At 68.2% G+C, this 230,686-nt stretch carries 188 protein-coding genes (2 of these 188 cut by a window edge); 100 read left to right on the top strand and 88 right to left on the bottom strand.

Going from position 1 to position 230,686, the window contains the following annotated elements; translation table 11 throughout:
* The 10 genes from KF709_06015 to KF709_05970 form a co-directional block, all read right to left on the bottom strand.
* Positions 1-104 carry the 5' portion of a hypothetical protein gene (locus KF709_06015; protein MBX3173948.1) on the bottom strand. 1,342 nt of this gene lie to the left of the window's left edge, so only the first 104 of its 1,446 coding nucleotides appear in the window; the start codon lies at positions 102-104; the stop codon falls past the left edge of the window.
* Positions 105-172: 68 nt separating this feature from the next.
* Complete coding sequence (locus KF709_06010) at positions 173-1,345, bottom strand: nucleotidyltransferase family protein (protein ID MBX3173947.1); 1,173 nt, start codon at positions 1,343-1,345, stop codon at positions 173-175.
* An 11-nt stretch (positions 1,346-1,356) separates the two neighbouring features.
* Positions 1,357-2,157: an ABC transporter permease gene (locus tag KF709_06005; protein MBX3173946.1), complete on the bottom strand. Its 801-nt coding sequence runs from the start codon at positions 2,155-2,157 to the stop codon at positions 1,357-1,359.
* Positions 2,150-3,163 carry an ABC transporter ATP-binding protein gene (locus tag KF709_06000; GenBank protein ID MBX3173945.1) on the bottom strand — a complete coding sequence of 338 codons (1,014 nt, stop codon included), beginning with the start codon at positions 3,161-3,163 and terminating at the stop codon, positions 2,150-2,152. The genes KF709_06005 and KF709_06000 overlap by 8 nt, the downstream gene beginning before the upstream one ends.
* Positions 3,163-4,098, bottom strand: a complete 936-nt coding sequence (locus tag KF709_05995; protein MBX3173944.1) for a hypothetical protein — start codon at positions 4,096-4,098, stop codon at positions 3,163-3,165. The genes KF709_06000 and KF709_05995 overlap by 1 nt, the downstream gene beginning before the upstream one ends.
* On the bottom strand, positions 4,098-5,678 hold the full coding sequence (locus tag KF709_05990) for a hypothetical protein (protein MBX3173943.1): 1,581 nt from the start codon (positions 5,676-5,678) through the stop codon (positions 4,098-4,100). The genes KF709_05995 and KF709_05990 overlap by 1 nt, the downstream gene beginning before the upstream one ends.
* Positions 5,679-5,887: 209 nt before the next feature.
* On the bottom strand, positions 5,888-6,307 hold the full coding sequence (locus tag KF709_05985) for a lasso peptide biosynthesis B2 protein (protein MBX3173942.1): 420 nt from the start codon (positions 6,305-6,307) through the stop codon (positions 5,888-5,890).
* Positions 6,288-6,590, bottom strand: coding sequence for a PqqD family protein (locus KF709_05980; GenBank protein MBX3173941.1), 303 nt, complete (start codon positions 6,588-6,590; stop codon positions 6,288-6,290). The genes KF709_05985 and KF709_05980 overlap by 20 nt, the downstream gene beginning before the upstream one ends.
* Before the next feature lie 97 nt (positions 6,591-6,687).
* The gene (locus KF709_05975; GenBank protein MBX3173940.1) at positions 6,688-6,867 is read right to left on the bottom strand and encodes a lasso RiPP family leader peptide-containing protein; all 180 of its coding nucleotides are present in this window, start codon (positions 6,865-6,867) and stop codon (positions 6,688-6,690) included.
* 330 nt (positions 6,868-7,197) lie between these two features.
* Positions 7,198-9,021, bottom strand: a complete 1,824-nt coding sequence (locus tag KF709_05970; GenBank protein MBX3173939.1) for a putative Ig domain-containing protein — start codon at positions 9,019-9,021, stop codon at positions 7,198-7,200.
* A gap of 475 nt (positions 9,022-9,496) precedes the next feature.
* Between KF709_05970 and KF709_05965 the strand changes: the two genes are divergently transcribed.
* From KF709_05965 to KF709_05950, 4 genes are all read left to right on the top strand, one after another.
* Positions 9,497-10,627 (top strand): acyltransferase, encoded by a 1,131-nt coding sequence (locus KF709_05965; protein ID MBX3173938.1) that lies wholly within the window; start codon positions 9,497-9,499, stop codon positions 10,625-10,627.
* Positions 10,628-10,751: 124 nt separating this feature from the next.
* Positions 10,752-13,580 (top strand): TonB-dependent receptor, encoded by a 2,829-nt coding sequence (locus tag KF709_05960; protein ID MBX3173937.1) that lies wholly within the window; start codon positions 10,752-10,754, stop codon positions 13,578-13,580.
* Positions 13,577-14,563 (top strand): hypothetical protein, encoded by a 987-nt coding sequence (locus tag KF709_05955; protein ID MBX3173936.1) that lies wholly within the window; start codon positions 13,577-13,579, stop codon positions 14,561-14,563. The genes KF709_05960 and KF709_05955 overlap by 4 nt, the downstream gene beginning before the upstream one ends.
* A gap of 12 nt (positions 14,564-14,575) precedes the next feature.
* Positions 14,576-15,433, top strand: a complete 858-nt coding sequence (locus tag KF709_05950; protein MBX3173935.1) for a DUF3473 domain-containing protein — start codon at positions 14,576-14,578, stop codon at positions 15,431-15,433.
* A gap of 14 nt (positions 15,434-15,447) precedes the next feature.
* Here the strand turns inward: KF709_05950 and KF709_05945 are convergent, their stop codons facing one another.
* Positions 15,448-16,947, bottom strand: a complete 1,500-nt coding sequence (locus tag KF709_05945; protein ID MBX3173934.1) for an AMP-binding protein — start codon at positions 16,945-16,947, stop codon at positions 15,448-15,450.
* A 111-nt stretch (positions 16,948-17,058) separates the two neighbouring features.
* Between KF709_05945 and nadE the strand changes: the two genes are divergently transcribed.
* The 3 genes from nadE to KF709_05930 are packed head-to-tail and all read left to right on the top strand — an operon-like array spanning position 17,059 to position 20,311.
* A complete protein-coding gene (gene nadE / locus KF709_05940; protein ID MBX3173933.1) occupies positions 17,059-18,060 on the top strand; it encodes an NAD(+) synthase in 1,002 nt (333 codons plus the stop codon).
* Complete coding sequence (asnB, locus tag KF709_05935) at positions 18,060-20,027, top strand: asparagine synthase (glutamine-hydrolyzing) (protein ID MBX3173932.1); 1,968 nt, start codon at positions 18,060-18,062, stop codon at positions 20,025-20,027. Before nadE ends, asnB (KF709_05935) begins: the two co-directional genes overlap by 1 nt.
* Positions 20,028-20,056: 29 nt before the next feature.
* A complete protein-coding gene (locus KF709_05930; GenBank protein MBX3173931.1) occupies positions 20,057-20,311 on the top strand; it encodes an acyl carrier protein in 255 nt (84 codons plus the stop codon).
* On the opposite strand, the gene KF709_05925 is transcribed toward KF709_05930, so the two are convergent.
* Together KF709_05925 and KF709_05920 are read right to left on the bottom strand one after the other, a co-directional pair.
* Entirely contained in the window at positions 20,308-21,384 is a 1,077-nt protein-coding gene (locus tag KF709_05925; GenBank protein MBX3173930.1) for a hypothetical protein, read from the bottom strand. The two genes, KF709_05930 and KF709_05925, sit on opposite strands and share 4 nt — an antisense overlap.
* A complete protein-coding gene (locus KF709_05920) occupies positions 21,381-22,208 on the bottom strand; it encodes a hypothetical protein (GenBank protein ID MBX3173929.1) in 828 nt (275 codons plus the stop codon). The genes KF709_05925 and KF709_05920 overlap by 4 nt, the downstream gene beginning before the upstream one ends.
* Positions 22,209-22,409: 201 nt before the next feature.
* Here KF709_05920 and KF709_05915 point away from each other — a divergent pair, with 201 nt between their 5' ends.
* A complete protein-coding gene (locus KF709_05915) occupies positions 22,410-23,984 on the top strand; it encodes a PQQ-dependent sugar dehydrogenase (GenBank protein ID MBX3173928.1) in 1,575 nt (524 codons plus the stop codon).
* 157 nt (positions 23,985-24,141) lie between these two features.
* Positions 24,142-24,849 (top strand): class I SAM-dependent methyltransferase, encoded by a 708-nt coding sequence (locus KF709_05910; protein ID MBX3173927.1) that lies wholly within the window; start codon positions 24,142-24,144, stop codon positions 24,847-24,849.
* Positions 24,850-24,866: 17 nt separating this feature from the next.
* Here the strand turns inward: KF709_05910 and KF709_05905 are convergent, their stop codons facing one another.
* Both KF709_05905 and KF709_05900 read right to left on the bottom strand, forming a co-directional pair.
* Positions 24,867-25,034 carry a hypothetical protein gene (locus tag KF709_05905; protein MBX3173926.1) on the bottom strand — a complete coding sequence of 56 codons (168 nt, stop codon included), beginning with the start codon at positions 25,032-25,034 and terminating at the stop codon, positions 24,867-24,869.
* 88 nt (positions 25,035-25,122) lie between these two features.
* Positions 25,123-26,301, bottom strand: a complete 1,179-nt coding sequence (locus KF709_05900) for a VanZ family protein (GenBank protein MBX3173925.1) — start codon at positions 26,299-26,301, stop codon at positions 25,123-25,125.
* 242 nt (positions 26,302-26,543) lie between these two features.
* Between KF709_05900 and KF709_05895 the strand changes: the two genes are divergently transcribed.
* From KF709_05895 to KF709_05850, 10 genes are read left to right on the top strand one after another with little or no spacing between them, the layout of a single operon-like run.
* Positions 26,544-28,382, top strand: a complete 1,839-nt coding sequence (locus KF709_05895; protein ID MBX3173924.1) for a carbamoyltransferase — start codon at positions 26,544-26,546, stop codon at positions 28,380-28,382.
* Complete coding sequence (locus KF709_05890) at positions 28,355-28,759, top strand: hypothetical protein (protein ID MBX3173923.1); 405 nt, start codon at positions 28,355-28,357, stop codon at positions 28,757-28,759. The genes KF709_05895 and KF709_05890 overlap by 28 nt, the downstream gene beginning before the upstream one ends.
* Positions 28,760-28,796: 37 nt before the next feature.
* Positions 28,797-28,958 carry a hypothetical protein gene (locus KF709_05885; GenBank protein MBX3173922.1) on the top strand — a complete coding sequence of 54 codons (162 nt, stop codon included), beginning with the start codon at positions 28,797-28,799 and terminating at the stop codon, positions 28,956-28,958.
* A 20-nt stretch (positions 28,959-28,978) separates the two neighbouring features.
* Positions 28,979-30,499, top strand: coding sequence for an oligosaccharide flippase family protein (locus tag KF709_05880; GenBank protein ID MBX3173921.1), 1,521 nt, complete (start codon positions 28,979-28,981; stop codon positions 30,497-30,499).
* Between the two features lie 15 nt (positions 30,500-30,514).
* The gene (locus KF709_05875; GenBank protein MBX3173920.1) at positions 30,515-31,633 is read left to right on the top strand and encodes an SGNH/GDSL hydrolase family protein; all 1,119 of its coding nucleotides are present in this window, start codon (positions 30,515-30,517) and stop codon (positions 31,631-31,633) included.
* Between the two features lie 31 nt (positions 31,634-31,664).
* A complete protein-coding gene (gene asnB, locus KF709_05870) occupies positions 31,665-33,569 on the top strand; it encodes an asparagine synthase (glutamine-hydrolyzing) (GenBank protein MBX3173919.1) in 1,905 nt (634 codons plus the stop codon).
* Positions 33,566-34,738: an SGNH/GDSL hydrolase family protein gene (locus KF709_05865; protein MBX3173918.1), complete on the top strand. Its 1,173-nt coding sequence runs from the start codon at positions 33,566-33,568 to the stop codon at positions 34,736-34,738. Before asnB (KF709_05870) ends, KF709_05865 begins: the two co-directional genes overlap by 4 nt.
* Positions 34,735-36,411 carry a hypothetical protein gene (locus KF709_05860; protein MBX3173917.1) on the top strand — a complete coding sequence of 559 codons (1,677 nt, stop codon included), beginning with the start codon at positions 34,735-34,737 and terminating at the stop codon, positions 36,409-36,411. Before KF709_05865 ends, KF709_05860 begins: the two co-directional genes overlap by 4 nt.
* The gene (locus KF709_05855) at positions 36,411-37,604 is read left to right on the top strand and encodes a glycosyltransferase family 4 protein (GenBank protein MBX3173916.1); all 1,194 of its coding nucleotides are present in this window, start codon (positions 36,411-36,413) and stop codon (positions 37,602-37,604) included. Before KF709_05860 ends, KF709_05855 begins: the two co-directional genes overlap by 1 nt.
* A complete protein-coding gene (locus KF709_05850; GenBank protein ID MBX3173915.1) occupies positions 37,601-38,725 on the top strand; it encodes a glycosyltransferase in 1,125 nt (374 codons plus the stop codon). Before KF709_05855 ends, KF709_05850 begins: the two co-directional genes overlap by 4 nt.
* Here KF709_05850 and KF709_05845 read toward each other — a convergent pair.
* From KF709_05845 to KF709_05820, 6 genes are all read right to left on the bottom strand, one after another.
* Positions 38,713-39,741, bottom strand: coding sequence for a FemAB family PEP-CTERM system-associated protein (locus KF709_05845; protein MBX3173914.1), 1,029 nt, complete (start codon positions 39,739-39,741; stop codon positions 38,713-38,715). The genes KF709_05850 and KF709_05845 overlap by 13 nt on opposite strands.
* Positions 39,738-39,992 (bottom strand): acyl carrier protein, encoded by a 255-nt coding sequence (locus KF709_05840; GenBank protein ID MBX3173913.1) that lies wholly within the window; start codon positions 39,990-39,992, stop codon positions 39,738-39,740. The genes KF709_05845 and KF709_05840 overlap by 4 nt, the downstream gene beginning before the upstream one ends.
* Positions 39,989-41,581 (bottom strand): amino acid adenylation domain-containing protein, encoded by a 1,593-nt coding sequence (locus KF709_05835; protein ID MBX3173912.1) that lies wholly within the window; start codon positions 41,579-41,581, stop codon positions 39,989-39,991. Before KF709_05835 ends, KF709_05840 begins: the two co-directional genes overlap by 4 nt.
* 20 nt (positions 41,582-41,601) lie before the next feature.
* Positions 41,602-42,759 (bottom strand): acyl-CoA dehydrogenase family protein, encoded by a 1,158-nt coding sequence (locus KF709_05830; protein MBX3173911.1) that lies wholly within the window; start codon positions 42,757-42,759, stop codon positions 41,602-41,604.
* Between the two features lie 216 nt (positions 42,760-42,975).
* Positions 42,976-43,602, bottom strand: coding sequence for an acyltransferase (locus KF709_05825; GenBank protein MBX3173910.1), 627 nt, complete (start codon positions 43,600-43,602; stop codon positions 42,976-42,978).
* Between the two features lie 157 nt (positions 43,603-43,759).
* Positions 43,760-44,947 carry an Ig-like domain-containing protein gene (locus KF709_05820; GenBank protein ID MBX3173909.1) on the bottom strand — a complete coding sequence of 396 codons (1,188 nt, stop codon included), beginning with the start codon at positions 44,945-44,947 and terminating at the stop codon, positions 43,760-43,762.
* A 212-nt stretch (positions 44,948-45,159) separates the two neighbouring features.
* Between KF709_05820 and KF709_05815 the strand changes: the two genes are divergently transcribed.
* The 4 genes from KF709_05815 (at position 45,160) to KF709_05800 (ending at position 50,196) form a co-directional block, all read left to right on the top strand.
* Positions 45,160-46,656, top strand: coding sequence for a hypothetical protein (locus KF709_05815; protein MBX3173908.1), 1,497 nt, complete (start codon positions 45,160-45,162; stop codon positions 46,654-46,656).
* A 199-nt stretch (positions 46,657-46,855) separates the two neighbouring features.
* Positions 46,856-47,662 carry a polysaccharide deacetylase family protein gene (locus tag KF709_05810; GenBank protein MBX3173907.1) on the top strand — a complete coding sequence of 269 codons (807 nt, stop codon included), beginning with the start codon at positions 46,856-46,858 and terminating at the stop codon, positions 47,660-47,662.
* A gap of 1 nt (position 47,663) precedes the next feature.
* Positions 47,664-49,085: an O-antigen ligase family protein gene (locus tag KF709_05805; GenBank protein ID MBX3173906.1), complete on the top strand. Its 1,422-nt coding sequence runs from the start codon at positions 47,664-47,666 to the stop codon at positions 49,083-49,085.
* 268 nt (positions 49,086-49,353) lie between these two features.
* Positions 49,354-50,196 (top strand): hypothetical protein, encoded by an 843-nt coding sequence (locus KF709_05800; GenBank protein ID MBX3173905.1) that lies wholly within the window; start codon positions 49,354-49,356, stop codon positions 50,194-50,196.
* A gap of 94 nt (positions 50,197-50,290) precedes the next feature.
* Here KF709_05800 and KF709_05795 read toward each other — a convergent pair whose 3' ends face one another.
* From KF709_05795 to KF709_05775, 5 genes are all read right to left on the bottom strand, one after another.
* Positions 50,291-51,367 carry a glycosyltransferase family 4 protein gene (locus KF709_05795; protein MBX3173904.1) on the bottom strand — a complete coding sequence of 359 codons (1,077 nt, stop codon included), beginning with the start codon at positions 51,365-51,367 and terminating at the stop codon, positions 50,291-50,293.
* A 109-nt stretch (positions 51,368-51,476) separates the two neighbouring features.
* A complete protein-coding gene (locus KF709_05790; GenBank protein ID MBX3173903.1) occupies positions 51,477-52,643 on the bottom strand; it encodes a DegT/DnrJ/EryC1/StrS family aminotransferase in 1,167 nt (388 codons plus the stop codon).
* 155 nt (positions 52,644-52,798) lie between these two features.
* Positions 52,799-53,518, bottom strand: a complete 720-nt coding sequence (locus tag KF709_05785; GenBank protein ID MBX3173902.1) for a sugar transferase — start codon at positions 53,516-53,518, stop codon at positions 52,799-52,801.
* A 157-nt stretch (positions 53,519-53,675) separates the two neighbouring features.
* Positions 53,676-54,809: a HAMP domain-containing histidine kinase gene (locus KF709_05780; GenBank protein ID MBX3173901.1), complete on the bottom strand. Its 1,134-nt coding sequence runs from the start codon at positions 54,807-54,809 to the stop codon at positions 53,676-53,678.
* Positions 54,810-56,258, bottom strand: a complete 1,449-nt coding sequence (locus KF709_05775) for a sigma-54-dependent Fis family transcriptional regulator (protein ID MBX3173900.1) — start codon at positions 56,256-56,258, stop codon at positions 54,810-54,812.
* Positions 56,259-56,593: 335 nt separating this feature from the next.
* On the opposite strand from KF709_05775, the gene KF709_05770 reads away from it, so the two are divergent.
* Positions 56,594-58,897: a hypothetical protein gene (locus KF709_05770; protein MBX3173899.1), complete on the top strand. Its 2,304-nt coding sequence runs from the start codon at positions 56,594-56,596 to the stop codon at positions 58,895-58,897.
* Here KF709_05770 and KF709_05765 read toward each other — a convergent pair.
* The gene (locus tag KF709_05765; protein ID MBX3173898.1) at positions 58,894-59,784 is read right to left on the bottom strand and encodes a response regulator; all 891 of its coding nucleotides are present in this window, start codon (positions 59,782-59,784) and stop codon (positions 58,894-58,896) included. The genes KF709_05770 and KF709_05765 overlap by 4 nt on opposite strands.
* Before the next feature lie 312 nt (positions 59,785-60,096).
* Between KF709_05765 and KF709_05760 the strand changes: the two genes are divergently transcribed.
* The 10 genes from KF709_05760 to KF709_05715 all read left to right on the top strand — a co-directional run bounded on the left by KF709_05760 (position 60,097) and on the right by KF709_05715 (position 78,728).
* Positions 60,097-60,873: an SLBB domain-containing protein gene (locus KF709_05760; protein MBX3173897.1), complete on the top strand. Its 777-nt coding sequence runs from the start codon at positions 60,097-60,099 to the stop codon at positions 60,871-60,873.
* Positions 60,874-61,024: 151 nt separating this feature from the next.
* A complete protein-coding gene (locus KF709_05755) occupies positions 61,025-61,780 on the top strand; it encodes a thioesterase (GenBank protein MBX3173896.1) in 756 nt (251 codons plus the stop codon).
* Positions 61,777-66,930: an amino acid adenylation domain-containing protein gene (locus tag KF709_05750; protein MBX3173895.1), complete on the top strand. Its 5,154-nt coding sequence runs from the start codon at positions 61,777-61,779 to the stop codon at positions 66,928-66,930. The genes KF709_05755 and KF709_05750 overlap by 4 nt, the downstream gene beginning before the upstream one ends.
* Positions 66,927-68,912: an aminotransferase class III-fold pyridoxal phosphate-dependent enzyme gene (locus KF709_05745; protein MBX3173894.1), complete on the top strand. Its 1,986-nt coding sequence runs from the start codon at positions 66,927-66,929 to the stop codon at positions 68,910-68,912. Before KF709_05750 ends, KF709_05745 begins: the two co-directional genes overlap by 4 nt.
* Positions 68,909-72,073 (top strand): amino acid adenylation domain-containing protein, encoded by a 3,165-nt coding sequence (locus KF709_05740; protein MBX3173893.1) that lies wholly within the window; start codon positions 68,909-68,911, stop codon positions 72,071-72,073. The genes KF709_05745 and KF709_05740 overlap by 4 nt, the downstream gene beginning before the upstream one ends.
* Positions 72,070-75,324: an amino acid adenylation domain-containing protein gene (locus tag KF709_05735; protein ID MBX3173892.1), complete on the top strand. Its 3,255-nt coding sequence runs from the start codon at positions 72,070-72,072 to the stop codon at positions 75,322-75,324. The genes KF709_05740 and KF709_05735 overlap by 4 nt, the downstream gene beginning before the upstream one ends.
* Entirely contained in the window at positions 75,321-76,100 is a 780-nt protein-coding gene (locus tag KF709_05730; protein MBX3173891.1) for a methyltransferase, TIGR04325 family, read from the top strand. Before KF709_05735 ends, KF709_05730 begins: the two co-directional genes overlap by 4 nt.
* Positions 76,097-76,822, top strand: a complete 726-nt coding sequence (locus KF709_05725) for an alpha/beta hydrolase (GenBank protein MBX3173890.1) — start codon at positions 76,097-76,099, stop codon at positions 76,820-76,822. Before KF709_05730 ends, KF709_05725 begins: the two co-directional genes overlap by 4 nt.
* Before the next feature lie 275 nt (positions 76,823-77,097).
* Positions 77,098-77,673 (top strand): hypothetical protein, encoded by a 576-nt coding sequence (locus KF709_05720; GenBank protein ID MBX3173889.1) that lies wholly within the window; start codon positions 77,098-77,100, stop codon positions 77,671-77,673.
* 302 nt (positions 77,674-77,975) lie between these two features.
* Positions 77,976-78,728, top strand: coding sequence for an SGNH/GDSL hydrolase family protein (locus tag KF709_05715; GenBank protein MBX3173888.1), 753 nt, complete (start codon positions 77,976-77,978; stop codon positions 78,726-78,728).
* Positions 78,729-78,799: 71 nt separating this feature from the next.
* On the opposite strand, the gene KF709_05710 is transcribed toward KF709_05715, so the two are convergent.
* Positions 78,800-80,002, bottom strand: coding sequence for a glycosyltransferase (locus KF709_05710; GenBank protein ID MBX3173887.1), 1,203 nt, complete (start codon positions 80,000-80,002; stop codon positions 78,800-78,802).
* Between the two features lie 131 nt (positions 80,003-80,133).
* On the opposite strand from KF709_05710, the gene KF709_05705 reads away from it, so the two are divergent.
* Entirely contained in the window at positions 80,134-80,850 is a 717-nt protein-coding gene (locus KF709_05705) for a 4'-phosphopantetheinyl transferase superfamily protein (protein MBX3173886.1), read from the top strand.
* Between the two features lie 43 nt (positions 80,851-80,893).
* Here the strand turns inward: KF709_05705 and KF709_05700 are convergent, their stop codons facing one another.
* The 8 genes from KF709_05700 to KF709_05665 form a co-directional block, all read right to left on the bottom strand.
* Positions 80,894-81,706: a hypothetical protein gene (locus KF709_05700; protein ID MBX3173885.1), complete on the bottom strand. Its 813-nt coding sequence runs from the start codon at positions 81,704-81,706 to the stop codon at positions 80,894-80,896.
* A gap of 65 nt (positions 81,707-81,771) precedes the next feature.
* A complete protein-coding gene (locus KF709_05695; GenBank protein ID MBX3173884.1) occupies positions 81,772-87,996 on the bottom strand; it encodes an Ig-like domain-containing protein in 6,225 nt (2,074 codons plus the stop codon).
* Between the two features lie 125 nt (positions 87,997-88,121).
* Complete coding sequence (locus tag KF709_05690) at positions 88,122-93,419, bottom strand: hypothetical protein (GenBank protein ID MBX3173883.1); 5,298 nt, start codon at positions 93,417-93,419, stop codon at positions 88,122-88,124.
* 67 nt (positions 93,420-93,486) lie between these two features.
* On the bottom strand, positions 93,487-93,888 hold the full coding sequence (locus KF709_05685) for a hypothetical protein (protein MBX3173882.1): 402 nt from the start codon (positions 93,886-93,888) through the stop codon (positions 93,487-93,489).
* A 106-nt stretch (positions 93,889-93,994) separates the two neighbouring features.
* Positions 93,995-95,641 carry a M20/M25/M40 family metallo-hydrolase gene (locus tag KF709_05680; GenBank protein MBX3173881.1) on the bottom strand — a complete coding sequence of 549 codons (1,647 nt, stop codon included), beginning with the start codon at positions 95,639-95,641 and terminating at the stop codon, positions 93,995-93,997.
* 35 nt (positions 95,642-95,676) lie between these two features.
* Positions 95,677-96,918: an ABC transporter permease gene (locus KF709_05675; protein ID MBX3173880.1), complete on the bottom strand. Its 1,242-nt coding sequence runs from the start codon at positions 96,916-96,918 to the stop codon at positions 95,677-95,679.
* Positions 96,918-97,529 carry an ATP-binding cassette domain-containing protein gene (locus KF709_05670; GenBank protein MBX3173879.1) on the bottom strand — a complete coding sequence of 204 codons (612 nt, stop codon included), beginning with the start codon at positions 97,527-97,529 and terminating at the stop codon, positions 96,918-96,920. Before KF709_05670 ends, KF709_05675 begins: the two co-directional genes overlap by 1 nt.
* A gap of 104 nt (positions 97,530-97,633) precedes the next feature.
* Positions 97,634-98,098, bottom strand: coding sequence for a DUF3299 domain-containing protein (locus KF709_05665; protein MBX3173878.1), 465 nt, complete (start codon positions 98,096-98,098; stop codon positions 97,634-97,636).
* Positions 98,099-98,338: 240 nt separating this feature from the next.
* Here KF709_05665 and KF709_05660 point away from each other — a divergent pair, with 240 nt between their 5' ends.
* The gene (locus KF709_05660) at positions 98,339-98,809 is read left to right on the top strand and encodes a GreA/GreB family elongation factor (protein MBX3173877.1); all 471 of its coding nucleotides are present in this window, start codon (positions 98,339-98,341) and stop codon (positions 98,807-98,809) included.
* Between the two features lie 23 nt (positions 98,810-98,832).
* On the opposite strand, the gene KF709_05655 is transcribed toward KF709_05660, so the two are convergent.
* From KF709_05655 to KF709_05645, 3 genes are read right to left on the bottom strand one after another with little or no spacing between them, the layout of a single operon-like run.
* Positions 98,833-99,345 carry a TlpA family protein disulfide reductase gene (locus KF709_05655; protein ID MBX3173876.1) on the bottom strand — a complete coding sequence of 171 codons (513 nt, stop codon included), beginning with the start codon at positions 99,343-99,345 and terminating at the stop codon, positions 98,833-98,835.
* A 29-nt stretch (positions 99,346-99,374) separates the two neighbouring features.
* The gene (locus tag KF709_05650) at positions 99,375-100,619 is read right to left on the bottom strand and encodes an exo-alpha-sialidase (GenBank protein ID MBX3173875.1); all 1,245 of its coding nucleotides are present in this window, start codon (positions 100,617-100,619) and stop codon (positions 99,375-99,377) included.
* Positions 100,620-100,629: 10 nt separating this feature from the next.
* Complete coding sequence (locus tag KF709_05645) at positions 100,630-102,156, bottom strand: glycerol-3-phosphate dehydrogenase/oxidase (protein ID MBX3173874.1); 1,527 nt, start codon at positions 102,154-102,156, stop codon at positions 100,630-100,632.
* A 78-nt stretch (positions 102,157-102,234) separates the two neighbouring features.
* Here KF709_05645 and fadI point away from each other — a divergent pair, with 78 nt between their 5' ends.
* Genes fadI through KF709_05610 form a run of 7 tightly spaced genes read left to right on the top strand, consistent with a single transcriptional unit; the run spans position 102,235 to position 110,670 of the window.
* Positions 102,235-103,530: an acetyl-CoA C-acyltransferase FadI gene (fadI, locus tag KF709_05640; GenBank protein ID MBX3173873.1), complete on the top strand. Its 1,296-nt coding sequence runs from the start codon at positions 102,235-102,237 to the stop codon at positions 103,528-103,530.
* On the top strand, positions 103,527-105,683 hold the full coding sequence (gene fadJ, locus KF709_05635) for a fatty acid oxidation complex subunit alpha FadJ (protein ID MBX3173872.1): 2,157 nt from the start codon (positions 103,527-103,529) through the stop codon (positions 105,681-105,683). Before fadI ends, fadJ begins: the two co-directional genes overlap by 4 nt.
* Before the next feature lie 59 nt (positions 105,684-105,742).
* A complete protein-coding gene (locus tag KF709_05630) occupies positions 105,743-107,413 on the top strand; it encodes a hypothetical protein (GenBank protein ID MBX3173871.1) in 1,671 nt (556 codons plus the stop codon).
* An 18-nt stretch (positions 107,414-107,431) separates the two neighbouring features.
* Positions 107,432-108,364, top strand: a complete 933-nt coding sequence (locus tag KF709_05625; protein ID MBX3173870.1) for a proline dehydrogenase family protein — start codon at positions 107,432-107,434, stop codon at positions 108,362-108,364.
* Between the two features lie 19 nt (positions 108,365-108,383).
* A complete protein-coding gene (locus KF709_05620; GenBank protein ID MBX3173869.1) occupies positions 108,384-108,803 on the top strand; it encodes a hypothetical protein in 420 nt (139 codons plus the stop codon).
* On the top strand, positions 108,800-109,735 hold the full coding sequence (gene rsgA, locus KF709_05615) for a ribosome small subunit-dependent GTPase A (protein MBX3173868.1): 936 nt from the start codon (positions 108,800-108,802) through the stop codon (positions 109,733-109,735). Before KF709_05620 ends, rsgA begins: the two co-directional genes overlap by 4 nt.
* 47 nt (positions 109,736-109,782) lie before the next feature.
* The gene (locus KF709_05610) at positions 109,783-110,670 is read left to right on the top strand and encodes a tetratricopeptide repeat protein (GenBank protein MBX3173867.1); all 888 of its coding nucleotides are present in this window, start codon (positions 109,783-109,785) and stop codon (positions 110,668-110,670) included.
* Positions 110,671-110,682: 12 nt separating this feature from the next.
* Here KF709_05610 and pdxH read toward each other — a convergent pair whose 3' ends face one another.
* Positions 110,683-111,318 (bottom strand): pyridoxamine 5'-phosphate oxidase, encoded by a 636-nt coding sequence (pdxH, locus tag KF709_05605; GenBank protein ID MBX3173866.1) that lies wholly within the window; start codon positions 111,316-111,318, stop codon positions 110,683-110,685.
* Between the two features lie 83 nt (positions 111,319-111,401).
* Here pdxH and KF709_05600 point away from each other — a divergent pair, with 83 nt between their 5' ends.
* Genes KF709_05600 through xth form a run of 4 tightly spaced genes read left to right on the top strand, consistent with a single transcriptional unit; the run spans position 111,402 to position 113,611 of the window.
* Positions 111,402-111,998, top strand: coding sequence for a sigma-70 family RNA polymerase sigma factor (locus tag KF709_05600; protein MBX3173865.1), 597 nt, complete (start codon positions 111,402-111,404; stop codon positions 111,996-111,998).
* 2 nt (positions 111,999-112,000) lie between these two features.
* Positions 112,001-112,267 carry a zf-HC2 domain-containing protein gene (locus tag KF709_05595; GenBank protein MBX3173864.1) on the top strand — a complete coding sequence of 89 codons (267 nt, stop codon included), beginning with the start codon at positions 112,001-112,003 and terminating at the stop codon, positions 112,265-112,267.
* A complete protein-coding gene (locus KF709_05590; protein ID MBX3173863.1) occupies positions 112,264-112,788 on the top strand; it encodes a MogA/MoaB family molybdenum cofactor biosynthesis protein in 525 nt (174 codons plus the stop codon). The genes KF709_05595 and KF709_05590 overlap by 4 nt, the downstream gene beginning before the upstream one ends.
* A 7-nt stretch (positions 112,789-112,795) precedes the next feature.
* Positions 112,796-113,611, top strand: a complete 816-nt coding sequence (gene xth, locus KF709_05585; GenBank protein ID MBX3173862.1) for an exodeoxyribonuclease III — start codon at positions 112,796-112,798, stop codon at positions 113,609-113,611.
* A 55-nt stretch (positions 113,612-113,666) separates the two neighbouring features.
* On the opposite strand, the gene KF709_05580 is transcribed toward xth, so the two are convergent.
* From KF709_05580 to KF709_05565, 4 genes are read right to left on the bottom strand one after another with little or no spacing between them, the layout of a single operon-like run.
* Positions 113,667-114,095 (bottom strand): OsmC family protein, encoded by a 429-nt coding sequence (locus tag KF709_05580; protein ID MBX3173861.1) that lies wholly within the window; start codon positions 114,093-114,095, stop codon positions 113,667-113,669.
* 47 nt (positions 114,096-114,142) lie between these two features.
* Positions 114,143-114,475: a tRNA-binding protein gene (locus KF709_05575; GenBank protein MBX3173860.1), complete on the bottom strand. Its 333-nt coding sequence runs from the start codon at positions 114,473-114,475 to the stop codon at positions 114,143-114,145.
* 7 nt (positions 114,476-114,482) lie between these two features.
* Positions 114,483-115,589, bottom strand: a complete 1,107-nt coding sequence (locus KF709_05570; protein MBX3173859.1) for a M48 family metallopeptidase — start codon at positions 115,587-115,589, stop codon at positions 114,483-114,485.
* A 16-nt stretch (positions 115,590-115,605) separates the two neighbouring features.
* On the bottom strand, positions 115,606-116,553 hold the full coding sequence (locus KF709_05565; GenBank protein MBX3173858.1) for a DUF898 domain-containing protein: 948 nt from the start codon (positions 116,551-116,553) through the stop codon (positions 115,606-115,608).
* 118 nt (positions 116,554-116,671) lie between these two features.
* Here KF709_05565 and KF709_05560 point away from each other — a divergent pair, with 118 nt between their 5' ends.
* From KF709_05560 to KF709_05550, 3 genes are all read left to right on the top strand, one after another.
* Entirely contained in the window at positions 116,672-116,956 is a 285-nt protein-coding gene (locus tag KF709_05560) for a hypothetical protein (GenBank protein ID MBX3173857.1), read from the top strand.
* A 95-nt stretch (positions 116,957-117,051) separates the two neighbouring features.
* Positions 117,052-117,369, top strand: coding sequence for a hypothetical protein (locus KF709_05555; GenBank protein MBX3173856.1), 318 nt, complete (start codon positions 117,052-117,054; stop codon positions 117,367-117,369).
* Between the two features lie 44 nt (positions 117,370-117,413).
* Entirely contained in the window at positions 117,414-117,620 is a 207-nt protein-coding gene (locus tag KF709_05550) for a hypothetical protein (protein ID MBX3173855.1), read from the top strand.
* 24 nt (positions 117,621-117,644) lie between these two features.
* On the opposite strand, the gene KF709_05545 is transcribed toward KF709_05550, so the two are convergent.
* The 3 genes from KF709_05545 to KF709_05535 form a co-directional block, all read right to left on the bottom strand.
* Positions 117,645-120,053 carry a TonB-dependent receptor gene (locus tag KF709_05545; protein ID MBX3173854.1) on the bottom strand — a complete coding sequence of 803 codons (2,409 nt, stop codon included), beginning with the start codon at positions 120,051-120,053 and terminating at the stop codon, positions 117,645-117,647.
* Positions 120,054-120,097: 44 nt separating this feature from the next.
* Complete coding sequence (locus tag KF709_05540) at positions 120,098-120,982, bottom strand: alpha/beta fold hydrolase (protein MBX3173853.1); 885 nt, start codon at positions 120,980-120,982, stop codon at positions 120,098-120,100.
* A 129-nt stretch (positions 120,983-121,111) separates the two neighbouring features.
* Positions 121,112-123,220 (bottom strand): dehydrogenase E1 component subunit alpha/beta, encoded by a 2,109-nt coding sequence (locus KF709_05535; protein MBX3173852.1) that lies wholly within the window; start codon positions 123,218-123,220, stop codon positions 121,112-121,114.
* Between the two features lie 554 nt (positions 123,221-123,774).
* Between KF709_05535 and KF709_05530 the strand changes: the two genes are divergently transcribed.
* Positions 123,775-124,179 carry an HNH endonuclease gene (locus tag KF709_05530; protein ID MBX3173851.1) on the top strand — a complete coding sequence of 135 codons (405 nt, stop codon included), beginning with the start codon at positions 123,775-123,777 and terminating at the stop codon, positions 124,177-124,179.
* Between the two features lie 111 nt (positions 124,180-124,290).
* Here KF709_05530 and KF709_05525 read toward each other — a convergent pair whose 3' ends face one another.
* Positions 124,291-125,133, bottom strand: coding sequence for a bifunctional helix-turn-helix domain-containing protein/methylated-DNA--[protein]-cysteine S-methyltransferase (locus KF709_05525; protein ID MBX3173850.1), 843 nt, complete (start codon positions 125,131-125,133; stop codon positions 124,291-124,293).
* A gap of 75 nt (positions 125,134-125,208) precedes the next feature.
* The gene (locus tag KF709_05520) at positions 125,209-127,053 is read right to left on the bottom strand and encodes an NAD+ synthase (GenBank protein MBX3173849.1); all 1,845 of its coding nucleotides are present in this window, start codon (positions 127,051-127,053) and stop codon (positions 125,209-125,211) included.
* Positions 127,054-127,133: 80 nt separating this feature from the next.
* On the opposite strand from KF709_05520, the gene KF709_05515 reads away from it, so the two are divergent.
* The 3 genes from KF709_05515 to KF709_05505 all read left to right on the top strand — a co-directional run bounded on the left by KF709_05515 (position 127,134) and on the right by KF709_05505 (position 132,563).
* Positions 127,134-129,137 (top strand): PBP1A family penicillin-binding protein, encoded by a 2,004-nt coding sequence (locus KF709_05515; protein MBX3173848.1) that lies wholly within the window; start codon positions 127,134-127,136, stop codon positions 129,135-129,137.
* Positions 129,138-129,203: 66 nt separating this feature from the next.
* Positions 129,204-130,145, top strand: coding sequence for a hypothetical protein (locus KF709_05510; protein MBX3173847.1), 942 nt, complete (start codon positions 129,204-129,206; stop codon positions 130,143-130,145).
* 393 nt (positions 130,146-130,538) lie between these two features.
* Complete coding sequence (locus KF709_05505; protein ID MBX3173846.1) at positions 130,539-132,563, top strand: hypothetical protein; 2,025 nt, start codon at positions 130,539-130,541, stop codon at positions 132,561-132,563.
* A 72-nt stretch (positions 132,564-132,635) separates the two neighbouring features.
* On the opposite strand, the gene lon is transcribed toward KF709_05505, so the two are convergent.
* Entirely contained in the window at positions 132,636-135,203 is a 2,568-nt protein-coding gene (gene lon / locus KF709_05500; GenBank protein ID MBX3173845.1) for an endopeptidase La, read from the bottom strand.
* Between the two features lie 234 nt (positions 135,204-135,437).
* Here lon and KF709_05495 point away from each other — a divergent pair, with 234 nt between their 5' ends.
* Positions 135,438-137,339, top strand: a complete 1,902-nt coding sequence (locus KF709_05495) for a serine/threonine protein kinase (GenBank protein MBX3173844.1) — start codon at positions 135,438-135,440, stop codon at positions 137,337-137,339.
* A complete protein-coding gene (locus tag KF709_05490; protein MBX3173843.1) occupies positions 137,332-139,407 on the top strand; it encodes a protein kinase in 2,076 nt (691 codons plus the stop codon). The genes KF709_05495 and KF709_05490 overlap by 8 nt, the downstream gene beginning before the upstream one ends.
* Positions 139,408-139,413: 6 nt before the next feature.
* Here the strand turns inward: KF709_05490 and KF709_05485 are convergent, their stop codons facing one another.
* The 3 genes from KF709_05485 to KF709_05475 form a co-directional block, all read right to left on the bottom strand.
* The gene (locus KF709_05485; GenBank protein MBX3173842.1) at positions 139,414-142,149 is read right to left on the bottom strand and encodes an ABC transporter permease; all 2,736 of its coding nucleotides are present in this window, start codon (positions 142,147-142,149) and stop codon (positions 139,414-139,416) included.
* Positions 142,146-142,487, bottom strand: a complete 342-nt coding sequence (locus tag KF709_05480; GenBank protein MBX3173841.1) for a PadR family transcriptional regulator — start codon at positions 142,485-142,487, stop codon at positions 142,146-142,148. Before KF709_05480 ends, KF709_05485 begins: the two co-directional genes overlap by 4 nt.
* 98 nt (positions 142,488-142,585) lie before the next feature.
* Complete coding sequence (locus tag KF709_05475; protein MBX3173840.1) at positions 142,586-143,422, bottom strand: alpha/beta hydrolase; 837 nt, start codon at positions 143,420-143,422, stop codon at positions 142,586-142,588.
* 179 nt (positions 143,423-143,601) lie between these two features.
* Between KF709_05475 and KF709_05470 the strand changes: the two genes are divergently transcribed.
* From KF709_05470 to KF709_05460, 3 genes are all read left to right on the top strand, one after another.
* Positions 143,602-144,678 carry a hypothetical protein gene (locus KF709_05470; GenBank protein ID MBX3173839.1) on the top strand — a complete coding sequence of 359 codons (1,077 nt, stop codon included), beginning with the start codon at positions 143,602-143,604 and terminating at the stop codon, positions 144,676-144,678.
* Positions 144,675-145,550 carry an alpha/beta fold hydrolase gene (locus KF709_05465; GenBank protein MBX3173838.1) on the top strand — a complete coding sequence of 292 codons (876 nt, stop codon included), beginning with the start codon at positions 144,675-144,677 and terminating at the stop codon, positions 145,548-145,550. Before KF709_05470 ends, KF709_05465 begins: the two co-directional genes overlap by 4 nt.
* Positions 145,551-145,732: 182 nt before the next feature.
* A complete protein-coding gene (locus KF709_05460; GenBank protein MBX3173837.1) occupies positions 145,733-146,860 on the top strand; it encodes a DEAD/DEAH box helicase in 1,128 nt (375 codons plus the stop codon).
* Between the two features lie 135 nt (positions 146,861-146,995).
* On the opposite strand, the gene KF709_05455 is transcribed toward KF709_05460, so the two are convergent.
* The gene (locus KF709_05455; protein ID MBX3173836.1) at positions 146,996-147,421 is read right to left on the bottom strand and encodes a GspH/FimT family pseudopilin; all 426 of its coding nucleotides are present in this window, start codon (positions 147,419-147,421) and stop codon (positions 146,996-146,998) included.
* A 102-nt stretch (positions 147,422-147,523) separates the two neighbouring features.
* Between KF709_05455 and KF709_05450 the strand changes: the two genes are divergently transcribed.
* The 7 genes from KF709_05450 to KF709_05420 all read left to right on the top strand — a co-directional run bounded on the left by KF709_05450 (position 147,524) and on the right by KF709_05420 (position 153,998).
* A complete protein-coding gene (locus tag KF709_05450; GenBank protein ID MBX3173835.1) occupies positions 147,524-147,775 on the top strand; it encodes a hypothetical protein in 252 nt (83 codons plus the stop codon).
* Positions 147,776-147,981: 206 nt separating this feature from the next.
* Positions 147,982-148,143, top strand: coding sequence for an Rdx family protein (locus tag KF709_05445; protein MBX3173834.1), 162 nt, complete (start codon positions 147,982-147,984; stop codon positions 148,141-148,143).
* A 31-nt stretch (positions 148,144-148,174) separates the two neighbouring features.
* Positions 148,175-149,257, top strand: coding sequence for an ATP-dependent 6-phosphofructokinase (locus KF709_05440; GenBank protein MBX3173833.1), 1,083 nt, complete (start codon positions 148,175-148,177; stop codon positions 149,255-149,257).
* A gap of 70 nt (positions 149,258-149,327) precedes the next feature.
* Positions 149,328-149,885, top strand: coding sequence for a hypothetical protein (locus KF709_05435; protein MBX3173832.1), 558 nt, complete (start codon positions 149,328-149,330; stop codon positions 149,883-149,885).
* Between the two features lie 62 nt (positions 149,886-149,947).
* Entirely contained in the window at positions 149,948-152,572 is a 2,625-nt protein-coding gene (locus KF709_05430) for a DEAD/DEAH box helicase (GenBank protein MBX3173831.1), read from the top strand.
* A 180-nt stretch (positions 152,573-152,752) separates the two neighbouring features.
* Entirely contained in the window at positions 152,753-153,349 is a 597-nt protein-coding gene (locus tag KF709_05425; GenBank protein ID MBX3173830.1) for a TetR/AcrR family transcriptional regulator, read from the top strand.
* A 22-nt stretch (positions 153,350-153,371) separates the two neighbouring features.
* On the top strand, positions 153,372-153,998 hold the full coding sequence (locus tag KF709_05420; protein MBX3173829.1) for a sigma-70 family RNA polymerase sigma factor: 627 nt from the start codon (positions 153,372-153,374) through the stop codon (positions 153,996-153,998).
* On the opposite strand, the gene KF709_05415 is transcribed toward KF709_05420, so the two are convergent.
* Positions 153,967-154,599, bottom strand: coding sequence for a CGNR zinc finger domain-containing protein (locus KF709_05415; GenBank protein MBX3173828.1), 633 nt, complete (start codon positions 154,597-154,599; stop codon positions 153,967-153,969). The genes KF709_05420 and KF709_05415 overlap by 32 nt on opposite strands.
* 35 nt (positions 154,600-154,634) lie before the next feature.
* Here KF709_05415 and yjjX point away from each other — a divergent pair, with 35 nt between their 5' ends.
* Entirely contained in the window at positions 154,635-155,174 is a 540-nt protein-coding gene (yjjX, locus tag KF709_05410; protein ID MBX3173827.1) for an inosine/xanthosine triphosphatase, read from the top strand.
* A 4-nt stretch (positions 155,175-155,178) separates the two neighbouring features.
* Here yjjX and KF709_05405 read toward each other — a convergent pair whose 3' ends face one another.
* Positions 155,179-156,096, bottom strand: a complete 918-nt coding sequence (locus KF709_05405; protein ID MBX3173826.1) for a universal stress protein — start codon at positions 156,094-156,096, stop codon at positions 155,179-155,181.
* 117 nt (positions 156,097-156,213) lie between these two features.
* Here KF709_05405 and KF709_05400 point away from each other — a divergent pair, with 117 nt between their 5' ends.
* Positions 156,214-156,648 carry an acyl-CoA thioesterase gene (locus tag KF709_05400; protein ID MBX3173825.1) on the top strand — a complete coding sequence of 145 codons (435 nt, stop codon included), beginning with the start codon at positions 156,214-156,216 and terminating at the stop codon, positions 156,646-156,648.
* Here the strand turns inward: KF709_05400 and sthA are convergent.
* Positions 156,623-158,101: a Si-specific NAD(P)(+) transhydrogenase gene (gene sthA / locus KF709_05395; protein MBX3173824.1), complete on the bottom strand. Its 1,479-nt coding sequence runs from the start codon at positions 158,099-158,101 to the stop codon at positions 156,623-156,625. The genes KF709_05400 and sthA overlap by 26 nt on opposite strands.
* Positions 158,102-158,220: 119 nt before the next feature.
* On the opposite strand from sthA, the gene KF709_05390 reads away from it, so the two are divergent.
* The 9 genes from KF709_05390 to KF709_05350 all read left to right on the top strand — a co-directional run bounded on the left by KF709_05390 (position 158,221) and on the right by KF709_05350 (position 165,994).
* Entirely contained in the window at positions 158,221-159,438 is a 1,218-nt protein-coding gene (locus KF709_05390) for a 4-hydroxy-3-methylbut-2-enyl diphosphate reductase (protein MBX3173823.1), read from the top strand.
* A gap of 7 nt (positions 159,439-159,445) precedes the next feature.
* The gene (locus tag KF709_05385; protein ID MBX3173822.1) at positions 159,446-160,420 is read left to right on the top strand and encodes a hypothetical protein; all 975 of its coding nucleotides are present in this window, start codon (positions 159,446-159,448) and stop codon (positions 160,418-160,420) included.
* 8 nt (positions 160,421-160,428) lie between these two features.
* A complete protein-coding gene (locus tag KF709_05380; protein ID MBX3173821.1) occupies positions 160,429-161,307 on the top strand; it encodes a hypothetical protein in 879 nt (292 codons plus the stop codon).
* Positions 161,304-162,623: a fumarylacetoacetase gene (fahA, locus tag KF709_05375; GenBank protein MBX3173820.1), complete on the top strand. Its 1,320-nt coding sequence runs from the start codon at positions 161,304-161,306 to the stop codon at positions 162,621-162,623. Before KF709_05380 ends, fahA begins: the two co-directional genes overlap by 4 nt.
* Positions 162,624-162,684: 61 nt before the next feature.
* Positions 162,685-163,572 carry a PD40 domain-containing protein gene (locus tag KF709_05370; GenBank protein MBX3173819.1) on the top strand — a complete coding sequence of 296 codons (888 nt, stop codon included), beginning with the start codon at positions 162,685-162,687 and terminating at the stop codon, positions 163,570-163,572.
* Entirely contained in the window at positions 163,569-164,324 is a 756-nt protein-coding gene (locus tag KF709_05365) for a class I SAM-dependent methyltransferase (GenBank protein ID MBX3173818.1), read from the top strand. Before KF709_05370 ends, KF709_05365 begins: the two co-directional genes overlap by 4 nt.
* The gene (locus tag KF709_05360) at positions 164,288-164,779 is read left to right on the top strand and encodes a response regulator transcription factor (GenBank protein MBX3173817.1); all 492 of its coding nucleotides are present in this window, start codon (positions 164,288-164,290) and stop codon (positions 164,777-164,779) included. The genes KF709_05365 and KF709_05360 overlap by 37 nt, the downstream gene beginning before the upstream one ends.
* A gap of 168 nt (positions 164,780-164,947) precedes the next feature.
* Positions 164,948-165,469, top strand: a complete 522-nt coding sequence (locus tag KF709_05355) for a DUF4199 domain-containing protein (protein ID MBX3173816.1) — start codon at positions 164,948-164,950, stop codon at positions 165,467-165,469.
* A gap of 57 nt (positions 165,470-165,526) precedes the next feature.
* On the top strand, positions 165,527-165,994 hold the full coding sequence (locus KF709_05350) for a hypothetical protein (GenBank protein MBX3173815.1): 468 nt from the start codon (positions 165,527-165,529) through the stop codon (positions 165,992-165,994).
* 36 nt (positions 165,995-166,030) lie between these two features.
* Here the strand turns inward: KF709_05350 and KF709_05345 are convergent, their stop codons facing one another.
* Positions 166,031-166,306 (bottom strand): hypothetical protein, encoded by a 276-nt coding sequence (locus tag KF709_05345; protein MBX3173814.1) that lies wholly within the window; start codon positions 166,304-166,306, stop codon positions 166,031-166,033.
* On the bottom strand, positions 166,299-166,850 hold the full coding sequence (locus tag KF709_05340) for a nucleotidyl transferase AbiEii/AbiGii toxin family protein (protein ID MBX3173813.1): 552 nt from the start codon (positions 166,848-166,850) through the stop codon (positions 166,299-166,301). The genes KF709_05345 and KF709_05340 overlap by 8 nt, the downstream gene beginning before the upstream one ends.
* 113 nt (positions 166,851-166,963) lie before the next feature.
* On the opposite strand from KF709_05340, the gene KF709_05335 reads away from it, so the two are divergent.
* Positions 166,964-168,670, top strand: a complete 1,707-nt coding sequence (locus KF709_05335; GenBank protein ID MBX3173812.1) for an RHS repeat-associated core domain-containing protein — start codon at positions 166,964-166,966, stop codon at positions 168,668-168,670.
* A gap of 34 nt (positions 168,671-168,704) precedes the next feature.
* Entirely contained in the window at positions 168,705-169,235 is a 531-nt protein-coding gene (locus KF709_05330; protein ID MBX3173811.1) for a hypothetical protein, read from the top strand.
* Positions 169,236-169,390: 155 nt separating this feature from the next.
* Here KF709_05330 and KF709_05325 read toward each other — a convergent pair whose 3' ends face one another.
* A complete protein-coding gene (locus KF709_05325; protein MBX3173810.1) occupies positions 169,391-171,337 on the bottom strand; it encodes an ATP-binding cassette domain-containing protein in 1,947 nt (648 codons plus the stop codon).
* A complete protein-coding gene (locus KF709_05320; GenBank protein MBX3173809.1) occupies positions 171,334-173,112 on the bottom strand; it encodes an acyl-CoA dehydrogenase family protein in 1,779 nt (592 codons plus the stop codon). The genes KF709_05325 and KF709_05320 overlap by 4 nt, the downstream gene beginning before the upstream one ends.
* A gap of 83 nt (positions 173,113-173,195) precedes the next feature.
* Here KF709_05320 and KF709_05315 point away from each other — a divergent pair, with 83 nt between their 5' ends.
* Positions 173,196-174,797: a mechanosensitive ion channel family protein gene (locus KF709_05315; protein ID MBX3173808.1), complete on the top strand. Its 1,602-nt coding sequence runs from the start codon at positions 173,196-173,198 to the stop codon at positions 174,795-174,797.
* On the opposite strand, the gene KF709_05310 is transcribed toward KF709_05315, so the two are convergent.
* The 4 genes from KF709_05310 to KF709_05295 all read right to left on the bottom strand — a co-directional run bounded on the left by KF709_05310 (position 174,766) and on the right by KF709_05295 (position 179,452).
* Positions 174,766-176,316, bottom strand: coding sequence for a hypothetical protein (locus KF709_05310; protein MBX3173807.1), 1,551 nt, complete (start codon positions 176,314-176,316; stop codon positions 174,766-174,768). The two genes, KF709_05315 and KF709_05310, sit on opposite strands and share 32 nt — an antisense overlap.
* Before the next feature lie 126 nt (positions 176,317-176,442).
* Entirely contained in the window at positions 176,443-177,027 is a 585-nt protein-coding gene (locus KF709_05305) for a nucleoside deaminase (GenBank protein ID MBX3173806.1), read from the bottom strand.
* 2 nt (positions 177,028-177,029) lie between these two features.
* Positions 177,030-178,160: an FAD-binding oxidoreductase gene (locus KF709_05300; GenBank protein ID MBX3173805.1), complete on the bottom strand. Its 1,131-nt coding sequence runs from the start codon at positions 178,158-178,160 to the stop codon at positions 177,030-177,032.
* A complete protein-coding gene (locus tag KF709_05295) occupies positions 178,157-179,452 on the bottom strand; it encodes an aminotransferase class I/II-fold pyridoxal phosphate-dependent enzyme (protein ID MBX3173804.1) in 1,296 nt (431 codons plus the stop codon). Before KF709_05295 ends, KF709_05300 begins: the two co-directional genes overlap by 4 nt.
* Positions 179,453-179,473: 21 nt before the next feature.
* On the opposite strand from KF709_05295, the gene KF709_05290 reads away from it, so the two are divergent.
* On the top strand, positions 179,474-179,971 hold the full coding sequence (locus KF709_05290; protein ID MBX3173803.1) for an Lrp/AsnC family transcriptional regulator: 498 nt from the start codon (positions 179,474-179,476) through the stop codon (positions 179,969-179,971).
* Positions 179,972-179,981: 10 nt separating this feature from the next.
* A complete protein-coding gene (locus KF709_05285; GenBank protein ID MBX3173802.1) occupies positions 179,982-181,301 on the top strand; it encodes a cation:proton antiporter in 1,320 nt (439 codons plus the stop codon).
* 25 nt (positions 181,302-181,326) lie between these two features.
* Here KF709_05285 and KF709_05280 read toward each other — a convergent pair whose 3' ends face one another.
* The 6 genes from KF709_05280 to KF709_05255 are packed head-to-tail and all read right to left on the bottom strand — an operon-like array spanning position 181,327 to position 188,240.
* Positions 181,327-182,472: an aminotransferase class I/II-fold pyridoxal phosphate-dependent enzyme gene (locus KF709_05280; protein MBX3173801.1), complete on the bottom strand. Its 1,146-nt coding sequence runs from the start codon at positions 182,470-182,472 to the stop codon at positions 181,327-181,329.
* A gap of 29 nt (positions 182,473-182,501) precedes the next feature.
* A complete protein-coding gene (locus KF709_05275) occupies positions 182,502-183,689 on the bottom strand; it encodes a divalent metal cation transporter (GenBank protein ID MBX3173800.1) in 1,188 nt (395 codons plus the stop codon).
* On the bottom strand, positions 183,659-185,032 hold the full coding sequence (locus KF709_05270; GenBank protein ID MBX3173799.1) for a hypothetical protein: 1,374 nt from the start codon (positions 185,030-185,032) through the stop codon (positions 183,659-183,661). The genes KF709_05275 and KF709_05270 overlap by 31 nt, the downstream gene beginning before the upstream one ends.
* Positions 185,029-186,780, bottom strand: a complete 1,752-nt coding sequence (locus KF709_05265; GenBank protein ID MBX3173798.1) for an amidohydrolase — start codon at positions 186,778-186,780, stop codon at positions 185,029-185,031. Before KF709_05265 ends, KF709_05270 begins: the two co-directional genes overlap by 4 nt.
* A gap of 12 nt (positions 186,781-186,792) precedes the next feature.
* On the bottom strand, positions 186,793-187,746 hold the full coding sequence (locus KF709_05260; protein ID MBX3173797.1) for a hypothetical protein: 954 nt from the start codon (positions 187,744-187,746) through the stop codon (positions 186,793-186,795).
* Entirely contained in the window at positions 187,743-188,240 is a 498-nt protein-coding gene (locus KF709_05255; GenBank protein ID MBX3173796.1) for a VOC family protein, read from the bottom strand. The genes KF709_05260 and KF709_05255 overlap by 4 nt, the downstream gene beginning before the upstream one ends.
* Before the next feature lie 66 nt (positions 188,241-188,306).
* Between KF709_05255 and KF709_05250 the strand changes: the two genes are divergently transcribed.
* Positions 188,307-189,197 (top strand): hydroxymethylglutaryl-CoA lyase, encoded by an 891-nt coding sequence (locus tag KF709_05250; protein MBX3173795.1) that lies wholly within the window; start codon positions 188,307-188,309, stop codon positions 189,195-189,197.
* A 21-nt stretch (positions 189,198-189,218) separates the two neighbouring features.
* Here KF709_05250 and KF709_05245 read toward each other — a convergent pair whose 3' ends face one another.
* The 3 genes from KF709_05245 to KF709_05235 form a co-directional block, all read right to left on the bottom strand.
* On the bottom strand, positions 189,219-192,176 hold the full coding sequence (locus tag KF709_05245) for a protein kinase (GenBank protein ID MBX3173794.1): 2,958 nt from the start codon (positions 192,174-192,176) through the stop codon (positions 189,219-189,221).
* Between the two features lie 81 nt (positions 192,177-192,257).
* The gene (locus KF709_05240) at positions 192,258-192,881 is read right to left on the bottom strand and encodes an NAD(P)H-binding protein (protein MBX3173793.1); all 624 of its coding nucleotides are present in this window, start codon (positions 192,879-192,881) and stop codon (positions 192,258-192,260) included.
* 80 nt (positions 192,882-192,961) lie between these two features.
* Positions 192,962-196,834, bottom strand: coding sequence for a PHP domain-containing protein (locus KF709_05235; GenBank protein MBX3173792.1), 3,873 nt, complete (start codon positions 196,832-196,834; stop codon positions 192,962-192,964).
* A gap of 140 nt (positions 196,835-196,974) precedes the next feature.
* Between KF709_05235 and KF709_05230 the strand changes: the two genes are divergently transcribed.
* The gene (locus KF709_05230; protein ID MBX3173791.1) at positions 196,975-197,946 is read left to right on the top strand and encodes a homocysteine S-methyltransferase family protein; all 972 of its coding nucleotides are present in this window, start codon (positions 196,975-196,977) and stop codon (positions 197,944-197,946) included.
* Here KF709_05230 and KF709_05225 read toward each other — a convergent pair.
* The 6 genes from KF709_05225 to KF709_05200 form a co-directional block, all read right to left on the bottom strand.
* Positions 197,901-199,460 (bottom strand): hypothetical protein, encoded by a 1,560-nt coding sequence (locus KF709_05225; protein MBX3173790.1) that lies wholly within the window; start codon positions 199,458-199,460, stop codon positions 197,901-197,903. The genes KF709_05230 and KF709_05225 overlap by 46 nt on opposite strands.
* Before the next feature lie 37 nt (positions 199,461-199,497).
* The gene (locus KF709_05220; protein ID MBX3173789.1) at positions 199,498-200,259 is read right to left on the bottom strand and encodes a hypothetical protein; all 762 of its coding nucleotides are present in this window, start codon (positions 200,257-200,259) and stop codon (positions 199,498-199,500) included.
* Between the two features lie 191 nt (positions 200,260-200,450).
* The gene (locus KF709_05215) at positions 200,451-201,044 is read right to left on the bottom strand and encodes a GNAT family N-acetyltransferase (protein MBX3173788.1); all 594 of its coding nucleotides are present in this window, start codon (positions 201,042-201,044) and stop codon (positions 200,451-200,453) included.
* Entirely contained in the window at positions 201,041-201,355 is a 315-nt protein-coding gene (locus tag KF709_05210; GenBank protein MBX3173787.1) for a hypothetical protein, read from the bottom strand. The genes KF709_05215 and KF709_05210 overlap by 4 nt, the downstream gene beginning before the upstream one ends.
* A 59-nt stretch (positions 201,356-201,414) precedes the next feature.
* On the bottom strand, positions 201,415-202,545 hold the full coding sequence (locus tag KF709_05205) for a ketoacyl-ACP synthase III (GenBank protein MBX3173786.1): 1,131 nt from the start codon (positions 202,543-202,545) through the stop codon (positions 201,415-201,417).
* Between the two features lie 11 nt (positions 202,546-202,556).
* On the bottom strand, positions 202,557-203,255 hold the full coding sequence (locus KF709_05200; protein ID MBX3173785.1) for an SDR family oxidoreductase: 699 nt from the start codon (positions 203,253-203,255) through the stop codon (positions 202,557-202,559).
* Positions 203,256-203,628: 373 nt separating this feature from the next.
* Between KF709_05200 and KF709_05195 the strand changes: the two genes are divergently transcribed.
* Both KF709_05195 and KF709_05190 read left to right on the top strand, forming a co-directional pair.
* Complete coding sequence (locus tag KF709_05195; protein MBX3173784.1) at positions 203,629-204,006, top strand: HNH endonuclease; 378 nt, start codon at positions 203,629-203,631, stop codon at positions 204,004-204,006.
* A gap of 8 nt (positions 204,007-204,014) precedes the next feature.
* Entirely contained in the window at positions 204,015-204,407 is a 393-nt protein-coding gene (locus KF709_05190) for a Rid family detoxifying hydrolase (protein ID MBX3173783.1), read from the top strand.
* Here KF709_05190 and KF709_05185 read toward each other — a convergent pair.
* Positions 204,397-206,301: an amidohydrolase family protein gene (locus KF709_05185; GenBank protein ID MBX3173782.1), complete on the bottom strand. Its 1,905-nt coding sequence runs from the start codon at positions 206,299-206,301 to the stop codon at positions 204,397-204,399. The genes KF709_05190 and KF709_05185 overlap by 11 nt on opposite strands.
* Before the next feature lie 84 nt (positions 206,302-206,385).
* Between KF709_05185 and KF709_05180 the strand changes: the two genes are divergently transcribed.
* Both KF709_05180 and KF709_05175 read left to right on the top strand, forming a co-directional pair.
* Positions 206,386-207,546: a PQQ-dependent sugar dehydrogenase gene (locus KF709_05180; GenBank protein ID MBX3173781.1), complete on the top strand. Its 1,161-nt coding sequence runs from the start codon at positions 206,386-206,388 to the stop codon at positions 207,544-207,546.
* Positions 207,543-208,661, top strand: coding sequence for a tetratricopeptide repeat protein (locus tag KF709_05175; protein MBX3173780.1), 1,119 nt, complete (start codon positions 207,543-207,545; stop codon positions 208,659-208,661). The genes KF709_05180 and KF709_05175 overlap by 4 nt, the downstream gene beginning before the upstream one ends.
* 15 nt (positions 208,662-208,676) lie before the next feature.
* Here KF709_05175 and KF709_05170 read toward each other — a convergent pair whose 3' ends face one another.
* Entirely contained in the window at positions 208,677-209,909 is a 1,233-nt protein-coding gene (locus KF709_05170) for a magnesium transporter (protein MBX3173779.1), read from the bottom strand.
* A 131-nt stretch (positions 209,910-210,040) separates the two neighbouring features.
* Here KF709_05170 and KF709_05165 point away from each other — a divergent pair, with 131 nt between their 5' ends.
* The gene (locus KF709_05165; GenBank protein ID MBX3173778.1) at positions 210,041-211,909 is read left to right on the top strand and encodes a peptidase; all 1,869 of its coding nucleotides are present in this window, start codon (positions 210,041-210,043) and stop codon (positions 211,907-211,909) included.
* Between the two features lie 9 nt (positions 211,910-211,918).
* On the opposite strand, the gene KF709_05160 is transcribed toward KF709_05165, so the two are convergent.
* A complete protein-coding gene (locus tag KF709_05160; GenBank protein ID MBX3173777.1) occupies positions 211,919-212,719 on the bottom strand; it encodes a lysophospholipase in 801 nt (266 codons plus the stop codon).
* Between the two features lie 70 nt (positions 212,720-212,789).
* Between KF709_05160 and KF709_05155 the strand changes: the two genes are divergently transcribed.
* From KF709_05155 to KF709_05140, 4 genes are all read left to right on the top strand, one after another.
* Positions 212,790-213,494 (top strand): hypothetical protein, encoded by a 705-nt coding sequence (locus KF709_05155; GenBank protein ID MBX3173776.1) that lies wholly within the window; start codon positions 212,790-212,792, stop codon positions 213,492-213,494.
* Positions 213,491-213,859, top strand: coding sequence for a DUF393 domain-containing protein (locus KF709_05150; GenBank protein ID MBX3173775.1), 369 nt, complete (start codon positions 213,491-213,493; stop codon positions 213,857-213,859). Before KF709_05155 ends, KF709_05150 begins: the two co-directional genes overlap by 4 nt.
* Before the next feature lie 105 nt (positions 213,860-213,964).
* Complete coding sequence (locus KF709_05145) at positions 213,965-215,155, top strand: hypothetical protein (GenBank protein MBX3173774.1); 1,191 nt, start codon at positions 213,965-213,967, stop codon at positions 215,153-215,155.
* Positions 215,152-216,735, top strand: coding sequence for a PDZ domain-containing protein (locus tag KF709_05140; protein ID MBX3173773.1), 1,584 nt, complete (start codon positions 215,152-215,154; stop codon positions 216,733-216,735). The genes KF709_05145 and KF709_05140 overlap by 4 nt, the downstream gene beginning before the upstream one ends.
* 65 nt (positions 216,736-216,800) lie before the next feature.
* Here KF709_05140 and KF709_05135 read toward each other — a convergent pair whose 3' ends face one another.
* From KF709_05135 to KF709_05120, 4 genes are read right to left on the bottom strand one after another with little or no spacing between them, the layout of a single operon-like run.
* The gene (locus KF709_05135; protein ID MBX3173772.1) at positions 216,801-217,388 is read right to left on the bottom strand and encodes a nucleotidyltransferase family protein; all 588 of its coding nucleotides are present in this window, start codon (positions 217,386-217,388) and stop codon (positions 216,801-216,803) included.
* A 15-nt stretch (positions 217,389-217,403) separates the two neighbouring features.
* Positions 217,404-218,432 (bottom strand): XdhC family protein, encoded by a 1,029-nt coding sequence (locus KF709_05130; GenBank protein MBX3173771.1) that lies wholly within the window; start codon positions 218,430-218,432, stop codon positions 217,404-217,406.
* 1 nt (position 218,433) lies between these two features.
* Positions 218,434-220,659: a xanthine dehydrogenase family protein molybdopterin-binding subunit gene (locus KF709_05125; GenBank protein MBX3173770.1), complete on the bottom strand. Its 2,226-nt coding sequence runs from the start codon at positions 220,657-220,659 to the stop codon at positions 218,434-218,436.
* Between the two features lie 8 nt (positions 220,660-220,667).
* Entirely contained in the window at positions 220,668-221,135 is a 468-nt protein-coding gene (locus KF709_05120) for a (2Fe-2S)-binding protein (protein MBX3173769.1), read from the bottom strand.
* 162 nt (positions 221,136-221,297) lie between these two features.
* Between KF709_05120 and KF709_05115 the strand changes: the two genes are divergently transcribed.
* The 7 genes from KF709_05115 (at position 221,298) to KF709_05085 (ending at position 230,357) form a co-directional block, all read left to right on the top strand.
* Positions 221,298-222,755 carry a PLDc N-terminal domain-containing protein gene (locus KF709_05115; protein MBX3173768.1) on the top strand — a complete coding sequence of 486 codons (1,458 nt, stop codon included), beginning with the start codon at positions 221,298-221,300 and terminating at the stop codon, positions 222,753-222,755.
* A gap of 145 nt (positions 222,756-222,900) precedes the next feature.
* Positions 222,901-224,607: a sodium:solute symporter gene (locus KF709_05110; GenBank protein MBX3173767.1), complete on the top strand. Its 1,707-nt coding sequence runs from the start codon at positions 222,901-222,903 to the stop codon at positions 224,605-224,607.
* Positions 224,604-225,536, top strand: coding sequence for a mechanosensitive ion channel (locus tag KF709_05105; protein MBX3173766.1), 933 nt, complete (start codon positions 224,604-224,606; stop codon positions 225,534-225,536). Before KF709_05110 ends, KF709_05105 begins: the two co-directional genes overlap by 4 nt.
* Positions 225,536-227,191 carry a mechanosensitive ion channel family protein gene (locus KF709_05100; GenBank protein MBX3173765.1) on the top strand — a complete coding sequence of 552 codons (1,656 nt, stop codon included), beginning with the start codon at positions 225,536-225,538 and terminating at the stop codon, positions 227,189-227,191. Before KF709_05105 ends, KF709_05100 begins: the two co-directional genes overlap by 1 nt.
* On the top strand, positions 227,188-228,225 hold the full coding sequence (locus KF709_05095; protein ID MBX3173764.1) for a hypothetical protein: 1,038 nt from the start codon (positions 227,188-227,190) through the stop codon (positions 228,223-228,225). Before KF709_05100 ends, KF709_05095 begins: the two co-directional genes overlap by 4 nt.
* A gap of 114 nt (positions 228,226-228,339) precedes the next feature.
* Positions 228,340-229,251 (top strand): arginase, encoded by a 912-nt coding sequence (gene rocF / locus KF709_05090; protein ID MBX3173763.1) that lies wholly within the window; start codon positions 228,340-228,342, stop codon positions 229,249-229,251.
* 5 nt (positions 229,252-229,256) lie between these two features.
* Positions 229,257-230,357 (top strand): hypothetical protein, encoded by a 1,101-nt coding sequence (locus KF709_05085; GenBank protein ID MBX3173762.1) that lies wholly within the window; start codon positions 229,257-229,259, stop codon positions 230,355-230,357.
* On the opposite strand, the gene KF709_05080 is transcribed toward KF709_05085, so the two are convergent.
* A protein-coding gene (locus tag KF709_05080; protein MBX3173761.1) for a Rieske (2Fe-2S) protein crosses the window boundary here: on the bottom strand, positions 230,354-230,686 show its 3' portion. The gene runs 180 nt beyond the window's last position; only the last 333 of its 513 coding nucleotides appear in the window; the start codon falls outside the window, past its right edge; its stop codon occupies positions 230,354-230,356. The two genes, KF709_05085 and KF709_05080, sit on opposite strands and share 4 nt — an antisense overlap.

Genomic DNA, 230,686 nt, shown 5'->3' with positions numbered 1-230,686 from the left:
AGGCGTTCGCCAATGGGAGTGTCGAGGCCCGCGCGGGCGCCGGCGAGGCGTTCGGCGGCGGACTGGACCAGCGGGTGCAGCGCGAGGCCGGCGAGCGGCGACATCGGGGCTCCGGGGTTGGGAATCGGGTAGCGCGAGGAATACTACCGTGCGCCCTCGCGGCCAGCGACCGCTAGTTGCCGGCGACGGTGCGCTGCAGGAAGGCCCACCAGCTCCGGTACTCGCGCACGTGGCGTCCAGCCTGGGTCAACAGGGCGACCTCCTCGTCGTTGACAAGGGTCCGCGACCAGCGCTGGCTCTCCTCGAGTCGGTGCGGCGCGCCGTGGCCGCTCCAGCGCGGGCGAATGGCGGCCCGCCATAGCCACTCCGACACGCGAACGGAGGGACTGAGGGGGAACTCGCCCGGTGCGAGTTGCGCGATGGCCCAGCGTTCCACGATGGCGCACAGCCAGTCGGGGGTCGGCGGCGCAAGCGCACGGAGCGTCGACTCAGGCACGGCGACCCCGGACATCAGTGACGCGAGCCGCAGGGTCCAATGCACGGCGCTGGCGCCCCGGCGCACGTGCATCGCCTTCGACAGGGTCGCCCAGTCAAAGTCCGGTTGCCGACAGATCGCCGACACGGCGCGAAACGTGCGCCAGGGCCCGAAGCAGAGCTGGTGCTGCCAGGCGAAGTGCACGCAGGTGTGGAAGAGCAGGTCGTGCAGCGACGGCACGAGCGCACCTTCGAACGGTGCCGCGGCAGGCACGGCGGATCCCCAAAGAGCCGCGTCTTCCAGATGGAAGCCGTGGTCGGCCGGCAGCAGGCGCGTGTGCAATTCGACGCGAAGTCCAGGCAACTGCGGATCATCGTACGGCGGCAGGTGCTGGTGACCGTGCAGGAGGGCCGTCAACCTGGGATCTTCACGCGGCCGCCAGCCGGAGGCCACGAGCGCTTCGTGGGCGCGCAGCACATCCTCATCGCGCACCAGCAGGTCCACGTCGGTCATGGGCCTCAGCCGAAACGTCGGGTCGGCGAGGGCGCCGATCGCTGCGCCTTTGAGCAGCATCACGGCGACACCACGCTCGCGGAATGCCGGCAACGTCGCCGCAAGCCGCGACGCCAGCTGCCGCATCCGGAAGTCGCCCAGCATCGTGCGGGCCCGCAGGAACTCCTTTGCGCCGGCGGGAAGGCGACTGTTCTCGCCCGCCAATGCGCGCCACAGCGTGCCCGTGGCGCCCTCTCGCTCTGCCATGCGAAGCGCACGCTCCCAGTCCGTGACGGCAGCTCCGTCTCCGAGGATGCTCGCCGAGGAAGCCGAGAGATCCGCACTGCGGAAGACAAGTCGCGCCTCGGCCGACAGCATCCGTGGCGGACTCAGTACTGGGAGAGCGAGCCGCTGCGCCGCGACTGCCGGAGGGCAAGGCCGAAGCAAAGCGCGCCGATCGCCAGCGACGTCACGGCGAAGAGGGAGAGCGTCATCACGTCGGCGGCGACATCGGCCACCGCGGCGTCGCCAAGCAGGAGCATGCGTGAGGCGCGCAATGCATATCCAAGCGGTACGAATCCTGTGAGCGACTGCAACCATCCGGGCACCACCGAGGTGGCGTAGTAGGCGCCGCCGAGCAATCCGGACAGCGCAACGGCGGCGGGCACGATTGGACCGGACGTGCGGAACAGCAGCAGTAGTGCGCTGGCCACGAGGCCAATGCCCGCGTACGCGGCGATGAGCAGCAACACGATGCCGAGCACGGGTAGCAGCATCGGCCACGCGAGTGACACGCCCAGCAACGCCGCGCCGGCCAGGAGCACCAGCGATCGGAGCAGCGCCTGCAGGACAGGATAGGCCGCGAAGCCGACGAGCAGCGACGGCAACGATGCGCGCGTGCCCAGCAGCGACTCAAACGTCCCGCTGCCGATGCCACCGGCGATTGCGCCGGGCAGCGCGCCGACGGCCGCGGACGCGAGATACATGCCCGCCATTCCAACCACCACGAAGCCGAAGTAGCTGGCGCTCTCAAGGCGGATGGAGTCGGCCGCCAGATCCTGCACGGCGCCGGCAATGAAGAACACGGGCACGATGGACGCCAACACAGCGACGAACGACAGTAGCGTCGCGACCCGGTAGCTGATGGCGCCGAGCCAGGCGGCGCGGAGCAAGGCGAGGGCGCTACGCATCGCGGCTTCCTGCGCCCTGCACGACGCGGTCGATGAGGGCAGCCAGGGATGGCGGCGCGTAGTCGAATCGGGCCGGGACGATGCCGCGTGCCGCAAGTCGGCTCAGCGCGCGCGACGATTCCTCGGCGCCGCCGGGAATCGTGCACTGCAGGACCGACCACCCTGGTTCAGCTGCGCCTCCTCTTTCGCTCACCGAGACCGCGTCAGAGGACAGGGCCTCCGTCGCTGCCGAGATCTCGCTGTGCCGCACCCAGACCTCGTATTCGCCGCTGGCCGCGCGGTGACGCAGCGTGGAGGTCGCGTCCACCGCGAGCAGCCGTCCGCGCGCGAGCACGCCGACGCGTTGGCAGAGTTCCCACACCTCATCTGCATCGTGTGTGGCCAGCAGGACGGTGCAGCCTTCCTGCTGCACGACGGTGTCGCGCAGAAACTGCCTGAATGCGCGGGCCGAGATCGGGTCGAGGCTACGGGTCGGTTCGTCGAGCAACAGCACACGCGGCCGCGCGAGCAACGCACGGGCGATCAGCAGGCGCTGTCGCATCCCCGACGAGAAGGTCGCGACCAGTCGCGCGCCGATGCTGTGATCATCGAGGCCCACAAGCGCGAGGAGACGCTGACACTCCGCGCGCGCCGCGCGCGCGTCGAGGCCCTGGAGTGCGGCGTACAGGCGCAGGTTCTCCAATGCCGACAACCGCCAGTACAGGCTCCGCTCGTTGGCGAGGACGGGCGCGAGCAGCTGGCGAACGGCCGCCGGTTCCCGCTGCGCATCATGCCCATCGACGCGCACGCGGCCTGCGTCGGGGTCGATCAATGTCGCGAGGATCTTGAGCAGCGTGGTCTTCCCGGCGCCGTTGGGGCCGAGCAGCCCGAAGATCTCGCCGCGATTCACTTCGAAGCTGACGTCCTCCAGCGCGGCTACGCGAGTTGCGCCACGCGGATTGCGCAGCGCCTCGACCCAGGGTCGACGCACGGCAAACTGCTTGTGGACGCCTTGGACGCTGAGCATCAACGCGGCGGACCGCCGTACCAGTCGAGCACGACCTGGGCGACCTCGGGCAAGCGCTCCAGGCGTCGGGTCACCGAGAGTTGGTGCACGGGCACCAGGTGTACGAGCCGTGCGGCGCGCTCCAGCATCGCGGAAGCGGCGCCGGGGCCGAGCATGCGGCCGGTCTTGACGTGTGCCGTCACCGCGGCAGCGGCGAGGACTGGGGAAAACGAGGTGCGCACGGCTGCCGCTTCGCGATTCTCGTCGTCGGCGGGGCAGAGGAGGTACAGCGCGGCAATCGGTTGCGGGCGGTGTACCTGGCGGGCGGGAGCGAGCTGCGCGAGCAATCGCTTGTGCTCGCCGGTGTCTTCATCGACGTGGGCCAACGCCAGCGCGGCACGGACGTCCTCGTGCACGCGCAGCGTGTGGACGCCAGGCCAAGCGAGCGGGGGGGACGAAGGCTCCACGGGGAACGTGTCGTCCGTGACCAGCGCCGCGCCCGCCCCTACCAGCGCGGCGGCCAGCGACGACTTTCCCATACCCTTCGGTCCGAGGAAGGCGACCACGCCCTCGCGCGTGAGCACGGCACTGCCGTGCAGTGGCAGCCAACCCTCGTGATACATCGCCGTGGCGATGACGCGCCCGAGTAGGTGGGCCCGCACAAAGTCCGGGCGCGCCGTCGTGTAGGGCGCACAGGTAATCACTCCGAGGGCGCCGATGTCGAACTCGCCGGTGTCATCGACCGTGATGCGGAACCCGTCCTGGTGCTGGACCAGGGACGCCTGCACCTGATCGTACAGCGCCTCGCGTCCAAGTTCCCGTGCAGCCTCCATCGGCGGTAGCGCGGCGGCCTGCCGCACACGCCAGCGCGGCGCGTCCGCCCCGTCGAACGTCGGAAGATCCGGGAACGGAATGTCCGACTCGAGGTGGTAGCCGTAGACCTGGTAGTGAGGCATCAGAACGAATGGGTGCGCAGCCAGAGTTCGGCCTGCAACGTGAAGAACAGCCGGACGGCGAGCTCATCGTCGTCGTGGCCGAGGAGGTGTTGCCACGCGCGACGGTAGTGCGACGGTTCGATCATCCCGATGTCCGCCAGCCGAAGGTCATCCAAGAGAGGCTCGGCCACCGCCCACCCAGCGCCGCGCAGTTCACGCAGAAAGTACGCATTGGTCGTGCCGGTGCGATGGCTGCGGGGGGCCAGTAGCTCGTCCGGCAGGCGGCCGCGCATGGCGCGGCGCAGCAGCAGCTTGGTCTCGGCGCCATCCACGCGGTCGGACCAGGGCCGCTGGACCGCGAAGCGGACGATGCGCTCGTCCAGCAGCGGGGACCGGAGTGCCACGCCTTCCTCGCGGGCGAATCCCGTCAGCAGACCGAAGACTCGCGGATAGAAGGCGAAGGTGAGATAGGCTTGCGATTCGCCGAGTACCGCGCGGCGGCGGTCGATGCGCGGTCGCGCCTCGCGCTCGCGATCGAGAATTCGGTGCCGCAGCAGAAAGTCGCGGCGGAACCAACCTGGGGGCAGGCGCTCGAGGTAGTCACCAGGCGGATGACGCCGGACAAAGCGGAAGATTCCCGCGACGACGGCGTCCGGGAGCGCCGGGAGCGCGGCCTGCTGGACCAAGAACCGCCAGTCGAGGCGGCCGCCGCGGCGTATACGTGCCTGCCGCAGCAGCTCACCCCACTGGAACGTGCGAGCGAGATCCGAGAGATAGCGGTCGCTGGCCTGGAACAGCTGGTCGCCGCCGACGCCGTCGAGCATGACCGTCGCGCCCGCTGCGCGAGCGCGACGGTGCAGCGCGCGGTTCCACTGCTCATAGGCGTGGGCGAACGGAAGCGCTCGTGCGCGTGCCTGTCCGGTCCAGTCGTCGAATAGCGGGACGTCGGCGATGTCAATGAAGTCCGGGCGCGCCTTCCAGAACTCCGTGGTCTGGGCGATCAGCTCGTCCTCGCGGCCCGGGTCACCCGATGGGTAGCTGATGCTCACGGCATGGAGGTCACGGCCGATCGCCTTGGCGGTGCCGTAGACAGCGGTCGAGTCCCAACCGCCACTGAGTGACACGGCGGCGACGCTGCCTTCGGGGACGCGCTCGGCGATGGCGGCTTCGAGCAGTCCGCGCAGTTCCATCGCGGCGTCGTCGAGCGGGGCGCGGCGCACTGCGATGCGGTCAGGCACACGCCAGAAGGGGGCGCACTGTGGCTGCTGGTCAGGTCGCCAGGTGAGGACGTGGCCGGCAGGGACCTCACGCACGGCGGCGTATGCAGTCGCGGGGTCGTGGCCCCAGAGTCCGGCTGCGGCGGTGGCGAGCGCCGCGAGATCGAGAGTGCGCGGGAGAGCGGCGCGTTCGAGCAGGGTGTCGACGTCCGTGCCAACCCACAAGGCGTCGGTTGTTGCGGCGTAGAAGAGCGCCTGGTGTCCACCAAAGTCTCGCGCGGCCAACACGCGACTGCTGGGGCCGTGCTGGGCGGCGAATGCGAAGTCGCCCTCGAGCCAGTGGAGCGCGGCTTCGCCCCTGGTGGCCAGGGCGTGGGCGATCATCAAGGCGGCATCCTTGTCGGCGCCGGACGCAACCGCGCTCGAACGAATCGAAGTCGCGCCGTCGGCCGCTGGAACCGGCGAAAGCCGGCGCGCGAGGTCTGCCCGATAGTAGAGCGCCGCGTCTGCGTGGACCTGCCAGCCGCCGGCCGTAGCGCTCGCGGGTGTTGGGTCCAGAGGCGCAGCAGAGAAGCGAACCACGAAACCCATCGTCAGCGCCTGCCGAGGACGCCAATGTCGTCCACTTCCGTAAATGTCGCGACGTGGCGGGGGTCATCGCCGAGCACCTCGTTGTTCCAGCGCACCCAGGCGTGCGCCGCGAACTGCCCGTCCTGTCGTTGGACGCCGACCCGGATCTCGCTGCCGCGGACGCCCGCGGCGGCGAGCAGTTCCTGCAGCGCCAGCGCCTGCACGAGGCAGAAAGGGCGGAAGAGACCGTGCCGTGCGGTCCATCGCACGGCGGCGGCGATCTGCCGTGCGCGCGTGGCATCGCCGCTGGGGGCCGGGGCAGGCGCATCGCCCCGCCGCGCGGTGAGCGAGCCCACCGGTTCGCGGTCGAGTCGTCGGCGTGCCGCCAGCAGCGCGCGCTGCGCCGCCAGCACATCGCGAATCTTACCGAGCGTTCTGGCCATCGGCCGCGGGGGCACCGTCGGCTGGTGCGACCAACCCTTCAGTCTGGAGTTCGGCCAGCAGCTCCGAAATATCCTGCCGGAGGATTGACTCCTCGACGTCCGGGTAGTCGCGGCCGATGGCCTCGCAGAGCTCCTCGAGCGACGACGTGGTAGGCGGCAGCAACTGCCACACCTTGGCACCGACTTCGTTGAGGCCGAAGTAGATCTCGGTGGCCGGCGAGAAGAGGACGGCCCCGTCATCTATGCGCTGGAAGACGACGCTGGGGAGGGGGGAGGGGAGCACGGTCAGAGGGTAGCGGCGAGACCTAGGCTTCGCCAGCGCTCAAAAGAAACGAGCCCTGCGGGTGGGCAGGGCTCGAACACAGCGCGACGGTGTCTTGTCAGGACGTGGTCGGTCCGGAGCTGGGGCAGCCGATCTCGTAGGTATGGCGACCGATGGTCGTCGAGCAGCCCGGGGAGCCGATACCGAAAATCGAAGCACCATCGGTGCTGCTGGAGAATCCAAGCAGTGTCAACTCGCGGAAGGTCCCGAAGCGCTGGAGCGTAGGCTTTTCGTACATCGGATGGACCCGCCAAGAGTTGAGGGAGGCCTGCTGTGACCGGACGCTGGATGCGTCGCCTCGGACATCCGCAGGACTCGTGCCTCGGTCAACCTGGACGAGGCTGACGCGCAAGAGCTCCTAACTATGTAGGAGACATCATGTTGCGATTTCTGACCTGGCGGTCGAAGCGCTCGCGAAGGGCCACACCTCCCCTGCGTTGTGGCATTCACGCCACGCAAGACTGACGCAACCGTGGCAGCGGCGCGAAAGCGCGAGGTCTAGCGTGACCTAGGCCAGCGTGGCGTCGGATGCGGCGCGCCGGTTGCCCATCCGTCCAATTGGGCCGACCTACGGACAGAGCTCATTCCACGGGACCAAGCCCGTGGGGTCGTACTCCGAGTAAACCGCCACTCCCCGCTGCACGAGAACGGCGAGGTCGTTGCACGGCGCCATTGTCCACATGATGCGGAGCTCGTCGCCGGGGCCGAGGCCTGGATTGTTCAAGATCGGCGTGATGTCGACCAGGTTGAAGTTCTGATAGAGCCGAAGGAACGTGAGGTTGACCAATCCCGCCACGGCGCTGACGTCGGTGATCTGGTTCTCGGCGAGTTGCAGGAAGGTGAGCTGCGTCAATCCAGCCAGCGGGCTGATGTCGACGACCTCATTGTCCCAGAAACTGAGAATGGTGAGAGCCGTGAGCCCGGCAACGGGGCTGACGTCGACGATGGAGTTGTGCTGGAGATGGATCTCGTCCACCAGCACCAATTCACTCAGCGGGCTGATGTCCGTGATCAGGTTGCTGGCCAGCCAGATCGTCTGCAGACCTACCAGATTCTGCATTCCCACCAGACTGACGATCCCGCGCTCAGAGCCACTGACCTGATCGAGTTCGGTCAGCCCCGCCGCGATTGCACAGGTCAGCTGCTCGCCCGGTGCCAGCCCAATCGCGGAGCGAACGGCCAGTTCGAGGTTTGCATCTTCAAACGTCACGAGCGCATATGGCGGGAAATCAGCGCAGCGTTCACTCGCCAGCAGCACCGGCTGGGGAGCCACCGTGAAGGAGATCACCCGCTGCGCGACCTGGCCGTCAGCGTTCGCGACCTGCACGGTCAGGTCGAAGGTCCCGACGACGTTCGTGGTGCCGGTCAACGCGCCGTTCGTTCCCAATGCGAGACCCGCCGGCAAGGCCGAAACGGCCGTCCAGGTGTTCGGCCCAACGCCTCCGGTCGCCGTCAGAAGCGCCGGACCGTAGACGACATTCGCGACCGCTCCCGGAAGCAACGTCGTCGTCACGACCAAGGTCCCGTGCACATCGATGGAGAGCGCCTGTTGGGCGCTGCGTCCGTCCGTTGTGGAGACTCGTACGATGAAATCGGCCCTTCCAGGGATGTCCGGCGTACCTGAGATGCCAGAGCCGGCGAGTGTCAGCCCGCTTGGCAGCGAGCCTCCGATCACCGACCAAACCTCACTTCCATCGCCGCCGACCGCCGCCAGACTGATGGGGCCATACGGCAAGTCTTCGATTCCGAAGGGGAGCGACGATGTGGTGATGCCGAGGAACGCACGCACATCGATGGACAGCACCTGCTGCGCCGTCTGCCCGTTGCCGCTCGTGACCTCCACCGTGAAGTTCGCGCTTCCAACCGCGCTAGGGGTGCCCACGATAACACCACCGGGGCTGAGGCTGAGGCCGCTGGGGAGGGAGCCAGCGACGATTCGCCACGTGTAAACACCATTGCCGCCGGTGGCCTGCAGACCGAGCGGTCCGTAGGCAACGCCGGCCATGCCGTCCGCCAGCGGAGTCGTCGTGGCCTCGAGCGGAGCGTACACGCTGATCTGCAGCGCCCGCTGGGCGCTCTGCCCGTCACTGCTGGTCACTCGGACGGTGAAGGCCGACGTTCCGGCGACATCTGGCATTCCCGTGATCTCGCCGCTTCCGCTCAGCGAGAGGCCACTGGGCAGCGAGCCGGACGCGATCGTCCAGTCGCGCGTGCCTTCGCCACCCGCCGCACTCAGCTTCGGAGGCGCGTACGCTACGTGCTCAACCGCGGCCGGCAACGAAGTGGTCGTGACGACCAGGGCGAACGTCGGCGCCGTCGGGTTTTCTGCCGTACACCCATGGATCGTCGTGAGCCACGGCACCACAAACGCCAGCCTTCTGAGGGCGCGCATCACAGAACGTCCTACCTACCGTGAGAAATCATGCTCTGTCCAAGATGCCACGGACACTCGTGTCAGGACAACGTCGAGGCCGAGTCAGGCAGCCCGGATCGTTCCGGGCACGCCCGATCGAGAGAGACCGCCTCTATGGTATGCAGACTCCGTGCCGCAAGCTTGGTAACGGTGCCTTGGAGGCGGCGGAGCGCATTTTTTACCGGGTCGCGACGATGTCCGCAACGGAGCGCTCGCCGTGACGATAAACGGGCGATACCTTGCGAAGTCTTCCTATTAATACGCGCCTAGTGTGAGAGCCCGGAACCGGTGGAGCATGTGACGCACGAGCAGACGGTGTTCGACAGCAGCGCACTGTTGACGCTACCGCTGCGGGATGCCCTGCGGTCGGCGCACGACGTTGCCGAGCCCTGCGGGCTCGTACCCTGCACCCGTCAACCTGGATCGCCGCGCTTCCGGCGACGCACCATGACGTATGAGCGAAACTGACCGCCGCATACCGTCGCTCGACGGCATTCGCGGCGGACTCCTGTTGATCGTCCTGTTCGCGCACCTTCTCGGCACCCGGAATTTTCCGCTTGCCCGGGAAGCCGTGCGCATCGACGGCCTGGCGTACACGGCCATGCGCACGTTCTTTGTCATCTCCGGCTTCCTCATCACGGGCATTCTGCTGCGCGAACTCAACCGGCGCGGCACCGTGAACATCTTCCGGTTCTATTTCAAGCGCACGTTCAGGATATTCCCGGCCTACTACGTATTTCTCGCCTTTGTTGGCATCGCCGCGGCCCTCGGCCTGTTCCAGCTGAAACCCGGCGACATGCTGCACGCGGTGACCTACACATCGAACTACAATCATCTTCCCGCCTGGCAGCTCGGGCACAGTTGGTCGCTGTCCGTGGAAGAACAGTTCTACATGTTGTGGCCGGCCGTGCTGGTGCTGCTCGGGATTCGTCGCGCCTCGATCGGATTGCTTGGCCTCCTCGTGGTACTGCCGGTGTGGCGGATCTTTCTCCAAGCCATCCCGCCTGGTGCCTATGGCCTCAGCGCGTTTCAGGACGGGATTCTCCACACGTTCGATACGACCGCCGACATCATTGCCGTTGGATGCTTGCTCGCGATCTTCCGTGAGAGGTTGTGGGCCTTTTCTCCGTATCGACGATTTCTCGAGCGCGGACCGCTCTGGGCCGTCTTCGTCTACGTTGTCGTCGAGCCGTTTACGCCCATTCTCGCGCGCGGGATTGACGCCCCTGTTCGTCACGCAATCCTCGCCGTGCACGAGGCAGTCGGGCTGCTGCTGGTCAACCTCGGGCTCGCGCTGCTCGTCGATTGGTCGATGCGAAATGCTGGAGGACGGGTGGGCCGCGTGCTCAACAGCCGCCTGCTCATCTCGCTCGGTGTCATGAGCTACAGCTGCTATCTGTGGCAGCAGATCTTCCTGAATCGGAACGAGTCGGCGTGGTGGAACGCCTTCCCGGTGAATGTGCTGCTGGCCCTCGGCGTGGCGATGCTGTCCCACCGCCTCGTCGAACTTCCGATGCTCAGTCTGCGAGAGCGTCTTGACGCGAAGTTCCGCGCCCCCCGTCGAGTCGAGCAACCGGCATCGTGAACGCGGGCCGAAGGGCAGAGTCGGGACTGCACGTGTTTCGCCACTGGGTCGTCCCGACGGTATACTTCCTGCACTGACCGCCCGCATCACCTCGTCCGCCACCCGCCTGCTCGTGATTCATCAAGTGATTCGCAGGGCCGCGCTTGTCCTCGGCGTCCTTGCGCTGGCCAGCGGTGCCGTCGTGCCGCACCGCATTGCCGCGCAGAGCCTACAGTTTGGCCGATTTGAGGGCAGCGTCCGCGACGCCGTCCGCCGTCCGATCCATGACGCCGAGGTGCGTGTCGTGGACCGGACGTCGGGTGCCGCGCGTTGGACCAAGACGGACCGCGAGGGGACCTTTCGCTTCGACGCGCTGCTCGGGGGCCGGTACGACGTCTTCGTCGAGGCTCTGGGCTTCATCCCGGTCGTGCATCTCGACGTTCGAATCGGGACGGCGCATACCACGCAGATGGACGCCACGCTTCGCGTGGCGACGCCGCCCGTGGTCAGCGTGGACAGCGTGCAGCGACAGGGCGAGGTGGGAAGCGGGGGGCGCTGGATGGTCGCACGGGGATACGGCGATCTCGTGGGCGCCCGGCGCATCGGCGGCGACATCTCGGCGTTCAGCACCACCGCCGACCGCTACTCCGTCGAAGGCCTGCCCTGGCGGATGACGGGCCTGCTCCTCGACGGCGCCTACGCCGAGGGTCTCGGGGCACCGCGAGGCAGCGGTGCGGATGTCGCGGCCCTGGCGATGCCCGTGCGTGGCATGTCGTTCGCGGAGGTCGGCGGTCTGGGATTCGACGTCGAGGTCGGCGGTAGCGGACTCGGCCTGCGCAGCGGCACCCTCCGCGGCGGACGCACGCCGAGCGCCAGGGCGCTTCTCGAGGGTGGTACGTCCACGGTCGGCGGCGCGTACATCGGGGGCGGCCCGATGCAGGGAGATACGGCCCAGGCCATCGGTGGGGTCGACTACCAGCGCACAGAGGACGAAGCCTGGCCGGGAGTGCCCGCGGACGCGCGGCGGATCACCGAACGCGTCGGTGGGTTCGGACGTTTGGACTGGCAGGCCAGCGAGCGGCTCTCCATCTCGGCGCGGGCGAGCGTCGCACGGCTTACGTCCAGCGGACCGCGCGATGAGGTCGGACTCGCCGCGCTCTACGGCCGAGACTACGAGGCACTGAACGCGCAGGCGGCACTCAACATCTTCGGCCGGCTGACGCGCCGCATCTCGCACGAGTGGCGCGTCTCGACGTCGGCGGCGGAGGCGAGCGGCAGCGCCGATGGCGCATCGCGGGTATCCGATGCGCTGCTTGGCGTGACCAGCGGCAGCATGGTCGGCGAGCCGTTCAACTCCGTTGGCGCCGTGCCTCGCATCAGCGGGATGCTGCACGTCGACGCGGGAGCGCATCGCCTGAAGGCTGGTCTCGTCACGGCGATGCATCGCTATGATCTGCGCTTTGCGCCGGAGTCCGACGGGATCTTCGCCGTAGGCCGTGCGCTCGGCGATCCGTCGCCGGCTGGCGCGTGGCGCCGCGTCGAGCCTGCGTCCTATGCCGGTGAGTTCCGGATGCGCGAGACCGGCCTCTTCGTCCAGGACGCTTGGCAAGTCGCCGGCGGCCTCTCCGTGTTGCTTGGCCTTCGGCTCGACCAGACGCGCTTGCCCAGCGGGAATATCGAAGCGAATGGCACGCTGGCGAGTCTCTCGGGCCTCGACAACGCCGCCGTCGCCGCCACGTCCTCGCGGACGTCGCCACGGCTTGGCTTCCGCTGGGAGCTCGGCAGCGCGCGCGAGTGGGTGCTCGAGGGTGGCGCTGGGACCTACCACGCGTTGCCCGACGCCCGAGACATCGCCGAGGCGCTGACGCTGGATGCGGGTGCAAGCGTGCGCTACGGCGTTGGGGCCCTGGCCCTCGGCGCAGCACCGTCGGTCACCGAAGCCCCCGTCGTCGGGCAGGCCGTGACGCTGCTGGCCCCCGACTTCGTCGGACCGCGGACACAGCGCCTCTCGCTTGGCCTGACGCGGCGACTGGGCGAGTGGAGTGCGTCGGTGTCAGGTGTGTATCGCAACACGGACTTCATCGCCCGTCGACGCGACCTCAACCTGCCCGCGTCGCCCGTGGGGTTCGACCAGTACGGTCGGCCCCTTCAGGGCGCGTTGCGCCAGGAAGGGGAGGTGCTGGTCGCCGAGCCAGTGTCCAATCGTCGGTTTGCGGAACTCGACGCCGTCTATGCGCTCGAGAACACAGGGTACTCGGAGTTTTGGGGCGCGACCGTCGAAGTCGAGCGTGTGCTCGAGTCCGGCCTGAGCTTCGGGCTGCAGTACACGTTTAGCCAGACGCGCGACAATGTCGTCGGCTTTGCCGGCACGCGACTCTCGCCGTTTCCGGCGGGGCTGAACGGCAACGAATGGGAGGCCGGCCGCTCGGACTTCGACATCCCACATCGCGTGCTGCTGACTGCCGAGTGGCGCGCCTCCCAGGCCTTCCGCCTCGGACTGGCCTACCGGCTGCACAGCGGGCTGCCCTTCACACCCGGCGTGCGCGGTGGAGTCGATGCAAACGGCGACGGCGATTGGCGGAACGATCCCGCCTTCGTCGACCCGGGGCTTCCGGGGATGGCCGAGTTGATCGCGGACAACGCCTGCCTGCGGTCGTCGGTAAACCGCTTTGCGCAGCGCAACGCGTGTCGTGAGGATCTGGTGCACCGTGTGGACCTGCGTGCCGCCATCGGCCTCGGCCAGACAAGAATCGGTCGTTTCGAGCTCACGCTCGACGCCCTCGACCTGATTTCCGTGAACGCCGCGCCCGTGGACCGCGCCCTGGTGCGGGTGGACCCGGTGTCGGTGCTCACGACGGATCCAGGCATCGGACTGACGACGGTGGGTTACATCTCGAATCCAGCCTTCGGACAGCGCATTGGCGATTGGACGCCTGGCGCGTTCTTTCGTATTGGCGTGAGGGTGACCCCGTGAGACGGATCTTCTTGCTGGCGGCGAGCGCCGCTGCCGTGATGACGGGCGGGTCCTGCGGCAACGGCGGGGCCGATCGCTCCGTTGGCATCACCGCGACGGGTGCCGTGCTCGGCGTCGTGATGCTCGATGCCAACGGGAACGGCATCGTGGACGCCTCTGACGTCGCGTTCGAGGGTGCGCGCGTGCGCCTGCTCACGCCGATCGCGGGCGATACCGTGGCGCGCGCCACGGCAAATGCGAGCGGGACGTTCCGCCTCAGCGGCGTGCCGGTGGGTTCGTATCGGCTCGTGCTGGATCCCACCAGCGTGGGCGACACGTTGGTGGTCACCGGCGTGGATGCCGCCGTGCTGAACGTGCGGCCGCAGGATTCCGTGACCGTCGCGGCACTCGCCGCCTATCCATCGACCGACGCAGCAGGTGTCCGGAGCGGCACGCTCGGCACGCGCGTGTTCCTCGCCGGCGTGGCGCTGCACGCGCTGGGCACGTATTCAGACACGCTGCTGCACGTGGTAGACACGTCCGGCGCGATCCGCGCCGGACGCGTGCGGCCAGCAACAGTCGCGGCCGGCGACAGCCTGCGCCTGCTCGGGCGCATCGCGACTCGCGACGGGCAGCGCGTGCTGGATGACGTTCGGGTGTTTGCGCTCGGGAGCGCCTTTATCCCGACCTCGCCCATCATCACGACGCTGCAGGCTGCGACGGCGGCTGCCGGGACGCTCGATGCGGCGCTGGTGCGGGTGTTCGATGCGGCGATCGTCGATTCGGCCACCGTGGCTGGCAGCCTCCGTCTCACGGTGAATGACGGCTCGGGGGCACTGACGGTGCTTCTCGATCGGGCGGCGGACGACGCATTCCGTCCGCCGTTCATGGCCGGCATCTGGAGCGCGGGCCAGCGGTACGACTTCGCCGGGGTTCTCGTGCCGCTCGGTGTCGGGAGCTGGGCGCTGCGACCGCGCACCGAGTTCGACCTGACGCCTCGCTGAGCGGTGTCGCGCGTGGCGGGGTCGAAGCGGCCGCTGCACTTCTTCACCGTCGACGTCGAGGAGTATTTCCAGGTCGTGGCGCTGGCGCCCTATGCGCCGATGTCCCGGTGGGAGTCATTTGAGTCGCGCGTGGAAGCGGCGGTGGACGCGCTGCTCGCGCTCATGGCCGCGCAGGACGCGACGGGAACGTTCTTCACGGTCGGTTGGGTCGCCGAGCGGCACCCCGCGATGATGCGGCGCATCGTCGACGCCGGGCATGAGGTCGCCTCGCACACCTACGACCATCAACGCATCACGCACCAGACCCCTGAGCATTTCCGCGAGTCGGTGCGCAAGACCAAGCGGATCATCGAGGACCTGACGGGTAGCGAGGTGCTCGGGTTCCGGGCGCCGTCGTTCTCGATCATTCCAGGATACGAGTGGGCGCTTGATATCCTGATCGAGGAAGGCCATCGCTACGACTCGTCGCTGTTTCCTGTTCGCCGCCGGGGATACGGATATCCTGGCGGGAAGCGCGATCCTTATTGGCTGGAGCGTCCAGCAGGCCGTCTGGCAGAGTTTCCTCCGGCGACACTGCGAGTCGCCGGCGCGACGCTGCCGGCCGCGGGCGGTGCCTATTTTCGCATTCTGCCGTCGGTACTGGTGCACTGGGCGCTGGGGCAGTCGGCGCGGCGCGCGGTGCCGGGGACCTTCTACATCCATCCCTGGGAGTGGGACCCAGGGCAGCCACGGTTCGACGTGCCGCCGCTGACGCGCCTGCGTCACTACGCGGGGCAATCCGGGGTGCTACCGCGGATTCGGCGCCTGCTTGAGCGCTTCAGAGGCACGGCAATCCGGTCGCACGCGCTGCTTCAATCGGCGTCGACCTGAGGCCGGGAGACGCGTCAGCTGGCGGGCGGCTCGGGTGCGTCGAGCGCCAGGAGGTCGAACTTTCCACTCGCGTTACGCGGCAGCTTGTCGCGCACGTCCCAGCGCGCCGGCAGCATGTGGCGCGGGAGTTCCGCACCGCAGTACCGCCGTAGCGCGTCCAGGCTACCCGTGGGTGACAGCACCACGTGTGCGACGATGCGCATCCCGCGCTGTGGATCCGGTTCTGCGGTCGCCACTGCCTCCGAGACCTGCTGCGAGGCGTAGAGCACGTCGGCGATCTCGTCGGGGCTGACGCGGAACCCGAGCGTCTTGATCATCCGGTCGCGCCGACCGACGTAGTAGAGCAATCCCCGCTCGTCGCGTCGCACCAGGTCGCCCGAGTACGCGGCGCGCGCGAGCGCGGGGTCAGTTTCAGTGGCATCGGGGTTGGCGCGGAAGACCCGCGCCGTGGCGTCCTCGTCATTCCAGTACCCGAGCGCGACCGTGGGTCCGGCGTGCACCAGCTCGCCGACTTCGCCGTCGTCGCAGAGGGTGCCGTCCTCACGCACGACGTAGACCGCGGCGCCGGGCACCGCGCGTCCCATCGAGTCGGGGTGTTCGTCCACCTCGTCGGGAGGGAGGAATGTGCTGCGAAATACCTCGGTGAGCCCGTACATCAGGAAGAGCGCCGCCTGGGGCTGGGCCGTCCGCAGCGCCCGCACCGCCTCCGGACTCAGGCGGCCACCGGCGCAGGTCACGAGTCGCAGCGAGGGAAGTGGTGCCTGGAAGTCCGTCACGCGCAGCAGTTGCATCCAGAGCGGCGGCACGCCGGCGAGCACGGTCGACTCGTTGGCGATGAGCTCGCGCACAATCTGCGGCGCCAACGGCGACGTGATGATGTCTAGGCGCGCGCCCGTCGCCACCGCACAGTTGAGCTGATTGAAGCCGTAGACGAAACTGAATGGCAGCAGGCTCGCCAAGCGGTCGTGTTCGGTGATGCCGAGGTAGTCGACGACGGTGGTCACGCCTACCGCGAGGTTGGCGTGACTCATCACGACGCCTTTGGGGCCGCCCGTGGAGCCCGATGTAAAGTTGATTTGTACCGGATCGCTGTCCGCGGCATCCACGGGACTGAAGCCGCCTTGCGCCGCGATCTCCTCGACCAGAAGGATGCGCGCATCGACCTGCAGTTCGCGCGTCTGCTGCGCGATCCACTCACGGCTCGTGATGAGAATCCTGGCGCCGGCATGCTCGAGCGTCTGTTCGACCTGTCGTGGGCGGAACAGCCAGTTGAGCACGGTCACCACCGCACCGGCGGCGGCGGCCCCGTAGAACGCGGCCGCGGCGTCCCCGCCATGCGGGAGCAGCACTGCCACGCGCGCACCGCGCTCGAGTCCGGCCGCCACCAGGGCCTCAGCGATGGCCGCGGCACGCGCGGTGAGCGCGGCATAGGTCAGCTCCACGCCGCCGTCGCGGATCGCCGCGCGCTCCGGCACGGAATCTGCGGTATCCCAGAGGATTCGAGCGAAGTTCATAGCGCGCAATCTGGTCCGACGCCCCGCCGTCCGCATCCCCGCAGCCGAGGGCATCGGTATACATTTCCCGTCGGCCGCGCGGCCCTACTCTCCAACGCCTTGCCCAGCCCGATGAGCCCCACGATCGCCTCTGCCCTCCAGCTCGACCCCTCGGCAGCCACCGACGCCATCGTGGCCTCGATGCGGCGTCATCTCGCGGACGATTTTAAGCGCCGAGGTTACGTCGTGGCAATGAGCAGCGGCGTGGACAGCTCGGTGTGTGCGGCGCTGGCCGTGCGCGCAGTCGGGCCCGGAAAGGTCTTTGGGCTCTTCATGCCCGAGCGCGAGAGCGATCCGCAGTCGTTGCGCCTGGCCACCGAGTTGGCGACGCAGCTGGGCATCGAGCACACGACCGAGGACATCGCCCCGATCCTCGAGGCCGCCCACTGCTACCAGCGCCGCAACGACGCGATCCGTCGCGTCGTGCCGGAGTTCCGCGACGACTGGGGTTGCAAGCTGGTGCTGCCCACCGACCGCCTGGACACCGCGCGCATCAACGTGAGCTACATCGTCGTGCAGCCGCCCGGTGGTGAGCAGCGTCGGGTGCGTCTGCCGGGCACCGAGTATCGCGAGATCGTCGCCGCCTCGAACTTCAAGCAGCGGACGCGGAAGATGCTGGAGTACTTCCACGCCGATCGGCTGCACTATGCGGTGGTCGGCACGCCGAACCGCCTTGAGTACGACCAGGGCTTCTTCGTGAAGGGAGGCGACGGGTTGGCGGACATCAAGCCCATCGCGCACCTCTACAAGTCCCAGGTCTACCAGATCGCTGACTACCTCGGCGTGCCGACGTCGATCACGTCGCGGCCGCCGACGACGGACACCTTCTCGCTGCCGCAGAGCCAGGAGGAGTTCTACTATCTCCTGCCGACGAAGACACTGGACAAGGTGCTCTTCGCGCACGGGGCCGGTATCGCCCCCGCAGCCGTGGCGAGCGAGACGGGGCTGACCGAGGCGCAGGTGCTCGCCGCCTTCCGCGACATCGAGCAGAAGCGCACGACGACGCGCTACCTCCATCTCGGGCCTCAGCTCGTCACGCCGGTTCCGCTGGGTCGCGAAGGAACGCCCGCGTAGTGTGCGGCATCGCCGGGATCGCACGGGCGGCGCCGCGCGGCGTGTCGCTCGAGACGCTCGGCCGGATGGCTGCGGCCATTCGCCACCGCGGCCCGGACGGATACGGCTTCCTCACCGGGGCACGCGTGGGCTTTGCCCATACGCGGCTGAGCATCGTCGACCTGGCGGGCGGAGCGCAGCCACTCGCGAGTGAGGGCGGGCGCGTGGTGGTGACGTTCAACGGCGAGATCTACAACTACCGCGAACTCAGCGTTGAGTTGCGCGCCCGAGGCCACGTCTTCGGCACCGTGTCGGACACCGAGGTGCTGGTGCACGCGTGGGAGGAATGGCGCGAGGGCATGTTCGATCGCCTCAATGGCCAGTTCGCGTTTGGGCTGTTCGATCGCGCCACCGGCGAGGTGATCCTTGCCCGCGACCGCTTCGGCGTCCGGCCTCTGTTCCACACCGTCGCCAACGGCGATCTGCTCTTCGCCTCGGAGGCCAAGGCTTTGTTCGCGAGCGGAGAGGTTGAGGCCGCCGCGGATCCGCTTGGGCTCGACGAGGTGTTCACTACCTGGGCCGCCCGCCCGCCGCGCACACCCTTCCGCGGGGTCTCCCAGCTCCCGCCGGGCCACTACGCCATCTGGAAGGATGGCCGCCTTTCGGTGCGCCAGTGGTATCGCCTCGACTACCCCGAGCAGCGGGACGAGCCGAGCGATGCGCTCCATCGCCTCGACGAGGTCATGCGCACGAGCGTGGACTTCCGGCTCCGCGCCGACGTGCCCGTCGGCGGCTACCTGAGCGGGGGGCTCGACTCCAGCATCACCTGCTCATTGGCGGCCGCGGCCTCACCGCACCAGCTCCGGACCTTCTCGGTCAGCTTCGAGGACCCGGAGTTTGACGAGAGTGCCTGGCAGCAGCAGGTGGCGCAGGCCGTCGGCAGCCAACACGCCGTGTCTCGCATCGGAGCAGGCGACATTGCCGCGGCGTTTCCCGACGTCGTGACACACGCCGAGACGCCGTTGGTCCGCACGGCACCCGTGCCGATGTATCTCTTGGCCAAGCTCACGCGCGAGCGCGACATCAAGGTCGTGCTTACGGGCGAGGGCGCCGATGAGATGATGCTCGGCTACGACCTGTTCAAGGAAGTGCAGGTCCGCCTGTTCTGCCTGCGGCGGCCCGACAGCACCGTGCGGCCACGGCTGCTCGACCGCGTGTATCCGTACCTGATCGGTCAGGGCCGCGGCGGCGATTTCTGGCGGCGCTTCTTCCTCGATGCCGGGTCGGCGGACGACCCGCTGTTCTCGCACCTGCCGCGCATCTCGCTGACCTCACGCATCAAGGAGTTCTACGGTGCCGGGATGCGCGACGAGATCGAGGGTCACGATGCGCTCGGACAGCTCCGCGATGCGCTTCCGGCGTCGTTCGCCGGCTGGTCGCCGCTGAATCGCGCCGCGTACCTCGAGATGACGACGCTGCTGTCGCCATACCTGCTCTCGTCGCAGGGCGATCGCATGGGGATGGCGCACGCCATCGAGGGCCGGTATCCATTCCTCGACCACAGGCTCTACGAGCTGGCCGCCGCCCTTCCAACCAGCTCCAAGCTCCTTGGGCTGCGGGAGAAGGAGATCCTGCGCCGTTGGGCCCGCGACGTGGTGCCCCCGAGCATCCGCAACCGCGTCAAGCAGCCGTACCGCGCGCCGGATGCCCCGTCGTTCTTTGGGGCGAGCACTCCTGCCTGGGTGGAGGAGTTGACCTCGCCGGAGACGGTGCGCGCGCTGGGCTACTTCGATGCCGATATCGTCGCCGGACTCGTGCGCCGGGCCTCGAAGGGGCTGCCGATGGGTTTCCGCGAGAACCAGGCAGTCGTCGCCATTCTGTCCACCCACGTATGGCACCGCCGGTGCCTTGAGGCGCCGCTGCCGGCGCCGCTGCCGGTTGCCGGGGCCGATGTCGTGATGCGCGATGCCGAGCCGGCGACCCTCTAGATTCCCTGAACTTCCCCGGAGACCCGTAGATGTCGCAGTCTGAGTCCGAGATCCTCACGAAGGTGCGCGCGTTCATTGAGCGCGAGTTCCTCTATATGCGCCCAGACTTCAAGCTCAATGACGGCGACGACCTGATGAAGGCCGGCGTCGTGGACTCGATGGGCGTCCTCGAGGTGATGAACTTCCTCGACGAGGAGTTCGGTGTGACGCTGAACGACGACGAGATCACCGAGGCCAACCTCGGCAGTCTTCAGGCGATCGCGCGCTTCGTGGCGGCGCGCTAGCGCGCGTCGAGCCAGGCCGCCTCGGCGGCCGTCGGTAATGGGAAGAACGCCCACTCGGCGTGGGCGCCGTCGGCGAGCGTCGCGGCCGGCGTGGGGACCTCGGTGCCCGTCCAGCAATAGATCGGAAGATCATAGTCGCGGCGGAACCGGAGCCGTTGCAAGGCCGCAAGGCTATGCCGGCAGGAAGTCGCGGCCGTGATCACGTCGGGCGAGAATCCGACCAGGATGCGGCACAGCTCCCGCGCCGCGCCCCCGTAGAGCGAGGTCGCGTCGTCGGCGAGAAAGAGCTCCTGCACGGCGGCGGTGCGCAGACCGCTAGCCTCGTAGATGCGGGCCGACGCCCAGCCGACGAGTCGGCCGCCGCTGCGCACGTGGAAACCGAGCAGAGTTCCGAAGGACGCAGGGGCGCGGCGCAGCCACGCATCCGTGGCCGGGTCGGCCAACCGGATCCAGGCAAAGCGACCCTGGGTCCGGAGCATCCCCGCGATGCTCGGGCTCATCGTCCCAGCCGGCACGAGCTGCACCCGCGAGGCCCGCGCACGCGGGACCATCAGGTGACGCGCCGACAGGTCGAACGCCGCCGCGAACGCCGCCGTGCGTCCGCGATCGCGGAAGTAACGGCCGGTGAGTGGCAGGTTGAGCCGCCAGCCGGTGTCGAGTCGCGTCCACTTCAGGCGCTCGAAGATCGCGCGCGCCTGCGGCGTGCCGCCGAGGGCAAGCAGCGGACGACCGTCGCGCATGAACTCCTTGATGACGCGCAGGCCTGCGCCGCGGGCGCGCCACACATCATCCGCGTACCAATCGAACATCTCGAGGCAGTCGCGCTCACCATCCGGGGTGAGATACGGGCGTCGAAAAGCGAAGACGCCGCCGACACACTCGTCTCCGTTCATGGCGAGCGCTGCTTCCTGAGGCGCGTCCTGGCGGTAGCGCCAGTCAAAGTAGGTGTCCGAGCAGGGCCGATCCCAGGCGCTGCGCGCGAAGGCGATTGCCGCTTCGCGCGATCGGTCGTCGAGCCGGACCACGCGAAGCGAGCGGCTCGACGCCTCCTCGGAGGACGTGGCGCTGCTCATTCGCGCGGGGTCGGTGCGGGCAGCTGCGCCAAGGTCACCAGGAACGCCTCGGCGATCCGGCGGCGTCCTGCCTCGTTGAGGTGGCCACCGTCGTACGTGTTGCCCGCCGCGAGGGCTGGCACCGAGCTGCCGCGAAACCGCACTGCCGTAAACGATCCGTCCGGCGCGACTGCTTCGTACGCCGCGATATCGAAGAGCGGCTCCTTGCCCTCGTAGGTCTCGCGCATCCGAGCGTTGTAGCGGGCACGGATCCAGTTGAGTTCGCGCCACGGCGTGTTCTTGCCGCGCACGACCGTGCGCCAGTACATCAGCGTGCCCGGGTCGGTCTGCAACGGCAGCGTCATGTGCACGATCACGAGCCCGGGGTGCTGCGCGCGCAGGGTCTCGATCCGCCGTTCGTAGTCCGCGAACAGCGCGTCGGGGTCGGTATCGCCGGTGATGTCCACGTAACAGAACTTGAGCATCGCGACGCCGGAGGCGGCAACGCCGGCCGAGACGATCGAATCGAAGGCGGCGAGCTTGGACGCTGGCGCTCCGTTCTCGCCGATGGCGGCGTGGTAAAGTCCGGGCTCCGCCATCTGCGTCGGGTCGGAGGTCTCGACGACGCGAAGCGCAATGCCTGGATTCGACTGCAGTACCTCGGCGAGGCCCTCGACAAGATTGGCGCCGACCGACTGGTGGCCGAAGAACAGTCGGCGCTGCGCGAGTTGCTGCCACGCGCTGTCGGGGATGTCGGCGATGTTGACGGTCGGCACGGAGTTGGGTCGGGTCAGGGTCTCGCTTGTGCAGCCGAGGGCGACGAGCCACGTGGTCGCCAGCAACATGAATCGCAATAGAACCTCGCGGATCTCAGGTGCAGAAGTTGGGGGTCGCTTGAATGGGCGCAACGTCGCAAGTGCCGTGCCGATACAGGTCCGATACTTGCAGGACTGATAACCCCACGTCATGATAACTTTTGGCCGTCCCCCCTACGATCCGACATGAATCAGGCTACGACGCGTAGGTCCCTGTTTACGTGGCAACGCGTGCTCGTTGCGGTCCTCTGGATGGCGAGCCTGGGCGTGACCTTCCTCGCCGGTGCCGTGGCGTACAAGTACCGCGTACGGATCCGGGCGATGCTGAGTTCGGTGCAGGGCGGCGAGATGATTGCCACGAACCTGTATAACATCCGCGTGGCCAAGCTGCGGATGCCGGAGGGCTTTGCCGGCGGTCGGGACGGCGGGCTTGCCCCGCTCCGCGACGGCGTGCTGCTCGCCGATCGCGAGGGCGCGCTCTGGTTCGTGGGCGCGGACCGCGTGCCGCAAGCGCTGGCCCTACGGGTACCGGTGAACAGCGAGGCGCTGCGGACTGATCCCGACATCGAGGGCCTGATCAACGCCGCCCAGTTCGGCGTGAAGGACGTCATGATCCAGGCGCTGCCGAACGGCCTGCGGCTCTTCGTCTCGCACAACCAGTGGAATCCGGACGAGAACTGCTATGTGCTCCGTGTCTCGGCCCTCGAGACGACCGAGTCGGCGCTCACCGGTGGTGCGGCGGGTGAGGGCTCGTGGCGCACCCTGTTCGACTCGTCGCCGTGCTATGAGCTGTCCACGCTTCCTGGCGGCGTCAGCCCGCATCCGACGCTCGGCGCCGGCGGACGCATGGCCCTCCTCGATGACCAGCATCTCGTCCTGACAATCGGCGGCTTCAAGGGTGAACTCGAGCTCGAGACCGCGGAGAAGTATTGGGACCGCAGCAACTCGTACGGCAAGACGGTGGTCGTGGATCTCGGGTCGGGCGAGTCCCGAATCCTGACCATCGGGCACCGCAATCCCCAAGGGCTCACGCGGGACAATGCGGGGCGCCTCTGGCTGACGGAGCACGCAGCGCGAGGTGGGGACGAGCTGAACCTGCTGACGGACGGCGCCAACTACGGGTATCCCGCCGTCTCGTACGGCACGGCCTACGGCGAGATGTCGTGGCCCGGCAACCCGCGTCAGGGCCACCACGAGGGCTACGCAAAACCACACTTCGCGTGGGTGCCGTCCCTCGGCATCTCGCAGCTGATCCAGGTGAACGGCCCCGCGTTCGCACACTGGCGTGACGATCTCCTTGTCTCCTCACTCGCCGCGCAGAGCCTCTTCCGCGTGCGCCTCGAGGGCGACCGGGTCACCTTCGTGGAGCCGGTGCCGATCGGGCACCGGGTGCGGGACCTGGTGGAGCAGGCCGACGGCACCCTCGTCGCCAAGACCGATGACGATGTCCTGGTCTATCTGTTCCCGCAGGAAGCGCTGAGCATGGATGATCCCTCCCTCACGCCGGTGGAGCGTGGGGGACTGCTCGCCAGCTCCTGCAGCGGATGCCATGCGCTCAGCGACGGTGCGCCGGACGGCATCGGGCCGAACCTGCACGGCGTCATCGGGCGCAACCTCGCGGCGCGACGTGGGTTCGCCTACTCGGCGGCCCTGCGGGCGGCCGGAGGCAGCTGGTCCGCGGAACGGTTGCGTGCCTACATCGTCGACCCGAGCGCTGCGGTGCCTGGCACCACGATGCCGAGCATTCGAAGCTTCACCGAACGCGAGTTGGACGATCTCCTAGCCTACTTCGGTTCGCTCCGCTAACGTGGCAGTTGTTGGCCACGGGGTCTGATGGACCGATATTTGCAAGGCTGCGACCCCGTGCCCATGATTGGCGTGCTGGATGCGCCGTGCGCACACCAGGCTCTGTAAGTCCGGCCGTGCTCCGCGCGCGGTCCTGCCTTTTCCCGAGACCCCACTGATGCAAGATCAAGTCGCCGAGAAGAAGTTCTACGAGGAGCTGTTCGAGAAGGACATGCGCAATGTCCACATCACGCACGGCTACGAGGAACTCTACGACATCGTCTTCCCGCCCAAGGCCAGTGGCGAACTGCTTGACCTCGGCTGCGGCACCGGCGCGCACAGCATTCGCCTTGCCGAGCGCGGATTCACCGTGACGTCCGTCGACCTCACCTGGCGCGGCGTGGTTGCGGCGCGGGAGCGATTCCGCGAAAAGGGCCTGAACGTAGACGTCGTCGTGGCGGACGCCGAACATCTGCCGTTCAAGGACGGCGCCTTCGACGTCGCCTGGACGTCGCTGCTGCTGCACCACTTCCCGGTGCTGGACAAGCTCCCGGCGGAACTCAAGCGCATCGTGCGACGCTCGGTGGTGGCCTTCGAGGTGAACGCCGGCAACTTCCTCAGCTGGTTCGCGTTCAACATCATCAACCCGATCTTCGGCATCAGCTCGACGACGAAGAATCAGCGCGCCCTATGGCCGAAGAAGGTGCACGCGGTGTTCGAGGCGATCGGGTTCCGCGTTGGCAAGTTCGAGTACGTGCATCGCGCGTGGGAGGACAAGGATTCCTCGGCCAAGATCGTGCGGCGCCTCGCGCACTTCGTGATCGGCCTGCTGCCGATGCCGTACCGGGCCAACAAGTTCATCGTGACCTACGAGAAGCCCGCCTGAGTCGGCGGGCGCGCGGCCTAGATCGACTTCGCCTCGGCCAGCAACATCACCGGAATATCGTCCTTCACCTCGAAACTGAGGCGGCAGTTGCTGCAGACGAGGACGGACTCGGACTGCCGGTAGTCGAGCTGGCCCTTGCACTTGGGGCAGACGAGCTTGGCGAGGAGCTTCTCGGAGAGGGCCATCGGTTCCCTGAGCTAATGGAAGAAGGGGCACCGCGAGGCGGCGCGCAGGTGGGGAATATACGTCTCGGTCACCGACCACCGCACCTCGTCACTCGCCTCGCACCACGCGATGCGAGAGGGATCCCAGCAGCAGTCCGGTGAGCAGGCCGCCCCATTCCGCTGCGCGCGGGAGGTCGAGCCCCGACGCAAGTGCCGAGATCGCGAATGCGCCGGATGCGGCGAGAACGACGGCAACGCGCTGCCGTCGGCGGAGCGCCGGCAGCAGCAAGCCGAGGGGAATCAGCAGCAGTGCGACGCCAACGGCATCGAGCGTGCGCCGTGTGGCGACTGTCGCGTCGTCGAGCGGCCGGATGAGCTGCCAGTAGCTCCCGGCAGCGGCCGCGCCGGCACAGCGGCCCACACCGCCCACCCAGGCACAGACGGAGTCGGCGGGCCCGCTCACCCGGATGTCGAACGAGTCGCCCGGTGCCAGGCCCCGCAGTGCGCCAGGAAAGCGCGTCGGAGGCTCGGCGAATCGAAACGTGGATGCCAGCCGCCGCGTGAAGATCACCAGGTCGTCGCCGTCAAGTCCGATCAGTAGCATCTGGCGCGGCCAGTCGTCAGCGATCGCCACAATGCCGGCAAGCCGAGGCGCAGTCGGACCGGCTACGCCGCTGACCTCGAACTCTGCCCCGGCAAGAAGCGCTTCGCGAATGGCTGGCTGATTCCCTTGCGGGCCGGGGGTCAGGCGTTCGCCATTCAGCGTGACGGCATCGACCTTTCCGTCCCAGCGCGCCAGATGCGGCTGCCGTGGTGTGACCATCAGGAAGTAGTCGGCCGCCGGCACGTCGTAGGCTCGCAGGAGTCCGGACCCGCCGACAATCACGGCCGGAGCCAGCGCGGCAATCCAGGCGAGTCTCGTGGTTCGCGGCGCAGGGCGGAGCAGCGCCGGGAGGTAGAGCTTGAGCGCGGCGCCGAGGCCGCCCCCGACGCCGTTCGCCAGCACGTCACGCAGCGTGGGCGCGCGGCCTGGGAGGAGCAGCTGCACGAGCTCGATTCCCGCGCTGAGCGCGATGCAGATAACCACGATTCGACGCAGCGAGACGCCGGACAACGCCAATCCCAGGCCGAGCGGAGCGAAGAGCAGCAGGTTCACCAGGAGATCTGGGGTTCCGAGCTCGCCGCAGAGGACGCAGAGCACTCCTGTCGCCGGTGCGGGACCTGACGCGGGAGAGAGCGTGGCGACCGCAATCGCGGCGAGTGAAAGCGTGACGAGGAGGCGTGACAAGCGTCGAATCGCGAGAGGCGGGAGAGACGAACGGGCGGGGCCGCTGCTCGGGTCGATGCGCCATCGCAACAGTCGGGCGCGACAAGCATTCAGCTTGGAATCCGCGAACCGTCGTACGATATTGTGCTGGAACAAGTTGCGCCACCGAATCGGGTGGCGTCGGTAGAGTCCGCAACTTGCGATGGTGGGGCGAGTCGCCACCGTCTGCGGGCGACGCACTGTGAACTTCCTCGTGAGGCGACGTGACGGCTCGTTCGAAGACCTGGATTCTTGGCATTTCGGCGTTTTACCACGACAGCGCGGCCTGCCTCATCGGTGACGGGGAAATCGTGGCGGCCGGATCCGAGGAACGGTTCACGCGCAAGAAGGGTGATTCCGCCTTTCCGAGCCGCGCCGTGGAGTTCTGCCTCAAGCAGGCAGGCATCACGGTCGCCGATCTCGCCACGGTGGGCTTCTACGACAAGCCCTTGCTCAAGTTCGAGCGCATCCTCGAGACCTATCTCGGAACGGCGCCGCGCGGGTTCAAGTCCTTCCTGAAGGCCGGCCCGCTGTGGATCAAGGAGAAGGTCTATCAGGACAAGATGCTCCGCGACGCGCTCGGCGGCTACGACGGCGACATGATGTACGCCGAGCACCACGAGTCGCACGCGGCGAGCGCCTTCTTCCCCTCGCCGTTCGAGGAGGCGGCCGTCCTGACGATGGACGGCGTCGGCGAGTGGGCGACGGCGAGCATCGGCGTCGGCAAGGGCAATGACCTGCAAATCGTGAAGGAACTGCGCTGGCCCGATTCGCTGGGCCTGCTGTATTCCGCCTTCACGTACTACACGGGCTTCAAGGTCAACTCGGGCGAGTACAAGGTGATGGGGCTCGCGCCCTACGGGCAGCCCAAGTACGTGGACCTGATCTTCAAGCACCTCGTCCATCTGCGCGACGACGGGTCCTTCACGCTGGACCAACGCTACTTCAACTATCTCGCGGGGCTCACGATGACGAGCCCGGCCTTCGATGAGCTGTTCGGCGGCCCACCGCGCGTGCCGGAGACGCACCTCACGCAGCGTGACATGGACCTCGCGCGCTCGGTGCAGGATGCCTGCGAGCGGATCATGATGCACATGGCGCAGGCGGCGCACCGCGACACGGGCCTCGAGAACCTCTGCATGGCCGGTGGTGTGGCGCTCAACTGCGTCGGCAACGGCAAGCTCCTGCGCGACGGCCCGTTCAAGCGCATCTGGATCCAGCCGGCCTCGGGTGATGCCGGCGGCGCGCTGGGCGTCGCGCAGCTCATCTGGCACCGCACGATGGAGAAGCCGCGCACGGTGGTGGCGGGTCGCGACCAGATGAACGGCTCGTACCTTGGCCCCGCGTATTCGGATGCCGAGATCGAGGGCTTCCTCAAGTCCGTGAACGCCGGCTATGAAAAGATGACGGAGGCCGACCGACCGCGGCGCGTTGCGGAGCTGTTGGCGCAGGGCAACATCATCGGTTGGTTCAACGGCCGGATGGAATTCGGACCGCGTTCGCTCGGCTGCCGCTCCATCCTCGGCGATCCGCGCAGCCCGAAGATGCAGGCCGACATGAACATCAAGATCAAGTTCCGGGAGGGCTTCCGGCCCTTCGCCCCCAGCGTGCTGCGGGAACGGGTGAGCGACTACTTCGAGCTCGACACCGACTCGCCGTACATGCTGCTCGTGGCCCCCGTGAAGCAGTCGCGGCGGATCCCGCTGACGGCGGAGCAGGGCAAGCTCTGGGGCCTCGACCTGCTGAATGTCCCCAAGTCCGATATCCCGGCCGTCACGCACATCGACTACTCGGCACGCGTGCAGACCGTGACGGCAGAAGTGAATCCGGCGTACCACGCGCTGCTCTCGGAGTTCGAGAAGCAGACCGGGTGCGCGGTGCTGGTGAACACCTCGTTCAACGTGCGCGGCGAGCCGATCGTGATGTCCCCGCTCGACGCCTATCAGTGCTTCATGCGCACGCACATCGATTACCTCGTACTCGGCCCCTACCTCCTGGCAAAGGGAGCGCAGCCCGAGTGGAAGGAGACGTCCGATTGGCGCACGGAATTCCAGCTCGACTGACCGCGGCCGAGGGCCGCAAGTTCGGACTTACGGTCGGGATCGCGTTCGCGGTGCTCGCGGGCATCACGTTCTGGCGCGAACACCCCACGATGATGAAGGTGTTCGGCTCGCTGGCGGCGCTGTTCATCGCCGGTGGCCTGTTTGTGCCGACGATGATGGGGCCGGTGGAGCGGGCCTGGATGAAGCTCGCGCTGCTGATCTCCAAGGTCACCACGCCGATCTTCATGGGCGTCGTGTTCTTCGTGGTCATCACACCCATCAGCCTGCTGATGCGCCTCTTCGGGAAGCTGCCCCTGCGGACCGACCCGAACGCGACGACGTACTGGCATCTGCGCCCGGAAGGTGAGCGGCGCAGCGACCTTTCGCGACAGTTCTGACCTTTCGACAGACCCCTTCGAGCAACGGCGACGGACTATGGCAAAGCAGCGCGGCATCGTATCGGAATTCTTCGGCTTCCTGAGTGCGCGGAAGAAGTGGTGGCTGGCCCCGATCATCATCGTGATGGTGTTGGTCGGCGCGCTGCTCGTCTTCGCCCAGGGTTCGGCGCTGGCACCGTTCATCTACACGATCTTCTGAGCGGCCCCGACAGCGAGTCGATGGCTTCATCGCCCGACACCGACGCGCGGGATCGGGAACGGCAGCACGCCCGGAGTACCGCCAAGCATAGCGCCGTCTACCTGATCGGCACCGCGCTCTCGCGCGTCGCCGGGCTCATCATGCTGCCGCTGTACACACGCGTGCTCTCGACGCGCGAGTACGGCGTGATGGAGCTGCTGGGCTTCACCACGGACATCATCTCGATGCTCGTTGGACTGGGCATCGGGACTGCGGTGACCCGGCACTACTATCGCTACGACAACGACGACGAGCGACGCGCGGTGATCAGCTCGGCCGCCGTGATGCTCCTCGCCATGTTCGTGGCGGTCGGTGCGGTGGGGATGCTCACGGCGGATCCACTGAGCCGCCTGCTGCTTGGTCCGGAGGAGCCGGCGGTCTTCGTCCGCTTGGCGATGGTCGCCCTCGTGCTCGGCGTGACCATCGAGGTGCCCATGATCGTGCTTCGGGCGCGCCAGAAGTCGGTCGCCGTGGTCACGGCGGGCCTCACGCGGCTCGGGCTCGCCTTGACGTTCAACGTCATCTTCGTGGTCATCCTGCGGCTCGGGGTCGCCGGGGTGTTCTACAGCACGATCATCTCATCCGCCGTGGTTGGCGGCTACCTGCTCATTACGCTGCTGCGCGAGACGGGTGTGCGCTTCGTGCCAGCACTGGCTCGCCAGCTCATCCTCTTTGGTGCGCCCTTGGTGGTCTGGGAGGTCGGCAGCTTCGTGCTGCATTTCTCCGACCGCTTCTTCCTCCGCGCGTACGCCTCGCTGGCCGTGGTGGGCATCTACTCGCTGAGCTACAAGCTGGCAATCATCATTCCCTTCTTCGTGACGGGGCCCTTCGGGCAGATCTGGCTGCCGAAGGCGCTCGAGGTCCATCGCAAGGAAGGGGCAGCGGCGATTCCCATCCTCGCCTCGCTGCAGCGCTACTACAGCATCGCCCTCATTTCCGTCTCGCTCGGCCTGACGCTCTTCTCGCCGGACGTGGTCCGCATCGTGGCCGACAAGGCCTTCTACGGCGCGGCTGGCCCGATCCCGGTTCTGGCGCTTGCGATGGTCTTCTTTGGCTATCGGCAGGTCGCGCAGGTGGGAGCACTCATCGCGGAACAGCCGGGCGTTGTCGCCCGGGCCACCGCCATTGCGGCTGTCGGCGTCCTGGTCCTCAACTTCCTCTTTATCCCTCGCTGGGGCGCGATGGGGGCCGCAGTGGCGACGCTTGGCGGCTTTGCGCTCGACTTCTTCCTGATCCGCTGGTACTCGATGCGCCTCTATCCGTTGCGCATCTACATCGGCGTGCTGCCGATCGCCCTCGCCGCGGCCGCCTGGTGGCTCGGCCAGGTCCTCGCGCCGCCCGATGCCGGGCTGGTACCGAGCATCCTCGGACATGCTGCGGCCTTCTTGGCGTTCGTGATCGCGCTGTTTGCCACGGGGATCATCACGCCGACGCAGCGGCGCAGTCTCGCCGAGGCGCTACGGAATCCCGTGGCCACCCTCCGCGCACTTCGCGCTTCCTAGCTCGACATGTCCTCTATGCAACGCAAAGCGCTGTTCGCGGCCATTGCCCTTCTGATAGCGATGACGATGGCGGCGATGGCCGCCGAAGTCCTCGTCCGGGTGGTGGCGCGGCCAGGAACGGAGTTGGCGGAGCGACTGCGGCCGTACGACCCGTTTGCCATCCTTGTCGAGCCCCACGGCTTTCACGGATATCGTCCGCGTCCCGGCGTCGTCGTGCGGTACCGCAACGGGACGGCGGCGCACATCAATGCGCGTGGATTCCGCGGCGTCACGCCGGCGGCGGGCGAGGACTCGACGCGACTCCGCGTTGCCATGCTCGGTGGCTCCACGACCTTTGGCTGGGGCGTGGACGACTCCGCGACCATCGGCGCGTACCTGACGGGGCTTCTCGATTCGCTCATGCCCGGCCGCGCGATCGAGGTGGTCAACGCCGCCTTCGACGGATACGACTCGCACCAGTTGCTCGAGCGCCTGCTAGGCGATGTGCTGCCGCTTCGACCGCAGGTGGTCGTGATCAACAGCGGAATCAACGACGTGAGGAGCGCGCGGTATTCGGGGCTGGAGTACGCCGATCCGCGCACGCTGTTCTACGAGGCGCCGATGCGTCGCATGCGGGAGGAGCAGGCCCGCGGCAGGCCATATCTGTGGTCGCGCGTCAAGCACGCCTCCAAGGCCGTGCAGCTCGCGGCACTGACGCGTACCCTGGTGATGAGCACGGCGCGCGCGCGTCCGCTGCCTGCGACGCGGTTCGACATCTATCCTGACGCTGCCGACTACTTCGAGTCCAACGTCCGTCGCATGATCGACTCGGCCACGGCCCGCGGCGCGGTGGTCCTACTCTCGACCCCGCCCTCGTCGCTGCGTGAGAACCACGCGCCGGACGAGACGTCAACGATCGCCTATTGGCTGAACGATGCGGCGGAGACCCAGGTGTACCGCGATACGTTGGCGGCGCGGCTCCGTGGGATTGCCGAGTCGTATGTGGGCCGCGGTGCGCGCGTGGAATACCTGCGCCCGAGCGTTCCGCCGGCAGAGTTCCTCGACGACGCGCACCTGACGGGCCCCGGCAATCGCCTCGTGGCCGAGCAGTTTGCGCCCGTTATCGCGCGGCTCTTGGCGCCGCGCGCACCCTGACGCCCCGACCATGTGTGGCATCGTCGGTATTGTGCACGCGCCCTCGGCCCCTCCGGTCGCGGCGGCGGCCTTGCGCCGGATGTGCGATGCCATCCGTCACCGCGGGCCGGATGATGAGGGCATGCTCGTCGAGGGGCCGGTCGGCATCGGCATGCGCCGCCTCAGCATCATCGACCTCGCTGGCGGGCACCAGCCGGTGTTCAATGAGGATCGCAGCGTCGCCATCGTCTACAACGGCGAAGTCTACAACTACCGCGGACTGCGGGACGGCCTGATCTCCCGCGGCCACGTGATGCGGACGCACAGCGACACCGAGACGATCGTCCACCTGTACGAGGAACTCGGCGACGCCTGCGTCGAGAAGCTTCGCGGCATGTTCGCCTTCGCGATCTGGGATGCCAAGCGCGATCGACTCCTGCTCGCCCGCGATCGATTCGGCATCAAGCCGTTGTACGTCGTGCAGGCCGAGTGGGGCCTCGCGTTCTCCTCGGAATTGAAGGCCCTGCACGCGGTGGGGATGACCGGCGGCAGCCTCGACTGGGAGGCGCTTCAGGCACACTTCCGCGTGGGATATCTGCCCGCGCCGCGTTCGCCGTTCCAGGCTGTGCGGAAACTGGAGCCCGGTCACGTGCTGACCTGGGAGCGCAGCAAGCGGCCGGAGACGCGGCGCTACTGGGACGTGCCGACGCAGCGGGCGCAGGCGCATCCGCACGCGGTGGAGGAGGTGCGGCAGCGCCTCGATGAATCTGTGAAGGCGCATCTGGAATCCGACGTGCCCGTCGCGGCATTCCTCTCCGGCGGCCTGGATTCCTCGGCTGTGGTGACGAGCATGGCGCTGGCGGGGGAGCGTGCACACGCCTACACCGTGCGCTACCAGGGCACTGGCGCCGCGCGGGCCGACGAGTCGCCGCTCGCGGCGCTGCTGGCGGAGCGCTACGGACTCAAGCTGAGCATCGTCGACGTCGAGCCTGATGTCCGCACGATCCTGCCGCAGATCGTGCGCGCACTCGACGAACCGCATGCCGACGAATCCGCCGTCCCGACGTGGCTGCTCTGCGAGCGTGTCGCCGCGGAGTACAAGGTCGCACTCGTCGGCACCGGCGGCGACGAGCTCTTCGGTGGTTATCGCCGCCATTTCGCACTGGCCGCGGCCGCGATGTGGCAGCGTGTCCCCCGCGGGATCCGTAGCGCGGCGGCGTCACTCGGCGCGCGGATGGGTGAGCCGTCCGACGGCGGCCTGGGCATCGCGCGCGTGAAGCGCTTCCTTCGTGCCTCCGGGGATTCCCTCGCCGAGCGCTACCTCAGCCTCCAGGACAAGCTCGGGACGGCCCCGATCTTCAGCGACGCGGTCCGGGAAGCGACGGACGTGAACTACGCAGCCGAGACGTTCAGGAGGCACGGGGTCGCAGCACCTCGCGATGGCCTCGTGCGACCGGCGTTGTATCTCGACTACAAGACGTATCTCCCCGACGACCTGCTCCACCTGGCCGATCGGCTGTCCATGGCGCACTCGCTTGAATTGCGCGTGCCGTTCGTCGATCACGAGCTCGTCGAGGCGTTGTTCTCACTGCCAGACTCCACCCGCGTGGGACTGATGCGCCCGAAGCGACTGCTGCGCCGCGCTCTGGCGCCGCGGTTGCCGAAGGCACACTTCACGGCCCCCAAGCGCGGTTTCGTTGGGCCGACCGCGGCCTGGCTGCGCAACGAACTCGCCGAGGTGCTGGCGGATGAACTGAGCGCCAGCCGCATCGGCCGCCTCGGATTCTTCAATCCGGAGGTCGTCGATCGCCTGCGGCGCGAGCACGCCGAGGGACGCCAGAACCACGAAGGGGTGCTCTGGGCGCTGTTGTGCTTCTCGCTCTGGCATCAGAGTTTCGTGGAATCCGCGGCCGTTGAGGCGTATCGGCCCGGCCATCTCTTGCCTTCAGGCCCATGACCGAGCCCACTCCGTCGCCGAACGATTCGCCAGCCACCGAGTCCGTCGACCAGCCGCCGCGCCTACTGGTTCGACTGTTCGGATCGCTCGCGTTGCTGGGCGTGTCGGGATTGCTGGCGTTGGGCGTGGCGGAGGTGGCGGTGCGGCTGGCGGCACCGCAACAGCTGATTCTCATTCGTCCCGATGTATGGGAGCCGGTGGACACGCTTGGCTGGGTGCGGCGCCCGAACATCGAAACCCAGATGAACACCGGTGAACGCACGGTCACGGTGCGCACCGACAGCGCCCGCTTCCGCGTGGGCGCCACCGGCCGCCGTGAGGCGGCGACGCAGGTGCTGCTGCTCGGTGATTCGTTCATGGAGGCGTTGCAGGTGGAGTACGAGCAGTCCACGGCCGGCCTGTTGGAGGCCGGACTGGAAGCCGCATCCGGGCGTCCGGTGGCGGTGCGCAACGCCGGGGTCTCGGGCTGGAGCCCGAATCAGTACCGACTGCTGGCCCGCCGCGAACTTGCGGAGACGTCGTACGCACTGATCGTGGTCGCGGTGTTCGTGGGGAACGACGTGATCGGTGAAGCGACGGAGCGCATTCCCCCCCGGGTGCCGGTCGAGCGCAAGCACTTCCGGTTTCCCCGTAGCCTCGCAGCCCGCGAGTTGATCGACGCGCTCGCGGCGCCGGTCAACGACGTCCTCGAGGTGCGCTCGCACCTCTTCATCCTGGCGAAGAACTCGCTCGCCACGATGCGCATGCGACTTGGGCTGACCGCCGACTATTTCCCCCGCTGGTACCAGAAGGCCGAGGCCGACTCGCCGGCGTGGGGCGTCACCGTCGCTGTGCTCCGTGCACTCGCGGACGAGGCACAGGCGAAGGGGACGCCCACCGTGTTCGTCCTCGTGCCGGAGCGACTGCAGGTGCACAGCGACGAATTCCTGCGCTACCTCAAGGGGTTCGACATCGACCCGGCGTCGGTGGACCTCGATCAACCGAGCCGGGTCCTGCGCGAGGGACTCGAGGCGGCGGGACTACGCGTGGTGGACGCACTTGGTCCATTCCGTGCCGCGGCCGCCGAGACTCGCCTCCACGGCGTCGTCGACCAGCACCTGAGTCCGGAGGGACATCGGGTGCTGACTGACGTCATCCTTCCGGTGGCCGCTCCGCTGCTCGCGCGATGAAGATTCGTTCCTTTGTCGCGTGGACGACGCGCCAGGGCGATCTCTCCGTCCGAGTGGTGCCGCGCGGCGTTGAGCGGGAGCAGACGCTTGCGTCGGAGGTTGTGGCAATCCTCAACGACGCCTCCGAGTTCGATGCGCAGGCGCCCGACACCTGCCTTGCTGCCGGCGTGCCGCTGCGTCTCGAGCCGGCGGGCGATCGCCTCGTGCTGCACACCAGCCTCGTTGCACTGCCGCCCGTCTTCATCTTCGAGAGCGATGCGGTCGTGGCGCTGGCTTCCGATGTTGCGTCGCTGCGTCGCGTGCCCGGTGTGCGGCTGCGTTTCGATCCGGTTGGCGTCGCGCAGCTCGGCGCCGTCGGACATCCGATTCAGCATCGCAGCCTGTTTGAGGGCCTTCGGCTTGCGCCGGCCGGCGCGCGGCTGACGCTCGATGCCCAAGGCCGGGTCGCCACCTCCGCGGCCTGGGAGCTGCCGGCTGCGCGCGCGGTCAGCAGCGACGAGTTGCTCGCGGCGCAGGAGAGTGCCTTCCGCGAGGCTGTCGAGCGCATCGACGTGTCGACGTCCGTGCTCTCGCTGACCGCTGGGCTCGACACGCGCGCCGTCTTTTCCTCACTTGCCGCGGCGGGCCGACTGGTGCCGGGCTGCACCATCACTGGCCCACGGCCCTCACTGGACGCGCGAGTCGCCGCAACACTCTGTCGCCACTACGGCGTGGCCCACACGGCCATCGAGATCGGCGACGCCTTCGAGCGTGACCTACCGTCGCTGATGGACCGAGCGAGTCTGCTCTCCGGTGGCCTGGAAAGCCTGGGGCAGGCCCCCGAGGTCTACCTCTACGACGTCTTGGCCGGTCGCTTCGGTGCACGGCTCTCGGGCAATCTCGGCAACCAGATCGGACGTGGTGGCACCGAGGGCGTGTCCGTGCGCGGCGCCGACCTCGAGGTGCTGGGTCCCGCGCTGCGCACCGAGTCGACTACGTCCAGCAGTCACTGGCTCATCGACCAGCTCGACGCCGGCCCGCGCGAGGCCATCACGTTCATCCTGCAGCAGGAGATTCCCTCGACGCTGGTGGGCAACTTCTCCGTCGGCAGTCACTTCGCGGTGCAGCAGACGCCGTACGCGAGCCGCGCGCTCATAGACACGTTGGCACAGCGCGCCGCGGCGATGCACGACGTGGCGTCGCGCTCGGCGCTGCGCCTGCGCCTTCGCGATCTGCGGCACCGCTTTTTCGGGGAGCCAGCCTCCCGCTCGTTCCAGCGACGGCTCGTCGCGCAGATCGGCGGCTTCGCGGCTGAGTATCCCATCAACTGGGGCTGGCGCCCGACCGGTGGCGTTTCACTGCCGGGCATGGCGTGGGGCGCGGCGACGCTCGTGGGCATGTATGCGCGCGCCCGTGGACTCGACGACGGCGCGCTGCGTTCAGTGATGCGCACGACGGGCCTGCCCGCCTTGCACGACTTCCGCGAGTCGCGACGCTGGCTGCGCGTCACGCTGCGGGAGTACCTGCGTGACCTCGTCGGCTCCCAGCGCATCCGCGAAGCCGGCCTGTTCGACACCGCGCGCCTCACGGCCGCATTGGACGCCTACGCCGCCGGTGCCGCCGGGCACTACGCCACCATCACCTTCGCGTTGGACGTCGCACTCGCCCACCGCAACTTCGTCGAGACGGCCTGATGGCTCCTGCCCAACGCCCGCCGGAAGTGCTCTTTCTCGCGCCAGTCGAACCGTGGTGCCGCGAGAACGGCAGCAGCGTCGTGATCGCCGATCAGCTGGAGGGCCTGCTTGCACGCGGCACGGTGCGTCTGCTGCCCATCTTCCTGCGTCGGCCGCCCGAGGGGCTCGTGCCGGTGCCGCCCGAGGGCCTCGACGGCGTCCAGCTTGGCCTCGAAGGCGTGCCGCGTTGGCTCTCGGTCGCCAAGGCGCTGCTTTTTCGCACGACACCGCTGCGCGTACGCTTTGACAACGCGGCCGCCGTGGCGAGCGTGGACGCCGCCGTGCGCGAGCGCAACTTCCATCCGACGGTCGTGCACGTCGAGCACCTGCCGCTCGTGGATATCGCCCTGGCGCTGGGTCGTCGATACGGTGCACCGGTCGTCTATCGCTCGCACAACATCGAGGCGGTGCTGCTCGGGCGTCGCGCGGGACTCCCCGGTCCGCTCGGCGCGATGCTGCGCCGCACCGCGGACCGCTCGGAAGCGGACGCGATGCGCGCCTGCGCGATGACGCTCTGCATCTCCGACGTGGACTTGGCCTGGGCGCGCAAGCACGCACCGGATGCGCGTAGCGAGCTGATGCCCTGTTCGCTGCTGATGAGCCGGTATGACCGCGTGTCGGGTGGTGCCGTCGCCGCCAAGCAGCTGGCGTTCGTGGGCGGGCTGGACTGGGCGCCCAACGAAGTCGGACTGCGCTGGTTCGTGGACGAGGTCTGGCCACGCCTGCGCGCGGTCGTACCGGACGCGACCCTGGCCGTGCTGGCGCGCGGGGCGGCGCAGCGCGAGTGGCTGCAGGGCAAGCCGGGCATCGAGCTCCTGCCGCCGGAAGCACAGGCCCTGGACCTCTTTGCATCGAGCCGGTTGTCCATCGCGCCGCTGCTGCAGGGCGGGGGCGTACGGATCAAGATTCCCGAGAGCCTTGCCGTTGGATGTCCCGTCGTGGCGACAAGCATCGGCGCGGAGGGCCACGATCTGCCGGGCATCCTGCGGGCCGACGAACCACGTCGTTTCGCCGAGGCCTGCGCATCGATCCTGACTGCGGCGCCGGATCCCCTCGCGCGCCGCGAGCTGCGTGACGCGGTCGAGGCACGGCACGGCGCGACGGTGCACGCCGACCGTCTGCAGGACATCTGGAACTCCGTCGCTCCGCAGTGACACGACCGCCGCGCGTCGTCCACGTCATCGCGCCCTCGCCGGCGGGCGGTGCGGAGTCGGTGGTGATGGCGCTCGCGGCAGCTGACGCGGCCAACACCTGCGTGGTGATCATCAATCAGGTCGCGCCGCCCGGAGCGCCGCCGCACGTTATGGCCACCAGGTTGCGCGCGCAGGGCGTCACGGTGGAGGAAGTGCGTTGCGGCCGGCGGCAGTATCGGGCGGAGGGGCGCGCCGTCGCCGCATTGGTGCGGTCGCTGGGCGCGGACGTCGTGCACACGCACGGCTACCACGGGACCGTCGTCGCGTACTTGGCTGCGAAGCAGCATCGGGTTCCGCTGGTGGCCACGGTCCACGGCTACCTCGGGCGAAACTGGAAGGAGCGCATCTACGACGCCGTGGACCGCTGGGTGCTCCGGCGCTTTGACGGCGTGATCGCCGTCTCCGACGTGATTGAGCGACAGCTGCTGGCAAGCGGCGTGTCCCGTGATCGCCTGCATCAGGTGCAGAACGGGTTCGGTCCGCAGGCCACCCTCACGCGGACGGAGGCACGGCGCGCCCTTGGGCTCGACGAAACGGCGAAAGCCGTGGGGTGGATTGGCCGGCTTAGCCCGGAGAAAGGGCCCGACTTGTTGATCGGGGCGCTGCGTGCGCTCCGCGACGACGAGACCGCCATCATCGTGGGAGAAGGTCCTGAGCGCCCGCGCGTTGAAAGCTTGCTCGCAGCATGGCCGGCGGCTGACGCAGCACGCGTGCGCCTCGTCGGGTTTCGTGACGACGCTGCCGCGCTGCTGCCGGCGTTCGACGCGCTCGTACTGTCCTCTCGCATCGAGGGGACGCCGATGGTGTTGCTCGAGGCCGTGGCCGCCCGCGTCCCGGTCGTGGCGTTTGCGGTGGGAGGGGTTCCCGGACTGCTGCCAACCGACGCCGCCCTGCTGGTGCCGCCTCTCGACGTCGCGGCGCTAGGCGCCGCCGTGCGTCAGACGCTCGACAACCCTGTTGCAGCCTCGCGGCGCGCGACACGCGCGGCCGAGCACCTGGAATCGCAGCTTAGCCTGGACCGCTGGCTGGAGCGCGTGCGAGCTGTCTACGCCGCCGCGGCGCGTCCGCGTCAGGGGATGTAGCGGACGATCCGCGGGCCCAGCGCGGAGGCCACCGCGAGCGGCAAGCGCTGCCACACTCTGGATGCGAGACCGAAGGCACCGGAGCCCGCCGTCGGCGTAGCCGACTCGACCTCGTCGTCGCCCTGATACCAGTAGAGTGGTTCGTCCACGGCGCCCCACTGCGCCTTGAACCGGTGCGTGGCGCTTCCGGGCGTACAACGCCCGAAGTTGAAACGCTCCAGTCCGGCCTCTGCCGCCCGCGCGATGAAGCCCCAGTACAGTGCCATGTTCGGCGAAATCGCGCTGTGCGCGCGGAGTGCGGACGCCCAGGTGATCTCGAACTCCCCGCCCCAACGAAAGCCGGCGCCGCAGGCAATCGGTTCCTCTCCCAGATAGGCGCAACCGACCCAGAAGTCCTCGCCATACGCGCGCGCCAGCGCCCGGAACCATTCGCGCGGCATTACCGGCGTGCCAAGGTCGCGCATATGACGCGCGAACACCTTGTAGAAGGCGTCAACTTGGTCCGGCCCGAACCGCACGGTGACCCCCGCCTTCTCTGGCCGCCGGACCTGACTGCGCAGCTTGCTCTTGAGCGTGTTGAACGTCGCGGTCGAGTCACCCGCGATCAACGGCAGCACCACGGTGATCTTGCGGTGCGAGACCTGCCAGTCGAGCGGCAGCGGTACCGCGGAGCGTAGCTCCAGCAACCCCACGCGCGTCTCGGTTGCGAGAGAGCGGGCGTGCGCACTGAGTGCCGCGATCCCCTCGGCACTGCCGAGCGGCCCGCCGTAGCTCACGAACGGCATCGAGATGAGGAAGTGCCCGAAGATCGGGCTCCGCACCCGCACCAGCGGTAGGACGGCGCTGACGCGTCCCTCGGCATCGAGCGCGGCGAGCCGGTGGCACTTGTGGCCGAACACCGACTCGATGACGTCAATCAGTTCCGCGCGATGGAAGGCGGTAAAGCCTTCCTGGGCGGCGGCAAACGCATTCCACGCGGCGCCATCGCCTGGGAAGGGCCCGACGCGAGTGCTCACCCCTTGCGGGCGCGCAGCCGCTCGGTCAACTCCGTGATGGCGGTGATCGTCGCGAAGTTGTCGGGCGCTACCTCATCGTCGGGGACGCGCACACCGGCGCGGTCCTCGAGAAAGGTCACGATGCGCATGAGACCCATGGAGTCCACGATGCCCGACTCGATGAGGTCCGTATCGTCAGTGAGTGGCGCGCCGAGGTCGTCGCCGACCAGGTGCGTCTCGATGAAGGTCACGAGTTCCTGCTTGATCGTCATGAATGCTCCGCGTTCGCGGTAAGGGTGGTGTGCAGCGCCTGGCGGTCCGTCTTGCCGGTCGAGGTCTTGGGAAGTTCCGGCAACAGGAGGAAGCTCTCCGGCACCATGTACGGAGGCAACCGACGCATGCAGAATGCGTGGAGGTCTTCGGCCGAGGGCGCCCCTTGTTCGTTCGGGGCGAGAACGGCGCGGAGTCGTGCGCCGACTTCGTCGTCGGCCACCGGGATCACGACGGCCTCGCGGACGGCGGGATGCGCGTGCAGCGCCGCCTCGACCTCACCGAGTTCGATTCGATAGCCCCGCGACTTCACCATGTGGTCGCGGCGGCCGACGAACCAGTAGTTGCCGTCGGCGTCGCGCCGTACGATGTCGCCCGTGCGGTACACACGGTCGTCGAAGGCGGGCTGGAGCTGGTTCTTCACCAGCGACTGTGCGGTGCGCTCGGGCAGGCCCCAGTAGCCCGCCATCACCGTGCCGCCGCGCACCAACAACTCGCCCTCCTCGCCGTCGGCCACGACCTGGCCGTCGGCGCCGACCGCAAAGACCTCGGTGTTGGCGCAGGCCACACCGATCGGGATCGCCGTCGACTCCGGGTCCAGCTCGCGCGGCAGCGCATACCAGGTGCAGACGTTGGTCTCGGTGGGGCCGTAGAGATTGAAGAACGCGGTCTTCGGGAGGGCCCGCATCACCTCGCGCAGGTACTTCTGCGGGAACACCTCGCCCGCGAAGAGCAGCGTGCGGAGCGCCGGATAGTCACGGCCCGCGAGGTCGCCGTGCAGCAGCATCCGCACGAGCGCCGAGGGCACCGAGTACCAAATGCTGATCTCGCGCTCGCGAATCCATTTGGCGAGATGTCCGGGGAACGGCGCCACCTGATCGGGCACCAACACCACGCAGGCGCCGGCAAAGAGTGCGGCGTAGATGTCGAAGACCGAAAGGTCGAAGTGCAGCGGAGCGTGGCTGGAGAGCCGGTCTTCCGGCTGCACCGCGAACGTCTCCACACCCCAGTCAATGAATGTCAATGCATTCCGATGCGTGATGATCACGCCCTTCGGCTTGCCGGTGGAGCCCGACGTGTAGAGGAGGTAGGCCGGATCCGTCTCCGTGGCGGCCACACCCTGTGGTCCATCTGCGTCGGGCAGCGCAGAGAGGCGCGTCACATCGAGCCACTCGGCGGCGCGCGACGCCTCGGCCTCATCCATCACGACGGCCAGCCGCAGCGAGGGCAGCGTCTCACGATGCTCGTGCAGCGCCTCCAGCCGATCGGCGCTCGCGAACACGGCCGAGACGGCGCAGTCGCCAAGGATGAAGGCCGCGCGCGCCGTGGGAGCGTGCGGATCGATGGGGACATAGGCCGCCCCACTCTTGGAAATCCCCAGCATCGCGACCAGGCTGCGATGCGTCTTGAGCGCGTACAGCCCGACGCGGTGGCCGGGCCCGATGCCTGCCGCACGCAGCCGTGCGGCCACGGCATCGCTCCGGGCGTCGAGCTCCGCGTATGTCAGGCGTTCCGTGCGCCACTCCACCGCCACGCGGTCGGGGTGGCGCCGAACGCTGTCGCGGAGTCCGTGCCACAGAAGGAATGCCACGCCGGTCTCCGAAGTGAAGGTCAGGTCTGGGGTTCGAGGCCCAGGTGGCGCGCGATGATCAGCCGTTGGATCTCCGAGGTGCCGGAGTAGAGGCGCGCGGAGAGGTTGTCCCGCAAGTGTCGTTCCATCTCGTATTCGCGCATGTAGCCGTAGCCGCCGTGGATCTGGATGGCATCCAGCGACGACTGCACGGCGGCCTCGCTGATGTGCAGCTTGGCCAGGGCACCGTCGAGGGCGCTCGGCTCGCCGGTCCCGTGGGCCCAGGCGGCTCGATACAAGAGTGCCCGCGACGTCTCGAGGCGCAGCTTCATGTCAGCGAGCTTGCCGGCGATGAGTTGGAAGTTGCCGATCGGCTTGCCGAACTGTTGGCGAGTCTTGGCGTATTCGACGCAGGTCTCCAGCTCGTGCTGCATCGCACCGACCAGGCTGCCGAGGATGCAGCTGCGCTCCCAGGCCATCGAGTGGTTGAAGATCTGGGCCCCACTCCCGACGCGCCCAAGCAGGCAGTCGGCAGGTACCTCGCAGTCGTCGAGGAAGACCTCGCCGGTCGGCGAGGTGGTCAGGCCCGCCTTGTCGAGTGGCTTGCCGAGCGAGAGCCCCTTGGTGCCTCGCTCGACGAGGAAGCCGGAGATGCCCCACATCCCCTTTTTGGGGTCCACCGTGGCAAACACGAGAAACAGGTCGCCGATCGGGGCGTTGGTGACAAAGGTCTTCGAGCCGTTGAGGATGTAGCGGTCGCCACGCCGTTCGGCGCGCGTGCGCAGCGCGAACGCATCCGTGCCGCTCTCCGGCTCGCTCATCGCGTGCGCGCCGATCAGCGTGCCGTCGACAAGCGGACGCATCCACCGCTGCTTCTGCTCGGGCGTGCCGAAGCGGAGGATCGGCGACTGGATCGCCCACATATGCGCGTGCAGCGAGAAGAGCAGCCCCTGGTCCCGGCATGCGTAGCCGAGGGACTCCATCGCGAACATCGTCGTGAGGACATCGAGGCCGGCGCCGCCAAACTCCTCGGGGACGGGGAGCCCCTGGATGCCGAAGCGGGCGCACTCCTGCCAGAGCTCGCGCGAGAAGGTGCCGGCGCGTTCGCGCGCGACGAAGTCATCGTTCAGGGACTGCTTCGCAAACGCGATGACGTCCGTGCAGAGCTGGTCCTGCTCCTGCGTGCGACTGAGGTCCATCAAATCGGCCTGAAGATGGAGGGCGCGCGACCTCGTGTCGCGCGCGTCGCCGAAGCTTACCGGTTGGCGCGCGAAGGCGTCAACCGCAGATGCCACGTTGCCGACTGCATCTGGCACGCAGACTCTGCTTCATCCGTAACGGTCTGATGTTGGACAATGGCCATGCGGCGCACCGCATCGCCACCGCGCGTCGCCGCGCGGAGACGGCGCGGGTGCTCAGTCCGCCTTCGGCTGCGCGGGCTTGCTGCGAAGCCGCCAGATCACGCGAGCGGGATTGCCGAACACGACGGCGTTCGCGTCAACGTTCGCCGCCACGACGCTGCCGGCACCGACCACGGCGTTGTCGCCGATGCGGACGCCCTTCAACACCATCGCTCCCTGACCAACCCAGGCGTTGCGGCCGATGGTGATCGCCTTCGAGCGGCCCTTCGAGTTGTAGCGTGGCCCATCCGTGTTGGCGAGCGAGTGGAAGTCCGAGTCGATGATCCAGCACTCGGCGAGTCCGGCGTGGTCGCCGACCTCGATGCGGGAGTCGCAACCAAGCCGCGTCCGGGTGAGGAGGACGCGATCGCCGAAGCGAATGACCGCGTCCTTGGAGTGGGTGTAGGGAGTGGTCGGATGCAGCCGCGTCGAGAGGACGGAACAGTAGTCGCCGAAGATGACCGTCCCCGGCCCTCGGATGTCGAGTGGTCCGACCACCCGGAAATGCCGCCCGATGATCACGCGGCGACGCAACAGCCGGAATTTCACGCGGTAGTACATCCCGCGCGCCAAGGCGAGCGCTACGGTGACTGCATGCCCGGGTTGGTCCCACGCGCGCAAGACTGCGGTGCGCCAGTCCATGCTCTATCGCCGATGAGAGGGGAGCCGTGTCTCGGGCCGTAAGGTTAAGAGCGGCGTCACCCGAGTGTCAACGGAGCAGGCAGTCGTTGGCAGCACCCGCGGCCTTGCGGGCGATGGTGCTCCAACGGGCGACGCTGCCGACCGCGCCGCGTTCCGCTCAAGGACGCGCAGTGCCGAGCCGGAGCTCGTCGTACCAGATGGTCTGCGTCACGGGTGATCCCGGCCCGATGTACGGCGAGATCATGAACTGGTTGAACCGCATGTTGGGATGCTGTCCCGTACGGAACTGGAGATCGGTGCGCTCGAGCGCGAGCTCTCCGTCAAACCAGTAGCGCGCGATGCCGTCGTTCTGCGGGATGCCACCGACAAGGGTGTTCAAGGCGTAGTATGCCTCGACGTGGTGCCAGTCGCCCTTGTAGCCGGCGCCGGCCGAAGGCATGAACCGTGGTGCCGCGGTGCGCAGCTGCTTCCAGTTCCAATGCTGCGGGCCGACCGTGTAGCAGGAGGCTGCCACGCCGTCAGGGTTTCCGTTGCAGCCGGCGACTGCACGCACCTGTGTCGTCCCAGTGAGGTCCACGCCAATCTGGCCTTCATCGATGTTCTCGCCGTCTTGCCAAGCCAGGGTCGGGAAGCCGCCGTTCTGGTAGTTGTGTTCCACGTACACGGTGAGCCGTGTGCGCGCCGGCCCATTGAATGCGCCATTCTCCGTCGTGAGGATGAGGATCTCGTGTGGATGGGACGTCCCCCCGGACCCGACCCAGTTGTCGCTGTAGCGGACCCAGAAGCTGATGTAGAGCGTCGTGGTCGGCGTGAATAGGACGCGCCCGGCGCCCCAGGGCGCGTTTGTCGCACCGGCGTTCATCTGTGCCATGAGCGATCGCGAGCCGTTGTGCGACACCGTGGTGCTCGTGGTGAAGGCCCCGTTGTCGTACCAGCCACGCGCGGCCCAGTTGTCGTCCTCGAAGTCCTCGGCAAACAGCCAGTCGGCGGCAGGCGCTTCCTCGACGGTGATGATCGACGATCCCATCTGGCCCTCGGACGAGGCACTGATGGTCGCCGAACCCGCGGCCACGGCCGTGACCAGGCCGGCGGAGGACACCGTGGCAGCAGAGGTGTTGCCGCTGCTCCAGGCGAAGGCGCGCCCCGTGAGGACGCCACCGTCCGCATCAAGGGCGGTGGCAGCGAGCGGCAGCGTCTCGCCGACGCCGCCAGCCACGCTGAGTGTGGCACTTCCCGGCTCCACCACCACCGTTGCCACCTGCGCATCCGGCTCGGACCCCGCCTCGCACGCGGCGGCGAGTGGACCGAGCAGCAGTGAAAATACCAGGCGAAAATGTCGGGTCATCGGATGCTCCTGGCGCGGGATTCACTCACCCGCCTCGCGGGACGCGTCGATCGCGTCGCGTACATCTCCGATGCTACGACAGGGGCGTTGGTGCGTCAATGCGGTTTCCCCCGCGCTGTGACAAAGGTCACTTCCGCTCTGGTGGGAGGGTGGGGCGGCGCATATGATAACCACAGACCAACTAGCTCGTGCCAGTCGCGGGGGAGGGAGGCATGTCGAATCGCAAGCGTCACGAACCTGGGTCCACTGGCCCGGGCTCCCACGACGCGTTCCTAGTGGCCGGACCGCGTCAAATCGGCCGTCGGGAGTTCGTGCGCTCGTCGAGCGGACTCTTGGTGGCCGTTTCGATGTTCGGCTGCAGCGACCCAAGCGCGCCAAACTCCGGTGTCGTTCGCGTGATGATCAACGGCCTCGGCGGCGGTCTCGCCACGGCGGGCTCCGCGACCATCACCGGAGAGGGCATCGCGCCGATCAATCTGGTGCTCCCGGCGATCGCCGAGGGCTCGGCCTCGGTCAAGGCTGGCAACTATCACGTGGTGTACGCGCCGCCGCCGGGTTATACCATGGCGCCGGGGCAGCTGAATGAGATTGATGTTGTCGTCGTGGCGGGTGAGACCACGGATGTCCAATTCAATGTCGTGCCTGCGACGGGGACGCTTCGCGTTACGGTGACGGGCCTGGCAGGCGGTCTCGGCAGCGGCGGTAGCGCGCAGGCCCTGCGGACCGACATTGGTGGCCAAGCTCCGCTGGCAATCGTGATTCCCGGAACCGGCACCGTGGACTCGAGTGTCGCGCCTGGCACCTACTCGGTCACCTACACGGCACCCGCTGGCTATCAGCTGACCGGTGGGGCGACGAATCCGGTTGTGGTGGTGGTGGCGTCAAGTGCCACCGCGACGGCGAGCTTCCCCGTCGAGGTGTCAGGAGTGCCAACGGCCGTGGTCTTCCAATCCGATTGGGCTGCGGCGGCGCTTGGATCGTCCACCGCGTCGAAGAACGACGGTGGGAAGTGGCCGATTGTTGGTGGCTCGAACGGAACCGGCGTTGAGGTGGTTTCAGCGACTGGGCTGGGGATGCCGGCCACGATGCTCAAGTGCCTCAGGGTCCCGTGGAACAACGGGGTGTTCAACTTCCTGCGTGTCGATACGCTCCCCGTGCCTGCCTTGGGGCAGTCGCGGGCCTATCGGCTCTATCAGCGCATCGTCCTCCCCGACGGAACCGCCGACATCAATACGCATCCCAACCAGGACGGGAACGCCATCGGTGGCTGCAACTGGGCGTGGAACGTCTTCAACGACGCGCCGGCAGGAAAGTGGAGGCCCGGGGTGCAGTTCGTGGGAGACACCTTCCCCAACAACAATTTCATCGGGCCGAATCTCGACAAGGGCGTGACGTATCGGCTGGAGTTCCTGCTGACCCGCGATGCAGTCTCCGCGACGGCCTTCAAGTTCGATCTTCGCATCTCGACTGCCGCCGGGGCGCCGGTGGCGAACGGCGGTGACTTCGTCAACGCGTCGGCGATTTCGCTGACCGCATACTGTGCGTCGAACAACCTGGTCTTCAACAACCCGGCGAATCTCAACGGATTCAACGCGGGGGCGAACGACGTCGGGCCGGAGGCGGGAGACTGGGGCTATCAGGGCGGGATCGCCATTCGCGACAACGAAGGCTTCATCGGCGGCTATGGCTCCGTCGTCGGGGAGCCCTGAGTGGCGGCGCCAGTCCCGGCAGTACCCTGATTCACAGCGATGGGCTCGTTACGAGATGCCACGGGAACGTCGGACCGTCGAGGTTTCCGTGCTCCCACAGCGCGCGGGCAGCGTGCTGGTCCGCTGGATTGACAGTCTCGTACCGCACTTCAACTGCCTTTGAGAACCTGCGGGACGAGTATCTGGAGCGGACGCTCGCGTGAGGAATGACCACTGGGTCGCGCTGTGCTACCACGACGTGCGCGCAGCCACGAACGCTTCTGGGGGAGGTCCTGAGCGCTTTGCGGTGCCGGTGGCCGCGTTCGAGCGCATGCTCGACACGATCCAGTCACTGGGATTCCGCGGGTGCTCGCTTGCGGAGGCGCGGACCGTCGTCGACGCGCGGCGCGTGGCCATCACATTTGACGACGCCACGCAAAGCCAGTTCGAGCGTGCAATGCCTGCCCTGCGCGAGCGCGGCATGACAGCGAGTGTCTACGTGGTGACAGACTGGGTCGGGCGCCCTGGATACATGGACTGGGACCAGCTCCGACAAATCAAGGACTGGGGGATGTCCGTGCAGTCGCACTCAAAGAGCCATCCGTTCCTGTCTGAGCTCGGTCGCGAGCGCCTCCAGGATGAGTTGGCTTTGTCCCGCGAGCGGCTCGACAGGGAGCTACGTCAAGAGACGGCGGAGATTGCGTTTCCAGGTGGTGACGCGCCGCGACGTTCCCTGCGGGCGATGATTCGGGCGTGCGGCTACTGTGTCGCCGTTGGATCGCGCTGGGGCGTAAACATTGACGGCCGCGAGTCAGTGGGGTTCCTGCGCCGCTGCACGGTGCGCGGGGACTTGGATCCCGACACGGCCCGCCAGTACGTGCTCGCGGATCCGCGGCTGGCCTGGAAGCAGCACCCCCGGGAGTTTGTCCTCCGGTCGCTGCGCAGCACGCTCGGGCCATCGCGGTACGCGCGTTGGAGACGGCGACTGCTTGACGCGGTGACGGCCCCGGTCGCAGCGGGAGGCTGAGATGGTCTCCACCACGATGCCGGCCAATGCCACCGGTCCCTCGGGGGCCGCCAAGGTGCGTCGGCCCAAGGCGCGAATCACACCCCCCGTGTGGCTGGTCTACCTGGGCTGGTTCACGGTGCTGTTTGATCCGCACTACTTCGTCGCTGCATTCGCCGGTGCCGCGTTCGGGCGACTGGCGACCGTCGTGTACTTCATGCTGTTGATCCTGCTCTTGGCGCGCATCCCACTGAACGTTGCGGCAGGGCGCCTCTGGGTGCTCTTCCCAGCATACCTCGTTTGGTTGGTCGTGGGCGTACTGGCGCTGCCGGTGGCCCCGAACATCGGCCTCGTGGTGGATTGTCTCAAGATCCTACTGCTGTACTGGGGCCTGTCCGTCGCGACGACCGACGTCATCCGAACGCCGAGCGTTGTGTTGCCGATCGTCGCGATGTTCGGATTTCGGTTTCTCTGGTGGGAGATGTGGGGAACCGCGGCTGGCCTGGTGCCGTGGCATCCTTCGATGAGCAACTTCGACGGCTATGGAACCCTGACGGCCCAGGGTGCCGGCATTTGCTACTGGCTGGCCATGGGTGCGAAGAAGCGCTCGCATCGAATGTTGCTCTTCGCCCTGAGTGCGGTTTCGGTGTTGGGCGTCGTCGCGTCAGCGGCGCGCGGTGCATTTCTCGCGCTTGTCATCGTCGTCGGGGCCATCTGGCTCAGGTCCTCGAAGAAGTTGCTCACCCTTGGCGTGATCGCGGGCGCCGCGGTTCTCGTGTCCGTTGGCGCCATGCTCTTTTTCGACGGCGCCGCCTTCTATGACGAGATCGCCTCGTCGTTCAGCGAGGGCAACTCGGAAGGAACCGGCAAGCAGCGCTGGGAACTTTGGACGGCCGCGTTCCTGGTGTTCAAGGAGCACTGGCTATTCGGCGTCGGTGCGGGCAATGTCGGCGCGTTCGCTGCCTCCTTCTTCGCGCCGGGCCAGTTCGAGCTGTTTCCGGTGCCCGCGATGTTTTACGGGTACAACCTGCACAACTCGTACATGCAGGTCCTTGCCGAGTTCGGTGCCGTTGGATTCGGCGCGTTCATGTGGATCCACCTCGACTTCTTCCTGAAGAATCGTCAACTACGTTCGCCTGCTGCGGTGGAACAGTGGCGAATAGGTGGCGGCGATCGGTTGTTTGACCTGCCCCAGGTGTCGCTCGCCCTCGAGGCTGGGTTCCTCGCACTGATGCTGACCAACCTCGTCTATGCGAATCTGTTCGAGGCCTGGCTCGTGGTGTTCTGGACCCTCAACCGCACGCTGTGGGGCGTGACTCGGAGCCCGGCCAAGCGCCGATCGGCGTCGCGCAGGTCGGCCTCGAAGCTGGTGACACCAACCGGTGCAGTCGGAAGGGTTCGAAGCGTCGACACCGTCGCGTTTCCGCAACACACGGACGGCTAGGAACCGTAGTCAGAGCTGTAACTTATTGCTCGGCAATGGGTTGACTTTGGCGCCTAAACTCATCTCTTCGGGTTCGCGTCTTGCGTTGGCCGGTGGAATTGCACGTCCACCTCTCACCGGTCCGGAGTAACAGATGTACTCCCTGTCCTGTCGTCCTCAGCACCTGGCAGTACCAATCGTAGCACTGCTCCTCGCGTCCGCTTGCACTGAAGCACCGCTTGCCGTCGACACGGCCGAGTTCAGTCCACGCGGCCTTGAGGCCAGCCTGATGGACACCGTCACCTCGTATGTCGACGGCGAGCTGCAGACCGACTCCACCTTGTGGTATCGGCGCGTCTGGGTCTGCAAGGTGGGCACGAGCGCGAATTTTGAAGTGTCGGTGAATGGAGGCGCAGCGACTGCCGTCGCGCTTGAGGCCGATGAGTGTCGCCAAGTGCATTACTACGCGCCGGGTTGGGACGGTAAGGACACAACCGATCCCGCGTGGTCCGGGTTCGATCTCGTGACCGTGAGGGAAGTGCTGGCGGGCGGCACCGTGCTGGATTCCATCCAGCGCGACTCGACGCACGGTTTCAACAGCTTCCGCCTCTCGTCGCTGACGGGCACAAACGTCGCCACGGCGTACACGAACCGCAGCAAGGGTGCAGTCCTGACGTTCTTCAACCGCCCGTCCCTACCGCCGCCGCCAACACTTGCTGGCTGCACGCCTGGCTTCTGGAAGCAGTCGCAGCACTTGCGGTTGTGGACGCGCTACTCGCCCAACACGCTCTTCAGCCGCGTGTTCGACAACGCCTTCCCCGGCAAGACCCTGCTGCAGGTGGCGTCCAACGGTGGCGGCGGCCTGAACGCTCTCGGTCGCCACGCCGTGGCGGCATTGTTGAACGCGTCGAGTCCCGATGTGAACTATGGTTTTGCCACGCCGGCCGAAGTCATCGCGGCGTTCAATGCGGCGTATCCAGGGACGCAGTCCTCGTACAACACGCTGAAGGACCGCTTCGAGGACTACAACGAGATGGGCTGCACCGCCAAGACGTCGCCGCACCGTCCGAAGAAGTCGTCGCACCATTCCAAGTGGCGGAAGTTCGGTCGGGACCATCGTGACCGACGCTGAATGACCGCTTCGAAGACTTCGACGGCATGGCTGCAGGAATAAGGACTGAGCGGGGCCGGACAATCAGTCGTCCGGCCCCGCTTTGCGTCGTCACTCACCCTCTATAGAGCGCCTCGTACGCGTCGGCCATCGCCATCATGCTGAACGCCGTCTCCGCACGCGCGCGGGCTTGCTCACCCAGTCGCTCCCGGAGCGCTGGATCCTGAAGCAGCCGCAGGAGCGCGCTTGCCAGCGCCTCCGGATCAGCCGGTGGAATGAGGAGGCCGTGCTCGCCATCGTCGACGGCTTCCGGGATTCCTGACGCGGTGGTGGCAATCAGTGGCGTGCGCGCGAACATGGCCTCGAGGATGGCCAGCGGCAGACCCTCCCAGAGCGAGGGCATCGCAAAGACGTCGGCCGCGGCCTGAAGGTCCGGCACGTCATTGCGGTTTCCGAGCAGGCGCGCCTGTCCGGCCAGTCCATTCTCGGCGATGTACTGCTCGAGGGCTGATCGCTGCTCACCCTCACCGGCAATCACCACCTGCCACCGCAGTGATGGATGGCGCTGCCGGATGAGCGTCATCGCCTCCAACAGGACGCGATGGCCTTTGCGGAGCATCAGACTGCCCACGGCGAGCACCAGCAGTTCATCCTGGCCCAGCCCAAGCTCCCGGCGAATCTTGGTGGCATCGCCCGGCCGCTCCGGAATGCCATTGCGAACCACCTGCACCGTCTGCTCCGCGAGCCGGAGGCGCGTGACGAGCTCGTCACGCGTGGCGGATGAGACAGCGACCGTCGCGTCCGAGCGCCCGATCGCCCACTTCAGGGCGACACGACGTTGCAGCTTCTGCAACATCTGCTGGTTGCCGTGCATCGTCATGATGTGCCGAACGCCAGCGATTCGTCCCGCTGCCGCCCCGTAGACACCCATCACGAACTCGTGGCCGTGGATGACGTCGGCGCGAATCCGCCGGAGTTGCGCGGCAATCCGCTCCGCGGCCGGAAAGTCAATCGGCCGGTCAAGGTGATACGTCTCCCACGGGAATCCCTGGCCGAGAAACTGCTGGTTGAGCCAGCCGTCATCCTCGGCTGGCCCGATCGGGATCACGGTGTGTCCGCGCCGCCTCATCTCCTCCGAGAGCTGCAAGATGAGCGTCTCCGCGCCGCCCAGCCCCACGGTTTCGGTGGCCATCGCGATCCGGAGCGGTCCCGTGGGTGGCACGGGACGCATGGGGATACCGCGTTTCCCCGAGAGAACCCGGGCGGCGCTGCCGATGTGTCGGATCACAACCAACCTCGCATCACCCGATTTCCTCTCCGGTTCGCATCCACTCGATCAACAAGGCCTCGTCACGCGCGGAGAGAAGACTATGCGTCGGAACCGTCCGCAACACCCGCGCAAGCAGGTCCGCACCGGGAGTCTGCGGCTGCGCGTCGAGGAGCGGTTGCAGCGCAGGCAGCGCGCGCAACGGGAGCGGATAGGCAGGAGACACGCCAATCGCGGCCCCACGGCGGTCTCGCGTCGCGTCGGGCTGCACGAGCACGGGGAAGCGCAGCCAGCCTGCGGTGGCACCCGGCAACACGCTGACGGAGCGGCCAGCGGCGAGCGGACCCAATGCCTCGAGATACCGCGCCGCGACCGCTGCGCGATGTGATGACTCCACGGCGGTCGCCCGCCTCGTCACGTCAAGGACTCTCGCCGCCACCGCTGGCATCTCGCGCGGCGGGCGCGGCGGCACATAGACCGTCTCGCCGAGCCGGAGGCCGGGGATGGCATGCGGGATGGCAAAGAGCGCCGGCCGGCCGAGTCCCCACTGGGAGGCGAGCTTGACGCTGTACGGCAGGCCCGATGCCGGGGGTGGCGCCAACGCGCCACGAGCCGCGTCCGCGAGCCCACCCTCAGCTCGCACGAGCAGTGCCCCACCACCGCCGCCGGTCTCACCCTTTCCTCGTCCGAAGCTCAGGACTGAGAGGTCACCAGCGCTGCCTAGTGGACGGCCATCCCACCGGCCACCGACGGCTTGCGCGGCGTCCTCGATCAGCAGCGCGCCGGCACCATCCGCGGCTTCGCGCATTGCGTCCAGCGGTACCGGTACGCCGAAGAGGTGGGCGACGACAAGCGCCGCCGCACCCCCGACCAGTGACGCCTCCAGAGATGCGGCATCGGGGGTGAGCGTGTGCGGGTCGAGATCATAGAGACGCACCGGCGCTCCGGCACCGACCGCCGCCGAGACCAGGTCGTAGCAGGCGAATCCAGGCAGCAACACGGGCTTTCCGGGGCGTCGCGCCACCGCGAGACGCAGGGCAAGCGTGAGTGCCTCGGTCCCGCTGGCAGTGAGGACGGCCTCGCGCGCAGCGTACTGTGCCCGCAACGCGTCCGAGAGCACTGGACGCAGATCCCGCGTGCCGAGCGTGGCGAGGACCGCTGAGGCGGAGATCGGGGAGTAGACCGGAAGCTGGCGACGCACTCCGCCTACCAGAGCGCGGTGTCACGCACTGCCGCGCGGCAGTGCTCCGACTCGGCAGAAATAGGCGTGGCTCGACCAGAGCACTCCGGTCGAGCCACGCGAGTGGGCGCTGAAACGCCCATGATGCGGGGGAGTCGCCTCACCTCAGGAAGGTACTACCAGCCTCCCTTCCTGAAAATGACGACTGGTACCGTCATCAGCATGATGCGCAGGTCAGTCAGCACGGACTGCCGCTCGATGTACTCGAGATCCGCCTGGACCTTCTTCTTCACGTCTTCGACGCAGGTGTCGTAGTGCAGGGAAATCTGGGCCTGACCGGTGATTCCAGGACGGACGCGCTGCCGAATGGGGTAGCTCGGAACCTCGGTCCGGAGGGTCTGGAAGATTTCCGGCTGCTCGGGGCGCGGGCCGACGACGTTCATGTCGCCCTTCAGCACATTGTACAGCTGCGGCAACTCGTCCAAGCGCGTCTTGCGGAGGAATCGACCCAGCTTCGTGATGCGCGGATCGTTCTCGGACGCCCACACCTGCGCGTCGGCACCAGGCTTCGCCACGCGCATCGTCCGGAACTTGTAGATGACGAAGGGGCGCCCGCCGAGGTCTACCTGACGGCGGAAGTTGCCACCCTGGGTATTCCGGAGACAAAGGCCGACCCGGCGCTGCCGATAGAACACCGGCCCCGAATCCGTCAGCTTGATCGCCACGGCAATCAGCGCGAACAGCGGTGCGGTCACGATGAGCCCGACGGCGGCCACGATGACATTCAGGACGCGGCGCCCCCGCTCACGTGCATGCGGGTGATCCTCGGGCAGCTCACGCGCGAGCTCGCTGCTGAGGAGCCTCGTATTTACGGTGTGCAGCCCGAAAGTAGTCATAGCGGCAACCACAATCCGCACATCTCGTGCCGCGATGCCGAGGGCTCGCCAGACGCCGTAAGGCTATATACTACAACACTTTGTATAGTGTGACGACTACGTCACATCTCGAGCCTAAGCGACTGTTGTTGGTCCGACGCAACAGTGTGTGATGCGGCTACAGGTGCGACGTCGGGGGCAGGTCGGTTTCGAAATAGAAGCGAGTGCCCACACCTAGCTGCGTCTCAAACTTGAGCTCAGATCCCATTGCGCGAAGGAGCTTCCGGCAGAGCGCTAGGCCCAGCCCTGTTCCCGAGAACAGGTAGCCGGAGCGTCCGGCTCTCGCCGTGGATCGACGGAAGGGCCGGAACAGGTCCGGAATCGCCTCCGCTGGGATGCCGCGTCCCGTGTCCACGACGGACATTTCCACCCGGGAGATGGACGTGGCCCGCAGCCGCACCTCTACGCCGCCCTCGTCGGTGAACTTGAGGGCGTTCGTCACGAGGTTGAGCAGGATGCGGCTGAGGACGAAGGGTAGCCCGATGCGCTGGTCCGTCGGCAGTTGCTGGAAGGCGAAGGTCAGATCCTTCTCCTCGGCGATCGGCCGCACCATATCGGCCACGCCGCCCAACAACTCGGAGAGGGAGAACGGTACCAACTCACCGTCCACCAGGACATCGCCGCGGCGCGCCATTTCGATGACGTCCGTTGCCATCGACCCGAGGCCGTGCGATGCGCTGTAGATCAGGCGTAGCTGGCGGCGTTGGAGCTCCGTCACGGGACCTGACAGCCCCCGCTCGATGGTCTCGGCGAGACAGCGGATGGACGTCAGGGGGGACCTCAGGTCGTGCGCGACCTCGAGGACCAAGTTCAGACCGTCGGGACCGGAGATCTGGGAAGAGAAGTAGCGGTCCCAGTCCGGCTCGACGAATTGACGCACCCGATCGATACCGCGGAGGACCCGCAGTACGTCGGCCTTCTCCGCACTGTCATCGGCCTCGAGGTACTCCAGCGTCTTCGAGGCAACGCGCTCGACGAGGAATCGAGTCAGCGCGCTGGACCCCTCGGGTGGCGGGAACTCATGGTCGCGCGAGGCGTGGTCGATCGCGAGCACGACCCACTCGATCACCGCGCGCGTCTCGCTGGCCTCAAACGACTCTTCCAGGACCGTTTCCCAGAGCTGCCGCACCGTCTCACCCGCTCGCCGAACGCTGGGATGCGTCTCCAGCTCCGCGCGTGCCCCACCCGCGGCCATGGCGCGCAGGTGGCCGGGCCGCGGGGAGTAGCGAATGGTGAGGGAGGGTTCAGCCAACTATGCGCTCCGGTTCGGACTTACCACCGCCTCGCGCTGCAAACCGTGCCGTTCCATCAGCCGGTACAGCGTCGTGCGATCAACACCCGCGATGCGGGCCGCCTTCGACATGTTTCCGCCTGCCGCAACCACCAGTTCCTCAATGTAGCGCCTTTCAAACTGCGCGATGACCCGGTCGCGGGCCGAGTGGTAACTCTCCTGCAACAGATCGGGCGACCACTCCATCGCGCTTCCTGAGAGCGGCCGGGAGCGCGACTCCCCGTGCAGCGGGATGTCCGCCGCGCCGACCGACTGGCCAGGTTCCAACAAGACAACCGCGTGTTCCAACGCGTTCTGCAGCTCCCGGACGTTGCCCGGCCACCCGTAGGCCTGCAGCGCCCGAATCGCGTCCTCCGTCAGCGAGGGACAGCGCTCCTCGATGCCGCGATGCTGCCGCCAGTACCTCTGCAGGAAGTGCTCGCTCAGCAACGCGACGTCGCCGGGGCGTTCCCGAAGTGGCGGAATCGCAATCGGCACGACACGCAACCGGTAGAACAGGTCCTCGCGGAGCGCTCCGTCAGCCACCGCTCGGTCGGGATCGCGGTTGGAAGCCGCAATGAACCGGATGTTCACGACGCTGCTGGTCGAGTTGCTCCCGACCCGTCGCACAACGCCGTCCTGAATGACGCGCAGCAGCTTGGCCTGTAACGACTTCGGCATCTCGGTGAGTTCGTCCAGGAACATCGTCCCGCCGTTGGCCGATTCCAGCAGGCCTTCCTTGTCCCGAACGGCCCCCGTAAACGATCCCCGCACGTGACCGAACATCTCCGACTCCAGCAGGCCCTCGGGAAAGGCCGCGCAGTTTACGGCGACGATCGGGCGATTGCGTCGCCGACTCTTGGAGTGGATGTACTGCGCAATCATCTCCTTGCCCGACCCCGTCTCGCCGGTGATGAACACCGAGGCGTCGGTGGCAGCCACCTTCCGGGCCAGCGCCAGGCAGCGCTGAAACGCGACGGAGGAGCCGAGCGGGGCGTTGCTGTCGCCGTCCGGATCGGCCGGGCCCTCGCCGGACTCGCGTGAGACCATGACGGTGTGGGCAGCCCGACCAATCAGGATCTCGAGGTGCGTGGCGGAGAAAGGCTTCGGGAGATAGTCCCAGGCGCCCGCCCGCAGCACTTCGACGTTGGACGCCACACTGGGATTCCCGGTCATGACGACGACAAGGGTCTCGGGCGCCCGCTCGAGCGCGGCCTGGCAGAGCTCCAGGCCGGTGACGTCGGGCAGATACAGGTCAGTGAGGACGATGTCGAACGTGCGGCGCTGCAGGAGATTGAGCCCCTCCTCTCCCTTCGAGGCGACTTCCACGCGGTAGCCAAGCGAGGTCAGGATGGACCTACAGGTCTCCCGGAGCGTGCGCTCGTCATCGATGAGGAGCACGTTGAGGCTGGCGCGGAACTCGCTAGGCACGAGGGAGTGCTCAGCGGTACTCGTCGAATCCGGGTTCAGTCCAGTCACAGGGGGCCAGTCGCGGGGGGGAAGGCGGCGGTCAAACGGCATTCGTCCAATCGTCGCGCTAGCGCAACAAATGGGTCACCAGAGCCATAGTGGTATCACCGTGGCGTGGACTCGTCAATAGTGAGAAATGTGACGGTTCCGCCGTATATTCGTTGTTTGGTCCCCGGACCCATTCCCAGTCCCGTCCTCTCCGCATGAACTCGAATCAGATCGAAACGCGACTGCAGCCGGTCGGCCCCGGCCAGCAGGCTGAGGCATTCACAGACGAAGAGGAAGCTGGGGGAGGAATGGACATCCGCCGCTCACTGGCGGCGGTCTGGCGCTTTCGCTGGCTCATCCTCTCGCTCTTCGTGCTCGGACTGGGTGGAGGCTACGGCCTGTCGCGGGTGGTGAAGCCGCTGTACGAGGCCCAGGCCTCGATTCAGGTGCCTCCGGTCGCCCTGCGCGGGGCGCCAGCGAACCCGCTTCAGGCCGCCCCGCTGCTTGAAGGACCGGGCTGGATGGAGCTCGCGCGATCCTGGGCGGTTCTGGACTACGTGGTGCGCGAGGCGCGGCTGTATCTCGAGTTGGACTCGCCCGGTGACTCAGCCGTATTCCGCGGGTTCGCTGTGCGCGAACAGTTTGCGCCTGGTGAGTATCGGGTCCGAAAGAACGCGGCCGGCCGCGTCCTTCTGCTCCGGGTGAGCAACAACGAGCGCGTGGTGATCGAAGAGGCCGCCGTCGGAGACTCGCTTGGGCGCGAGTACGGCTTTCTCTGGGTGCCGGGTGCACTCGAGGTCGAACGTGGGCTCGGCTTCCGCGTCCGCGTGCCCCGCGACGCCGCCGTGAAGCTTGCCAGCGAGCTTGGCATCAACCTTCCGCTGAACGGATCCCTGCTCCGCCTCTCGATGCGGGGCGACGACCCCGTGGCGACGGCAGCGACCGTAAACGCTGTCGCCGAACGCTTCGTCGAGGTCGCCACGCTGCTCAAGCGGGACAAGCTGACCGTCGTCTCGCAGGTGTTGCGCGAGCAGCTCGAGAACTCGCGGCGCGATCTCGCCGGTGCCGAGACGGCGCTGGAGAGCTTCAAGGTGCGGACGATCACGCTGCCGAGCGATCGCGGGGCGACGCCCATCGCCTCGGGCCTCGCGGAGACGCGCGATCCCGTGCGCGAGGCGTTCTTCAACCTGCGCCTCGAGCGCGACGCGCTGATTCGGGACCGCGAGGCTGTGCAGCGCGCCTTGCAGCAGGCGAATGACACCGGCCAATCGATCGTGGTGTCGCTGGGAACGATCCCCGCGGTGCGTGAGTCACGCGAGCTGACGACCTCGCTCGAGCTGTTGACGTCGAAGCGTGCGGAAGCGCGCCAGCTGCGGCTGATCTTCTCCGAGACGCACGCACCGTTGCAGCAGTTGGAGCGCGAGATCGCTGCGCTGGAGAACCAGACCATTCCGTCTCAGGCGCGCGCGCTGGTCAACAATCTGAGCGCATCCGTTGCGCAGTTCGACGAGCGCATCGCCGCCTCCTCGCGCGAGATGCAACAGATTCCCGCGCGAGTGACCGAGGAGAATCGGCTCGAGCGGAACGTCGATGTCGCGCAGATGATCTTCACGGAACTACAGTCCGCCTACGAGCAGGCTCGCCTCTCCGAACTGAGCGCAGCGCCCGACGTCCGGGTGCTGGACACGGCAGTGCCGCCCACGCGGCCTGTGCGCGACCAGGTCATCATCCTGTTCGCTGGATCGGGATTCGGCGGGCTCTGTCTCGGGCTGGCGCTGGCGCTGCTGCTCGACCGGCTCGATCGCCGGCTGCGCTACCCGAGCCAGGTCACGCGCGACCTCGGCCTGCAGATCCTCGGCGCCTTGCCGTTGCTCCGGACCGGTCGCAACGGGACCACGCGCGAGGAGGACGCCGACCAGTTGCTGGAGGCGGTGCGCAGCGTCCGTATGTCGCTGCTCTACGCACACGGTGTCGCGGGCCCCTTCGCGACGACCATCACCTCGCCGGGTAGCGGCGACGGCAAGTCCTTCACCTCGCACCAACTTGCCAAGAGCTTCGCCATGTCGGGCCGCCGCACTCTATTGGTGGACGGCGACAACCGGCGCGGGTATCTCCACCGTACGCTCGGAACCCCGCGCGTGCCTGGCCTGACGAACTTGCTCGCGGGAGAGGTGAGCCGCGGGGATGTCACGCTGACCATTCGAGACGGCGGATTCGACTTCATACCGGCGGGGATGCGTCGACAGAGCGCGCCGGAACTGATGGCCTCCCCGGAGATGGCGCGGCTGATGATGGAACTGCGTGGGGACTACCAAGCCATCATCTTCGACAGCCCGCCGCTGGGCGCCGGTGTCGATCCCTTGGTGCTCGCGTCCCTGACGGGCACGCTCGTAATGGTGCTCCGGAACGGCGTAACCGATCGCGAATTGGCCGGCGCGCGGCTCCAAGACATCACGCGTCTTCCCATCCGCATTCTCGGCGCGATTCTGAATGACGTGCAGGCGGCTGGCGCGTATCGCTACTACTCGTATCTCTCGGGTTACCGCACCGAGGACGAGCGCGTGACACCGTCGCGGGGCCTCCTCCGCGTGCAGGGCACGCGGGGAAGCTAGTTCAGCGACGCCTCAAAGCGCCGGATGCTTGAGCGGCGAGTCCCCGCAGACGCCGTCCGCGAGGCACGCATCGCCGCCGAAGCGCGCGTGAGCATGTCGCTGGGGTCAATCGGCGCGTCGTTGTAGTTCGACACCGCGTCGTATCCCACCGCGAGCTGGATACCTTCGGCACCGAAGAGTTCACTCGCCGCATTGGCCAGCCGCTCAGCGAACTTTTCGGCGCCCGCCGGATCCGTCCCCTGCGCGACGATGGCGAACTCGCCGGGTCCGAGGGTGCCGATGGCATCCGAGGTACGTCCCAGCCGGAGCAAGATCTTCGCGAGGCGGGTGAGCGTCGCCGCTTCCCATGCGTCGGTGGAGGCATCAGCCGCCGATTCTCCCCTGAGAGGGGCGATTACGAGACAGGCGAACGCTTCACGCTGCCGGAACGCGGACGAGCCCAACTCGCGCGCGCGCCGCGCCAGGCCGCGCAGGTTGTACAGGCCGGTCAGTTCGTCCAGCAGGCTTTCCTCGCGCATCCGATCCGTTTCCTGCTTGGCGCGCACGAACGCGTCGAGGCGCAGCGGCAGCTCCTCGCCATCGAAGGTGGCACCGATAAAATCCCAGGCGCCGGCTCGGAGCGCCTCAATGCGCTTCTGACGGCTCTGCTGGCCCGCGCTCGTGATCAAGATCGGTGTGTAACCACTCACACTCGGGAGTGCGCGCAGCTCCCGGCACACGTCAAGCCCGTCCCGGTCAGGCAGGTCCGCATCGATGATGATGAGGTCCGGGTGCGCGCTGATGGCGCGCTCCACCGCCTGCTTGCCGTTGTAGGCGCGAAGCACCGCGTAGCCATGAGGTCCCAGGATGCTCTCCAGGGACCGGAGGTGCCATTCGTGGCTGTTCACCACAAGCGTAAGCGGCGGGCGGCGGAGTTGGTCGCTAACGGTCATTGAGAGCGTGCGGGATGGATGCGCAACATCGGCCCTGCGCGGAGGTCGAACAGGGAGACGGCGGACTATCATCCCGCAATTTACGTGCGGGGGGTCGCGCTTCATGTAAGTGCATGATTCAAATGATCTTGCGTGCCAGGCGAGACTCGCCGCGAGCCAACGTGGCGATGCGTGGCGGCAACAGGAGGGAAGGGATGGCTGCCGCGCAGACGCAACGGGCCGTTTGAGCAGTGGCGCGCTTCGTGCGTCCGCCTGTATCCTACCGATATGCGACTCTCTGCAATCTCTTGGGCGCTCGTCGTCTCCGCTTTCGCCGGCGGTGCCTCGCCGAGCCTGTTGCGCGCGCAGGCGCCCGTGCCTGAGGGCCATGAGTCGCGTACCGCGCTTACGGCCGAGCTTGAGTCTTATAACGCCTTTGCCAACTCCTCCGCCTACAGTCAACGGACCCGGGCTGCGGCGCGCCTCACTGCCGAGCAGTTGCGGTCTCGGTTGGAACGGGGTGATTTCAAGCCGGGCGATCGCTTTTCCGTGCGCGTGAGCGGTGCCGTCAGCTTCGTGGACACGATTACGGTTCTCGCCGGTCCGTCGGCTCAGATCGGGACATTCGGAGAGCTTTCGCTCCACGGCGTCCTGCGCTCTGAGATTGAGGGTGCCGTGCGCGGGCGCGTCGCGGAAACCGTGCGCGATGCAAACGTCACGGTTCGGGTGCTGATGCGCATCGCGGTATTTGGTGCCGTGGCCTCGCCCGGCTATCGGGCGGTGCCCTTGGAGACACGGCTGGACGAGCTGTTGATGAGTGCCGGCGGCCCGTCTCCGGACGCCGACCCGATGCAGATCCGTGTCGTGCGCGGCGGCGCGGTGCTGATGGACGGCGACCGCGTCATGACGGCCATCGCTGCCGGGGAGACGGTGGGATCGTTGGGGCTTGTCGAAGGTGACCTGGTCTCCGTCGAGCCGCGGGAGGCGCCCTGGAATCGGGCCGCCACGCTCCAACTCGTGACCGTGTTCGCGACACCGGTGGTGACGTTCTTCCTCCTTCGTTGAGCGCAGGCACACCGCTCGACTCCGCACCCGGTCCAGTGCCCCACCCCCCGATTGCTCGTGCTGCTTCCGTTCGGTGGCGGCGCGCCGGGCGGGTTCTCGCGTGGCTCCGAGCAGCTGAGGCCACCCAAGCATCTCCTGACGATTGCCCGCGGTGACTGGGTCGTGGCTCTGGAATCCGCGGCCGCGACCGATGGCCTCGGCACGACTGCTCTGCTTCCCGTACGCAGGGGGAGGCCCGTCGGCGTATTTGCCGTGGTTGCGGCTGCTTCCCCAACAGGTCGAGCTTTGGATTGTGAGCGCGCCGGGAGGAGAACTGCGGCCCGACGAGCCGGTGGAGACGCAGCGGACACGCTACGTGGCCGCCGTGTGCGACGCGCTCCTGCAGTGGCCGCGACTGCCGATGGCGCTGTTCGGACATTCGTTCGGGGCCATCACGGCGTTCGAGGTGGCGCGCGCCTGCGCGGCCCAGGGCCGCCTGCCGCGGCGACTCTTCCTCGCGGGAAAGGGCGTGGCGCCGGAAGACCTGGACGTCGCGACGCTCTGCCGATTGCCCGACGAACAGTTCCTCGCGGACGTACGCGCGCGCTATGGAGGACCGCCTCGAGAGCTCGATGAAGCCGAAGACCTTCGCAGGGTCGTAATGTCGCGGCTTCGCGCCGATCTCGTCCTGCTCGCGAGCGAGCCCTTCACGCCGGAGCCCGCGCTGGCGGTCGAGACCACGATCCTGTTCAGCCCGGAAGACAGCAGTATCTCCCCGGGCGGACTCGATGCGTGGGCGCGCTGCTTTGTCAGGCCGCCGAGCTACAGGCCCTACCCGGGCGGTCACTTCTTCATCAACAGCGTCCGACAGTCCGTCGTCGGCGATGTCCGCGACGCGCTGGTCGACGCGCTGGCGGGCCAGCCGTGAGCGCCCGCCCGACCACGTCGTCGTCGCCGATCGTGGCGCGCGAATCGCTGCGCGGACTACCGCACCGCGCCGCGCGCGACAAGCAGCTTGAGACAGCGCTCGTCGCGGCGGCGGTGGAGCTGCTGCGGCGTCGCGGTGCGCTGAACGCCGCGACCATCGCCGTCGAGGATGACGACGCGCAGTTCCTGATCTCGGTTCCATTCGAAGGCGCGCGGTTGTGGCGGCAACTCGAGGCCCGCGTGCGCTCCGCCGTGGGCACCCCCACCGCGGATACCGCAGGCTCGTCGCAGGCCACGCTCGGCATTTGGCGGGCATCGCGCCGTCCGGAGTTGCGGGCCGATGTTCCCTTCTGGATCCACCTGGTCAGGGGAACGAAGGCCCAATTGCAGATAGTGGCGACGCGGGGAGGAGCCGGGCCCGCCGACCTCCGCCGGACTGCGCGCCAACTTGTCGCACTCCTCGCCGAGTGCCTGCGTACGCCAAGCGCATCGGCCGACGCGCTCGACCTCTGTACGCCCGCCGAGCGCAAGCGCGCCCTCGCGGCCGGCCGGGGGCCCGCACTTGCGGCGGCGCGGCACGGTTCCGTGACGGCGGCGTTTCGGGACGCGGCGACTCGGTGGGGCGATCGCATTGCCGTCGAGGACGGGTCGGAGCGGCTGACCTACCGTCAACTCGCCGCCTCGGCCGCCAGATTCCGGGCGAGCCTCGACGCTGCAAAGGTGCGCCGCGGCTCTCGCGTCGGAATCCTGGGCCCGCGATCGGCGCAGCACGCCGCGTGCGCGCTCGGCATTCTCGACGCAGGCTGCGCCTATGTGCCACTCGATGCGTCCCTCCCGGCCGTCCGACTGAAGGCCATGTGCCGCGCCGCGGGCGTGCGCACGGTCTTCGCGCTCGAGGAGGATTCGGCGGAGGCGCGCGCGTTGCTTGGACGAGCCGTGCGCGTGCTACGACCCGCACTCAACGAGACGGGACGGCGCGCGCGGGTGATCGCACCAGCGGCAACCGCTGCGGCCTACGTCGTGTTCACGTCGGGTTCCACGGGGACTCCCAAGCCGGTGGCGGTCCCGCACCGGGCCGTGCTGCGGCTCGCGCGCGATCCGCTCTGCCTCAAGGTCGGCCCGCGCGACAAAGTGCTGGGTGTTGCGGCACCGACCTTCGATGTGGCGGTCCTTGAGACGTGGAGCGCACTCCTGAACGGCGCGTGCCTGTCGCTCGCTCCGGCGGGTCCGCTTTCCATTGCGGAGTTGGCCGCGGTGCTGCGCAGTCGCGGCATCACGGTGGCCGCGCTGAGTGCAACGCTGTTTGCTGAACTGGCGCGCGGAGCCCCGGACGCATTCGGGGGGCTTCGGCAGCTCCACGTCGGCGGCGACGTCATGCCGGCGCAGGAGGCTCGGGCCGTGGCGCGGCGCTATCCGCGCTTGCGGCTGGTGAACAGCTACGGTCCCACGGAGTGCGGTGTCGTCGTCGCGGCCCACGAGGTGTCGGCGACGGGCACGGGCCCGATTCCGATTGGACGCCCCGTCTCGGGGGTCCACGCACATGCTTGCGATGCGCGTGGCCGTCTGGTTCCCGATGGCATGGTCGGGGAACTCTGCGTCGGCGGTGACGGGCTCGCGATTGGCTATGACGGCGACCGGGCGCTCACGCGGGCGCGATTCGTCGTCCGCAGTCTCGGCGGACGCAGGCTCCGGCTGTATCGAACAGGCGATCTGGTTCGGCGCGGTCCGTCGGGCGCGCTAGAGTTCCTTGGACGCTCGGACGGCCAGGTGAAGCTGCGCGGGCACCGGATCGAGCTTGCCGAAGTGGACGCGGCCTTGGCGGCGATTCCTGGTGTCGCCAGTGCCGCCGCTGCACTCGCCGGGTCCGGGGCGGCATCGGCGCTGGTCGCGGCCGTCGTACCGAAGCCGGGTCGCCGCGCGGCGTTCGCTGAGGCTTCGGTCGTGGAGACGCTGCGCCGGTCGATGCCTGCGATCATGGTGCCGTCGTCGATCGTCGTAGTTGAGCGCCTGCCGCTGACGCGGCACGGCAAGGTGGATCGCGGGGCCATCGCCGCGCTGACGGCGGCACGGACCGGCCCGACGTCGAGCGCCGCGGTCTCGGCTAGCGTCGTCACCCGGCAGTTGGCCGCGGTTTGCGCCGAGGTGCTGGGGGTTCCCGCGGTGGATCCCGAGGTCTCTTTCTTCGAGCAGGGGGGCAACTCGCTGCTAGCGCTTCGCTTCGTCGAAGCGCTCCGCCAGCAACTCGGTCTCGATCTGCCGCTGTTGCGCGTCTTTGAGTTCCCGCGGCTGTCGCGGCTCGCCGCCTCCTTGTCGCAGGCTCCGGCGTCCGCAGCTCCACCACCTCGGCCGACGGCCCAGCACGCGTCTGCCGTCGCGGTGGTGGGGATGGCCGGACGCTTCCCCGGTGCGGACTCTCCAACGGCGCTGTGGGAACTCCTTCGCGCCGGGCGCGAAGGGCTGCGCCGTTTCGCGCCGGAAGAGCTCGACCCCGGTCTGGAGAATCCCGAGGACCCGCACTACGTACCGGTGCGCGGGGTGCTCGACGGAGTGGAAGACTTCGACGCGGCGTTCTTTGGCCTCTCCCCACAGGCCGCGCGTCGCATGGATCCGCAGCAGCGCCTGCTCCTCGAGGCGGCCTGGCAGGCGTTCGAGGATGCGGCCATCCCGCCGGGCGACGCGTCGGCGGAGCAACGCACGACGGGTGTGTTCGTCGGCGTCTCGCGCAACACGTACGACGCGCAGCGGCAGCGTGCTACGGGCAGGGTACCAAGCGCGGCCGACGAGGCGGCCGATGCATTCGTCAATGACAAGGACTACGCGGCGGCGCACATCGCGCACCGGCTCGATCTGCGCGGGCCCGCGGTCGGCGTGCAGACGTCGTCATCGACATCGCTGACGGCCCTCGCAATGGCGGTGCAGGCGCTGCGCTCGGGGGCCTGCGACCGCGCGCTGGTCGGCGGGGCGTCGGTGACGGTGCCCTGGCGTCGCGGACATCGCTATGAGGAAGGCGGCATCTTCTCGCGCGACGGCCACACGCGCACGTTCGACGCGGACGCCACCGGCACGACATTCGGCGACGGCGTTGCCGTGCTGCTGCTCGAGCGCCTCGAGGATGCCCTGCGTGCGAACCGGCGGGTGCTCGGCGTGATTCGCGGCGTCGGACTCTCGAACGACGGCGCCGAGCGGGCGAGCTTCTCCGCGCCGACGGTGTCTGGGCAGCAGGCCTGCATCCGGCGGGCCTACGCCGACGCGGGTTGGTCACCGGAGTCGGTGAGTTACGTCGAGGCGCACGGCACGGCCACGCCAATCGGGGATCCGATCGAGGTGGAGGCGCTGATCCGGGCCTTCGGGGAGCACACCGAACGGAAGCGCTACTGCTGGCTCGGCTCACTGAAGTCAAATCTCGGACACCTGACTGCCGCCGCAGGCGCGGCCGGGCTCATCAAGGTGTTGCTGGCGATGCAGCATCGCTGGATTCCCGCGACGCTGCATGTCGAGCGACCCAATCCCAGGATACCGTTCTCGGATTCTCCGTTTCTGCTGCCGCGCGAGGGTGTGGCATGGCGCGCCGACGGCGGTCCGCTCCGTGCCGGGGTCAGTTCGTTCGGCGTGGGCGGGACGAACGTCCACGTGTTGGTCGAGGAGCCGCCGAGCGCGGCCGACGCGCCGTCGTCGGTCGCGGACACGCCGCAACTGCTGCGGGTCTCGGCGAGGTCCGCTGCCTCGCTCCGTGAGAACGTCGAGGCACTTGCCGACGAACTCGAGTCGCGTGACGTCGACCTCGCGCGGGTGGCAGCAACGCTGCGCGACGGGCGACGCCCGCATCCGCGTCGCGTGGGTGTGGTGGCCTCCGGACGCGACGAGGCCGTGCGCGCGCTGCGTGCAGCCGCGAGATCCATCTCGACGGAGGCGCCGGCGGCCGCTACTTCGTCGGTCTTCCTGCTTCCCGGACAGGGGTCCCAAGTCCCTGGTGTGGGCGGCGTGCTGTTCGACGCGTTTCCGGTCTTCCGGGACAGCGTGCTGCGCTGCGAGCGCGCAGCCGGTCGCATTCGTGGACGCCGGCTCCGGTACTGGATGTTCGGCGACGGCACGCGCGGTCCGGCGAAGGCGCCCGACCTGCTGGCGACGGAGGTCGCGCAGCCGGCGCTGTTCGCGCTTGAGCTTGCCCTTGGCCGACTGCTGCTCTCGGCGGGGCTGCGCCCCGACCTGCTCGTCGGTCACAGCCTCGGGGAACTGACCGCGGCCACGCTCGCCGGCGTGATGACGACGGAGGATGGCATGCGGGCGGTGGTGCAGCGCGGCGCCCTGATGGCGAACATGCAGCCTGGGGTCATGCTCTCGGTGCGCGCCGACGCGGATGCAATCACTCCGCTCCTCGGCGCCGACCTCAGCATCTCGGCGTACAATGCGCCCGGGCTCTGCGCGGTTGGCGGTCCCGAGCACGCGATCAGCGAGTTCGCGAGCGCGATGGCGGCACGTGGAGTCCGCTGTACGCCGCTGGCCACATCGCACGCCTTCCACACACGGGTGATGGCGCCTGCGGCTGAGCGATTCGCGGCTTGGATGCGCACGATTCCCCTCCGGGCACCCGAGATGGCCTTTACGTCCTGCGTCACTGGCCGCGTGATCCTGGACGCAGAGGCAACGTCTCCCGACTACTGGGGCGCGCAGATTCTGCAGGCGGTGCAGTTCGCCTCGGCGGTAGAGACGGCCGTCGCGCAGGGGCCCGTTGTGGCCATCGAGGTCGGTCCACGTAGCACGCTCAGTACGCTCGCAGCCCTGGTCGACGCAGACCGTGTGATGGCCGCCCCCCTCCTGCCCGCGGCGCAGGCGGGCGAGGAGCGCGCTGAACTTCTCCGTGGTCTCGGCGCAGCGTGGACCCACGGCCTCGACCAGCTGCGGTGGCAGGAAGTGGAGCCGCTGCCGGTCGGAGGCGCTGTGTCCCTGCCGGGCTATCGCTTCGAGCGCCGGCGCTGCTGGGACCTCCCGAACTCGGTGGGATCCGCGGCCGCACCCGCCGGATCCGCGGGCGAGCGCGCAGCGACTGGCGGTCTTCCAGAGTTGCTGCAGCGCCAGCGCGCGCTGATCGACCAGCAGGCAGTGTTGCTGCGCGCGTTGGTCGAATCTGCCGACGCGGGAGCGTCGCAATGAGCGCACGTACGATTGCGCGCGTGCGGGCGGTCGTCGCGGAGCTCGCGGGATTCGATCCGGCTGACGTGCCGGTTGCCGCATCCTTCGTCGAGCTCGGCATGGACTCGCTGCAGCTGACACAGCTTGCGGCGCGCGTGGAGCGCGAGTTCGGGACGCGGATTCCGTTTCGCGATCTGCTCGGCCCGGCGCGCACGGTGGCGTCGTTGGCGGAGCGACTGCCGAGCGAGGTGGCCGAGGTGTCGTCCGGCGGGACAACCGGGCACCTCAGTCCCGTGGACACCAGTCTCGTGGCGACGCTGCTCAGCCAGTTGGATGTGATGCGGAGCCAGCTGGATGGTTTCGCGGACGCGGCGTCCCGGGCGGAGAGCCCAACGACTTCCCCAGCCTCGCGCAGTGAGTCGCTGCCCTCGCGCGACGCGCAGTCGACCGCGCCGCGGGCGACGCCACCGCCGGCATCATCCGACGGGACGCTGACGGCGCACCAGGAAGCATCCATCGCGCGTTTCTCGCGCGCCTGGAACCAGCGGACCGCGCGCTCGAAGGCAGTGATCGATCGCCAGCGGGATGTCCACGCCGATCCACGCACGGCGGCGGGATGGTCCGAGGAGTGGAAGGATCTCGTGTATCCGCTCGTCGTGGAACGCTCGGAAGGGGCCTACCTTTGGGACGTGGACGGCAATCGGTACATCGATCTCCTGAACGGGTTTGGCCCGACGTTCCTCGGCCACAGCGCACCACTCGTGGTGGAGGCGCTGCGCGACCAGCTGACCCGTGGATATGAGCTCGGTCCGCAGACGCCGCTCGCCGGCGAGGCGGCCCGTATGATCTGCGAGATGACCGGCCTCGACCGTGCGGCGTTCACCTGCACGGGATCCGAGGCCGTGCAGTCGGCGCTGCGCATCGCCCGCACCGTGACCGGCCGCACGCGCGTGGCCATCTTTGCGGGCGACTACCACGGGAACTTCGACGAAGTGCTGGTGCGGCGCGGGCCGGGTCGGCATGCGATGCGCAGCGTGCCGGCCGTTGCCGGCGTGCCCCAGCGAGCAGTCGATGACATCGTCGTGCTCGAGTTCGGTGCGCCCGAGTCGCTGGACTGGCTCCGTGCGAACGTCGCATCGCTTGCCGCCGTGATGGCGGAGCCGATCCAGACGCGGAATCCCCATCTCCGGCCGCGCGAGTTCATTCAGGAGATTCGTCGCCTCACGCGCGAGGCGGACACCGTGCTCATCTTCGACGAGGTGGTTACGGGGTTCCGACTGCACGCCGGCGGGGCGCAGGCGTACTACGGCGTTGAAGCCGATCTCGTGACCTACGGCAAGGTCGTCGGGGGCGGTCTTCCCATCGGCGTCATCGCGGGCCGTCGGCCGTTCATCGATGTACTGGATGGCGGGCCTTGGCACTTCGGCGACGAGTCGGGACCAGAGCAAGGTCTTTCGTTCTTCGCCGGGACCTTCATTCGACATCCGCTTGCGATCGCCGCGGCACACGCGACGCTCTCGTATTTGCGAGATGCGGGCCCGGCGCTGCAGGAGGGGCTCAACTCGCGCGCGGCTGGCCTGGTGGACCGGCTCAATGCAATCGCTGACGCCGCACAGGCACCGGTGCACGTCTACCACTGCGGGTCGGTGCTCTTCTTCCGCTGCACCGGGTCGAGCGAGCGCCTGAACTCCTTCCTGTGGTACCTGCTGCGCGACGAAGGGGTGTTCCTGCTCGAGGGCTATCCCTCCTACCTCAGCCTCGCCCACTCGGACGACGACCTCGCGGCGATCGCCGCCGCGTTCGAGCGCGCGATTTCCCGGATGTACGCATCCGACTTCTGGCCGAGGCCCGCCGCCCGCCCGGCTGCCGGTGTCACGGAGCGTTTCGCCGAGCCTCCGGTTCCAGGGGCTCGGCTCGGACAGTTGCCGAACGGAAACGCGGCGTGGTTTGTCGAGGATTCGGCGCGGCCTGGTCACTTCGTGCCGTGGGGCGATCTCGCATGAGCGCGCAGCCAACAATGGCGGCGGGCCCCGCAAGCTTCCCTGTCGGATCCGGCCTGACCACGGACTCCCAGCGTGAGTTGCTGGCCGCCGCGCGTCTCGGCAGGGACGCAAGTCTGGCGTACAACGAGGGCACACGGCTGAGCGTGCACAGCGGCTTGGACGTGGCGCGGCTGGAGAGAGCCCTGCGGGCGCTGTATCGCCGGCATGAGTCGCTGCGGATGACGTTCAGCCGCGACAACGAGGCATTCTTTGTCTGGGACCGTGAGCTGATCATCGAGCGACGCGCCGTCGTGCCGTCCGTGGATGGCTCCCTGTCCTTCGACGCCGCGGCGACCGAGCTCGTATCTGAGCCCTTCGACCTCGACCACGGCCCGCTGTTTCGCGCCGTCTTTCTCGAGTCCGAAGCAACGACGCCGGGCTCGGCGGAGCTCGTGCTGCTCGCACATCACGCGGTGTGCGATGGCTGGTCGACGGGTGTGCTACTGCAGGAACTGCTGGCGCTGTATCAGGCAGCGGACGCAGCACTCTCCGACCCGCCCTCGTTCGTGCGCTACGCCGCGGCCGTCCGCGCGCAGGACAACGCAGCGGCCGACCAGTTCTGGCAGCGACAGTTCGCTGGCCTGCCACCGCTGATGGCCCTGCCCACGCCACACACGCGGGCCCCAAGCCGGGACCTGCGCGCGGGGTGGATCGAACGCGATATTCCGGCCGCCGTGATGCAGCAGGTGCAACGGACGGCCGCCGAGCACGGCAACACGACCTTCGGCGTCCTTCTCGCGGCCTGCTCGGCCTGGACGCAGCGACTCACCGCTGTCGACGATCTCGTGATGGCCGTGCCGACGGCCGGCCAAGCCGTCGCCGCGATGCCGGAGTTGGTGGGGCACTGCGTCCACGTGCTGCCGATTCGCGTCTTCGTCGATCCGCAGCAGCGGGTCGCGGAGCTGTTCCGGCGCGTGGCCCTGCGACTCGCCGAAGCGCGGGAGCACGGGACGTACACGATCGGCCGATTGCTGCAGCGCGTCGGCCTTCCCCGCCGCAGCGGCCACGTGCCCGTCACGCCCATCATGTTCAATCTCGACCGTGAGCCGGCAGCGGACGCAGCACTGCGCGAGGCGGGATTGGAAGGTACGGTGCGCGGGGTCCCGCGCGTGGCCGAGTACTTCGAGCTGTTCGTGAACCTGGTGCAGCGACAGGATGGCTCGTGCCGCCTGGAGTGCCAGTACAACCGCTCGCTGTTTCCCGAGCCGGTTGTGCGGGAGTGGCTGGAGACGCTGCTGGCGATGCTTGAGCAGATGGTCGCGAACCCTGACGGGCGCGTGGCGGCGCTGGATGCCCGGTCAGCCGATGCGGTGCGGCGCATGCGAGGCGAGTGGCAGGGAATCGCGCAGCCTCTGCCACCGTTTGCCAGCGTGGCGGCGTGGATCGCGGACCTGGCCACGCGCGACGGCGAGGCCATTGCCGTTCGCCACGCGAACTTGGAGCGTAGCTATCGACAGTTGATGGAGGAGGCCGACCGTGTGGCGCAGGCGCTTCGCGCTGCGGGCGTCACGCGAGGGAGTCGCGTGTTCTGTTCAGTGGACCGCGGCCTGCACCTCCCCGCGGCCCTGCTTGGCGCGATGCGCGTCGGCGCCGCATACGTGCCCGTGGACCCGCGTCAGCCTGCGACGCGAATCAGGACCGTGATGGAGGACCTCAGGCCAGCGGCTTGGATGCACAGCGGCTCGCTTCCCGCGAGTCCGGCGCGGGAGTCAATTCGCGAAGTGGACGTGCGCACGGTCGCGACCGGCGACAGCGCCGCTGCCGGCGAGGCGCAGGCCTCGCCTGACGATGTCGTGTACGTGATGCCGACGTCGGGGTCCACGGGCCAGCCCAAGTACGTCGAGGTGACGCAGGCGAATCTGCTCAACTTTCTGGCCGCGATGCAGGCGGTCCTGCGCTGTTCCGCGACGGACCGTTTCCTGGCGCACACCCCGCTGACGTTCGATATCGCGGCGCTGGAGCTGTACCTACCGCTGACGCTCGGCGCCAGCATCGTGATGGTGGACGCCGACACCGCCCGCGACGGTGAGCAGCTGGCCGCGGTGATCGCGGCGTCCGCGGCGACGGTGGTTCAGGCGACGCCCTCCACCTGGCGACAGCTGCTGGCTGCGGGGTGGCGCGCCAACCGACCGACAGTCGCCATCGCCGGCGGCGAGGCGCTGCCCTCTGACATCAGTGCGCAACTGCGCCGCGCGGCGACTCGTGCGTTCAACGCCTACGGCCCGACCGAGACCACGGTCTGGTCCACGCTGCACGAGCTGGTCGACGACGCGGTTCCTGTCTCGATCGGTCGGCCCATCGCAAACACCAGCGTGTCGGTGGAGGATGCTGCGGGCTCGCCGGTGCCCGTCGGTGTACCGGGAGAGCTCGTGATCGGCGGGCACGGAGTGGCACGCGGATACTTCGGCCAGTCGGCACTCTCGCAGGAGCGCTTCGTCGAGGACCCAGGGCGGCCGGGATTCCGGCGCTTCCGGACTGGCGACACCGTCGCCTGGCAGGCCGATGGTACGCTGCGCTTCCTCGGCCGGCGCGACGACCAGGTCAAGCTGCGCGGCGTGCGCGTCGAGCTTGGCGAGGTCGAGTCGGCCTTTGTCGGGATGCCCGACATCGCCGACGCGGCGGTGCGGCTCTGGGACGATGGCGCAGGTGACTGCCGGCTCGCCGCGTACCTTGTGCAATCCGACGGCCGTACGCTCGACATCGCGCGCGTTCGGGCGGCGCTGTCGGAGCGTCTCCCGGCGGCGCTGATACCGCAGCACCTGGTCCCCGTGCCCAGCCTCCCGCGCACGACAAACGGCAAGCTCGATCGCCAAGCCCTGCCGGCCCCGCACGGCCATGCCTCGGCCGCGGTCGAGTCGACGGGGATCTGGACCCCACGGGAGCGAGAGGTGGCGGAGGCCTGGCAGGCGGTGCTGGGAGTTGCGATTCCCTCGCCCTCAGCGGACTTCTTCGCGTTGGGTGGCCATTCGATCCTTGCCGCGCGGGCGGTGGCACAGCTCGAGCAGCGCCTCAACAGTCGCATCGGTGTGCGGCTGCTGTTCGAGCACTCACAGCTGTCGGAGTTTGCGCGCCGCCTGCCGACGGGCGAATCGACGGATCACTGGGAGGTCCTGACGCTGTGAAGGCGCGCGACCTGCTGCGGGCGCTCGCATCCCGAAACATCCGCGTGTCGCTCGAGGGCGATCAGCTGCAGGTGCGCGCCCCCGCCGGCCGGCTCGAGACGGCGGACGTCGAGGCGCTGCGCGCCGTTCGGACCGAACTCCTCGATGCGCTGCGGGAAGCCGGCCGCTGGGGTCTGCTGCTCTCGGGGCAGCAGGAACGGCTGTGGTTCTTCGAGCAGACCGAACCGGGGCTGTCCGCCTATACGCTGCCGGGCGCGTTTCGCCTGCAAGGTCCCCTCGATGCCCAGGCGCTGCGGAGCGCGCTGAGTGACTTCGTCGAGCGCCACGACCTCGCGCGCGTCCACGTGCGGACCGTCGACGGCACGCCGGTGCTCTCATTTGCACCCGCCGCGCCCTTCGACCTGCGTGTGCTCGACGCGGCCGACCTCGTGGACGATCTCGACGACCGAGAGGCGATCGAGGACTTGGTGGTCGAGACCGGCAACGCATCGCTAGCGCTCGACGAACCCCCGCTCATCCGCTTCACCCTGATCCGCATCGGTCCGTCCGAGCACGTCTTGGTGGTGCTCGTCCATCATCTGATCTGGGACGGCTGGAGCTTCGACATCTTCCTGCGGGATGCCGGGGAGTTCTATGCCGCGCGCGTCGAGCAGCGTGAGCCGAGTCTCCCGGAACTGGTTGGCAGTTACGGCGCCTTCGTGCTCGACCAGCAGGGCCCGACGGAGGCGACCGAAGCCGGCCATCGCTATTGGGCCGAGGCGCTCGCCGCGGCGCCCGCGACACTCGAACTGCCGACCGACCGTGCGCGGCCGCCTCGGGTCACGTATGACGGGGCCCGCATCCCGTTGGCGGTGACGCAGGGCGTGCTAGAGGAGCTGCGCCGGCTCTGTCGTGAGGAAGGCGTGACGCTCTTCACGCTCCTGCTCGCGGTGTACGCCGTGCTGCTGCATCGACTGACGGGACAGGACGATCTCGTCGTCGCGGCGCCGATGCAGGGCCGGAGCCGGCAGTCCCTTGAGGAAGTCGTGGGATTCTTCGTCAACACGTTGCCGCTGCGCCTGCGGCCCGCGCGCGACGAGCCCTTTGCGACGTTTCTTCACCGCGTGCGCGATGTGGTCGTTGGTGCGTTGGAGCACCGGGATACGACCTTCGACTGGATGGTGCGCGAGTTCGGCCGACGGGACGGGAGCCGCACGCCACTCTACCAGACGATGTTCACCCATCAGTTCGCGGCCGATCGCGTTCGACGCTGGGGAGACCTCGATATCAGTTCGTTCGCCCGCGGCACACGCAGCGTGACGACGGATCTCGGGCTCTGGGTGCGCGAGTATAGCGACCGCCTCGACGGTGGACTCGACTTTCGAACCGATCTTTGGGACGAGGCGTCGGCCGCGAGCATGCTGCGCGCCTACCACGCGCTGCTGGCGGCGGTGGTGACGGACCGGGCGGTGGCGATTGGCAACCTGCCGCTGCTGAGGGAGGCGGAGGCGGAAGCCGAGACCGAGGGGCGCGCCGGCGCCGAGCGGATGCCGGCGCCCGAGGAGACTGTCCTGGGGTTGGTCGCGGCGGAGGTTCGGCGGCGACCGGATGCGATTGCCGTCGCCGACTCCGCCGGCACTACCAGCTTCGCGAAGCTCTGGGGCCACTCAGCCGCGACGGCGGCCCTGCTGCATCGGACCGACGCGTCGGGTGCCGTGGTGGCGGTCCTGATGCGCCGATCTCGCCAGCTGCCGACTGCGTTGCTGGGCATTTGGCGTGCGGGCGCGACCTACTTGCCGATGGATCCCGACTACCCCGAGGAGCGCCTGCGCCTGATGGTCGAGGACTCAGGGGTCACGCACGCCCTTGTCGACGGCAAGACGGAGGAACTGGCGAGGCGACTCGGACTGACTGCACTGCGGCTGCCGGACGCTGAGACGGCCACCGATGGCGAATGGAAGGATGAGGCACCCGCGGCCACTGCGTATCGCATCTATACCTCGGGTTCGACGGGCCGACCGAAGGGCGTGGACATTCCCCAGTTGGCGCTGGTCAATCATCTCCACGCCATGCGTTCGCTCACCGGCATCGGCGCCGACGACGTGTGGCTCGCCGTCACGACGATCTCGTTCGACATCTCGATTCTCGAGCTGCTGCTGCCGCTGGTCGCCGGGGCGCGGGTCTTCGTGGCGTCGGACGCGGAGGCGCGTGGCTCCGAGGCGGTGGCGGAGGTGTTGGATGCGTCCGCTGCGACGATCATGCAGGCCACGCCTGTCGTCTGGCGCTCGCTACTGGACGATCGCTGGCAGGGCCGGCTCCGCGTGGCGGTCTGTGGCGGAGAGGCACTGTCGCCATCGCTCGCAACGGCGCTGGGCCTGCACTGTGGCCTGTTGCTCCACGTGTACGGCCCGACCGAGACGACCATTTGGTCCACGGCAACCGCGCTGGCGGATGCGTCGCGCGGCGTGAGCATCGGACGCCCCATCGAGAATACGACGGTTTACGTGCTCGACGCGGAACGCCGTCCGGTGCCGCAGGGTGCACGCGGTGAGATCTGGATCGGCGGACTCGGGGTCGCGAGCGGTTACTGGAACAGACCGGAGCTCACGGCCGAGCGATTCGTGTCGGATCCCTTCGTGCGCGGCTGGGGCGGCCGGATGTATCGGACCGGAGACCTCGGACGATGGCGGGCCGATGGACAGCTCGAGTTTCTCGGGCGTAGCGATGCACAGGTCAAGGTGCGGGGCCATCGGATCGAGCTCACGGAGATCGAAGCCGCGCTTGAGTCGTTGCCAGAAGTAAAGGCGGCGGCGGTGGATGCTCGCGGGCACGACGCAGATCGCCGCCTCGTCGCGTGGGTGGTGCCCACGGACCCGCTGCGGCCTCCCACGGGCAGTGACATCCGGGCGGCGCTGCGGCGGCGACTGCCCGACGCTTTCGTGCCAGGACGATTTGCGGTCGTCGACGGCATCCCGGTCTTGCCCAATGGAAAGCGTGACCGCGCGCGGCTCGTCGATCCGCTCCTCGACGTTCCGGTGCAACAGCCCCGTCAGGACCCGCCCCAGGGACCGGTGGAGCTGGGCATCGCCGCGGAGTGGTGCGCGCTGCTCGGGATCAAGCAGGTGTACCGCGACGACAATTTCTTCGAACTTGGCGGCCACTCGCTGCTGGCGCTGCGTGCCTCGGCGGCCATCGCCCGGCGGACCGGGCACAAGATCGACCCGCGACGCTTCTTCTTCGCGACGCTCGCGCAGTTGGCCGAGCCCGAGTGAGGCGGCCCTTCGTCCGCTGGTTGCGTGCGCTGCGTGAGTGGCGCGCTGGCCGCGCCTTCTTCTCGCAGGCGGAAGGACCGCGCTTCTTTGGTTGCTTCCCGACGCGCCAGGCTGCGCTCTCGGCAATCCGGCCTCCCAAGGCCGTCGGCTACGACTACCCGCAAGTCACGGAACTCAACTTCGTGCGGATGTGTGAGGTGGCCCCGTGGGATGCCCCGGTGATCGAGGCGCTGCGACAGCGACTGTCCACGCATCGCAGCATCCTGGATCTTGGAGGCCACCTCGGCACGAAGTTCCGCGCCTTTCGCACGGCGCTCCCCGACATCGACGCGCGGCGTTGGACGGTGTGGGAGCTTCCGTCGATGGTGGTGGCGGGTACGAAGCGCGCGCAGGAGGAACGGCTCGCGGCCTTGGTGTTCACCTCCGACCTGTCAACGGTTTCAGAGGACCACGACCTCGTGCTCGCGTCGGGCCTTCTGCAGTACCTTGAAGGGCGCCTCGCCGACGTGTTGCGCGGCCTCAGCGCCCTTCCGCGGACCCTGATCATCAACAAGCTCGCAGTGACCGACGGCAACCCCTACTTCATGCTGGAGAATCTCGGCTACTCCGCCGTTCCGTATCACGTCCGTCGAGAGCGCGATGAGCTCGACGCCCTTGGGGCCCTTGGCTTCCGGGTCGTGGAGCGCTGGGTGATTCCTGAACTGTCGCACGAGGTGCCCTTCCGGCCGGAGCGGGGCGCCAGTGCCAGCATCGGTCTCGTCCTGGAGCGCACGTGAGCGGCGCGGCCGTGCAGTTCGGCTCACGCGCGCTGCCGCTGTTCGGACTCTTCGAGCCCGCCGCCAATCCCCGCCGGCGTGCAAGCGTGCTCATCTGTCCGCCGCTCGGCTGGGAGTATCTCCGCGCGCACCGCACGCTGCGACTGTTGGCCACGCGGCTCGTGGACCTGGGCTACGACGTGCTACGGTTCGACTATCGCGGCACCGGCGACAGTGCGGGACGTCTGGATGATGTGGAGGACGCCGCCGACTTCGTGGCGGATGTGTCCGCAGCGCTTGAGGAGCTCCAGAGCCTCTCTGGCAACGATCGGACGATCCTGCTCGGCTTGCGCGAGGGTGCGTCCTTCGCCGCAGCCGCGGGGGCAGCGGCTTCCGGCACGCGGGTCTCTCGTCTCGTCCTCTGGGACCATCCCAGTTGGGACGAGGGCCGGGCAGCGGCGGCGAGTCCCGAATCCAGCGATTCGCCACTGCTGCCACTCCCACCGCTGCGCGCAAGCCTGTTGGCACTGCGATCCGCACCGTCTCCCGCATCCGATGTGCCCGCCGTGCTGGTGTCGTCATTTTCGGAGGAGTCCATCCCGTCACCGTGGCGCGAGCGCGCCGCCGCCATTGCCGCCGGCGTCGGCTCGCCGGCGTGCTGGGTCGAGGAGCGCGACTTCGGCGCCGGAGCCGTGCCCGTCCGGCTCCTCGAGCGAATCCTGGATGTGGGGTTTCCGTCGTGACGACCGCCGCCTCGGAACCTCGCTATCGCGAACGCGCAATTCGATTTGGCCAGAACGAGCGTCTCTTTGGCATTTGGACTGAGCCCGTTGCACCGACGCGCGGACTTCCCGTGGTGGTGCTGGGCGCCGGCATCTTGCATCGGGTGGGCCCATCGCGAGTCTCCGTAGAGCTGGCGAGGGCATTCGCCGAGAGTGGGCACGCGTGCCTGCGATTTGACCTCTCCGGCATCGGCGACAGTGGTCCGCCCGCCGGAGGAGGCCTCGAGACATCCGTGATGGCAGACGTGGCGGCGGCGATCGAGGCGGCGGCCACGCACGGTGAGAACGCGGGAGGGCACGTTGCGCTAGTTGGCTTCTGCTCGGGGGCCGACAACGCGCTTTACGTGGGGTCGGCCGATCCTCGCGTGTCGCGCTTGTTGCTGTTCGACCCGGCGTTGCCGCGCACGCGAGGGTTCTACCGGCGCGAGCTCTGGCGCATGCTGACCACGATACGAGGGCTCGCGCACCTGCTCTCGGCGGGTCCCTTGCGCGTTCGGCTGCGCCGCTGGGCTGCCCGCCGCAACCTGGAACGCCGTCCGCCGGGCTACTACGGCCTGCTGGTGTCGCGGGGCCAGGAGATGGACTACCGGGCCTTGCAGGTCGTCCAGCGCGGCGGCTTGCTGGAGTTGGTGTTCTCGGTCGGCGTGCAGTACTACTGCAACGCGCCGCGGCAGATTCCCGAGGCGCTGCCGCGTACCAGCGTCTCGAAGCGCCTGCACTGGACCTGGGCCCCGCACCTGGATCACGTGCTTGGCTCGCGCGCGCAGGTCCAGTGGTTTGTCCAGCACGCCATCGATTGGTTACGCCGCTAGACGTGTTGCCCGCGCGATGGCGATGCCCGCGAGTGGCCGGCATCCTACTGGTATCGCTCATGGCATGCTCAGCCGGACAGGACTCGAAGGACGCGCGCCCTCGCATTCGACTTGCGGTGCTTGGCAACTCGGACAGCCACGCCTACCACGACTCCCTCGCGTTTCCCATTGGCGGTCCGGAGCGAGGTGGCGCCTCTCGCTCGAGCAGCCTGCAATGGACCGAGGTCCTACAACGCCTCCGGCCTGACAAACTGGACCAGGGGGAATGGGGAGCCCGTGGCGTCCACCCGCGAGTGGCCCGGGTGGCGTCCTGGTTCGGTGTGGTGCTGCGGTCTCCTCGCAAGCAGGACTTCGCGTACAACGTGGCCTTCTCCGGCCACCGTTGCGCGCACCTGACGCTCCCTCGGGGGCAGGTCACGCAACTTGAGGATGAACTGCGTCGCGATCCAAGCGCCTGGTCCGAAAGCGTTGCCGTCATCCGGATCGGCATCAACGACCTCGGCACGCAGTCGCGGCTGCGGCTCGTCGCCAATGCAGACTCGAATCCCGAGGCAGCCCGTGCGCTCCAGGAGTGCCTACGGGACATTGCGGTTGCCGTCGATCGCCTACACGCCACGGTGCCGACGCTTCGCGTGGTGCTTGCGGGCATCGCCGACAACACCGGATGGCCGCCACTGCACGGGGCGTTTCAGTCGGAGGTGGAAATCCTTCGCCTGGAGCGCTACCACGACGCGTTCGACGACGGCCTTCGCGACATCGCAGCGCAGCGTTCCCGCGTGGCCTTCCTCGATGAACGCGCGCTGTTTCGACGGTACTGGGGCAGTCGCTCGGCGACTGGCGTCCCGGAATACCGCTCGGTCCATATCGGAGGCCTGTCCGTCACGCCCACACAGGGCGACGGCATCGAACACATGACGCTGGCGGACGGTCACGCGGGAACGGTCGCGAACACGCTTTGGGCGAAGACGCTCGTCGACGTGCTCATCGACAGCCTCGACGTCGAGATGCCGCGCGTTACGGTCGCGGAGTTAGAGGCATTCCTGCGTGGACTCTAACGTCGGCCTGGGTGCGAGCCGCACATCGTGCGGGCGCCGCGTCGCGCGCGCCCGGCGTCTGAAGTGTGCGACTAGCGCTGCATGGCGCGCGGGGTCGGCTCCCAGACCGGCGCGCGCTGGTCGGTCAGGGCGCGCCACCAGGCGACAATGCCCGCGACGTTGCCGGTGACGAAATACGCCGCCGCCGCGAGCAGGCGCGGTGGCTTGCCGCTCGTTGGCCACCACCACCCAGCGGCCGCGAGCGCGAGGCACGCGATCTCTCCGCCGAGCACCGCTAGCGCCAAAGCGGCCCACGGGGCGCCGTCGCGGAAGCCCACATAGCCCAGAAGTGGGACGGCGATCGCAATGGCCAACAGGCACCAGGGGACGAGCCAGCGCACGAGCTTGTGCGAGAGCAACATCCAGGCAAACGCGCCGTATCGCCACGGGTCCATCAGCTGCGCGTGATAGAAGAGAGTCTGGATGCCGCGGCTCATCGTGCGGATCTTCCGCCGATACTCCACCTGCATGCTGGCTGCGCGTGGCACGAAGCACAGGGCGTCGTCGACGCTGACCGCTCGATAGCCATTTAGCCGCGCCCACAACGCGGACGAAAAGTCCCGGCTGAGATGGCCGGGTAGCACGCGTCGGTGGAGCTCGGTTCGCGCCGCGTAGAGACATCCAGACGAGCCAATGATGCCGTCCACCTCGGTTTCGAGCCCGCGCACCCACATCTCGTAGCCCACGTACGCGGCCTCGCTGGCGTGCCCCTGCGCGCCAACCGACGCAATCGAAATGTCGCGTGCGGACGCAACGCCGACGGTCTCGTCGCCGAGCGCGGCAACCAGTGCCTTTACCGCTCCGGGGTGTACCGTCACCGACGCATCCGTGTTCACGACGATCTCGCCCTGCATCGCCGACATCGCACGGTTTTCGACCTCGGTCTTGCCCAGCCTCCCCTCGAGGCGAAGCAACTCGACACCCTGACCGCCGTAGCTACGTACGAGGTCGTCGGTGCCGTCCGTGGAGCCGTCGGACACCACCAGGATGCGGCGGCGATCCGCCGGATAGTCGACGGCGACCAAGGCCTCGAGCACGGGTCGCAGCGTATGCTCGGCGTTGTAGGCTGGCAGCGTGATGGTGACCTGTGGCCACTGCGTCGGTGGCTGCCGGTGAACCGCTCTGCGGGAGGAGAGCTTCGCGACGGCGACAAGCATCGCGGGATAGCCGAAATAGGCGTAGACGCCGATTGCTGCGGCCAGCATCACGACCGTCGCCAGGACCGCGGCAATCAAAAGGAAGCTCCTTCGAGGCGCCCGCGAGCGCTGGCATGACCGTAGGTTCGCATCTGGAGCGGCAGTATATCGTCCGCCCACGGGTGCGGCAACGCGCACGCGCGCGGAATCCGCGTACGTTCCATTTCTCTATGTCCGTCACCGTTTGGCGCATCGCCCTCGACCGGCAGCTCCCACAGCGTCTGCCCCTCTCCCCAGACGAGGCGGAGATCGCCGCGCGCTTCCGCTTCCCGCGTCACGGCGACCGCTATCGCGTCGCGCACTGGGGCTTGCGCGAAATCCTCGCCGCGGCGACGGGTCAACCCGCAGACGCCCTCGCGTTCAGCCGGGACGATCGCGGGAAGCCGCAGTTCGCCCGCGGGGACGGCCCTGCCTTTAATCTCTCGCACGCCGAGGACCTGGCTCTCGTGGCCGTCGCCGACCGCCTTCCGGCGCCGGGAACTCCAGTCGCGACGGGGCGCGGTGTCCCGCACGTGTCAGTCGGTGTGGATGTCGATTGCCAACGTGCGGTTCCCGAGATGATGGCGGTCGCGAACTCGCATTTTGCGGTGGAGGAACGCGAGGCGCTGCGGGCGACACCTGACGACGAACGACTGACGACCTTCTACCGGATCTGGACCCGCAAGGAGGCCTTCGTGAAGGCGACTGGCAGCGGGGTGGGGCCCGCACTGGCGCGCTTCGCCGTCACCGCCGCCGCACGCGATGCCCGCATCCTTCGCGCCGACGACTACCCCGAGGCGGCCAGCGACTGGACACTCAAACACATCGCACTCGGGGCTCCGTACGTGGGTGCCGTCGTGGTGACAGCGCCGCAGGTTTCCGTCGAGCTCAGAGACTGGGTGCCCTGAGTTCGGCCGCTCGCGACCGTAGCAAGCGGGCCAGGGCCTCGCCCTAGCCGTTCGACTCGTCGGTGCGGCTCAGCAGCCTGCCAATCCACGAACTCCGCGCCGCGGGTGGCAGCGGTGACACTGGCTCCGGGCTCTCTCCCGCCAGCATCCGCGCCGGATTCTCCTCCGACATCCGCAGCGCCTGCGCGGCACCGCCCCACTCCCGCAGGTTCGCCAGTGCCTTTGCCACGCCGGGGATTCCCCGCGCGTGATAGTCACTCGAGAGATACTCGCCCCATCCTAGCTCCAACAGCCGTCGCGCCACGCGCGCCGGCTGCTCCCCGTGCCGCCCGATCAACGACGTGGCGTTGAGCTGGAAGTACGCGCCGGCATCCCTCAATCGTCGCAGCCGTTCGAGGCCGGCGTCGAGATTTCGATACCGCTCCGGATGCGCCACAATCGGCTGCCAACCGCGATCCACAAGATTGTGAATCGCGATCTCTGCGTTCGGCGGCAGCCGCAGCGACGGGAACTCGCAGAGTACGAACCGCCCGCCGTCGAGCCTGATGCGAGGGTCCGAGAGGTCGGCGTCCGGCTCGTCCAGCATCACCTCGCAGCCACGGTGGAGCTGCGGGAGTCCGTCGGCGTTCTCGACTGCCGCGCAAAGCGCCGTCCAGCTCCGGTCGAATTCGCCGAGCCGAGCAGCGAGAGCGGTGCTGTTGCGCGTCAGCGATGCATCGAAGTGCGGGGTGAGCACACAGTTGACAACGCCCTGCTCCGCGAACGCGCGGAGCGCCGTCAGCGACTGGTCGATCGAAGTCGACCCGTCATCGACGGAGGGAATCACGTGGCTGTGGAAGTCGACGATGCCCGGCACTAGCGGAGCGTAACGGTCGGTCGGGTGCGAGGCCAGTCCGGGACAGTGCGGAGGCTGCGCGTGCCCTAGGGACTGACCACGACGTTCGAGTTGTACGTCGCGTAGTTGGCCGCCGAGATCGAGACGTTCGCTGTCCCGCCTCCGGGCAGCCTCTTCACCCAGAAGCTCACGCTGATTCCGTCCGCCGGCACCACCACACTCGCCACGGTCGCCCCACCGACCGCAAACTGCACGTTCCCCGTCGCCGCGAGCGTGAACGTCGTTGCCTCCGACACGCGGCGAATCGATGCGTCGGGCGCCCGCGTGTACAGCGTCACCTGCACGGAATCCGTCGCCAGCGTGGTCGGCCAGTTCGTGATGCCATCCACCCGTCCAAGCCCGACGTTCACGCCCGCCGGCGGACTGTCCACGAAGCCGGCGGCCGAAGCCCGCAGCGTATCCGCCCCGGCGGTCCCACCGCCAATCCGGACGTACCGGTAGTAGGTGCCGGCGTTGATGGTCGTCGTGTCGGCCACGACGCTGCGCCCGGTCGCGCGCGACAGGTTCGCGACGACCGCCGCTACCTGGTTGTCCTGTGTGTAGACGTAGTAGTCGTCCGTATACTGGCCGATGCCGACCGACATACTGCCGCCCCAGCTGAACTGCAGCGAGGGAAGCGTGACAGAGACGTTCACCGTGCCGGTGTTGTAGCGGTACCCTTCGCTTCGCGGGTCGGTGGCGCTGAGCTGTGTGGTGCCGGGGGTGAGTGGGCGGAAGCGCGCCGTGCTGTGCTGCGAGGCACCGGCGGGGATGGTCACCGTCGCCGAATCGATCGTGCCGACGGCGGTGCTGGACGATGCGAGATTCACGACCACCGCCTCGTTCGTCGGGTGTTGCGTCCCGGCGGCGTCGGTGGCGTAGACGTTCACGACCTGCAGGCCCTGCGTCGTGCGCACGGTGGTCGCCGTCGTGACGACGAATCGTGGCGCCGTGACTTCCTGGTTCACCGTCGCCGGTGAGTAGCCAGCGGCCGTGGCCTGGATCTGCACGGTGCCGACCACGTCGTGCGCGGTCACGTTGAAGTACGCGTAGTACGTGCCGACCGGGATGGTCACCGTTGCGGGCACGGTGGCCACCGACGGGTCGCTGCTGGCCAGATTCACCACCAATGGCTGGCCCGTGACGTTGTTCTGCACGTACACATAGGCGTTGCCGCCGCCACTGTTCTGGCGCATGCCGAGCTGCGGGCTGCTGTTCACGAGGAACAGCGAGGGCCCAGTCACGGTGACGGTGTTGGTCTGTCCGCCGACGTAACCGGCGCCGAGTGAATCACTGACCGTGATGAAGCCGCTGCCGGGACCGACGAAGGCCACCTGCGGATTCACGGACGTGATGCCGGGCAGGATCCGGTATGACGGTAGCACGGGCTGCAGGACGCCCGGTGCGCTCGAGACCACGCTCACCACAACCGTGTCGAGGCTGGGATGCGAGGTGCCAAGCGAGTCGACGATGGTCACGCCGAAGCCCGAGACCGGGTCCGTGGTGGTGCGCGTCGCGGGCAGCGAGCCGATGGAGAACCGCGTGGATGACACGTGGATGACCGCCGTGTCCGGCCGGTAGCCCGGCGCGCTGGCCACGATGGTGTCCACGCCGAACGCGAGGCCATCCGCCGCGAAGTAGCGGTAGTAGATCCCCGTCGGGATGCTGGGCGTCGTGGTGCTGAGCGCGACCGCGGTCGGATTCGTGTGCGTCAGCGTGACGGGCAACGTATCCGTCACGTTGTTCGGCACATGCACGTAGATGGAACTCGGCCCGCTGCTCTGGCGCCGGCCGAGCACGTAGGTGTTGAAGCTCAGCGAGAGCTGCGGGTCCTGCACCGTGTACGACACGGAGTCCACCCCGTGCCCCGCTGCGGAGACGCGAATCCAGGCCGTTCCTGGCCCCACGATCGTCACCGTCGCAGCATTGCTGCTGCTGGCGCCCGCTCCCACGGTCACGCTGTCCGTCACGCGGAGCACGGTCGTGTCGGACGAGGACAGGGCGACGCCGAGCGGCGCGATTCGCGGGTATGCGTTGCCGGCGGAGTCGCGGACAATCACGGTGGTGCCAAAGGGCGGCGCGAAGTTGTTCAACGTGCCGCCGCCCGTGATGTCGATGCGCGGCGTCGAGACGACAAACGTGGCGGTGTCAGGCTCGTGCCCGAGGGCACTCGCATAGAATGTCGCACTGCCCGGCGCCAATCCGTCGGCATTGAAGTAGACGTAGTAGGTGCCGGCCGGGATGATGACCGAGTCCGGAATCTGCACCGTGCTCGGCGACGTGTTCGTCAGGTGCACCACGAGCGGCTGTGCGGTGTTGTTCGGGACGTACACGTACGAGCCTGTGTTGCGCTGGCCGGCGCCCACCTGCGAACTCGTATAGCTGAACGAGAGCTTCGGCCCCTGCACGGTGATCAGGATCGAATCCGGCCGGACGCCCGACGCAGTCGTCCGGATCCACGCCGACCCGATAGCGCCAGCCATCGTGTACTGGATCGAGAAGTTGCCGTTGGCGCCGGCGGGCACCGTCGCCGTTGACGAGGCGAGCCGCACGACGTTCGTATCGGACGATGCGATCTGCACCACCAGCGGCGTCGTGCGGTTGTAGGCACCGCCCACCGAGTCTCGCACGGTGATGCTGAAGTTCTGCGGGGGCGATGTCGTCTGGCGCGTCGCATCGCAGCAGGCATCGAGCGACAGCGTCGTCACGAACACGCGCACGCTGTCGCTGGTGAAGCCGGGCGCGGAACTGTGCAACCACACGTCGCCGGTGCCCACCGCCGTCATGCTGAAGTACGCGTAGTAGATGCCGGCCGGAATCGTGGTGTTGTTGACGCGGAGCACGGTGGTGTCGCTCGACGTCAACGAGATGGGGATAGGCTGCGACGCGTTGGCCCCGACATAGACGTAGAGGTCCGCGCGCTGTGTGTTGACGCCCATCACGTGCGTGGTGCCGATGAGGTCCAGCACGGCCGGCGATACGGTGACCGTCGCCGACTGCCCATTCACGCCGGTTGCCACGGGCGTGATGGTGGAGCTGCCGCCGCTGAGTCCGCGGATCACCACGTTCACCGACAGCTGCCCCTGCGGAATGAACGCGGGGTTCGGCGACACCTCGGTGATGCCAGGCGTCCCGTAGCTGTAGGTGACGAACGTGCCGCCGGCCGGCGCCGGGTCGGAGAGCAGCACCTGCGTCGCAAGCTCGTTGGTCGCCAGGATCGAGTACGACGTCGTGCTGAAGCGCACGTTGGCCTGCACCGCCAGCGTCGCGGTATCGCCGGCATAACCGGCCGCGCTGCCATCGACCGCGAAGACCTGCGTGCTGCCGGCATTGCGGCCATTCAGCGTGGCATTGCCACTCGTCGCGCCCGTGGGGATGGTGATGCTCGCGGTCGAGAAGTACGCGAAGGTGTCGGCGACCGCGAGCTCAACCGTGAGCGGGCTTGTGTGAGGACGGCTGAGATAGATCGGGATGCTCTGGCTCGCCGAGCGGCCAATCGCCAGCGAGTCGCGCCCGAAGGAAATCACGGCCGGCACCGCGCCGCCCACGGTGATGGTCACGGTGTCCGCGAGGACGGTGTCCACGTTTGCCGTGATGAGCGCCGTACCGTTGGCCACACCCGTCACCAGTCCGCTCGAGGCATTCACGGTGGCGATAGCCGTCGTGAGCGACGTGAACGTCACCCCCGAGATCGACGGCAGGTTGAAGCCGTCCGGATCGAGGCCGCGCGCCGTCAACAGCGTGTTGCCCGTCGGCGCGATGCTCGCCGCGTCCGGCGAGAGATCGATGTCCGCGAGCACTTGTTGCACCCGCAGCGATGCGGCGCCAGTGACGCCCTGGGCGCTTGCGCGGATCGCCGTGATGCCGTTGGCCTGTGCGCGCGCGCGCACGGTCTCGCTCCCCGTGGAATCCACCGCCGCGACCGACGGGTTTGACGACACCCAGGTGAAGGCGATGCCCGTCATCGGGGCGTCGAGGGTGTCATAGGCAACGGCGCGGTAGCTGCGCGGCCGCTGCAGCGCGACGAGCGTGAACGTGTCCGTCACACTGAAGCCGATGGAGTCACGGATCACGGCGATCCGCGTGATCGGCGTGACGACCGTAACGGCGGACACGCCGGTTACCGCGCCGGCCGTCGCTTGAATCTGCGTACCGCCGAGCCCCACGGTGCTGACCAGCCCCGTAGAGTCCACGAGCGCGACGGACAGGTTCTGCGAGTTCCAGGTGAATGCCGGCTGAGTCAGCATCGGCACGCCAAGCCCGTCCACGGCCTGCGCCGCGAACTGGAAGGTGGTGCCGAGATAGAGTTGTCGAGAAGCCGGTGTGACGACGATCGATGCCAGCAGCTGCTGCACCACGATCAGCGTCGAGTCGCGCGTCCCGCCGCTCTCGATAGCGTGCAACCAGGCGGATCCGTCGGCGACAGCCGTCACGAGACCGGTGCTGTCGACAGTGGCGACCGCCGGATTGCCGCTTACGAACGTGAACGTCCCGCTCACCACGTTGGTGAACAGATCGCGCGCGGTCGCGGTCAGCAGCGTGGTCTCGCCGATTGAATGCAGCGTATCGGCCCCTAGTGCGACCTCGGTACTCGCCACCGTGCTGTCGCCGAGGTTGGCGGACACCAACAGGGGCGGCACGTCGAAGCCGGGCACCGTCAGCTCTAGCAGCTGCGGCGTGGTTTCCGCGCCAAGCGTCCAGCGGAAGGCTACGCGGCCCGTAGAGTCTGAGTTGACGCTGGCTGGCGACACGGAACCGAACGAACCGCCACCCGGCACCACGGCGACACCCGGCACACCGTTGCCGAACTCGTCAAGGAGATGCGCCACGATCGAATCGGGCAACACGGAGCTCGGCGGCGCGTTCTGTGCGCCGCCGGACAGCAGGAGAAGGCCGAACGGCGCGCCCGGCGCGATCGAGATTGGCGCCGCTGTCACGGGAAGCACGCCCACACCCGCGAACATGAGTGTGTATGTGCCTCGCAGCGTGAGCGCGAGGGAGTCGAAGGTCGCGATGCCGCCCACGGCCTGGACGCGGCGGATGCCCAGAAGCGACGCTTCGCCCGGTCCGGAGAATACCGAGACCTCGACGCTATCGGCGTAGTCGGTGACCAGGACATCCTGCGCGTCGCGAACCTCGACGAAGATGTCGGCGAGCAGCGTGCCCGCGACGCCGGACTGCGGCGGCGTCGCGAGTACCAGCGAGGGCAGCGTGGCGGCTTCGGCGGTCGCGTTGATGGTCGCCGTCGCCGTCGTGCCGGCAATCGACGCGGTCAACGTCTGCGTGCCCACGCTCGCCCCGAGCGTCCAGCGGAGGCCCACGTACCCCAGCGAGTCGGACAGTGCCGAGTCGGCCGAGATGAGACCACCGCCAGTCGTGGCGGCGAAGCGCACCCACACGTTGGCCATCGCCAGGCCATCCGTCGCCAGCACACGCAGACGGATCGAATCCGGCAGGATCGCGGCAATGGATGCTGTCTGGCCGCCGCCCGACACGAGCTGCAGTGAGCCCGCACGAGGGGCGATGTTGAGCCAAGCCGTGTCGGCGCCGCCGCCCGCGGCGAGCGCGACGCGCACGCGCGCCCAGCCGCGGCTCGGCAGCGTGCTTCCGCTGCCCAGCCCGACGGAATCCAGCCGCGCCATCGTGGTGTTCAGGGACGACCACACCAGCGGCGCCAGCGGCACCGGGTTCATCTGGGCGTCGTAGGCCGTCGCGGTCAAGGCAAACGGGTCACCGGAGACCAACGCGGTGGTGTCGGGCGCGATGACCACGCTGGTCGCCTCGGAACCCAGGCCCGTGTACACCAGCGGGACGCTGGCTGGCGGCGGCGCCTGAACTCCACTGATGGTCGGTCGCGCGATGACGCTCACGGGTCCGCCGGCAAACACCGTGTCACCGGCGGCGTTGATGTAGCGCAGGAAGAGCGACAGTGGTTCCCCCTCGGGACCCACGCCGCTCGAAAGCGGCACGTCGAAGCTCGCCGGGATCTCCGTGGCGTTGGCGGGGAACTGCACGATGCGCTCGAGTGCCACGGCGCCATCCATCCGCCGGAAGATCACGCGCACGCGGTTGAACGCGATGACGCTTCCCGCGCCGTCCTCCAGCGACGCCATTTCACCTGGATACTCGGCGACGAACGAGAGTCCGCGCGCGAAGCGTGTTCCGTTCGGGCCGGTGATCTCACGGCCGCAGGACAGCGTCGAGAGCACGAACGCCCCGGCGACCGCCGCGAGTCGCGGCAGGGAGAGGCCAAGGAGGCGTGGGCGTCGCATAGGGACGCTTTGATGCTACGGGGTTGTCACGTGGCGCAACAGGGCGGGGGGCTCAGTCGCGGTGTGACCTACGTCATCTTTCGCCCGACGCGATAGCGGCCGCGCCCAGGGTCACGTGGCTATGGCTAGGGTGCCGGCGACACCGTGACGACGCGCTGGCCGTTCGTGACCTGAAGGAATCCCGGCGCCGTGGCGCTGACCGTAGTAGTGCCCGCCGTAAGGAATCGGAAGGCAACGCCGCCCGCCGCGACGCTGGTCGGTGACTGGTTGGCGTCGGCTGCGATCACCACCGCAACCGAGCCGGCACCAAGTGGCACCAAGGTAGTGACGAGGTCGCCGATGGTTGGCTCGCTACTGGAGACCGTCACCGTAAGGCTCTGCCCCGCTCGGATGCTTTGCAGCGACTGGATGTCGGTCTGCGTCGCGTTGGGCACGCCAATGGAAACCGTGAAGGGGTCGTCGATGCTCACCCCGGCGGTGCCGGTGGCCACGAGGGTGGTGTTCACTCGGATAGCCGGCGTGTGCACGTCAATCGGGGTCGTCCCGTCAAGGAAGCCGGTCGTGCTGGCCGTAACCGTGACGCTGCCGGTCGCGCCCTCGACGCCGGCAATGTAGTAGGAGAAACCCGAGGTTCCTGGGCTGATGGTGATCAGGATCGAGTCCGTTGCCGCAGTAGTGCGATTGGGCTGGAAAAGTGCGACCGCCGGGTTCGATGACCGCAGCACGAGGACGCGGCCGCCGTGGTTCGTGGTGTTCAGGCTGCCGCTCAGGGCAAGCTGCAGTCCCGAGCCCACGCCAATGCCGTTGGTGGAGAGGTTGATCTGTGGCGCGACGACGTTCACGGTTACGCTCGACGTCGCGATCGTGCGGAACCCAGCGATGCTGGCCGAGACCACGGTGGTGCCGGTGGTCAGCGGGTCGAACTCGACGCCACCCAGCGCCGCCGATGCCGGCGTCTGGCTGGCGCGCGCCGCAAGCACCACGAGCACGGAGTCACCCGTGCCGGTCTCGGTGATCAAGCGCCCGACGGTCCCGAGGCTGGAGCGCACGACAATGGGCGCACCAGGGCTACCGACGCGCAGCTCGTCCACCGAATTGAGCCCGCCCGTCGGACTCAGCGGCGTCCCGACGCGGACCGCAAACGGGTCATTGACGTCGAGCGAGGTTGGACCCGTCGCCAGCGAGACCACCTCGACCACCGGCTGGAGCACGCGCAGCGTCGAGGTGCGTCCCGTGAATCCTGGGGCCGTGGCCTGCAGCGTGATGGTACTGTCAAGCGTGCCCTCGAGCGCCTGGACCACGAACGGGCGATTGTTGACCCCTGGCGGGAATACGATGACGAGCGTGTCGGCGCCCAGTGTGGCGTCGTCGGGCGCGACGAGCGCGATGCCCACCTGGTCCGTCGTCAGCGTGACCCGAACGGTGTCGGTCGGTGGCTGAGACAGGGTGACGGTCCCCGGCCGCTGCAGGCCGGCACCGACGTTGATGTTCGACAGCGAGTTGATGCTCGGTTGCGTGATGTTGATGTTCTGGGTCGGGGCGGTGGAGCGCATCCCCTGCGCATTGGCCCGCACGGTCGCCGTGCCCTCGCCAAGGAAGCGGAAGGCCACACCGCCGCTTGCGACCTGCGCCGGCGTCGCGTTGACGCCCTGGCCGAGCACGAATCGCGTGGAGTCGCTGCTGCCCTCGGTGCGCACGAGGTCGCCCAGCGCTGGGGTGTCATTGATGACGTCCACGACCAGCGGCGGCGCACCAGGACGCAGCGCGTCGAGGCTCGAGAGTCCGCCGATCGAGGTGTTGGGCGTGCCGAACCGCACGGTGAACGCGTCGTCCGGCGACAAGGTTGTCGCGGAGGTGACCAACCCGGAGATCTCGAACACCGGTTGGAAGATCTGCACCGCGGACGTACGCTGCGTGAAGCCCGGTGAGGTGGCGGTCAGCGTGAGCGTCGTGTCGGCGAAGCCCTCCAAGGCGTTCACCCAGAAGTTCACGGCCGTCACTCCCACCGGGATGGTGACCGTGATGGTGTCGCTGCCGATGTCGCTGCTGTTGGCCGCGAGCAGCGCGACGCCGGGTTGGTCGAAGCTGAGCTGCACGTCCACCGGCACCGTGGAGCCGTTGGTCACACCGACCGTGCCCGCGCGTTGCAGGCCGGCACCGAGGTTCATCGTGGTCAGGGTCGTGACGACGGGCTGCGTGATGGCAACGTTGATCAAGACATTGTTGGCAGCGCGATACACGTTGTTGCTCGCCCGCACGGTGGCCGTCCCGGCGGCGAGGGCGCGGAACGCGATGCCACCCGCCGCGACAGTTGACGGACTGAGCGCCTCACCCGGCGGCAGCACCATGTCCGTCGAGTCCGACAACCCTTCGGTGCGCACGAAGGTGCCGAGACCGGGCGTGTCATTCACCACGCTGATTCGGATGGTGTCGCCGCCCGCCCGGATTTCATCGACGGAGGAGAGGTTGCCCGCGGGATCCGTCGGCGTGCCGACCCGAACCTGGAAGACATCGTCGATGCTCAGCGTCGTGGCCGAGCCGTTCAAGCCGATGATCTGGTAGACCGGCTGCCACACGCGCACAGCGATGCTATCAGTCAGGAACCCAGGCGCAGAGGCAAACACGTTGACGGTGTCGCTGGTGACCCCTTCGACGCCCTGGATCACGAAGCCGACGGTCGTTGCGCCCACCGCCACGGGCAGGTCGATGAACTCGGTCCCCGGTATGTCAACGTCCGGCGACACCAGCGCGACCGCCGGATCCGCCGACTGGATTCGCACGGTGGTGCCTCCGTGGTTGCTGGCGCCCAGCGTGAGGGTGGAGCCACGCTGCAATCCAGAGCCGATGTTGAACGTCGTCAGCAGGTTCGCCACCGGGGTCGCCGCCGTATTCACCGTCGCGCTGTCTGGCGTGAAGCCGGCAGGGCCGGTCGCCCGCAGGAAGGTGCTGCAGGGCGTGGCGGCACTGCCGCCGTAGTTCACCGGTACCGTCGTCTGCGTGAGGCCCTGCGCGATGAACACCGACGCCGGGACGCCGACGCAAGCGGGGTTGTCCGCGCTCAGCGCCACCGTGATGCCACCAGGCGGCGCTGCCACGGCCGACGCCCCACTGACCAGACGCACCGTCGCCGTAGTACCGAAGCTGGCGTTGATGGAGTACGTGGTGGCCGTGAGATCCACGCCTGCCGTGACGCTCGCCGCAGTCTCGTCCTGCGCGTAGTTCGGATTGGTGGCCGTCAACGTCGCGGCGCCAAGTGCGAGGCCTTCGATGTTCACATTCACGCTGGTCTGGCCCGCCGGGATGAACACCGTGTCCAGCACAGGCTGCAGTATCCCCGGATTGCTCGATGTGACCGCCACGTTCACACCACCTGCCGGCGCGGGTGCCGAGAGCGACACCGGTAGCGACGCCGTCTGCGCCAGCGGCACATTCAACGTCGGCGGCAGGGTGATCAGGTTCAGCGACACCGGCACCACCAGAGTGTCGCTCGTGTAGCCCGTCGCTACCGCGCGCAGCACACCGTTGCCGACCGCGACGCCGTTGACCTCAATCGGCAGTTCCGTCTGGCCCGCCTGGAACGCCAGCACATTGCCCTCGACAAACGTGAGGTACTGCGTGCTGTCGCTCGTAAGCGTGACGAGGAAGTCGTTGACCGGCGCCGGTTGCAGCAGGCGCACGCGGATGGTCCCCGTGCGGCCCACGCCGACGACACTGGACCCGACGACGTTCATCACGATCTCGGGCGGCGGATTCTCCGCTGTTGCGGTCAGCGTGATGTTTGATGCGCCCTCGACGCCGACATCCAGCGTGTTCTCGCCGGCTGTTGGACCCAGCGTCCAGGTGCCAATGGTCGCACGGCCCGTGCTGTCCGTCACCGTGCCGCTGCCCACGACCGATCCGCCACCGGTGGCGACCGAGTACCCGACGGGAACGCCAGGCACCACGTTCCCGACCGCATCACGCACCTCGACGATGATCGGCGTCGGCAACGGATCGTTGGTGTAGCCCGTCTGCCCGTCGCCCTGAATGACGAGGATGGTGTCGGGCATCCCCGCCACGACCACGAGCGGCGCCAGCGTGTCCGGCGTGAGTCCCGCTGCAACCGCGCGCACGAGATAGCTACCGATCAGCGTTCCGCTGACGGCGTTGAACGTTGCGACACCCGTGTCGGCCACGACGGCCAGCGTGCCCGTCAAGATCCCCTCCGGCGGCCCACCGATGAGTTCGAGGGTCACCGTGCCAGTGAACGCCGCGTCACGCACACCCAAGGCGTCGACCGCAAACACTATCGGCGCCGGGACGACATTGACGCCAGAGAACACCGTGTCGGGCGCCGGGGGCTGGAACTCGAGCCGCACCGCGCTGCTGGTCGGCGTCGCGGCGGTCGCCGTCACGACGAGATTCGGCAGTCCCTGATAGCTGAACGTCAGGCTCTGCGCGCCGGTCGCGGCGCCGAGCGTCCACGGGATCGTGACGACGCCGGCGCTGTCCGTGACGACGCTGCTGTCGGGAACGCTGCCGCCATTGCCCGGCAGCACGGCGAGTTCCTGGCCGGCGATGCCCAGTCCATCGGTCGCCGTGAGCCGGACGCGGATCGGGGTTGCGAGCGGCGCACTGGTGGCGCCAGTCTGCGCGCCGCCCTCGAGGAGCGTCAGTGCCTGCGGGCGCGGCGTGATCACCAGCACCGCGGTGTCAGCCGCGACGCCCGTTACCAAACTGGCGCGCACCAGTACCGTGCCGCGCGTGGCGGCGGCCGTGCCCGTGCCCGCCGAGGGATCGCTGAGCGGCGCGCGCGTGGGGTCGAGCGAGAACCAGAGGATCGGTGCCGCGGGAACCGCCGCACCTTGGGCGTCCTGCGCCTCCGCGCTGAATCCAAAGGGCGCGCCTGCCTCGACCGTAACCGTGTCCGGGCTGACAGCGATGCTCGTGGCGGTCGCTCCGGGTCCCGTGTACGTCAGTGGAACGACCGTCGGTTCCGGCGGCGTCGCGCGCCCGGGGACTGCCAGCACCGGAGACGGGCCACCGGCAAAGACCGTGTCGCCGGCGGCGTTCACGTAGCGGAGGAATAGATCCAGCTCCTCACCTGTGCTGGTCGACTCGCCGGACAGCGGCACGTCAAAACTCGCCGTTACCTGCGTCGCGTTGGACGGAAAGTTCACCGTGCGGACCAAGGCCACCGATCCATCGAGGCGGCGGAAGATGACCCGCACCTTCTCGAAGTCGACGACCGCGCCCGATCCCGTCTCCACCGACGCGAAGAGCCCCGGAAACTCCGCGACGAAGCTGAGATTGCGCGCATAGCGCACCCCGTTGGCTGGGCCGGTGATCTCACGGCCGCAGCTGAGCAGGGAGGCGAAAGCCACGAAGCCCGCCGCAACGAGGCGGCGGGCGTGGCCAAGTCGGCCCAAGAGTCCGCGCTTCACCCTACGATAGTAGGTCTAGGACCATCCGCCGAACAGGGAGTGCAGCGCCTTCGAAGCGTGATTTCGGTCACGATTGTCGGTCGGGGTCCACCGTACGCCGCCGGAAGGCCAGCCATCCGGCGGCGCTCAGCACCGCGAGCACCGCCAATGCCACGAGACAGGCACGCTGTCGCGTTGTGAGCGAGAGCGGCGCAACGAGCCATTGGGCCATCACGACGCCGACGAGCCCAATGGCGATGTCGAGCAGGCGATTCTCCCAGGACTCGCGCACTCCCGCCACGAACTCCGCCACTTCCCAGGCCAGCATCAGCGCGATCGCCACCGCGACCACGCGTGGCGTCGTGAGGTTCCAGACAACGTTCGTCGTGGCACCGGTGAACCCAGCCACGAGGTGCACGAGCATCCAGAGGTCAAAGAACCGTCCCTCGCGCCAGGAGAGGCTGATGGCGGGGCGACGAGGGGAGGACATGTGCGAAGCCTAATGTGATGTAGGGTGGAGGAGGAAAGAGAACGGCGATGCGGACGCAGGGTCCCCACCGCCGTTCATCCTTCAACCTCCTTCCTTCAGCGGTCGGCTACCGCACCGCCCCTTCTGAACTCCGCCTCGCCGGCGTGCAATCCCGCCACTGCCCCGGCTGCCCGTTCGGCGTCGGCGGCAACGGCCCGACCTCGCGCGGCATCCGCTGCGGATCCTCGCTCGCGAGGTACGCCAGCATCGCCGTCAGCGTCGCGTTGTTCTTGAGGTCCGACTCCACAACCTTGTCATACGTGTCGCGGTCCGTGTGCCAGGTCGTGAACGAGTAGTCCCACGACAGCGCGCCGAGGTTGAAGGCCGGCGTCTTGTGGCAGACGAAGCTCGCGTGGTCCGTGCCGCCGGTGGACTGCGGGCCGGTCGGTGAGAAGCGGATCCAGCGCGTGAGCTCGTTGGGGATCTCGTGCAGGTACGACTCCAAGCGAACCGCAGCACCCGGGAAGGGTCCGGCCGAGAGGTTCACGATGCGGCCCGTGCCGTTGTCCTGGTTGAACAGCGCCTGCAGGCCGCTGATCACCTCGGGATGATCCTCGGTGAACGCCTTGGAGCCATTCAGCCCCTGCTCCTCACCGGCCCAGTGGCCGACGATGATCGTGCGCTTCGGGTTGGGATACACGGTCTTCAGGATGCGCAGCGCCTCGAGCATCGTGATGGTGCCGGTGCCGTTGTCCGTCGCGCCGGAGCTGGCCGAGTGCGAGTCAAAGTGCGCCGAGAGCACGACGTACTCGTTCGGCTTCTCCGAGCCCTTGATCTCGGCAATCACGTTGAACGTCGGACGCTCGCCCATCACGCGGCTGTCGGTGTAGGCGCGCACGCGCGGCTTCTGGTTGGCGCGCGACATCCGGTAGAGCAGCCCGTAGTCCTCGCAGCCGACGGCGAAGGAAGGCACGGTCTGCAGCGGCGAGCCGAAGACCTTCTGGATGCCGGGGTAGTTCGAGAACTGGAAGGTGAACACGCCCAACGCGCCGGCGTCCTTCAACTTCTGCCACACGTTGCGGCCGCCGCTCATCGCGACGTTCGTCTGCGCCCAGTCGCGCTGCATGCGCGTCTGCTCCTCGTTCACGCGCTCCGTCTCCTCCGTGGTGCCGAACTCGGCCCACTGGCCCGGCGAGCGGCAGGACAACCGCGGCGGATTCATCAGGAAGTACTTGCCCTTCACGTTCGGCAGCCAGGCGTCGAACTGCTCCGGCGTGCTCACGCCCTCCGGATACGCAATGACCTCGCCCTCGGCCGGCCGGGCCATGCCCGGGCTATACGCCAGCGCGTAGGCCTCGAGCGAGCGCACGCGCGGCGCGATGAGGTCGACGTGCGTGACGCCGCGGTTCCAGCCCAGCCAGGTACCGTAGCGCTCCTTGCGGGCGGTCACGCCCCAGGCGGCGTACTTGCCGAGAATCCAGTCCTGCGCCGCGTCCATCTGCGGCGAGGCGGTGAGGCGCTGGCCGATGGGGTCCATCAGCTCCTGCGCCAAGGCCATCGCCTGCGAACGCTCCATGCCCTCGGACCAGATGCGCTGCAGCACGGGGTTCGTGACGGGCGCGGTGCGGATGTGCGAGATGGCGCCGACGTTCGGCACCACCGGCTCGGCCATCGGGTTGCGGTCGCCAGCGGGTGGGCGGGCGGCGCCGGCACGCTGCTGCGCGGCGAGCGCCGGCGCGAGCATCGCGAGAAGAACGACTGCACGGAACTGCACGAAAGACTCCTTACGAGAGGGGTTCAACGAACTTGCTACGCCTTCACCGACAGCCCGTCGGCGAGCGACGAGCGATAGGCCTTCCACGCGGGGATAACGCCGATCAGGGCGCCCGCGCTGACCACTGCCGCCAAGAATATCCACTCGGCCTGGCCCAGCGGGCGAGTGGTCAGGGCGAGCCCGTAGCGCGCCTCGATGGGGCCGGCGGCCACGGCAATCAACCCATAGACCAGCACCACGCCCAGCGCCGCGCCCGCGGCGGAGAGCACGGCCGACTCGGACACCAGCAATGCGACGATCGTGCGCGGGCCCGCGCCGACCGCGCGCAGGATCGCCATCTCGCGGCGTCGGCCTTCGAGCGAGGCGTAGAGGGCAATGCACATCGCCATCAGGCCCACCAGCAACGTGAACAACGCCACCAGTCGCATCGCCGCCTCGGCGTTGCCGACGGTTTCCCAGAGTTGGCCGAGTGCGACGCCGGGAATGACCGCCGTCAGTGGATCGGCGCGATCCTCGTTCATCTCGCGCTGGAGGCGCAGCGTCTCGAAACGGTTCTTGGTGCCGACGAGGAATGCCGTGATCGGCGCCGGGCCCTCGGTGGCATCGGTCGGCGGGCCCATGGCCAATCCACCGCGTTCGGACTCGTCCTCGTGCATCGCCGTAAGGCCGTCGAGTGTGACGTACAGTGCGCGGTCGATCGGCGTTGACGTGCGCGCAATCACGCCGACCACGCGGAAGGGATGCACTTCGTGCTCGGCGAAGGACACCGCCGCGACGCCGTGCGCGAGCACCACCGCGGTGTCGAGTGCGTAGCCCAGTCGTGTCGCGACCTCGTAGCCGATCGCCACCTCGTCCGGCGCGACGGGTGCGCGACCGCTGGCGAACTCCACCTGCCGATCACGAAAGCGATAGCGCGCGAAGAACTCCGCCGTCGTGCCGATCACCCGGAACCCGCGATGCGAATCGCCGAGGGCGTAGGGAATCGTCCAGGCCACGGCGGGGTGAGCGGACCATCGCTCGAACGTGGACCACTGCACGCTGCCTGACGGTGCGGCCATACCGAACACCGTGCTGAGCAGCACCTGCGTGTTGCCGCCGCGCGCCCCGACGATGAGGTCCGTGCCGCGAATGGTGCCCGCGAAGCTCTCGCGTACGCCGCGGCGCAACTGCTCCATGCCCACGAGCAACATCACGGACAGCGCGATGCTCACCGTAGTGAGCGTGGTGATGACGATCCGCGCGCGCAGGGAGCGCAGCGCCAGCGAGAGCAGGAACATCAGGCGGCGCTGGCCACGGCGGCGCGGTTGATCTGTGGCAGGCTCACCGTGCGACCGAACTTCGGGGCCAGGCCGAGGTCGTGGCTGACGAAGACCAAGGTGGCTTGGCTCTCGGCGCAGGAGGCGAAGAGCAGCGAGAGGAAGCGGTCGCGCCGGTCGGCATCGAGCGCGGAGGTGGGCTCGTCGCAGACGATCAGTTCCGGGGAGCCGATCAACGCCCGTGCCACGGCGACGCGTTGCTGCTGGCCGACGGACAGTGCGGTCACGGGCTGATCGAGCAGTCCGTGCAACTCGAGACCCTCGGCGAGCCGACTCGCTTCGGCCGCAGGCTCCGCGCCCTTGAGCCGGGCGCGCCGCGCGCTGGAAAGGCGCAGAGGCAGCAGGATGTTGTCCCGCACCGAGAGGTACGGAATCAAGTTGAACATCTGAAAGACATAGCCGACGTGCGCGGCGCGAAACCGATCGCGGGCGGCACCCCGCAGCGCGCCAAGTGGTTCACCGAGGACATCGAGGCGGCCGGCGCTGGGGACCAGCACGCCGGCCAGGAGCCCGAGCAACGTTGTCTTGCCGCTGCCACTCGGCCCGTGCAGAAAGAGTCGCTCGCCGCGCATCACGAGCAACTCAGGGATGTCCAGCACGTCGGGGCCGCCGCGGTAGCGGAATCGGACGTCGCGCAGCTCGACGGCGGTGCTCGCCGTCGGCGTCGTCCGGACGCTCACTTGCCCGTATACGGACGCATGGACTGCCCTTCGATCGTGAAGCCGACGCTGCCGTAGGGGCTCTCGTAGTTCGTGATACGCAGCGTGCCGTCCAGCCACACGGCATCAAAGAGCGCGAGCTTCACCGACTTGTTGCCGTGCATCGTGACGAAGGCCATCTGATTCGGCGGCGGGGGCGGCGTGTGCACGCAGGCGCCGTAGTACGGGACCAAGAGGAACTCGGCGCCGTCTTCCACGGCATCGTCGAGCGGCACGATGAATCCAGGGACGCTCACCTTCTTGCCGTCGAGCGCCTTCAAGGTGTCCGGGGCGATGCCCTTCTCGAAGTCGAGCAGGCCGAGCAGCCGCCAGTCGACGGGAACGGCGGCAGTCTCCGGCAGTGGAACCCTGTTTTGCGCGTGGAGTGGCGCGGCGGCTGTCAGCGTGGCGAAAGCCGCGAGGATGAGGAGCGGTGTCTTCATATAGGAGCGAGTACCCGAAAGGGCCTGTGACCGGTCGAGTCAGGCCGACATAGAACAGTACGCGTCCCGGTCGGTGGATGCTGGCCGGCAGCCTTGCTGCGCCGCATTGCCGCGAGCATTGCCGCGAGCATTGCCGGAGGCTAGACTTCAGAGCATCAGGACAGGCGGCGCCCGGCCCATTCGTGGCCGGGCGTCGCGTCTTTCGTCCCCACCCGCGACACCCCAGCCGAGGAACGCCCCGTGATCGAGGCGCTCAAGCAAAAGCTCACCGACGAGGCGGAGAAGCTCCGTTTCGAACTGAACGTCACGCTGCCGAACGAGATTCGAAAGGCCGTCGAACTCGGCGACCTGCGCGAGAACTCCGAGTACAAGGCCGCGCTCGAGCGCCAGCAGTTCGTGCAGGCGCGCCTGGGGCATCTCACGCAGCGCCTGTCCAAGCTGTCGAGCATCGACGAGTCGCAGATCGCGGCCGACGCCGTCGGGATGGGGTCGAAGGTCACGGTCGAGGACCAGGACACCAAGGACCGTGAGGACTACAATCTCATCTTCGGCGACGCCGAGGACTTCGAGGACGGCCAGGTGACGATGTCGTCACCGATCGGGCGTGCGTTGCTCGGGAAGAAGGTCGGCGAGGTAGCGCTGCTCAAGCTGCCGGCGCGGACGCGCAAGCTGAAGGTCGTGAAGCTGGTGACGATTCACGAGGACGCGTGACGCGCGCGCGGCGCGCCGCGGGGCTAGTTGCCAGCCCGTGGCGCCAGCGCCGAGTCGAGGACGGCACGCAGTCCAGCGTCCGAGGCGTGCACCGCGCCCATCTTCCGCCAGCGCAGCACGCCGTTGCGGTCCACGAGGAACGTGGCCGGCACGCCGATCGCGCGGAATGTCGTTGACACCCGGTCGTCGGGGTCCAGCCAGAGCGGGTAGGTCGCGCCGAGGTCCCGGGCGAAGCCTTGGATGCGCGCCGTATCGTCGATGACATCGATGCTGACACCGGCGACGACAAGGCCGCGCGCGGCGAACTCCGCGTAGAGCGAGTCGAGCGCGGGGATCTCCTGGCGACAGGGCTTGCACCAGGTGGCCCAGATGTTGAGCAGCACGACCTCGCCACGGTGGTCGGCGAGGGTCACGGGGCTGCCGTCCATCTGCGACGCTGCGTAGGCGGGGGCCGGCTGGCCGATGGTCGCCGAGGTCGTTGCGCCATCCGCAGAGCAGGCCGCAGCGACGACAGCAGGGGCTATCGCCAGCAACACCGATAACGCCCTTTGGCGCGGCATCTCGGTCAGCGGCCCCCTCGCAGCGTGGCGATGCGTACTTCGCTGGGGCGTCCAGCCATGGTCCACGCGAAGATGAGGCCTTCGGGCGCGCGCGCCATTCGCGGGAAGCCGCTGGATCGGGCGCCGGACGATGCGCTCACTACAATCGGAGCTCCGGCGACCCCCTCGCGCGTGACGCGACGCGCCTTCACGTAGGCCGTATCGGCATTTCCACGCTCAAGCCAGCTCACTATAGCATCATCATCAAGCCACTGAAGCGCCACGCGACCTGCCGGGTTTCCCTCGTCGATGCGGACGGGAGCACCGAACGTGGCGCCCGCATCGGTCGAGAATGCCAGTTGCACCTTCGCCGTGTCCCGCGCGCCCGTGAACCAAGCCACCGCGACCGTGCGGCCGGACGCCACGATTGCCGGACCGTTCACGGGGCAGGCATTCAGCTGCCACTCGTCGGCGTGAACGCGCTGTGCAGTCGTCCAAGTGCCGTTGACCTCTCGCACGATTGAGATGTCCCGAATCTCGTCATCGCTGCGATCGCGGAAGATTACGACCGGGCCCTCGGCGGTCAGCGCCGCGCTGGTCTGACAGCAATCGCAGATGCGCGTGTCGAGCACCACCTTGCTCGCCGCGCCCATCGACGGACCCCAGAGGTTCGTGGACAACGACATCGGCGCGGCGGACTCGTGGTCGTCGTGCCCGCCACCGCTCGCCGGGAGCTGCATCGCGTTCTCGCCGCCGTCGAGGAAGAACACACGCGCGCCGCCCTCGGCGAGCGGGAGGATCGACACGAAGCCGTGCTCCGCCTCCACGCCTGCCGCGTGCGGGGTGACCGACGCCGACCAGGTCGCTCCCTCGTCGCGCGACTCGGCCATGCGCACCTCGTAGGCGTAGCGGCCCGCGCCGTTGCGCTGCAGCCAGTGCGCGACGAATCGACCGTCGGTCAGCCCGACCACCGAGGGAAAATCCGCCCAGTTCACGAACAGGTCGGAGCGGCGCAGCACCTCACGCGTCTCGCCCCAGCGCCCATCGCTGCCCCGCACGGCGAGCTTGAGCGCGTGCGTCGAGTCGTCCACGCGCTGCAGCCAGCTCAGGACGACTCGGCCGTCCTCGAGGGCAAAGAGATTGGGCTCGGCGGCGTCGACACCTGTCGGCGACTGCTCGGCAGTGATGGTCGGCGCGGGCCGCTCGCGGCCGGCACAGGCCAGCGCGAGGACGACCGTCGCGGTCGCGGCAAGCGTGCTTCGGATCGACATCCGGTGGTTCCTATGGAGTAATCGTGAAGATGCGGTCCACCGCATCGTGGTACTCGTGCACGGCGCTCCGGACTCCGGCCTCGGTCCAGCCCAGGCGCTGTCCCATCTGCGCGGCGACCCGCGCGGCCAGCGTGCGTCCCTGGTCAGGCAGCTCGAACGCCAGAAAGGTACGTCGGATCATCACGTCTGCGACCGACTCGGCGAACTCGTGCGTGACCGCGTGATCGACGTCGGCCGTGCGCCACGCGAGTTCCGGTACGAGCCGCTCGTCTTCCGGCGTGGTCGCCGCGCGCTCCCCGGGCAATGGCGCGCGAGTCGTGTCGCAGGCCCGCATCGACCGGCCCAGTGACTTGCCGATGGCGTCGACGATGTCCTGTGCCTGCTGCCGATACGTCGTCAGCTTGCCGCCGGTCGCCGTCAAGACGCCGCGCGGCGACAACTCGACCTTGTGCTCACGCGAGGCCGAAGACGGGTCGCCCCGATTGCCAGCGGCCACCAGCGGGCGGATTCCTGCCCACGCCGAGACCACATCCTCCTCAGCCAGCTTCGCGTTGGGAAAGAACCGGTTGCAGGCATTGAGCAGGTACCGAACGTCCGCGGCGGCGGCGCGCACCTCACGCGGGTGTTCCGCCGTCGGCGTGTCCGTGGTCCCGATGATTGTCAGCCCGCCGCTGCCCGGTAGCGTGAACATGACGCGACCGTCGTCGGGACTCAGCATCGTCACCGCCGACACATTGCCGACGCGCTCGGCAGGCACCGCGATGTGCACACCCTTGGTGCCGCGCACGGCCGGCCCGGCGTCGGGATTCTCGAGACGCACGATTTCGTCGGTCCAGGGGCCGGCGCAGCTCACCACCAGCTTGGCGCGGACACGGACGGTGTTGCCGCCGATCATGTCGCGGATCTCGGCGCCGTTCGCGGGACCATCGCCCTTGGCAAACGTGAGGCGCTGCACGGGCGCGTGATTGAGCACGACGGCGCCCGCCGCCGAGGCATCGAGAATGTTCGCGAGTGTCAGCCGCGTGTCGTCCGTGCCCGCGTCCCAGTAGGTGGCGCCACCGAGCAGGTCGGCGTCGGCCAGCTGCGGTTCGACGTCGAGGACGCCGGCAGCTCCGAGCCGGCGGTGGCGTCCGACATTCCGGAACATCGCGAGCGCGTCGTACGCCGTGAGCGCCGCGGCCAGCTGCCATCGCTTCACCCGGGCACCGCGGTACACCGGCCAGGTGAAGCGCAGCGGACGCACCAGGTGCGGAGCGAGTTCCAGCAGGCGGCGTCGCTCTCGACTCGACTCCCACACAAGGTGGATGTAGCCGTGCTCGAGGTATCGCACCCCACCGTGCACCAGCCGAGAGGAGCGGCTGGAGGTCCCGGCCGCGAAGTCCTCGGCCTCAACCAGCGCCACAGACAGCCCGCGCCGCGCCGCGTCGCGCGCCACGCCCGCGCCCGTGATTCCACCACCGATCACGAGCACGTCGAACTGCCGCTCGCTCAGCGAGATGAGGCGGTCGGCACGGCTGGGAGGGCGTGGGACGGACATCCGACCACGTTATCCCCAGTTCCCCGACGCCGATAGCCGCACACAGCGCGGCACTTCCGCCCCCTCTACCTTTAACGGATGCCCATCTACGAGCCGGGACGGCGCATCGCGATCATCGCGGGCGTCCGCACTCCCTTCGCCAAGGCCGGCACCACCCTCAAGGCGCTTGGCGCGATCGAGCTTGGCAAGATCGCCGTGAGCGAGCTGGTGCACCGTACCGACCTCGATCCTGCCGCCCTCGACCTCCTCGTCTTCGGCACGGTCATCCCCAACGTCACCGCGCCGAACATCGCGCGCGAAATCGCGCTGATGCCGCTGCTGCCCAAGGGCGTGGACAGCTTCAGTGTCTCGCGCGCCTGTGCGTCGGCCAACCAGGCCATCACCGACGCCGCGGACCAGATTGCGCTCGGCCACGCGGAGATCGCCATCGCGGGCGGCGCAGAGTCGCTGTCGAACGTGCCGATCCTGCACTCGCGCGGCTTTTCTGATGCTCTCGTCGCGGCCTCGAAAGCCAAGACGCTGCCACAGCGCGTGCAGGCCTTCAGCAAGATCCGCGGCAAGGACTTCATTCCCATCACGCCGGCCATCGCCGAGCCGACGACAGGCGAGACGATGGGCCAGTCGGCGGAGAAGATGGCGAAGCTGAACTCCATCGCACGCGAGGCGCAGGACCAGCTGGCGTACGCGTCGCACCGGAATGCCGCTGCGGGCACGGCGGACGGCCGCCTGACGAAGGAGATCGCACCGGTGATGCTGCCGCCCAGGTACGAGGAGGCGATGACGGCCGACAATGGCATCCGTTCCGACACGACGCTGGAGGCGCTGGCCGGTCTGAAGCCGGTGTTCGACAAGCGCTACGGCACGGTGACGGCCGGCAACGCCTCGCCGCTCACCGACGGTGGCGCCGCGGTGCTGCTCATGCGCGAGGACGTGGCCAAGTCGCTCGGCTACGCGCCCAATGCCTACATCCGCTCCTATGCCTATGCGGCGCTGGATCCAGGCGAGCAGTTGCTGCAGGCGCCGGTGCTCGCGGCACCGATGGCGCTCAAACGTGCCGGGCTCTCGCTCAAGGACATGGACTTGGTGGAGATGCACGAGGCTTTCGCGGCGCAGGTGCTGTCGAACTTGGCGGGCTTCGAGTCCAAGTACTGGGCCGAGCGCGCTGGCTTCAGCGAGCCGGTGGGCGCGGTGGACCGCAGCAAGCTGAACGTGATGGGCGGTTCGGTGGCCATCGGACATCCCTTTGGCGCGACGGGCGCGCGCATCACCACCACGCTGGTGAACGAGCTGCAGCGCCGCGGCGGCCAGTTCGGCCTGATGACCGTCTGCGCTGCCGGCGGCCTCGGCTTCTCGATGGTCGTGGAGCGCGCATGAGCACGGCGCTGACCCTGGAGATGGTGGACGGCGTCGCCGTCATCACCTTCGACCTCAAGGGCGAGAGCATCAACAAGTTCTCGCCGGCCGTGATCGACGAGTTCACGGCGATGATCGATCACTTGGAGAAGGACAGCGCTGTAAAGGCGGCCGTGCTGATGAGCGGCAAGCCGGGCACCTTCATCGCCGGCGCGGACATCGACCAGTTCCTCGAGTTCAAGACGGCCGAGGACGCGCGCAAGGCGAGCGCGTTCGGCCACACGATGATGCAGCGCATCGAGAAGGGGCGCGTGCCGGTGGTCGCCGCCATCGAAGGCGCCTGCCTCGGCGGCGGCCTCGAGTTCTCGCTGGCTTGCGCGTACCGCATCGCGGCCGACACGCCGAAGACGGTGCTCGCGCTGCCGGAAGTGCAGCTCGGGCTCATCCCGGGCGCGGGCGGCACGCAACGCCTGCCGCGCAAGGTCGGGCTGCAGGTCGCGCTCGACATGATCCTCACGGGCAAGAACGTGCGCGCCAAGAAGGCGCTGCAAACCGGCCTCGTCGAGGAACTCGTTCACCCGGCGATCCTGCGCGAGACAGCCATCGATCGCGCGCGACAGATCGCTGCCGGCAGCATCCCGCGCAGCCGCGATGCGCGCAAGCACGGCGCCAAGGAACTGCTGCTCGATGACAACCCGCTCGGCCGCGCCGTCGTGTTCCGCCAGGCGCGCGAGATGACGCAGAAAAAGTCCAAGGGCCACTACCCGGCGTTGTTTGCGGCCATCGATGCCATTGCCGCCGGCTACGGCAGTTCCGAGGCCGCGGGTTTCGCAGAGGAGGCACGGCTGTTCGGCGAGATGGCGATGACGCCGGTCTGCAAGCAGCTGATGTTCCTGTTCTACGCGACGACCGCGCTGAAGAAGGACAGTGGCGTGTCCGGCGATGCACCGCCTGCACGCAAGATCGACCGCATCGCTGTGCTCGGCAGCGGTTTCATGGGTGCCGGCATCGCCTCCATCACGGTACAGAAGGGCGTGCCGGTGCGCTTCAAGGACACCGATGCCAACCGTGTGGCGAAAGGCGTCGGCGCGGTGCGCGACGTGCTCAAGGACCGGCTCACCAAGCGGCAGCTCACGCGGCAGCAATTCGAGGACCAGCTCGGGCTTGTCTCGGGCACCGTGGACTACACGGGCTTCGGACGCGTGCCGTTGGTGATCGAGGCGGTGTTCGAGGATCTCAGCGTCAAGCACAAGGTGCTGGCCGAGACGGAGGCCGTGCTCGGCGCCGATGCGATCTTCGCGACGAACACGAGCACGATTCCCATCACGAAGATTGCCGCGGCGTCGAAGCGGCCCGAGCGCGTGATCGGGATGCACTTCTTCTCGCCGGTGCACAAGATGCCGCTGCTCGAGGTCATCGTGACGCCGCGCACGTCGGCGGAGACGGTGACCACGGTGGTGGAGTTCGGCCGTCGCATCGGCAAGACGGTGATCATCGTGAATGACGCGCCGGGCTTCTACGTGAACCGCATCCTGGCGCCGTACGTGAACCAGGCTGGGTTGATGCTCGACGAAGGCGTGGCCATCGACGCCATCGACAAGGCGATGTCGCAGTTCGGCTTCCCGGTCGGACCCATCAACCTCATCGACGAGGTCGGCCTCGACATCGCTGGGAAATCGGGCGCGATCATGGCGGAGGCCTTTGGCGGACGGATGTCACCAAGCGTGGCCCTGCAGAAGGTGCTCAGCGCGGGCCGCTTGGGGCGTAAGGGCAAGCAGGGCTTCTACGAGTACGACGAGAAGGGCAAGCGCGGCGATGTGGACGAGAGCGTCTATCAGCTCTATCCCGGCGGTACGAAGCGCAAGACCGTGCCGAAGGACGAGATCCAGCGGCGGCTCGCACTGGCGATGGTGAACGAGGCCGCGCGCTGTCTTGAGGAAGGCATCATTCGTTCGGCGCGCGATGGCGACATCGGCGCGGTGTTCGGCATCGGCTTCCCGCCGTTCCGTGGCGGGCCCTTCCGGCATATGGATGCGGTGGGCATCGCGGAGGTGGTGAAGCAGTTGGAGGCGCTGGATGCCACGCATCCGGGGCGGTTCACGCCGGCGCGCGTGCTGGTGGAGATGGCACGCGAGGGGCGGACGTTCTATCCACGGGAAGGGAGGCCGGTATGAAGTGCTCGACTGAGGACGAAGGACGGAGGACGGAGGATGGACGGCCTGCGTCTGATCGAATGTTCCGCCTTGGCGTCGCCGCAGTGCTGTTGCTCTCGTCCTTCGTCCTCCGTCCTTCGTCGCTTCAGTCACAGCAGACCCGTGCCGAGCGCAGCGCCTACACCGAGACCTCCTCGTACGCCGACGTCATCACCTTCCTCGATTCACTGCAGAAGGTCGCGCCAGTGAGCTTCGTGCGCGGCGAGCTTGGACGCACGACGCAGGGCAAGGTGCTGCCCTATGTGATTGCCGCTCGGCCGCTGGTGCGGACGCCCGCCGAGGCGCGCGCGAGTGGCAAGCCCGTCGTCTACGTCCAGGGCAACATCCACGGCGGCGAGGTTGAGGGGAAGGAATCGCTGCAGGCCATCCTGCGCGATCTGCTCACCGATCGGCGCGCGAACGTGCTGGACTCGATCGTCCTGATTGCCGTGCCCATCTACAACGGCGACGGCAACGACGCCCTCGGACCGCAGCAGCGGATGCGTGGCTCGCAGAACGGGCCCGAGCAGGTGGGGAACCGCGCGAACGGGCAGCAGCTGGACCTCAATCGCGACTACATCAAGGCCGAGGCGCCGGAGACGATGGCCTCGCTGCGGATGTTCGTGCTGTGGGATCCGCACGTATTCGTGGACCTGCATACGACGAATGGCTCATACCACGGCTACGCCCTGACGTACTCGCCCTCGCTGCATCCGGCGGCGATGGATCCGGTGCTCGCGCCTGCCGGTGCCTGGACGCGAGACACGCTGCTGCCTGCGGTGCGGGCGCGCGCGCGGGCGAAGGGTGTCGAGACCTTTGACTACGGCAACTTCATCGGCGAGTTCGCTGGGCGCGACGACCCGACCTCGCTGCGCAAGGGCGGTTGGGAGACCTACGAACACAAGCCGCGCTTCGGCACGAACTACTACGGCCTCCGCAATCGCGTGAGCGTGCTAAGCGAGGCGTACTCGCACGATCCCTTCCAGCGCCGTGTCGAGGCCACGACGGTGTTCGTGCGCGAGCTGCTCTCGCTCGTGGCCGAGCAGCGGGCCACGGTGTTGGCGCGCACGGCCGGGGCGGCCACGGCAGCGGCGCGGGCGGCGTCCAGCAGCCCGTCGACGAGCCCGAGCGTCGCCATCCGCGCCGAGATGACCAAGTCGCCGTTCCGCGCACCGATCCTGGTCGAGGCGCTCGAAGCCACCGGCGACTCGGTGCGCTACGAAGCCGGTCTCCGTCCGGGCCTCAAGCGCACGCATCGCTTCACGGCAGTGGAGATGCCGGTCTACGACCGTTTCGACGCGACGCGCGCTCGCGCGCTGCCGTCGGGATGGGTCATCGCCAATCCCGATAGCGCCCTGTTGGCGCGTCTCGCCTACCACGGACTTGAACTCTCGGAGATTGCGGGAGGGTCGCTGCGCCTGCGCGGTGAGCGCTTCGTCGTGGACTCCATCGTCCGGGCCCCGCGTCCATTCCAGGGCCACCAAGAAGTGCTGCTTGAGGGTCGCTGGGAGCCGACGGAGATCGCGCTTGAGGCGGGGAGCTACTACATCCGCGCCGACCAGCCGCTGGCCCTGCTTGCCGCAATCCTGCTTGAGCCAGAGTCCGATGACGGACTCACGACCTGGAACTTCTTCGACCCCGCGCTGTCCGTTGGGTCGCCCCATCCGGTGCGCCGCATCCTCGCGCCGCTTCCGCCCCGACCGGCGCGCTGAGCGCCCTCTCCGACACGCATGCTCCGCAAGTCCCTGCTGTACCTCTCGCACCAACCGCAGATCTTCAAGTTCGTCCGCAACAACGGCCTCGCGAAGCGCTTTGCCTCGCGCTTCGTGGCCGGCGAGACCGTCAGCTCGGCCTGTGATGCCGTCGCCGAACTCAACGCCAGGGGCATCACGGGCACGCTGGATCTGCTCGGCGAGTCCGTGACCAACGCTGACGAGGCCACGGCCACTGTGACGACCTACCTCGAGTTGCTCGACGCCATGCACGCGCGCGGCCTGGAGGTGAACGTCTCGGTGAAGCTCACCGCACTGGGACAGGACATCGACGATGCGGTCTGCGAGGCAAACACGCGTGCGATCCTGGAACGCGCGCGGCAGTACGGCGGCTTCGTGCGGCTGGATATGGAAGGCAGCGCCTACACGCAGCGCACGTTGGACTTCTTCTCCCAGCGGCTGTTCCCCGACTTTCCGGAAACCGTCGGGATCGTGCTGCAGAGTGCATTGCGCCGCACGCTCGATGACGTGCAGTGGAGCATCGACAAGCAGTGCCGGGTGCGGCTCTGCAAGGGCGCCTATCTCGAACCCCCCGTCGTCGCGTTTCCCGACAAGAAGGACGTGGACGCGAACTACGTGGCCGCCATGCACAAGCTGATGGAGAAGGGCCGCTACGTTGGACTTGCCACGCACGACGAGACCGTCATTGCCGAGGCGCGTCGCTTTGCCGAAGCACGCGGCATCGCCCCCGATCGTTTCGAGTTCCAGATGCTGTACGGCGTGCGCCGGGACCTGCAGGAGCAGCTCGTGAAGGACGGCTGGCGCATGCGCGTGTACGTGCCCTTTGGCACGCAGTGGTATCCGTATCTGATGCGGCGTCTCGCCGAGCGTCCGGCCAACATCGCCTTCATCACGGGCAACGTGATGCGGGAAGTGCTTCGCCGCCGCTGAGCGCAGGGGTCGATTGCCGATGAGCCGCTTCCTGCCCGCCGACCACGCGAAAGGCGACGAGACCACGGTCGGCGGCTACGAGGTGGTGCATCAACGGGCCGCGTCGTGGGATGCGGCCGACGGGTTCGCGTACTCCGTGGCCGTGCTCACGGACGAGCTCACGCAGGACCCGCGCGGGCGGTTTGGCGCGTACTTCCTCTTCCTGCGTTGGCGGCGGGTCGGCGAAGAGGGCGTGGAGGGGCACGTCGAGAGCGACTATCTCGAGTTCGCTGCCACGCGGGAGGCGGCGGCCGCCGCGCTTGGCGCGTGGCCAGTCGCACGCGCTGCCGAGTATCTGCGCACGGTGCTCGCCTTGGAGCTGGCGGACGAGACGGCGGACGAGACGGCGGGCCAGTCACGCGAGATGACGGCGGGCAACTCCGACGAGGCAGAGGCGTGAGCCGCCGCGAGGGCATCGTCGTTGAAGGCACCGGCGGTGTGTGGCAGGTGCGCTCGAGCGACGGCGCCGTCGTGGCCGCGGCGCTAGCCGGCCGGCTCAAGCAGGAAGAACGCGGGAGCGTGAAGCTGGCCGTCGGCGACCACGTCAGCGTCGAACCCGAGGAGCGTGGCCAAGGCTGGCGCATCGTTGAGATCGCCAAGCGGCGCAGCGTGCTCGCGCGTCGCGAGCCTGGCGGCCGATTCGGGGAGCGCGTGCTCGCCGCCAATGTCGACCAGGTCTTGGTGGTCTTCGCCGTGGCCAAGCCGGAGCCGCACCTGCGCATGATCGACCGCTTCCTCGTCGTCTGCGAGGCCAACGACCTGCACGCGCACGTCGTGCTCAACAAGGTGGACTTGGCGACGGACGACGCGCAGGTGGATGCGTTTGCGCGCCCGTATGAGCGCGCGGGATATCCCGTGCACCGCACCAGCGTGAAGGCGGATGTCGGACTCGACGAACTGCGCGGCGTGCTGCACGGACGGGTCACGGCGGTGGCCGGTCCGTCCGGCGTCGGCAAGTCGTCCCTGCTCAACACGCTGCACCCCGGTGTCGCGCTGCGCACGCAGGAGATCTCGGAGTCCGTGAACAAGGGCCGCCACACCACCGTGGGCGCCAAGCTGCTCGCCCTGCCGGACGGAGACGAGGGCTATCTCGTGGACACCCCCGGGCTGCGCGAGGTTGGCATGTGGGGCCTGCCGGCGGGTGCGCTCGATCAGTGCTTCCCCGAGTTCGCGCCCTACCTCGGCGAGTGCCGCTTCCAGGACTGCACCCACGACGTCGAGCCGGGCTGCGCCGTGCGCGAGGCATTGGCCGCCGGGAACCTCGATGTCGGCCGCTACGAGAGCTATGTCAAACTCTTGGGGGAACTCCGCCTGTCCGATCGCGTACGCTAGCGCTCCCGCGCCGGCGTCACCATTCGCGATTCGTGAGGAGAAGTCCCATGCTGCGCCGTCTCTGCGTCCACGCTGTGGTTCTCGCCGCCCTGCTTCCGGCCAGCGTCAGCGCACAGGCCGGCCGCGCCGCCTTCGACGAAGGCGTGCGGCTGATGGGCCGCAACGACGCAGCACGCGCCGAGAAGCAGTTCGAGCGCGCCATCGCGCAGGAGCCCAAGGTCGGGGAATATCACCTCTGGCTCGGGCGCGCCGTGGGACAGCAGGCTCAGGAGGCGAGCATCCTGCGGCAGCCGTTTCTCGCCAGACGCACGAAGGCCGCGTTCGAGAAAGCGGTGGAGCTGGATCCAGAGTTGCTCGATGCGCGCGACGGCCTGATCCAGTTCTACTTGATGGCGCCTGCCGTGATGGGCGGTAGCGTGGACAAGGCGCAGGAGCAGCAGCGCGAGATCGCTCGGCGGAATCCAGTGCGCGGACACCAGGCGGCCGCGAACATCGCCTGGCACGCGCGCGACACGGTGGCCACCGAGCGCGCCCTGCGCGCGGCTGCCGCTGCCGTCCCTGACAGTCTCGGGCCGACGCTATCGCTTGCGAGCCGTCTCGTGAATTGGAATCGCGCGGAGCAGGCGGCGGCCGTGTACATCGAGTTCCTTGGTCGGCACCCCGACAGTCGTCCCGTCCGCTACCAGTTCGGTCGGATGTCCGCCGTGAGTGGACACGAGTTGGCCGCCGGAGAGCGATATCTGCGCGCGCTTATCGCCGACACGACTTGGGAGCCTTCCACGTGGATGCCGTCGCGCGCTGCGGTCCACGCAAGACTCGGCGACGTGCTACGCCGTCAGCAACGGCGAGAGGATGCCCGCGCCGAGTACGATCGCGCGCTGGCTCTGGACAAGGATCTGGAGATCGCGAAGGCAGGGCTCAAGGCGCTGCCGTGATGGAGCGGGCCCCTACGGGCTGAGCCGCTCGATCGTCCAGTTGCTCCCGACCGGGCGATACCGCAGCCGATCGTGCAGCCGGCTCTCGCGGCCCTGCCAGAACTCGTAGACCTCCGGCACCACGCGGAACCCGCCCCAGTGCGGCGGGAGCGGAACGTCGACGCCCTCGTACTGCGATTCGAGTTCCTCGTGGCGGCGGACCAACGCGTCACGCGCGGAGAGCACCGAACTTTGCGCGGAAGCCCAGGCGCCCAGCTGGCTGCCACGCGGCCGCTGTTGGAAGTACGCCGCGGACTCCGCCTCGTCCACACGCTGCACCGCCCCCCGCACCCGCACCTGTCGCTCGAGCGTGTGCCACCAAAAACAGAGTGCCCCCCGCGCGTTGCTCCCCAACTCCTCCGACTTCACGGACCGATAGTCGGTAAAGAAGACGAACCCGCGCGCATCGGCCTCCTTGAGCAGCACCATCCGCACGTTGGGCTCGCCGTCACTGCCGGCGGTGCCGAGGGCCATCGCGTTCGGCTCGTGCTGTCCGGCCTCGCGCGCCTCGGAGAACCAGCGATGAAACTGCTTGAGCGGGTCGGCGTCCACGTCTCCGATATCGAGACTGGCTTGGCGGTACTCCGCTCTCAAATGGGACAGGTCCATACCGAAGGATGCGAAGGCCAGAGGGTGCAGGGTAGGGGTCCGGAACCTTTGCGTCGGGCAGGGATTGGTGGCACGTTCAGATGATGACCGACCAAGCGCCCCCCGCGACGGGCACGCACGCCGAGTTCAGCACGCTCGCGCTGACGGCCCTGGATGACGTCTATCGCTTCGCCCGATCGCTGACCCGCGATGAGGCGGACGCCGAGGACGTCGTGCAGGAGACCTACCTGCGTGCGTTCCGCAGTTGGAAGACCTTTCAGATGGGCACCGATGTACGGCGATGGCTTTTCACGATCGCGCGCAACGTGTTCCTGCGCTCCAAGGAGCGTGGCAAGCGCGAGGTCACCTTGGATGACGATGGGGCAGAGGCCGTGGATGCGGCGGAAGCGCGGGATGTCTGGCTTCGGCGTGGACTGGAGCCCATTCTCGCCCGCGCCGATCTCGGCCCGGCGATCCAGCAGGCGCTCGCGGAGATCCCTGAGGCCTTCCGTTCCGTCGTGATTCTCGTGGACATGGAAGACCAATCCTATGAGGATGCGGCGGCCGTGCTCGAGGTGCCCGTAGGCACCGTGCGTTCCCGGCTGTTCCGGGGACGAAAGCTGCTGCAGGAGAAGTTGATGGCCCATGCACAGGACGCCGGCTTCGCCACCGCGTCCGACGGCACCCAGAGGGACTCGTGATGATGAACGACCAGAACCCCGGCATGCTCGACTGTGGCCGCGTGATGGCCCAGATCTTCGACCTACTCGACGGCGAGGTGACGAATGAGACCGAGCGTCGCCTGCGCGAACACATCACGAGCTGCCCGCACTGCTTCACGCAGGCCGACTTCGAGGAGCGCTTTCTGGCGGCACTCCAGGAGGCGAAGGGCAAGGACGGATGCCCCGAGAAGCTCCGCGCCAAGGTGATGGAGGCGCTCAAGGCCGAGGGACTGAGCGGCACCGCGTGACCGTTCCCGAGGGGACGGCCGCCCACCGCGCCGAGGCCGCGTCGCGCGGTGCGTTGCGCTGCGGCGTGCTCACCGTAAGCGACTCGAGGACCGTAAACACCGACGAGTCTGGCCCGCTGGCCCGGCGCCTGCTCGAGGCCGCCGGTCACCAGATTGCGGTGCACGGCCTGCTGCGCAACGACGAACCGGCCGTGCGCGAGCAGGTCGCGCAGTGGCTCGCCCGCGGCGACCTGCACGCCATCATCATCACGGGTGGCACCGGGCTCGGGAGCAAGGACCGCACGGTCGAGGCGGTGCAGCCGCTGTTCGAGAAGGAGATTCCCGGCTTCGGGGAGCTGTTCCGCCTGCTGAGCTATCAGGAACAGATCGGCACCACGGCAATCCTCTCGCGAGCGGTCGCAGGCAGTGCCAAGGGCGCCGTGATCGTCTCGCTGCCCGGATCGAAGGCGGCGGTGGAGTTGGCGTTGACGCGCATCCTGGTGCCCGAGTTGCCGCACCTGCTGCGCGAGATCAGACGATAGGAGACCCGTGAAGATCTATTCGTGGAACGTGAACGGCCTGCGCGCCGTCATCCGCAAGGGCGACTTCCCGAAGTTCCTCGCCAAGCACAAACCGGACATCCTCTGCCTGCAGGAGACCAAGGCCGAGCGCGACCAGGTCGAGATCGATCTGCCGGATTACCTCGAGTACTGGAACTCGGCGGCGACCAAGGGCTACAGCGGCACGGCGATCTTCTCGCGCACGAAGCCGCTGTCGGTGACCACGGGTTTCACGAAGCCGGTGAGCAAGAAGTTCAAGCTGGTCGACAGCGAAGGCCGCGACAGTGGCGACGAGGGGCGCGTGATCACGGCGGAGTTCGAGCGCTTCTATGTGGTATCGGTGTACACGCCGAACGCCAAGGACGATCTCAGCCGCCTCCCGTTGCGCCACAAGCACTGGGACCCGGCCTTCCTCGCCCACTGCAAGGCGCTAGAGAAGACGAAGCCCGTCATCTTCTGCGGCGATCTCAACGTGGCGCACACAGAGCTGGATCTCGCGAATCCCAAGACCAACGTCGGCAACAAGGGATTCACGGTCGAGGAGCGCGAGGGCTTCCAGAAGTTCCTCGACGCCGGCTTCGTGGACACGTTCCGCATCTTCACCGCGGGCAACGGCCACTATTCGTGGTGGAGCCAGCGCGCCAACTGCCGCGCGCGGAACGTCGGCTGGAGAATCGACTACGTGATGGTCTCGGCTGGCCTGGCCAAGCAGGTGAAGGCCGCGGAGATCCACACCGACGTGATGGGCAGCGACCACTGCCCCGTGAGCATCACGCTCAAGCGCCCGACGCGGACCCGCGCCTAGGCGGCGCGGGGAGGCTTCACTTCAGCACGCGCGGCCAGCGGCCGGTCGCGGCGCGCTATTCGAGGACCAGCGCCCACTCGATCGGCGTCGCGGGATCGATCGAGTCGCGGACCGAGCAGTACTTGGTGATGGCGAGATCGATGGCGCGTTCCGCGTGCACGCGCTCGATCCCTTCGCCGCGGATGCGGAACTCGAGATGGATCTTGGTGACGCGGGACGGGACGGCATTCGCGCGGTCACCCGTGACCGCGATGGACATGCCCTCCACGGGCGTCCGCCGCTTCGCCAGGATCTCGACCACATCCACGCCCGTGCAGGCCGCCAGCGCACTCAGCAGGGTGTCCACCGGGCTCGGGCCGGCGTCGCGCGTGCCGTCGATACGAATGGTCTCGCGCTTGCCCGCCACGCTGGCGTCGAACCGCTGTTCCCCGTCCCAGCGCACCGACACCCTGGACGGCGGCTTGCCCTGCGTTGCTTCGGCCACGCTTACCCCTGTCGTGAAGTGGTGGCCTGCAAGCTAATCGGAATGGGTCATCCGATGCGCGTGCCGTTGGCCACGGCGTGGTCCGGGTGCAGCAACACGACCTCGCGCTCGTCCGGCATCGCGCCCAGGACCAGCACCTGGCTCTTGAAGCCGGCGATGCGCCGCTCGCCGAGGTTCACCGCCGCGACCACCTGCCGGCCGACCAGTTGTTCGGGCGTGTAATGCACGGTGAGTTGCGCACTGGACTGCAGCTGACCGAGCTCCGGTCCGAAGTCGATGAACAATTTGATGGCCGGTTTGCGGGCCTCGGGGAACGGCTCGGCTCGCAGCACGGTGCCGACGCGCATGTCGATGGCGAAGAACTCGTCGGGTGTGGCCATCGCGGGATCAGGGCAGGGTGCAGGGCGCGCGGAGCGCCGCCCACTCGGCGGCCGAAAGCGCGGGAGTGAACGATATCGTACGGTTCGCCGCCGCCGCGCTGAGCGCCTCGATGCGCTCCGTGTCGCTGGGGTGTGTGGAGAGGTAGTTGGTCCAGCGACCTGGCTCTCCGCTGCGGGCGGCCGTGCGGCGGAAGAAGTCGATCATCCCTTCGGGTGAGATCCCTGACGCAAGCAGCATCTGCGCCGCGCCCGCGTCCGCCTCCAGTTCGTCTCTCCGGCGATACGACAGGCTGCCGAGCGAGTACGCGGCCTGCGCCAGCGACCCGCCAAACGGATTGGAGCCAAAGGCCGTGGAGAGCGCGATCTGCACCGGCATCTCGCGAAGTATCGATGCGATGCCGTGGTGGTTCGTGACGTGCTGGATCTCGTGCGCCAGGACTCCGGCCACTTCATCGGGTGACCCCGCCTGCGCGATTAGTCCCTGGAACACGACGATGTGACCGCCGGGCGCGGCGAAGGCGTTCACGAGGGAGTCGTCGACGATGTTCACGCGATACGTGTACCGTCCTCCGCGGCCGTCCGCCACGAGCCGATCGACCATCCCCTGCAGCGCCGCCACCCTTGCCGGTTCGCGGCAGACGCCCGCGAACTGCGTGGTCAATTCGACAGTCGAGCGCCCGAGGCGATCCTCGATCTCAAGTGGTACGCGTTCGGCGACGCGCGCGGCGAGCACGGGCAGCACGAGGGCCCAGAACGCGACGGCGGCCAGCACGGCCACGATCGCCGGCAGCAGCAGCGAGACAATGCTGCGGTGACGCAGCCGATGGGCAAGCGAGCGGTCCGCGCGACTGGCGCCGCGCATCGCGGGGAGGAATGCCGGGTCCGTGATGACGAGGACCTCCGGCGACTCGAGGTTGCCGCGCTCGTAGCGCACGGGCTCGTCCGGCGACAGGCGTTCGTCGCGGCGCAAGTCCTTCCAGTCCCACGCGCGCTCGCCAATCGTCTCGCCGCGAAGGATCAGGCCGGTCGCCGTGCGTTCGACGTCGACGAGGTGCCTCTGCGAGGTCTGGCCGTCGAAGTACGCGGCTTCGACGCGCTGGTTGCTCTCCGACACCCGTGGCGCCTCGGCCCTAGAGCCCGAAGTAGTCCGCGCCCATCAGGTCCCAATCGAACATCTCGGTCAGGCCCTCGCCCGTCGCGTCCGCCGTCTGCGCGTCCTGCACCGCCGACTCGAAGGGCGCCAGGTCGCCGATGACGACGCGTTCACAGGCGAAGCGCAAGGCGCGCGCGTGGACCCACGGATACGCGATGCCAAGCGTCACAATCAGCAACAGGACGTTGGTCAGGCTGAACGCGAGCAGCTCCCCACCTTGCATCCGGGACTCGAAGCGCGCGCCGCCAAAACTCGTGTGCGACCAGTAGTAGCGGTGCCGATAGGCAAGATGCCAGAACCAGTAGAGCCCGAGTGTCAGCGGCAGCGCGATGTAGAGCAGGAGATGACGCCCGAAGAGGTCGCCACCGGTGCCGGTGAACCGGAATGCCGCGCGCCCGAAGTGGGTGTTGCCGACGACGAATCGCCGGACGTTCGCGTGGAAGAACGGGTAGTAGAGCCCCAACGTGACGATCGACAGCAGCAGGCCGGGAATGAAGATGCCGAGCAGGTCGTCGTACTCGCCGCGGAACGAGAACCGGATGCCGCGCCACGACGTCCGCGACAGCCGGTAGCGGCGGCTGCCGATGATGGCCAGCGGGAAGACGAAGAAGCCGAGTCCCGCGTACAGCGCCAGCGTGCCGACGAGCTCGTGGACGAATGCCGAGAGCAGCAGGCCGACAATGACGGCGACGATGATGAGCCCCATCGCCTTGATCCAGCCGCGGATCAGTTCCCCGCCCGTGCCGGAGTAGTTGAAGCGATCGCCCGCGACCGAGGTCTGCGAGTACAGGTAGCGGCGCAGGTCGGCCTTGGCCCAGAAGGTGTAGATGCCGAAGGTGACCAGCGTCAGCAGGAAGTGCCGGATGTAGATCGCGAAGAGCGTACGGCCGTCGCCGTGGAACTCGGGGCTGAGTCGCGTGGGCATCAAGGTCTCGCGGATGGGGGAGTCGACGGGTCGGAAGCTGCGGCTTCGTGCGCGCCCTCCGCAAGCAGGCCTAGGGCGGTGCCTTGCGCCGCCGCGACTGGCGGCGAGATTCCCCAGCATGACCGACGCCACACCCCCGGGCGGAGTCCTCTACGAGCGGAAGATGATCCACGGCCCCGTGGTGCGGATCCGTCGCGTGGAGTCGCCGAATCCTGGCGCCGTCTGCGCCGTGATCGAGGTGGACCGTCGCGTCGGGACGCCGCGCGAAAAGGAGGGTGGCGTCCCGCCGGCGCTGATGGCCGTCGAAGGCGATAGCGAGGAGGCGGTGCGGAGTTCGTTGATGCCATTTGCCGACGATGACTCGGCAGTCGCGCGGCTTCTGGCGGCGCGCGGGATACGGTAGAGCCATCGCTCCGCGGTCGCGGCCGCAGCGCACGGCTACGAACGTCCTCGGCGTGCACGGCCACCGCGCCCGTACTTGATTAGCTTCCCAATCCGATGGCACCTGACTTCGACGCCCGCCGAAAACTGCTCGGCGCGGCCAAAGACTACCTGCTCGAGCAGCCGAAGCGCGCGCAACCCGCGCCCATCGTGCCGCCGCGCCTTACCGCTGCCGCCCTGAAGGAGCTCCCGATGTCCCGTTCGCGTGAACGCATCCTCGCCAATCTCGAGGAGATGTACTCCGAGGCCTTCAAGCGTGCGAAGGAGGCCGAGGACGAGGCGCAGATGGCGTCGCTCGACTTCGCGTACCGCCGCGAGCAGCTGTACTTCGAGATCCTGCTCGATGTGCGTGACGCCATCGAGCGGAAGGGCTAGCCAAAGCGATACCGGACAACGATCGACGCCAACTGGAGCCCGGTGTGCCCGGACTGCGATTGATCGTGAATGCGCGCATCGCCACCGGTGACCCCCGGCGGCCCTGGGCCGATGCCATGCTGATTGAGGACGGGCGAGTGCTGGCGACCGGGGCGAGCGCCGCGCTTCGCAAGCGCGCTCAACTCGCCGAGGTCGTGGATGCGCAGGGGGCCGAGGTGTCGGCCGACGGGGCCCCGTTCAACGAGTCGTGAGCACCGCCTTGCCCCGCGGCTGCGCTACCGCGTCCAGCTCAGCCCGGCTTGAACGGCGCGCCCGTCACTCGGCCACACGCCGGGTCCCGGATAGAACGCCGGGCGTTTCGTGAAGTATGACGCGTCCAGGAGATTTGAGACGGCGAGACGCAGCTGCCACCGCTGGCTGATCCATCGCGAGGCGCTGAGGTCCAGCACCGTGTAGGCCGGGACCAGCCCACGCGCACCGTTGGCTGTGGGTGTCCGCACATTCAGCGCATCGGCAAATGACGACGTGGTGTGGCTGGTGAGCAGCGTGAGGCTGCCGGCTGCGGCATCCACCGTCAGTCCAATGCGCACGATGGCGTCAGGAACCCCTTCCACTCGCTTGCCGCGCAGCGACACGTTCCCGCTGTCCTGCACCGCCGTGCCGCTGCGGTAGCGCGCATGAAAGAGGGCGGCGGAACCCCAGAGCCGCAGCGACACGCGCCGGCCTTCGAGCACACGGGCGTCACCCGAGGCTTCGACGCCGTAGGTCATCGCCGAGCCAATGTTGGTCTTGAACAGGTAGGGCGTCACGCTGTCCGTGCGCAGCAGGCCCCCGAACCGGTTGTCGTAGCGCAGGCCAAAGACGCCGACATCATACGTGCCGCGGAGCCAGCCGCCGCGCACACCGACCTCCGCCGTCCAGCCGCGCGCGTCGCGCATCGCCGGGTCGGTGCGTTCCAGCGAGTTCTCGGGCAGCAAGTCCTTCAGCAGCATTGGCCGGAACGACTCGCTCACACCCCCGTAGAACGTCTGCGTCGCACTGCGGGTGAACTCCGTGCGGACGCCGAACAGCGGGTAGTCGTGACGCACGCGGCGCGGCGTGTCCGCGGGATCGTAGTACGCCAAGCTGCCGGTCATCCGCGTCACGCCGCCCTCGAGGCGAAGGCCAGGAATCACGCGCCAGCGCGGCGTGAGCGCGATCATTTCCTCGGCGTACCACGACAGTCCCCGCGAGACATAGCGCAGATCGCGGCCGAAGGCGCCCGTGACCGTGAGGTCATAGTCGTCACCCGTCGTGCCCGGTCCCTGTTGGCGCCGACGCATCGCATTGTCGGCGATGGTGATGCCCGTGGAGAGCGCGGCCTCGCGTCCGCCCAGCTGGTGCCGTTGGAGGAAGCGCAGTTCGTACGTGCGGCTGTCGAAGTTGTCGATGTCCACCACTCGGGGCGCGAAGGTCCCGGAGCCGGAGGCCGCCGTGTCCGGGGCCGTGGCGAACCCCACGAACATCGACGAGCCCCGCAGGCCCGTGAGTCGCGATGCCTGCAGCACGATCTCGCTGCGCTCGCTCGGCGTCCACGTGATGCGCAGCGAAGGGATTGTGATCGTGGGGCTGTACCAGTTCCGCGATCGGGTGGCCTGGCGCGGGTCGTCCGCGAACATCGCGTCCGTGAGCGGACCGGGCAGCTGGTGCAGATAGTACGAGCGCGCCAGCTGCCCGCGAACGCGCAGCGACGGTCGCGCCCGCCAGGTCAGCTGGAGCAGTTGCGCATCGTATGAAGACTGCGACGACTCACGGAATCCGTCGCTGCGACGCAGCGCGGCGTAGGCCAGATAGTCCACCCGACCGACCCGGCCACTGACGCCGCCGAACGCGGCACCCAGCGCGAACGAGCCGCCAGTCAGCGATCCCTCGGTCGAGAAGGCGCGCGTGGTGTCTGGCCCCTTCGTCCGATAGTTCAGCAGTCCGCCGAACTGCGCCCCGTACTGCAGCGCTGCCGTCCCGCGCACGAGTTGGATCTCCTCGATGGCCTCGAGCGGGACGCTGTAGTGGCTCGCGGGATAGCCGTAGATGTCGGAGTTGGTCATCACGCCATCGTGGCGCACGTTGAACTCCCAGGCGCGGTGCGGATCGAGGCCACGCGTGGAGACGTTCATCTGGTTGCCCGCACCGTCCATGTCGTAGACCAGCACACCCGGCACGCGCGCGAAGACCTGCCGACCCACCTTCTCGGCGAGGTTCACGTCGCTGCCTTCGAGTGCCACGACCTCGCTGCGCGCACCGGCCGTAGAGATGCCGGCCACACGTTCGGGCGCCGGCCGGACGCTGCCCGCCGACGGACGGCCCGTGACCAGCATCCCGCCAAGTTCCTGCGCCGACGGCGCCAGTCGATAGTCGCGTCGCAGGGATGCGCCGGCGGCCAGCGTCACGGTGTCGCGTTGGCTGACGAACCCAATGGCCGTCACCGCGACGACAACACGACCGCCGCCAATCTCGATGGTGAAGGCGCCTGTCGCGTCGGTGAGCACCCGCAGTCCGGTTGCCGGCACGCTGACCGAGGCGCCCACGATTGGCGTCGCGTCAGCCGCACGGCGAACGACGCCGGTGAGCGTTCCTTGCGCCGTGGCGAGCTGCGGCGTGGCGGCCGCGGCAGTGCAGGCGATGAGTGCGCGCAGGCTCCAGGGCACGGACTCTCTACGGTCGCGGCCTCCTGAATGCTGAGCGGCGCGCGCTAGGGTGCCTGCAGAAACCGCACGGCGTCATCCCAGAGCGCGAGCACCCGTCCGCCACGGAAGAACCCGAAGTGCCCGAGTCCCTCGGCGGGAAAGTGTCGGTGCTCCACATCGGCCGATGCGTACTCGCGCAACAGCGCTGCCGTGGCGATCCGTGGCGCGAAGAAGTCATCGTCGAAACTCAACGAGAGGATCGGGAGACGCAGGTCGGCGTGGCCTTCCCACGCGCCGAGGTGCTCGCGGCGCGAGCACCAAGAGGCCCACTGCAAGGCGACCTCGCGGGGCAGGCTCTCGCCCATGCCGAAGAGCGAGGATGGGAATCGCCCGAACAGCCGCGTGGTAGCCGGCAGGGCAAGCTTCCAGAGGAATGCCAACAGGGCACGCTGGTGCCAGGGCCAGTGCCCCATCCACCCGTGCTGCGATCCGACAAAGAGCGCGCGCTCGACACGCGAGGCGTTCGACGCCAGTCCCAACGCCTGGCCACCAAACGAATGTCCGACGTAGACCAGTGGTCGCCCCGCCGCGAGCCGTTCGGCCTCCGCGATCGCCGCCACAAGATCGCGCGTGCCCCAGTTCCACATCGTGAGTCCCGGATCACGCATGCTGCGCGGCCCACGCGATGCGGACATGCCGCGGTAGTCAAACGACAGCACATCGAGGCCGCCCGCGTTGAGATGCCGGGCGAAGCGTCGGTAGAACCCGTGCGGGACGCCCGTCGCCGGCGCAATCAATGCAACCGCGCGTGACTGCGGCGCAGTCCAGAGCGTGGCGGCCAGGGAGTAGCCGTCCTCCGTGGCGATCGTAAGCGAGCGCGCGCAGTCTTCGGTCAGCACGGTCGGAATCGGACGGGCAAGGATCGGCAGTTCAGCAGTAGTGGCGGACACGGGTGCCTCGTGGTTGCAGTCACCCTTGGATGCGCGAACGGCTGCCGGAGCCCGACAGCCGTTCGCCAGTCCATCCAGACGCGCGAAGGAGGATCGCCCGTCAATCGTTCACGCTGCACGATCCCGCCGTCAGAATCCCGCGATCTCCTCATACGCCGCCACGAAGGTGCTGACCTGCGGCAGGATCGCATCTTCGAGGCTCGGCGCGTAGCCGACAAACGTGTCCGTGGATGCCACGCGCTTCACCGGCGCATCGAGCCAGGCAAAGCAGTCGTCGGCAATGCGGGCGGCGATTTCGGCGCCCACGCCCCACGAGATCGAATCCTCGTAAGCCACGATGACGCGCGAGGTCTTCTTCACCGAGTTGTAGACCGTCTCCTGGTCCCAAGGCGAGAGCGTGCGCAGGTCGATGACCTCCACCGACAGCCCCTTCTCCTCCTCGACCTGCCGCGCCGCCACCAGCGCGCGCTGAACCGTCGCGCCGTAGGTCACGACCGTGACGTCGGAGCCTTCCTTCACGACCTTCGCCTTGCCGAAGGGGATCATGAAGTTCGGCCCCGGGTTCGGTGCCTTGTTGTAGGTCTGGCGATAGAGGTGCTTGTGCTCGAGGAAGATCACCGGATCCTCGGAGCGGATGGCCGTACGCAGCAGGCCGTTCGCGTCGAGCGCGTTGCTCGGGCAGACCACGCGCAGGCCCGGGCAGTGCGTGAACAGCGAGGCGCCGGTCTGCGAGTGGTAGATGGCACCGCGGATGTAGCCGCCGTAGGTCGTGCGCACGACCATCGGCGCGGCGAACATGTTGTTCGAGCGCCAGCGCATCGTCGCGAGCTCGTCGCGCAGCTGCATGTAGGCCGGCCAGATGTAGTCGAAGAACTGGATCTCGACCACCGGCTTGAACCCGCGCAGCGCCATGCCGATTGCACGGCCAATGATGTTCGCCTCGGCCAGCGGCGAGTTGAACACGCGCGTGCCGCCGAATTCCTTCTGCAGGCCCCACGTCACCTTGAAGACACCGCCCTTACCCTTGACCTTGCCGAGGTACTGCTCACGCGAGACGTCAGCGACGTCCTCGCCGAAGACGACGATGCGCTCGTCGCGCCGCATCTCGTCCTTCATGCAGGCGTTGAGGAGGTCGACCATCGTGGTCGGGTCACCCTCGAACTTCGGATCGTCCTCGGTATCGAACTGCTCGCCGGTGGGGTCGACGTCCGGCGAGTAGACGCCGAAGTGCACCGTCGAGGGGTCGGGCTGCGGCTGCTCCAGCGCGTCGTCCGTGGCCTCCAGCACAAGGGCCTTCACTTCTTCCTGGATGGCCGCGATGCCTTCCTCGGTGATGTGGCCTTCGTCGACCAGCCACTTGGGGAAGGTGGTGAGCGGATCGCGCTCGGCGTCCGCGTTGCGCTCCTCTTCCGGGCGATACATCACCTCGTCGTCGGAGAGCGAGTGCGAGTACGGGCGAATCACCTTGGCGTGCACGAGCGCAGGCCCCTTCCGCTTGCGCGCGTAGTCGACGGCCTTCTGCATCGCGTCATACGAGGCGAGCAGGTCGCAGCCGTCGACTTCCTGTACGAACAGCCCGGGGAACGACGACACCAGCTTGGAGATCGAGCCGCCTGCGGTATTGACCTCGACCGGCACCGAGATGGCGTAGCCGTTGTCCTCGACGAGGTAAACGACCGGCGCCTTGAGATTTGATGCGGAGTTGAGCGACTCCCAGAACTCACCCTCGGAGGTGGTGCCGTCGCCCGTGGAGACGAAGACCACCTCGTCATCGCCGAAGCCGTCGGTGAGACCCAGCGTCTTCGCGCGCAGCGACGCCTCGGCCGATCCGACCGCCTGCAGGAACTGCGTGCCCGTGGGCGAGGAAGTGGAAACGATGTTGAGCTTCTTGTGCCCCCAGTGCGACGGCATCTGGCGCCCGCCAGAGTTGGGGTCGATGGCCGCGCCAACGGCGGAGTAGAGCATCTCGGCCGGCGTCATGCCCAGCTGCAGGCAGAGTGCGCGGTCGCGGTAATACATATAGAACCAGTCGTGGCCCGGCTTCAGGACCATCCCCGCTGCCGTGAGCACGGCCTCGTGCCCAGCGCCAGAGATCTGGAAGAAGATCTTGTTCTGCCGCTTGAGCTGGATCTCCTTGTCGTCGATGGCGCGCGACAGGAGCATGGTGCGGTAGGCGGCGATCAGTTGGTCCTTCGTGAGGCCGTGGGTGACGCGACGGGCCTTGGCGGAGGTGGCCATGGGATGAGGGGCTGACGGGGCGTGGGCGGCGGAGACGCTGCCGCTCAGTGAGTTCGGACTGGGGAAAGATAGTCCCCTTCAGACGGCGGATGGAGGATGGAGGATGAAAGGGGGCCGGCCGTTCGGCCGGCCCACCGCATCCCGCACCCCGCATCCCACACCCCGCATCCCGCATCGACGATGCGCGTGTGCCGCACCCAGCGCGTGCATGACTCTGCATTCCGCCTTCCGCATTCCCCCGTTTCCCTCTGCGTCCGTGCAGCTCCGCATCCAGAATTCGAGATATCACAAATCTTCGACTTTCCCCAAATCTCTTGCGCGGAATCACGTTGCGGTGAACAATCCCGCGCGTCCACCAGGCAACGGGGTCTGGACTGCTCACACGTACGACCCCGCATCGGGAGGCTCGTGATCGGCACCTTTGCACAGCCGTTCCAATCTCACTGGCTCCGGTCGGAGACACCGACCGCCACGTGGAGTCTCCCGCTCACTGATCACACCCCGCACGGGCAACCAGGCCTGCTGCGGGGTGTCGTCATTTCTGGCGAGGTTCGATGTCACATCGGGGCGTCCACCACTTCGCTCTCGCCCGCTCCCCGCGCGGGCTATCCCGCAACGCTCGCCGCGTGCTGCACCAGCAGCACAAGCGTCAGGTCAAGCGGGCAACCTTCCGGGACTGTGGACGTCGCTGCGTTTATTGCGGAACCGCACTGGGTCTCGAAAACGCTACCCTGGATCATGTAATCCCCCTCTCGCGCGGCGGCTCGCACCATCCGGGCAACCTCGTCGCCGCGTGCCGGGCCTGTAACCAACGCAAGGGCGCGATGCTCCCCACGGAGTTCTTCGCACGCTTCCCCGTCGCCGGCCAGAACTTCATGCGCTACGCGCGCGCGGTGCATCGGCAGCTCAAGCGCGGGGCGCGGCGGGCGGTGAGTCTGTACTACGCACAAGCCGCGTAGCAATCAGAGGGAGACGGAGGACGAAGGACGAAAGAAAACGGCGAACGGCGATGTGGAGCTTGGCTCCGCATCGCCGTTCGCCTTCGTCATACCACCTTCGTCCTCCGTCGTCTATCTCAGCGCTTCCGCCGCCAGCATCACCCGCTTCCGATCCACGCCCCACGCATACCCACCCAGCTCGCCGCTGGCGCGAATCACGCGATGGCAGGGAATCAAATAGCTCACGGGGTTGCTGCCCACCGCGCTGCCCACGGCCCGTGACGCCTTGGGGTCGCCAAGCCGGGTGGCAATCGCCCCGTAGGTCGTGACCTCGCCGGGCGGAATCTCCAGCAACGCGCGCCAGACCTTCAACTGGAAGTTCGTGCCCTTCACGTGAATCGCGAGCGCTGGAACCGCCGAACTTCCCGGGGGCGGGAAGGCCTTGGCCGCCGCCTCGCGTGTGGCGTCCTGGTCGGCCACCAAGGTGGCCAAGGGCCAATCGTGCTCCAGGCGCGCCAGCGCCTGCTTCCGCGAGACCGGTGCCACGAAGGCCAAATGGCAGAGCCCGCGCGCCGTGACCGCCAGCAAGGACTCGCCGAACGGCGTCGGATGGAAGCCGTAGCGCACCGTCACGCCAAACCCGCCACGTTGATACTCACCAGGCGTCACCGCCTCGGCGTTCACGATCAAGTCGTGCAGCCGACCCGGGCCCGATAGCCCGGCCGCGTAGCTCGCCTCCAACACCGGCCGACGCTCGCGCAGCATCCGCTTCACCGTCTCCGCCGTACGGTGCTGCACGAAACGCTTGGGGCTGATCCCGGCCCAGCGCGTGAACATGCGCTGAAAGTGGGACTCGCTGAGTCCGACGTGCGCGGCGACGTCGCCCAATGACGGCTGCGCGACCGGATCGCGGTCGAGGTATCGGATTGCGCGCTCGATGCGCGCATAGTCTGCACTGAGGGTTGCCACGTCCACGGATCGTCTCCTGCTGGGTGATGGACGCATGCTAAGCCCTCCGAATACCGGTGGCGACCCGATTCTTGCGCAGCCTCAGTAGTCCACCGGCCGTAGATACGACTCGCCGATTGCTGCCGCACTGACCATCGCCACGGTCGGCAGTTTGCGCTTCCAATGCGTCGAGTCCAGTCGCTTCGTCACCAGCCGCAGCGCCTCGGCGCCCATCCCCCGCGCAAGCAGCTCCTCGCGCGACCAGCCGTGCAACAGCCAGTTCAGGATCTCGTCTGCCACCGCGTACGACACGCCGAAGTCGCCTTCATCCGTCTGCCCCTCGATGAGATCGGCGCTGGCTGGCTTCTTCACGATCTCCTCGGGCACGCCGATGAACCGCGCCAACTCCCAGACCTGTGTCTTGAACAGGTCGCCGATTGGATTCACGGGCGGCGAGTCGTCCGCGTGCCAGGTGAAATAGCCCAGCAGGCGCTCGCTCTTGTTGCCGGTGCCCAGCGGCAGCGCGCCGTACCTTGCGGACAGGTCGAACAACGTGATCATCCGCGTGCGGGCCATCACGTTGCCGCGCCGCGCGGCGTCGGCGTCCGGCTCGTGCGCCAGATAGCCGTCCACCGCGTCAGTGATTTCCAGCGTCCGCTGCTCGATGCCGATGCCGTCCATCAAGAGTTGCGCGTGCGCGAGCGAGTCCGCGCTCGACGCCTTGTAGGGCATCCGCACCCCGACCACGTTCTCCTTGCCCAGCGCGCGCGCCGCGAGCGTGGCGACCACCGCCGAGTCCACGCCGCCAGACACGCCGACAATCGCCTTGCGGAAGCCGCGACGCTGGAACTCGTCGCGCAGGAAGGCAATCAACCAGCGCTCCACCAACGCGGCGTCGATGTCCAGCGAAGGCGGCGTGCCGTGCGCCGTCAGGCCGCCGCTCACCACGGGCAGCGTCCCGACGCTCGCCAAGGGAGCGGTTGGCGCGTGGTCGCTCGCATCAGCCAGCGCCGTCGGCGCGCTGTCGGCCCGTCGGCCCACGGCATCTGTCGACGGCAACAGCCCCAGCGCCCGGTCCAACTCCTTGCGCAGGAAAGGCAGGGCCGTGCGCAGGTCCGCCAGCAACGGTAGGTCCGAGCGCACCCGTCTGATGTCGCCTAGGTCCACGCTCGCCGTGAGCATCGCCTCCTCGAATACCGGCGCCCGCACACGTACGTCGCCGGCAGGGCCCACGACCATCGAGCCGCCCTGGAACATGCGGCCGCCTTCGCTTCCGACGAGGTTTGCCAGCACGCAGAACACGCCGTGCTCCTCGGCGATGTCGCGTACGAGGCGCTCCCAGCGCACCACGCTGCCAGGGCTCGATCCGTCCTCGCGCGGCGAGGCGCCGCGCGCCGGCGCAGCCGCCACCACGCACACCACCTGGGCCCCATCCAGCGCCGCGATAGTGCCCGTCAGCGAGTGCCAGGCATCCTCGCAGATGAGGATCGCCGCGCGCCCGAAGCGCGTGTCGAAGGCCGCGACGCCAAAGCCACGGTCCACGAAGCGCTCCTCGTCGAACAGCCCGTACGTCGGCAGGAAGTTCTTGCGATGCAGATGCAGCAGCCGCGGCGCGGCGCCGCCCCCGATGGCAATGCAGGCCGCACTGTTGTACGGTGTGCCGCCGTGCGTCTCGTAGAACCCGAGGACCACGTCCATCGCCGGCAGTTGGCTGGAGGTCCCGCCAAGGCGACGCGTGAGCTCGGCCACCAAGTGATCCGCATCAACGGCGAGCTCGCGCACGCCACCCTCGACGAAGTAACCCGACAGCACGGTCTCGGCGAAGACCACCAACTGCGGAGCCGGCCGCAGCGCTGCGGCCTCACCAATGAGCGCGGCGATTCGGTCGAGGTTGCCGGAGACGTCACCCTTGCGGGGCCGGAACTGCGGGACGGCGATGGTCAGCATTCCCAGAAAGTTGCCACGCTACCCCGCAGGGGGCGAGCGGCGCCGCCGACGCCCTCCCTGTGTAGAATGCAATCGTGCCGATGAACGCCGCCCGGATCCTGGCGCTGGGCCTTCTCCTGGGCCTCGCCCCCATCGCACTGCGCGCCCAGGCGCCGCAGGGCGAGCCCTGGCGCATCATCACCCCGGCGCAGTCCTCGTTGGTCTATGCGCGCGACGGCTCCCTCGTGGGGGAGATCGGCCGCGAATGGCGCAGCAATGTGCCTATCGGCTCGCTGCCCTCCCACGTGCCCGCGGCCTTCGTCGCGGTCGAGGACCGACGGTTCTACCAGCACGACGGCGTGGACGTCGTGGGCATCGCCGCCGCCATCAAGGACAACCTGCTCGGGGCCAGCCGCGGGGCCAGCACGATCACGCAGCAGCTGGTCGGCAACATGCATCCCGAGATCATCGACCGCTCCGATCGCTCGCTGAGCCGCAAGGTGCGCGAGCAGATCGCGGCGCGGGAGATGGAGAAGCACTACTCGAAGGCGCAGATCCTCGAGGCGTATCTCAACCAGATCCACTTCGGTCGCAATTGGTATGGCATCGAATCGGCCGCGCGGCACTACTTCGGCAAGTCCGCACGGGACCTGAGCATCGCTGAGGCGGCGTCACTGGCCTCGCTGCCCAAGGGCCCGGCGACCTACGACCCGATTCGCTATCCCGCACGCAACAAGAATCGGCGCGACGCGATCCTCGGCCTGATGCAGGAGCAGGGCTACATCACGGAAGGACAGATGCGGGCCGCCCGCGCCGAGCCCATCACCGTGGCGCCCAATGCCGGGATGTCGGTGGCCGCCGCGTATTTTGTCGATGCCGTGCGCCAGCAGCTTCAGGCGGCTGGCATCGCGTTGGAGCAGGGCGGATTCCGGGTGCAGACGACGCTCGAGCCAGGCTTGCAGCGCGCCGCCGAGACGGCGCTGGCGCAGGGCACGCTGGCCATTGAGCAGTCCGCCGGCTATCGCCACCGCAAGCTCGCGACTCGCGGCAACTCCACGGACGTCCTGCAGGGTGCGATTGTCGCGCTCGACCCGCGCTCGGGCGACGTGCTGGCCTTGGTCGGCGGCCGAGACCACGCGTGGGCGCCTTTCAATCGCGCGACGAACGCCGAGCGGCAGCCGGGCTCGACATTCAAGCCGATCGTGTACGCGCGGGCGCTGATGGACTCGCTGCCGCCCACGACGCTGCTCGGCGACACCGCGCTGACGATCGCCTATGATCGGCAGGTGTATTCGCCGAAGAACGCGGATGGCGAGTTCCTCGGTGAGATCTCGATGCGCACGGCGCTGGCGCGCAGCCGCAATCCCGTGGCCGTATCGCTGTGGCAACGCGCGGGCGCCGACTCGGTGATCGCTCTCGCGCGCCGAATGGGGCTGGGCGGGCCGATTGCCCCCTATCCAGCAAGCGCCATCGGCGCCTCCGTCGTCCGCCCGATCAACATGGTGGCGGCCTTCACCACGTTTGCGAACCTCGGGCAGCCCGTCGAGCCGCGCTTCGTGATCCGCGTGACCGATCGCACGGGTCGCGCCATCTACGGCCAGAACACGCGCTGGCTGCCGCAGGCCATGGACTCGGCCGTGGCCTTCGTGACCCTGCAGCTGATGCGCGAGGCGGTGGACAACGGCACCGGCGGCGCCGTGCGACGTTACGTCAGCGCCGATGTGCCGGTGGCAGGCAAGACCGGCACGACCGACGACAACACCGACGTGTGGTTCATCGGGATGACGCGCAACCTGGTGGCAGGGGTATGGCTCGGGTTCGATCGGCCCAAGACGATCACGCCAGGTGCGGGCGGCGGCGGGCTGGCCGCGCCGATCTGGGGGCAGATGGTGGCGGAATGGAGCCGGGTGAATGCCAGCGACTGGCAGATGCCGGCCTCGGTGGTCGTGGCGGAGCTGGACCGCGCCACGCGCGATCTGAGCGAGCCAGACACGCCAGCGGAGCGTCGTTATCTCGAGTACTTCATCGCCGGTACCGAGCCCGCCGCCCTGCGCGTGGATGCGCGGCGCCTGTTTCTCGGGTTCGGACCCATCCCAGTGTTTTGACGCAAGCGACAGCGAATGTGATGCAGGTCTCCTGACGCCGACCGTGCACCTCGACAGATTTCCCTCGTGACCCCGACTCGCCTGACCCTGGCCCTCGGCCTGATGGCCCTCACCGCCTGCTCCTCCTCGACGGGCGGCGGCAATCCCCAAGTCAACTCTGACTACTCGTTGGAACTGCGCTGGCTGGGCACCCCGCCGACGGGAGCGACCCTCGCGGCGTTCGAGAATGCGGCGAATACGATTCGCCAGACCGTGACCGGCGGCCTGCAGTCCGTGAGCCTACCGCCGAGCTTCACAAACGTCAGTCAGTGCGAGGCGTCGCTCACGGGGTTCCCCGACGTGCCGCGGGACCCAATTCCCGGCCTCGTCATCTACCTCCGCATCGTCGAGATCGATGACGTGGGCGGGACGCTCGGCTCGGCCGGCCCCTGCCTGATTCGCAGCGAGGCGCAGAACAACCTGCCCGCCCTCGGCGTGATGCGGTTGGACTCTGCCGACGTGGCGAACCTGAACATGACGGGACGCCTCGGCGCCGTGGTCCTGCACGAGATGCTGCACATCCTCGGGCTTGGGACCATCTGGTTCGACAACAACCTGCTGGACACGACGACGAACACGAATGCGCGCTTCCTCGGTGCGGGGGCGCGTGCCGCCTGCGCCGACCTGCACGGTGGCGGCGCGAACTGCAGTGCGACGGTACCGGTCCACAGCGCTGACGGCGCCGGATCTCGGTTCTCGCATTGGCGCGAGTCGCTGTTCACCAACGAGTTGATGACGCCGTTCCTCGACAACGTGCCGGTGAATCCGTTCTCGGCGATGTCGATCCGCTCGCTTGGTGATCTGGGATACGTCGTCTCGACGACGGCGGCGCAGTCGTTCACCGTGAGCGGGACGTTCCTGCGGATGGCGGGAAGCTCCGCCGAGCCGCCGCTGGCGATGCCGGAGCCGCTGCGGCCGCGATTCGCGCTGGACAATGCCGGCGGACTCGTGCCGCTGCGGAGGGACTGATGCGCAGGGCCGTGCTGATCTTGCTCGTTGCGGCGGCGGCAGCCTGCGAGAAGCGGGAGGTGCCTCCGGCCTCGACGTCGGGGCAAGCGGCAGGCGCGGCGGGTGGCGCGCTGTCAGATTCCGGTACGGCTGACAGCCTGCGCGCCGACTCCGTGCGCGCGGAACCGCAGTATCTTGGCCGAGATTCAGCGTTCGGTCCCTTGTTTGCAGTGGATTCGACAGGGAAGGCGGTACCGCTGCCGACGCGGCGGCCGTGAGTCCGATCACGATTTGCTGAGGAAGGATCCCATGGTGTTGAAGACGCGTCGTGCGTGGTGCGCAGTGGCGGGGCTGACCATCGCCGCCTGCTCGGAAGCCGCTCCGCCCCCGCCCCCGTCCAGTGTTGCGGCCGTCGTGTCTACGACGCTCACGCCGGCAGTTGTCGGCAGCGTCGTCACGCCGTCGCCCACGTTTGAGGTGCGCGCTGAGAACGGTCGGGCGTTGCGGGCCAATGTGGCCGTGGCGGTGACCGCCGGTGGTGGCAGCATCGCCAACGCGCCAACGCGATCGCTACGCGGCCCCACGGAGATTGGGGCCTGGACCTTGGGCAACACGGCCGGCCCGCAGTCGTTGAGCGTGTCGGTCGACGGCATCCCGACGCTGACGTTCACCATCAACGCGCTGCCCGCCGCTGCCTCCGCGCTCAACAAGGTCGGCAATCCTGATTTGCGCGCGCCCGAGTTGTCCGTGGTGCCGACGGCAATCGAAGTGCGATTGGTGGATGCGTTCGGCAACGGCGTCTCGGGTGCGACGGTCGCCTGGGCCGTGACCGCGGGCGGTGGTTCTGTCGGCGCCGCCTCTTCGGTGACGAACGCAACCGGGGTCGCGACAGCGCCGGCCTGGACCTTGGGTGCGGATGGTTCCGGCGCGCAGACCCTGGTGGCGACGAGTGGCGCGTTTAACCAGTCGTTTTCTGCCGTGATCCAGGAGCCGCCGGCCAGCATCACTATCGAGCAGGCCGCGCCTGCGTCACTAGCCGCGGGCACATCGCCGGTCGCGGCACCGACATTTGCCGTGCGTGATGCGGCGAACAACATCCTGAACGGCATTCCCGTCACGATCACGGTGACCGCCGGCAGTGGATCGCTCGAGGACAGTCCCGCGGTTACGGATGCCGGGCCGACGTCAATCGGTACGTGGACCCTCGACGAGTCGGTGGGCACGAACTCCGTGACGGTCTCCGTGGCGGGCGTGCCGTCCGTGGTCTTCACCACCGAAGGTGTGGTGGGGCCCGTTTCGAAGGTGACCGTGGTTGAGGGCGAAGGCCAGGAGGCCTTGGCCGGGACGGCGCTGGCGCAGCCCGTGCGTGTGCTCGCGGCCGACCAGTTCGACAACCCATCGCCGGGCTCGCAGGTGTTCTGGACGCTGATTTCCGGCGACGGTTCGCTGGCCGCGGCCGTGTCGATGACCGACGGTTCGGGCATCGCGACGATGCCCGAGTGGACCCTCGGCAAGACCGAGACCGAACAGTCCGTGCAGGTGGTCGCCGGGTCCGCGAGCCGTCTCATCACCGCGGCTGTGCAGACCAACTACGATCTGGAAATTCGCTGGCGTGGCACGCCGCCCGCGGGTGACGTCCAGGCCGCGTTCCTGAATGCGGCGGCCCGCATCCGCGCTGGGGTCGTGGGCCAACTCAGCACGCTGACCTTCACGAACTTCGACGCCAACGCCTGCGTGAGTGGCCTGACCCTCAATGAGGCCATCACGGGACTCGTGATCTACGCGACGGTGGAGCCGATCGACGGCGTCGGCTCGGTGCTTGGCTCCGCCGGTCCCTGCTACATTCGCACGTCGAATCAGCTCTCCGCCGTGGGTCGGATGCGCTTCGACGTCGCAGACCTCGAGAATCTCTCGAGCCAAGGCCGCCTCGAGTCGGTGATCCTGCACGAGATGCTCCACGTGATCGGCGTCGGCACGCTCTGGGTGACCAAGGGCCTGCGCAGCGGCGAGGCGCCGGGCAGTACGCCGTTCTTCACGGGTGCACTGGCGCGCGATGCCTGCATCAACGACCACAACGGCGGCGTGCCCTGCGCATCCGCGGTGCCGGCGGAGGACTGCCTGAACCTCACGCAGTCCTGCGGCTCAGGGACGATCAACTCGCACTGGAAGGAAAGCGTGTTCCAGAGCGAACTGATGACGGGCTATCTCAGCGCCGGCGCGAATCCGTTCTCCAAGATGACGCTGCAGTCGCTGGCGGACCTGGGCTACACGGTCAACCTGAATATCCAGGACGCGTACACGGTGCCGCCGCCGAGCCTGATGTCGAGCATCCCGGCGTGGAGCCTCAAGCTGCCGGATCCGCACACGCCGTTGGCGGCGCTCGATGCCGCCGGCAACGTGGTTCGGGTCTACCGGACGTCGCTGCCCGACCACGAGTAGCGACACCGCGCTGGAAGAACGACGGAGGGGGCCGCGCGCCGCGCGGCCCCCTCCGTCGCTTCCCGCAGCAGTCTACGCTGCAGCCGGTCGCTTCTTTCCGCGCTCGGCGCCCGGCTCGGGCAGCAACGCGAGCTTCAGCACGTCTTCGAGCGTCTCGACGAAGTGAAAGTTGAGCTGGCTCTTCGCCTCATCCGGCACGTCCTCGACGTCCGCCTCGTTGTCCTTCGGCAGGATCACGTCGGTGATGCCGGCGCGGAGCGCGCCGAGCACCTTCTCCTTCACGCCACCGATCGGCAGCACGCGGCCGCGCAGCGTGATCTCGCCCGTCATTGCGATGTCCTTCCGTACCTGGCGGCCGCTCATCTCGCTGGCCAGGGCCGTCGAGATAGCTACGCCCGCCGACGGTCCGTCCTTGGGGATGGCGCCGGCCGGTACGTGGATATGCGTCTCCACCGTACCTAGGCGTGAGCGCGGGATGCCCAGCTTCTCGGCGTTCTTGGTGACGTAGGTGAAGGCGGCGCGGGCCGATTCCTTCATCACGTCACCCAGTTGGCCGGTGAGGATCAGCGAGACCGGTGCGCCGCCGCCCCCGGATTCGCCATCGCCGCTCGGCGGCGCAATCGGCCGGACCGAGGCCTCGACGAACATGATGTCGCCGCCCATCGGTGTGTAGTACATCCCTGTGGCGATGCCGACCTCGTGCGCGACGTTGGCCTTCTCCGGATGCACCTTCGGACGCCCGAGTAGCTCGCGCACTTCCTCGGCCGAGATCACGCCGTCCGCCGTGACGTCCTCGCCTTCCTTCGTGGCAATACGCCGCGCGACCTTGCGGGCCACCTTGCCGACCTCGCGCTCCAGCTGCCGCACGCCGCTCTCGCGCGTGTACTTGCTCACCAGTGACGCGATGGCCTCGTCCTCGAACACCAGCGACTTGTCGGCCAGGCCGTTCTCCTCGAGCTGCCGGGGAATCAGGTACTTCTTGGCGATCTCCTGCTTCTCGCGCTCGGTGTAGCCCGCGAACTCCACGACTTCCATGCGGTCGAGCAGCGGCCCGGGGATGTTCTGGATGAAGTTCGCCGTGGCGATGAACAGCACCTCGGAAAGGTCGAAGGGCACACCGAGGTAGTGGTCCGTGAACGAGTCGTTCTGCGCGGGGTCGAGGACCTCGAGCAGCGCGCTGGCCGGGTCGCCCTGGAAGGACTGGCCGAGCTTGTCGACTTCGTCGAGCAGGAAGACGGGGTTCTTGGTGCCCGCCTGCTTCATGCCCTGGATGATGCGCCCGGGCATCGCACCCACGTACGTCCGGCGATGTCCGCGGATGTCGGCCTCGTCGCGGGCACCACCGAGGGCGACGCGTACGTACTCGCGGCCCAGTGAGCGCGCGATGCTCTTGGCGATGGATGTCTTGCCCACGCCCGGCGGACCGGAGAACAGCAGGATCGGTCCCTTGGCCATCGCCCGCGCCTTGGCCTCGCGCTTGTCGGTGATCTGCCGCTCGTTCTCCTCGGCGCTGTGCCGCTTCTTCGGGATCGACGCCGACGGCGCCTCGTCCGCCTGCGTGCGCAGCTTGGCGGCGGGGAACTCGCCGGTGCGGTCCATCTCCTCGCTGAGTTGCTGTGCGCGCAACTGGCGCACGGCGAGGAACTCGAGCACGCGGTCCTTCACGTCCTTGAGGCCGTAGTGGTCCTCCTCGAGCACCTCGTGCGCGTGCTTGAGGTCGAGCTGGTCGTCCGAGCGCGTGTTCCACGGGAGTTCGGCGATCCACTCGAGGTAGGTGCGGATGACCTGCGCCTCCATTGACTCGCGACCGGAGCGCTCGAGGCGCCCGAGCTCTCGCTCGACTTCGGTGCGCGCCTCCTTGGGGAGCTCGAGCGCGTTCAGCTTCTCGCGCAGCTCCTCGATCTCCTTGGACTGGTCGTCGTCGCCGAGCTCCTTCTGGATGGCCTTCATCTGCTCGCGCAGGAACATCTCGCGCTGGCGTTCGCCGAGCTCCTCCTGGACCTGCGACTTGATCTCTTCCTGCGCTTCGAGCAGCGAGATCTGGCGCTGTACCATCACGAGGACCTTGCGCAGGCGCTCCTCGACCGAGAGGGTCTCGAGCAGACCCTGCTTCTCGGCCACGGAAAGCTCGATGTAGCCGGCGACCAAGTCCGCGAACTTGCCGGGTTCGGTGACGGAGTCGAGCACCTGGTGCACGACTTCCTCGGGCAGCCCGCGGCGTTCGCCGAGCTCGGCGGCGCGCTCGCGGATCTCCTTGTGGAGGGCCTCGAAGGCGGGATCCCGTTCGTCCAGCGGGGCCATCTCCTCCGTCTGCGTGACGACGGCAGAGAGGAAGCCTTCGGTGGTCGTGTACTGCAGCGAGGTGGCGCGCTGCTCGCCGTGCAGCAGCAACTGCACGCCGCCGAGGCCGCGCTGGACCTGGCCGATGCGGGCGATGACGCCCATCGAGTAAAGGATCTCCGGCGCCGGCTCCTCGGTGTTGTCGCGCTGGGCGACGGCGAAGACGAGGCGGTCGCCCTTGAGGGCCGATTCAATGGCGCGGAGCGTCCCGGGTCGGCCGGCCGCAATTGGCGCGGTGAGTCCCGGGAAAATCACCGTCCCGCGTAGCGGCAGGACGGGGAGTGTCTGGCGAGTGCCCATGAAAACGCGATGACCTGGTGTGAGGCGTACGTGCCTAGTGAGATGAGTACCGGTCTCGCAAGGAGCGTTCCGCCCTGACTTACGACATTGTGGCGGGGAATGCAACTTTCTCCCGCCTGCGTGACGTAGTGCCTGCCATCGCGGCGACCGGGTGCCAGCTTCTCATAGGTGGTACCCCGAGCCGCGCTATGGTATCGTAGTCGGACGCAGTTCGGACTCCCCCCAATCGCCGCCGTGAGCGAACCTCGGATCAGCCAGTCAGATGCGGAACTGCAGTCGCACATCGTGCGGGTGCTGGAATCGCAGTACGAGGTGGAGAAGGAGATCGGCCGTGGTGGGATGGGCATCGTCTACAAGGGGCGCGACAAGCGCCTCAAGCGACCGGTGGCCATCAAGCTGCTGCCGCCCGAGTTGGCGTTCCGCTCGGAGATCCGGCAGCGCTTCCTGCGCGAGGCGGAGATGGCCGCGCAGCTCAGCCATCCGCACATCGTGCCGATCTATTCGGTGGACGAGCGTGAGGGCCTGGTCTACTTCGTGATGGCGCTGGTCGAGGGCGAGAACCTCGGCACGCGCATCCAGCGTCAGGGTCCGCTCCAGCCCGAGGAGGCACGGCGCATCCTTCGCGAGGTGGGCGACGCGCTGGCCTATGCGCACTCGCAGAACACCGTGCACCGCGACATCAAGCCGGACAACATCCTGCTCGACGGCAACACCGGTCGCACGATGGTGACGGACTTTGGCATTGCGCGCGCGGTGAGCGAGGGCGGGGACGCCAAGCTGACGGCGACGGGCATCGCGATTGGCACACCGGCCTATATGAGCCCGGAGCAGTCGGCGGGCGACCGCGACATCGATGGGCGCACGGACCTCTACGCGCTCGGCATCGTCGCCTACCAGATGCTCTGCGGCGACCTGCCGTTCTCGGCCAACAGCACCCCGGCGTTGCTCGTGAAGCACCTGAGCGAGCGTCCGGTGCCGATCGACCGTCGGGCGATGGTGCCGCCGGACCTGGCGCGCGCCGTGATGTTGTGTCTTGAGAAGAACCCGGACGATCGCTTCCCGGATGCGCGGGCCTTCGTCGAGGCCTTGGATGGCGGGGCGATGCCCAACTTGCCGGTGCGCGCCAGCGCGGCCTATCCGCAGGCGACGCCGAGCTGGTCGGCGCCGATTCTTGAGGAGGAGAGCGGGCCGACGGCGAACGAGATCGCGCGTTGGCACGACCCGTCAGTCGTGCGGTTCCGCAAGGCGATTGCGCCGTTCCTGTTCGTGACGGGTGCGCTGTTCGCCGTGGGGCTCGTGGGCGGCCCGAACCTGCTGGTCATCTCGGCGTTCTGGGGCATCAACGTCGCGTACAAGTACGCGCGGCTCTGGAGCGACGGTTACGATTGGCGCGACGTGTTCAAGCAGCCGCGCGACAAGATGCTGGTGGACGTGGCCGCCGACACGGTCGACAATGCCAAGGCCATCTTCGACCGCGACAAGCGCGCCGAGGTGCGCGAGAAGGCGCGCCGCCGCCGGCACTCGCTGGGGGCCGCCACGTCGCCGGAAGCAGGCGTCAACGCGCTCGGGCCGCTGGACGGCGCCGCGCTGGGCTCCGGTCCGCACGCGACGGTCGCGCGCCAGGCCATCACGGATCGTGAGGAGATCGTCCGCCTCGTCAACGACCTGCCCAAGTCCGAGCAGCAGCGCGTGGCGGACGTGGTGCCCACCGCGCGGCAACTCGCCGAGAGCGTGATGGGGCTGGCGACCTCGCTCACGACCCTGGAACGCGAGAACAGCGGCCAGACCGTGGCGGCGATGGACAAGGAGATCGCGACGCTCGAGGCGCAGGCAAATCCCTTGGACTTCAGCGCCAGCGAGGTGCGCGTGAAGCGCCTGGCGATGCTCAAGCGTGCGCGCCGCGGGGCCGCAGAGGTGGAGCAGCGCAAGACGGAGTACACAGCCAAACTCGAGGACTGCGCGCTGGCCCTGCAGAACCTCAAGTACGACATGCTCAAGCTCAAGGCGGGCAGCCAGAGCTGGCAGCACGTAACGACGATGGCCGAGCAGGCGATGGCGCTGGCCCGCGACGTGGATGCGGTCGTGTATGCGGGGGACGCGCTCTCGAGGCTCGACCGTCCCCGCACGCGTGGCTGACGAGGATCTGCTTCCGCGGGCCGCGGCGGCGGTCGCGGACCATTTCCACATCGAAGCCGAGATTGGGCGCGGCGGGATGGCCGTGGTGTATCGCGCCACCGACCTCCGGCTGCGGCGAAAGGTCGCGCTCAAGGTGCTGCCGCCGGACCTCGCGTATCGCGACGAGGTGAAGCGCCGCTTCCTGCGAGAGGCGGAGATGGCGGCGCGGCTCTCGCACCCGCACATCGTGCCCATTTACGCGGTGGACGAGGCCGATGGTCTCGTTTGGATTGCGATGGGACTCGTGGAAGGCGAGTCGCTGGCGCAGCGGTTGCACCGTGAACCGCAGCCGCCGCTTGATGTTGTGCGTCGCGTGCTGCGCGAAGTGGCCGACGCGCTCGACTACGCGCATCGCGAGGGTGTGGTGCATCGCGACATCAAGCCGGACAACATCCTGCTTGAGCACTCCACGGGGCGGGCACTGGTCACGGACTTCGGCATCGCGCGCGCGGCGGAGGGTGACCAGCGCCTGACCGCCACCGGCATCGCCGTGGGGACGCCGGCGTACATGAGTCCCGAGCAGGCAATGGGCGAGCGCGAGGTCGACGGCCGCGCCGATATCTACGCGCTGGGTGTGGTGGCGTATCAGATGCTGGCGGGCGAATTGCCATTCCAGGCGTCCAACACGCCGACGATGCTGATGAAGCACCTGAGCGAGCGGCCGCGGCCGCTGGTGCAGGTGCGTGACGATGTGCCGGTCCCGGTGCTCGCCGCAGTGGAGCGCGCGCTCGCGAAGGGCCGCGCGGAGCGATGGCCGGATGCCGCGCGGTTCAAGGCGGCGCTCTCGGAGGAGCTGGGTGAGGCATCACCGAGGCGCAGCCGCGCATCCGGGGTCGTGGCGGTGCCGCCAGCAGTCTCACCGCCGGCGGAATCGCGGCCCGTGTCGTCCGCGCCACCGCGGCTGCCAACGCCGCCACCGAGCGCTCCGTTCATCGCCGAGGATCCGCTCGACGCCCTGCACCGCAACACGCCATTGCCGGCGCCGGCTTTCCCGAGCCTGCCGCGTGACTGGATGTTCGATCCCAGCACGCGCGAACACGGCAAGGAGGCGCTGCGTGCCTGGCGCGAGGAGACGCGGCGCTGGAAGGAGCAGGTGAAGGGGCAGTCGCGCGGCAGCCGGCACGACCTCCGCCGCGCGTCCATCGAACTCAATGCGCTCCAGCTGCAGCAGCACGCGCCGGAGGTGCGCATCGCGCAGGTGCGGCGTCGCATCGGCTCCGGCGTCGTGACCATCGGCGTCTTGGCTGTGATCAACGCCATCACCAGTCCGATGTTTCCTTGGGTGGTCTTCCCGGCCATCGGCATCGGATTCGGGATGGTGAAGAAGGTCGCCGACCTTTGGGCGGACGGGATCCCGCTGCGGCGCATCTGGCAGCGCCCGGTGCGCCCAGCGGTTCGTGGTGACGAGCAGCCGTTGCGTCGGCTCGAGCCGAAGCTTCCGGCGCCACCAGCGGCCACGGCGGCCGAGGCGGTGCTCGATGCGGTGCCGCGCGACGTGCTCGAAGGACCACACGGCGTGGCGATTCGCGATGCCTTTGCCGCGCGCGCGCAAATCCGTTCGCTGCTGGCGCGGTTGCCCGAGCACGAGCGATCGTTGTTGCCGGAGATCCAGCCGACGGTGGAGTCATTGATCGAGCGCACGCGCACCTTGGCGGTCGCCCTGCACGCGCTCGACACCGACGCGTCCCCGGATGCGCTGGTGCGGCTCGAAACACGCATCGCGCAGGCGACCGCATTGCCCGAGGACGCCCCCGAACGCGCGAGGCGGCTGGAGTTGCTGGAGCGGCAGCGCGTGACGCTCACCGACCTCGCCGAGCGGCGCTCGGTGCTGTCGCAGCAGATGGAGCAGGCGGTCTTGCTCCTGGACACGATGAAGCTCGACCTCATGAAGCTGCGCAGCTCCGGCGTCCAGTCACGCCTCGCCGACGACCGGCACCTCACGTCCGAGATGCGGGCGTTGGCGCGCGACGTCGAGCGGGTGGCGGAGGCGGTGGACGAGTCGCGGATGGACCGCGGAACTGCCGAGTAGGGCGCCCTAGGTCCGAAGCGCCTCCGCCGGATGCACGCGCGTGGCGCGGCGAGCTGGACCGAGACTCGCTGCCAGCACGACGCCCACGAGGCTCGCCCCCACGAGCAGGAGCAGCAGTGGACCCGCCGAGCCAGCCGTGAACACCATCGCCGAGAGCGCGCGCGACGCGTACACCGCGCCGAGCAAGCCCGCGCCGACACCGACCACGGCGACCGCCAGGGACTGCGAGACGATCAACCGGACGACACTCGCCGCGCTGGCTCCCAATGCCATACGGATCCCCACCTCGGCGCGTCGCTGCGTGACGAGATATGCCACCACGCCATAGGTGCCGATGGCGCTCACTACAAACGCGACGAGCGCTGACACACCGATCAGGGCGAGCAGGAACCGCAGGCGGCCCATCGACCGCGTGACCACCTCGGGTAGGTCGCGCGGCTTGACAATGGGCACGCGCGCATCGATTGCGCGCACGGCCTCCCGCACCGCAGGCAGCATCTCCATCGGCTTACCCTGCGCCGTGCGGATGAACACGGATAGGTAGTTGATCGCATCGGTCCGTTGGTTGGGGATCAAGCTCGTTGCGGCGTAGAACACGGCCTCCGTGGGCGGCGCGTCGAGCGCCTCGGCGTGCAGTTCCGGGACCACACCCACGACGCGATACCACGACTGGGCGTTGCTCCCGTTGCTGCCGATCCCGCGACCGATCGGATCCTCGCCGGGCCAGAGGCGCTCGGCGAGTGCCTGCGTGACGACGACCGCCTGCGTGCGCGCATCGACGTCCCGCCAGGAGGGACGCTCGCCGTTGACCGTGATGCGCAGCGCATCGAAGTAGCCGGGCAACGCCACGGGTGTGGAGACACAAGGGGGTTGCTGGCCCGTCTCGTATGGCCGTCCCTCGCGAAATACCACGCTGCAGCCGGTGCCGAAGTCCTCGAGCGGCAGCGGGCCGAAGCCCACCTCCGCGACGCCCGGCAGCGCGCGCAATCGCGTCTCGAGATCCCGGTAGAACGCGGCAGCGCGTTCCCGCGTGTCGTAGGTGGAGAACGGCAGCCACACCTCGAAGCTGAGGACGCCCTGAGGGTCGAATCCGGCGTCGACGCCCCGCAGCGTGCGCGCACCGCGCACGAGCATCAACGCGACGCTCAGCAGGACCATCGTCGCGGCAAGCTGCGCCACGACAAGGCCCTGGCGTAGCAGGCGCCGGCGGGGCGAGGCCGCCAGCGTCCGGCTGCCATCGCGCAGTGCGGCGACGTCGAGGGACCTCCGCATCGCGGGTGCGAGGGCCAGCGCGGCGGCGACACCGAGTGCGAGCGCGATGCCGAGCGCCACGGGCGCGGCTCCGAGGTTCGCCTCGTGGATGCGGGCGACATCGCGCGGAGCGAGCCAGGGCAGCAGTTCGAGTGCCGCGTACGCCAGCGCCAGGCCGATGGCCAGGGCGGCACCACAGACCAGCAGGGACTCCGCTGCGAAGTGCGCCGCCATCTGTGCCGTCGACGCTCCCAGCGCCGTGCGCACGGCAGATTCCTGGCGCCGTGCCTCAAGGCGTGCAAGGAACAGGTTGGCGACGTTTGCCGTCGCGGCTGCGAGCACGAGCGCGACTACGCTGAGCAGGAGCCAGAGCGCGCGCGTCGCTTGCGGCCCGACCACGGCAGCGTGCAACGGGGTGGCCGCGATGCGGAAGTCGTAGTTGGCGAGGAACGACTCGGTGTAGGCCTGCGGCATCCACTCCGGGAAGCGCGCCAACAGTGCAGACAGCTCGCCGGTGGCAGATTCGGCATCCGCGCCGTCAGCCAGCCGCGCGACTCCGACGTATGGATGCGAGTTGTAGAAGGGACCGGCCTCGTTGACGTGCATTGGCACCCACACGTCGACGCCGAATCCCGTGAGGTCACTGGCGTCGGCAAAGGGTCCGGGCATCGGCGCCGTGAGGCCAGGTGCCGCGACGCCAATGATCTCGTAGTCTCCGCTGCCGGTCTCAAGGCTCTTGCCGATGACGGCAGGGTCCGCGCCGAAGTGGCTGCGGTGGTACTCGGCGGAGAGTACGGCCACCTCTGGCGCGCCGGGCGCGGCATCGGCGTCACCGAAGAGGCGTCCATACACGGCGCGCGCGCCGAGCACCCGCAGGGTGCTCGGTGTCGCGACGCCGAGGCGCGCGACCGCAGCCTCGCCGTCGGCGAGGACGGTGAACGACGAGGTGCTGTAGATGCCGAGCTCTGCCAGCGTACGCGCGTGCTGACGCAGGTGCACGTAGCCGCCGGTGGAAAGGCCCCAGATACGCTGGCCGCTGCCAGGGACCGTGGCCGGGTGTCGCACGGCCACCACGCGGTCGGGATCGGGAATCGGCAGCGGTTGCAGGAGCACCGCGTCGACCACCGCGAACACCGCCATCACGGCCGCGAGTCCGAGTCCGAGCGTCGCCGTCGCCATCAGAACGAAGCCGCGGTCGCGCCGCAGGAGTCGGCCGGCCCGCCGCGACTCGCGCCACAACGAGCGAGCAAACCCGGCCCGGCGGCGGGAGCGGACCTTGCGACGGTCGATGGCGGCGGTTTCGCGGCGGTAGCTCGCGACGTCGCCGAATCGGCGTTGCACCTCGCGTTCCGCATCATCGGCGCTCATGCCCTCGGCCACCAGTTGGGCGCGGCGTTCCTCGAGGTGGAAACGAAATTCCTCATCGACTACCGACTCCACGCGCTCTGAGGACTCGGGCAGCGAAAAGTCTCGGCGGGTGGGGCCGCTCATCGTGCCCCCGGCGCCGCGAGGATTCGAGCCATCGCCGTGGCGTAGCGGTTCCACCGCGAGGCCTCGGTCGCCAGCTGGCGTCGGCCCAGCGCCGTGAGGTCGTAGTACTTCGCCCGGCGGCCCGTCTCCGTGAGGCCCCATTCGGCGGTGAGCCAATCACGCTCCTCGAGGCGGTGCAGGGCCGGGTAGAGCGCGCCCTCCTCGACCAGCAACTGTCGTTGCGTGACGTCCTCGATCCAGCGGATGATGCCGACGCCGTGCATCGGCCCCCAGCTGAGGGTCTTGAGGAGGATGAGGTCGAGTGTTCCCCTAACGACGTCGAGCGATTCGCGCGGCACAGGCAAGCTCCGAGTAACCTAAGGTTCTTAGGTTAGACGGCGATCGCGCTGAAATGGTTTCGCGCCTGCGCTCGGGCAGCCCGGAGGCTGCCGAGGAACTACGGCGGGACCGGCACGGCCTCAAGTAGCGGGGCGAGCGCCCGCAACAGCGCGTCCGGCGAGTCCTCTGGTACAAAGTGCGAGGCGCCGGGCAGGACGTGCAGCGTCGATCCGCGCAACACGGCCTGCAGCCGCTCGCCGAGTGCGACGGGATAGAAGGGGTCGCTTTCGCCCCACACCACCACGGCCGGCACGCGCAGTTCCGCGAGTCGTGCAGACCACGGGCCGGTGTCGCAGTGCCGGATGGCGGCGAGATGCCGAATGAGTGCATCGCGCCCGCTGGGCGAGGTGAACTGCCGCAGGCAGGAGTCGAGCACGAGGTGTGAGCGTGCCGGATCGGCAAAGCCGCGCGCCACCGAGCCGTGCACGAGACCAGCGAGGAGGGCCGGCGGCGTGATGCGTGCCAGGGGCCCGAGCGCACGCGCCATTCGCGCCATGCGGCGCGGGCGCTGGCCGAATGCGGCGCTGCTGACGAGACCTAGCCCCGCCACGCGCTCAGGCCACTGCACGGCGAATGCCTGCGCCACGCCGCCACCGAGTCCGTGGCCCACGATGATTGCACGGTCGATCGTAAGATCGTCGAGGAGTGCGCTCAAGAGCTCGGCGTGATCACTGCATCCGGCGGCCGCCGACAAAGGCGCGTCGCTGCGACCGAATCCCGGGAGGTCCGCGACCACCAGCCGGTGTCCGGGGGGGAAGTCCCGGACCACGTGGCTCCAGAGACGGCTGGACATCGGGAATCCGTGCAGCAACACGACAGGCAGGCCCGAGCCCCGGGTGCCCGCGGCGTAGTAATAGAGGCGTCCGGCCCCCACATCGACGAACTCACCGCGCATGGCGGGAATCTGGCGCTTTGGCGCGAAAATGGTATCCTATACGCGCTCTTGGAGTTCTCGCTTCAGGCGTAGGAGCCCATCGTCTTGTCCCGCAATGCGTTAGCCAAGGTTTTCGATTGACGATACCAATTATCACGCCAGCGTCGATTTTCGCACCGCCTCCGCCACCGCAGGCGGAAGTGCCGTTTCCTCTCGAATGGCTGCTCAGCAACGCGTCAGCACCGATTCAGTATCGCGCCATCAAGGATGTTGCGCAGCTGGGTAGCGACGCTTGTGCGGATCTCGACCTCGTCCCTATGGGATTCCCGCCGGCGCTTGAGCTCGCGCTGCAGGCCAACGTCGACGGCATCTGGAACGGATCGATGCTGTCGCTTCCCACGCAGCGCTCTGAACACTTCGAGGGCATTGGGACCATTCCCGCCATTCGCCGGCTCGTCGAGTATGGCTGGGACAAGGACGCGCCGCCTATCGTGCACAGCAAGCGCGTGTTGTTCCGCCTCCTGGCCGAGGACGACGATCCGGCGCAGCTCTATGAGCTGTTGCCGTCGCGTGGGAAGCAGGAGGAGGAGTTCCTTCACTCGCAGCGGCAGTTGCTGCGCGAAGCCGCCGGTGCCGCACTCGCCTCGGCGGGCTTCGAGGCGGATCCGCGGCTTCGCGGGCTGGCGCGGCGCACCATCGAGCGGATCGCCGACTTTCTCAAGTCGCCATTGGCGGAGAAGCCGTGGGTGCGGGTGGGAAACAAGCAGGTCCTGCACGCCGATGCCTTCCCGCCGTCGATCTACGCCCTGCACCTCATTGCCCATATGCCGCTCTTCCAGAGCGAGCACTACGAGGCGATGGAACTGCTCTACGAGTACCTGACCAAGCCGCTGCCGCGGCAGGACTCGGTGCAGCAGATCGGCACACAGTTGCTGCCGGTGCCCTTCGCCGTACTGGGCGACCACCTGCCGCATCGCAACGCGGTGGAGAACGACGTGCCGAAGGCCATCGCCTGGCTGGAGCTCATCGCGCGCCTCGGCTTCCTGCGGCGCAATGAGAACTGGACGAAGATGTTCGAGCGCTTCGTGGACGACAGTGGCAGGGATGGCGTCTGGCATCCGCATAAGGGCCTGGCGATGCCGAAGAGCACCGATCCCTACGTCTGGCCGATGTTCCCGCTTGAGGTGACGCACGGCGGCGACGAGCGCTGGTGCGACGTGACGTTCCGCATCGGGTTGATCGCGCGCCTGTCGGGCCGTCCGATCACGCTGATTTGAGCGAACGGCTTCCGCCGTCGGAGTGGTTTCCGGCGGGCATCGCCGACATCAAGGTGCGGCGCGTCGCGCTGGCGTCCGGGCCGACGCTGCGCGTGCTTGAGGCTGGCCCCGCGGACGGCGCGCCCGTGCTCCTGGTGCACGGCTGGGCGGTCAGTGCGTATCTCTGGCGTCGCAACATCCTGCCCTTGGCCTCGGCGGGATTCCGCGTGTACGTGCCCGACCTGCTCGGCCACGGGCTCTCCGACGCGCCGAATGCGGCCGGGTCGTACACGCTGTCACGGTTCGTCGCGAGTCTGCGCGAGCTGCTCGACGCGCTCGGCGTGGAGAGGGCCGGGATTGCCGCCCAGTCGATGGGCGGAAAGATCGCCGTGCAGTTGGCGCTGGACGCCCCGGAGCGCGTTCGCGCACTCTCGCTCTACGGACCGGTGGGGTTCGGGCCCATCCCGCCCTGGCAGATGCTCTCGCCACTCCTGCCCACACCGTCCGGCGAACTGATCTCGCTGTTCGTCCCGCGGGCGATGGTGGCCTTTGTGCAGCATCGCGTCTACGGGAAGTTGGGCTGGTTCAGCGAGCGCGATGTCGATGAGTACTGGGCGCCGACGCAGTTTCCTGCCGTGGTGCGCGCAGGCTTCCAGATGCTCCAGGAGTTTCCCTGGCAGATGTGGGATGAGGCCACGCTCGCGCGCCTGCAGGTTCCCACGCACGTCGTGTTCGGCACGCGCGACCGCACGGTGCGGCCGGGACACGCCGAGCGGCTCGTCGCCGCGCTCCCGAATGGGCGTCTCACGTGGATTGCCGATGGTGGCCACGTCGTGATGGAGGAGGCGCCCGAGCGGGTCAACGCGTTGTTGCTCGCGGACTTCGCCGCTTAGGTTTCGCTGGGATGACAACGAAGAGCAAAGACACCAAGACCAAAGCGCCAAAGGCGAAGCGGAAGGCAGCGAGCAAGGCGTCGAAGGTGGCGAGTTCAAATGAACACGCGCCGTCGGCCGCTGCCGCCCTCGATTCGGCGACGGTGCAATCGCTCGCGCAGCAGGAAGCCAGCACCTCGGACATCACCTTCGTCGACCTCGGACTGGGCGAGGCGATGCTGGCCTCGCTCGCCAAGGCTGGCTACTCGCGGCCGACGCCGATTCAACAGCAGGCGATCCCGCTGGCCTTGAAGGGCCGCGACCTGATGGGCCTCGCGCAGACGGGCACGGGCAAGACGGCGGCGTTCACGATTCCCATCATCGAACGACTGATTGGCGGCCCCAAGCGCACGCGCGCCCTCGTCCTGACGCCCACGCGCGAACTCTGCCAGCAGGTGGAGGCCAGTGTCCGCAAGTACGGCACGGGCACGGGGCTCGAGGTCGTATCGGTCTACGGCGGCGTCGGCTACGAAGGCCAGACGGAGGCGCTGCGTGGTGGCGTCGACATCGTGGTGGCGACGCCGGGTCGCCTGATCGACCACCTCGAGAAGCAGAACGTGGTGTTTGACGACCTCGAGGTCCTGGTCCTCGACGAGGCCGATCGCATGCTCGACATGGGCTTCGCGCCACAGATCAACCGCATCGTCGCGACCATCCACCCGTACCGGCAGACCCTGCTGTTCTCGGCGACCATGCCGCCTGAAGTGGAAGCTTTGGCGCGGAAGTACCTGCGCAAGCCGATGGTCGTGCAGGTCGGGCGTCGCTCGCAGGCCGCCAACACGGTGCGGCACTTCGTGTATCCGGTGCCGGGCCATCGGAAGTCGTCGCTGCTCACGCACTTGGTCAGCGAGATGGAAGCGGACGACTCCGTGCTGGTGTTCACGCGCACGAAGCACGGCGCCGACCGCGTCGTGCGGCATCTCGAGCACGAGGGCGTGCACGCCGATGCCCTGCACGCCGACAAGTCGCAGGCGCAGCGCGACCAGGCGCTCAAGCGCTTCAAGGACGGGAAGACGCGCGTGTTGGTCGCCACGGACATCGCGCAGCGCGGGCTCGACATCTCGGGCATCACGCACGTGATCAACTACGACGTGCCGCAGCAGGCCGAGGACTACGTGCACCGCATCGGTCGTACCGGCCGCGCCGCCAAGGAAGGGGATGCCTTCACGTTCATGAGCACCGAGGAGATTGGGATGGTGCGCACGATTGAGCGGGTGATTGGGCAGGAGATCCCGCGGATCTCGGTGAGCGGGTTCGACTTCGGGACTTGAACGGCGGACGCGGGACGGGCAACTGCAGTTGTGAGTTGTGTGTTGTGAGTTGTGAGTTGTGACGGGTGCGCCATTGCAGCCTCCCGCACCCAACCTCGGTCTCACCACTCACAACTCATTACTCACCACTGCCGTTTAGTAACTCTCCCGCACCCGTCCCAACCGCGCCACGGTCAGTGTCTCCGCGCGCTGGCGGATCCGCACCACGATGGTCGAGTTGGCCAGGCCGAATCCCATCCCCGACGGCGCATAGGTGATGGTGTCGCGCGAGGCGCGCAGGCTCACGTAGTGCAGCTTGGCGAGGTGGCGTTGGTGCAGGGTGTCGCCGCCGGACTCGATGCGCAGGCTGCCCTGCGCACTGTCCACGATGAGGCGCGCGAGTTCGCCGCGCCGGATGGCTGCGGCGCGGGTGAGCATCAGAGCGGCGGAGACCTCGTGGGCCGCCTGCCGCAGTCGCAGGCCGTCGAGCACATCGCGACTGCGCGGGATGGCGATTCCCGCGACGAGGCCGATCAGCGTGCAGGTGACGACGAGTTCGGCGAGGGTGACGCCGCGGCGCATTGGGGACTCCGGTCACGGGACGAACCGAGGGTGGCTAGATTCGCGCGCGATGGCGTGACCGATCCGTGGCCGCCCGCATCCAATCTTCCCCCGAGGTCCGTGATGTCCCCCACTCGACTCCTGCGCACGTTGGCCGCGAGTTCGCTCATGACACTCGGTGCCTGCTATCAGGACCCGCAGCAGGTGATGGACCAGCAGCAACAGCTCAATGACATCGCCGACGCCATCAACCAGATGGGACTGCAGATGGCGGACATGCAGGCCACCCTGGACTCGCTCGGCGGCATCATCGCCAAGCACGACACGGCGGTCTACCGGATGGCGAACGTGACAGGGGTGCCATATCAAAGGTGAGAGGACGGAGGACGGAGGAGGGAGGTTCGGCAGGGAAGCACTGAGGCGGCAAGGATGGACGCCTGCCGCGCTCGCGGTCATCTTCCATATTCGAGATCGAGCCTTCGTCCTCCGTCCTCCGTCCTCCATCCGCCGTCATGAAGCTCGTCATCGAATACTGCACGGTTTGAAACTACGAACCCCGGGCCGTCAGTTTGGCGGCCGCGTTGCGGGATCGTTGGCCGGAGGCCGAGGTGGGCCTGACCCCCTCGGGCGGCGGCGTGTTCGAGGTGTTCCTCGACGACCAGTTGGTGTTCTCCAAGAAGCAGCTTGGCCGGCACGCCCAGCCGGGTGAGGTGCTGCAGCTGATCGACGCGCGGTTGGGCTAGGCGACCGCGTATCCCCCACTCGTTCCTCGCGATGCGCATTGCGATATCCACAGGCGGCGGTGATGCCCCAGGGCTGAACGCCGTCATTCGTGCCGCGACGCTCTCGGCCCTTGGCCGCGGGTGGTCGGTGCTCGGCATCAAGCGAGGATACGCAGGCCTGCTCGGCGAGGACGAGATCATCCCGATGACCGCCGATACGGTGCGGGGCATCGCGCACCTCGGCGGTACCATCCTGCGCACGACGAATCGCGGGAATCCCTTCGAGTTTCCGGTGCTGCAGGCGGACGGCAGTTACAAGGAGATCGATCGGTCGGACGAGATGATCGAGAACGCGCGCAGTCTCGGCATCCAGGCCTTGATCGCCATCGGCGGCGACGGCTCGCTGGCCATCGCGCAACGGTTGGTGGAGAAGGGGATGCGCGTCGTGGGCGTGCCGAAGACCATCGACAACGATGTATCGGGCACGGTCACGACCTTCGGCTTCGACACGGCGGTGCAGACGGCGATCGAGGCCATCGACAAGCTGCACACGACCGCCGAGAGCCACGACCGCGTGATGGTGCTGGAGGTGATGGGCCGCGACGCGGGGTTCATTGCGCTGCATTCGGGCGTGGCGGGCACGGCCGATGTGATCCTGCTGCCCGAGATCCCCTGGCACATCGACCACGTGTGCCGGGCCATCACGGAGCGCGACAGGGCTGGGCGCAAGTTCGCGATCGTGGTGGTGGCAGAAGGTGCGACCGACTCGGACGGCAAGGTGTCGATCATCGGGGAGTCGATGCCGGGGCAGAATCGCCGCGTGGGCGGCATCGCGTCGCGGATTGCCAAGGAGATTCAGGACCGCACGGGCAAGGAGGCGCGCTCGATGGTCTTGGGGCACCTGCAACGCGGTGGGATGCCGACGGGTTACGACCGGCTCCTGGCGACGCGCTTTGGCGGGGCGGCGGCGCAGGCGGTGGCGGACCAGAAGTGGGGGCATATGGTGGCGCTGCAGACGCCCCACATCGTGACCGTGCCCATCGTGGACGCGCTCAAGGAGGCGAAGCGGGTGGACCCGACCCACGACGTCGTGCAGACCGCAAGGCGCCTGGGCATCAACTTCGGTGACAAGTGACCCATCGCCGGCCCGAACCGTCGCGTGGGGTGTGGGTATGAGCACCCCCAGTCCCTCCGGTCGATTCCCGATGCTGTTCCGCCCAGCCGCCCTGATTCTCCTGATATCGCTGACGCCGATTGCGGCGCAGGGGCAGCGGCGTTCGACCGAGCCTGACCTGCCGCGCGATATGCCGGAGGACATGCGGCCGCCGGTCGGCAAGTGCCGGATCTGGATGGAGGGCGTGCCGCCCCAACAGCAGCCGGCACCGACCGACTGCCAGACCGCCCTACGGCAGAAGCCCGCCAACGGCGTGGTGGTGTTCGGCCCGACGCGCAGTCGTGAGCTCGAGATTCGCGGGTTCCGCACGCATCCGCGTCCGTCGCGGGCGGATAGCAGCGCGCGCCGTGTGGTGATTCCAATGCCGACGCGTCGCGGCAGCGGAACCGCGCGCGACTCGGCTGCCCGTGATTCCGCGGGTCGCCGCGTGCCGACCCCGTCGCGTGACAGCGCGCGCCCGGCCCAGCGCAGCAAGACGCCGGACCGCACGCCACCCGTGCCGCAGCCCTCGCGGACGCGGACGCCGCCCAAGCCCAAGCCGGATTCGCTGACCTCCTCGAGCTTGGAGCTCGGGGAGCGGCAGTCGTAGCCGACCCGCAGGGCCTGCGTCGGGTCCGGGACCAGTATCTCCCGCCGGACCACGATGCCTTTGTGCGCGCCGGTGGGGCGCGAGGTCGCATCATCGTCATCGCGCCCACGCGCGCGGCCTGCGAGACCATTGAGCTCGCGTTCACGTTGGACATCGAGACCGTCCTCTGGCGCTCGCGCGGCGCCGAACTGCAGCGACTTGCCACCGAACTCGGCACCTCGGACGCGCAGCCGCGCCAGGGCTTCGGAATCGTCGCTGGGACGGGCACGGGCAAGACCCTGAGCGTGAAGCCAATCGCCAAGGTGCTGCTCGACACCGACGACCTGCGGGTCGGCGTGGTGAACCGCGAACGCGAGGCCACACCCGAGACCCCGACCTGGAACGTGGTGATCGTGACGACCGGCATCGCGCGGCGGTGGTTCCAGGACGGTGACATCCGTCCGCACGACACCCTGGTGGTGGACGAGATCCACCAGACGAGCGCCGAGCTGGAGCTCTGCCTCGCGTTGGGCAAGCGCACCGGTTGCCGCTTCGTGTGGCTGAGCGCGACGGTGGACCCCCGCTTCTACTCGCGCTACCTCAACGCGGCGGCCGTGGTGGAGTCGTCGGCCTTCGATCCTGCCAAGGCCGCGACGGTGGAAGTCGTGCGAAAGAAGCCGATGAGCTTCCTCGACGACCGCTTCCTGCAGCGCACGATCCGTGAGAAGCGTGGTGTTGGCGTGTTCCTGCCCACGCGCGCGGCCGTGGAGGATGTGGCGACCGATGCCGGCGCGCGGTATCAGCGGCTCGAGGTGGCGTTCTACCACGGGGGCGAGCCGATCCGCGTGATCCGCCCGTTCCTTGAAGGCGAGGTGCGCAAGCCTTTCCTCTTGGCGATGACGGCGGCCGGACAGAGCGCGCTGAACGTGCAGGGGCTCGACACGGTGGTCATCGACGACACGCGGTTTGCGAACGTGGTGGAGCGCGGCCGCAACGTGCTGACGCGCCTGCATCTGGGCGCGAACGAGATCCTGCAGATGGCCGGCCGCGTGCACGGCCGCGTGGCGGGCGGGCGCGTGTACATCCTGTCGGACCGCGACATCCGATTCGACCGACTCGAACCCACGGCGCCGGACTTCCAGCTCGCGGGCGATTCCGAACGCGTGGCGCTCACCTGCGCGGCGCTCGGCGTGCGGGCCGACGAGCTCGACCTGCCGGTGCCGCTCGACCGGCAGTCGTACCGAGCGGCCGTCCAGTTCCTGGAGTCGCGCGGCATCATCGATCAGGGGCGTCTCACGGTTTACGGCAAGTCGGTGGAGGCGATGCCGGTGGACCGGCCCTGGGCAGAGTTGCTCGTGCACTGCGACGACACGCTGCTGCCCTATGTGGCGGTGATGGCGAGCGTGGAGTCGCTGCATCGGATGACGCGCGAGGATCGCGACCTCGCCGGTCTCGTCGTGCCGGGCAGCGACCACCTCACGACCTACAACGTCTACGCCGAGGCCTTCACGCGCTGCGGTTACCTCGGCGAGGTCTATGGCCTGCCGCGGCAGATGTTCGACGAGAGTGTCGAGCGCTGGGCGGAAGGGCGTGGCGTGTTGGTGAAGGCCTTGGAGGACTCGGCGCTGGCGATGGCCTCGATCTACCGCTCGGTGGGCCTGCCCCTGCCGCGCACGATGCCGAAGGCCACGGCAGAGATCGAGAAACGCTGGGTCGAGTTGCTGGCCAAGGTGATGCCGTTTGCGTTGGTGATCGACGAGGAGACAGCGGACGGCGACGAAGCGCGCGTCTCGAAGACCAGCGTCTGCGGCAGCTGGGGACCCATTGCGGGGACGCTGCGCTATTTCGCCGACAAGTTCGGCGTGCCGCGCGCGGCGATCGAGGGCACGCAGCTCTCGCGCGATCTCGTGCGGGCGCAGGCCATCGGTCACGAGCCTCGTCTCGTGTACGACCCGTCGCAACGCGAGCGGCCATTGGCCCTGGAGCGGCGGCTCACGTACTTCGGGTTCGAGTTGGAACGCGAGCGTGAGGCGCTGCAGGAGTTCCCACCGGGGCAGGAGGACGAAGCCCGACGCGTGCTGGCCGACGCGCTGGCGCGTGGAGAGGCGCGGCACGCGGCGGTGCCGCGGAATCGCCCGATGATTGACCAGGTGCGTGAGGTGTGGCGGCGCAGCGGAGGGCGCACCGCCCGGCTGTCGCAACAGGAGTTGGCGGACTGGTACGAGAAGGCGTTGGCCGCCGTCGGCTCGCTGGCGCAGTTCAAGTCGGCGGCGCTGACGTTCGATCCGGACGAGATCGTTGACGCGTCTGAGCGCGAGCGCTGGATGGCACTGCCGGCGCAGGTTGTGGTACGGGACCGCCCGGTCTCCATCCACTACGAGGTGGAGGAGACGCCCGAGGGGCCGCGCGGCGTCGCGAGGCTGCAGCTCAACGAGAAGCTGGCGCGCACGCTCGTGGATGAGGAATTGCCGACGCTGGACCGCCCGCTGCGAATCGCGGTCGGACGCGGCGCACGCGGGACCATCAAGACGGAGACGCTCGCTGAGGCGCAGGAGGAACTATCGCGCCCCTGGATGCGTGAGGAGGTGGCGCGTAAGCCGAGCGGCGCAGGCCGACCCCAACGCGATCGCGGCGACCGGGATGGTGGAAAGCGCGGGCCGAGAGGACGTCCACCGGTGCCGAAGGGCAAGCGACGCAGGGGTCGGTAGCGGCGCGACGCGGCGGCTACGCGAGATGGCCTTGCGAGCTCTGGCCAGCCCAGTTCGCTCCGTCTTTCACAAAGTAGTCCGAGAACTTGTCCAGCTCATAACGCATTGTGATACAACGTGTTATGCGCTGAATACGGGCTCGGCTTGTGATTAGGACTGGCTGGTCCTAATCTGCCTTCCGTGAGCCAGAAGCGACTACAGATCCTTGACGCGGCCGCTGAGCTGATTGCCGAGCGGGGCTTCGTGCAGACGTCGGTGGACGACGTCATCGCGAAGGCCGGACTGAGCGGCAAGAGTCACTTCTATCACTACTTCAAGTCCAAGGACGCGTTGGGGCACGAGGTGTTGGCGCGGCAGTTCGACGTGCTCGCCGACCGGGGCCTCCACATTCTGCGTGAGCAGTCGTTGGATCCCTTGGAGCGCCTGCACGTTTTCATCGACTCCGTGGTGGCCATGCAGGCCGACCGCAGCGGCCGGCTGGCCTCGCCCTTCGGTGCGCTGGCCACGGAGATGGCGTCGATGGACGAGGGATTTCGCGTGCGCATTGCCCGCGTCTTCCGCTCGTGGACGGAGGAGATTGCCGGGTTGCTGGCCCAGATCGAGGATCGGCTCGAGGACGATGCGGATCCCCTGCGGCTGGCGCGCTTCATCGTGGCGACGCTAGAGGGCGCAACAACGGTGGCGCGGATGAAGCGCGATGTGAGCCTGATGCACAGCGTGGCGGCGGACCTGAAGCGATTCGTGTCCGGTCACCTGCGCCGCGGCGTGACGCCTTAGCACTGGGACCGGAGAGAACGCGATGGCTTCGATTGCGGCAGGCAGCGGCATCCTTGACATCAACGCCCGTGCGGCAGAGCGCGCGCGGGCGGAGCGACGCGCGCGCTTCGATGCCGAGGCGGTCTCGCAGCTGGATGCGTTGCACGCGTTCGCGCTGAAGCTCACGCGTTCGCGCGAGGATGCGGAGGACCTCGTCTCCGACACCTTGGTTCGCGCCTTCCAGCGCTGGGATCAGTACCGGCTCGGTACGAACATCAGGGCGTGGTTGTTCACCATCCTCTACCATGCCTTCGTGAGCCGGAAGCGCCGCATCGACGCACGCGAGGTGCAGCCGCTCGAGGCCGATGACGGGCGCGAGCTGTTCGAGCCGGTCGGCGAGGTGGATCCCGAGGGGCGCTTCTACGATTCTTTCGTGGACCAGGAAATCGTCGACGCGGTGCGAGCGCTGCCCCACGAATACCGAGACGCCCTGCTGATGAGCGACCTGCACGGCATGCGCTACGGGGAGATCGCACAACTGCTTGGTGTGCCGGAGGGCACCATCAAGTCCAGGCTGTTTCGCGGGCGCCGGCTGCTGCAGGCGCAGCTGCGCGGCTATGCGGAGGAGATGGGCTACATCAGGCGTTCGCTCGACGACGCCGCAGCCTGAGCGCCTTCGCCCGGTTGCCGCAGGTGGCCATGTCGCACCAGCGGCGCGTGCGGGACTTCGTCTGGTCAAGGAACACGCGCGGGCATCGTCGGTCGGCGCAGACCCTGATGCGCGGCAGCTCATCGGCGACGAGCGAATCCACCGCCGACTCAACGACGGGAATCACGAGGCCGCCGAAGGCATCGCCAGTCGGCACAAAGCTGCGTACGTAGCGGCCGGTTTCCGAGATCTCGACACGCCGTGTGCCCACGCTGCGTCCCAGCAGGCGGTTGATCTCGGCAAGCGCGCTCTCGCGCGCGCGCTCGCCGTCAGGTCCCCGGCCGCGCTCGGCGAGGGCGCGAAGCGCCGCGCGCACGCGTCGTGCCTCCACGAGCGCCGCCGCGGCACCCGACGGCTGCTCGGTCGCGCGGCGCTGCAGCGTGACGGCGCGCTCGGAGTCGACAACCTGCGCCCCTTCCAACCAGACGACGAAGCGCTCGAAGCTCGCGATGGTATCCCGGCGCAGGCCCAGCAGCGCGTCGTCCGTGTTGACGAAGTCCAGCCAGAGGCGTCCGCCGAGGAACGTGAAGGGGTTGTCGTCGGCCTTGGCGCGTCGGGGCATGCCGCGAAGATAGCGCGCGGCGATATCTTCGGCTGATGATCTCCGACATTGCACGCGTGGCGGTGGGGTCCGCGAACCCCGTGAAGGTGGCGGCCACGCAAGCCGTGCTGGCCTGGGCGGCGCCTGGAGCATCCGCCGAGGCGCGGCCCGTACCGAGCGGCGTGCCCGACCAACCGTTCGGCGACGAACAGACGATTGCCGGCGCGCGCGAGCGGGCGCGCCGGGCGCGAGAGGCCGCGGACGCCGACCTCGGTGTGGGACTCGAGGGAGGCGTCGTGGACGGCCGCGGCGGGATGCGAACCTGCGCCTGGTGCGTGGTCGTGCACCGCGATGGGCGCGAAGGCGTCGGGGGCTCGTTGGCGATGCCGCTGCCCGATGCCGTGGCGCGCATGATCCGCGAGGGCGAGGAACTCGGGCACGCGATGGACCGTTTGGTCGCCGAGCGCGGGACCAAGCACGGCAAGGGTGCCGTGGGGATCCTCACGGCAGGGCGGATAGACCGCCAGGCGGCCTACGAGGTGCTCGTGACCTATGCGCTGGCGCCGTTCGTGACGCCAGCGCTGTACGCGCGATAGCCGGCTAGTCCTTCATCGGCCGCAGCACGAGCACCGGCCGCTGCGCACCGCGAATGAGCTTGTCGGCCACCGAGCCGACGAAGATCCGCGAGAGCCCGCGGCCCTGCGTGGCGATGGCCACGCAGTCGGGATCCGACTCCTTGATGTGCGTGAGTAGCGCGTGGATGGGTGAGAGCTCGACGCGCACGGTGGCCTTCGCCTTCACGCCCGCTTCCTTGAGGCCAGCCACCACGTTGTCCAGGCTGGCCTTCGCCGCGGCGGTCTCGGCGTCGATGCCATACGGATCGGGCCGGTCGGCGGCCAGCGCACTGGCCACGTCACCCGGGACATACGGTGCGACCATCCGCACGAGGTCGATCGTCGCACCGAAGAGATGCGCGAGGTCCCGGGCCGCGGGGATGATGCCGTCGGCGCGCGCGCTGCCATCGAGCGGCAGCATCACGCTCTTGGGCGTGAACGCACGATGCGCGTGCGCGTCGTTCTCCGGCATCGCCAAGACGGGACGATGCGAATGCCGGATCACGGCATCGGCAACGGAGCCGAGCCAGCCGGGAGCGAAGCCACCCGCACCGTGCGTGGTCATCACGACAAGATTCGCGTTCACCTGCTCGGCGACCTCGGTGATGAGGCCGGCGGGCGATCCGTCCTCCACCCGCGCATCCACGCGTACGCCCCACTCGGCACCGAGGCGGCCTGCGAGGTCGCTGGTATAGGTCTTGGCACGCTCACGAAGGGCGTCGTCCGCGGCGAGCATGTCTTGGGTGAACACGCCCTCGGCGGTCGCGCCGACGATGGCGAGCGGCACGTGCACTCGGAGCAGGGTGACGGAACCTCCGGCGCGGCGGGCGATATCGAGGGCGACGGGCAGGGCGCGCTCGGCGAGCGGCGACCCATCGACAGGGACCAGGATGGAGCGGAGCATGGCGGCCTCCGGGTTCAACGGTTCACAACGGTCCGCAGGGCGGACTCCTGAATGGATGCTACCATTGTACCACGCGGCACACCGTCAGTCCTTCCCCGAACCCCTGTCAGGCGAATCGTGACCGAACAGAGTCCGTTGCCGTTTCGAATTCAGCAGCGTGTGCGATGGAGCGACTGCGACCCGCTGGGCATCATCTGGTACGGGGCGTACCTCAAGTACTTCGAGGCGGCCGAGCACGAGATGATGCGCGCGACCAACCTCCCGTACGAGGAACTGCGCGTGAAGCGCGGCGTGCAGCTGCCGCGCAAGGCGTTCCAGGTGGAGTTCCAGTCGCCGGCGCAGATGGACGAGCTGCTGGACGTCGAAGTGGGCGTCGCGAAGATCGGGCAGACGTCGCTGACGTTTCGGTTCGCCGCGTACCGCGCGACGGATCGGACCCTGCGGGCGACGGCCACGCTGACGGTGGTAAACGTCGAGAAGGCGACGCTGCGGAAGCAGCCGATTCCCGAGTTCCTGCGCGAGGCGCTTACGCCGTTCCTGGTCGGTTCGTAATCGGACCCGCCATCAACGGAGTCGCCGAGCGGCTGCGTGCCTCCATCGCCTTGCTGATGCGCCGTTGCAGGCGCTGCAGGCCGTCGTAGGCCGCGTACTTGAAGCTGTCAGCCAGCGTCGGGAAGTTGAATACGCCGTCGATGAAATAGTCCAGCGTGCCCTCGAAGTGCAGTACGGCCGCAGGCAGGTGGATGAGCTCGCAGGCGCTTTCGCCAAACACGCTGGCGCCGAGCAGCTGTCGATTGTCGGCGCGGAAGATGAGCTTGATGAAGCCTTCGGTCTCGCCGATGATCTGGCCGCGCGGGTTGTAGCGCAGCGAGGCCTTGCCGATCTCGACGGGCAGGCCCTTGGCACGGGCCTCGTCCTCGCCGATCCCAACCGTCGCGATCTCCGGCACCGTCCACACGCCGTAGGGCAGCACGGTGGACATCGACGACTTGTACTTGAGGTCGAAGGCGTGGCACATCGCGACGCGGGCCTGTTCCATCGCCGTGGAGGCGAGGGCGGGGAAGCCCACGAGGTCGCCGGCGGCAAAGATGTGCGGCACGCTGCTGCGATAGTGCTCGTCGACCGTGACGAAGCCGCGCTTGTTCACGGCGACGCCTGCGGCCTCTAGGTTCAGCGCGTCGGAGTTCCCCTCGCGGCCGGCGCAGTAGAGCACGCAGTCGGCATTGAGCTGCCGGCCGTCGCTCAGCTTGACGCTGGCGACGTCGCCCTCGACCGTGACCTGTTCGACCGCGGCGTTGAGCACCACCTGCACGCCGAGCCGGCGGGTCATCTCGGCACGCAGCGATTCCGAAAGGTCGGAATCGAGTTGCATCAGCAGGCGTTCGCGGCTGTTGACGAGCGTGACGCGGACACCGAGCGCGCCGAAGATGCCGGCGTATTCGCAGCCGATGACTCCTCCGCCGATGACCACGACGCGGCGCGGGATGGACGTGAGGGTGAGCACGTCGTCGCTGTCCACCACGACCTGGCCGTCGAAGGGGATCTCCGGCGGATGGGAGGGACGCGACCCGGTGGCGAGCAGGAACACATCGGCCGTGATCTCCCGCGGCTCCTGCTTGTAGCGTTCGACGACGACGGTCTGGGGGTCGCTGAAGCGCGCCGCGCCCTGCACGGTGGTGATGGCGTGGCGTTCGAAGTTGTGCTCGATGTGATTCCACATCGTCTCGACCACGGCGCGTTCGCGGTGCATGAAGTCGCCGATGGTGATATCGGACTTTACGCGCAGGTCCACGCCGTAGAGTCCACGCTGGCGCACGCCGCTCAGGTAGAGCGCGGTTTCGCGGAGCGTCTTGGAGGGGATGGTGCCGGTGTTGACGGCGGCACCGCCAGGCTTCGGCGCGCGTTCAATGACGCAGACGGACTTGCCGAAGTAGGCGGCCTGGGCGGCGCCCTTCTCGCCCGCCGGGCCACTCCCGATGACGCAGAGGTCGTAGTGCTCGCCCATACGCGCAAATAGTACGGTCGGGCGAGGCGGGGCGCGAGCACGGGCAGGCCGTCGCGTCGGGGGTGGAGCGGGCGGCGTCCACGACGGGGGCAGGGGTCCCCGAGGGGGTTTATCTTTCGATGATGGCGAGCGACTCCACCTACTACCGGAAGGGATTCGGGCTCAAGGCCGAGGTGCAGGACACCCTCACGGCCGACTATGACGGACAGCTCGTGGACCTGTTGCTGGCCCGCGAGCACACGCTCGTGGCCGGCGACATCACCGTCCGTCTGGCCAAGGAGTTCGGGTTCTGCTACGGTGTGGAGCGCGCCGTGGAGTACGCCTACCAGACGCGGGCCAAGTTCCCCGACAAGCGCATTTTCCTGGCGGGCGAGATCATCCACAACCCGCACGTGAACGCCAAGCTCAAGGAGATGGGCATCCATTTCCTCGCGCCGAGCGACAAGGGCTTTGACTACACCGGAGTGGAACCGGCCGACGTGGTGATCCTGCCGGCCTTCGGCGTCACCATCCACGACTTCGAGACGCTGCGCGAGAACGGCTGCGTGATGGTGGACACCACCTGCGGCTCGGTGCTCAACGTGTGGAAGCGCGTGGAGGCCTACGCCAAGGACGGGTTCACGGCGCTGATCCACGGCAAGTATTACCACGAGGAGACGCGGGCGACGGCGTCGCAGGTGGAGAAGTACGACGGCGGGACGTATCTCGTGGTGCGGAATATGTGCGAGGCCGAGGACGTGATGGCGTACATCGCCGGCACGTTCGAGGGTGGGCGCGAGGCCTTTGTCGCCAAGTATGCGCACGCGGCGAGTCCGCACTTCGATCCGGACCTGCACCTCAAGCGGATCGGCGTGGCGAACCAGACGACGATGTTGGCGCGCGAGTCGTTGGCCATCGGCGAGGCGGTTGGCGCGACGATGGAGCGCGTGTTCGGCGCGGAGCATCGGGCGACGCACTTCCGCACGTTCGATACGATCTGTAGCGCGACGCAGGATCGGCAGGACGCCGTGAACGCGCTGCTCACCGAGCCGCTGGACGTGATGTTGGTGGTGGGCGGCTACAACTCGAGCAATACCATCTCGCTGGCCGCGCTGTGCTCGGAGAAAGTGCGCACGTACCACATCGAGGATGCAGTCTGTCTAGATCCGTCCACGGGCGGTATCCGCCACCGTGACTTGGTGTCGGGCCAGGAGGTGGCGGAGTCGAGCTGGCTGCCGGCGACCGGCGCGCTGCGCGTGGGACTGACCGCCGGCGCGAGCACGCCGAACAACAAGATCGGGGAGACCGTGGCGCGCGTGCTTCTGACGCGCGGCGTGGATCCGTCGACGATCGTCTGAGGCGGTGGTGAGCACGGCGACCCAGGTGGAGCCGGGCTACATCGCGCTTGAGGGCGGGGACTCGCGCGTGGAGGTGGTGCCCACGGACGGCGTCTTGGTGCGGTCATTGCATCTGTTCGGTCGGGAGTGGTTGCTGCAGCCGTCGGTTGCGCGCGCTGCGGCGCGCGCGCAGGGCGTGCACCCGACCTCGGACTTTGGCTGGATCGAGTGCGCTCCGGTGGCCGGCGGCGGCACGGTGCCGAGCTGGGTGAAGGGCATCGGTGGCCAGCAGTTCAAGCCGGGCGGCGAACTACGTTCGCGGATGCCCGAACTCGCGCTCGCCACCGACGACGAGGGGCACAAGCTCACCAGCACCTGGCTTGGGGCCCGTGCGCCGTGGATGCTCTCGCGCACCTTGCTTGTGCGTCCGGACGGTGCTGTCGAAGCGCGCTACGAGGCGCGCGCGACAGGACGCGATCGACTGCCCTTCCTCTGGAGCCTGTGGCTGTCCTTGCCGCTGACGTCGGACACGCGGCTGCGCCTGCCTGACACGGCGCGGATGCGGGTGTCGCAGGCGGAGGGTTGCGCGATCCCCTCGGAGCGCGCCGACCGACCCACCCGCTGGCCGCAGCTGACGGTTGACGAGAAGGCACGTGACCTCTCCGTTCCGGCGAGCCTTCCGCGCTCGGCGCGCCTGCAGGCCTGGGTCGCGACGAGCTCGGCCCGCTCGCAGTTCCAGGTGATCGAGGACGACTCGAGACTCTCGATTGCGACCGACGGCGCTGGCGTTCCGTTCGTGGGTGTGCACGTGGACCGTCCGGGTCTGGGGCGCGCGCGGCGCGGCGGATTGCGACGGCGTGGCGTGCCAGCGCTGACTTTGGCATTCTCGCTGGGCGCGCCGGATACCTATGCGCAGGCGTTGGGCGACTGGCAGTCCATCACCTGGTTGGTGCCCGGCGAGCCGCGGCGTTGGACCATCACGATCCGCGGGGGTGCGGCGTGAGCGGCGCAATGCGGCAGCTGCTGACCGGCTTGGTTGACTACGCGGGCTTGTTCCCGCCGGCGGCGTTGCCGATGTCCGAGGCGGTGGCGAACTACGCGCGCTATCGCACGAGTGCGGCGCGCCCGATGCTTGCACGCTTTGTGGTGCCGGCGGCGCGGCTGAACGAGTTCGCGTCGTCGGCGACGACGGTTCGTGCGGCCACGGACATCATGCCGTGGCCGCTGGCCGTGCTGGCGGCAGCAAGTGACGCCGAGACGCTGACGGCGTTCGACGCTGCGCAGGCTGGCCGATTCGTGGTGGACAGCGTTGAGGCAAAGGCCGATTCGTCGGCGGGCATCGCGGCGCTCGCCGCCGCGTACCGTCCCCAGCGCGCGGTCTATGTCGAGTTGCCGGTCGACGCCGATCCTGAGCCGCTGATCCGGCAGTTGGCCGAGCGCGGATTGCGGGCCAAGATCCGGACCGGCGGTGTAACGCCCGACGCGTTCCCATCGCCCGAGCAGGTGATGCGATTCCTCGCCGCTTGCGTGCGGCACGGCGTTCCGTTCAAGGCGACGGCCGGCCTGCATCACCCGCTGCGCGGGGAGTATCCACTTACCTACGCCGCCGATGCGGTGCGTGGCACGATGTACGGCTACCTCAACATCTTTCTGGCGGCAGCGCTGCTCCACGCCGGCAACGATCCGGCGACGGTGTTGCCGCTGCTGCAGGAGCGCGATCCGTCGGCGTTCATCGCCACGGAGTCGGCGTTGATGTGGCGCGGGCTAACGCTCGACGCCGAGCAGATTGCAGCGGCGCGAGAGGTCTTTGCCGGCTCGTTTGGGTCCTGCTCCTTTGACGAGCCGGTGCAGGATCTCGACGCACTCTCCCTTCTTCCGTTTTCTCGATGACGCTCGACGGCACGCACGATCCAGCACTGCGCTCCTGGGTTGAGTCGGCCCAGGCCGAGGGCAGTGACTTTCCGATTCAGAACCTCCCGCTCGGTGCGTTCCGGATCGGCGAAGGCGCGGCGGCGCGGCTTGGCGTGGCGATCGGGGATCGAGTGCTGGACCTGCGGCGCGCTGGCGAGCACGGATTTCTCGATGGACTGCACGCGGACATCGTGGACGCCTGTGCGGGCGAGACGCTCAATGCGCTGTTCGCAACGGGACGCGGTGGGCTGCGGGCGTTGCGCGAGCGTGTGCAGGCCACGCTGCGGGCCGACACGCCGGAGGGGAAGCGCGCCGCGGCGATTGCCGACCTGACCGTGGCGATGACCGATGTTACGATGGCGATGCCCGCGGCAATCGGCGACTACACGGACTTCTATGCGAGCATCGACCACGCCACGAACGTCGGCTCGATGTTCCGGCCGGACAATCCGCTGCTGCCGAACTATCGACACGTGCCGATCGGCTATCACGGGCGGGCCTCGTCAATCGTTGTGAGCGGCACGTCGGTGCGTCGTCCCTTTGGCCAAACCTCACCGAAGCCTGAGGGGCCGCCGGTCTGGGGTGCCTCGGCGCGGCTCGACTACGAGCTCGAGGTGGGGGCCTTCATCGCGGGAGAGAATGCGATGGGGTATCCCGTGCCGCTCTCGGAGGCGGAGCAGCGTCTGGCCGGGTTGGTGTTGGTGAACGATTGGTCGGCGCGCGATGTGCAGGCCTGGGAGTACCAGCCGCTGGGCCCGTTCCTCGCCAAGAACTTCGCGACGACGATCTCGCCGTGGGTGGTGACGATGGATGCGCTGGCGCCGTACCGTGTGCCGGCGCGTGCGCGTGGCGCCGACGAACCCACGCCGCTGCCGTACCTCGTGGATGCGCAAGACGCGGCGGCCGGCGGCTTTGGGCTGACGCTCGAGGTGTGGCTGCGTACGGCGACGATGCGCGAGGCCGGCGCGCCGGCCGTGCGGTTGAGCCGCGGCGACTTCACACGGATGTACTGGACGATGGCGCAGATGCTCACGCACCACGCGAGCAACGGCTGCAACCTCCGCGCGGGCGATCTCATCGCGAGCGGGACGGTCTCCGGCGCGACGAAGGACTCGCGCGGCAGCATGCTCGAGTTGGCTTGGCGCGGGACCGAGCCCGTTGCCCTGCCCGGCGGAGAGACCCGTACGTTCCTGCAGGACGGCGACGAGGTGATCCTCAAGGGCTGGTGCGAACGCGCGGGGGCCGCCAGAATCGGGTTTGGTAGTTGCCGCGGGACGGTGTTGGCCGCGGAGTGAGCGCTGCGGCCCAGGGCGGCACGCAGCGCGGGTGGCGAAGACCTTGAACAGGGAGCGCGGAATGCGTCGGAGTCGGACGGTGCTCGCAGGAATGCTCGGCTCGCTTTCCCTCGTGACGTCCGCCGCGACGGCGCAGGGCGGCACCGACGTTTGGGTGGTCTCGCTCAGCGGCAGCAACAACACGCTCAGCGTCGGGCGGCCGGTCAACCTGACCAAGCGCCCCGGCTACGACAACCAGCCGGCATTCACGGCGGACGGGAAGGCGGTGCTGTTCACATCCATTCGCGATGACGGCCCGTCGGACATCTGGCGCGTAGCGCTGGACGGATCGGCGGCGACGCCGTTCACGCGCACGCCGCAGAGCGAGTACTCGGCCACGCTGATGCCCGATGGCCGCGGTGTGAGCGTGATTCGGGTGGAACTACCCGACTCGACGCAGCGGCTCTGGGCCTTCGGGCCGGACGGCAGCGCCGAGCGGGTGATCCTGCCCGGGTTGGAGCCGGTGGGCTATCACGTGTGGGTGGGTGGCTCGAACATCGGCGCATTTGTGTTGGGGAATCCGAACGCGTTGGTGCTGGCCAATCCACAAACCGAGCGCGTGGACACCTTGGCGCGCGGCATCGGCCGCGCCTTCGCGCGGGTGCCGGGGCGCGAAGCCTTCACCTTCGTGATGGCGTACCGGGACTCCGCGGTGATCCACGAGGTGGACGTGCGCACGGCTGCCGTGCGTCGTCTCTTTCCGGTGCCGCAGGGTGGTGAGTACCACGTGTGGACCAAGGACGGCGCGCTGATCGCGTCGGCGGGCTCGCGGCTGTACCTGCGCGTGGATGATCGATGGGACGTGCTTGCGGACCTCGCGGCGTATGGTGCCCGGGGCATCACGCGATTGGCGTTGAGTCCTGCGGGCGACGCGATTGCGTTCGTGGCCGACGAGGGCCCGGCGCGGTGAGCGAGCCGGCGCTGCGTTTCGCCGATCACTTCTCGGGGCACGCGTTCTCGTACGCCGTGCATCGACCGCGGTATCCAGCGGCGCTGTACGAGTGGTTGTCCGCGTCGTCGGCCGGGACTGAGCTTGCCTGGGATGTCGGGACGGGGAACGGTCAGGTGGCGCAGGGCCTGGCGACGCGCTTTGCCCGCGTCATTGCGACGGACCCGAGCGAGGAACAGCTCTCGCACGCCGAGCCTCACGCGCGCATCAAGTATCAGCGCACGACCTATCACCCCGAGCTCTCCGAGGCGTCGGTTGACTTGGTGGCGGTCGGGCAGGCCCTGCACTGGTTTGCCCTGGACGAGTTTTTCGGGTCGGTGCGTCGTGTGCTCAAGCCAGGCGGACTGTTCGCGGCGTTCGCGTACACGCACAGCCGCGTCTCGCCTGAGATTGACACGCTGATGCGGCATTATCACGATGTCACCGTGGGACCCTTCTGGGCGCCAGAGCATCACTGGATCCACGCGGGCTACCGCACGATGGATCTGCCAATCGCGGAGATTGAAGCGCCGCCGTTCGAGATCGTCGAGCGCTGGAGTTGCGCGCAGTACCTGGGATTCCTGCGGACCTGGAGTTCGGTGCAGCGGCTCATCAAGGCCGAGGGCGATGCGAAGGTGCTGGCGTTCGAGGCGCAGCTCACCGAAGTGTGGGGCCGACAGGCGGAACGAGCGGTGGTATGGCCACTGATCCTGCGCGCGGGTCGTCTGCAGTAGTCCGCCACGTCGTGGTGTTCGGCGTGGTTGGCGGCCTGGCCGTCGCTGCGCTGCGCCTCGTGGAGTACCGCTGGCTGGTCATCGACCACTCGGTGGAGATCTACGGCGGCATCGTGGCGGCGATCTTTGCGGGGCTTGGAATCTGGTTGGGGCTGCGAATGACGCGCCGCGAGGTGGTGGTGCGCGAAGTGCTGTTGCCGGTCGAGGTCCCCGTGCCGGTCGGCCCAGAGTTCGTGCGCGACGAGGCTCAACTGGCGGCTGTCGGGCTAACGCAGCGCGAGGTGGAGATCCTTGAACTGATGGCTGCTGGGCTGAGCAATCGTGAGATCGCCGAGAAGGCGTTCGTCAGCGAGAACACGGTGAAGACGCACGCCAGCCGGGTGCTGGACAAGCTTGGGGCGGCGAGGCGGACGCAGGCAGTGCAGCGGGCCAAGGAACTGCGGCTGATCCCGTAGTAGCCGGTTTGGTGCCTGCACTGTTCGGTACTGCGGCGCTGTGAAGGCCGCGAAACCGTCGCCCGAAGGGATGATTTTCGAACTAACCGTGCGAAATCACCCTTTCGGGGGACGCGCGGCGGGAGTGCTGCCGCCAGTTTGCCGCGACCTTCAACCGGGAGCTCGATTGTGCGTCGCATCGTACTGACATTTGGACTCATCGCCGGCGCCGTGATGTCGGCGATGATGCTGATCACCATTCCGTTCCACGAGCAGTTGGGCGATGGCACCGGGATGGCGCTGGGCTACACCGCGATGGTGCTGGCCTCGGTGCTCATCTACGTGGGCATTCGACAACACCGCGACGTGGTGCTGGGGGGCAGCATCAGCTACTGGCAGGGCCTGAAGGTGGGCCTGTTGATCTCGGCGGTGGCCGTGGCCTGCTATGTCATCACCTGGCAGGTCATCTACTACGGGTGGTTCCCTGACTTCGCGGAGGTCTACGGCGCGGAGGCGGTACGCCGGCTGCAGGAGAGCGGGGCATCGGCGGCGGAGATCGCCGAGACGACCGCGGAGATGCAGCGCTTTGCCGAACTCTACAAGAATCCACTGGTGAACATTGCATTCACGATCCTTGAGCCGCTTCCGGTCGTGTTGCTGTTCAGCCTGGTCTCGGCGGGACTGCTGCGGAAGCCAGCGTCAGCGACCTGACGCCTTGCGCCGAGGTCGGGGACTTGGTTTGCTTGCAGTCTCCCTCACCCGCGACCGATGCCGAGCAAAGCCGCCCTGCGTCCCTCGAAGCCGTCACCGAATCCCGTGCGTGATGCTGCCGATGCCCTTTATCGGACGGCGAAGGAATGCTGTCATCAGCACGAGCGGCTGAAGACGTTGAACCGGGTGCACGCGGACGACGCGGAGTTCAACGCGACCTGGGACGTGGCGGAGACCTGCGAGGCGCAGTTGGCGGCGCGCACGGAGAGCTACGAGAAGACCGCGGAGCTTGGTCGCGGCAAGGAAACCGAGGAGTGGTGGCACACGGCGAACACGCTGTGGCACGCCTGCCGGGAGTACACGCGGCGCCACGCGGCCTCGAATGGCGCGGCGTCGCGGACGCGGCGGCACGGGGCGGAGGAGCTCAAGGAGATTTCGTTGGAGTACGAGCTTGAGCTTTCCGCGCGGATGGCGGTGAAGCAGGCGTTGGAGAAGTATGGGGTGCTAAGGCCGGATGCGGCGTAGGGCAGCCGCGAGCCGACCGACGGCGCCGCGAGTGACTTAGCGCCGCGGGGTCGCGCCGCTCTCCGATTCACCCGCTCGTGCCGCCACGATCGCACGAACCGCGGGGCTGAGTTCGTCCCCGTGCAGGCGCTCCAGCAATCCCAGCCGCTCCGCAACCGCATCGCGATGGCGGCCCCCGTGGCGGAGCCCCGCGAGCGCGAGGCGCTTCGCGCTCCCGAACATCCCGGTTGCCATCCGGACGCGCTCGCTGGCCGAGCGCTGCCGGAGCAGCTCGCGCAGCCGCGCGTCGACGCTCGCCGCCGTGTCAGTCATCGTGCGCGCTCCGGGCCAGGGCCTCGGTGAGCCCGAGCGCAGCCGCCCACTGCCGCAGATACTTGCGGTCGAGCTCCGGGATGTCGCGCAGCAGCAACGCCACGTCCTCGTTCTGGCGCGCCGAGCCGCTTTCGCGCGCCCAGGCCAGCTTGCTCAGGATCAGATCCTCGGGGCTGATGACCGCCACCGCCCTGCCCTCCAGTTCCACCTGGAGGCGCCGTGCGAACTTCGTGCGCTCGTAGGGGTCGTCGCGGCGGAGGATGAAGTCGGCCTTCAGCAGCGACGAGAGGTGAACCGCGTTGAACATCGTGCCGCTGGTGGTGGCGTCGAGCGCGGCGTCGCGGTCGATGTAGCTGTCGCTGGAGAACGCGGCGACCAGCCGCTCGACCGCCGCCGCATCCGCCTCGATGACGACGTCCACGTCGCGCGTCATCCGGGGCCGTGCCCAGATGGCGAGCGCCAGCGAGCCGGTCAGCATGTAGGGGATGCCGACCGCCTCTAGCCGCTCGACAATCGAGCGCAGGAACTCGAACTGCTCATCCATGCAGGCGACGCGGTGTGGGAACGGACGAAATCTAGCGTCGAGGGTGCGCGGGAGCGCTCGATCGGCACGGACACCACCTACTACCTCTACGACGCGCGGGGGAACCCGGTGCGTTGGGGACAGCACGTACACGGCGGCTGACCGGTGATTCGATCACCTTCGGCTACGACGCCGCCGGACGCCCGAGCTCGGTGACCTTCGACCGCGGCACGCTCGGTTTCAGCTTCAACAGCCTCACCGGCACGTTGACCTCGCTCAGCGCACCTGGCGGGCTGGGTCTAGCCCTCACCTACGACGGCTCGTTGCCAACCAGCCTGACCTGGTCCGGCACCGTGGCCGGCAGCACGCAGCGCACCGCGTACAGCTACGACAGCCATGGCGCGCTGAGCGCGATGCTCTCGCGTCTCGGCACCGACACGCTGTTCCGCACCAGCTACACGCGCGACTCGCTCTCGCGCATCACGCAGCTCATCGAGCGCATCGGCGCGGGCACCGACACCCTGGCCTTCGCCTACGACTCCGTGGGCCGGCTGAGCAGCGTGAGCCGCAACGGCAGCGTGACGGCGAGCTACACCTACGACCTCAACGGCAACCGGGCCACGCAGGTGACGTCCGGCGGCACGCTGACGGCGACCGTGGACGACCAGGACCGCCTGCTCAGCTACGGCACGGCCACCTACGGCTACACGGCCCACGGCGACCTGCTGTGGAAGGCCGTCGGCACGGACACCACGCACTACAGCTACGACGCGCTGGGGAACCTGGTGCAGGTGCTGCTGCCGGACGGGACCGACATCGGCTACCTGATCGACGCGCAGAACCGGCGGATCGGAAAGACGGTGAACGACACGCTGGTGCGGGCCTGGCTCTACCAGGGGCAGTTGACGCCGGTGGCGGAGCTGGACGGCAGCGGCAATGTGGTGAGCCGCTTCGTGTACGCGACGGGCGTGAACGTGCCGGACTACCTAGTGCGGGGGGACAGCACCTACCGGCTGGTGCGGGACCACCTGGGGAGCGTGCGGCTGGTGGTGAACGTGGCCACGGGGACGGTGGCGCAGCGGATCGACTACGACGCGTTCGGGATCGAGGTGCAGAACACGAACCCCGGGTGGCAGCCGTTCGGGTACGCGGGCGGGCTGGGGGACGCCCAGACGGGGCTGGTGCGGTTCGGGGCGCGGGACTACGACCCGGTGGCGGGGCGGTGGACGGCGAAGGATCCGATTGGGTTCCTCAGCGGCTCTACGAGTCTTTACGCGTACGCGAGCGGCGAACCAGTCAACCTAGTTGATTATACGGGGAGCATCGCAGTCGCGCCGATCCTGTGGGGCGCCGGGGCCGGAGCAGTCGGTGGTGCGCTCGAAAGCATAGCACTCCAGATGCTGCTCAACGGGTGCATCGACTGGTCGCAGGTAGCGATTGATGCCACGATTGGTGCTGCTGGAGGCGCAGCTGCAAGCGCCCTCAAGATCTGGAACGGAGTGAGGCGGGCCGCGCAGTCCGCGAGCGGCGCAGAACGCGGCGGTCTAAACCTGTACAAGTACCTCGATCCAACGTCTACGAAAGCATCGGGATGGAAGGAAGGCGATCGGTTCCTAAATCTTCCGGATCGAGGCAGCTACAAGGCCAACTGGAAGCAAAACGCGAGTCGGTTGCGCGAGGAGATGCGCAGTGGGAATCCAATCTTTGACTCTTATCGTGATGCGCGAGGAGAGCTGATTCCGACAAAGGGCTTCCTGAACGCGGAGCGACAGCTCTTAGAGAATCAGGGGTGGAGGTATAGCTCGTCGACTGGCGCGTGGCACCCACGAGGAGGACTCTGAGGACATGCCTAGGCTTCCGTTAGAGACTTACGCGGTGCAAAACTTCGAGTATCTCGTGACGGAGCACGGCTTCAGGCTCGCCGAGTCGGAGCCGAACCGTGTTCGATTCGAGTCAGAAACGGTCTATGTTGAGGTCACCTATGACGGGCATCGATCCTACGAACTAGACCTTCTCGTTGGACGAGTCGGCTCTGAAGAAGCACCCTTCAGAATTGATGAAATCGTGAAGCTTCGGCAGGCAGACAAGGCCTACTCGAGTTCGCTGGTGCAAGTCACGACGGCCGAGGCACTCTCTTCGAAGCTGGAGCAACTTGCGCGCCTCTTATCCGAGTTCGGGCGCGACTTCATTTCTGGTCATGAGGGCAGCTTTCGCGAAGCTGCGATGCAGCGATCAAATGACGTAGACAGGTATGCTCGGGAGAGGGCGTTGAGAGCAGCGCGGGCCGAAGCTGAGGAAGCGTGGCGGAAGAAGGACTATCACCGGTTTGTGATGCTTATGCGACCGCTTCGCGCGCACTTGTCCGATGAAGAGTTGTCCAAACTGGAGGTCGCCGAACGACGGTAACCAAGCCGACGAGCTCGATTCGGAGCAAGTGGCGCTTGGGGCAGTGATAGCGCCACGACGCTGATGGTGACTGGCCATCGCTAAACTCTCTGCCGCAGCTACGGGCTCTTCCGCAGGCGTACAGTTGCCAGCGAGGCGGCAGATCTCCGCCCTTTCTACGGGTCGATCGATAGAGCCTCGGCTGCTTCCGCCCACGCGGCCATCGCCTCATCAAGTGCCGTGCGCGCCTTGGCCAGCTCCTGGTCGAGGCGCGCTGCCGTCTGGGCCCCCTCCGCGGAACCGTCGTACAGATCGGTGTCCGCGAGCTGTGCCTCCAGTTCCTTCACCCGCTCCTCCCAACGGTTCGCCGCTGCCTCCGCGTCCTCGACCGCGCGCTTGTGCGCCCGCTTGGCGGCGTGGTCGTCTTCCTGGTTCGCGGCGCGCTTCTTGGCCTTCTCCTTCTCGGCCGCCCGCTTGCGCTCCGCCGCCTCCGACTCGGCGCGTGCCGACTGCGCGGCCTTGTCCTTGCGCCAGGTCTCCCACTCGATGAACGGGCCGTCGAAGTCCACGAGCTTCGTGCCATCAAAAAACCACACGCGCGTCGCGACCTCGCGCAGGAACGCACGGTCGTGGCTCACGAGCAGCACACTGCCCTCGTAGTCCTCGAGTGCGTCCTCTAAGGCCTCGATGTTCTCCACGTCGAGGTGGTTGGTGGGTTCGTCGAGGACCAGAAGATTGGCGTGCGACAGCGTAATCAGCGCCATCGCCATGCGCGCGCGCTCGCCGCCAGAGAGCGTGCCGATCTCGCGAAAGACTTCATCGCCACTGAAGCCGAAGGCGCCTAGGTGGTTCTGCACCGCGCCGCGACTCCAGAGCGGGCGCTGGTCGAGGATGGCGTCGTGCAGCGACTTGCGCAGGGGCAGATCGGCGAGGTCCTGACGGAACCAGGCCGGCGTGATGGAGCTGCCGACCTTGGATTCACCGCTTGCCGCCGGCAGGTCCCCGAGGATGGTGCGGATGAACGTGGACTTGCCGGCGCCGTTGGGCCCGACCAGCGCCACGAAATCGTTGCGGCGCAGTACGGCCGTGAACGGCTCGACGAGCACGCGTCCGGGGACCTCGACGCTGAGCTCCTTGATCGCAACAACCTGGTCACCGCCGCGCTCATTGGGCTCAAAGCGCAGCGACATCGCCGCGGGATCGCCCGGCGGCGGCGCCAGTCGCGGTAGCCGCTCCAGCCGCTTCCGCTTGCCCTTGGCCTGGAACGAGTTCACGCCCGCGATGTTCCGGCGGATGTACTCCTCCTCCTTCTTCACATAGGCGATCTGCCGCTGCAGTTCACGCTCACGCGTGAGCCGACGCTCGGCGCGCTGCGGCACGAACTCGCTGTAGTTGCCCTTGTACCACTCGCTGGTGCGCGCCTCGATGTGCAGGATGTGCGTGCAGATGGCGTCGAGGAAGGCACGGTCGTGCGAGACGACGATGATGGTCTCATCGCATTCCTTGAGCCAGTCCTGCAGCCAGGTCGTGGTGTCGAGGTCGAGGTGGTTGGTGGGCTCGTCGAGCAGCAGCAGGTCGGCGGGCGCGATGAGCTGCGCGGCGAGGCCGACGCGGCCGCGCTCGCCGCCGGATAGCGTAGAGACCAGCCGCGTCTTGGACTCCTCGGCGTCGAAGCCGAGGCCTTGGAGCACGGCATCCACGCGGGCGTGGTAGACGTAGCCGCCGAGGTCGGCGAAGCGCTCCTGATCGCGGCCGAACTTCTCGAGGAAGTCGTCGGTGACCTTCTCACCCATCTCGCCAAGCTGGATGGCCTGCTCGGCGATGGACTTCTCCAGCGCGATGACCTCGCGCCAGGCGGCGGCCGCCGCCTCCCACACGGTGGTGGCGCCCTCGAAGGCGCGGTGTTGGTCGAGCAGCGCGTGCCGGAGGCCCGGCTTGCGCGCGACCGAGCCCACCGTGGGCTTCAGGTCCTCGGTGATGATCTTGAACAGCGAGCTCTTGCCGGCACCGTTGCGGCCGATGATGCCCCAACGGTCACCCTCGCCGACGGTGAAGGTGACGTTCTTGAGGAGTTCGGTGGCCCCGAACGAAATGCCGAGGCCGGAGATGGACAGCAGGCTCACGCGTCGGTCGGGGTGGGGACGGTGAGGTCGCCGGTGTCGAGGGCGCGTTGGGCGAGGCCGCGGAGGCGCTCGTCCTGGTTCTTCTCAATGGCACGAATGGCGCGGCGCGCGCGGCGCATGGCCATCGGGATGAAGATGCGCGCGGCATCGAGATCGGCGGACGCGGCTTCCACGCCGTGCTTGGCGACGGCACTGCTGGCGCGCGAGAGGACGGCCGTGCTCAGGTAGATGTCGATGGCCGCATTGGCCATGCGTTCCTGCAGCATCTGGCGTTCGATGATGTCCTTGCCGTGCTCGATCAACGCCTTCTCCACGGCGAGGGCCAGCCCGTGGATGTTGTCCTCGACAAGTTCCGCCTCGTCCTCGAGGGCCTCGTGCACCTTGGAGAAGTGCTTCTTGGTCAGCGTGCGCTTGGCGCGGCCGGTGACGTAGCTGGAGATCGCGCCGATGTTGCGCAGGGGATCCTTGAAGGCCTTGCCGACCTTCTTGAGTTCCTCGCCGGGCTGCTGCAGGCCCATCAGCGCGATGAGTGCGCGCAGAATCTCGTTGGTCCCTTCGAAGATCAGGTTGATGCGTGAGTCGCGGACCGCGCGCTCATACGGATACTCCTTGGAGTAGCCGATGCCGCCGGCGATCTGCAGCGCTTCGTTCGCGGTGCGGAAGGCCAGCTCCGATGCGTAGATCTTGCAGCAGGCCGTCTCGAGCGAGAAGTCCACGCCGCCCTTGTCGACCATGCCGGCACAGAGCATCCAGCCGGCGTCCGCCGCGTAACAGTCGGCGGCGGCCGCCGCGATCTTGCGCTGGATCATCTCGAACGAGGCGATGGGCCGCCCGAACTGCTCGCGCTGCTTGGCGTAGTCGATGGCGTGCTTCATCATCTCGCGCGTGCCGCGCGAGGAGCCGGCGGAGAGGCCGAGGCGGCCGGAGTTGAGGATCTCCAACGCAATCTTGAAGCCGCCGCCGATGTCGCCGAGCAGGTCTTCCTTGGGGACCTTCACGTTCTCGAGCGTAATCGTGCGTGTGTCGCTGGCCTTGATGCCCATCTTCTCCTCGATCTTGCCGAGGGAGATGCCGGGGGCCTTGGCGTCGACGATGAAGGCGGTGACGCGCTGCTTCTGCTTGCCGTCGATGACGACCGGGACCTTGGCGAAGACGGTGAGCACGCCCGCGTAGCCCGCGTTGGAGATCCAGATCTTCGTGCCGTTGAGCACGTAGTGCGAGCCATCTTCGGAAGGCACCGCCGTGCTGAGCATCGCTTGCGCGTCGGAACCGGACCCTGGTTCGGTCAAACAAAACGCGCCGATGAGCTCGCCGGAGGCGCAGCGCGGAAGCCAGCGCTGCTTCTGGTCCTCCGTGCCGAAGAGGATGATGCCCTTGATGCCGATGCTCTGGTGCGCGCCGAAGTACACGGCCAGCGAGGCGTCGTGCGCGCCGATCTCGCCGAAGACGCGGTTGAAGACCATCGCCGAGGCGCCGAAGCCGCCGTAGGCCTCGGGGATGTTGAGGCCCATCAGGCCCAGCTCGGCCATGCCCTGGCGCACGGCGTCGGGGAACTTGCCGTCGTGGTCGAGCGTGGCGGGGTCGAGCGTGTCGGCGGCCCAGGAACGGAACGCGTCGAGGATCTGCGACAGCGTCTCCTTGTCCTCGGCCGTCGGCTCGGGGAAGGGGAAGAGCAGGTCCTCGTGGATCTCGCCCTGGAACACGCCGCGGGTAAAGGACGGGTTCTCGTCGGGGTTGGCGAGGTGCGGGGTGTTGGCGTTCGCGCTGGCGCTCATCGTCTACGGCTCATTCGGGAGTGGGCCTGAAATCTAGCGTGGCGGAGGGTTGCCCAGCCTGTGCCGATTGGGGATGTTGGGAGATGCGACGTTTCAGCCTGATTTCGTGCTTCCTCCTGCTGCCGGCGGTGCTTGGCGCACAGCTCCTGCAGCGCCCAACGCAGCCTCCTGACTCGGCCGTGGATTCGGTGCCGCCGGTGGTGGTGGACTCCGCCTCGCCGCGCGCCGCCGTGACGGCCTTCCTCCAGCTCACCCGCTCGGCCAACTACGAGCGGGCGGCGGGCTACCTAGAGCTGACGCAGCCGGAATACTCGGCGCGCGGCGAGGACCTGGCCCGGCGATTGAAGGCTGTCTTGGACTCGAAGCTCTGGATCGATCTTGAGCGCGTGTCGCCCGTGGCCATCGGTGACACGGCGGACGGACTGCCGCGCAACCGGGAGGAGCTGGGCGTCATCCCCGCCGATGGGGATCGCGAGGTGGCGATTCGACTCGCGCGAATCGTCGATGGCAACGGCAGGCGCTGGGCGTTCTCGCAGGCGACTGTCAGCGAGGTCGATGGATTGTACGAAGCGCTGCCAGACAATTGGATTCGTGAGCATCTGCCGCTGCGGATGTTGAACGAGGGACCATTCGACATCCTGTACTGGCAGTGGATTGCCTTGTTGGTGCTGGTGCCGATTGCTGCGTTGGCCGGCCTCACCCTCAGCGCGCCGACGCGCTCGCTCCTGAAAAAGCTGGTGTCGCGCACCGACACGGACTTCGACGACAAGCTGGTGGACTCGGCGCGCGGTCCGTTGATCCTGCTCTGGGGCGTGGTGGCGTCGCGCGTCCTGTTGCGTTGGATTGCGTTGGCGGCGCCGGCGCAGGCATTCGTGGTGGACCTACAGACGGCGCTGGCCACGGTGGCCTTGTTCTGGATCCTGTTGCGTGCCATCGGTGTGCTGCAGGACGACCTGCCGGGTTCGAAGTGGACCGAATCGCACCCGGCGCTCAAGTCGTTGATCCCGCTGGCGGCGCGCATCGGCCGCATCGTCGTGCTGTTCATCGGCGTGCTGACCATCATCTCGCAGTTCGGCTACCCGATCGCGACCATCCTTGCCGGCCTTGGCATCGGTGGTATTGCGATTGCGCTGGGTGCGCAGAAGTCGCTGGAGCACTTCTTCGGGTCGGTCAGCATCGGTGTGGACCAGCCCTTTGCCATCGGGGACTGGGTCAAGGTCGGCGAGGTGGCGGGCTCGATCGAGGCCATCGGCCTCCGGTCCACGCGCATCCGCACGATGGATCGCACACTGGTGTCCATCCCCAACGGGCAGCTGTCCGAGTCACAGACGGAGAACTTCGGGCAGCGCGATCGTATCCGGCTCGCGGGCGTGCTCGGGGTCGAGTACGGCACGTCGGCCGCGACGATGCGTCTCCTGCGCGACGGCATCGAGAAGATCCTGCGCGCGCATCCGCTATGCTGGCAGGAGCGCGTGCAGGTGGCGTTCTCGAACTTTGGCGCCTACTCGCTGGACATCGAGTTCTTCTGCTGGCTCGAGACGACGCAGATCGACGAGTTCCGCGCGGCGCGGCACGAGCTCTTCCTGCAGATGATGGAGTTCGTGGAGGGCAACGGCGCCGGCTTCGCGTTTCCGACGCAGACGGTGCACGTGCTCAGGCCGGGGGATCCGACGCAGGGGAGCTAGTCGCCAGCCGGCGCAGCAGCGGGAGGAGCGTACGGATCGCCGTGACGGCGGCGCGCTCCTGCGGTGCTGCCTTCGCGCGAATCCAGCCGCGCAGCGCCTGCCGAACGGATGCGCGGTCGTCGAGGGCGAGCAGTGCGTCCGCCAGCGGCGCCAGATCCTGCAGCGCGCTGGCGGCCTCGCTCTTTGGCGCAGCCGCGGGCAGCTGCAACTGGCGGCGTAGCCTCCGCACGATGTGTCCGACGGCTTCGTGTCGATCCACGTGCCCCTCGCGCGCGATGCGACTGGAGGCCTGCAGGGAGAGCGTGGCGAGCCATCGCTCGTCGAAGGCATCGCGCTTGTGCCAGCCCGGCAGGCGCAACGCGAGGTCCGCAGTAGCCAGGCGCTGGGTCTCCCGCGAGGCGGCCCGCCGAGGTGAAGCCGCCAAGCGCTCGGCAAGCCCGCGCGTCATCGCGTCGACCGGTCGGAACCCAAGTCGGTGATAGAACCAGAACGCACCACTGGCGAGTGCTTCCGGATTCCCCTCGCCAACCTGGAACGGATTCACGATGAAGCGTCGGACGCCGAAGAGGGCGTGGAAGCAGCGCAGCGTGCGGGCCCATAGCGCCGACGCCTCGGTCCCGCGGAACGCCGGGAAGATGTTCAAGCCGGTGTTCGCCTGCGCGGCGAGCGGACTGACGCCGCCGTAACCGACCGGGACGCCGTTGGCGAACAGCACGAAGGCGTAATTGCCCTCCAGCGGCAGGCGCATGGCGGGAATCACGCCGATGACGGCGAGTGCGGTGCCTGCACCGAGGTCCGACCACCAGAGCTCGTGTGGATTGGCGTAGGAGAGGGCGTGGACCTCGCGACAGCGCGCGGCCAGGGTCGCGCGTGCGAGATCGATGATCTCGACCGCTTCGCGCAGGGTGAGACGTCGCGGCCGCTGGCTCGGCGGTGGTGCCGACGCGACGAAGCGCGCAGTGTCGTGGGGGGGCGGTCGCAGGTGCTGCCGAACTCGTGGTCGCGTTCCACGAATGTGCGCGTTGAGCACCCCACTCTGTCGCAGCTGCCACTTGATTGGCAGCGCAGCAGCTTCCCACGCGGCCGCACGTCGCGGGAGCGAGTCTCCGGTATCCGCGAGCGCGTCGAGCAGCCAAGCAAGATCGGAGGGCCACGCGTGGCCGCGTGCGCGCAGGATCCAACGGTGCATCGTCAGCGTGTCCGAGTCGAAGCCCTCCTCTTCGAGCCGCGTCACGCTGGGTCGCGCCAACTCCGCGGCCGCTTCCGCCGCGCCTGACGCGGACCAGTCGACCTCTGCATCGTGGGGGAATCGCGCGACGAGCCAGCTGGCGAGGCCAAGGTCGAAGCAGTGGCGGCTCGTAGTGCCCTCGAGTCCGCTGTCGTCGCCGCGATGGCGCTCGAGTGCGGGCAGCGTGTGGGCCGCAACTCTGAGTTCCTCGAGCCGCTGCATCGCAGCGCGGGCGCTGGCGAGGTTCCGCGGAAACGCCAGCGTGCGAAGCGCACTGTCGCAGGATTCCACGAATCCGTGCCATCGCCGCGGTAAAGCGGCGGGTGTCGCTGCTCTCGAGGTCGGAGGCCGCCCAGGCATACCGCGAAGGTCGGCTCGCGGGCGCAGCCTCGCCGTCAGGAAATGGCTGACGTTCTGTCAGCCGTTGTACACCAGTCCACCGGAGTCCCGATATCGCTCGAGTACCGCGCGGGCTTCGTTGCGCAGGAGCCCTTCGGCGATCTCCACCCCGCGCTCCCGCAGGTAGGCGAACGACTCGGCGAACACCGGACCTTCGTCGAAGCCAATGGCGATGGCATCGTCGCGCGAGGCGCCGATCACCACGCGGTACACGCCGCTCCACAGCGTGGCTCCGAGGCACATCGCGCAAGGCTCGCAACTCGTAAACAGCTCGTGCGCCGGCTGTCCCTCGGCGCCGAGCGTGAAAGAGGCGACGCGTCGCTGGGCGAGCTGGTAGGCGACCATCTCTGCGTGCAGCGTGCAGTTGTTGAGGCGCACGACCGAGTTCACGCCCACGCTGACGAGGAGTCCGCTCCCACGCTCAAAGATCGCGGCGCCAAATGGGCCGCCCGTCTGCCGCGTCACATTCTCGTCCGCGAGGCGAATGGCGAGGCGCATGCGTTCGTCATCACTCGTGTACGGGACGTCGAAGTCCACGGCCTCGCGCACCCAGGCTGGCAATGAGACGGTGGCGTCGAACATCGGGGGGCGTTCCCAGCGCATTGTCAGTCTTGGATGAGGGCGGCGAGCGAGTGGTCGTCGCGTAAGGCTAGGCGCGCGGCGGCCCGGCCACAAAGGGCCCCCATCAGGTTGCCAGTGCCGCTGTAGGCACCGAGCACCGTGACGCCGTCGCTGAGCGTGCGCAGGATCGGGAGCCCGGAGTCGGTGAAGGCCACGGATGCCGCCCAGCGATGCGTGATCTCCGATTCGATTCCAAGTCGCTCGCGTAGCTGGCGCGTGAGGTAGTCCTGCACGGTAGCTGTCGGATCGCTCTCGCCCGTCCATTCCGCGGACTCAAAGCGGTCGCGACCGCCGCCGAGCAGGACGGAGCCGTCGTCGAGCTGCTGCCAGTAGTCGTAGCCGTAGCGCAGGGAGACCGGCCGCGGGAAGCGCAGCGGCAGGGACGGCGCCGCGGCCAGCATCTGGAGGCGTGCCGTACGGACCTCGCTGCGCAGTTCAGGCAGCAGCAGCTCGAGATTGCCATCCACCGCGACGACGATGTGGCGTGCCGTGACGGTGAAGCCATCCGTTCGCACGCGGCCGGATTCGACCGTACGCGCGGTGGCATTGCCGAACAAGCGCGCGCCTCGCTCTTGCACTCGAGCGGCCAGTGCGCGGCAACGCCTGAGCGGCTGCATCACGCCGTCGGTGGGAAAGAGCAGGCCGCGGCCCTCCGGCCCTTCGTAGTGCTCGACCGGCAATCCGTCAGCGCGCATCGCATCGAACTGCCGCGCGCAGTCGTCGAGCTCGGCGTCGTCCTCGGCGATGCGCAGTGAGCCGGTGATGCGTGAGACTCCTGGCGTCTCCTCCGCAATGCGGCGGCGTTCGTCCTCGGTGGCGGCCGTCAGCGCGAGGACGCGCTCGCGGCCGAGCTTGGCGACGGCATCGTGATGGAAGTCGACCGTGCCGGCGAGCAAGAGGCCACCATTGCGCCCCGCCGCGCCGGACGCGACGTCGCGCGCGTCAATACCAACGACCGACGACACGCCAAGGTCGAGCGCCTCGCTGATGCAGCTGAGCCCGCTACCACCAAGTCCGACCACACAGAGATCGGCCTCCACGTCCTGCTTCAGGACGGGGAGGCCGGGCCAATCGTGGTCGTCCCAACGCGGGACGTTGGGTAAGCCTGCGCTCACCCCTGGCCAGCCGACACGAGCATCTCGCCAGTATGCACCTCGGCGCGCGGCGGCACCACCTGGAGGGCCTGGTCGAGGTCGCGCCAGAGGTCGGCCGGATCCTCGAGCCCGACGCTGAGCCGGACCAGCGCGGGCGTGATGCCGGTCTTGGCACGCGCGGCAGCATCCACCACGCGATGCGTCAGCGCGGCTGGCGGTTGGATCAGCGAGTCCGTCGAGCCCAGGCTGACGGCGGGCGTGATAAGACGCAGCGCCGAGATGAAGGCCTGCATCACGGATGCATCGTCGCTGTTGATCTCGAAGCTCATGACGGAGCCTGGCCCTGACATCTGTGTGCCGATGAGTCCGCGCGGGTCTTGGCCCGGCAGTCCTGGATAGTGGATGCCGCGCACGCGCCGGTCCGTCGCGAGACGCTGGGCGAGCACCTGCGCCGTGGCCTGCATCCGCAGCACGCGGAGCTCGAGCGTCGGCAGTCCGCGGTGCAGCAGGTACGCGCCAAGCGGATGCAGCACACCGCCTGTGGCGGCGCGGATGTGCTTGATGTCGCGAATCAACGCGTGGGAGCCGGCCACGACACCAGCGAGCACGTCGCCGTGGCCACCGAGGAACTTGGTGGCGGAGTGCAGGACCATTGCTGCGCCCTGCTCCAGCGGACGCTGCAGGGCGGGCGTAGCGAAGGTTGAGTCCACGACGACGGGAACGCTGCCCGCCTGGCGCACGACCTCAGCGATGTCCACCAGGTCGAGCGTCGGGTTTGCGGGCGTCTCGATCAGCACCAGCGCTGTGTCTTGTCGAATCGCCTCGGCGATCTTGTCCTGCGAGGCCCAGCTGACGGTGAGGCCGAGCAGCCCTGACTCCAGCAGGTGATCGCTGGTGCCGTAGAGCGGGCGCGTGGCGACGACGTGCGAGCCGCGGGACTTGGCCGCGAGCAGCACGGCGGTCAGCGCCGCCATGCCCGAGGAGAACGCCGCCGCGTCCTCGGCGCCTTCAAGCTCGGCCAATGCCTGTTCGAATCGTCCGACGGTGGGATTGTAGAGGCGCGGATAGACAAACGAGTCGCCCGGGGGTGCATCACCGGCGACAAGTGCGTCGAAGGCCTGCGCCGCCGCCCCAAGGTCTGGCGTCGGATAGGTCGAGCTCAGGTCGAGCGGGGGCGCGTGGACCCCGATCTCGTTGAAGTCGTGGCGGCCGGCGTGGACGGCTTTGGTGGTGAAGGCGTCGGGGCGCATCGATGTCTCCTGTGAGCTGCGTCTGCAACGAAATTCAACGGAATCATCGACAAAACACGACATTCTCAGCAGATTATTCGGCAAATGGCCGACCAGACACCGCTCGACAGCACGGATCACCTGATTCTCGCGCATCTACAGAAGAATGCGCGGCTTTCCAACAAGGAGCTCGCTGCTAAGGTGGGACTCTCCGCCTCGAGCTGCCTCGCGCGCGTGCGCCGCCTCGAACGCGGCGGCGTCCTGCTGGGATATCACGCCGAGGTGGATGCGCGCAGCTTCGGGGTCACGCTGGAGGCGATGGTCGCTGTCCGACTGGCCAAGCACGTGCGCACGGCCATCGAGGCCTTCGAGCAACTGTTGGGGACGCTTCCAGAGGTGCGCGGCTGGTACCATCTTGCGGGGGCCAACGACTACCTCGTGCACGTGGCCGTGCGTGACGCCGAGCATCTGCGGGAGTTCGTGCTGAGCGCATTCACGGGGCGGGGTGATGTGGCCCATCTTGAGACCAACCTGATCTTCTCGCATCGCCGTGCGCCGGTCTTCGGTGCAGCACCGCGCGGTGGAATGCGTCGCGACCCCTGACCCGAGCGCTGTGGCCAGCATCATCCTCGTCCTAGGCCTGCTGTACTTCCTGGCCCACTTCCTGTCGAACACGTTCGACCGGTCGCGGGTCCCGGACGTGTTGGTGCTGATGATCATCGGCATCGTGGTCGGGCCGCTGCTCGAGTGGACGACGCCGGAGTCGTTTGGTCAGGTGGGCAGCGTGCTCACCACCGTCGCGCTGGCAGTGATCCTCTTCGAAAGCGGTACCACGCTCAACATCGGCAGCATCGTGCGCTCGGCGCGCAGCACGCTGCAGGTGACGCTGGCGACGTCCTTCCTCACGATCGGCGTGGTCGGCGTGCTGGCGGGTGTGCTGCTGGAGATGCCCTGGATCAGCGCGTTTATCCTCGGCACGATCGCCTCCGGCACCTCGGCGGCCGTCGTGATCCCGATGGTGAAGGTGCTCAAGGTGAAGGAGCGCGCCGGCACGGTGATGATTCTCGAGTCCGCGGTGACGGACGTGACGAGCATCGTGTTCACCTTCGCGCTGCTCAACGCGGCGCTGCAGGGCGAGGTGAACGTGGGCCTGATGCTGGGGCAGACGCTGTCGGCCCTGGTGTTCGCGGCGGTGATCGGCGTGGCCGGCGGCATCGGTTGGCTGTTGATCTGGGAGAAGGTGCGGCAGTTCCCGACCACGATTTTCACGACGTTGGCCTCGGCGTTCGTGCTCTATGGCTTCGCCGAGCTGCTGGGCTTCGCCGGTGCGATTGCCGTGCTGGCCTACGGCATCACGCTATCGAACCACGAGTACTTCGGGCTCTCCAAGCTCTTCAAGGGTCGCGGCTTCTCAGGCGTGACGCCGGTTGAGTCGGACTTCTACAAGGAGATCGTCTTCCTGCTGAAGACCTTCTTCTTCGTGTACCTCGGCATCTCGATGCGTTTCAGCGATGCCAAGATTTTCGGACTGGCGTTGGCGCTGATGCTGATCCTCACGGGCGCGCGGCTGTTCATGCTACCGCTGCTGGTGCCACGCACCATCTCGCGCAGCGACGCCGCCGTGGTGTCGGTGATGATTCCCAAGGGACTGGCCGCGGCCGTGTTGGCCGGCCTTCCGCTGGAGCGCGGGATCGCCGGTGCGGAGGAGATCCAGGCGGGCGTCTACGCAATCGTCTTGGTGAGCATCACGCTGACGGCGATGCTCGTGTCGATTCGCGATGGTCGGGTCTTCGGACCGGTGTTCGGTCGGGCGCTTCGCGCGTTCCCGGAAGTCGCACCGGAGGAGCCGGGCCGCGGCACGCCGCGCTCTGGCATCGCGACGGTGCCGGCGCCTGCAGCGCCGCCGTCACCGCCCGCGGCGCCCCAAGGCTAGGGCATCCGCAGGCGGTGACGCGTGCTCAGCCGAGCACGCGCGCGAAGACTGCCGTCGCGCGCTGCATCTCGTCCATCGTGCCGATCGAGATGCGCGAGAACGACGTCAGCGGCGGGAAAGGACGACCGACCAGGACGCCGAGCCGCTGACAGGCATCGCGGAACTCCCGCGTGTCGCGCCGGATGTTGACCATCAGGAAGTTCGCCTGCGAGGGCACCACCTTGTAGCCGCGCTCGCTGAACCACTTCACCGTGTACGCGCGGGCCTCACGATTCTGCGCCTGCTGCTCGTGCATCCGCTGTGTGTCAGCGAGCGCCGCGACCGCGGCGACCTGCGCAAGCGCCCCGACGCCGTTCGGCACACGGCGTGGCGTCATGCGGCCGAGCGTCGCCGGCTGGCCGAAGGCGTAGCCGATGCGCATGCCGGCGAGGCCGTAGATCTTGGAGAAGGTGCGCGAGACGATGATCCGCGACTCGGTCGCGACGTGCGGGAGCATCGAGGCGTAGGCCGGGTCATCGACAAACTCGTGGTATGCCTCGTCGACAAGGATGATGACTTCGGGATCGGCGGCCAACGCGGCGCGCACGAAGTTTTCGACCGCCGCCTTGCCGTGCACGTGGGCGGTCGGGTTGTTCGGATTGCAGAGGAAGACCAACCCGGCACCCTTCACCTGCTTGAGCATGCCGTCCAGGTCAATGCGCTGCTCGCTGTCGAGCGGGACCTCGCGCACGGGGTAGCCCATCAGTCGGGCGACGGCGCCGCAGGTCTCGAAGGTCGGGTGTGCAGCCACGAGGTGCTTGCTCGGCGAGCAGAACGTCTGCACGGCGAGCTGCAGGATCTCGCCCGATCCGGAGCCCAGCATGATGCGCTCGGCGGGGACGTTGTTGACCTTGGAGATCGCCTCGACGACCCGCGTCTCCATCGACGCCGGATACCACGCGGCCTCGCGGACCGACGCTTGCATGGCGCGGATGGCGGCCGGCGCCGGCCCGTACGGATTCTCGTTGCTCATCAAACGGATGAGCGCGCCCTGCTCCTCAAGAAACGCTGCATCGGCGGGGTTCGCGGTGGCGGCTTCGTACCCGCGGGCCGAGACCCAACTCGGCGCGGTGAGCACTCCGGCGCCGCCGAAACCGAGGGCGCGGACGAATGAGCGACGGGAGACGGACATCGGGGCTCCGGTGGAGGGGTGGGGAGAAGCTACCGCATCAGGGCCGGGACGTCACGCCAGAGGACAAGGGCCCCGGCGGCCGCCATGCCCAGCGCGACCAATGCCCCGCTGACGCTGAGCCAGGTCGGGTGCCGGTAGTCGCCGACCACGGCGGCGCGGCGTGCGGCGATGACCATCGTGCCGAGCGCAAGCGGAAGGATGAGGCCGTTGAGTGCGCCGACGAGGACCAAGGTGCGCACCGGCCGTCCGATGATGAGGAAGCCCATCGCCGAAAGTGCGATGAAGCCGATCACGTAGCGGGTCCACTGCGCGGACACGCTGGCGTGCAGACCGCGAAGGAAGCTCACCGAGGTGTACGCGGCTCCGACCACCGAGGTGATGGCCGCACTCCACATCACCACGCCAAAGATGCGATATCCAATCTCGCCGGTGGCGTGGCGAAACACGCTCGCCGGCGGGTTGGCGGGATCCAGCGCGATGCCTCGGTGCACGATGGCGAGCGCCGCCAGGAAGAGCACACAGCGCATCAAGGTCGCCACGCCGATGGCCCAGAGCGCGGAGCCCGTGACCTTGCCGAGGTGCTCGCGCCCTGCGACGCCAGCGTCGATCAGGCGGTGCGCGCCCGCAAAAGTGATGTAACCACCCACCGTACCACCGACGATCGTCACGATGGCGAGCAGGTCGATGCGCTCCGGCACGATGCTGCGCTGCAGTGCCTCGGCCACGGGCGGCTGCGCCGCCGCGGCCACATACCACGTGAGCACTACCAGCACGAGGCCGAGGAAGAGCGCAAAACGGTCCATTGCGCGACCCGCTTCCTTCGCGACGAAGACGACAATCGCGACGACCGCGCTGATCGCCGCACCCGCGGCAACCGGAAGGTCGAAGACCACGTTGAGCCCAAGGCCCGCACCGGCGAGGTTGCCGATGTTGAAGGCAAGCCCGCCGAGTGCGACAAGCACGGCGAGCAGCGTACCAAGTCCTGGCGCGACGTCATTCGCCACGTCCTGTGCCCGGCGCCCCGTGACGGCGAGTACGCGCCAGATGTTCAGTTGCGCCACGAGGTCGATCACCGCGGCGACGACGATTGCGAAGCCGAAGCTCGCGCCGAGACGTTCGGTAAACACGGCCGTCTGCGTGAGGAACCCCGGCCCCACGGCCGAGGTCGCCATCAGGAAGGCGGCGCCTACGAGGACGCCGCGGAGTCCGTCACGCATCCAATGGTCCAGGTCAGGAGGGCAAGGGCGAGCGAGGCAAGGAACGGCGTGGGGATGCCGGCAATCACGCCGCCAACATAGGACAGCAACGCAGCGATCAGCGTCAGCGCTGCCGTGCGCGGCGAACCGAGGGTGGTGAACAACGCAAAGAGCGTCGTGACAAGGATGCCGGCGCTGCCGAATGCCGACGCCTGTTCGACTAGTCCAAGCACGCCGCTTGCTGTTGCGGCCAGCGCGTAGGCCAGGATGCCGAAACCAATCACACCGGCGCGGGCCAGGCGCACCTTGCCGCGATCGGTGCTGACGCCGAGCCAGGGCACGAGCAGGTTGTGGCTGAGCAGGCCGGAGGCCACGAGCAAGGTGGAGTCCACGGTGGAGAGAATCGCCGAGACCAGTCCGCCGGCGAAGATCGCAAATGCGAGCGGCGACAACAGCTCTCGTGCCACGGTGGGCAACACTTGCTCGGCGTCCGCGAGTTCGCCCACGAAGCCACCCGCCAGCAATGCGATCAGCACAGGGATGCAGCCGACGGCGAGGTAGAGCACGCCGGCGCCGATGCTTGAGCGCTGTGCCACGGTTGGGTTGCGCGCGGCGATGACGCGGCCGACGACCTCCGTGGCGACCAGCGAGCCGCAGACGGGAATCGCCCAGGCCTCAAGCGTTGCATACCAGGGGCCGGCGTCAGCCGGTGTGAGGTTGATGCCGCCACCGGCGGCCAGCGCGTCGAGCGCCGCCCCGGCTCCGCCCACGCGTACGATCACGAGCACGAGCAGCAGCAAGAGGCCGGTCACAAGCACCACGCCCTGCAGGACGTCGGTGACGGCGTCGGCCAGCAGGCCACCGAACGTCGTGTAGGCAATCGTGAACACCGCGGCCACACCGATGCCGACCGTGAGATTGATGTCGCCGACCAGCGCGATGACCGATCCAAAGGCGCGCACCTGCGCCGCCGCCCAGAGCACCGACGTCGGGATGAGCACAATGGCAGCCAGGCGTTCCACGCCGACGCCGAAGCGCGCGCGGTACAGGTCCGCCAAGGTAGTCAGCCCGCGATTCCACAGCGGCTTCGCGAGCAGGGCGCCCATCAAGATCAAGCAGAGCGCGTAGCCGAACGGTTCGGCCGAGGCCAGCGAAAGCCCGCCGCTGTAAACCTCGCCAGCGGAGCCAATCATTGTCTCCGCGCCGAACCAGGTGGCGAAGATCGAGAAGGTGGCCAGCGTGTAGCCGAACCGCCGCCCACCGACGAGATAGTCGTCCTCGGTCGCGATGCGGCGTGAGACCCAAACGCCGATCGCGACCTGCAGGACGAGAAAGCCGGCGAGTGCGCCGAGCGCGAGGGTCACCGCGCGAAGGGCGCGGCGGCGTACACGATGCGACCGTCCACAACGGTCAGCAGCGCCTTCACATCCTTGAGCTGCGTGGGCGGAATGGCGAAGAGGTCGCGCTCGACGACCGTGAGATCGGCGAGGAAGCCGACCATTACGCGTCCCTTGCGATCCTCCTCACCCTCGGCCCAGGCGTTGTTCACCGTGTAGGCGCGCAGCGAGGTCTCGAGGTCCAGCTTTTCCTGCGGGAACCAGCCGCCGCTGGGGCTGCCGTCCAAGGTCTCGCGCGTGACGGCGGCGTAGAGGATCTGCATTGGGTTCGCCGTATACCACGAGGCATTCGTGCCGGGCCAGTCGGAGCCGAAGGTCAGCGTGACGCCGGCGTCGTGCAGCGTGCGGAAGGCATACGCCCAGCGCGCGCGTTCACCGATGCGCTCTTCCATCCAGCGCATGTCATCGATCGCGTGATACGGCTGCACCTCGGCGATCACCCCGAGCCGTGCGTAGCGCTGGGCGACTTCGGGACCGCGGAGTACCTGCGAATGGATGATGCGGAAGCGTCGCTCGCGGGCGGGGTTCTCGCGCATCACTTGCTCGTAGAGCGTGAGCAGCGTGTCGATCGCCTCGTCACCGATGGCGTGGACCTGAGGCCAGAGGCCTGCGCGGTCGGCGCCGTCGAGATTGCGGAGCATGTTGCCAGCGGGCTCCATGCCTGAGCCGGCGCCGCTGGTGGCGGCCGTGTTGGTGGAGTCGCGCCAACTGCCGCGGAGGCCGGAGTGCAGCTGCGGCTCGTAGAAGCGCGCGGTGGAGTTGCCTTGGATGCCGTCGACGAAGCCCTTCAGGCCACCGATGCGCAGCATGTCGTCGCCGAAGCCGTGGGGCAGGCCGACGGCCGTGAGCTCGTCCCACTTGTCGAGCGTGGGTCGGGCGTAGACGCGCACGGTGAGCTCGCCGCGGCGCTTGAGCTCGTGGTAGACGGGAAACATCTCGCGCGGCGTGATGTCGTGGATGCCCGTGACGCCAAGCTCATTGAGATGTTGGAGCGCGACGCGGGCCTCGCGCAGGCGTTGGTCGAACGACTTGGGCGGGATGGCGGCGCGCACGCGGGCCAAAGCCGCGCCACTCACGCGGCCGGTGGCGTTGCCGCGCAGGCATTCGAGGCCCTCGACGGGCGTTGCACAGCTGAGACCGGAGGCCGTGAGCGCGGCGCCGTTGGCGAGGTACGCCGAGCGGTCCCAGCGCTGGAGTAGCGCCGGACTGCGCGGCGTGAGACTGTCGATGACGCCGCGGTCCGGACTGAAGCGCGCGCGGCGCTGCGCGTCGGTAGCACCAGCGCTGTTGGCTGCCCAGTCCTCGTAGGCGCCCCAGTCACCGCCGGTGATCCAGGCGTCCGCGGGTAGTCGGTCCCGCGCACCTTTCACCCGTTCGGCGAAGGCGCGCGCATCGCTCACGTCGAGCAGGTTCACGCCGAGCAACAGGGCACCGGCGCTGTTGAAGTGCGTGTGGTTGTCGATGAAGCCCGGGGTGGCGAAGCGGCCACCGAGCGAGACGACGCGCGAGTTGGCGGTGCGGTGCGCCAGCGCCTGCGCGTTCGAGCCGACGGCGATGAACTTTCCGTCGCGGATGGCGACGGCTGCGGCGTAGGGCTGCAGGGAGTCCCCGGTCCAGATGCGGCCGTCGGTGAGGATCAGGTCGGCTTCCTGCGCGGCGAGCGGGGCCGCGAGCGCCAGCAGCGCGAGCGCGGCGCGAAGGATAGGGGTCGGCATCCCCAGAATCTGTTATCGAGCGAACAGTCCGGCGAGGTCTTGCGCGTGAATGGGCAGGCCGTCGTGTCCGAGTCCGGCAAGTCCGGCGGCCCGCCCCAACAACTCAGCAGCGCTCGCGCCGTTGCTTCGGAGCTCGCCGATGCCGGTGTCACCGGCCGACTTGCTCAGCTTGCTACCGTCGGGGTGCAGTACGAGTGGATGGTGCAGGAAGCGCGGTGGCGCCGGGCGGCCGATCAGTTTGGCAATGCGCAGCTGACGGCCGGTCGAGTCGAGCAGGTCCTCGCCGCGGATAACGACATTCACGCCTTGGTCGAAGTCATCCACGACGACGGCGAACTGATACGTGAAGTTGCCAGCGCGGTCGCGCAGCAGCACGTCGCCGCACTGCGAGGGCGGATCCTGCGCCTGCGGTCCGAGCCGCAGGTCTTTGAACTCCTCGAGGTTGCTCTCGCGCACGACAAGCCGCCGCGCGAGCGTGACGTCTGCGCCGAGCCCGCGGTCGCGACAGCTGCCGGGATATCGCTGCTCCTGTCCCGCGCGGTCGGGCTGCCCCATCTCGGCGTTGGCGCGGGCGATCTCCGTGCGCGAGCAGATGCAGGGATACGCGCGCCCCTCGGCCTCGAGTTCTCGCAGTACGGCCTCGTAGCGGGCGAGGTTGTCGCTCTGGCGATGCGGAGTCGGGCCCCGGCGAAAGTCGTCGGTGCCCGCGGCGTCAGGCACCAGGCCGAGCCAGTCGAGGTCGTCGAGGATGCTGCGCTCGAACTCGGGTCGGCAGCGGCCGCGGTCGTGGTCCTCGATGCGTAACAGCACGCGGCCGCCGCGAGCCGCGGCGAGGCCCCAGACCCAGATCGCGTTGACGAGGTGACCGAGATGCAGATGGCCCGTGGGTGCCGGCGCGAAACGCGTCGTGAAGCCGCTCGGCATTCTGTCGAGCAGCGCGGTCGCCTGGCGGGCCTTGGTGGTCACTCGGCCAGTTTCAGCAGTGCGGCGAGGTCGAGCCGCTGCGAGCCCATCGCCAGCTGGCCATTGGCGTCGCGCGGCCACTCGGATTCCGGACGGTCCACATAGAGCTCGACGCCGTTGCCGTCGGGGTCATCGAGATAGATCGCCTCGGAGACGCCGTGGTCCGAGGCGCCACTGAGCGGAATGCCGGCGTCGAGCACGCGGCGCACGGCGACGGCGAGGTCGCGGCGCGTCGGATAGAGAATCGCCGTGTGGTAGAGCCCGGTGCTGCCGCGCGGCGGCGGCGAGCCTCCGGCGCTCTCCCAGGTGTTGAGTCCGATGTGGTGGTGGTAGCCGCCGGCCGAGACGAAGGCCGCCTGGTTGCCGTACAGCTGCTTGAGCTCGAAGCCGAGCACGCCTTGATAGAAGGCGAGGGCGCGCTGCAGGTCCGCGACCTTGAGGTGGACGTGGCCAATAGCGGTGCTTGCCGGGACGGTATACGAAGTGGCGGACGACACGGAGACTCCGAAGGCGCGGGTGACTGCATTATGCTTCGCTGGGCAACCAATCCGCGACTGGCTTCCGTGACTCCCGCATCCAACCGCGTCACCATCGTCGACGTCTCTCCGCGCGACGGCCTTCAGAACGAGAAGGCTGTCGTGCCGACGATAGCAAAGGTCGAGTTGGTGGACCGGCTCTCCGCGGCCGGCGTGCCGGTGATCGAAGTGACGAGCTTCGTGTCGCCGAGGGCGATTCCGCAGTTGGCGGACGCCGAGCACGTGATGGCGGGGATCACGCGGCGTGCGGGCACGCGCTACACGGTGCTTGTGCCCAACGCGCGCGGTCTGGATCGTGCCTTGCCGACCAAGCCCGACGGCATCGTTGTGTTCGGGGCGGCGAGCGAGACTTTCTCGCAGCGGAACATCAACTGTTCGATCGCGGAGTCACTGGAACGGTTTCAACCGGTGGTGATGCAGGCCAAGGCAGCCGGCCTGCATGTGCGTGGCACGGTGTCCTGTGCGCTGGGTTGCCCTTACGAGGGCGACATTGCGCCGGAGGCGGTGGCGCGCGTGGCGTCCGCGCTCCTCGAGTTGGGCGTGGACGAGCTGTCGATTGCGGACACCATCGGCGTCGGGCACCCCGAGCAGGTGACGCGCGTGTTCGAGGGCGTGCTCAGACTGACCGACGCGTCGCGCGTCAACGCCCACTTCCACGACACGTACGGACGCGCATTGGCGAACCTCGAGTCCTGCCTGGCGCTCGGCGTGCGCAGCATCGACGCCAGCGCGGCGGGGTTGGGCGGCTGCCCGTACGCGCCGGGCGCGACGGGCAACGTGGCGACAGAGGCGGTGCTCGCGAGGTTGCTGGCGCAGGGGTATGTGACCGGCGTGGATCTCACGGCGCTCACGGCCGCGGGGGCGTTCATTCGCGGGGTGTTGGCTTCGAGTGAGGCGCATCCGGCGGAGCCGAGCTAGCCATCATCGGTGGGGCCAGCCCTAGCGCTTCGCCTGTCTCTCGAGGCGCGCGAGGCGATCGCGGGCCTGCTGCACCTGCGGCTGGAACTGTGGGTCCGCCCGTTCGCGCATCGCGACGAAGTTGCGGAGCGCGCTGATCGCCTCGTCGACGTTCCCCGTCTCTTCCGCGAGCTGGCCGATGCGATAGAGGCGTTCCGAGGCGAGGAATGCGTAGGCCAGCTGGTAGTCGCGGCGCCGCATCACGCGCAGCGCGTCCTGTGAACGTCCGGCACGCTCATAGGCTGTGGCGAGCACGAAGTTGCCAATGGTGCGGGACTCCCGGCTGATGCCAGGCACGTCGATCAGCAGTGAATCGGCGAGTGCGAGCCGTGCGGCGAGGTCGTTGTCCCCGCGCTCCACGGCAAGCGGAAGCTGCACGGCGGCAGCGAGCGCCCCCGCGCGCTGGCGCAGGGCGGCGTCGGACGAGTTGCCTGCGCTGGTCTCGAGTTCGCGAAGCCGCTGCTGCGCTGCGGGTGTGTCGCGCTGGGCAATCGCCCAGAGGCCGAGCAATGCCTGCGCCTCGATACGGGAAGCCGCGTCAAGCCGTGGCAGTTCGCTCTCCAGCCGCGTGGCTGCCCGCTGTGCTGCCAGGCTGTCGTCGCCCCAGAACAACGCGGCGGCGATTGCCTCGCCGTGCTCGGCTGGGAAGTTGGTCGCAAAATCGGACATGTACGCGGGCGGGCTTCCCATCGCGCGCAGGCGCTTCAACTGCCCCGTGTTCCGGAGCGCATACTGCAGACCCGCACCGAACTGATTGCGGTACGCGTCCGGCGAGAGCGTCGCGCGCGCGAAGGCGTCGATGGAGTCCAGCAGCACAAGGTTCGGCGGCCAGTTGTACCCGCCATCCGACGCGGCGAGGTCGAGTCCGAATCCCTGCACGATGACCGGGCGTTTCACCGCCGCGCGACGCAGGGCCTGCATCTGCTCCGGCACCGTGCCGTCGGCGAACTCCACCACGACCTGACTGACGGGATACCAGTCGCCGAGCGAGTCGACGCGCGCCTGTCGCTGCAGGGCGGCCCGCGCGGCGGCGATGTCCCCGAGCGTGGCATAGCCCTGCGGCTGGTGCTCCAGCGCCCCGATGAACGAGGAGTCGATGGCCTCGGCCCGCCGGAAGGCGTCCAGAGCGCGCTCCCAGAAGTCGTCGATGCCGAGCATCATGCCGTTGTGGACGACGAGGTCGCCGTACGCATACCAGAGCTCGGCGGAGTTCGCGCGCTGGGCCATGCGCTCGAGCGCGGCCACGTGCGCACGGCGCGGCGTTGGCTCGGGATAGTTGATGCCGAGCTGTGAGATGAGCAGCAGGGAGTCGGTGCCCACCAGCCTGTCGCGATGCGCCCACGCCCGCTGGAGCCAGGGGCCCGGCAGGATGTTGTTGAGGGTCCAGCCATTGGTGAAGCTGATGCGCAACGCGGCAATCGCCATCGTCGAATCCGCCTGCCACGCTTCATGGAAGGCATTGCGGGCGTCGGCGTAGCGGCCGCGGCGGAACAGCTGCTCTCCTCGCAGATACGGTGCGATGGCGGCCGACGAGGCACTGAGGACGCTGCGGATGCGCTCTGTCGTCACGCCGTCGCGCACGGACATCAAGGCGGTCACCACGCGCGTCGCCAGCACCGCGAGGCTGTCCGACGATCCGGTCACCTGCGTCTGGGCGAGTTCCTTGCCGTCGCGGGAGCGGAGCAAGCGTGCGGACACGGTAAGGCGGTCCGCGGTGCCGATGAGGTCGCCGAGAATCAGCTGGCCGGCGCCGGCATCACGGGCCACGCGTAGGGCACCGGCGTCGTCGAGGTCGGCGTCCGCGCTGCCGGCTGTACGCTTCCAGCGATCCAGCACCACGCGCATGCTTGCGGTCGACAGCTCCGGCAGGACCGCGAGCTGCGGCACCATGAGGTCGGCCAAGCCCTCGCGTAGGTACTGCGCGTCCGGCGCCGCGCCGCCGACGCGAAACGGTGCCACCGCGATGACGCGCTCGTCGGTGGCCGGGCCGCGGCCCAGCGTGAGCCAGCCGGCGATGCCGGCCACGACGACGACCGCGGCGGCGATCCATCTTCCCTTGGCGGACGGCCGCATTGCCGCCAGCGCCTCGCCCGACGGCGAGTCGAGCACGGCGAGCAACGCAGTGGCGTCGGCGGGCCGCTTGCTGGCTTCCTTCGCGAGGCACTGCATCACCAGCTGCGCCAGCGCAGGCGGCACCGTCGGCGCCAGCTTGCCCAGCGGCTCGGGCATCTTCACCATCTGCGCCTGCGTCAGCGCGACGTTCGCAAGGTCCGCAAACGGACGCTGCCCCGCGAGCAGCTCGTACGCGACCATGCCCCAGGCGTAGAGGTCCGCGCGATGGTCGAGGCTCGGGTCCCCGGCAATCTGCTCCGGCGCCATATAGGCGAGCGTGCCGAGTGTGGTGCCGACGGCCGTCATCGCCGAGCTGGTCATCGAACCCTGAGTCGCCAGCGTGATGGCCTTCGCGACGCCGAAGTCGGTGACCACGGCCGCGCCAGCCGAGAGCAGGATGTTCTCGGGCTTGATGTCGCGGTGCACGACATTGCGCGCGTGTGCGGCGGCGAGTGCGCGGGCGACGTCGCGCAGGATGGCGACGGCTTCCTGCAGCGGCACCGGGCCGCGGGCCATCCGCTCGCGCAGCGAGGCGCCGTCCACCCAGGGCATCAGGAAGTACGGCAGCCCGTCCGTCTCGCCAGCCGAGAGCACCGGGACGATGTTGGCGTGCTGGAGCTGCGCTGCGGTGAGGATCTCGCGATGGAAGCGCTGCGCGGTGGCAGGCGTCCAGGCCTCGTCAGGCAGCGTCTTGATGACGACTTGCCGTCCGAGCGAGCGCTCCGTGGCTAGGAACACGCGCGCCATCCCGCCGCCGCCGAGCTCACGCTCGATGGTGTGGGTGCCGCTCAGGGTGGCGGCGAGGCGGTCACGGATGGCGTCGGACACGGGGGGCACGGATAAGGTGGTTTCCCGCGCGTCGTTCGGCGAGTCCCCTTGCGCCAGCTGGCTACGCTGAGTCGCTCTCGCTCAGTAGCCTGCGCCGACCCGTGTGCGGAGGTGCAGGCCCTGCGTGAGTGCCTTGAGCAGGAAATCGGCGACGTCCTCGACGCTGATCTGCGTGGCTTTCTCCGGGAGCCTGTTCTCCAGCGTGCGGTATTCACCGCTGCGCGCGCCGGCGACGATGTCGCCGGTGGCGATCATCGTCCAGTCGAGGTCGCTGGCCTGCATCGCGCGCCAGGCTTCTTCGTGCTTGCCACTCACGGCGCGGTAGAGGGCGGGGAAGCCGGGCTGGTCGTGGCGCAGGCCGCCCTTCGCGGAATCGAGGATTCCGCCCCCCGCGACACCGAGCACGCGCTTGATGCCGAGCTTCGTCATCGCGGCGACGATGTTGCGCATGCCTTGCGATTGCGCATCTCCCGGCGCCTCGACGCCGGCACCGCCGAGGCCGGACACGACGGCATCGGTACCGGCGATCGTTCGCTCGACGTCATCGACGGTGAGCACGTCGCCTTGCACGACCTCAAGGCCGGGGCGTGGGTCGATCTTGGATATGTCGCGCACCAAGGCGCGGATCGTGTGGCCCGCGGCTAGGGCGTACTCGACGAATCGGCCGCCGACGCGGCCGGTGGCTCCGAAGACGGCGATGTGCATGGTGAATGATGAAGGATGGAGGACGAAAGATGAACTGCGAACTCGCGGCTGCGCACTCCTTTCACCCACGTCCTCCATCTTCATCTGTAGTTATGTCCCCGCACCGCATCCTCGCCCGCGCCGGCCTTGAGCGCGGCAAAGCTCTGCGCGCGGATGTTGTAGACCCCGCTCTCCACCTGCAGCGTGCCCCGCACGAGCAGCAGTGGTGTGCGCGAAATGAGCATCGCCTGTTCCTCGAATCGCTGCGGCGTGACGACCACGTTGATGGTGCCGGTCTCGTCCTCAAGCGTGAGGAACACGAAGCCCTTGGCGGTGCCTGGGCGCTGGCGGCAGATGACGAGCCCCGCGTGGGCGATGGGATCGCCGTCCTGCATCGTGTGGATCTCGCGGGCGGTACGCACGCCGTTGGGGATGAGCAGGGCGCGGACGTGGCGCATGGGGTGGCCGTTCAATGAAAGGCCGGTGAGGCGGTAGTCGGCTTCGGTGAGCTCGGGGGCGGAGAAGCCGGGGAGGACTTGGGGGACGGGGGATTCGGGGAACAGCGCGAGGGGGCCGGGGGCTTCGCGTTCGGCTTCGAGCACGCGCCAGAGGGCCACGCGGCGTCTTCGGTTTGGGGGTTCGTCCTGGACGAAGGCGTCGAAGGCGCCGGATTCGGCGAGGGCGCGGAGGGAGCGGCGGTCGAGGTTGGTGCGGGTGACGAAGTCGGCAATGGAACTGAATGACGGAGGACGGAGGACGAAGGACGAAGGAGGCACGGCAGGTGCTTCCGTCCTCCGTCCTTCGTCCTCCGTCTTCCGTGCGGCTTCGATCTTTGCCTTGGCTTGGCTGCCGAGTCCCAACACAGAACGGATGCCGAGTCGTACCACCGGCGCGGCGTTGCGGCCTTCGCCAGGCTCCAGCGTGTGGTCCCATCCGCTGCGCGTGATGTCCACGGGGCGCACGCGCACGCCGTGGCGGCGGGCGTCCTCGATCAATGTCCCAGGTGCGTAAAAGCCCATCGGCTGCGCGTTGAGCATCGCGCAGAGGAACTCGGGGGCGTAGTAGTGCCGCAGGTAGGCGCTGGCGTAGACGATCAGCGCGAAACTCGCGGCGTGACTTTCGGGAAAGCCGTAGTCGGCGAATGCGTTGATCTGGTTATAGATCCGGAGTGCGATGTCCTCAGGGATGCCGTTCGCGCGCATGCCGTCGATCATCCTTTGGCAGATATCCGCCATGCGTTCACGGCTGCGCTTGTGGCCCATCGCCTTGCGCAGGAGGTCGGCCTCGCCGGCGGTGAAGCCGGCGGCGGCAATCGCGACCTGCATGCCCTGCTCTTGGAACAGCGGCACGCCCAGCGTGCGCTTGAGGATGGGCTCGAGTGATGGGTGTGGGTAGGTGACTTCTTCCACTCCCGCTTTCCGTCGCAAGTACGGATGCACCATCTCGCCCTGGATGGGGCCGGGGCGGATGAGCGCGACCTCGACCACGAGATCGTAGAAGCAGCGCGGCTTGAGGCGCGGCAGGGTGTTCATCTGCGCGCGGCTCTCGACCTGGAACACACCGACCGTGTCGGCCTTGCAGAGATCGTCGTACACGGCTTGGTCGGCGCAGTCGAGTTGGCCGAGGTCGAGCGTGACGCCGCGTGTGCGCCGGATGTAGGCGAGGCAGTCCTGCACGACGGTGAGCATGCCGAGGCCGAGGAGGTCGATCTTCACCAAGCCAACCGGGTCGAGGTCGTCCTTCTCCCACTGGATGACGGTGCGGTCCTCCATGCTCGCGGGTTCGATGGGCACGACGGTGCGCAGCGGCTCCTCCGTGAGGACGAAGCCGCCGACGTGAATCCCGCGGTGTCGCGGGGCGGCGTCGAGCTGCTCGACGATGTCTGCGAGCTTCTGGACGCGTGGGTCGCTGCTGTCGAGGCCTGCGCGTTCTAGAAGCGTTGGTTCTGGCTTCGGTGTGGGGTCGGGTCGGCCACGAGGACTCCCTGCGCGAAGCTCTCGGACCGCGGTGCGGTCCTGCGGCCGCTTCGCTTCGGGAGCCCTCGTGGCCTCCCCTCCACTTCCTTCGCGCCGTACGCTCTCCGGCGCGCCCGTGCGCACGGCGCGCAGCTTCCGGTGCTCCTCGCGCGAGGCCTTGATCAGGTTGCTCGCGTGCGTGCCGACGACGAGGTCGCTCGACACCGCGTCAACGAGTGTCGCTGGGCGCACAGGGCGCTGGTTGCGGCGCGTGGCGACGTCGCGGGGGTTGGTCTCGCGCGGGCCAGTCTCGCGCTGGTTGGCGAGCGCGGCAATCTCCTTGGCGCCCGCCTTCTGCGCCTTGGCCTCCAGCTGCTGTGGCGCATCCCGCAACGCGCGCTTGTTGTAGTTCGCGGGACCCATCGCATCCGCGCGCTCGGGCGCAAAGGGATCCGCAACGGCACCGCTCGCCGCAGCCCCATCCTCCGTCCTTCGTCCTCCGTCTTCCGTCCTCAGTGCGGCAGCGGTGTTGCGTGCCGAGAACCGGTCACTGAAGCTCGCCAGCAATCCCGCCTGCTCCGCCGAGAAGCCCAACACCCGCGCCGCATCCCGCACGGCACTGCGCCCGCGCCAAGTGATGTGCTCGCAGACCATCGCCGCGTGCTCGCGGCCATACCGCTGGTACACGTACTGCAGCACGCGCTCACGCTCGCGGTGCGCAAAATCGATATCAATATCCGGCGCCTCGGCGCGTTCCTCGCTGAGGAAGCGCTCGAACAACAGCTCCAGCTTGATCGGATCCACCGCCGTGATGCCGAGGCAATAGCACACAGCGCTGTTGGCCGCCGAGCCGCGGCCTTGGCAGAGGATCCCCTCGCGCCGCGCGAAGCGCACGATGTCCCAGACAATCAGGAAGTAGCCGCTCAAGCCCAGCCTGGCGATCAAGGTGAGCTCGTGTTCCAGTTGCTTGTCGTGTCGCGCCGTGCGGCGCCAACCCCAACGCTCCTGCGCGCCGTCTTCCACCAATCGCGCGAGGTATTCGTCCTCGCTCACACCGGGTGGCAACGGAAAGCGCGGCAGCTTGGGCTTGAGTGCCTCCAGCCGAAACGCACAGCGCTCGGCGATGCGCAGCGACTCGGCCAATCCCTGCTCGAGACCCTGCCAGCGCTTGGCCAACTGCGCGTGACCCTTGAGATACCACTCGCCGTTGGGCCGCAGGCGCGTGCCCATTTCGTCCAGCGTGGCGCCGTGCCGCAGCGCCGAGAGCACGTCGTGGCCGATACGACCGGTCGGCAGGGCGTAGTGCACGTCGTTGGTGACAACCCATGGCAGGTCCAGCGCACGCGCCATCGGTAGCAGGCGGGTAACCAGCGCGCGCTCCTCCGGCAGCGCGTGATCCCAGCACTCGATGGCCAGCCGCTTGCCGAACATCTCCGACAGCTGCCCCGCGGCCTCGTGGGCGAGCCGTGAAGCATCGGCCTCGGAGCAGGCGGCGCCCACGCGCGTGCCATCGCTCATCACACCGCCGGTGGAGAGCGCGAGCAACTGCGGGACCCAGCCACGTGGACAACCACTCAGCGCATACAGTCCGCTGGTGTGCGCGGCGAGCTGCTCCAACGTGACGCGCGGCTCACCGCGCGGATGGTCCAACCGCGCGCGCGTGATCAACGTGCAGAGGTTGCCCCAGCCTTCGCGCGACTCACACAGCAGCACAATGTGCGTGCGCAGTTTCGGACTGCCTTCATTAGTAAGAACGCGGCCGGGAATCGGCGCGTCGTGACGCTCGAGCCCGCGCGGCAGCGGCACATCCACCGTGAGCTCGGCGCCGTGGATGCCTGCCAATCCGCCTTCTCGCGTGGCCGTGGCAAAGCGCACCGCGCCGCCCACGTCGTCGTGGTCGGTGAGGGCCAACGCCGGCATCCCCAGAGTCAGGGCGCGTTCGACCAACCGCTCGGGGTCGGAGGCGCCATCCAAGAGGGAAAACGTGGAGTGGCAATGCAGCTCAGCGTAGCCCGTCATGTCGGGTTTCCCGCGGGGGCCGCGCATCTCGGGGCAACAGGACCTCGCACGGGATTCCCGCCGCTGGACCCCGCGCTAGGTCCCTCGCCCGACACTCCCGTCGGCGCGAGGCGAACAGTCCCCTGCACCCGGAGCCTCCGATGGCCCGCTATCGCCACTCCCTGCCGCAGCTCGCGCCGATTCCGTTCCTCACCGACGGCGGGCTGGAGACGACGCTCATCTATCACGATGGGCTCGAGTTGCCGGAGTTCGCCGCCTTCCACTTGCTGCGCGACGCCGAGGGCACGCTGGCCCTGCAACGCTACTTCCGCCGTTACGCGGACATCGCGGTGCAGCATCGCACGGGACTGATCCTCGAGAGCGCCACCTGGCGTGCGAGCAGCGATTGGGGCCGACGGATCGGCTATACGGCCGCCGACCTCGTGGACGTGAATCGCCGGGCCATCACGATGCTCGAGGTGATTCGCGCCGACATCGGCACGGCCGAGACCCCGGTAGTGATCAGCGGCAACATCGGACCGCGCGGCGATGGCTACGTGCCCGACCAACTGATGAGCGCCGAGGACGCCGAGCGGTATCATCGTCCGCAGATCACGACCTTCGCGTCCACCGTGGCCGATCTCGTGACCGCCGTGACGCTCAACTACACGGCCGAGGCGATCGGCATCGCGCGCGCGGCGCGTGGGGTGGGGATGCCGGTGGTGCTCTCGTTCACGGTGGAGACCGACGGGCGCTTGCCCACGGGCCAGTCGCTGGCCGAGGCGATCGCCGAGGTGGACGCGGCCACCGAGAACTATCCCGCCTACTATATGGTGAACTGCGCGCACCCCTCGCACTTCGCGCATCTGTTCAGTGACGAGCAGCCGGTGTGGGAGCGCATCCGCGGCCTGCGCGCGAACGCCTCGCGGAAGAGCCACGCCGAGCTGAACGCCGCGACGGAGCTCGACGCCGGCAATCCCGACGAGTTCGGCGCCGACTACGCGGCGCTGCGCGCGGTGATGCCCTGGTGCACGATCCTCGGCGGCTGCTGCGGCACCGACCACCGGCACATCGAGGCGGTGGCGGCTCAGTCGTACCATCCCTGGAGCCGCCAACCGGCGGGGTCGCGGTAGAGCAACAGGTCCTGGCCGAGCTCGTCGCTCTCGCAGCGCCAGTACTCGCGGGCGAAGGGCTCGGCCTGCCACCAGGCGCCGGAGAGGCGCTCGGGACCGTCGGCGCGCTGCAGCGCGAGGCGACGGCCGCGCCAGTAGAGCTGGAGTGGCGTGCCGCGGCGGTCGGTGGTGACGGCGACGGATTCGGGTGGTTCGAGCAGACGCGCGGCGGGCGTGACGCGTGTCGTGGCAGGGCCGCCGTGTGCGCCGCGCATGCCGGCGCCGGTGGTCGCGCCGGTGCTGGTTCCGCCACCATACACATTGATGCCGGCATTTCCGTTGCGTGCGGCACGCAGCACATCCGTTGGCACGGCACGCGCGGCCTGCTCGACATCGACCCAACCCCCGGCGCGCTCCGGCGCGTGTGAGTCGCGCGCCACGGGCCGCACGACGCTGCCGTTGCCGAGCGTGGCGCGTAGTCGCGCGAGCGCAGCCTCGGCGGCCGCCGGATCACGCCACGCCGCCGCGAGCAGGTCGCCCTGCTCGGCCGCCGAGTGCGCGGTCTCGCTGATGCGCAGTTCGACGGCGGCGACGGCGGCCTCGAGCGTCCAGGTGTCGAGCGTGGCGCGGCAACGTTCGAAGAGCGGCACCACGCGGGCGATCGGCCGCGCGGGTCGCACCTCGCGCGTCACGCGGCGCCCGTCGTCGAGCGTGAGCGTGATCGTGATGCAGGCGGCGGCGAGTCCGTCGGCGGCGAGGGCGCGCACGAGCCGGTCCAGCGAGGCACGCAGCAGGAAGAGCACGGGCTCGAGCGTCGGCGATGGCGACGACAACTCGTGCACCACCGCGCGCGGATCGTCGGCGCGGGCAAGTGTGGCGCGGCGCGGATCGTCGCCGCAGGCGAGTCGCCAGGCGCTGAGCCCGTCGTGGCCCCAGCGGCGCTCGACTTCCAAAGGATCGAGCGCGGCAAAGGCACCGGCCGTGCGCAGGCCGAGCGCGATGAGTGCTTCGCGGAGCTCGTCGTCCATCGGCACCAACGCCAGCGGCACGCGCGCGAGGTAATCGCGATCGCCACCGGGTGCGACGTGCACCGGCTCCTGCGCGGCGCGCGTGCTCCAGGTGGCGGCGTGCGCGCTGATGCAGGTGTCGGCGATGGCCACGCGGGCGCGCGGATGCCAGACGCGCGCGAGCTGAAAGAGCGCCATCGCCAACGCGCGCTCGCCGCCGATGGCCTCGAAGCCCTCGGCGCCCACCCACCAGGTGCCGGGTGCGTCGCGCAGCGGGCTCACCTGTGGCGAGGCGGCGAGGAAGGCGGCGCTGGCGCGGGCGACCTCGCGGGAGATGAGTGCGTTGTCCCAGGGGAGCAGCACGAGGGTCGCGCACTTGGACTTGCCCTGTGCGACGGTCACGCCCATGCGCACGCCCGCGCGGGCGGCGGCGGCGGTGACCACGCGCAGCTTGGCGTTCTCCACCAACGCGATAGGCAGCGTGTCCCAGTGCGCAGGCGCGGCGGCGGATGGCGTGGCGGACGGCATCGCAGCGGCCGCGTCCCCACGCGCGCCCGCCACCCGATCAGCGTCGCGGATAACTGGGCTGCGCCGCGCGCCGTCCGCGAACGGTGCCGATCCGCGTGGTGCCGGACCGCGCCCCCGCGCGAGCCACGCCGCGCCGATCGGGAACCGCGGGATGCGCACACAGGCGACGCGCGATGTCGTGGCCACGACCGACCTCCAAGGGCAAGGGAACGTGTGAATGGGGCCCGCCCTTCTCGATGGTCGCGAGCACGGTGCGGGCGTCGCGGCGCTTGAGCACGAGGCGTAGGGCGCCGCCGATCTCCGAGGCGCGCGTGCCCTCACCGAGCAGGAGCAGCGCGGCATCGGCATCGCGGGCGAGCTGGGCGAGACGCACGCCGACATTGCGCGGCAGCACCGGCGCGCCATCGAGCACCACCAGCGCGAAACTGCCCGTGCGCAACAGCAGGTCGGCGCACCAGGCGGCGCGTGCGGGTTCACCCGGTCGCACCACCCAGAGCGCATCGCTGCCGCTGGGGTCCACGCTGATCCAGTCGCGCGGGTCGAGCGTGCGGGTGGCGTCCACCCAGGCCACGGCGCTGCCGCCGAGCAGGGTGGTGGAGGCGAGCGAGCGGGCGAGCGTGGTCTTGCCGAGCCCGGCAGGGGCGAGCAGTTCGGTGAGGCGTCCGCGCGGGAGCCCGCCGCCGGGGAGCATGGCGTCGAGTCCGGCAAAGCCGGTAGGCAGGCCGGGCGTCGTGCTCGGCGTGCCGGCGACGACGGCGGCGAGTTGCTGGCGGAGGAGCTGGAGTGCCGGGAGTGCCATTGCAGATACCGAACAAAAGCCGAAACAGCAGGGGTCGTAATTACCGAAGAAAAGCCGAAAACCGCAAGGGGAAGATTCCCCTCGCGGCTAAGTGGTTTCAGGGCTTTTTCTTAGGGGGCAGCCGCAAACGGATGGCGGCAACGACTGGTTGGTGAGCGCGGGAAATCGGTGTCCGAGATGGCGCCCGTGCGCTAGCTGTGCGCCGCCAACTTCGCCTCGAGCCGTGCCCGCGCCGCGGGCCACTCCTCGCGCAGCAGGCTGAACATCACCGTATCCCGCGCGGATCCATCCCGCCGAGTCTGGTGGTGCCGCAGCACGCCATCGCGCTGCGCACCGAGCCGCGCAATCGCCGCCTGCGAGCGCGTGTTGAGCAGGTCCGTGCGCCAGCCGACCACGGCGCAACCCAGCGCATCGAACGCGTGCGCCATCAACAGCAGCTTGGCCGCGGTGTTCACGTGCGTGCGTTGCCAACGCGCCGCGTACCAGGTGTAGCCGATTTCCACGCGATCGATCGCCGCGACGATGTCGTGGTAGCGCGTGCTGCCGATGATGCTGTCGGTCGTGAGTTCGCGCACGGCCCAGGGAAGCATCAGCCCCGCCTCGAATCCGCGCAGCGCGTCGGCGATGTACGCGTCCACGCCATCGGGCGCGGGCACCGAGGTGTAGTGGATCTCCCAGAGCGACCCATCGCGCGTGGCAGCCGCGAGGCCTGCGGCGTGCGCGGGCGCGAGTGGCTCGAGCCGCAGGCCGTACCCTTCCAGCGTAATGGGCGCGATGCGGATCACGGCAGGTTGCGCGCCGGCTCCGTCGCCCCGCGGTGGCAGGTCGTGCAGTTGATCGCCGCGTCGGCCGGCATCCCGCGCAGCACCTCGATGTTCTTGAACACCTGCTCGGCGGGTTCCTGCTCGCGACCGCGGATCGCCGCGAGCACGACGTTCATCAGCGAGTCACGCTCGGCCTGCAGTGAATCGACCACGATTGCGGTATGCACGCGCGGCGCGGCAGTCGCGACGGCCGACGCATCGGCGCGCTCGAGGCCGGCCACGAAGGCCACGGCGGGCAGGGGAAGGATGGCCAACCAACGCAACGAGGACATCGGAACTCCGGGGTGAGTGGTGCGAGGGTGGCGGGCGTGTTGATCGAAAGGCTTGCGCGCTAGGCGGACACCGGTCTGCGGGCGAACGCCGGCGCCATCAAGCCGTCCTTGGACCGGCCGTGCGGATCCTGACCGGCGCGGATCTCATTGACGATCTCAAGCGCCGAACGCGTGAGCGGCGGCATCTCGATGGCACTCTCGCCCAGCGGCGTGACGCGGGTGCCCCATTTCACGAGCAGCGAGCAGTAGGTGAGTCCGCCACCGAAGGCGGGCATCAGCAACCAACTGTTCGGCTTCACGCGGCCTTCCTCAAGCGCTTCCACCAACGCGACCGGCACGGTGGCGGCGCTCATGTTGCCGTACTTCTGCACCGTGAGCATCACCTTCTCCATCGGGATGCCGGCGTACTTGGCCACGCTCTCGATGATGCGCAGGTTGGCCTGGTGCGGCACCACCAGCGACACGTCCTCGCCCGTGATCCCGTGCTCGGCGAGCACCTGCTTCGAGGCGCCGGACATGCCGTGCACGGCGCGCTTGAAGATGGCCTGGCCGTCGAAGTCCCAGATGGTGTCGCCGAAGGTGATGCCGAGTCCCGAGTAGCCGCAGCCAAATCCGCGCACGCGCAGCGTGTCGCGCGCTTCGGCGTCGCAGCCGAGCACGGCGCCGAGCATGCCCTCTTCGTTGTCCGAGGCCTGCAGCACCACAGCGGCGGCCCCGTCACCAAAAAGCACGGCGACGTTGCGGTTGCTCCAATCCATATAACGGCTGATCAACTCGACGCCGATGATGACCGCGTTCTTCACGATGCCCGTGCGGATCATCGAGGTCGCCGTGGCCAATCCGTAGCAGAAGCTCGTGCAGGCCGTGTTGAGGTCGATGCTGGCAGCCTTGTTGGCCCCGAGCGCGAGCTGCACGCCGGACGCGCTGTTGGGGCAGAGTTCCTCGTTGCTGACGCCGCCGTAGATGATGAGGTCCACGTCGGCGGGGTCGAGGCCGGCGCAGGCGAGGGCGCGCGCGGAGGCAATCGTGCTCATCTCCACCGCGCTGATGTGCGAGACGCGGCGCTCCTTCATCCCGGTGCGCGAGACGATCCACTCGTCATTGGTGTCGAGGAAGGTCGCGAGGTCCTCGTTGCTGAGCACGGCGGGGGGCATGCACTTCCCCCATCCGGTGATGGCGGCGTATGGCATTGGGCGTGGGGTTAGCTGTCGTGGCCCATCAGGACCAAGGTCTCGGCTTCTCGTTTCGCGGCGCCAGGCAGGGCGAAGGCAAGGACGGCATCGGCGACTTCCTTCGGGCGCACGAGTCGCGGCTGTCCGGCGTCGGCGAGGATCGCGGCGAGTGTGTCGGCCTCCGAGTGCTTGGTGCGCGCGGCGACGCGCTGCACGGAGTTCGTCACCATATCGGTATCGACGTAGCCCGGACACACGGCGTTGAAGGCGATGCCTTTGGGGCCGAACTCCATCGCCAGTGAGCGCGTGAGTCCGACGAGTGCGTGCTTGGCGGCGACATAGTGCGCCACGTAGGGCGCGCCGTGCAGTCCGGCGATGCTCGCCACGTTGACGACGCGACCGTGGCCGCGCTCGAGCATCGAGGGCAGTACGGCCTTGGTCGTGAACATCGGGCCGAGCACGTGCACGGCGTACATCCTCGTGAAATGCTCCGGCGTGGACTTGAGGAAGGGGACGGTCTCAACCGTACCCGCGTTGTTGACGAGGACATCAACCGGCCCGAACGTGGCGACGGCCGTCGCCACGGCGTCCTGCACGGCTTGCTGGTCGGTGACGTCCGCGGTGACCACCTGCGTGCGTCCGCCCGCTTCGGCGGCCACGCGTTCAGCGGCCGCCCGATCCCGCACGCAGAGCGTGACGGATGCGCCCGCCGAGATCAGGGCGCGCACGCAGGCCGCGCCAATGCCGCGGTTGGCGCCGGTGATGAACGCGTGCTGGCCGTCGAGCTGGGGCAGGTCCGGGCTCCGTCGAGGGGGATGCGGGATTCTACGCCTCCCCCCAGTGAGGGGGGAGGGGCGGGACCGACTATCTTCCTAGCTTCCGGGTGCGGCTGCGCACCCGGTCAACCATTGGTGAGGCATGGCAAGCAGTTCGAAGCGGGGCGGGGCAAAGAAGACAGGCACTGGCCGACGTCGCGGCGGTCGCGGGCGCAGCGGAGGCGGAAAGGCAGCGGCTGCCAAGCAGCCGGCGCTGACCTCCGTGCCCACCGGACGTGCGGCATATACTGAGACACGACGCTGGCTGCTCAAGCAGCACGGTCCCGTGTGTGCATACTGCGAGCGCGTGGTGCCGGAGCGCACGATCACGCTGGACCACGTCACGCCGCGTCGCGGGCTCACGGCCTATGACCGGCGCGACAACCTCGTGCTCTGCTGCAAGACCTGCAACGCGGCCAAGGCCGACAAGCCAATCCTAGCCTTCCTGCTCGGCAACCGGGCGCGCATCGTCGCGATGTACAAGTACGGGCAGCATCTCAGCCACCAGCTGGTGGAGATGGTGAACGACCTGTTGCCTGAGAAGGACCGCCCGCCGCTCCCCAAGGGCCCCGTGACGGCGAAGCCCAAGCCGCCGGTGAAGCGCCGTCTGTGGCGCGAGATGCATCCGCACGACAGCGACGGCGCCGACCCCTACCTCGACTGAGAGTCGCGATGTCCGAGACGATCCGATACGTGCAGACGAGCACGGCGCCGACGCCGGCCGGTCACTACTCGCAGGCGACGGTCCACAATGGCGTTGTGTATGTCGCGGGGCAGTTGGCCATCGATCCGGCGACGGGCGAGAAGATGCTTGGGTCGATCGAAGAGCAGACTGAGCGCACGCTGCGCAACGTCGAAGCAATTCTCGAAGCGGCCGGCAGCGACCTGGCGCACGCGCTCAAGTTCACGGTCTACGTGAGCGACATGTCGCTATGGGGCGCGGTGAACGCGACCTACGCCACGGTGATGGGTCCGCACAAGCCGGCGCGCGCCATCGTGCCGACGAAGGCGTTGCACCACGGGTTCCTGATCGAGATGGACTGCATCGCGGCGCTCAAGGCGTAAACGGCGTCGACGCCGTGTTCGCCGCATCCGTCAGCGCCTTGGGAGTGTAGGCGCGCCCGGCGCGGAACACCAACTCCACGTTCCGCGCATCGCGCACATTCTCCTGCGGCTTGCCACTCACAAGCACGAGATCCGCGACCTTGCCGGCGGCAATGCTGCCGTAGTCGGCCGTCTCGCCCAACACCCGCGCCGCCTCGATCGTCGCGATCTGCAACACGCGCGGCGCTGGGATGCCGGCCTGCTGGTAGTGCTCGAGCTCCGCGTTGAAGCTGGAGCCATCCGTGCCCGCGACGATCGTCACGCCGGTGTCGTGTAGGCGCTTGATCAACCGCAGGTAGGCGCGGTTGCCGGCCTTGGCTTCAATCGAATCCGCACCGGACGAGTCCCGCATCCAGAGGTTGAACGTGCCGTCCACCACGGTGCCGTGCGCCTTCAGGTCATTGAGCAGCGCCGTCATCGCCGGGCCGTCCACGTCGATGTTCGGCGCGACAATCCGCGCCACCAGCGAATACGCGCGCATCTCCGGCCAATACAGCGAGTCCTGGTAGAAGGTCGAGAACAGGAACGCCGCGTGGTTCACCTCGTCGAACCCCAGCCGCACCGCCGTCGGCAGCGTGAGCCCGCGCGGGATGTGTCCGCTCACGCGCATGCCGCGCGCCTTGGCCTCGGCGGCGATCGTCGGCACGAGGTCGGGGTGCACGAGGTTGTAGAGCTTGACCTGCTTGTAGCCCAGCGAGTCGTAGCGCGCGACCCATTCACGGGCCTCCGCCTCCGTGCTCACGCGCACGGCTGACGGCCCCGCCCACTGCTGCGGCCCTTCGATGAAGCCGCCGAGGTACACGCGTGGGGAGACCAGCGTGAGGTTGTTGGCGCGATCACGGTGCGAGACGCCGACATCCGTATCCGCGGCCATGTCACGGATACTCGTGACGCCAATCGAGAGATGCCGCAGCACGGTGCCGGTCTGGCTCGTGAGCTGGAAGTGGGTGTGCATGTCCCACATGCCGGGGATCAAGGTCTTGCCGCTGCCGTCGATCACCGTGGCGCCGCGCGGGGCGCGCAGGCTGGCCGCCGGCCCGACCGCACGGATGCGATCGCCCTCGATGAGCACGTTGTGGTTCGTGAGCGTGCGGCCCGTCTCGCTGTCAAAGACGTCGGTGTTGCGGATGAACACCGTTCCCTGCGCTGCCACGGGGATGCGCTGCGCCAACGCGTTGCCCGCACGGTCGCGATACGCCGACTCGATGACACGCATCGCCTCGACGGCCGGCACGTAGTCGGGATGCACGGTGATGAACCAGGCGACGGAGCTCGCAGCGAGTTGCCCGTCGCCATCTACCCAGAGGGCCGACGGCGTCGCGCCCGTGCTGTGGATCATCATCAACCGCACCCGCCGCGGACCGCGCACACTTGGCAGCATCGTGTCGGCGGCGACTTCGAGTCGTGCCTCGCGATTGCCCGGCAGCAGCTTGGCCGTGCGCCCGGGTGACGCGAGCAGGTGCCGCACGAGCAGCGCCTCGTGCCACGCGGTGGCGTTGGCCATCGCATAGAAGCCACCTTCGCGCGCCACCATCCGGCCCATTGGCTGGTTGCCCATCTGCCGCTCGAAGCGCAGCGAGTCGCCGCGCAATGCATAGCGGTCCGTGGCGGCGCTGACCTCGCCCTCGCGCGTCATCGGGCGGCTCTCGCCCGCGATCACGCGACCCGCAGCATCCAGCGTGTAGCGCGACTGCACCCAGCGTCCGCGGTTGCGGTCGATGTGCGAGTAGGTGACGACCACCGAGTCGGCATCGCGCACGACAACCATCTCGCCGGCACGGAAGCCGTGGTTCATCACCGGATAGACGGTCGTGTCGGCGGCGAGCGCGAGCGAGAGGACGAGGGAGGCGAGCATGGCCGGAACGGAAGGAGGGGGCGAGCACGCGCGTCAAAGGCGAGCGCGTCACGGTGGCGCGGAAGCTACCCGGGGGCTACGGTAATGACTATGCGAGTGTTGACGGTTGCACCCTTGATCGCCGCGTCGCTCGTGGCGTCCTGTTCACAGGCGCAGGTGGCCAGCGGGCCGGGCATGGCCGATGCATCCCCGCAGCCGGCGTCCACACCGGGCGTGGTGCGCGCCGAGACTGTGGCGCGCGGATTGGAGAATCCGTGGGGGCTGGACTTCCTGCCCGATGGCAGGATGCTCGTCACCGAGCGTCCGGGTCGCCTGCGCATAGTGGCTGCCGACGGTTCGCTCTCGCTGCCGCTTGATGGTGTGCCGGCGGTGTACGCGCGCGGACAGGGCGGCCTGCTCGATGTCGCGGTGGATCCCGACTTCGCGAGCAACCGCTTCATCTACCTGACCTACGCGGAGCCCGGCCCTGGTGGCGCAGGGACTTCGGCGGCGCGCGCACGCCTCGACGGCACGCGCCTCGTCGATCTGCAGGTCATCTACCGGCAGCGACCGAAGACGGAAGGCGGCGGCCACTACGGCTCGCGACTGGTCTTCGCATCGGACGGCAAGCTGTTCATCTCGCAGGGCGACCGGATGCTGCACCGCGAGAAGGCGCAGGACCTGAGTGCCGGGATGGGCAAGCTGATTCGCATCAACCGCGACGGCACCATTCCCAACGACAATCCCTTCGTCGGCCGCAGTGACGCGCAGCCGGAGATCTGGTCCTACGGGCATCGCAACATGCAGGGTGCGACGCTGGCGCCCGACGGCCGGCTGTGGACCATCGAGCACGGCGCGCGCGGCGGTGACGAGCTCAATCATCCCGAGCCCGGCAAGAACTACGGCTGGCCTGTGATCACCTACGGCCGCGATTACTCGGGCCTCAAGATTGGTGAGGGCGTGGCAAAGGAAGGCATGGAGCAGCCTGTCTACTATTGGGATCCCGTGATCGCGCCGAGCGGCATGACGTTCTATGCGGGCGATCGCTACGCGGGCTGGACCGGCGACCTCTTCATTGGCTCGCTCTCGCCCGGTGGCTTGGTGCGCCTGACCTTGCGTGAGGGGCGCGTGACGCGGGAGATGCGCTACCTCGGCGAGTTGCGCGAACGCATCCGCGATGTGGTGCAAGGACCCGATGGCTTCCTATACCTTCTGACCGACAGCCGCGACGGGCGCGTGCTGCGCATCCTGCCGGAGACTCCATGAAGCACCTGCGCGTCGTTCTTCCGTTGCTCCTCGTGTGCGCGGCGGTGGACCAGGTCGCGGCGCAGCAGTTGGCCCGCCTCGCGCGCGGCGCGGACGAGAAGGACTGGGAGGCGCATTTCGACGCGGGCGTGGCGGTGCTGCGCACCAAGCCACTCGATGCGCTGGCATCCTTCGAGATGGCGGCACAGCTCGACCCGACACGCGCCGAGCCGCTCTTCGGGCAGTATGTCGCGTTCTGGATCGCGCAGCCCCGTGAGGACTACCTCGCCTGGCGCGATGGCAACGAGGAGCAGCGGAAGCGAAAGGACGTGATCCGCGCAGACTCCGTGCGCGACGTGGCGATGCTGCGCAACCCGTTCGTGCACCGCGGGCTCGAAGTCGTGATGTTCGACATGATGCCCGGTCGCTTCAGCACGAATCGCGACACGCAGGCGTGGCTGGCCTATTCCACCGGCAACTTCGCGCGCGCTGAGCAGGTGCTCACCCGTACCATCAACCGGGATCCCCAGCGCTATTTGACGCAGCGATACGAGCGTGCCCTCAACCGCGTCATGCAACAGAACCTTGACGGCGCGCGGGAGGACCTGGTCGCCATCGTGGAGGAACTCCGGCGTCGCGAGAGCAGCGCGGCGGAGCTCGATTACTACCTGTCGAAGCACGTCTTTCTCTACATGATTGGCCTGATTGACGTGCAGCGCCGTGACTTCGCGGCCGCGCGACTCAACTTCGCCGAGGCGATGCTGGAGAATGCCGGCTTCGCCTATGCGCAGGCCGCGGTGGCCAACGTCTCGCGGGTCGAACGCAAGTCGCGTGATGCGGCCACGGAGTTCGCGACGGCCATCGAGCTCGCCCCGACGGACCCGGTCTTGCGCTGGCAGTACTCGCAGGCGCTGTTCGACGCGGGGCGCTACGACCAGGCGGTCGCTGAAGCGACACGTGCCGCGGAGCAGGTTCCGCAGTGGGCCGCTCCGCACCTCGTCGTCGGAATGGCGCGCGAGCGGCAGGGGCGCAATACCCAGGCGCAGCAGGCCTACGAGACGTTCGTCGGGCTCGCGCCGCAGGCCGATCCGACGGCGCAGCGGATTCGGCAACGCCTTGCGGCCGGACGCGACTAGCCCGTCCGGCTCGGACTAGACCAGCAACAGCGTCGCCAGCCCGAGTAGCATTCCCATGCTGGCGACGTCGGTGGCCGTCGTCAGGAAGATGCTCGATGCCGTGGCGGGATCCGCGCCCACCTTCTGCAGCGTCAGCGGGATCAGCGCGCCCGACACCCCGCTGATCACGCAGCTGCCGACCATCGCCGCGACGACGATCCCGGCCAGTGCCATGGCATTCGGATTCCCCTGCGCGCGCGCCACGAGATACATCCCCGCGCCCGCCACGAGCCCGACGAGGAATCCGTTCAGCACGCCGAGCAGTGCTTCCTTGGCGATCAGCTTGCGCCCGGCGCCGAGGTCCAGCTCGCCGAGCGTCATCCCGCGCAGCGTCACGGCGAGCGCCTGGCAGCCCGTGTTGCCCGACTGACCCGCGAGCACCGGCAGGAACAGCGCGAGAATCACCATCTGGTCCAGTGTGCTCTGGAAGAACCCAACGACGCCGGCGGCAAGGAACGCCGTCAGCAGGTTGAGCTGCAACCAGGGATGCCGGAACTTGAGCGAGCGTGGCCACGACGTATTGAGGCGTTCCTCTTGGTCGACACCGACCATTCGGCCCGGTTGCGCCGAGAGTTCGAAGGCGCGCTCCTGGAAGAGCGCGGCGCCACGCACCTGGCCGAGCAGTCGTCCGGCATCGTCCACAACCGGATACACGGGGAAGTGCCGGTGCACCACCGCTTCCATCGCATCGGACACTTGCTCGGCGGGCTGCAGCGTGAACACGTCGCGCAGCATGATGGTGTCGAGCCGCGCGTCATCGTCCGTGGTGAGCAGGTCGCGCATCGTGGCGAGCCCGGTGAGCACCCGGTCCTCATCCACGATGAAGGCGTAGGTGAAGAACACGCCCTTGGGCAGCGCGCGAATGCGCTCCGTCGCCGAGCCAACTGTCTCGTGCGGACGGAATACCGCGGGCGGCATCTCCATCAAGCGGCCCACGCTCTCGTCGGGGAACGAGAGGTTGAGCGACCACTGTTGCGTGACGCCGATCGGCGCGGCCTTGAACAAGGACTCGCGCTTGTCGGCCTCGAGTTCGGGGATGATGTCGCCGGCGACGGCGGGGTTGATGGCCTGCAGCACGGCGGCTGCGGTCTCGACATCGAGGCGCTCGAGGACATCGGCGGCCTCGGCCTTGCCGAGTCCGGCGATCTCGCGGGCGAGGTCGTCAGGCGTGCGTGTTGTGCGCGATGGGCGCGTCGGGCCGGTGCTCACGGCGACTCCAGTTGCTGGCGGTTCGGCGGGGAATCTGCCGACTCGCCACACGGGCCACCAGTCGAACGCTGGACGTGACCAGTGGGATTGGCGAACTTCGGGGATTCACCCACATCGTCGGAGACGCACTGATGGCAGGAACCCCCCGCGCGCTGGGCATCCCTTCGCTGGCGCTGACCGTCGCGCTGCTCGCCCCCGTCGCCCTCACCGCACAGATGGGCGGCTTCGGTGGACGGGCTGCCCGCGACACCGTGCGCCGTGTGCTCACGATCCCCGGGCAGCGCGACGCCTCGTCGACCTTCCCGCTGACGAACTACAAGGAAGTGCAGCCCAAGCAGTGGGGCGTGATGGACTTCCAGCACTACCACACCACGGAAGAGCTCAACTACTGGATGGAGCGCTGGGCCCGTGAGAAGCCGGACCTCGTGGAGCGCGTGCAGGTGGGCACCACATTCGGCGGCCAGCCCATCTGGCAGCTGATCATCACGAACACCAAGACCGGCAAGCACACCGACAAGCCGGCGGCCTACTTCGAGGGCGGGCGGCATTCGGGTGAGATCACGTCCAGCGAAAGCGTGCTGTATCTCGCCTGGCATGTGCTCGAGAACTACGGACGCGACGCCGCCATCACCAAGCTGCTGGACGAGAAGGCGCTGTATGTGCGGCCGAACAACAATCCCGACGGCGCCGACATGTACAAGCTCACGGCGCAGGCCAATCGCAGCTCGGTGCGGCCGATCGACAACGACGGCGACGGCCTGCTCGATGAGGATCCGGGCGAGGACCTCGATGGCGACGGCTTCATCCGCCAGATGCGCCAGTACGTCGGGCCCGGCAAGGGCACGCACGTCGTGGATTCGCTGGACCCCAAGGGCCGCCTGATGCGCGCCGTCGGCCGCGGCAACGGCGACTACCTGATGTTCCAGGAAGGCATCGACAACGACAAGGACGGCCTCATCAACGAGGACGGTGTCGGTGGCCTCGACCTGCACCGCAACTATCCGTACAACTGGCGGCCCGAGCGCGAGAATACCGGCCGTGGCATGACGCAGTTCGGCGCCGGCGAGTACCCGCTCTCCGAGCCTGAGACCCGCGCCGTGTTCCTCTGGCAGCTGCACCATCCGAACATCAGCGTCACCAACTCGATGGACACGCAGGTGCCGATGCATCTCCGCGGCCCCAGCACCTGCCTCGAGAAGGAGTGCATGTTCCCGAGCGACCTGAAGCTGTTCCAGTACTTCGACTCGGTCGGCCTCTCGCATACGAACTATCCCTGGGCCGGCGATGTGTACTTCACCTACGCGACGCGTTTTGCGCCGCCAGGGCAGGGCCAGCCGGATCCGCTGTTCGGCCACGGCCCGGACTTCGGCTACTTCCAGATGGGCCAGATCTGGTATGGCGATGAACTCTGGAACGGCGGCCGTGAGCGCGACTACAACGGCGACGGCCGCTGGGACCAGTACGAGGTGCTGCGCTACAACGACGAGAACTTCGGCGGCGCCGGCTACCAGATGTGGACCAAGGTGATGCACCCGGACCTTGGCGAGGTCGAGGTCGGCGGCCCTAACCCGAAGTTCTGGTCGCAGAACGGTCCGCCGGAGGTGCTCGAGAAGTGGGCGCGCAACCAGGCGATGTTCAACCTCGCGATGGCGATGGAGATGCCGAAGGTCGAGATCGCCAATGTCGAGGTGCGCCGCGTGCGCGCCTCCGCCGACTCGGCCACGCACGAGGTGCGCGTGACCGTGCGCAACACCGGCCGTATTCCCACGGCGCTGGAGCAGGCCAAGCGCGTGCACATCGTGCGGCCGGACTTCCTGACCGTCGAGGGGCGCGGTGCGCGCAGCATCGGTCGCGGCACGGAGTTCTGGCTTGCCGGACGCGAGTCGAAGGTTGTCACCGTTCGGGTGCGACTCACCGGCGATGGCCCGGCGGAGATGAACGCCCGCGTGTCCAGCACGCGCGGCGGCATCGCCGATGCACCCGTGCGGATCGAGCGTTAGCGCGTCGCGCTAGGCGGGCAGGCGCGCGTCGAGCCAACGCTCGAGCCGCGCGAAGACGGGCGCGGCCAGCGTCCCTTCGTTGAGGATCTCGTGGTAGAGCGCGTCGAAGCGCTCCGACTCCACGACCTCGGCTGGGGCGCTGGCCGCGAACGCATCGCTGCCGTGCGAGGCGACCAAGTGGTCGTCGCCGGCGTAGAGGAGCAGGGTGGGGACGCGCCAGCGTGGGGCAGCAGCGAGCGCGATGCGACCGGCCTCGAGGATGCCGCGCGCGAGGCGCGCGGAGATGCGGTCGTGCACCGAGGGGTCGTCGATATACGCGCGCACCACCGCGGCGTCGTGCGAGATGTAGTGCGGATCCAGGCCGTTTCCTTGGGCGAGGTCTGGCGCCAGCCGCTCGCCAATCGCCAGCTGTAGGCGCTGCACGACGCCGAGGTCCGCGGCCAGCGCTGGCGACGACAATACGCAGAAGTCCACGGGCTGCCGCGCCTCGGCCACGAACCGCGCAACGACGGCGCCGCCCATCGAGTGGCCGAGCAGCAGCAGCGGCCGATCGGCATCGCGTGCGAGGCCCACGATCTCCTCGAGGTCACGGAGCAGCGTGTCGTTGGCCGGGAGGCGTCCGCGAGGTCCGGGCGACTGACCGTGGCCGCGCTGGTCGTACCCGACCACGCGGAACCCGCGGGCCGCGAACCAAGCGCCGACCTGCTCGTAGCGGCCGATGTGCTCGCCGAGCCCGTGCACCAGCACGACGGTGCCGCGCCGTCCCTCAGGCCCCCACTCGCGCAGGGCGAGCGCGGTTCCATCGGACATCGTGGCGTGTTGCGGAATGGCCAGGCTGAAACTCCGGACGTGGGCGTCGCATAAGTTGAAGGAGAGTCCCGTGCACCGGAATATGCGCCCGTTCATCGTCTCGCTCGCACTCAGCGTGCTCGCGCTATTGGTCGCGACGCCGTCCATCGGCGCTGCGCAGGGCTCGCGCGACCTCGTCGTCATCCTCCACGGGATGGGCCGCACCCCGCGCTCGATGTCCGCGCTCGCCGAAGCGCTCGAGGGCGCTGGGTTCTCGGTGCTCAACATCGGCTACTCCAGCTACTGCTGCAGCATCCCCGAGCTCGGTGCCACGGTGCGTCGCGAGATCGACGCCGCCCGCGGGGACGCGACCACGGTGCATTTTGTGGGACACAGCCTCGGCGGCATCCTGATCCGCTGGATGTTGGCGCAGGACGAGCCACCCGCCGGCGTCGGGCGCGTGGTGTTGATGGCGCCTCCCAACCAGGGTGCCAAGTCCGCCGATCGCTACGCCGGCATTCTTGGCTGGATGCTTGAGCCCATCGACGAATTGCGCACGGACTCCAGCGCGACGGTGCAGAAGCTGCCGCCGTCCATCGGTGTGCCCGTGGGTATCATCGCCGCGGCGCACGACGGCAAGGTGCGGGTCGAGGAGACGCACCTCAAGGACGAGACGGCGCACGTCATCGTCGACGCGAACCACGCCTTCGTGATGCGCAACGACACGGCCATTGCCCTGACGCTGGCCTTCCTGCGCACGGGACGGTTCCCGCCCGTGGACAGCGTCGCCCCGTGACCGGGGCGCGGGCGCCGGAGCTGTACTTCGACGCCGAGTGCGCGCTGTGTACGCGAACCGCCTGGTTTGTTGATCGTCGGGACCGCACGCGCACCTTGCGGATGCTCTCGCTGCAAGGCCCGGAGGGAGAGGCCTTGCGGAGCACGCAGCCGTGGCTGCTAGGCCTCGACTCGCTGGTCTGGGTTGAGCGGTCGGCGCAATCGGCCCCCCGTGTGCTCACCCACTCGGACGCCGTGCTCGCCGTTGGCAGCTACCTCGGCGGCGGGTGGCGGCTCGCCTCGGCAATCGCTCGAGTCATCCCCCGCCGCATCAGGGACGCGGCCTACCGATTCTTGGCGCGTCACCGCAAAAAAGTGGTTTCGTAGGGAGCGCGTTGGCACCGACATGGCACAAAAGCACCCTTGACCTTTTGCCCGGTCCTGTGGAGAATCTTGGCAGAGGTCGTGGAGTCCCCCACTATCGGAGCCTGCATGCGAGTCCTTCTTGTTGCGCTGGCGGTCGTCAGCGTACTCACCCTTCCGCTCGAGGCTCAGCGGAATCGGCGCGAACCCCGGCGGCCGCGTCTCTCGTCCACTGCGGACACCAACGATGTGAACGCCTACCTGAATCACGGGGCGCGCACGGTCGAGGACAACGCGACCACGGCTGCTGAGGCGTACTACTGGGCGATGCGGCTTGACCCGGGCAACGCCGACGCGCTCTACGGCTTGCGCACCGCTCGGCTGATGCAGCGCCAGTCCGTGTTTCTGCGCTATATGCAGGGTGACGAGCGAACGGTGTTTTCCGACGAGATGCAGTCCAACGACTCGCTCTACTTCAAGGCACTGCAACTCGATCCCTTCCTGCACGAGCGGCACGCGCGGACCGTGCTGTTCAACTACTACCGCAAGGCCATCGCCAGCGGGATCAATCAGGGCGAGATCGACCACTACGTGAATCAGCGGCTGGACGCGTCTCCGCCCAGCACCCGCGCACGCATGGCCGCGGCCCAGGGACAGGTCGTGCTCGCCGACCAGCTTTACTCGGAGGCGATCGGGCAGGCGAGGAATCCCTCGTACCTGTACATCGAGCGCGGACGCCTGAACGCGATCTCGGGTCGCATTGACGAGGCCGTTTTCGACTTCACCTCGGCTTTGGAACGCCTCTCGCGAGACGAGGAGAAGAAGGAGCGCCAGGTCATCTTTTATTCGTCCAAGGCCCTGCACGAGCACAGCCTCGGACTGCTCTACGCGCGCAAGGGCGACGCCGAGAAGGCGCGCGAGGCCTTCGGCCGTGCAATGACCGAGGATCTCTCGTTCCATCCGGCGCACGTCGAGCTGTCGCGCTTGGCGCTCGCCGCGAAGGATACGGTTACGGCACTCAGCGAGATGGCCCTGGCGGTGGAGTTGGCGCCGGCCGATGCCTTCGTGCACTTCCTGCAGGGCGAGTTGCTGCTGCAGGTCGGCCAGGCCGCGGAGGCCATGGAGCCGCTCAAGAAGGCGATTGACCTCGAGCCGTACTACGCCGCGCCGCAGTTCGCGCTGGCGGCCGCGCTGGAGAAGTCCGGGGACACGGCGGCGGCCAAGGCCGCGTACGAGAAGTTCCTTGCGATGGCGGCACGTCGGCATCCGCAGCGGCAGGCGGCGACCACGCGGCTGCGGGCGATCGGCGGCGGCCAATGAGCCGCGTGTTGGCGTCGGTTGCGGCGGCGGCCCTCTCGGTCGTCGCAGCCCTGCCGTCACTTGCGGCGCAGGAAGCCAAGCCGGTCACGCGACCGCGGACGGCCGCCGAGGACCTGCAGTTGTTCTCGCAGGTGTTCAACCAGATCCGGCTCAACCATCCGGACTCGATGGACTCGCACCGGCTCTTCATGGCGGCGATCCAGGCGATGGTGCAGGCCACCGATCCGCACTCCTACGTGATCCCCTCCGTGCGCCTGGAGGCGGGCAAGGAGGAGCAGCTGCGTCAGGGGCGCTTGCATCCCGTGCCGATTGAATTCGCGTTTGTCGGCGGCTCGGCGATCGTCTCCAACGTGGCCGCCGGCACCGACGCGCGCCGGCGAGACATCCTGCCGGGCGATGAGCTGGTTGCGATCGACGGCAAGCCAATGCAGGCCGAGAGTCCGTTGGAGTTGGACATCACGCTCTCGGGGCCGCGCAACAGCAAGGTGGTGCTCACACTCGAGCGCCGCGATGCCGATGGCTCGTACCGTCGCTTTGACCGAGAGGTGAAGCGCGAGCGCTTCGGCGAGGAGACTGCGGTACCGGCCGCCGTGATGCTCGATGACAGCACGGGTTACGTGCGCATCACGACCTTCGTGGGCGAGAAGGTCGCGGCCGACCTCCGTGCCGCCGTGCAGCGACTCGAGCGCACGGGGATGAAGCGCCTCGTGATGGACCTGCGGGGCAACGGCGGTGGCTCGGTGGACGAGGCCGCGACCATCGCCGGCGAGTTCCTGCCGACGGGCGCGGTGGTCTACACGTCGGAAGGCCGTCGGCAGTCCGCCGTGGATACGGGGCGCGTCAAGCGTTCGTTCTGGCGCAGCGAGCGGCAGTACCCGATGCTGGTGATGATCGACGACGGCACGGCCAGCGCGTCCGAGCTCGTGGCCGGCGCGCTGCAGGACCACGATCGGGCGCTGATCGTGGGGCAGTCGAGCTTCGGCAAGTCGCTGATGATGCGGGGATTCCCGCTCTCGGACGGCTCGGTGCTCGTGTTGGTGATCGGACAGGTGCGTACGCCCTGCGGACGCGCCGTGCAGCGTGACTACCGCGGCACGACGTCGCGCAACTACTACCGGCTCGCGTCGGTGGAGCGCGACACAGTGGGGCGTCCCTCGTGCAAGACCGCCGGTGGGCGCACCGTCTACGGTGGCGGCGGCATCTTCCCCGACGTGCGCACCACGCGTCCGCCCGCGGCACCGGCCTGGGTGCGGCGCATCAACGAGATGGATCTTGCGACGGTCTGGGCGGGCACCTACGTGAGCACGAACGCTGCCTCGCTGTCGAACCTCGATCAGTTCGCGGCGAAGCCAACGCTCGCCACCGACGCACTCAGCGGATTCCGCGGTTTGGCCCAGGAGCGTGGGGCGACTGTGCCGGACGGCGAGGAAGCCGACAAGGTGCTCACGCGCCTGCTGCTGCAGGCGGTGGCGTTCGCCAAGTGGGGGAACCCCGGGTTGTACCAAGTGGAGGCGCGCATCGATCCGGATATTGGCGACGCGCTGCGACACTTTGACAAGGCGCCGTCGGCGGCGAAGTAGCCCCGCGGCTTCGGTCGGCGGAACGCTAAAGGGGGCCGCAGATGGCGGCCCCCTTTAGCGTTCCCTCAGCGCAGCAACTCGTAGTCCTCCGGCGTGTCCACATCCCGCAGTGCCTCCACCGGCCAGTCGCGCATCCGCGCTTCATCCTGATGCGCCCGAACGACCGCCTTGCCGCAACCTTCACCGGTCCACGCGAGCAGCTCCGGCCACAGCGCGCGCCGGAACAGAAGGGGCGGCGCCAACACGTCGCCGTAGCGTGAGACCGCCAACGGCGCCTCCGACTCACGCAGTGCCGCGACGACATCGCGCAGCATCGGCGTCGTCACCTGCACCATATCGGCGAGCATTACGAGCACGGCGTCGACATCGCCGCCAAGCGCGCGAATACCAGCGTGCAGCGTCGCACTGGTCGGGCCCGTGGGATCCGGACTCTCGGTGAACGTCACCGCCAGCGGCGCGAGTGCCGCCCGTACCTTGTCGGACTCGTGGCCGGTGACCACCACCACAGGCGAGCAGCCGGCGTCGAGCACTCGGCGCACCGTGCGGTGCACCATCGGCTCGCCCTCGATGGGCAAGAGCAGCTTGTTGCGACCCATCCGGCGCGACGCGCCCGCGGCAAGCACCACGGCCGCCACCCGCAACGACTCAGTCATCGCGGCGGATACTGCTCAGGGCGCCGGCGCCTGCGATGCAACGTCGTCCACGTGGATCGGCGCGCGTCGTTCGCGCAGGGAGCGCGGCCTGCGGCCACTGCGCACGGCCAGCAGTTCCGCCACCACGGCCAGCGCCACCTGCTCGGCGCCGTCGGTACCGATGTCGAGTCCGACCGGACCGAAGATCCGCGACTCGTCGACCGGTCCTTCGGCGCGCAGCGTCTCAAGCATGCGCGCGGTGCGCTGACGCGGCCCAAGCACGCCGAGGTAGCGTAGCGGACTTGCCAGCAGCGCGCGGAGATAGTCCGTGTCGTCGGCGTAGTTGTGCGTCATCACCACGGCGAACGACTCGGCGTCGAGCACGACGCGCTCGCCGATGGACGTCGCGTCGACCAGTACGCGGCGGATCGGGGCAGGGAATCGCTGTTCGGTGAGCAGTCCGGGACGGCGGTCTGCCACCACCACGCGGAAGCCGACCTCGACGGCAAGGCGCGCCAAGTGCCGTGCATCGTCTCCAGCGCTGACAATCAGCACGCGCGGGGGCGGCGTCAGACGCTCGACAAACGCAGTCTCATCGCCTTCGCCCTCCAGGCCCGAGGCACGACCAGATGCATCGTCGCGGCGCACTCGGCGCGCCAACGACTCCAACTGCGTCTCGACGACAAAGGCCTCCTCCGCGTCGAGCGCCTTGCGCTCGGCTTCCCGTGCGTCGCGAACCGGCTCGATCAACAACTCCACCACACCCTCGCAGCCCACACCGAGGTCCCAGGCCTGGATTTCGTCCACACTGCCGCAGTACTCGCGACGCTCGGCGACTCCCGTGCGGATCACCCCCAGCGCCACCTCGCGCACATCGGCCTCGAGGCAGCCGCCCGACACGTTGCCCACCACGCGCCCGTCCGCTGCCACGACCATCTTGGCGCCCTCGTGTCGGTACGCCGAGCCGCGCACACGGATGACCGTCGCCAACGCGCAGGGCTGGCCCGCCGCGTGCCATGCGGCGAGCTGGTCCAGCACCTGGCGCGTCTCCAACCACTGCTTCACGTCAGCTCCAAGAGAGATCGTGGTGCTTGAGCGGCAGCGTGCGGATACGCTTGCCCGTCGCCGCGAAGATGGCGTTGGTCAGCGCGGGCACCACGGGCGGTAGTGCGGGCTCGCCCATACCCGTGGGGGAGTTGTCGCTGGTGCGGAAGTGCACTTCGACCGGCGGCGCCTGCGTGAGACGGATCAGCGGGAAGTCGTGGAAGTTGCTCTGCACGGCGGCGCCGTTCTCAATCGTGATCTCCTGGGCCAGCGCCTCGGAGATGCCGTCGAGCACCGAGCCCTGCACCTGGTTCACCGCACCGCTGGGGTTGATGATGTGCGCGCCGACGTCGCCGGCCACCCAGACCTTGTCGACCTTGAGCGTACCGTCACGCGAGACCGTCGCCTGCACCACCTCCGCGAAGTACCCGCGATGGCTGAAGTGGAAGGCCACACCCATGCCCGTGCCGCGCGGCAGTTGGCGGGTGCCCCAGCCCGACTTCTCGACGACAAGGTCCAGCACGCCGCGCATGCGCGGCGCATCGAGCGAAGGCCCGCCCGCGGGCCGCGTGCCCGGCGCCGGCGGCGGTGGGGCCACGTACGCATCCAACAGCTCGCGCCGGAACTGCACGGGATCCTTCTTGGCCGCGTGCGCGAGTTCGTCGATGAACGATTGGAAGACCCAGGCCAAGGCGTTGCTGCCGGGCGCGCGCAGGAAACCAGTCGGCACGCCAAGCGGCATTGTCGAGACGTGGATCGCCGCGTTCGGCACGAAATGCGCGGGGAACTCGGTGCCGCTGAGGTTGGCCGACGGCGCGTAGCGCTCGCCCTCGCCGAAGGTCACGAAGTGGCCTTCCCAGGCATCGAGCTTGCCCGCCGCATCCACCGCACCGCGCAGCTTGTGGAAGCCTGCCGGACGGTAGAAATCGTGCCGCGTGTCGTCCTCGCGGGTCCACAGCAGCTTCACCGGCGCGCCGACCACGCGTGAGATCCACGCGGCTTCCACCATATAGTCGTTGTTCAACCGGCGGCCGAAACCGCCGCCGATGCGCGTCATATGAATGGTGATGTCGCCGCCGTCGATGCCCAGTGTGTTGGCGCAGAGGCTGCGTCCGCTCTGTGGGTTCTGCGTCGGCGCCCAGATCTCAAGCTTGCCGTTGGCGAAGTGCGCCGTGCAGTTCATCGGCTCGAGCGGCGCGTGGGCGAGGAACGGATACTCGTACTCGGCCTCGACCACGGTGCCGCGGCGCAGGGCGGCGTCCACGTCACCGACGCGGTGGATGGTGAGCTGCGGCGCGGCGGCGAAGAGCTCCTTCGCCTTGGCGCGGAACTGCACCGTGCCCTGTTGTGCCGTCGGGTGGTCGGCCCAGGTGACGCGCAGGGCCTGCCGCGCCTTGCGGGCGTTCCACACCGTGTCGGCGACGATCGCCACACCGCCGAGCAGGCCGGCGAGTTGCGTGCCACCATCAATCACGAAGGCGTCCTTCACGCCGGGCTGGCGCTTCACTTCGTCCAGATTGGCGCTCGCGACCTTGGCGGCAAATACGGGTGCCTTCTCGAGGACCGCGTGCAGCATCCCCGGCACCGTGACGTCGATGCCGAAGAGTGGCTTGCCAGTCACGATGGCCTGGTTGTCCACGCCAGGAATGGCTTGGCCGATGATCCTGTAGTCCTTCGGGTCCTTCATCCGCACGGACGTCGGGTTCGGCGCCGGCAGCGCAGCCGCTCGTTCAGAGAGCTCGGCATAGCTGAGCATCCGGCGCGAACCGTGATGGTGCACGCGCCCGTCGCCATTCGTGGTCAGCTCCGCTTCCGGCACACCCAGTTGCTGTGCCGCGGCGGTGATCATGAGGGCGCGCCCCACTGCGCCGGCACGACGCAGCGGTTCCCAGTTCGTCGGCGTGGACGTGCTGCCACCCGCCACCTGTCGTCCATAGAGGCGCTCGTCGGAGTCGGCCTGCTCGATGCTCACCGACTCCCACGGCACATCGAGCTCCTCGGCGATCAGCTGCGGCAGCGAGGTCTTCACGCCCTGACCGACCTCGGGGTTCTTGGCCATGATGGTGATCTTGCCGTCGCGCGTGATGCGGATGAACGCATTCGGCGTGAAGTCGGCATCGGCTGCAGCCGGCGTGGCCGCGTGCAGCGTGCCAGGACGCGAGTAGTCGAGCCAGGCGCCGAGGAGGAGGCCGCCGCCGGCCACGGAACTGACGCGCAGGAAGTCGCGGCGATCGAGTGTGCTGGTCATCGTCGGCCTCACTCGTTGTTCGCGGCGATGGCCGCGGCGCGGTGGATGCCTTCCCGGATGCGCGCGTAGGTCGCGCAGCGGCACAGGTTGCCGTTCATCGCGGCGTCGATGTCCGCGTCGCTCGGCTTCGGCGTGCGCGCAAGCAGCGCGGCGGCCGACATCAACTGACCGGCCTGGCAGTAGCCGCACTGCGGCACGTCGAGCTCCATCCACGCCTTCTGCAGCGGGTGGGAGCCGTCGGCGGAGAGCCCTTCTATAGTAGTGATGCTCGCGCCCTCGACCGCCGCCACCGGCAGTACACAGGAGCGGGTCGGCGTGCCGTTCATATGAACGGTGCAGGCACCGCACTGGGCGACCCCACAGCCGAACTTGGTGCCCTTGAGGTCGAGGGCGTCCCGGAGGACCCAGAGGAGGGGGGTGTCGGCGGGCACATCCACCGTGCGGCGGGTGCCGTTGACCGTGAACGAGACGGGCATCGCAACTGACTCCGGTCGGAGAGATGGGTGCAAGTTGGCGCGGGCCGCGGGGTCGTGCAACGCGGTCCGCACCTCCTCTCCGTACGCGCGAGGCATACCGAGGGTTGCCTCCGGGCGCGCGGGAGCGAGGATTTCACCTATCCCCCGAGTCCCACAGCGCGGATGACCTTCGGCTTCCTCAGAGACCTGCCCGGTTGGTGGCCCTATGCGACAGGCGCCATCGTGCTGGCGTTCAACCTCGCGGCCACGGCCAACGTGATCCTGCGGAAGCGCGATGTGCGCGCCGTGATTGCGTGGACGGGCGTGATCTGGTTGACGCCGGTCGTCGGCGCGGTGCTCTACGCGGGACTCGGCCTGAACCGCATCCGCCGGCGGGCCGCCGAGCTGCAGCGGGAGCGCAGGCGGCTGCCGCTCTCGACACCGATGGCCACGGCGATCGCGCGGGTGGGGACTGAGGCGACCGTTTCCGAGCAGATGAAGCCCTTCGCCCGACTTGGCGAGGCGATGAGCGGGCGGCCCCTGCTGACCGGCAACGCGGTGCAGGTGCTGCACAACGGCGATGAAGCCTATCCGGCGATGATTGCGGCGATTGACAGCGCCGAGCGAACGGTGGCCTTGGCCAGCTACATCTTCGGGGCGGATCGGGCCGGGATGCAGTTCGTGGATGCGCTCGCGCGCGCGACGAAGCGCGGCGTGGACGTGCGCGTGCTCGTGGATGGCTTCGGCGTGCGCTACACCCAACCTTCCGTGCACAAGGTGTTACGCCGCGCCGGGGTGAGGAGCGAGCTGTTCCTGCCAAAGGTTCGCGATGCGGGCCTCGCCTTCTTCAACCTGCGCTCGCACCGCAAGGTGCTCACGGTGGACGGGCGCGTGGCCTTCACCGGCGGCATCAACATCCAGGAGCGCAACATCCACGCCCTGGCGCCGAAGCGGTTGGTGCGCGACCTGCATTTCCGCCTCGAGGGGCCCGTGGTTGGGCAGCTGCAGGAGGTGTTCAGCGAGGACTGGGCGTTCACCACGGGCGAGGTGCTGGACGGTGACGGCTGGTATCCGCCGTTGCCGCGCGCGGGTGAGACCACCGCGCGGTGCTTCACAGACGGTCCCGACGGCGACATCGAGATCCTGCGCACCGTGCTGTTGGGCGCGCTGTCCGTGGCGCGCGAGCGCGTGCGCATCGTGACGCCGTACTTCCTGCCCGAGCAGCCGCTGATCTCCGCCCTCAGCGTGGCGGCGCTGCGCGGTGTCGAGGTGGACATCGTCCTACCGGCCAAGGTGAACATCCCGATGGTGCAGTGGGCAGCGACGGCGCAGCTCTGGCAGGTGCTGCGCCCGGGTTGCCGCGTGTTCGTGACGCCGCTGCCGTTCGATCATACCAAGCTGATGGTGGTGGACCGCGAGTGGGCGCTCTTTGGGTCCTCCAACTGGGATCCGCGGTCGCTGCGGCTGAACTTCGAGCTTGATGTCGAGGTCCACGACCCCGACCTGGCCTCGTCCCTCGATGACATCGTCGCGAATCGAATCGTCGCGGGGCGGGAGGTCACGCTGGCCGACGTCGATGCCCGCCCGATCCCCGTGAAACTCGGACACGGATTGGCGCGCATCCTGTCGCCCTACCTCTGACGCGCCTCGCTCACATCCGGTTCGCTGCGTAGCTTGAGGCATGAGCTCGAACCGAGTGCGGGAGACGCTGTTGCGCGTCCTCATCATCCAGGCCGTGGCGCTGCTGTTGCTGTGGGCGCTGCAGTCGCGCTACGCGGGCTAGCCGATGCATTGGATCAATTGGCTGGTCGTCGTGGCGTATCTCCTGTGGGTGGTCGGCGACGGCATGCGCCGCTCGCGTGGCGCCACGAACATCCAGGCCTACTTCCTCGCCAATCGCTCGCTGCCGTGGTGGGCCGTCGGCCTCTCCGTCATGGCCACGCAGCTCTCGGCCATCACACTGATCGGCACCACGGGGCAGGGTGCCACGGACGGACTGCGCTTCGTGCAGTTCTACTTTGGCCTGCCGTTGGCGATGGTCATCCTTGGCGTCACGCTGGTGCCATTCCTGCACGGCGCCAAGGTGTACACGGCCTACGAGTATCTCGAGCGGCGCTTCAATCCCGCGACGCGCTCGTTGACGAGCTTCCTCTTCCTCTGCTCGCGGGGGATGTCGGCGGGCACGATCATCGCCGCGCCGGCGGTGATCTTCTCCGCCGTACTCGGTTGGGACCTCTGGCTGTCGGTGGCCATCATCGGCGTGCCGACAATTGCCTATACGGCGGTCGGCGGCGTGGGCGCGGTGACTTGGGCGGATGTGAAGCAGATGTTCGTGATTGTGCTCGCGCTGCTGGGAGTCGTCGCCGTGCTCGTGCTCCGGATGCCGGTGCCGATGGATGATGCCCTGATGATCGCCGGTGCGACCGGTCGCATGCGCGTGTTCGACTTCTCGTTCAACATCAACGAGACTTACACCTTCTGGTCGGGCATCATCGGCGGGACCTTCCTGATGCTCTCGTACTTCGGCGCCGACCAGAGCCAGGTACAGCGCTATCTCGCCGCGCGCTCCGTGGACGAGGCCCGCAGCTCGCTGCTGATGAGCGCGTATTGGAAGATTCCGCTGCAGGCGCTGGTGTTGCTCGTCGGCGTGTTGATCTTCCTCTACTACGCGTTTCAGCCGAGCCCGTTGCTGTGGAATCCCACGCACGACCGCGCGGCGCGTGCGGCGGCGCCAGCGGAGTTCGCAACGCTGGACCAGCGCTACGGCGAGCTGCTGAATCGCCGTCGCGACCTCGCCACCAGCATGCCGGCGCTGCGCGACCAGGGCAACGAAGCCGCCACCGCCGCCGCCCTCGCACGCTTCGCGGACGCCGACCGAGAGGCCGCGGCCGTGCGCGCGGAGGCGCTGCGGCGCGCCGAACAGGTGATCGGCGCGCCGACGCGCGACGTGAACTACATCGTGCCGCGATTCGTCCTCGACCACCTGCCGCTCGGCTTGGCCGGCCTGTTCCTCGCCGCGGTATTGGCGGCAGCGATGTCGAGCATTGCCGCCGAGCTCAACTCCTTGGCCACGGCCAGCGTGGTGGACTTCTACCAGCGATGGTTCAAGCGCGACGGCTCCGATGCGCACTATCTGTTCGCGGGGCGCCTGATGACCGCGTTCTGGGGCCTGTTTGCCTGCGTGGTCGCCACGCGCGCCGCGTCGCTGGGTTCGCTGATCGAGGTGGTGAACCGCTTCGGGTCGTTCTTCTACGGGTCTATCCTCGGCGTCTTCATGCTCGCCATGATTCCCTGGGCGCGTGGCGTCGGGGCGGTGGTCGGCCTGGTGGTCGGCATGTCCACGGTTGCGGCCGTCACATTCGGGGCACCGCAGGTGTCCTTTCTCTGGCACAACGTGATTGGTGCGCTGACGGTCGTGGTGGTCGGCAGCCTTCTGAGCGCGGTGTGGCCACGCGGTGACGCGGCAGCCGTTGATGCGGGAGCGGGTGTGTGAGCGAGAACGTGGGCCGAGACCTCGTGAACTTCCTGAGCAACTGGTTTTTCTCAGGTGGCGGGGAGCGCCTGGTCATCGTCCTGCTCGCGCTGGTGGCGATCGTCGTGGGCGCACGCTTCGCCCGGCACGCGGCGTCCTCGCACATCGGCGATGCGGACCTGCGCTATCGTGTGCGAAAGGCTATCACCTTCGTGGCCGCCGCGCTCGGCATTGCGCTCGTGTTGAGCAGCCTCTCGGGCCGCTTGGGTGGCCTCACCGTCGCCTTCGGCGTGGCCGGTGCCGGCATCGCCTTCGCCCTGCAGGAAGTGATTGCCTCGGTGGCCGGCTGGGTGGCCGTGCTCTTTGGCGGCTTTTACGCACCGGGCGACCGCGTGCAGCTCGGTGGCATCAAGGGCGACGTCATCGACATCGGCATCCTTCGTACGACCCTGATGGAGTGTGGCCAGTGGGTGGATGGCGACCTCTACAACGGCCGCATCGTGCGCGTGGCCAACAGCTTCGTGTTCAAGGAACCGGTCGTGAACTACTCGGCCGACTTCCCGTTCCTGTGGGACGAGCTCAAGGTGCCCATCACCTACCGGTCGGACCGTCACGAGGCGCGCAGCATCCTGCAGAACGTGGCCAACGAGGTTACGCGCGACACCGTGGATGCGGGGCGTCGCACCTGGGCCGCGGTGGTCCGCAAGTACCGCATCGAGGACGCGCGCATCGAGCCGATGGTCCACCTCCGGGCGACGGACAACTGGATCGAGTTCACCGTGCGCTACATCGTGGACTACCGACGTCGCCGCGCGACGCGCGACGAGATCTTCTCGCGTATTCTTGATGCGTTCGATGCCTCCGGTGGGCGGATCCAGATTGCCTCGGCGACATTTGAGCTGGTGGGAGCACCGCCTCTCGCGGTGCAACTGAAATCGGAGCCCCGTTGATGCGCTCACTGTTGCTGGGCCTTGCCCTTTGGGGGGCACCGCTCGTCGCCCAAGAGTCGGACCTGGATGCCGCCCAGGAGTCCCGGCAGGAGATCCCGGGGCGTCCCGTGGACAGCAGCGCCGTCGCGGCGCCGGTCATCGTCCGCGGCGACACGGTCCTGCTCATCACGGCAGCCTCGGGCGCCTTCACGGCCGCCGAGCGCGCCGATGCAATCGAGGCGCGGATGCTGCGCCTCACGCGCGAACGCCTCGACTCGCTGACCTTGGCCGTCGGCGAGCAATCGACGGACATCCTCGCGGGCGACCTCGTGCTGATGTCGGTCACGGAGCAGGATGCGGCCGCGGCCGGCCGATCACGCGCGCAGTTGGCGCAGGCGTACCGCGTCGCACTGTTCGACGAGCTGGGCCGTGTCTCCATCCAGGCAACCCTCAAGGCAATCGCCTTCGGCCTCCTTTGGACACTCATCGCCACGGCAGTGCTGGTCGTGTTGTTGCGCCTGCTGCGGCGTGGGACCGAGCGCCTCGAGACGATGGTCGAATCGCGCCGCGATGGACGCATCCCCGGGGTCCGCATCCGGACCATCGAGCTCGTGTCCGCGCAGAACGTGGCCAACGTCCTGACGGGAACCGTCCGCGGGTTGCGGGTCGTCGGCATCATCACGCTGCTGTACTTCTACCTGCCGCTGGTCCTCAGCTTCTTCCCTTGGACGCAGCGCTACTCGGACAGGCTCGTCGGCTATGTGCTCGACCCCCTGGGACGCGTGCTCGGCGCCATCGCGAACTACCTGCCGAACCTGCTGTTCATCGCCATCATCGTGTTCGTGGCGCGCTACGCGCTTAAGGTCGTGCGGCTGGTCTTCAATGCGCTGGGCAGCGGCACGCTGCACCTCGGCGGCTTCGAGCGGGAGTGGGCAGACCCCACGTACAAGATCGTGCGCTTCCTCATCATCGCCTTTGTCGGGGTGGTGATGTTCCCGTACCTGCCGGGCGCGGACTCCGACGCCTTCAAGGGCGTGTCGCTGTTCCTCGGCGTGCTGGTGTCATTCGGTTCGTCGTCCGCCATTGCGAACATCGTGGCGGGTACCGTGTTGACGTATACGCGGGCCTTCAACGTCGGTGACCGCGTACGCATCGGGGAGACCACGGGCGACGTGATCGCCAAGTCGCTGCTCGTCACCCGGGTGCGCACCATCAAGAACGTGGACGTGACCATTCCGAACGCGATGGTGCTGAGCACGCACGTGCTCAACTTCACGGCGCTGGCGTCCGGACCCGGCATCATCCTGCACACCGGCGTGACGATCGGCTACGATGTGCCGTGGCGACAGGTGCACCAATTGTTGACTGACGCCGCAAAGGCGACAAAGGATGTGCAGGCGGAGCCTGCGCCATTCGTGGTGCAGACGAGCCTCGATGACTTCTACGTGAGCTACGAGCTCAACGCCTACACGGCCAATGCGAAGGCGATGGCACGCGTCTATGGCGAGTTGCACGCGAACATCCAGGACGCCTTCAACGCGGCCGGCGTGGAGATCATGTCGCCGCACTACAAGGCCCTGCGCGACGGCAACGTGGTCACGATACCCGCCGAGCACCTCGCCAAGGACTACGTCCCGCCCTCGTTCCGCGTCGAGTCGACCAGGAACAGTCCGTGATGCGCGCGGTGGCGGTGCTTGCCGTCGCCGCGCTGCTCGCGCCGCCAGCACGGGCGCAGATGCCCGCGCCGCAATCGCCCGAGCCGATCCTCGACTCCATCCTCGCGCGCTGGCGGCAGCCGGGCCTTCGCGTGAACGCGCTCATCCGCGCCTTCGGCGACTACCAGCCCGAGCGCGTCGCGCGTGGCGCGAACGGCTTCCAGGTCTTCGAGGCTCGGCTTGGGATCGCTGGCGAACTCGATGGTGGATGGCGCTATCAGCTGCAGACCGGTGTGACGCGCTCGCCGGCCCTGCTGGACGTGCGGGTTGGCAAGCGGTTTTCCCCGACGTTCCTGGTGGACCTCGGGCGCTTCAAGGCCGACTTCAGCCGCGAGTGGATCCTTGCCATCAGCGACGCGGACTTCGCCGCACGCTCATCCGTAGCACTTGCCCTCGCGCCGGCGCGGCAGATGGGTGTGCAGGCGCGGAAGTCGGCGGCCGGGGGTCGCGTGGAGCTCGCGGCTGGCGCCTTCAACGGCAACGCGACGCACAGCGGCAATGACGACAACGACCTGATGTTCACCGGCCGCGTCGGCGTGTGGCTCGTGAAGCCGACGCGGGGTGTGCAGGGTGGCTGGGAGCTGGCCGTCAATGCGGCAACGAGCCGCGACAGCAACGCCGCGATCGGCAACCTGGTCTCCAGCTACGCGGGCAGCCGGCGCCTGTACGGCGCAGAGACCTGGCGCCGCGGCGAACGGTGGATGTTCGGCGCCGAGTACATCCGCGCGGAGCTCGATTCCGCCGGCGGAACGCGATTCGTTCCCGAAGGTTGGCAAGGCACGCTTGGTTACTCGCTCGACGCGGACGACCAGATCCTCCTGCGCTGGGACGTGCTGCGCGCCGATCGCCTGGCCGGCGACGTCGACGACCTCGTCCTCGGCTGGAACCACTGGCCGACGCGCGCGACGCAGCTGCAGTTCAATTGGTTCGTGCCGCTGCGGGACCACGCACTGGACCGCTACCGAGTGGTGCTCAGCGTGCAGCTGGTCCTCTAGGATCGTCGGCCGGCCACCGGCAGGATATTCATCCGCCCCTGCATAACCCCTGCCGCCCGCGCATAGGCATGCGCCGCCCTTCCGGTCAGCCATTCCGCCAGCGAAGCTCCATCCATGGCAAACATTCGAATCATCGGCGTTCCAATGGACCTCGGCGCGAGCCGCCGCGGCGTGGACATGGGTCCGCGCGCCGTCCGCTATACCGACCTGCGTGAACGTCTGGCCAAGCTCGGCCACGACGTGGACGACGCGGGCAACGTGCTCGTGCCATTCCGCGAGGACGCCGCACGCGGTGCGCAGCGTGGCGCCCGATACCTCGGTTCCATCACGGACGTCTGCGCCGACGTGGCCGCGCGCACGCGGCAGGCGTTGGCCGATGGGCGCATTCCGGTCGTGCTCGGTGGCGACCATTCGCTCTCGGCAGGCAGCATCGCCGGTGCCGCCGCGCATCTGCGCGGCCGCGGTGAACGGCTCGGTGCCATCTGGATCGACGCGCACGGCGACCTGAACACGCCGGGCACCTCGCGCTCCGGCAACGTGCACGGCATGCCGCTGGCCGCCCTGCTCGGCTACGGCGACAAGGCGATGGTCGAGATCACCGGCACGCCGCCGGCGCTGCAGGCCCAGGATGTGGCGCTGGTCGGGCTACGTGACCTCGACACCGCCGAACGCAACCACATCAAGAAGTGGAAGCTCTCGGCCTACACCATGCGCGCGCTCGACGAACGTGGACTGCGCACCGTCATGGAAGAGGCGATCGCACGCATCACGGCCGAGACGGCGGGCATCTGGGTCTCGTTCGACATGGACGTCATCGACCCCGAGGAAGCGCCGGGCGTCGGCACCGCCGTGCCGGGTGGGATGACCTACCGCGAGGCGCACCTTGCGATGGAAGTGCTGGCGGACACGGGGAAGCTCGTGGGGCTGGACCTCGTCGAGGTGAACCCGGTGCTCGACGAACGCAATCGCACCGCTGAGACCGCTTGCGAACTGATCCTCAGCGCGCTGGGCAAGCGCATCCTCTGATTTCCATGACCATCCGCTACGTAGCACCCGACTTTGAGACGGCCGCACTGCGCGGTGCGCCTGCGGCGCGCACGGTGGCCTGCGAGCGCGACGGCGTGCTGCCCGACGGCTTCTTCGCGACGACGAACCTTCCAACGTACGTGAAGGCTGCGGACGGCAAGTGGACGCTGCCCAGGGAGCCGCGGATGGACGGCGTGCTGCTGCGCGGCAAGGATGGAACCTGGTGGGTGCGCGAGGGCCGCCGCGTACGCGCGGGGGACGAGGTCGTCGTTGGCCTCGCCGAGGACGGCAGCGAGGGTGTGCTGGTGCACGCACGCGGCTTTGTGAGCGATCGCGACGTCGACGGCGACTTCCACTTTATGTCGAGCCAGGTCTCGCGTGAGAAGCCAATCGACTACGGCATGATCGCCCGGATGTTGGTGGCCGAGAAGCGACGCGGTGGGCACGTGTTGTGGGTAACCGGGCCGGCGCTGGTGCACTCGCGGGCGCGCGACAACCTCGTCTGGTTCATTCGCAACGGCTTCGTGCAGGCGCTGCTGGCGGGCAATGCCGTCGCGGTGCACGACATCGAGGCCGCAATCGTGGGGACGACGTTGGGGATGAGCAGCGATGGCGAGCCGACCGAAGGCGGCCACGCGGCACATATGCGGGCCATCAATGCCGTGCGTCGGGCCGGCAGCATCGCCGACGCGGTGAAGCAGGGCGTGATCACGGGCGGCATCATGCACGCCTGCGTGGTGGAGGGCGTGCCCTTTGTGCTGGGTGGCTCCATCCGCGATGACGGGCCGCTGCCCGACGTGTTCACCGACGCGGTGGCCGCACAGGAAGCGATGCGTGCACACGCCGTGAAGGCGACGATGGCGGTGATGATTGCCACCGCGCTGCACTCGATCGCGGTGGGCAACATGCTACCCGCGTACTACGAGGATGCGGAACGGGGCTTGGTCGAGTTGCCCACCATTTGCGTGGATGCCAGCGAGTTCCTCGTCAGCAAACTCAAGGACCGCGGCACGCATCAGGCGGTCGGTGTCGTCACCAACGCGCAGGACTTCATGAGCATCCTGCGCGCGGCGGTGGAGCGGGAAGTGCTGGAGGCGGAGGCCTAGGCCGCGAGCTTCGCCGATCCCCAGGCCTCGGGGTCGGTGCTGCGGATCGTCACCGAGGTGTCCACGACGATGTGGTCGCCATCACGGCGAACTGGGTGGCGGTCCAAGCCACGCTCCGCCTTGCCGCCGATCAGCGTGCCTTCCGGCTGGAAGGTGCTCTTGTGCTTGGGGCAGAAGAATCGGCCGTTCTCACCCTGCCATTCGATGTCCGTGCCGCGGTGGGGGCACTCGATGTCGAAGGCGTACACGCTGCCCTGATAGCGGGCAATCACGACGCGGTTGGCCGTATCGATCGTGGCGCCGTCGGCGGTCGGCATCGGAAAGCGCAG

It is taken from the genome of Gemmatimonadaceae bacterium (genome assembly GCA_019637445.1).
Taxonomy (GTDB): domain Bacteria; phylum Gemmatimonadota; class Gemmatimonadetes; order Gemmatimonadales; family Gemmatimonadaceae; genus Pseudogemmatithrix.
Note: the sequence above shows the minus strand (reverse complement) of the source record. Positions and strands in the feature narration are given on the sequence as shown.

What these genes read in the sequence shown, in the direction of transcription:
- KF709_06010 (MBX3173947.1), bottom strand. Translation starts at nt 1,345, where the DNA reads ATGCTGTCGGCCGAGGCGCGACTTGTCTTCCGCAGTGCGGATCTCTCG.
- KF709_06005 (MBX3173946.1), bottom strand. Translation starts at nt 2,157, where the DNA reads ATGCGTAGCGCCCTCGCCTTGCTCCGCGCCGCCTGGCTCGGCGCCATC.
- KF709_06000 (MBX3173945.1), bottom strand. Translation starts at nt 3,163, where the DNA reads ATGCTCAGCGTCCAAGGCGTCCACAAGCAGTTTGCCGTGCGTCGACCC.
- KF709_05995 (MBX3173944.1), bottom strand. Translation starts at nt 4,098, where the DNA reads ATGCCTCACTACCAGGTCTACGGCTACCACCTCGAGTCGGACATTCCG.
- KF709_05990 (MBX3173943.1), bottom strand. Translation starts at nt 5,678, where the DNA reads ATGATCGCCCACGCCCTGGCCACCAGGGGCGAAGCCGCGCTCCACTGG.
- KF709_05985 (MBX3173942.1), bottom strand. Translation starts at nt 6,307, where the DNA reads ATGGCCAGAACGCTCGGTAAGATTCGCGATGTGCTGGCGGCGCAGCGC.
- KF709_05975 (MBX3173940.1), bottom strand. Translation starts at nt 6,867, where the DNA reads ATGTACGAAAAGCCTACGCTCCAGCGCTTCGGGACCTTCCGCGAGTTG.
- KF709_05970 (MBX3173939.1), bottom strand. Translation starts at nt 9,021, where the DNA reads ATGCGCGCCCTCAGAAGGCTGGCGTTTGTGGTGCCGTGGCTCACGACG.
- KF709_05965 (MBX3173938.1), top strand. Translation starts at nt 9,497, where the DNA reads ATGAGCGAAACTGACCGCCGCATACCGTCGCTCGACGGCATTCGCGGC.
- KF709_05945 (MBX3173934.1), bottom strand. Translation starts at nt 16,947, where the DNA reads ATGAACTTCGCTCGAATCCTCTGGGATACCGCAGATTCCGTGCCGGAG.
- nadE (MBX3173933.1), top strand. Translation starts at nt 17,059, where the DNA reads ATGAGCCCCACGATCGCCTCTGCCCTCCAGCTCGACCCCTCGGCAGCC.
- KF709_05930 (MBX3173931.1), top strand. Translation starts at nt 20,057, where the DNA reads ATGTCGCAGTCTGAGTCCGAGATCCTCACGAAGGTGCGCGCGTTCATT.
- KF709_05925 (MBX3173930.1), bottom strand. Translation starts at nt 21,384, where the DNA reads ATGAGCAGCGCCACGTCCTCCGAGGAGGCGTCGAGCCGCTCGCTTCGC.
- KF709_05920 (MBX3173929.1), bottom strand. Translation starts at nt 22,208, where the DNA reads ATGTTGCTGGCGACCACGTGGCTCGTCGCCCTCGGCTGCACAAGCGAG.
- KF709_05910 (MBX3173927.1), top strand. Translation starts at nt 24,142, where the DNA reads ATGCAAGATCAAGTCGCCGAGAAGAAGTTCTACGAGGAGCTGTTCGAG.
- KF709_05905 (MBX3173926.1), bottom strand. Translation starts at nt 25,034, where the DNA reads ATGGCCCTCTCCGAGAAGCTCCTCGCCAAGCTCGTCTGCCCCAAGTGC.
- KF709_05885 (MBX3173922.1), top strand. Translation starts at nt 28,797, where the DNA reads ATGGCAAAGCAGCGCGGCATCGTATCGGAATTCTTCGGCTTCCTGAGT.
- KF709_05880 (MBX3173921.1), top strand. Translation starts at nt 28,979, where the DNA reads ATGGCTTCATCGCCCGACACCGACGCGCGGGATCGGGAACGGCAGCAC.
- KF709_05875 (MBX3173920.1), top strand. Translation starts at nt 30,515, where the DNA reads ATGCAACGCAAAGCGCTGTTCGCGGCCATTGCCCTTCTGATAGCGATG.
- KF709_05865 (MBX3173918.1), top strand. Translation starts at nt 33,566, where the DNA reads ATGACCGAGCCCACTCCGTCGCCGAACGATTCGCCAGCCACCGAGTCC.
- KF709_05860 (MBX3173917.1), top strand. Translation starts at nt 34,735, where the DNA reads ATGAAGATTCGTTCCTTTGTCGCGTGGACGACGCGCCAGGGCGATCTC.
- KF709_05855 (MBX3173916.1), top strand. Translation starts at nt 36,411, where the DNA reads ATGGCTCCTGCCCAACGCCCGCCGGAAGTGCTCTTTCTCGCGCCAGTC.
- KF709_05840 (MBX3173913.1), bottom strand. Translation starts at nt 39,992, where the DNA reads ATGACGATCAAGCAGGAACTCGTGACCTTCATCGAGACGCACCTGGTC.
- KF709_05830 (MBX3173911.1), bottom strand. Translation starts at nt 42,759, where the DNA reads ATGGACCTCAGTCGCACGCAGGAGCAGGACCAGCTCTGCACGGACGTC.
- KF709_05825 (MBX3173910.1), bottom strand. Translation starts at nt 43,602, where the DNA reads ATGGACTGGCGCACCGCAGTCTTGCGCGCGTGGGACCAACCCGGGCAT.
- KF709_05820 (MBX3173909.1), bottom strand. Translation starts at nt 44,947, where the DNA reads ATGACCCGACATTTTCGCCTGGTATTTTCACTGCTGCTCGGTCCACTC.
- KF709_05815 (MBX3173908.1), top strand. Translation starts at nt 45,160, where the DNA reads ATGTCGAATCGCAAGCGTCACGAACCTGGGTCCACTGGCCCGGGCTCC.
- KF709_05805 (MBX3173906.1), top strand. Translation starts at nt 47,664, where the DNA reads ATGGTCTCCACCACGATGCCGGCCAATGCCACCGGTCCCTCGGGGGCC.
- KF709_05800 (MBX3173905.1), top strand. Translation starts at nt 49,354, where the DNA reads ATGGACACCGTCACCTCGTATGTCGACGGCGAGCTGCAGACCGACTCC.
- KF709_05795 (MBX3173904.1), bottom strand. Translation starts at nt 51,367, where the DNA reads ATGGCCACCGAAACCGTGGGGCTGGGCGGCGCGGAGACGCTCATCTTG.
- KF709_05785 (MBX3173902.1), bottom strand. Translation starts at nt 53,518, where the DNA reads ATGACTACTTTCGGGCTGCACACCGTAAATACGAGGCTCCTCAGCAGC.
- KF709_05770 (MBX3173899.1), top strand. Translation starts at nt 56,594, where the DNA reads ATGGACATCCGCCGCTCACTGGCGGCGGTCTGGCGCTTTCGCTGGCTC.
- KF709_05760 (MBX3173897.1), top strand. Translation starts at nt 60,097, where the DNA reads ATGCGACTCTCTGCAATCTCTTGGGCGCTCGTCGTCTCCGCTTTCGCC.
- KF709_05745 (MBX3173894.1), top strand. Translation starts at nt 66,927, where the DNA reads ATGAGCGCACGTACGATTGCGCGCGTGCGGGCGGTCGTCGCGGAGCTC.
- KF709_05740 (MBX3173893.1), top strand. Translation starts at nt 68,909, where the DNA reads ATGAGCGCGCAGCCAACAATGGCGGCGGGCCCCGCAAGCTTCCCTGTC.
- KF709_05720 (MBX3173889.1), top strand. Translation starts at nt 77,098, where the DNA reads ATGGCAGACGTGGCGGCGGCGATCGAGGCGGCGGCCACGCACGGTGAG.
- KF709_05705 (MBX3173886.1), top strand. Translation starts at nt 80,134, where the DNA reads ATGTCCGTCACCGTTTGGCGCATCGCCCTCGACCGGCAGCTCCCACAG.
- KF709_05695 (MBX3173884.1), bottom strand. Translation starts at nt 87,996, where the DNA reads ATGCGACGCCCACGCCTCCTTGGCCTCTCCCTGCCGCGACTCGCGGCG.
- KF709_05685 (MBX3173882.1), bottom strand. Translation starts at nt 93,888, where the DNA reads ATGTCCTCCCCTCGTCGCCCCGCCATCAGCCTCTCCTGGCGCGAGGGA.
- KF709_05675 (MBX3173880.1), bottom strand. Translation starts at nt 96,918, where the DNA reads ATGTTCCTGCTCTCGCTGGCGCTGCGCTCCCTGCGCGCGCGGATCGTC.
- KF709_05670 (MBX3173879.1), bottom strand. Translation starts at nt 97,529, where the DNA reads ATGCGCGGCGAGCGACTCTTTCTGCACGGGCCGAGTGGCAGCGGCAAG.
- KF709_05665 (MBX3173878.1), bottom strand. Translation starts at nt 98,098, where the DNA reads ATGAAGACACCGCTCCTCATCCTCGCGGCTTTCGCCACGCTGACAGCC.
- KF709_05650 (MBX3173875.1), bottom strand. Translation starts at nt 100,619, where the DNA reads ATGTCGATCCGAAGCACGCTTGCCGCGACCGCGACGGTCGTCCTCGCG.
- KF709_05645 (MBX3173874.1), bottom strand. Translation starts at nt 102,156, where the DNA reads ATGTCCGTCCCACGCCCTCCCAGCCGTGCCGACCGCCTCATCTCGCTG.
- fadI (MBX3173873.1), top strand. Translation starts at nt 102,235, where the DNA reads ATGCCCATCTACGAGCCGGGACGGCGCATCGCGATCATCGCGGGCGTC.
- fadJ (MBX3173872.1), top strand. Translation starts at nt 103,527, where the DNA reads ATGAGCACGGCGCTGACCCTGGAGATGGTGGACGGCGTCGCCGTCATC.
- KF709_05630 (MBX3173871.1), top strand. Translation starts at nt 105,743, where the DNA reads ATGTTCCGCCTTGGCGTCGCCGCAGTGCTGTTGCTCTCGTCCTTCGTC.
- KF709_05625 (MBX3173870.1), top strand. Translation starts at nt 107,432, where the DNA reads ATGCTCCGCAAGTCCCTGCTGTACCTCTCGCACCAACCGCAGATCTTC.
- KF709_05620 (MBX3173869.1), top strand. Translation starts at nt 108,384, where the DNA reads ATGAGCCGCTTCCTGCCCGCCGACCACGCGAAAGGCGACGAGACCACG.
- KF709_05610 (MBX3173867.1), top strand. Translation starts at nt 109,783, where the DNA reads ATGCTGCGCCGTCTCTGCGTCCACGCTGTGGTTCTCGCCGCCCTGCTT.
- pdxH (MBX3173866.1), bottom strand. Translation starts at nt 111,318, where the DNA reads ATGGACCTGTCCCATTTGAGAGCGGAGTACCGCCAAGCCAGTCTCGAT.
- KF709_05600 (MBX3173865.1), top strand. Translation starts at nt 111,402, where the DNA reads ATGACCGACCAAGCGCCCCCCGCGACGGGCACGCACGCCGAGTTCAGC.
- KF709_05595 (MBX3173864.1), top strand. Translation starts at nt 112,001, where the DNA reads ATGAACGACCAGAACCCCGGCATGCTCGACTGTGGCCGCGTGATGGCC.
- KF709_05575 (MBX3173860.1), bottom strand. Translation starts at nt 114,475, where the DNA reads ATGGCCACACCCGACGAGTTCTTCGCCATCGACATGCGCGTCGGCACC.
- KF709_05565 (MBX3173858.1), bottom strand. Translation starts at nt 116,553, where the DNA reads ATGCCCACGCGACTCAGCCCCGAGTTCCACGGCGACGGCCGTACGCTC.
- KF709_05560 (MBX3173857.1), top strand. Translation starts at nt 116,672, where the DNA reads ATGACCGACGCCACACCCCCGGGCGGAGTCCTCTACGAGCGGAAGATG.
- KF709_05555 (MBX3173856.1), top strand. Translation starts at nt 117,052, where the DNA reads ATGGCACCTGACTTCGACGCCCGCCGAAAACTGCTCGGCGCGGCCAAA.
- KF709_05535 (MBX3173852.1), bottom strand. Translation starts at nt 123,220, where the DNA reads ATGGCCACCTCCGCCAAGGCCCGTCGCGTCACCCACGGCCTCACGAAG.
- KF709_05530 (MBX3173851.1), top strand. Translation starts at nt 123,775, where the DNA reads ATGTCACATCGGGGCGTCCACCACTTCGCTCTCGCCCGCTCCCCGCGC.
- KF709_05520 (MBX3173849.1), bottom strand. Translation starts at nt 127,053, where the DNA reads ATGCTGACCATCGCCGTCCCGCAGTTCCGGCCCCGCAAGGGTGACGTC.
- KF709_05515 (MBX3173848.1), top strand. Translation starts at nt 127,134, where the DNA reads ATGAACGCCGCCCGGATCCTGGCGCTGGGCCTTCTCCTGGGCCTCGCC.
- lon (MBX3173845.1), bottom strand. Translation starts at nt 135,203, where the DNA reads ATGGGCACTCGCCAGACACTCCCCGTCCTGCCGCTACGCGGGACGGTG.
- KF709_05485 (MBX3173842.1), bottom strand. Translation starts at nt 142,149, where the DNA reads ATGAGCGGCCCCACCCGCCGAGACTTTTCGCTGCCCGAGTCCTCAGAG.
- KF709_05475 (MBX3173840.1), bottom strand. Translation starts at nt 143,422, where the DNA reads ATGCGCGGTGAGTTCGTCGATGTGGGGGCCGGACGCCTCTATTACTAC.
- KF709_05455 (MBX3173836.1), bottom strand. Translation starts at nt 147,421, where the DNA reads ATGCGCCGCGGCGTCACCCTCGCCGAACTCGTCGTCACCTGCACGCTG.
- KF709_05450 (MBX3173835.1), top strand. Translation starts at nt 147,524, where the DNA reads ATGTCCCCCACTCGACTCCTGCGCACGTTGGCCGCGAGTTCGCTCATG.
- KF709_05440 (MBX3173833.1), top strand. Translation starts at nt 148,175, where the DNA reads ATGCGCATTGCGATATCCACAGGCGGCGGTGATGCCCCAGGGCTGAAC.
- KF709_05435 (MBX3173832.1), top strand. Translation starts at nt 149,328, where the DNA reads ATGCTGTTCCGCCCAGCCGCCCTGATTCTCCTGATATCGCTGACGCCG.
- KF709_05420 (MBX3173829.1), top strand. Translation starts at nt 153,372, where the DNA reads ATGGCTTCGATTGCGGCAGGCAGCGGCATCCTTGACATCAACGCCCGT.
- KF709_05415 (MBX3173828.1), bottom strand. Translation starts at nt 154,599, where the DNA reads ATGCCCCGACGCGCCAAGGCCGACGACAACCCCTTCACGTTCCTCGGC.
- yjjX (MBX3173827.1), top strand. Translation starts at nt 154,635, where the DNA reads ATGATCTCCGACATTGCACGCGTGGCGGTGGGGTCCGCGAACCCCGTG.
- KF709_05405 (MBX3173826.1), bottom strand. Translation starts at nt 156,096, where the DNA reads ATGCTCCGCTCCATCCTGGTCCCTGTCGATGGGTCGCCGCTCGCCGAG.
- sthA (MBX3173824.1), bottom strand. Translation starts at nt 158,101, where the DNA reads ATGGGCGAGCACTACGACCTCTGCGTCATCGGGAGTGGCCCGGCGGGC.
- KF709_05390 (MBX3173823.1), top strand. Translation starts at nt 158,221, where the DNA reads ATGATGGCGAGCGACTCCACCTACTACCGGAAGGGATTCGGGCTCAAG.
- KF709_05380 (MBX3173821.1), top strand. Translation starts at nt 160,429, where the DNA reads ATGCGGCAGCTGCTGACCGGCTTGGTTGACTACGCGGGCTTGTTCCCG.
- fahA (MBX3173820.1), top strand. Translation starts at nt 161,304, where the DNA reads ATGACGCTCGACGGCACGCACGATCCAGCACTGCGCTCCTGGGTTGAG.
- KF709_05370 (MBX3173819.1), top strand. Translation starts at nt 162,685, where the DNA reads ATGCGTCGGAGTCGGACGGTGCTCGCAGGAATGCTCGGCTCGCTTTCC.
- KF709_05360 (MBX3173817.1), top strand. Translation starts at nt 164,288, where the DNA reads ATGGCCACTGATCCTGCGCGCGGGTCGTCTGCAGTAGTCCGCCACGTC.
- KF709_05350 (MBX3173815.1), top strand. Translation starts at nt 165,527, where the DNA reads ATGCCGAGCAAAGCCGCCCTGCGTCCCTCGAAGCCGTCACCGAATCCC.
- KF709_05345 (MBX3173814.1), bottom strand. Translation starts at nt 166,306, where the DNA reads ATGACTGACACGGCGGCGAGCGTCGACGCGCGGCTGCGCGAGCTGCTC.
- KF709_05340 (MBX3173813.1), bottom strand. Translation starts at nt 166,850, where the DNA reads ATGGATGAGCAGTTCGAGTTCCTGCGCTCGATTGTCGAGCGGCTAGAG.
- KF709_05320 (MBX3173809.1), bottom strand. Translation starts at nt 173,112, where the DNA reads ATGAGCGCCAGCGCGAACGCCAACACCCCGCACCTCGCCAACCCCGAC.
- KF709_05315 (MBX3173808.1), top strand. Translation starts at nt 173,196, where the DNA reads ATGCGACGTTTCAGCCTGATTTCGTGCTTCCTCCTGCTGCCGGCGGTG.
- KF709_05305 (MBX3173806.1), bottom strand. Translation starts at nt 177,027, where the DNA reads ATGCGCTGGGAACGCCCCCCGATGTTCGACGCCACCGTCTCATTGCCA.
- KF709_05295 (MBX3173804.1), bottom strand. Translation starts at nt 179,452, where the DNA reads ATGTCGTGTTTTGTCGATGATTCCGTTGAATTTCGTTGCAGACGCAGC.
- KF709_05290 (MBX3173803.1), top strand. Translation starts at nt 179,474, where the DNA reads ATGGCCGACCAGACACCGCTCGACAGCACGGATCACCTGATTCTCGCG.
- KF709_05280 (MBX3173801.1), bottom strand. Translation starts at nt 182,472, where the DNA reads ATGTCCGTCTCCCGTCGCTCATTCGTCCGCGCCCTCGGTTTCGGCGGC.
- KF709_05275 (MBX3173800.1), bottom strand. Translation starts at nt 183,689, where the DNA reads ATGCGTGACGGACTCCGCGGCGTCCTCGTAGGCGCCGCCTTCCTGATG.
- KF709_05265 (MBX3173798.1), bottom strand. Translation starts at nt 186,780, where the DNA reads ATGCCGACCCCTATCCTTCGCGCCGCGCTCGCGCTGCTGGCGCTCGCG.
- KF709_05240 (MBX3173793.1), bottom strand. Translation starts at nt 192,881, where the DNA reads ATGCACATCGCCGTCTTCGGAGCCACCGGCCGCGTCGGCGGCCGATTC.
- KF709_05235 (MBX3173792.1), bottom strand. Translation starts at nt 196,834, where the DNA reads ATGACGGGCTACGCTGAGCTGCATTGCCACTCCACGTTTTCCCTCTTG.
- KF709_05230 (MBX3173791.1), top strand. Translation starts at nt 196,975, where the DNA reads ATGGCCCGCTATCGCCACTCCCTGCCGCAGCTCGCGCCGATTCCGTTC.
- KF709_05225 (MBX3173790.1), bottom strand. Translation starts at nt 199,460, where the DNA reads ATGCCGTCCGCCACGCCATCCGCCGCCGCGCCTGCGCACTGGGACACG.
- KF709_05220 (MBX3173789.1), bottom strand. Translation starts at nt 200,259, where the DNA reads ATGGCACTCCCGGCACTCCAGCTCCTCCGCCAGCAACTCGCCGCCGTC.
- KF709_05210 (MBX3173787.1), bottom strand. Translation starts at nt 201,355, where the DNA reads ATGTCCTCGTTGCGTTGGTTGGCCATCCTTCCCCTGCCCGCCGTGGCC.
- KF709_05205 (MBX3173786.1), bottom strand. Translation starts at nt 202,545, where the DNA reads ATGCCATACGCCGCCATCACCGGATGGGGGAAGTGCATGCCCCCCGCC.
- KF709_05190 (MBX3173783.1), top strand. Translation starts at nt 204,015, where the DNA reads ATGTCCGAGACGATCCGATACGTGCAGACGAGCACGGCGCCGACGCCG.
- KF709_05185 (MBX3173782.1), bottom strand. Translation starts at nt 206,301, where the DNA reads ATGCTCGCCTCCCTCGTCCTCTCGCTCGCGCTCGCCGCCGACACGACC.
- KF709_05180 (MBX3173781.1), top strand. Translation starts at nt 206,386, where the DNA reads ATGACTATGCGAGTGTTGACGGTTGCACCCTTGATCGCCGCGTCGCTC.
- KF709_05175 (MBX3173780.1), top strand. Translation starts at nt 207,543, where the DNA reads ATGAAGCACCTGCGCGTCGTTCTTCCGTTGCTCCTCGTGTGCGCGGCG.
- KF709_05165 (MBX3173778.1), top strand. Translation starts at nt 210,041, where the DNA reads ATGGCAGGAACCCCCCGCGCGCTGGGCATCCCTTCGCTGGCGCTGACC.
- KF709_05160 (MBX3173777.1), bottom strand. Translation starts at nt 212,719, where the DNA reads ATGTCCGATGGAACCGCGCTCGCCCTGCGCGAGTGGGGGCCTGAGGGA.
- KF709_05145 (MBX3173774.1), top strand. Translation starts at nt 213,965, where the DNA reads ATGCGAGTCCTTCTTGTTGCGCTGGCGGTCGTCAGCGTACTCACCCTT.
- KF709_05140 (MBX3173773.1), top strand. Translation starts at nt 215,152, where the DNA reads ATGAGCCGCGTGTTGGCGTCGGTTGCGGCGGCGGCCCTCTCGGTCGTC.
- KF709_05135 (MBX3173772.1), bottom strand. Translation starts at nt 217,388, where the DNA reads ATGACTGAGTCGTTGCGGGTGGCGGCCGTGGTGCTTGCCGCGGGCGCG.
- KF709_05125 (MBX3173770.1), bottom strand. Translation starts at nt 220,659, where the DNA reads ATGACCAGCACACTCGATCGCCGCGACTTCCTGCGCGTCAGTTCCGTG.
- KF709_05120 (MBX3173769.1), bottom strand. Translation starts at nt 221,135, where the DNA reads ATGCCCGTCTCGTTCACGGTCAACGGCACCCGCCGCACGGTGGATGTG.
- KF709_05115 (MBX3173768.1), top strand. Translation starts at nt 221,298, where the DNA reads ATGACCTTCGGCTTCCTCAGAGACCTGCCCGGTTGGTGGCCCTATGCG.
- KF709_05110 (MBX3173767.1), top strand. Translation starts at nt 222,901, where the DNA reads ATGCATTGGATCAATTGGCTGGTCGTCGTGGCGTATCTCCTGTGGGTG.
- KF709_05100 (MBX3173765.1), top strand. Translation starts at nt 225,536, where the DNA reads ATGCGCTCACTGTTGCTGGGCCTTGCCCTTTGGGGGGCACCGCTCGTC.
- rocF (MBX3173763.1), top strand. Translation starts at nt 228,340, where the DNA reads ATGGCAAACATTCGAATCATCGGCGTTCCAATGGACCTCGGCGCGAGC.
- KF709_05085 (MBX3173762.1), top strand. Translation starts at nt 229,257, where the DNA reads ATGACCATCCGCTACGTAGCACCCGACTTTGAGACGGCCGCACTGCGC.